This is a genomic window from Lelliottia sp. WB101 (assembly GCF_003051885.1).
GTDB lineage: Bacteria > Pseudomonadota > Gammaproteobacteria > Enterobacterales > Enterobacteriaceae > Enterobacter > Enterobacter nimipressuralis.
Genome location: NZ_CP028520.1, coordinates 57,672 through 288,357, shown reverse-complemented (window position 1 = coordinate 288,357; position 230,686 = coordinate 57,672). Strand labels below are relative to the sequence as shown.

Annotated in this window: 197 protein-coding genes, 4 pseudogenes, 1 riboswitch and 1 other annotated feature (2 of these 203 only partly in view); of the genes and pseudogenes, 127 read left to right on the top strand and 74 right to left on the bottom strand. The window is 55.6% G+C overall.

Annotated elements, in window-relative coordinates:
- The 5 genes from prfC to DAI21_RS01270 all read left to right on the top strand — a co-directional run.
- Window positions 1-1,330 carry the 3' portion of a peptide chain release factor 3 gene (gene prfC, locus DAI21_RS01290; RefSeq protein WP_102104542.1) on the top strand. 260 nt of this gene lie to the left of the window's left edge, so the window shows 1,330 of its 1,590 coding nt (coding positions 261-1,590); its start codon lies off the left edge, out of view; it ends in the stop codon at window positions 1,328-1,330.
- Between the two features lie 305 nt (window positions 1,331-1,635).
- A complete protein-coding gene (gene osmY, locus DAI21_RS01285; protein ID WP_102104543.1) occupies window positions 1,636-2,253 on the top strand; it encodes a molecular chaperone OsmY in 618 nt (205 codons plus the stop codon).
- Between the two features lie 83 nt (window positions 2,254-2,336).
- A complete protein-coding gene (locus DAI21_RS01280) occupies window positions 2,337-2,498 on the top strand; it encodes a DUF1328 domain-containing protein (RefSeq protein WP_002887716.1) in 162 nt (53 codons plus the stop codon).
- Window positions 2,499-2,641: 143 nt separating this feature from the next.
- The gene (locus DAI21_RS01275) at window positions 2,642-3,694 is read left to right on the top strand and encodes a patatin family protein (protein WP_107702304.1); all 1,053 of its coding nucleotides are present in this window, start codon (window positions 2,642-2,644) and stop codon (window positions 3,692-3,694) included.
- Window positions 3,691-4,473: a TatD family hydrolase gene (locus DAI21_RS01270; RefSeq protein WP_107702303.1), complete on the top strand. Its 783-nt coding sequence runs from the start codon at window positions 3,691-3,693 to the stop codon at window positions 4,471-4,473. The genes DAI21_RS01275 and DAI21_RS01270 overlap by 4 nt, the downstream gene beginning before the upstream one ends.
- Here the strand turns inward: DAI21_RS01270 and DAI21_RS01265 are convergent.
- Window positions 4,468-5,328, bottom strand: a complete 861-nt coding sequence (locus tag DAI21_RS01265) for a YjjW family glycine radical enzyme activase (protein ID WP_107702302.1) — start codon at window positions 5,326-5,328, stop codon at window positions 4,468-4,470. The genes DAI21_RS01270 and DAI21_RS01265 overlap by 6 nt on opposite strands.
- A complete protein-coding gene (locus DAI21_RS01260) occupies window positions 5,303-6,850 on the bottom strand; it encodes a YjjI family glycine radical enzyme (protein WP_102104547.1) in 1,548 nt (515 codons plus the stop codon). Before DAI21_RS01260 ends, DAI21_RS01265 begins: the two co-directional genes overlap by 26 nt.
- Before the next feature lie 261 nt (window positions 6,851-7,111).
- Here DAI21_RS01260 and deoC point away from each other — a divergent pair, with 261 nt between their 5' ends.
- From deoC to deoD, 4 genes are all read left to right on the top strand, one after another.
- Window positions 7,112-7,891 carry a deoxyribose-phosphate aldolase gene (gene deoC / locus DAI21_RS01255; protein WP_103947176.1) on the top strand — a complete coding sequence of 260 codons (780 nt, stop codon included), beginning with the start codon at window positions 7,112-7,114 and terminating at the stop codon, window positions 7,889-7,891.
- A gap of 162 nt (window positions 7,892-8,053) precedes the next feature.
- Window positions 8,054-9,376, top strand: a complete 1,323-nt coding sequence (gene deoA / locus DAI21_RS01250) for a thymidine phosphorylase (RefSeq protein ID WP_102104548.1) — start codon at window positions 8,054-8,056, stop codon at window positions 9,374-9,376.
- Between the two features lie 60 nt (window positions 9,377-9,436).
- On the top strand, window positions 9,437-10,660 hold the full coding sequence (deoB, locus tag DAI21_RS01245) for a phosphopentomutase (protein ID WP_100777731.1): 1,224 nt from the start codon (window positions 9,437-9,439) through the stop codon (window positions 10,658-10,660).
- 103 nt (window positions 10,661-10,763) lie between these two features.
- Entirely contained in the window at window positions 10,764-11,486 is a 723-nt protein-coding gene (gene deoD, locus DAI21_RS01240) for a purine-nucleoside phosphorylase (protein WP_100777730.1), read from the top strand.
- Window positions 11,487-11,556: 70 nt separating this feature from the next.
- Here the strand turns inward: deoD and lplA are convergent, their stop codons facing one another.
- Both lplA and DAI21_RS01230 read right to left on the bottom strand, forming a co-directional pair.
- On the bottom strand, window positions 11,557-12,573 hold the full coding sequence (gene lplA / locus DAI21_RS01235) for a lipoate--protein ligase LplA (protein ID WP_100777729.1): 1,017 nt from the start codon (window positions 12,571-12,573) through the stop codon (window positions 11,557-11,559).
- A gap of 38 nt (window positions 12,574-12,611) precedes the next feature.
- Window positions 12,612-13,256, bottom strand: coding sequence for a YtjB family periplasmic protein (locus DAI21_RS01230; protein ID WP_107702301.1), 645 nt, complete (start codon window positions 13,254-13,256; stop codon window positions 12,612-12,614).
- A 117-nt stretch (window positions 13,257-13,373) separates the two neighbouring features.
- Here DAI21_RS01230 and serB point away from each other — a divergent pair, with 117 nt between their 5' ends.
- From serB to nadR, 3 genes are all read left to right on the top strand, one after another.
- On the top strand, window positions 13,374-14,342 hold the full coding sequence (gene serB / locus DAI21_RS01225) for a phosphoserine phosphatase (protein ID WP_100777727.1): 969 nt from the start codon (window positions 13,374-13,376) through the stop codon (window positions 14,340-14,342).
- Between the two features lie 11 nt (window positions 14,343-14,353).
- Window positions 14,354-15,736 (top strand): DNA repair protein RadA, encoded by a 1,383-nt coding sequence (gene radA / locus DAI21_RS01220; RefSeq protein WP_100777726.1) that lies wholly within the window; start codon window positions 14,354-14,356, stop codon window positions 15,734-15,736.
- A 66-nt stretch (window positions 15,737-15,802) separates the two neighbouring features.
- Window positions 15,803-17,035 carry a multifunctional transcriptional regulator/nicotinamide-nucleotide adenylyltransferase/ribosylnicotinamide kinase NadR gene (nadR, locus tag DAI21_RS01215; protein WP_100777725.1) on the top strand — a complete coding sequence of 411 codons (1,233 nt, stop codon included), beginning with the start codon at window positions 15,803-15,805 and terminating at the stop codon, window positions 17,033-17,035.
- 60 nt (window positions 17,036-17,095) lie between these two features.
- On the opposite strand, the gene DAI21_RS01210 is transcribed toward nadR, so the two are convergent.
- On the bottom strand, window positions 17,096-18,097 hold the full coding sequence (locus DAI21_RS01210) for a zinc-binding alcohol dehydrogenase family protein (RefSeq protein ID WP_107702300.1): 1,002 nt from the start codon (window positions 18,095-18,097) through the stop codon (window positions 17,096-17,098).
- 106 nt (window positions 18,098-18,203) lie between these two features.
- Between DAI21_RS01210 and DAI21_RS01205 the strand changes: the two genes are divergently transcribed.
- A complete protein-coding gene (locus DAI21_RS01205) occupies window positions 18,204-19,103 on the top strand; it encodes a LysR family transcriptional regulator (RefSeq protein WP_107702299.1) in 900 nt (299 codons plus the stop codon).
- A gap of 83 nt (window positions 19,104-19,186) precedes the next feature.
- Here DAI21_RS01205 and ettA read toward each other — a convergent pair whose 3' ends face one another.
- A complete protein-coding gene (ettA, locus tag DAI21_RS01200; protein ID WP_100777722.1) occupies window positions 19,187-20,854 on the bottom strand; it encodes an energy-dependent translational throttle protein EttA in 1,668 nt (555 codons plus the stop codon).
- A 226-nt stretch (window positions 20,855-21,080) separates the two neighbouring features.
- Between ettA and sltY the strand changes: the two genes are divergently transcribed.
- Window positions 21,081-23,018, top strand: coding sequence for a murein transglycosylase (gene sltY / locus DAI21_RS01195; RefSeq protein WP_102104552.1), 1,938 nt, complete (start codon window positions 21,081-21,083; stop codon window positions 23,016-23,018).
- A 56-nt stretch (window positions 23,019-23,074) separates the two neighbouring features.
- Window positions 23,075-23,401 (top strand): trp operon repressor, encoded by a 327-nt coding sequence (trpR, locus tag DAI21_RS01190; RefSeq protein ID WP_100777720.1) that lies wholly within the window; start codon window positions 23,075-23,077, stop codon window positions 23,399-23,401.
- 85 nt (window positions 23,402-23,486) lie between these two features.
- Here trpR and yjjX read toward each other — a convergent pair whose 3' ends face one another.
- Window positions 23,487-24,002: an inosine/xanthosine triphosphatase gene (gene yjjX, locus DAI21_RS01185; RefSeq protein ID WP_100777719.1), complete on the bottom strand. Its 516-nt coding sequence runs from the start codon at window positions 24,000-24,002 to the stop codon at window positions 23,487-23,489.
- A gap of 49 nt (window positions 24,003-24,051) precedes the next feature.
- On the opposite strand from yjjX, the gene gpmB reads away from it, so the two are divergent.
- Window positions 24,052-24,699, top strand: a complete 648-nt coding sequence (gene gpmB, locus DAI21_RS01180) for a 2,3-diphosphoglycerate-dependent phosphoglycerate mutase GpmB (protein WP_100777718.1) — start codon at window positions 24,052-24,054, stop codon at window positions 24,697-24,699.
- Here gpmB and robA read toward each other — a convergent pair.
- Window positions 24,696-25,565 carry an MDR efflux pump AcrAB transcriptional activator RobA gene (gene robA, locus DAI21_RS01175; protein WP_100777717.1) on the bottom strand — a complete coding sequence of 290 codons (870 nt, stop codon included), beginning with the start codon at window positions 25,563-25,565 and terminating at the stop codon, window positions 24,696-24,698. The two genes, gpmB and robA, sit on opposite strands and share 4 nt — an antisense overlap.
- 211 nt (window positions 25,566-25,776) lie before the next feature.
- Between robA and creA the strand changes: the two genes are divergently transcribed.
- From creA to creD, 4 genes are read left to right on the top strand one after another with little or no spacing between them, the layout of a single operon-like run.
- Window positions 25,777-26,247 (top strand): protein CreA, encoded by a 471-nt coding sequence (gene creA / locus DAI21_RS01170; protein ID WP_100777716.1) that lies wholly within the window; start codon window positions 25,777-25,779, stop codon window positions 26,245-26,247.
- A 14-nt stretch (window positions 26,248-26,261) separates the two neighbouring features.
- Window positions 26,262-26,951 carry a two-component system response regulator CreB gene (gene creB / locus DAI21_RS01165; protein WP_100777715.1) on the top strand — a complete coding sequence of 230 codons (690 nt, stop codon included), beginning with the start codon at window positions 26,262-26,264 and terminating at the stop codon, window positions 26,949-26,951.
- On the top strand, window positions 26,951-28,375 hold the full coding sequence (gene creC, locus DAI21_RS01160) for a two-component system sensor histidine kinase CreC (RefSeq protein WP_107702298.1): 1,425 nt from the start codon (window positions 26,951-26,953) through the stop codon (window positions 28,373-28,375). The genes creB and creC overlap by 1 nt, the downstream gene beginning before the upstream one ends.
- 57 nt (window positions 28,376-28,432) lie before the next feature.
- The gene (creD, locus tag DAI21_RS01155; RefSeq protein WP_107702297.1) at window positions 28,433-29,785 is read left to right on the top strand and encodes a cell envelope integrity protein CreD; all 1,353 of its coding nucleotides are present in this window, start codon (window positions 28,433-28,435) and stop codon (window positions 29,783-29,785) included.
- Window positions 29,786-29,830: 45 nt separating this feature from the next.
- Here the strand turns inward: creD and arcA are convergent, their stop codons facing one another.
- A complete protein-coding gene (gene arcA, locus DAI21_RS01150) occupies window positions 29,831-30,547 on the bottom strand; it encodes a two-component system response regulator ArcA (protein ID WP_006174002.1) in 717 nt (238 codons plus the stop codon).
- 95 nt (window positions 30,548-30,642) lie between these two features.
- On the opposite strand from arcA, the gene yjjY reads away from it, so the two are divergent.
- The 7 genes from yjjY (at window position 30,643) to DAI21_RS01115 (ending at window position 37,449) form a co-directional block, all read left to right on the top strand.
- Window positions 30,643-30,783, top strand: a complete 141-nt coding sequence (yjjY, locus tag DAI21_RS01145; protein ID WP_001303782.1) for a protein YjjY — start codon at window positions 30,643-30,645, stop codon at window positions 30,781-30,783.
- Between the two features lie 399 nt (window positions 30,784-31,182).
- A complete protein-coding gene (locus DAI21_RS01140) occupies window positions 31,183-31,869 on the top strand; it encodes a tRNA/rRNA methyltransferase (protein ID WP_107702296.1) in 687 nt (228 codons plus the stop codon).
- A gap of 211 nt (window positions 31,870-32,080) precedes the next feature.
- Entirely contained in the window at window positions 32,081-32,149 is a 69-nt protein-coding gene (gene thrL / locus DAI21_RS01135) for a thr operon leader peptide (RefSeq protein ID WP_107704209.1), read from the top strand.
- Window positions 32,088-32,206 (top strand) — a sequence feature (Thr leader region). Its footprint overlaps the gene before it by 62 nt.
- Window positions 32,207-32,229: 23 nt before the next feature.
- Window positions 32,230-34,692 (top strand): bifunctional aspartate kinase/homoserine dehydrogenase I, encoded by a 2,463-nt coding sequence (thrA, locus tag DAI21_RS01130; RefSeq protein ID WP_107702295.1) that lies wholly within the window; start codon window positions 32,230-32,232, stop codon window positions 34,690-34,692.
- Between the two features lies 1 nt (window position 34,693).
- Window positions 34,694-35,623 (top strand): homoserine kinase, encoded by a 930-nt coding sequence (thrB, locus tag DAI21_RS01125; protein ID WP_100777710.1) that lies wholly within the window; start codon window positions 34,694-34,696, stop codon window positions 35,621-35,623.
- Window positions 35,624-35,626: 3 nt separating this feature from the next.
- Entirely contained in the window at window positions 35,627-36,913 is a 1,287-nt protein-coding gene (thrC, locus tag DAI21_RS01120) for a threonine synthase (RefSeq protein ID WP_107702294.1), read from the top strand.
- Window positions 36,914-37,152: 239 nt separating this feature from the next.
- Window positions 37,153-37,449: a DUF2502 domain-containing protein gene (locus tag DAI21_RS01115; RefSeq protein ID WP_100777708.1), complete on the top strand. Its 297-nt coding sequence runs from the start codon at window positions 37,153-37,155 to the stop codon at window positions 37,447-37,449.
- 67 nt (window positions 37,450-37,516) lie between these two features.
- Here the strand turns inward: DAI21_RS01115 and yaaA are convergent, their stop codons facing one another.
- Entirely contained in the window at window positions 37,517-38,290 is a 774-nt protein-coding gene (gene yaaA, locus DAI21_RS01110) for a peroxide stress protein YaaA (RefSeq protein ID WP_102104560.1), read from the bottom strand.
- A 66-nt stretch (window positions 38,291-38,356) separates the two neighbouring features.
- Window positions 38,357-39,787: a sodium:alanine symporter family protein gene (locus DAI21_RS01105; protein WP_107702293.1), complete on the bottom strand. Its 1,431-nt coding sequence runs from the start codon at window positions 39,785-39,787 to the stop codon at window positions 38,357-38,359.
- A gap of 376 nt (window positions 39,788-40,163) precedes the next feature.
- Here DAI21_RS01105 and tal point away from each other — a divergent pair, with 376 nt between their 5' ends.
- The 3 genes from tal (at window position 40,164) to DAI21_RS01090 (ending at window position 43,243) form a co-directional block, all read left to right on the top strand.
- On the top strand, window positions 40,164-41,117 hold the full coding sequence (gene tal / locus DAI21_RS01100) for a transaldolase (RefSeq protein WP_107702292.1): 954 nt from the start codon (window positions 40,164-40,166) through the stop codon (window positions 41,115-41,117).
- A 116-nt stretch (window positions 41,118-41,233) separates the two neighbouring features.
- Entirely contained in the window at window positions 41,234-41,821 is a 588-nt protein-coding gene (gene mog / locus DAI21_RS01095) for a molybdopterin adenylyltransferase (protein ID WP_107702291.1), read from the top strand.
- A gap of 120 nt (window positions 41,822-41,941) precedes the next feature.
- Window positions 41,942-43,243: an MFS transporter gene (locus DAI21_RS01090; protein WP_107702290.1), complete on the top strand. Its 1,302-nt coding sequence runs from the start codon at window positions 41,942-41,944 to the stop codon at window positions 43,241-43,243.
- On the opposite strand, the gene DAI21_RS01085 is transcribed toward DAI21_RS01090, so the two are convergent.
- The 5 genes from DAI21_RS01085 to satP all read right to left on the bottom strand — a co-directional run bounded on the left by DAI21_RS01085 (window position 43,230) and on the right by satP (window position 48,340).
- Window positions 43,230-44,348 (bottom strand): ABC transporter substrate-binding protein, encoded by a 1,119-nt coding sequence (locus DAI21_RS01085; protein WP_107702289.1) that lies wholly within the window; start codon window positions 44,346-44,348, stop codon window positions 43,230-43,232. The genes DAI21_RS01090 and DAI21_RS01085 overlap by 14 nt on opposite strands.
- 29 nt (window positions 44,349-44,377) lie before the next feature.
- A complete protein-coding gene (locus DAI21_RS01080) occupies window positions 44,378-45,151 on the bottom strand; it encodes an ABC transporter ATP-binding protein (protein ID WP_107702288.1) in 774 nt (257 codons plus the stop codon).
- Window positions 45,151-46,152: a FecCD family ABC transporter permease gene (locus DAI21_RS01075; RefSeq protein WP_370447046.1), complete on the bottom strand. Its 1,002-nt coding sequence runs from the start codon at window positions 46,150-46,152 to the stop codon at window positions 45,151-45,153. Before DAI21_RS01075 ends, DAI21_RS01080 begins: the two co-directional genes overlap by 1 nt.
- Before the next feature lie 256 nt (window positions 46,153-46,408).
- Window positions 46,409-47,659, bottom strand: a complete 1,251-nt coding sequence (locus DAI21_RS01070; protein WP_107702286.1) for a chloride channel protein — start codon at window positions 47,657-47,659, stop codon at window positions 46,409-46,411.
- A 117-nt stretch (window positions 47,660-47,776) separates the two neighbouring features.
- On the bottom strand, window positions 47,777-48,340 hold the full coding sequence (satP, locus tag DAI21_RS01065) for an acetate uptake transporter (RefSeq protein WP_100777698.1): 564 nt from the start codon (window positions 48,338-48,340) through the stop codon (window positions 47,777-47,779).
- A gap of 294 nt (window positions 48,341-48,634) precedes the next feature.
- Here satP and dnaK point away from each other — a divergent pair, with 294 nt between their 5' ends.
- The 4 genes from dnaK to nhaR all read left to right on the top strand — a co-directional run bounded on the left by dnaK (window position 48,635) and on the right by nhaR (window position 54,100).
- Window positions 48,635-50,554 carry a molecular chaperone DnaK gene (gene dnaK / locus DAI21_RS01060; protein WP_107702285.1) on the top strand — a complete coding sequence of 640 codons (1,920 nt, stop codon included), beginning with the start codon at window positions 48,635-48,637 and terminating at the stop codon, window positions 50,552-50,554.
- 86 nt (window positions 50,555-50,640) lie between these two features.
- Window positions 50,641-51,786: a molecular chaperone DnaJ gene (gene dnaJ, locus DAI21_RS01055; RefSeq protein WP_102104565.1), complete on the top strand. Its 1,146-nt coding sequence runs from the start codon at window positions 50,641-50,643 to the stop codon at window positions 51,784-51,786.
- A gap of 172 nt (window positions 51,787-51,958) precedes the next feature.
- Complete coding sequence (gene nhaA, locus DAI21_RS01050) at window positions 51,959-53,137, top strand: Na+/H+ antiporter NhaA (RefSeq protein ID WP_100777695.1); 1,179 nt, start codon at window positions 51,959-51,961, stop codon at window positions 53,135-53,137.
- 60 nt (window positions 53,138-53,197) lie between these two features.
- Window positions 53,198-54,100: a transcriptional activator NhaR gene (nhaR, locus tag DAI21_RS01045; protein WP_100777694.1), complete on the top strand. Its 903-nt coding sequence runs from the start codon at window positions 53,198-53,200 to the stop codon at window positions 54,098-54,100.
- 58 nt (window positions 54,101-54,158) lie between these two features.
- Here nhaR and rpsT read toward each other — a convergent pair whose 3' ends face one another.
- Window positions 54,159-54,422: a 30S ribosomal protein S20 gene (gene rpsT / locus DAI21_RS01040; RefSeq protein WP_100777693.1), complete on the bottom strand. Its 264-nt coding sequence runs from the start codon at window positions 54,420-54,422 to the stop codon at window positions 54,159-54,161.
- A gap of 98 nt (window positions 54,423-54,520) precedes the next feature.
- On the opposite strand from rpsT, the pseudogene DAI21_RS23150 reads away from it, so the two are divergent.
- The 18 genes and pseudogenes from DAI21_RS23150 to folA all read left to right on the top strand — a co-directional run bounded on the left by DAI21_RS23150 (window position 54,521) and on the right by folA (window position 74,787).
- Window positions 54,521-54,742: pseudogene (locus DAI21_RS23150) on the top strand (DUF2575 domain-containing protein).
- Window positions 54,743-54,749: 7 nt separating this feature from the next.
- Entirely contained in the window at window positions 54,750-55,688 is a 939-nt protein-coding gene (gene ribF / locus DAI21_RS01030) for a bifunctional riboflavin kinase/FAD synthetase (RefSeq protein ID WP_102104566.1), read from the top strand.
- A gap of 37 nt (window positions 55,689-55,725) precedes the next feature.
- Window positions 55,726-58,542: an isoleucine--tRNA ligase gene (gene ileS / locus DAI21_RS01025; protein WP_107702284.1), complete on the top strand. Its 2,817-nt coding sequence runs from the start codon at window positions 55,726-55,728 to the stop codon at window positions 58,540-58,542.
- Window positions 58,542-59,042 carry a signal peptidase II gene (gene lspA, locus DAI21_RS01020; RefSeq protein WP_107702283.1) on the top strand — a complete coding sequence of 167 codons (501 nt, stop codon included), beginning with the start codon at window positions 58,542-58,544 and terminating at the stop codon, window positions 59,040-59,042. Before ileS ends, lspA begins: the two co-directional genes overlap by 1 nt.
- Before the next feature lie 108 nt (window positions 59,043-59,150).
- A complete protein-coding gene (fkpB, locus tag DAI21_RS01015; RefSeq protein WP_095280714.1) occupies window positions 59,151-59,621 on the top strand; it encodes an FKBP-type peptidyl-prolyl cis-trans isomerase in 471 nt (156 codons plus the stop codon).
- Window positions 59,602-60,552 carry a 4-hydroxy-3-methylbut-2-enyl diphosphate reductase gene (gene ispH / locus DAI21_RS01010; RefSeq protein ID WP_107702282.1) on the top strand — a complete coding sequence of 317 codons (951 nt, stop codon included), beginning with the start codon at window positions 59,602-59,604 and terminating at the stop codon, window positions 60,550-60,552. Before fkpB ends, ispH begins: the two co-directional genes overlap by 20 nt.
- A 246-nt stretch (window positions 60,553-60,798) precedes the next feature.
- A complete protein-coding gene (dapB, locus tag DAI21_RS01005) occupies window positions 60,799-61,620 on the top strand; it encodes a 4-hydroxy-tetrahydrodipicolinate reductase (RefSeq protein ID WP_107702281.1) in 822 nt (273 codons plus the stop codon).
- 454 nt (window positions 61,621-62,074) lie between these two features.
- Window positions 62,075-63,223, top strand: coding sequence for a glutamine-hydrolyzing carbamoyl-phosphate synthase small subunit (carA, locus tag DAI21_RS01000; RefSeq protein ID WP_107702280.1), 1,149 nt, complete (start codon window positions 62,075-62,077; stop codon window positions 63,221-63,223).
- A gap of 18 nt (window positions 63,224-63,241) precedes the next feature.
- On the top strand, window positions 63,242-66,466 hold the full coding sequence (gene carB / locus DAI21_RS00995; RefSeq protein WP_100777685.1) for a carbamoyl-phosphate synthase large subunit: 3,225 nt from the start codon (window positions 63,242-63,244) through the stop codon (window positions 66,464-66,466).
- A 208-nt stretch (window positions 66,467-66,674) separates the two neighbouring features.
- Window positions 66,675-66,908, top strand: coding sequence for a YgdI/YgdR family lipoprotein (locus DAI21_RS00990; protein ID WP_107702279.1), 234 nt, complete (start codon window positions 66,675-66,677; stop codon window positions 66,906-66,908).
- A gap of 119 nt (window positions 66,909-67,027) precedes the next feature.
- Window positions 67,028-69,424 carry a DMSO/selenate family reductase complex A subunit gene (locus tag DAI21_RS00985; protein WP_107702278.1) on the top strand — a complete coding sequence of 799 codons (2,397 nt, stop codon included), beginning with the start codon at window positions 67,028-67,030 and terminating at the stop codon, window positions 69,422-69,424.
- Complete coding sequence (locus tag DAI21_RS00980; RefSeq protein WP_107702277.1) at window positions 69,411-70,040, top strand: DMSO/selenate family reductase complex B subunit; 630 nt, start codon at window positions 69,411-69,413, stop codon at window positions 70,038-70,040. Before DAI21_RS00985 ends, DAI21_RS00980 begins: the two co-directional genes overlap by 14 nt.
- On the top strand, window positions 70,033-70,857 hold the full coding sequence (locus DAI21_RS00975; RefSeq protein ID WP_107702276.1) for a DmsC/YnfH family molybdoenzyme membrane anchor subunit: 825 nt from the start codon (window positions 70,033-70,035) through the stop codon (window positions 70,855-70,857). The genes DAI21_RS00980 and DAI21_RS00975 overlap by 8 nt, the downstream gene beginning before the upstream one ends.
- Window positions 70,857-71,063, top strand: a pseudogene (locus tag DAI21_RS23450) (indolepyruvate ferredoxin oxidoreductase subunit alpha); the annotation flags it as partial. The gene DAI21_RS00975 and the pseudogene DAI21_RS23450, both read left to right, overlap by 1 nt.
- 90 nt (window positions 71,064-71,153) lie before the next feature.
- A complete protein-coding gene (locus DAI21_RS00970; protein ID WP_234419509.1) occupies window positions 71,154-71,708 on the top strand; it encodes a 4Fe-4S binding protein in 555 nt (184 codons plus the stop codon).
- Window positions 71,709-71,804: 96 nt separating this feature from the next.
- The gene (gene kefF, locus DAI21_RS00965) at window positions 71,805-72,335 is read left to right on the top strand and encodes a glutathione-regulated potassium-efflux system oxidoreductase KefF (RefSeq protein WP_102104574.1); all 531 of its coding nucleotides are present in this window, start codon (window positions 71,805-71,807) and stop codon (window positions 72,333-72,335) included.
- The gene (gene kefC, locus DAI21_RS00960; protein ID WP_102104575.1) at window positions 72,328-74,193 is read left to right on the top strand and encodes a glutathione-regulated potassium-efflux system protein KefC; all 1,866 of its coding nucleotides are present in this window, start codon (window positions 72,328-72,330) and stop codon (window positions 74,191-74,193) included. Before kefF ends, kefC begins: the two co-directional genes overlap by 8 nt.
- Before the next feature lie 114 nt (window positions 74,194-74,307).
- Window positions 74,308-74,787: a type 3 dihydrofolate reductase gene (gene folA, locus DAI21_RS00950; RefSeq protein WP_100777676.1), complete on the top strand. Its 480-nt coding sequence runs from the start codon at window positions 74,308-74,310 to the stop codon at window positions 74,785-74,787.
- A 91-nt stretch (window positions 74,788-74,878) separates the two neighbouring features.
- Here the strand turns inward: folA and apaH are convergent, their stop codons facing one another.
- Genes apaH through lptD form a run of 6 tightly spaced genes read right to left on the bottom strand, consistent with a single transcriptional unit; the run spans window position 74,879 to window position 81,605 of the window.
- On the bottom strand, window positions 74,879-75,727 hold the full coding sequence (gene apaH, locus DAI21_RS00945) for a bis(5'-nucleosyl)-tetraphosphatase (symmetrical) ApaH (RefSeq protein ID WP_100777675.1): 849 nt from the start codon (window positions 75,725-75,727) through the stop codon (window positions 74,879-74,881).
- A gap of 4 nt (window positions 75,728-75,731) precedes the next feature.
- Window positions 75,732-76,109 carry a Co2+/Mg2+ efflux protein ApaG gene (gene apaG / locus DAI21_RS00940; protein ID WP_100777674.1) on the bottom strand — a complete coding sequence of 126 codons (378 nt, stop codon included), beginning with the start codon at window positions 76,107-76,109 and terminating at the stop codon, window positions 75,732-75,734.
- 3 nt (window positions 76,110-76,112) lie between these two features.
- Complete coding sequence (gene rsmA / locus DAI21_RS00935) at window positions 76,113-76,934, bottom strand: 16S rRNA (adenine(1518)-N(6)/adenine(1519)-N(6))-dimethyltransferase RsmA (RefSeq protein WP_107702274.1); 822 nt, start codon at window positions 76,932-76,934, stop codon at window positions 76,113-76,115.
- Complete coding sequence (gene pdxA, locus DAI21_RS00930; protein WP_107702273.1) at window positions 76,931-77,917, bottom strand: 4-hydroxythreonine-4-phosphate dehydrogenase PdxA; 987 nt, start codon at window positions 77,915-77,917, stop codon at window positions 76,931-76,933. Before pdxA ends, rsmA begins: the two co-directional genes overlap by 4 nt.
- Window positions 77,917-79,203 carry a peptidylprolyl isomerase SurA gene (gene surA, locus DAI21_RS00925; protein WP_100777671.1) on the bottom strand — a complete coding sequence of 429 codons (1,287 nt, stop codon included), beginning with the start codon at window positions 79,201-79,203 and terminating at the stop codon, window positions 77,917-77,919. The genes pdxA and surA overlap by 1 nt, the downstream gene beginning before the upstream one ends.
- Window positions 79,204-79,256: 53 nt before the next feature.
- Entirely contained in the window at window positions 79,257-81,605 is a 2,349-nt protein-coding gene (gene lptD, locus DAI21_RS00920) for an LPS assembly protein LptD (RefSeq protein ID WP_107702272.1), read from the bottom strand.
- A gap of 239 nt (window positions 81,606-81,844) precedes the next feature.
- On the opposite strand from lptD, the gene djlA reads away from it, so the two are divergent.
- Window positions 81,845-82,666, top strand: a complete 822-nt coding sequence (djlA, locus tag DAI21_RS00915; RefSeq protein ID WP_100777669.1) for a co-chaperone DjlA — start codon at window positions 81,845-81,847, stop codon at window positions 82,664-82,666.
- A gap of 30 nt (window positions 82,667-82,696) precedes the next feature.
- Here djlA and rluA read toward each other — a convergent pair whose 3' ends face one another.
- The 6 genes and pseudogenes from rluA to araB all read right to left on the bottom strand — a co-directional run bounded on the left by rluA (window position 82,697) and on the right by araB (window position 92,894).
- A complete protein-coding gene (gene rluA, locus DAI21_RS00910; protein ID WP_102104579.1) occupies window positions 82,697-83,356 on the bottom strand; it encodes a bifunctional tRNA pseudouridine(32) synthase/23S rRNA pseudouridine(746) synthase RluA in 660 nt (219 codons plus the stop codon).
- A 12-nt stretch (window positions 83,357-83,368) separates the two neighbouring features.
- Window positions 83,369-86,275 carry an RNA polymerase-associated protein RapA gene (gene rapA, locus DAI21_RS00905; RefSeq protein WP_107702271.1) on the bottom strand — a complete coding sequence of 969 codons (2,907 nt, stop codon included), beginning with the start codon at window positions 86,273-86,275 and terminating at the stop codon, window positions 83,369-83,371.
- A gap of 129 nt (window positions 86,276-86,404) precedes the next feature.
- Entirely contained in the window at window positions 86,405-88,762 is a 2,358-nt protein-coding gene (gene polB / locus DAI21_RS00900; RefSeq protein ID WP_107702270.1) for a DNA polymerase II, read from the bottom strand.
- A gap of 132 nt (window positions 88,763-88,894) precedes the next feature.
- Window positions 88,895-89,590 (bottom strand): L-ribulose-5-phosphate 4-epimerase, encoded by a 696-nt coding sequence (araD, locus tag DAI21_RS00895; RefSeq protein ID WP_107702269.1) that lies wholly within the window; start codon window positions 89,588-89,590, stop codon window positions 88,895-88,897.
- Between the two features lie 82 nt (window positions 89,591-89,672).
- Window positions 89,673-91,175, bottom strand: coding sequence for an L-arabinose isomerase (gene araA, locus DAI21_RS00890; RefSeq protein ID WP_107702268.1), 1,503 nt, complete (start codon window positions 91,173-91,175; stop codon window positions 89,673-89,675).
- 10 nt (window positions 91,176-91,185) lie between these two features.
- Window positions 91,186-92,894, bottom strand: a pseudogene (gene araB / locus DAI21_RS00885) (ribulokinase).
- Between the two features lie 337 nt (window positions 92,895-93,231).
- On the opposite strand from araB, the gene araC reads away from it, so the two are divergent.
- Window positions 93,232-94,074 carry an arabinose operon transcriptional regulator AraC gene (araC, locus tag DAI21_RS00880; RefSeq protein ID WP_100777662.1) on the top strand — a complete coding sequence of 281 codons (843 nt, stop codon included), beginning with the start codon at window positions 93,232-93,234 and terminating at the stop codon, window positions 94,072-94,074.
- 128 nt (window positions 94,075-94,202) lie between these two features.
- Window positions 94,203-94,970 (top strand): DedA family protein, encoded by a 768-nt coding sequence (locus DAI21_RS00875; protein WP_102104584.1) that lies wholly within the window; start codon window positions 94,203-94,205, stop codon window positions 94,968-94,970.
- A gap of 57 nt (window positions 94,971-95,027) precedes the next feature.
- Here DAI21_RS00875 and thiQ read toward each other — a convergent pair whose 3' ends face one another.
- From thiQ to sgrR, 4 genes are all read right to left on the bottom strand, one after another.
- The gene (gene thiQ / locus DAI21_RS00870) at window positions 95,028-95,732 is read right to left on the bottom strand and encodes a thiamine ABC transporter ATP-binding protein ThiQ (protein ID WP_107702267.1); all 705 of its coding nucleotides are present in this window, start codon (window positions 95,730-95,732) and stop codon (window positions 95,028-95,030) included.
- Entirely contained in the window at window positions 95,716-97,326 is a 1,611-nt protein-coding gene (gene thiP, locus DAI21_RS00865; protein ID WP_107702266.1) for a thiamine/thiamine pyrophosphate ABC transporter permease ThiP, read from the bottom strand. The genes thiQ and thiP overlap by 17 nt, the downstream gene beginning before the upstream one ends.
- The gene (gene thiB, locus DAI21_RS00860) at window positions 97,302-98,285 is read right to left on the bottom strand and encodes a thiamine ABC transporter substrate binding subunit (RefSeq protein ID WP_107702265.1); all 984 of its coding nucleotides are present in this window, start codon (window positions 98,283-98,285) and stop codon (window positions 97,302-97,304) included. The genes thiP and thiB overlap by 25 nt, the downstream gene beginning before the upstream one ends.
- Window positions 98,286-98,316: 31 nt before the next feature.
- Window positions 98,317-98,417: riboswitch (TPP riboswitch) on the bottom strand.
- Between the two features lie 36 nt (window positions 98,418-98,453).
- The gene (sgrR, locus tag DAI21_RS00855; protein WP_102104588.1) at window positions 98,454-100,109 is read right to left on the bottom strand and encodes an HTH-type transcriptional regulator SgrR; all 1,656 of its coding nucleotides are present in this window, start codon (window positions 100,107-100,109) and stop codon (window positions 98,454-98,456) included.
- 87 nt (window positions 100,110-100,196) lie between these two features.
- On the opposite strand from sgrR, the gene sgrT reads away from it, so the two are divergent.
- Together sgrT and DAI21_RS00845 are read left to right on the top strand one after the other, a co-directional pair.
- Complete coding sequence (sgrT, locus tag DAI21_RS00850) at window positions 100,197-100,349, top strand: glucose uptake inhibitor SgrT (RefSeq protein WP_100777656.1); 153 nt, start codon at window positions 100,197-100,199, stop codon at window positions 100,347-100,349.
- Window positions 100,350-100,469: 120 nt separating this feature from the next.
- The gene (locus tag DAI21_RS00845; protein WP_107702264.1) at window positions 100,470-101,648 is read left to right on the top strand and encodes a sugar efflux transporter; all 1,179 of its coding nucleotides are present in this window, start codon (window positions 100,470-100,472) and stop codon (window positions 101,646-101,648) included.
- A gap of 32 nt (window positions 101,649-101,680) precedes the next feature.
- Here the strand turns inward: DAI21_RS00845 and leuD are convergent, their stop codons facing one another.
- The 5 genes from leuD to leuL all read right to left on the bottom strand — a co-directional run bounded on the left by leuD (window position 101,681) and on the right by leuL (window position 106,539).
- Window positions 101,681-102,286, bottom strand: a complete 606-nt coding sequence (gene leuD, locus DAI21_RS00840) for a 3-isopropylmalate dehydratase small subunit (protein ID WP_102104590.1) — start codon at window positions 102,284-102,286, stop codon at window positions 101,681-101,683.
- 10 nt (window positions 102,287-102,296) lie between these two features.
- Window positions 102,297-103,697 (bottom strand): 3-isopropylmalate dehydratase large subunit, encoded by a 1,401-nt coding sequence (gene leuC, locus DAI21_RS00835; RefSeq protein ID WP_107702263.1) that lies wholly within the window; start codon window positions 103,695-103,697, stop codon window positions 102,297-102,299.
- Window positions 103,698-103,699: 2 nt separating this feature from the next.
- On the bottom strand, window positions 103,700-104,791 hold the full coding sequence (leuB, locus tag DAI21_RS00830; protein ID WP_100777637.1) for a 3-isopropylmalate dehydrogenase: 1,092 nt from the start codon (window positions 104,789-104,791) through the stop codon (window positions 103,700-103,702).
- Window positions 104,791-106,362 (bottom strand): 2-isopropylmalate synthase, encoded by a 1,572-nt coding sequence (gene leuA, locus DAI21_RS00825; RefSeq protein ID WP_100777636.1) that lies wholly within the window; start codon window positions 106,360-106,362, stop codon window positions 104,791-104,793. Before leuA ends, leuB begins: the two co-directional genes overlap by 1 nt.
- 90 nt (window positions 106,363-106,452) lie before the next feature.
- Entirely contained in the window at window positions 106,453-106,539 is an 87-nt protein-coding gene (leuL, locus tag DAI21_RS23445; protein WP_100777635.1) for a leu operon leader peptide, read from the bottom strand.
- 633 nt (window positions 106,540-107,172) lie between these two features.
- On the opposite strand from leuL, the gene leuO reads away from it, so the two are divergent.
- From leuO to mutT, 23 genes are all read left to right on the top strand, one after another.
- Window positions 107,173-108,117, top strand: coding sequence for a transcriptional regulator LeuO (leuO, locus tag DAI21_RS00815; RefSeq protein ID WP_100777634.1), 945 nt, complete (start codon window positions 107,173-107,175; stop codon window positions 108,115-108,117).
- Between the two features lie 383 nt (window positions 108,118-108,500).
- Complete coding sequence (gene ilvI, locus DAI21_RS00810; RefSeq protein WP_107702262.1) at window positions 108,501-110,225, top strand: acetolactate synthase 3 large subunit; 1,725 nt, start codon at window positions 108,501-108,503, stop codon at window positions 110,223-110,225.
- Window positions 110,225-110,716 (top strand): acetolactate synthase small subunit, encoded by a 492-nt coding sequence (ilvN, locus tag DAI21_RS00805; protein ID WP_100777632.1) that lies wholly within the window; start codon window positions 110,225-110,227, stop codon window positions 110,714-110,716. Before ilvI ends, ilvN begins: the two co-directional genes overlap by 1 nt.
- 180 nt (window positions 110,717-110,896) lie before the next feature.
- Entirely contained in the window at window positions 110,897-111,901 is a 1,005-nt protein-coding gene (gene cra, locus DAI21_RS00800) for a catabolite repressor/activator (protein WP_100777631.1), read from the top strand.
- A 601-nt stretch (window positions 111,902-112,502) separates the two neighbouring features.
- Window positions 112,503-112,961: a division/cell wall cluster transcriptional repressor MraZ gene (mraZ, locus tag DAI21_RS00795; RefSeq protein ID WP_107702261.1), complete on the top strand. Its 459-nt coding sequence runs from the start codon at window positions 112,503-112,505 to the stop codon at window positions 112,959-112,961.
- 2 nt (window positions 112,962-112,963) lie between these two features.
- The gene (gene rsmH, locus DAI21_RS00790; RefSeq protein WP_100777629.1) at window positions 112,964-113,905 is read left to right on the top strand and encodes a 16S rRNA (cytosine(1402)-N(4))-methyltransferase RsmH; all 942 of its coding nucleotides are present in this window, start codon (window positions 112,964-112,966) and stop codon (window positions 113,903-113,905) included.
- A complete protein-coding gene (gene ftsL, locus DAI21_RS00785) occupies window positions 113,902-114,267 on the top strand; it encodes a cell division protein FtsL (RefSeq protein ID WP_014068894.1) in 366 nt (121 codons plus the stop codon). Before rsmH ends, ftsL begins: the two co-directional genes overlap by 4 nt.
- A 15-nt stretch (window positions 114,268-114,282) precedes the next feature.
- The gene (locus DAI21_RS00780) at window positions 114,283-116,049 is read left to right on the top strand and encodes a peptidoglycan glycosyltransferase FtsI (RefSeq protein WP_100777628.1); all 1,767 of its coding nucleotides are present in this window, start codon (window positions 114,283-114,285) and stop codon (window positions 116,047-116,049) included.
- Window positions 116,036-117,523 (top strand): UDP-N-acetylmuramoyl-L-alanyl-D-glutamate--2,6-diaminopimelate ligase, encoded by a 1,488-nt coding sequence (murE, locus tag DAI21_RS00775; RefSeq protein ID WP_100777627.1) that lies wholly within the window; start codon window positions 116,036-116,038, stop codon window positions 117,521-117,523. Before DAI21_RS00780 ends, murE begins: the two co-directional genes overlap by 14 nt.
- Window positions 117,520-118,878, top strand: a complete 1,359-nt coding sequence (gene murF, locus DAI21_RS00770; RefSeq protein ID WP_107702260.1) for a UDP-N-acetylmuramoyl-tripeptide--D-alanyl-D-alanine ligase — start codon at window positions 117,520-117,522, stop codon at window positions 118,876-118,878. The genes murE and murF overlap by 4 nt, the downstream gene beginning before the upstream one ends.
- Window positions 118,872-119,954 (top strand): phospho-N-acetylmuramoyl-pentapeptide-transferase, encoded by a 1,083-nt coding sequence (gene mraY, locus DAI21_RS00765; RefSeq protein WP_095280770.1) that lies wholly within the window; start codon window positions 118,872-118,874, stop codon window positions 119,952-119,954. Before murF ends, mraY begins: the two co-directional genes overlap by 7 nt.
- Before the next feature lie 2 nt (window positions 119,955-119,956).
- Complete coding sequence (gene murD / locus DAI21_RS00760) at window positions 119,957-121,273, top strand: UDP-N-acetylmuramoyl-L-alanine--D-glutamate ligase (RefSeq protein WP_100777625.1); 1,317 nt, start codon at window positions 119,957-119,959, stop codon at window positions 121,271-121,273.
- A complete protein-coding gene (gene ftsW / locus DAI21_RS00755) occupies window positions 121,273-122,517 on the top strand; it encodes a cell division protein FtsW (RefSeq protein ID WP_102104595.1) in 1,245 nt (414 codons plus the stop codon). The genes murD and ftsW overlap by 1 nt, the downstream gene beginning before the upstream one ends.
- Window positions 122,514-123,578 (top strand): undecaprenyldiphospho-muramoylpentapeptide beta-N-acetylglucosaminyltransferase, encoded by a 1,065-nt coding sequence (gene murG, locus DAI21_RS00750; RefSeq protein ID WP_107702259.1) that lies wholly within the window; start codon window positions 122,514-122,516, stop codon window positions 123,576-123,578. Before ftsW ends, murG begins: the two co-directional genes overlap by 4 nt.
- Window positions 123,579-123,636: 58 nt before the next feature.
- Window positions 123,637-125,112 (top strand): UDP-N-acetylmuramate--L-alanine ligase, encoded by a 1,476-nt coding sequence (gene murC, locus DAI21_RS00745; protein WP_107702258.1) that lies wholly within the window; start codon window positions 123,637-123,639, stop codon window positions 125,110-125,112.
- Window positions 125,105-126,025 (top strand): D-alanine--D-alanine ligase, encoded by a 921-nt coding sequence (locus DAI21_RS00740; protein ID WP_107702257.1) that lies wholly within the window; start codon window positions 125,105-125,107, stop codon window positions 126,023-126,025. Before murC ends, DAI21_RS00740 begins: the two co-directional genes overlap by 8 nt.
- A gap of 1 nt (window position 126,026) precedes the next feature.
- Window positions 126,027-126,869: a cell division protein FtsQ gene (gene ftsQ / locus DAI21_RS00735; RefSeq protein WP_100777620.1), complete on the top strand. Its 843-nt coding sequence runs from the start codon at window positions 126,027-126,029 to the stop codon at window positions 126,867-126,869.
- Window positions 126,866-128,122: a cell division protein FtsA gene (gene ftsA, locus DAI21_RS00730; RefSeq protein ID WP_095280777.1), complete on the top strand. Its 1,257-nt coding sequence runs from the start codon at window positions 126,866-126,868 to the stop codon at window positions 128,120-128,122. The genes ftsQ and ftsA overlap by 4 nt, the downstream gene beginning before the upstream one ends.
- Window positions 128,123-128,233: 111 nt before the next feature.
- Entirely contained in the window at window positions 128,234-129,385 is a 1,152-nt protein-coding gene (gene ftsZ / locus DAI21_RS00725; protein ID WP_006173842.1) for a cell division protein FtsZ, read from the top strand.
- Between the two features lie 101 nt (window positions 129,386-129,486).
- Complete coding sequence (lpxC, locus tag DAI21_RS00720) at window positions 129,487-130,404, top strand: UDP-3-O-acyl-N-acetylglucosamine deacetylase (protein WP_100777619.1); 918 nt, start codon at window positions 129,487-129,489, stop codon at window positions 130,402-130,404.
- A 275-nt stretch (window positions 130,405-130,679) separates the two neighbouring features.
- Window positions 130,680-131,183 (top strand): secA translation cis-regulator SecM, encoded by a 504-nt coding sequence (gene secM, locus DAI21_RS00715; protein WP_107702256.1) that lies wholly within the window; start codon window positions 130,680-130,682, stop codon window positions 131,181-131,183.
- 60 nt (window positions 131,184-131,243) lie between these two features.
- A complete protein-coding gene (secA, locus tag DAI21_RS00710) occupies window positions 131,244-133,949 on the top strand; it encodes a preprotein translocase subunit SecA (RefSeq protein ID WP_107702255.1) in 2,706 nt (901 codons plus the stop codon).
- A gap of 59 nt (window positions 133,950-134,008) precedes the next feature.
- A complete protein-coding gene (gene mutT, locus DAI21_RS00705) occupies window positions 134,009-134,410 on the top strand; it encodes an 8-oxo-dGTP diphosphatase MutT (protein WP_107702254.1) in 402 nt (133 codons plus the stop codon).
- Between the two features lie 32 nt (window positions 134,411-134,442).
- Here mutT and yacG read toward each other — a convergent pair whose 3' ends face one another.
- Genes yacG through coaE form a run of 3 tightly spaced genes read right to left on the bottom strand, consistent with a single transcriptional unit; the run spans window position 134,443 to window position 136,010 of the window.
- Window positions 134,443-134,637: a DNA gyrase inhibitor YacG gene (yacG, locus tag DAI21_RS00700; protein WP_100777615.1), complete on the bottom strand. Its 195-nt coding sequence runs from the start codon at window positions 134,635-134,637 to the stop codon at window positions 134,443-134,445.
- Between the two features lie 9 nt (window positions 134,638-134,646).
- Window positions 134,647-135,390 (bottom strand): cell division protein ZapD, encoded by a 744-nt coding sequence (gene zapD / locus DAI21_RS00695; RefSeq protein WP_107702253.1) that lies wholly within the window; start codon window positions 135,388-135,390, stop codon window positions 134,647-134,649.
- On the bottom strand, window positions 135,390-136,010 hold the full coding sequence (gene coaE / locus DAI21_RS00690; protein ID WP_107702252.1) for a dephospho-CoA kinase: 621 nt from the start codon (window positions 136,008-136,010) through the stop codon (window positions 135,390-135,392). The genes zapD and coaE overlap by 1 nt, the downstream gene beginning before the upstream one ends.
- 228 nt (window positions 136,011-136,238) lie before the next feature.
- Between coaE and DAI21_RS00685 the strand changes: the two genes are divergently transcribed.
- Window positions 136,239-137,282, top strand: a complete 1,044-nt coding sequence (locus DAI21_RS00685; RefSeq protein ID WP_100777612.1) for a GMP reductase — start codon at window positions 136,239-136,241, stop codon at window positions 137,280-137,282.
- 35 nt (window positions 137,283-137,317) lie between these two features.
- Here the strand turns inward: DAI21_RS00685 and hofC are convergent, their stop codons facing one another.
- The 4 genes from hofC to nadC all read right to left on the bottom strand — a co-directional run bounded on the left by hofC (window position 137,318) and on the right by nadC (window position 141,427).
- Entirely contained in the window at window positions 137,318-138,514 is a 1,197-nt protein-coding gene (gene hofC / locus DAI21_RS00680; protein ID WP_107702251.1) for a protein transport protein HofC, read from the bottom strand.
- The gene (gene gspE / locus DAI21_RS00675; RefSeq protein WP_107702250.1) at window positions 138,504-139,889 is read right to left on the bottom strand and encodes a type II secretion system protein GspE; all 1,386 of its coding nucleotides are present in this window, start codon (window positions 139,887-139,889) and stop codon (window positions 138,504-138,506) included. The genes hofC and gspE overlap by 11 nt, the downstream gene beginning before the upstream one ends.
- 13 nt (window positions 139,890-139,902) lie before the next feature.
- A complete protein-coding gene (ppdD, locus tag DAI21_RS00670) occupies window positions 139,903-140,340 on the bottom strand; it encodes a prepilin peptidase-dependent pilin (protein ID WP_107702249.1) in 438 nt (145 codons plus the stop codon).
- 193 nt (window positions 140,341-140,533) lie between these two features.
- Entirely contained in the window at window positions 140,534-141,427 is an 894-nt protein-coding gene (nadC, locus tag DAI21_RS00665; RefSeq protein WP_107702248.1) for a carboxylating nicotinate-nucleotide diphosphorylase, read from the bottom strand.
- An 87-nt stretch (window positions 141,428-141,514) separates the two neighbouring features.
- Between nadC and ampD the strand changes: the two genes are divergently transcribed.
- Both ampD and ampE read left to right on the top strand, forming a co-directional pair.
- Window positions 141,515-142,078 (top strand): 1,6-anhydro-N-acetylmuramyl-L-alanine amidase AmpD, encoded by a 564-nt coding sequence (ampD, locus tag DAI21_RS00660; RefSeq protein ID WP_107702247.1) that lies wholly within the window; start codon window positions 141,515-141,517, stop codon window positions 142,076-142,078.
- The gene (ampE, locus tag DAI21_RS00655) at window positions 142,075-142,929 is read left to right on the top strand and encodes a beta-lactamase regulator AmpE (RefSeq protein WP_100777606.1); all 855 of its coding nucleotides are present in this window, start codon (window positions 142,075-142,077) and stop codon (window positions 142,927-142,929) included. Before ampD ends, ampE begins: the two co-directional genes overlap by 4 nt.
- Window positions 142,930-142,947: 18 nt before the next feature.
- Here ampE and DAI21_RS00650 read toward each other — a convergent pair whose 3' ends face one another.
- From DAI21_RS00650 to aroP, 3 genes are all read right to left on the bottom strand, one after another.
- Window positions 142,948-143,898 carry a family 43 glycosylhydrolase gene (locus DAI21_RS00650; RefSeq protein WP_107702246.1) on the bottom strand — a complete coding sequence of 317 codons (951 nt, stop codon included), beginning with the start codon at window positions 143,896-143,898 and terminating at the stop codon, window positions 142,948-142,950.
- Between the two features lie 10 nt (window positions 143,899-143,908).
- On the bottom strand, window positions 143,909-145,306 hold the full coding sequence (locus DAI21_RS00645; RefSeq protein ID WP_100777604.1) for a glycoside-pentoside-hexuronide (GPH):cation symporter: 1,398 nt from the start codon (window positions 145,304-145,306) through the stop codon (window positions 143,909-143,911).
- Between the two features lie 160 nt (window positions 145,307-145,466).
- The gene (gene aroP, locus DAI21_RS00640; protein WP_100777603.1) at window positions 145,467-146,837 is read right to left on the bottom strand and encodes an aromatic amino acid transporter AroP; all 1,371 of its coding nucleotides are present in this window, start codon (window positions 146,835-146,837) and stop codon (window positions 145,467-145,469) included.
- 537 nt (window positions 146,838-147,374) lie between these two features.
- Here aroP and pdhR point away from each other — a divergent pair.
- From pdhR to lpdA, 4 genes are all read left to right on the top strand, one after another.
- Window positions 147,375-148,139: a pyruvate dehydrogenase complex transcriptional repressor PdhR gene (gene pdhR, locus DAI21_RS00635; RefSeq protein ID WP_100777602.1), complete on the top strand. Its 765-nt coding sequence runs from the start codon at window positions 147,375-147,377 to the stop codon at window positions 148,137-148,139.
- Window positions 148,140-148,263: 124 nt separating this feature from the next.
- A complete protein-coding gene (aceE, locus tag DAI21_RS00630) occupies window positions 148,264-150,927 on the top strand; it encodes a pyruvate dehydrogenase (acetyl-transferring), homodimeric type (RefSeq protein ID WP_107702245.1) in 2,664 nt (887 codons plus the stop codon).
- A gap of 14 nt (window positions 150,928-150,941) precedes the next feature.
- A complete protein-coding gene (gene aceF / locus DAI21_RS00625) occupies window positions 150,942-152,831 on the top strand; it encodes a pyruvate dehydrogenase complex dihydrolipoyllysine-residue acetyltransferase (protein ID WP_107702244.1) in 1,890 nt (629 codons plus the stop codon).
- A 199-nt stretch (window positions 152,832-153,030) separates the two neighbouring features.
- Window positions 153,031-154,455 carry a dihydrolipoyl dehydrogenase gene (gene lpdA / locus DAI21_RS00620; protein ID WP_100777599.1) on the top strand — a complete coding sequence of 475 codons (1,425 nt, stop codon included), beginning with the start codon at window positions 153,031-153,033 and terminating at the stop codon, window positions 154,453-154,455.
- Window positions 154,456-154,500: 45 nt separating this feature from the next.
- Here lpdA and DAI21_RS00615 read toward each other — a convergent pair whose 3' ends face one another.
- Together DAI21_RS00615 and DAI21_RS00610 are read right to left on the bottom strand one after the other, a co-directional pair.
- The gene (locus DAI21_RS00615) at window positions 154,501-155,295 is read right to left on the bottom strand and encodes a DUF2950 family protein (RefSeq protein WP_107702243.1); all 795 of its coding nucleotides are present in this window, start codon (window positions 155,293-155,295) and stop codon (window positions 154,501-154,503) included.
- 10 nt (window positions 155,296-155,305) lie between these two features.
- Window positions 155,306-156,871 carry a DUF3300 domain-containing protein gene (locus DAI21_RS00610; protein ID WP_107702242.1) on the bottom strand — a complete coding sequence of 522 codons (1,566 nt, stop codon included), beginning with the start codon at window positions 156,869-156,871 and terminating at the stop codon, window positions 155,306-155,308.
- 894 nt (window positions 156,872-157,765) lie between these two features.
- On the opposite strand from DAI21_RS00610, the gene acnB reads away from it, so the two are divergent.
- Window positions 157,766-160,363: a bifunctional aconitate hydratase 2/2-methylisocitrate dehydratase gene (acnB, locus tag DAI21_RS00600; RefSeq protein WP_100777596.1), complete on the top strand. Its 2,598-nt coding sequence runs from the start codon at window positions 157,766-157,768 to the stop codon at window positions 160,361-160,363.
- A 159-nt stretch (window positions 160,364-160,522) separates the two neighbouring features.
- Window positions 160,523-160,885, top strand: a complete 363-nt coding sequence (gene yacL, locus DAI21_RS00595; protein ID WP_100777595.1) for a protein YacL — start codon at window positions 160,523-160,525, stop codon at window positions 160,883-160,885.
- Window positions 160,886-160,916: 31 nt separating this feature from the next.
- Here yacL and speD read toward each other — a convergent pair whose 3' ends face one another.
- The 3 genes from speD to DAI21_RS00580 all read right to left on the bottom strand — a co-directional run bounded on the left by speD (window position 160,917) and on the right by DAI21_RS00580 (window position 163,047).
- Window positions 160,917-161,711 (bottom strand): adenosylmethionine decarboxylase, encoded by a 795-nt coding sequence (speD, locus tag DAI21_RS00590; protein WP_100777594.1) that lies wholly within the window; start codon window positions 161,709-161,711, stop codon window positions 160,917-160,919.
- A gap of 1 nt (window position 161,712) precedes the next feature.
- Window positions 161,713-162,582 (bottom strand): polyamine aminopropyltransferase, encoded by an 870-nt coding sequence (gene speE / locus DAI21_RS00585; protein ID WP_107702241.1) that lies wholly within the window; start codon window positions 162,580-162,582, stop codon window positions 161,713-161,715.
- A gap of 117 nt (window positions 162,583-162,699) precedes the next feature.
- Window positions 162,700-163,047: a YacC family pilotin-like protein gene (locus tag DAI21_RS00580; RefSeq protein WP_100780766.1), complete on the bottom strand. Its 348-nt coding sequence runs from the start codon at window positions 163,045-163,047 to the stop codon at window positions 162,700-162,702.
- A 145-nt stretch (window positions 163,048-163,192) separates the two neighbouring features.
- Between DAI21_RS00580 and cueO the strand changes: the two genes are divergently transcribed.
- Entirely contained in the window at window positions 163,193-164,764 is a 1,572-nt protein-coding gene (gene cueO, locus DAI21_RS00575) for a multicopper oxidase CueO (protein ID WP_107702240.1), read from the top strand.
- Between the two features lie 84 nt (window positions 164,765-164,848).
- Here the strand turns inward: cueO and DAI21_RS00570 are convergent, their stop codons facing one another.
- Entirely contained in the window at window positions 164,849-167,239 is a 2,391-nt protein-coding gene (locus DAI21_RS00570; protein WP_102104615.1) for a glucose/quinate/shikimate family membrane-bound PQQ-dependent dehydrogenase, read from the bottom strand.
- 204 nt (window positions 167,240-167,443) lie between these two features.
- Here DAI21_RS00570 and hpt point away from each other — a divergent pair, with 204 nt between their 5' ends.
- A complete protein-coding gene (hpt, locus tag DAI21_RS00565; protein ID WP_100777590.1) occupies window positions 167,444-167,980 on the top strand; it encodes a hypoxanthine phosphoribosyltransferase in 537 nt (178 codons plus the stop codon).
- A 106-nt stretch (window positions 167,981-168,086) separates the two neighbouring features.
- Here hpt and can read toward each other — a convergent pair whose 3' ends face one another.
- Entirely contained in the window at window positions 168,087-168,749 is a 663-nt protein-coding gene (gene can / locus DAI21_RS00560) for a carbonate dehydratase (RefSeq protein WP_095280808.1), read from the bottom strand.
- A 107-nt stretch (window positions 168,750-168,856) separates the two neighbouring features.
- On the opposite strand from can, the gene DAI21_RS00555 reads away from it, so the two are divergent.
- The 4 genes from DAI21_RS00555 (at window position 168,857) to DAI21_RS00540 (ending at window position 172,409) form a co-directional block, all read left to right on the top strand.
- Window positions 168,857-169,783 carry an ABC transporter ATP-binding protein gene (locus DAI21_RS00555; RefSeq protein WP_100777589.1) on the top strand — a complete coding sequence of 309 codons (927 nt, stop codon included), beginning with the start codon at window positions 168,857-168,859 and terminating at the stop codon, window positions 169,781-169,783.
- Entirely contained in the window at window positions 169,780-170,550 is a 771-nt protein-coding gene (locus DAI21_RS00550; RefSeq protein WP_100777588.1) for an ABC transporter permease, read from the top strand. Before DAI21_RS00555 ends, DAI21_RS00550 begins: the two co-directional genes overlap by 4 nt.
- 107 nt (window positions 170,551-170,657) lie before the next feature.
- The gene (locus tag DAI21_RS00545) at window positions 170,658-171,098 is read left to right on the top strand and encodes a PTS sugar transporter subunit IIA (protein WP_100777587.1); all 441 of its coding nucleotides are present in this window, start codon (window positions 170,658-170,660) and stop codon (window positions 171,096-171,098) included.
- 63 nt (window positions 171,099-171,161) lie between these two features.
- On the top strand, window positions 171,162-172,409 hold the full coding sequence (locus DAI21_RS00540; protein WP_100777586.1) for a polysaccharide deacetylase family protein: 1,248 nt from the start codon (window positions 171,162-171,164) through the stop codon (window positions 172,407-172,409).
- 2 nt (window positions 172,410-172,411) lie between these two features.
- On the opposite strand, the gene panD is transcribed toward DAI21_RS00540, so the two are convergent.
- The 9 genes from panD to thpR form a co-directional block, all read right to left on the bottom strand.
- On the bottom strand, window positions 172,412-172,792 hold the full coding sequence (gene panD / locus DAI21_RS00535) for an aspartate 1-decarboxylase (protein WP_095284178.1): 381 nt from the start codon (window positions 172,790-172,792) through the stop codon (window positions 172,412-172,414).
- 110 nt (window positions 172,793-172,902) lie between these two features.
- The gene (gene panC, locus DAI21_RS00530) at window positions 172,903-173,757 is read right to left on the bottom strand and encodes a pantoate--beta-alanine ligase (RefSeq protein WP_100777585.1); all 855 of its coding nucleotides are present in this window, start codon (window positions 173,755-173,757) and stop codon (window positions 172,903-172,905) included.
- An 11-nt stretch (window positions 173,758-173,768) separates the two neighbouring features.
- On the bottom strand, window positions 173,769-174,560 hold the full coding sequence (panB, locus tag DAI21_RS00525) for a 3-methyl-2-oxobutanoate hydroxymethyltransferase (protein WP_107702239.1): 792 nt from the start codon (window positions 174,558-174,560) through the stop codon (window positions 173,769-173,771).
- A gap of 122 nt (window positions 174,561-174,682) precedes the next feature.
- Entirely contained in the window at window positions 174,683-175,162 is a 480-nt protein-coding gene (gene folK / locus DAI21_RS00520; protein ID WP_100777583.1) for a 2-amino-4-hydroxy-6-hydroxymethyldihydropteridine diphosphokinase, read from the bottom strand.
- The gene (gene pcnB, locus DAI21_RS00515; RefSeq protein ID WP_107702238.1) at window positions 175,159-176,559 is read right to left on the bottom strand and encodes a polynucleotide adenylyltransferase PcnB; all 1,401 of its coding nucleotides are present in this window, start codon (window positions 176,557-176,559) and stop codon (window positions 175,159-175,161) included. The genes folK and pcnB overlap by 4 nt, the downstream gene beginning before the upstream one ends.
- 175 nt (window positions 176,560-176,734) lie before the next feature.
- Window positions 176,735-177,625: a tRNA glutamyl-Q(34) synthetase GluQRS gene (gluQRS, locus tag DAI21_RS00510; RefSeq protein WP_107702237.1), complete on the bottom strand. Its 891-nt coding sequence runs from the start codon at window positions 177,623-177,625 to the stop codon at window positions 176,735-176,737.
- Between the two features lie 71 nt (window positions 177,626-177,696).
- Window positions 177,697-178,152, bottom strand: a complete 456-nt coding sequence (dksA, locus tag DAI21_RS00505; RefSeq protein ID WP_001155232.1) for an RNA polymerase-binding protein DksA — start codon at window positions 178,150-178,152, stop codon at window positions 177,697-177,699.
- Between the two features lie 174 nt (window positions 178,153-178,326).
- A complete protein-coding gene (sfsA, locus tag DAI21_RS00500; protein ID WP_100777580.1) occupies window positions 178,327-179,031 on the bottom strand; it encodes a DNA/RNA nuclease SfsA in 705 nt (234 codons plus the stop codon).
- Between the two features lie 13 nt (window positions 179,032-179,044).
- Window positions 179,045-179,575: an RNA 2',3'-cyclic phosphodiesterase gene (gene thpR / locus DAI21_RS00495; protein WP_107702236.1), complete on the bottom strand. Its 531-nt coding sequence runs from the start codon at window positions 179,573-179,575 to the stop codon at window positions 179,045-179,047.
- Window positions 179,576-179,647: 72 nt separating this feature from the next.
- Between thpR and hrpB the strand changes: the two genes are divergently transcribed.
- The 6 genes from hrpB to fhuB all read left to right on the top strand — a co-directional run bounded on the left by hrpB (window position 179,648) and on the right by fhuB (window position 190,885).
- Window positions 179,648-182,077 carry an ATP-dependent helicase HrpB gene (gene hrpB / locus DAI21_RS00490; protein WP_107702235.1) on the top strand — a complete coding sequence of 810 codons (2,430 nt, stop codon included), beginning with the start codon at window positions 179,648-179,650 and terminating at the stop codon, window positions 182,075-182,077.
- A gap of 83 nt (window positions 182,078-182,160) precedes the next feature.
- Window positions 182,161-184,686: a bifunctional glycosyl transferase/transpeptidase gene (mrcB, locus tag DAI21_RS00485; RefSeq protein ID WP_107702234.1), complete on the top strand. Its 2,526-nt coding sequence runs from the start codon at window positions 182,161-182,163 to the stop codon at window positions 184,684-184,686.
- A gap of 238 nt (window positions 184,687-184,924) precedes the next feature.
- Window positions 184,925-187,171: a ferrichrome porin FhuA gene (gene fhuA, locus DAI21_RS00480; protein WP_107702233.1), complete on the top strand. Its 2,247-nt coding sequence runs from the start codon at window positions 184,925-184,927 to the stop codon at window positions 187,169-187,171.
- Between the two features lie 47 nt (window positions 187,172-187,218).
- Window positions 187,219-188,016, top strand: coding sequence for a Fe3+-hydroxamate ABC transporter ATP-binding protein FhuC (gene fhuC, locus DAI21_RS00475; RefSeq protein ID WP_107702232.1), 798 nt, complete (start codon window positions 187,219-187,221; stop codon window positions 188,014-188,016).
- Complete coding sequence (fhuD, locus tag DAI21_RS00470; RefSeq protein WP_100777574.1) at window positions 188,016-188,906, top strand: Fe(3+)-hydroxamate ABC transporter substrate-binding protein FhuD; 891 nt, start codon at window positions 188,016-188,018, stop codon at window positions 188,904-188,906. The genes fhuC and fhuD overlap by 1 nt, the downstream gene beginning before the upstream one ends.
- The gene (gene fhuB, locus DAI21_RS00465) at window positions 188,903-190,885 is read left to right on the top strand and encodes a Fe(3+)-hydroxamate ABC transporter permease FhuB (protein ID WP_107702231.1); all 1,983 of its coding nucleotides are present in this window, start codon (window positions 188,903-188,905) and stop codon (window positions 190,883-190,885) included. Before fhuD ends, fhuB begins: the two co-directional genes overlap by 4 nt.
- 56 nt (window positions 190,886-190,941) lie before the next feature.
- Here the strand turns inward: fhuB and hemL are convergent, their stop codons facing one another.
- On the bottom strand, window positions 190,942-192,222 hold the full coding sequence (gene hemL, locus DAI21_RS00460) for a glutamate-1-semialdehyde 2,1-aminomutase (protein WP_100777572.1): 1,281 nt from the start codon (window positions 192,220-192,222) through the stop codon (window positions 190,942-190,944).
- Window positions 192,223-192,400: 178 nt separating this feature from the next.
- Between hemL and clcA the strand changes: the two genes are divergently transcribed.
- Together clcA and erpA are read left to right on the top strand one after the other, a co-directional pair.
- Window positions 192,401-193,801, top strand: coding sequence for a H(+)/Cl(-) exchange transporter ClcA (gene clcA / locus DAI21_RS00455; RefSeq protein ID WP_107702230.1), 1,401 nt, complete (start codon window positions 192,401-192,403; stop codon window positions 193,799-193,801).
- A gap of 85 nt (window positions 193,802-193,886) precedes the next feature.
- Complete coding sequence (gene erpA / locus DAI21_RS00450) at window positions 193,887-194,231, top strand: iron-sulfur cluster insertion protein ErpA (protein ID WP_100777570.1); 345 nt, start codon at window positions 193,887-193,889, stop codon at window positions 194,229-194,231.
- Between the two features lie 74 nt (window positions 194,232-194,305).
- On the opposite strand, the gene DAI21_RS00445 is transcribed toward erpA, so the two are convergent.
- From DAI21_RS00445 to mtnN, 3 genes are read right to left on the bottom strand one after another with little or no spacing between them, the layout of a single operon-like run.
- Window positions 194,306-194,929, bottom strand: coding sequence for a TRIC cation channel family protein (locus DAI21_RS00445; protein WP_100777569.1), 624 nt, complete (start codon window positions 194,927-194,929; stop codon window positions 194,306-194,308).
- A gap of 29 nt (window positions 194,930-194,958) precedes the next feature.
- A complete protein-coding gene (gene btuF / locus DAI21_RS00440; protein WP_107702229.1) occupies window positions 194,959-195,756 on the bottom strand; it encodes a vitamin B12 ABC transporter substrate-binding protein BtuF in 798 nt (265 codons plus the stop codon).
- Window positions 195,749-196,447 (bottom strand): 5'-methylthioadenosine/S-adenosylhomocysteine nucleosidase, encoded by a 699-nt coding sequence (gene mtnN, locus DAI21_RS00435; RefSeq protein ID WP_107702228.1) that lies wholly within the window; start codon window positions 196,445-196,447, stop codon window positions 195,749-195,751. The genes btuF and mtnN overlap by 8 nt, the downstream gene beginning before the upstream one ends.
- Window positions 196,448-196,529: 82 nt before the next feature.
- Here mtnN and dgt point away from each other — a divergent pair, with 82 nt between their 5' ends.
- From dgt to cdaR, 3 genes are all read left to right on the top strand, one after another.
- Entirely contained in the window at window positions 196,530-198,044 is a 1,515-nt protein-coding gene (dgt, locus tag DAI21_RS00430) for a dGTPase (RefSeq protein WP_107702227.1), read from the top strand.
- Window positions 198,045-198,174: 130 nt separating this feature from the next.
- The gene (gene degP, locus DAI21_RS00425) at window positions 198,175-199,623 is read left to right on the top strand and encodes a serine endoprotease DegP (protein ID WP_100777565.1); all 1,449 of its coding nucleotides are present in this window, start codon (window positions 198,175-198,177) and stop codon (window positions 199,621-199,623) included.
- A 154-nt stretch (window positions 199,624-199,777) separates the two neighbouring features.
- Entirely contained in the window at window positions 199,778-200,935 is a 1,158-nt protein-coding gene (gene cdaR, locus DAI21_RS00420; RefSeq protein WP_107702226.1) for a DNA-binding transcriptional regulator CdaR, read from the top strand.
- 85 nt (window positions 200,936-201,020) lie between these two features.
- Here the strand turns inward: cdaR and DAI21_RS00415 are convergent, their stop codons facing one another.
- The 4 genes from DAI21_RS00415 to map form a co-directional block, all read right to left on the bottom strand.
- Window positions 201,021-201,410, bottom strand: coding sequence for a DUF3461 family protein (locus tag DAI21_RS00415; protein WP_100777563.1), 390 nt, complete (start codon window positions 201,408-201,410; stop codon window positions 201,021-201,023).
- A gap of 111 nt (window positions 201,411-201,521) precedes the next feature.
- Window positions 201,522-202,346, bottom strand: a complete 825-nt coding sequence (gene dapD, locus DAI21_RS00410; protein ID WP_008501915.1) for a 2,3,4,5-tetrahydropyridine-2,6-dicarboxylate N-succinyltransferase — start codon at window positions 202,344-202,346, stop codon at window positions 201,522-201,524.
- A gap of 34 nt (window positions 202,347-202,380) precedes the next feature.
- On the bottom strand, window positions 202,381-205,056 hold the full coding sequence (glnD, locus tag DAI21_RS00405; RefSeq protein ID WP_107702225.1) for a bifunctional uridylyltransferase/uridylyl-removing protein GlnD: 2,676 nt from the start codon (window positions 205,054-205,056) through the stop codon (window positions 202,381-202,383).
- 64 nt (window positions 205,057-205,120) lie between these two features.
- Window positions 205,121-205,915, bottom strand: a complete 795-nt coding sequence (gene map, locus DAI21_RS00400; protein ID WP_107702224.1) for a type I methionyl aminopeptidase — start codon at window positions 205,913-205,915, stop codon at window positions 205,121-205,123.
- Between the two features lie 322 nt (window positions 205,916-206,237).
- Between map and rpsB the strand changes: the two genes are divergently transcribed.
- The 20 genes and pseudogenes from rpsB to tilS all read left to right on the top strand — a co-directional run bounded on the left by rpsB (window position 206,238) and on the right by tilS (window position 229,732).
- Window positions 206,238-206,963, top strand: a complete 726-nt coding sequence (rpsB, locus tag DAI21_RS00395; RefSeq protein WP_100777560.1) for a 30S ribosomal protein S2 — start codon at window positions 206,238-206,240, stop codon at window positions 206,961-206,963.
- A gap of 121 nt (window positions 206,964-207,084) precedes the next feature.
- Window positions 207,085-207,936 (top strand): translation elongation factor Ts, encoded by an 852-nt coding sequence (tsf, locus tag DAI21_RS00390; RefSeq protein WP_100777559.1) that lies wholly within the window; start codon window positions 207,085-207,087, stop codon window positions 207,934-207,936.
- Window positions 207,937-208,085: 149 nt separating this feature from the next.
- Window positions 208,086-208,811 (top strand): UMP kinase, encoded by a 726-nt coding sequence (pyrH, locus tag DAI21_RS00385; RefSeq protein ID WP_100777558.1) that lies wholly within the window; start codon window positions 208,086-208,088, stop codon window positions 208,809-208,811.
- Window positions 208,812-208,981: 170 nt separating this feature from the next.
- Entirely contained in the window at window positions 208,982-209,539 is a 558-nt protein-coding gene (gene frr, locus DAI21_RS00380; RefSeq protein ID WP_095280841.1) for a ribosome recycling factor, read from the top strand.
- Between the two features lie 98 nt (window positions 209,540-209,637).
- Window positions 209,638-210,840 carry a 1-deoxy-D-xylulose-5-phosphate reductoisomerase gene (gene ispC / locus DAI21_RS00375; RefSeq protein ID WP_107702223.1) on the top strand — a complete coding sequence of 401 codons (1,203 nt, stop codon included), beginning with the start codon at window positions 209,638-209,640 and terminating at the stop codon, window positions 210,838-210,840.
- Between the two features lie 181 nt (window positions 210,841-211,021).
- Window positions 211,022-211,780, top strand: a complete 759-nt coding sequence (gene ispU / locus DAI21_RS00370) for a (2E,6E)-farnesyl-diphosphate-specific ditrans,polycis-undecaprenyl-diphosphate synthase (protein ID WP_100777556.1) — start codon at window positions 211,022-211,024, stop codon at window positions 211,778-211,780.
- A gap of 12 nt (window positions 211,781-211,792) precedes the next feature.
- A complete protein-coding gene (gene cdsA / locus DAI21_RS00365) occupies window positions 211,793-212,650 on the top strand; it encodes a phosphatidate cytidylyltransferase (protein WP_107702222.1) in 858 nt (285 codons plus the stop codon).
- Window positions 212,651-212,661: 11 nt separating this feature from the next.
- A pseudogene (gene rseP / locus DAI21_RS00360) lies at window positions 212,662-214,013 on the top strand (sigma E protease regulator RseP).
- A gap of 31 nt (window positions 214,014-214,044) precedes the next feature.
- Complete coding sequence (gene bamA, locus DAI21_RS00355; RefSeq protein WP_102104632.1) at window positions 214,045-216,462, top strand: outer membrane protein assembly factor BamA; 2,418 nt, start codon at window positions 214,045-214,047, stop codon at window positions 216,460-216,462.
- Between the two features lie 122 nt (window positions 216,463-216,584).
- On the top strand, window positions 216,585-217,079 hold the full coding sequence (gene skp / locus DAI21_RS00350) for a molecular chaperone Skp (RefSeq protein WP_100777552.1): 495 nt from the start codon (window positions 216,585-216,587) through the stop codon (window positions 217,077-217,079).
- A 3-nt stretch (window positions 217,080-217,082) separates the two neighbouring features.
- Window positions 217,083-218,108, top strand: a complete 1,026-nt coding sequence (gene lpxD, locus DAI21_RS00345) for a UDP-3-O-(3-hydroxymyristoyl)glucosamine N-acyltransferase (RefSeq protein WP_107702221.1) — start codon at window positions 217,083-217,085, stop codon at window positions 218,106-218,108.
- A gap of 104 nt (window positions 218,109-218,212) precedes the next feature.
- Window positions 218,213-218,668 (top strand): 3-hydroxyacyl-ACP dehydratase FabZ, encoded by a 456-nt coding sequence (fabZ, locus tag DAI21_RS00340; RefSeq protein ID WP_007373234.1) that lies wholly within the window; start codon window positions 218,213-218,215, stop codon window positions 218,666-218,668.
- Between the two features lie 3 nt (window positions 218,669-218,671).
- On the top strand, window positions 218,672-219,460 hold the full coding sequence (gene lpxA / locus DAI21_RS00335) for an acyl-ACP--UDP-N-acetylglucosamine O-acyltransferase (protein WP_100777550.1): 789 nt from the start codon (window positions 218,672-218,674) through the stop codon (window positions 219,458-219,460).
- On the top strand, window positions 219,460-220,608 hold the full coding sequence (lpxB, locus tag DAI21_RS00330; protein WP_107702220.1) for a lipid-A-disaccharide synthase: 1,149 nt from the start codon (window positions 219,460-219,462) through the stop codon (window positions 220,606-220,608). The genes lpxA and lpxB overlap by 1 nt, the downstream gene beginning before the upstream one ends.
- Window positions 220,605-221,201, top strand: a complete 597-nt coding sequence (gene rnhB, locus DAI21_RS00325; RefSeq protein WP_102104634.1) for a ribonuclease HII — start codon at window positions 220,605-220,607, stop codon at window positions 221,199-221,201. Before lpxB ends, rnhB begins: the two co-directional genes overlap by 4 nt.
- Before the next feature lie 38 nt (window positions 221,202-221,239).
- Entirely contained in the window at window positions 221,240-224,722 is a 3,483-nt protein-coding gene (gene dnaE, locus DAI21_RS00320) for a DNA polymerase III subunit alpha (protein ID WP_107702219.1), read from the top strand.
- Window positions 224,723-224,734: 12 nt separating this feature from the next.
- Window positions 224,735-225,694 (top strand): acetyl-CoA carboxylase carboxyl transferase subunit alpha, encoded by a 960-nt coding sequence (gene accA / locus DAI21_RS00315; protein ID WP_100777546.1) that lies wholly within the window; start codon window positions 224,735-224,737, stop codon window positions 225,692-225,694.
- Window positions 225,695-225,796: 102 nt separating this feature from the next.
- Window positions 225,797-227,935, top strand: coding sequence for a lysine decarboxylase LdcC (locus DAI21_RS00310; RefSeq protein ID WP_107702218.1), 2,139 nt, complete (start codon window positions 225,797-225,799; stop codon window positions 227,933-227,935).
- 58 nt (window positions 227,936-227,993) lie between these two features.
- Window positions 227,994-228,383, top strand: coding sequence for a VOC family protein (locus DAI21_RS00305; protein WP_107702217.1), 390 nt, complete (start codon window positions 227,994-227,996; stop codon window positions 228,381-228,383).
- 62 nt (window positions 228,384-228,445) lie between these two features.
- On the top strand, window positions 228,446-229,732 hold the full coding sequence (tilS, locus tag DAI21_RS00300) for a tRNA lysidine(34) synthetase TilS (RefSeq protein ID WP_107702216.1): 1,287 nt from the start codon (window positions 228,446-228,448) through the stop codon (window positions 229,730-229,732).
- A 28-nt stretch (window positions 229,733-229,760) separates the two neighbouring features.
- Here the strand turns inward: tilS and rof are convergent, their stop codons facing one another.
- Together rof and DAI21_RS00290 are read right to left on the bottom strand one after the other, a co-directional pair.
- A complete protein-coding gene (gene rof / locus DAI21_RS00295; protein WP_100777542.1) occupies window positions 229,761-230,021 on the bottom strand; it encodes a Rho-binding antiterminator in 261 nt (86 codons plus the stop codon).
- Window positions 230,008-230,208 (bottom strand): YaeP family protein, encoded by a 201-nt coding sequence (locus tag DAI21_RS00290; RefSeq protein WP_095280858.1) that lies wholly within the window; start codon window positions 230,206-230,208, stop codon window positions 230,008-230,010. Before DAI21_RS00290 ends, rof begins: the two co-directional genes overlap by 14 nt.
- Window positions 230,209-230,406: 198 nt before the next feature.
- Here DAI21_RS00290 and DAI21_RS00285 point away from each other — a divergent pair, with 198 nt between their 5' ends.
- A protein-coding gene (locus tag DAI21_RS00285) for a YaeQ family protein (protein WP_107702215.1) crosses the window boundary here: on the top strand, window positions 230,407-230,686 show its 5' portion. 266 nt of this gene lie beyond the right edge of the window; only the first 280 of its 546 coding nucleotides appear in the window; its start codon is at window positions 230,407-230,409; its stop codon lies off the right edge, out of view.

Genomic DNA, 230,686 nt, shown 5'->3' with positions numbered 1-230,686 from the left:
CGACACCCCAGGCCACGAAGACTTCTCCGAAGATACCTACCGTACGCTGACGGCGGTTGACTGCTGTCTGATGGTCATCGACGCCGCGAAAGGGGTAGAAGATCGTACCCGTAAGCTGATGGAAGTCACACGTCTGCGCGATACGCCGATCCTGACCTTCATGAACAAACTCGACCGTGACATCCGCGATCCGATGGAAGTGATGGACGAAGTGGAGCGCGAGCTGAAAATCGCCTGTGCGCCAATTACCTGGCCGATCGGCTGCGGTAAGCTGTTCAAGGGCGTTTACCACCTCTATAAAGATGAAGTGTATCTGTACCAGACCGGTAAAGGTCACACCATCCAGGACGTGCGTATCGTGAAAGGTCTGGATAACCCGGATCTGGACGTGGCGGTGGGCGAAGAGCTGGCCTCTCAGCTGCGCGATGAGCTGGAGCTGGTCAAAGGCGCTTCTCACGAGTTTGACAAAGAGCTGTTCCTGGCCGGAGAAATCACGCCGGTGTTCTTCGGTACCGCACTGGGTAACTTTGGTGTGGATCATATGCTCGACGGTCTGGTGGAGTGGGCGCCGCAGCCGATGCCGCGCAAAACTGACTCTCGTCTGGTCGAAGCCGCAGAAGAGAAATTCACCGGCTTCGTCTTTAAGATCCAGGCTAACATGGACCCGAAACACCGCGACCGCGTGGCTTTCCTGCGTGTGGTTTCCGGTAAGTATGAAAAGGGCATGAAGCTGCGCCAGGTACGTATCGGGAAAGATGTTGTGATTTCCGACGCGCTGACCTTTATGGCGGGCGACCGTTCACACGTTGAAGAAGCCTATCCGGGCGACATCATCGGCCTGCATAACCACGGCACCATTCAGATCGGCGACACCTTCACCCAGGGTGAAATGATGAAGTTCACCGGTATCCCGAACTTCGCGCCGGAACTGTTCCGTCGTATCCGTCTGAAAGATCCGCTGAAGCAAAAGCAGCTGCTCAAAGGTCTGGTCCAGCTCTCCGAAGAGGGCGCGGTACAGGTCTTCCGTCCAATTGCCAACAACGATCTGATCGTGGGCGCGGTCGGTGTGCTGCAGTTCGACGTGGTCGTTGCACGTCTGAAGAGCGAGTACAACGTGGAAGCGATCTACGAATCGGTGAACGTGGCAACGGCGCGCTGGGTCGAGTGTGCTGACGTGAAGAAATTCGAAGAGTTCAAACGTAAGAACGAAATCCAGCTGGCACTGGATGGCGGCGATAACCTGACGTACATCGCCCCAACCATGGTTAACCTGAATCTGACCCAGGAACGCTATCCTGACGTTCAGTTCCGCAAAACCCGCGAGCACTAATCCTTTCTCAGAGCACGGCGCCCGCCGTGCTCCTCTTAAACTCCAGCCTTATTAATCCCTTGCGGAATGTTCTTAATTCAACGCGATTTTAGCGTTATTGCTCGTTTTTTGCCCGATTCTGAAAGCGGCTTTGTCAATGTGATCTATATTTAACTCAGTGTTTAACACCGGGCGCGGATGATAGTCCTGTTCAATGCGTGTTCATGAGTCTCTCATCCCGGCCGTGTGTTTATTCGCAAGATTAAAAACTAGTATGAAGGGATGTTTTGACGCTCAACTTCCGAGCAAACTACAGGAATACATCGATGAATATGACAAGACTTAAGATTTCTAAAACTCTGCTGGCAGTCACTCTGGGTGGCCTCCTGGTAAGTGGTTCTGCCCTGGCAGAAAGCACTACTACGGATAAGGCGCAATCCACCGCGGACAGCGCAGGGCAAAAAATCGATAGCTCTATGAATAAAGTCGGTAATTTCATGGATGACAGCTCTATCACAGCAAAAGTGAAAGCGGCTCTGGTGGATGATGAAAACATTAAGAGCACCGACATTTCCGTAAAAACTGACAAAAAAGTGGTCACCCTGAGTGGCTTCGTGGAAAGCCAGGCGCAGGCTGAACAAGCCGTCACCGTGGCGAAAGGCGTTGAAGGCGTCACCTCAGTCAGCGACAAACTGCACGTGCGTGATGCTAAAGACGCGTCTGTGAAAGGCTATGCAGGCGACACCGCAACCACCAGCGAAATCAAAGCTAAACTATTAGCAGATGACATCGTACCGTCTCGTAAAGTGAAAGTTGAAACCACCGACGGTGTGGTCCAGCTCTCCGGTACGGTTGATTCCCAGGCGCAGGTGGAACGCGCCGAAACTATCGCTAAAGCCGTCGATGGCGTTAAAAGCGTCAAAAACGATCTGAAAGCGAAATAAGAACGACTTTTGGACACAACGCTTGTGAGCACCTGAGCGCTCACATATAGCGGCTGATATTAACTATGGTAAAGGAGAGTTTTATGTTTCGTTGGGGCATTATATTTCTGGTTATCGCGTTAATTGCCGCCGCTCTGGGCTTTGGTGGTCTGGCGGGTACAGCGGCCGGCGCGGCGAAAATTGTTTTCGTTGTCGGTATTATCCTGTTCCTGGTCAGCCTGTTTACCGGACGCCGTCGTCCCTAGATAAGCGTAATCAGCCCGTCGGAAAACATCGCCGACAACACCACACTAAAAGCCAGTCCTTGCGACTGGCTTTTTCTGGTTTGAGTCATAGGGGCAGTTTGCGCTACTGTGTAATAACAGAAGAATGAAAAACAGGTGTAGCAGTGGGGCAGAGAATTCCGGTTACGCTCGGCAATATCGCGCCGTTGGCGTTAAAACCCTTTCGCGTCGGCCGGCTGGCGCTGGTATGCGAAGGCGGTGGGCAGCGAGGCATCTTCACGGCCGGGGTGCTGGATGAATTCATGCGCGCGCAATTTAACCCCTTCGATCTCTTCTTTGGCACGTCCGCCGGGGCGCAAAACCTCTCTGCCTACGTCTGTAATCAGCCCGGTTACGCCCGCAAAGTGATCATGCGCTACACCACTTCTCGCGATTTCTTTAATCCGCTGCGCTTTGTACGCGGCGGAAATCTCATCGATCTGGACTGGCTCTTAGACTCCACTTCCAGCCAGATGCCGCTGGCGATGGACACCGCTTCTCGCCTTTTTGATACGGGAAAAGAGTTCTGGATGTGCGCCAGCCGGGGCGATGACTACACGCCGGGCTACTTCTCACCGCAAAAAGAGAACTGGCTGGATATTCTGCGTGCATCCAGCGCGATTCCTGGCTTCTACCGGACCGCAGCGGCCCTCGACGGCATCAACTATCTGGACGGTGGGATCAGCGACGCCGTCCCCGTCCAGGAAGCCGCCCGCCGTGGTGCGCAAACTATCGTGGTGATCCGCACCGTGCCGTCGCAGATGTACTACACCCCGCAGTGGTTTAAGCGCATGGAAAAATGGCTGGGGGACAGTAGCCTGCAGCCGCTGGTGAACATCGCTCATCAGCATGAAACCAGCTACAGCGCAATGCAGCGGTTTATCGAAAAACCGCCGGGCAAGCTGAAAATCTTTGAAATCTACCCGCCGAAACCCCTTAACAGCATGGCGCTGGGCAGCCGCATACCTGCGCTGCGCGATGACTATAAAACCGGGCGTCTGTGCGCTCGCTATTTCCTGGCAACGGTGGGGAAACTGCTGGCCGAAAGTCCGCCTATTTATCGGCATAAGCGCATCATCACGCCACCGGCGATTGTGGCAAACGACGCCCTGACGATGCCGCTGGTGGATGCCCCGCAGGCGAACGATACGACCTTTGATAACGAGGATCTGGCGTGACTTTTCGCTTTGTCGACACCCATTGCCACTTTGATTTTCCGCCGTTTACCGGCAACGAAGCGCAAAGTATTGCGCAGGCAGCGAAGGCGGGTGTGCAGGCGATTATCGTGCCTGCCATTGAAGCGGCAAATTTTGAACGGGTGCTCGATTTGGCCCGCAGCCACACGGCACTCTACGCCGCGCTGGGTCTGCATCCCATTGTGGTGGAAACGCATCAGGATGCGCATCTGGACCAGCTGGAAGCCTGTATTCTCACCGCCGGAAAAAAGCTGGTGGCGATCGGTGAGATCGGTCTTGATCTCTATCGCGACGATCCGCAATTCGATCGCCAGCAGGCGCTTTTGGATGCGCAGCTAAAACTGGCTAAACGTCACGATCTGCCGGTGATCCTCCACTCGAGACGCACTCACGACAAACTGGCGATGCATCTCAAACGCGCCGATCTACCGCGAACCGGCGTGGTGCACGGTTTTTCCGGAAGCCTTCAACAGGCGCAACGTTTTATCGAGCTGGGCTACAAAATTGGCGTCGGCGGCACGATTACCTATCCGCGCGCCAGTAAAACCCGCGACGTGATGGCGCAGTTGCCCCTGTCATCCCTGCTGCTGGAAACTGACGCGCCGGACATGCCACTGAATGGTTTTCAGGGCCAGCCGAATCGCCCGGAGCAGGCGGCGCATGTCTTTACGACGCTGTGTGAATTACGTGCTGAGCCGGCAGAAACCCTCGCCGATGCGCTGCTGCAAAACACCGAAGATCTGTTTGGCATCACCCTATAAATAGAGCGCCGGGCGGATCACCGTTATCCTCTGTTTCTCCAGCGCACAGGCCAGGGGTTCAACATCCTCTGCCGTGGCGCTGCGCCAGCTGGCCGCCTCGCCGTACACCCCGTGGGCGTGAAAAGCGTTGATCCTGACAGGCACATCGCCGAGGGAGAGAATAAAGGCGATCAGCGACTCCAGATGTTTCAGATAATCACAATGATCCGGGATCACCAGCAGCCTCAGTTCCGTTAAACGCTGATGGTGCGCCAGCCAGCGAATGCTGTCTTTAATCTGCGGGTTTTCGCGCCCGGTCAGGAAACGGTGATGCTCGTTGTTCCAGGCTTTCAGATCCAGCATGGCGCCATCAAAAAACGGCAGCAGCTTTTGCCAGCCGGTTTCACTCAGCAGCCCGTTGCTGTCTACCAGACAGGTTAAATGCTTCAGTGACGCGTCCGCTTTGATGGCGCGAAACAGCGCCACCACAAACGGCAGCTGGGTAGTGGCTTCGCCGCCGCTGACGGTTATCCCTTCAATAAAGGGTGCGACGTAGCGAATCTGCCCGAGGATTTCCTCTACGCTGAAACGCTGCGCCATCGGGGTGGCCTGTTGCGGGCAGACGTGCAAACAGGTGTCGCATCTTTGACAGATACTCTCCTGCCACCAGACGCGCCCGGCCTGAATGTTCAGGGCATCGTGCGGGCAGTGAAGCACGCAGTCGCCGCAATCGTTGCAGCGGCCAATGGTCCACGGGTTGTGGCAGGTTTTGCAGCGCAGGTTACAGCCCTGCAGGAACAGCGCCAGGCGGCTGCCCGGCCCGTCCACGCAGGAGAAGGGGATAACCTGACTAACTAAAGCGCATCTGCTGTTCATGGCTTATCACGCGCGGCTGACGTTCAAGGATACGTGTATTGCGTGCGGCCTCTTCGCCAAGCCAGGTGGTGTTGGTACGAGAGCCTTCCGCGCGGTATTTTTCCAGATCCGACAGGCGCACCATATACCCGGTCACACGCACCAGATCGTTCCCGGCCACGTTGGCCGTGAATTCGCGCATCCCGGCGTTAAACGCCCCAAGACACAGCTGAACCACGGCCTGCGGGTTACGCTTGATGGTTTCGTCCAGCGTCAGAATATCACTGATGCCTGAATGATAATGTTTGTGATGCGGCGCGACGGCCAGCAGATGGCTAATTGGATCCGGCTCATCGCCATACGGCAGACGCGCACCCGGCGTAGTACCCGCGTCAGAGCTGATTCCGGACTGGGCATGCAGCATGGCGCGCTGCTTCCAGCCGTGTTTCACCGGCGTATTTTCGACAAATTCCGCAAGCTGTTCGCTAATGCGGTAGCCCAGCGCATTGGCCTGCTCATCCTTGCCGTAACGCGCGTTCAGCCCGGCTTTCTCGCACAGGGTATTCACCGCTTCGGCCAGACCGTACATGCCAAACATCGGCACAAAACGATCCGCATCAATCAGCCCCTCTTTTACCAGGAAGCTATTCTCAAAGAAGCCGGATTGCTCATACAGGAAATCACAGCGTGCATCGATAATCGCGATCTGCTGCTGGCAGTAGTGCGGTAGCGTGCGGGTAAAGAAATCGTCCACTGATTCACTGCTCTCGGCGATAGCCTTGAGGTTGAGGCGAACCAGGGTGCTGCCACCGCCCGCCAGCGGCAGGGAGTTGTAACAACTCACCACGCCATAACGGCCTTTTGTGAAAATTTTATCATTCACCGGACCGTTGGAAATATGCGGTTTACTGCATTCGCAAATATTTTTTGCCACGCTCAGCAGCAAATCATCAGGGGTGATTTCCGGGTCGTAAATAAAGGTGAGATTCGGTGCGACCTGCTTCAGCTCTGCATCGGCGCGTAGAATAGCGCGGGTGACTGGGGTATCCGCAGGGCCGATGTTGGCGTGCATAAACGCGTCTGGCAGGGTTCTGTCGAGATAACGCCAGAAACGTTTTATTCGGCTATCAATTTCTTCTTGTGTTAGAATTCTAACATATGGTTGCAGCAACGCGTCGAGATGGCCGAGAAACACCGGCATCGATGTGACGGATGGAACATGGTGGTAGAGAATAGTGAGTAACGACAGGGCGTCATCGAGATCTTTCGCCCCTTCCAGCTCTAACCACTCTGAGCCGTTTGCCAGGAATTTAGCGTAGTCCGGCAGAACGTAGCGCGGTTTGAAGGGCGCATGGCCTTCAAACATATCGCAGATGAAACCCTCGTCCAGTGCCGCACGCGCGGCCTGTGACAGCGCGGGGTAGGGCAGATTGTTTTCCGCTTCCAGCGCCAGGAAATGACGTTTTTGCTCGGCTGTCAGTACCGGGCTTGTCACAATTTGCTGGCAACGTTGTTGCAAAGCATCGAGACCGGAGGTGGACATGTTCGCTTCCTTTTATTCTGCGGTTGATGGGCAGATTGTAGGAACTCATCATGCGAAGCCATTTGATCCGACGCGGGTGATTGCTGTTTTAGCCAGCAGCCTGAGGACTAAAGTTTGAAGTTGATCTCATTACAGTAATGCAAATTTGTATGCAGTTTTCATTAACTGTGATGAATGTCGAAGTGTGAATGCGGGTGAATGTTAGAATACTCACAGACCCGCACGGTGAAAATTTATACGGCTAAGCCGTTGGAGAATGTTATGACCGATTTAACCGCAAGCAGCCTGCGCGCGTTGAAACTGATGGACCTGACCACCCTGAACGATGACGACACCAATGAAAAAGTGATCGCATTGTGCCATCAGGCGAAAACGCCAGTGGGCAATACCGCTGCCATCTGCATCTATCCGCGTTTTATCCCGATTGCACGTAAGACGCTGAACGCGCAGGGCACGCCTGACGTGCGTATCGCAACCGTCACCAACTTCCCGCACGGCAATGACGACATCGACATTGCGCTGGCTGAAACCCGCGCGGCGATTGCCTACGGTGCTGATGAAGTTGACGTGGTGTTCCCGTACCGTGCGCTGATCGCCGGCAACGAGCAGGTCGGTTTTGACCTGGTGAAAGCCTGTAAAGACGCTTGTGCGGCGGCTAACGTGCTGCTGAAAGTGATTATCGAAACGGGCGAGCTGAAAGAAGAAGCGCTGATTCGTAAAGCATCTGAAATCTCCATCAAAGCGGGTGCGGATTTCATTAAAACCTCTACCGGTAAAGTGCCGGTCAACGCAACGCCAGAAAGCGCTCGCATCATGATGGAAGTGATTCGCGACATGGGCGTGTCTAAAACCGTTGGTTTCAAACCTGCCGGCGGCGTGCGTACTGCAGAGGACGCGCAGCAGTTTCTGGCCATCGCTGACGATCTGTTTGGCGCCGACTGGGCGGATTCCCGCCACTACCGCTTCGGCGCATCCAGCCTGCTGGCAAGCCTGCTGAAAGCGCTGGGTCACGGCGACGGTAAGAGCGCCAGCAGCTACTAATTACTCGTCATAATCAGGCTGCACTTTCACCCCAGTCTCTTACTTGTGTAGGCGCCTGGGGGGCACTTTCTTGCCGCCCTCCGGCAGCTCGAATTATGTAGAGTAATATTATTATCGCGGCGGGTTTACCGCCGCATTTAACCTGATTCCCCGGGGGTTACCGTGTTTCTCGCACAAGAAATTATTCGTAAAAAACGTGATGGTCATGCATTAAGCGACGAAGAGATCCGCTTCTTTATCAACGGTATTCGTGACAACACCATCTCTGAAGGGCAGATTGCCGCCCTGGCGATGACCATTTTCTTCCACGATATGGCGATGCCGGAACGTGTCTCGCTGACCATGGCGATGCGGGATTCAGGAACCGTTCTGGACTGGAAAAGCCTTAACCTCAACGGCCCGATTGTGGATAAACACTCCACGGGCGGCGTGGGCGATGTCACTTCCCTGATGCTTGGCCCAATGGTCGCCGCATGTGGGGGCTATATCCCGATGATCTCCGGGCGCGGCCTGGGGCATACGGGCGGTACGCTCGACAAACTGGAAGCCATTCCGGGCTTCGATATCTTCCCGGATGACCAGCGCTTCCGCGAAATTATTAAAGACGTTGGTGTGGCGATTATCGGCCAGACCAGCTCTCTCGCGCCGGCAGATAAACGTTTTTACGCCACCCGCGATATCACCGCGACAGTGGATTCCATTCCGCTGATCACCGCCTCGATCCTCGCCAAAAAGCTGGCAGAAGGTCTGGATGCCCTGGTGATGGATGTGAAAGTGGGTAGCGGCGCGTTTATGCCAACCTATGAACTCTCTGCGGCACTGGCCGAAGCGATCGTGGGCGTCTCCAACGGTGCAGGCGTGCGCACAACGGCGCTGCTCACCGACATGAACCAGGTGCTGGCTTCCAGCGCGGGTAACGCCGTCGAAGTGCGCGAAGCCGTGCAGTTCCTGACCGGCGAATACCGCAATCCGCGTCTGTTCGACGTCACTATGGCGCTGTGCGTTGAGATGCTGATCTCCGGTAAGCTCGCCAAAGACGACGCCGACGCGCGCGCGAAACTGCAGGCGGTGCTGGATAACGGCAAAGCGGCAGAGATCTTCGGTCGCATGGTGGCTGCGCAAAAAGGCCCAACCGATTTCGTCGAAAACTACGCGAAATACCTGCCGACCGCGACGCTCAGCAAAGCGGTTTACGCCGATGCGGAAGGTTTTGTCTCCGCCATGGACACCCGTGCGCTGGGCATGGCCGTGGTATCGATGGGCGGCGGACGCCGTCAGGCATCGGACACGATTGATTACAGCGTCGGCTTTACCGATATGACCCGTCTGGGTGACAGCGTTGACGGGCAGCGTCCGCTGGCGGTCATCCATGCCAAAGACGAAGCCAGCTGGCAGGAAGCGGCGAAAGCGGTAAAAGCGGCCATTAAACTTGACGACACAGCTCCCGAAACCACACCAACCGTCTATCGTCGTATCACCGAATAGCGGTATACTGATCTGATCGGTTTTTTATGAATTTTTGAAGCACATAAGTACGGAGAACATATGAAACGTGCATTTATTATGGTGCTGGACTCATTCGGCATCGGCGCTACAGAAGATGCAGACCGCTTTGGTGATGTCGGTTCCGACACCATGGGCCATATCGCAGAAGCGTGTGCGAAAGGCGAAGCGAACAATGGCCGTCAGGGCCCACTGACTCTGCCAAACCTGACCCGCCTGGGTCTGGTGAAAGCGCATGAAGGTTCGACTGGTAAAGTGGCGGCCGGTATGGACGCTAACGCAGAAGTGATCGGCGCATACGCCTGGGCGCACGAGCTTTCCTCAGGTAAAGACACCCCGTCTGGTCACTGGGAAATTGCCGGTGTACCGGTTCTGTTCGACTGGGGCTACTTCTCCGATCACGAAAACAGCTTCCCGCAGAAGCTGCTGGACAAGCTGGTTGAGCGCGGCAATCTGCCGGGTTACCTCGGTAACTGCCACTCCTCTGGTACGGTGATTCTGGATCAGCTCGGCGAAGAGCACATGAAAACCGGCAAGCCGATTTTCTATACTTCCGCTGACTCCGTGTTCCAGATTGCCTGCCACGAAGAGACCTTCGGCCTGGATCGTCTGTACGAGCTGTGCGAAATCGCGCGTGAAGAGCTGACCGAAGGCGGCTACAACATTGGCCGCGTGATTGCTCGTCCGTTTATCGGCGACAAACCGGGCAACTTCCAGCGTACCGGCAACCGTCACGATCTGGCCGTAGAACCGCCAGCACCGACCGTGTTGCAGAAACTGGTCGATGAGAAAGCGGGCGAAGTGGTTTCTGTCGGTAAAATCGCAGACATCTACGCCAACTGCGGCATCACCAAAAAAGTGAAAGCCACCGGTCTGGACGCGCTGTTCGACGCCACCATCAAAGAGATGAAAGAAGCGGGCGACAAGACTATTGTCTTCACCAACTTCGTAGACTTCGACTCCTCCTGGGGCCACCGTCGCGACGTCGCCGGTTATGCTGCCGGTCTGGAACTGTTCGACCGCCGTCTGCCAGAGCTGCTGGAGCTGGTGGGGGAAGATGACATCATCATCCTCACCGCTGACCACGGCTGCGACCCAACCTGGACCGGTACCGACCACACCCGCGAGCACATTCCTGTGCTGGTGTACGGACCGAAAGTGAAACCAGGATCGCTGGGCCACCGCGAAACCTTCGCGGATATCGGCCAGACCATTGCGAGCTACTTCGGTACTTCGCCAATGGACTACGGCAAAAACATGCTGTGATGCGCATGCCCGGCAGCACTGCGCTCGCCGGGCCTACGATTTAGTAGGTCGGGTCAGGCGCAGCCGCCACCCGACAAAACGACAATTTTAAAAGGATCTGAAGATGGCTACCCCACACATTAATGCAGAAATGGGCGATTTCGCGGACGTAGTGTTGATGCCGGGTGACCCGCTGCGCGCGAAGCACATTGCGGAAACCTTCCTCGAAGACGTACGTGAAGTGAACAACGTGCGCGGCATGCTGGGCTTCACAGGTACTTACAAAGGCCGCAAAATCTCTGTGATGGGTCACGGTATGGGTATCCCGTCCTGCTCCATTTACACCAAAGAGCTGATCACCGATTTCGGCGTGAAGAAAATCATCCGCGTCGGCTCTTGTGGTGCAGTGCGTATGGACGTGAAACTGCGTGACGTCGTCATCGGTATGGGTGCTTGCACCGATTCCAAAGTCAACCGTATGCGTTTCAAAGACCACGACTTTGCAGCCATCGCTGACTTCGGCATGGTGCGTAACGCGGTTGACGCGGCGAAAGCGCTGGGCGTTGATGCGCGCGTTGGTAATATCTTCTCTGCTGACCTGTTCTATGCACCGGACGGCGGCGAAATGTTCGACGTGATGGAAAAATACGGCATCCTGGGCGTGGAAATGGAAGCGGCGGGCATCTACGGCGTAGCGGCTGAGTTTGGTGCGAAAGCGCTGACCATCTGCACCGTGTCAGACCACATCCGTACTCACGAGCAGACCACTGCCGCTGAGCGTCAGACCACCTTCAACGACATGATCAAAATCGCGCTGGAATCCGTTCTGCTGGGCGATAAAGAGTAAGTCTGTTTGCCGGGTGGCTTCTCCGCCTTACCCGGCCTGCAATGTTAAAGCCCGCTTGCGGGCTTTTCTGTCACCGCACTGCTTTCGCTATCCACGCTGACAACTCCCGCAACTCTTTTTCCTGCTCCGGGAACTCGCCTAACAGCGCGTCACACGCTTGCTGCAGACTCTCCGCGCGATACAGACATCCCTGCAAACGGGCCGCCAGCGCTTCCAGCGGGGCCGGATTGAGGCTATCGGTAAACACCTGCGTGCGCGTAATAATGCCCCGTTCAACGTCGAAATGCAGCTCTACGCCGCCCCAGGTGAAACGCTCGTCCAGCAGATGCGAGAACGCCGGTGCCTGACCGAAGTTCCACTCCCAGCTGCTTTGCCGGGCAAAGGTTTCGGCGAAGTTGGGCAAATCCGGCGTTTTGTCCGGGGAGATCACTTCCGCCTCGACGCGCTCGCCATAATGTTCGAAAAACGCCTCACGAATTGCCGCGCAAACCTGCTCATGGGTAATGCCTGGCAGCAGCTCCACCAGATTCGCCACGCGACCGCGCACCGAGGTAATCCCCTTGGCCTGCAGCTTTTTCTTGTCGGGATTGAGATAGTTCGCCAGACGGCTCAAGTCAGCGTTAAGCAGTAAAGTGCCGTGATGAAAACCGCGATCTTTGGTTTCGCGATAGGCCGAACCGGAAACTTTACGGTCGCCTTCAGGGGTTTTGACCACCAGATCGTTTCGTCCGGAGGCTTCTGCCGTCACGCCGAGGGCGTTCAGGGCATTGAGCACAATCGCGGTGGAGATGGTTTTATCGTATTCCGGTTTCCCGGCCATAAAGGTAAAGCAGGTATTGCCGAGGTCATGGAATACCGCGCCGCCGCCGCTGCTGCGACGGGCCAGACGCACGTTATCCTCTTCCATGCGCCGGGTGTTGCACTCTTTCCACGGGTTCTGCGCGCGGCCAATGACTACCGTATCGGCGTTGCGCCACAGGAACAGGACGCGCTGTGTGGCAGGCATCTGGCGGAAGATGCACTCTTCCACCGCGAGGTTGAACCAGGGATCGTAAGAGTCAGAGATAAGCAGGCGTAGTGTCGTCATGGCAGATTTCCTTTCCGAATCGTCCACCCACTTTACCATTAATCCCTCTTCTCGCTCTCTTCCTCTTCCGGCACCGATTTACTGGCCGTCAGCAGGAAAGGCGATTGCTGCCAGCGCGTGCGTTTGCCCTGCAAAAGCGTGCGCGTTAACACGACGCCAATCGCCAGCGAAAGGAGTAACATCAGGCGTAGAATATTCGTGGTGTTATCCACCTGCTTGGCTTCGGTCGGCAGGGTGTGGGTGTCGAGGGTCAGACGCAGGTAGCCCAGCGGGCCATTCTTGCCCTGAATCGGCTCGATAATTTGCTGATTGAAATAGCCGCCGGCCTTTTTGCCGTCGAGCGCCAGACGGTCACGCACGTCAACGTGCTCACCGGCGCGGGCAATCAGATCGCCCTGTTCGTCGTAGACGCCCGCATCCAGAATACGGCTGTTTTCCGTAATCTGACGCAGTATTTGGGCGATGCGTTTATCGTCCGGCGTCTCGGTGCGCATTGCGGGCGCAACGCTCAGGGTAACCTGACGCGCCAGGGTTCGCGCCAGCTCTTCGAACTGCGGATTACGTTGTCGTTGATGATTCTGGCTAAACCAGGATGCCCCTTGCATCAGCGCCACCAGAAGCGCGAGGCAGGACAGGACAATCACTGCACGATGAAGCCGGAATTTCAGTTTTGCGCGAGCCATATTCCACCTGCTGAAAATTTACGGCTTAATGTTGCCAGAAGTGATGGTTACAGGGTAGCCTCATGCGTTATTTTCCCCCTGGAACCTTCCGGCGCGAACCAATTTACAGGAGCTTCAATGCCGAACATTACCTGGTGCGACCTGACCGATGACGTCTCTTTATGGCCAGGATTGCCGCTCTCATTAAGTGGCGACGAGGTCATGCCTCTGGACTACCATGCGGGGCGTAGCGGCTGGCTGCTGTATGGCCGTGGCCTGGATAAGCAACGCCTGACGCAATACCAAACCAAGCTCGGCGCGGCGATGGTGATTGTGGCGGCCTGGTGCGTGGAAGATTATCAGGTGCTGCGTCTGGCCGGATCGCTGACACAACGCGCGACCCGCCTGGCCCACGAAGCCGGGCTGGATGTGGCGCCGCTGGGTAAAATCCCGCATCTGAAAACGCCAGGACTGCTGGTGATGGATATGGATTCGACCGCCATTCAGATCGAGTGCATCGACGAACTCGCGAAACTGGCCGGTAGCGGCGAGATGGTGGCGGAAGTGACCGAACGCGCCATGCGCGGCGAACTCGATTTTGCCGCCAGCCTGAAGCAGCGCGTCGCCACGTTGAAAGGGGCCGATGCCAACATCCTGCGTCAGGTGCGTGATGAACTCCCGTTGATGCCGGGCCTCACTCAACTGGTACTGAAGCTGGAAACCCTCGGCTGGAAAGTGGCGATTGCCTCCGGCGGCTTCACCTTCTTCGCGGACTACCTGCGCGACAAACTGCGACTGACCACCGTTGTGGCGAACGAACTGGAGATCCGCGACGGTAAACTGACCGGCGAAGTGATCGGCGATATCGTGGATGCCCAGTACAAAGCCAACACCCTGACGCGTCTGGCGGAAAAATATGAAATTCCGGTCACGCAGACCGTCGCTATCGGTGACGGCGCGAACGATCTGCCAATGATCAAAGTGGCCGGGCTGGGCATTGCCTATCATGCCAAGCCAAAAGTAAACGAAAAGACGGAAGTCACCATTCGTCATGCCGATCTGATGGGGGTGTTCTGCATCCTCTCCGGTAGCGTGAATCAGAAATAAAGAGGTAAACCGTGGCGAAAGCTCCAAAACGCGCATTTGTCTGTAATGAATGTGGTGCGGATTATCCGCGCTGGCAGGGGCAGTGCAGCGCCTGCCATGCCTGGAACACCATCACCGAAGTGCGTGTGGCCGCTTCGCCAACCGTGGCCCGTAACGAGCGTCTTAGCGGCTATGCGGGTAACGCTGGCGTCTCGAAGGTACAAAAACTTTCCGAGATCAGCCTCGATGAAGTGCCGCGTTTTTCCACCGGTTTTAAAGAGTTTGACCGCGTACTGGGCGGCGGCGTGGTGCCGGGCAGCGCGATTCTGATCGGCGGTAACCCCGGCGCCGGTAAATCGACGCTGCTGCTGCAAACGCTGTGCAAACTCGCGGAACAGATGAAAACCCTGTACGTGACCGGTGAAGAGTCTTTGCAACAGGTCGCGATGCGCGCGCACCGTCTCGGTCTCCCGACCGGCAATCTGAATATGCTGTCGGAAACCAGCATCGAGCAAATCTGTATGATTGCTGACGAAGAGCAGCCGAAGCTGATGGTCATCGACTCCATCCAGGTCATGCACATGGCGGATATTCAGTCATCGCCGGGCAGCGTGGCGCAGGTGCGTGAAACCGCCGCCTATCTGACGCGCTTTGCTAAGACGCGCGGTGTGGCTATCGTGATGGTCGGCCACGTCACCAAAGACGGCTCCCTGGCCGGTCCGAAAGTGCTTGAGCACTGTATCGACTGCTCCGTGATGCTCGACGGCGATGCGGATTCCCGTTTCCGCACCCTGCGCAGCCATAAAAACCGTTTTGGTGCGGTGAATGAGCTGGGCGTTTTCGCCATGACCGAACAGGGGCTGCGCGAAGTGAGCAACCCATCGGCCATCTTCCTGAGCCGTGGCGACGAAGAGACCGCCGGCAGCTCGGTGATGGTGCTCTGGGAAGGGACGCGGCCGCTACTGGTGGAGATTCAGGCGCTGGTGGATCAATCGATGATGGGCAACCCTCGTCGCGTGGCGGTCGGGCTTGAGCAAAACCGTTTGGCGATTCTGCTGGCGGTGCTGCACCGTCACGGCGGCCTGCAAATGGCGGATCAGGATGTGTTCGTTAACGTGGTGGGCGGCGTGAAAGTGACAGAAACCAGTGCCGATCTGGCCCTGCTGCTGGCGATGGTCTCCAGCCTGCGCAACCGACCGCTCCCGCAGGATCTGGTGGTGTTTGGCGAAGTGGGGCTGGCCGGAGAAATTCGCCCGGTCCCGAGCGGCCAGGAGCGTATCTCCGAAGCGGCGAAACACGGTTTCCGTCGTGCCATTGTCCCTGCTGCCAACGTACCGAAAAAAGTGCCGGAAGGGATGAAAATTTTCCCGGTGAAAAAACTGTCGGATGCGTTAAGCGTCTTTGACGACTTATAATATTAACGTGCGTATCTTTTTGGCGGGAGCGTTTTGCTGACCCGCCTCACTTAGCAGGAGGCTCTTGTGTCAACATTTGACTATCTTAAAACCGCGATCCGCCAGAAAGGCTGTACGTTGCAGCAGGTGGCGGAAGCCAGCGGGATGACCAAGGGCTATTTAAGCCAGCTTCTGAATGCCAAAATCAAAAGCCCGAGCGCGCAAAAACTTGAGGCGCTGCACCGCTTTCTGGGCCTCGAATTTCCGCGCATGCAAAAGAATATCGGCGTGGTATTTGGCAAGTTTTATCCGCTGCATACCGGCCATATCTATCTGATTCAGCGCGCCTGTAGCCAGGTGGATGAGCTGCATATCATCATGGGTTACGATGACACGCGTGACCGCGCGTTGTTCGAAGACAGCGCCATGTCCCAGCAGCCGACCGTCTCAGACCGTCTGCGCTGGCTGCTGCAGACGTTCAAATACCAAAAGAACATTCGTATTCATGCCTTTAACGAAGAGGGCATGGAGCCGTATCCGCACGGCTGGGATGTGTGGAGTAACGGCATCAAAGCCTTTATGGAAGAGAAGGGGATAGCCCCGAACTGGATCTATACCTCTGAAGAGTCCGATGCGCCGCAGTTCCGCGAACATCTCGGAACGGAAACAGTGCTGATCGATCCTAAGCGTACCTTCATGAACATCAGCGGCGCGCAAATCCGCGAAAACCCCTTCCGCTACTGGGATTACATCCCAACGGAAGTGAAGCCGTTCTTCGTGCGCACGGTGGCGATTCTGGGCGGTGAATCGAGCGGTAAATCTACGCTGGTCAACAAGCTGGCGAATATCTTCAACACCACCAGTGCCTGGGAGTATGGGCGAGATTACGTCTTCTCACACCTGGGCGGCGATGAGATGGCGCTCCAGTATTCCGATTACGACAAAATCGCGCTGGGTCATGCGCAGTACATTGATTTCGCGGTGAAATACGCGAACAAAGTGGCGTTTGTAGATACGGATTTCGTGACCACTCAGGCGTTCTGTAAAAAGTACGAGGGCCGTGAGCATCCGTTTGTTCAGGCGCTGATCGATGAGTATCGCTTCGATCTGGTGATTTTGCTGGAAAACAATACGCCGTGGGTCGCCGATGGGATGCGCAGCCTGGGCAGCTCCGTCGACCGCAAAGAGTTCCAGACCATGCTGGTGGATATGCTGCGTGAGAATAACGTGGAGTTTGTCCATGTGGAGGAGTCGGACTACGATGGCCGCTTCCTGCGCTGCGTGGAGCTGGTGAAGACGTTGATGGGGGAGCAGGCGTAAAGCGCTGCTCCGAACGATCCCTCTCCCGAAAGGGAGAGGGTCAGAAAGAGGTTAATGACCTCAGAACTGCACTACCACCTTCCCGCGCATATGCCCGTCCAGCACTTTGCGGTGCGCTTCGCTAATGCTCTCCACGCTTAATCCCTGCAGCGTCTCACTCAACGAACTCTCCACCACACCGTTTTCGACCAGCTTCGCGACCTCATTCAGAATCTCACCCTGACGCGCCATGTCCGCAGTCTGATACATGCTTCGGGTATACATGAACTCCCAGTGCAGCGCGGCAGATTTAGACTTCAGCTTGCTTTGATCCAGCGGATGGTCGTTCTCAACGATGGTGCAAATATGCCCCTGCGGCGCAATCAGCTCGCTGACCGCCGCCCAGTGCCCGTCGGTATCGTTAAGAATGAAAATGTAATCCACAAAGGTAATGTCGTGCTTCGCCAGTTCACCTTGCAGGTCGCGGTAATTTACCACCAGATCCGCACCGCGATCCCGGCACCACTGGGCCGAATCTTCCCGGGACGCCGTGGCGATCACCTTGATCTGGCTGTTGTGTTTGGCAAAGGGGATCGCCAGCGATCCGACGCCGCCCGCGCCCCCGATGATCAGCAGTGTTTTGTCCGATCCGGCGTCCTGGATATTCAGCCGTTCAAACAATCCTTCCCACGCCGTCAGGGCGGTTAACGGCAGCGCCGCTGCGGCAGCCCAGTCGAGGTTTTGCGGTTTGTGGCCGACGATGCGCGCATCAATCAGCTGGTGCGTGGCATTGCTGCCCGGACGGGTGATGTCCCCTGCGTACCACACTTCGTCACCGGCTTTGAATTGCGTAACGCTCGCACCGACCGCCTTCACAATTCCGCTGGCGTCCCAGCCGAGAATACGCGGCGCTTGCAGACCGTTTTTGCTCAGGCTGGCATGAACTTTAGTATCGACCGGGTTTACAGAAACGGCTTTCACCTCAACCAGCAAATCATGCTCGCCGGGCTGCGGCATGGGCTGCGTGATCTCAATAAAAGCAGAAGGCTGGTCTGGATTAACGGCAATGGCTTTAACGGACATGGTGAACTCCTTATGGAATGCGTTTGTTGAGGCTAGTCTATTAAGTCACCAGTTGCGTGATAAGATGGACAATCAATAACAAAGTGTTCGCTTGAGATGAACAATCATGTTTAAACAGCTACAGGATATGGCCCTGTTTGCGCTGGTGGCCGAGATGGGGAGTTTTACCGCGGCGGCGCAAAAAGCGAGCCTGCCAAAATCAAGCGTCAGCCAGCGAATCAGCCAGCTTGAGCAGCAGGTCGGTATCCGCCTGCTGAACCGCACCACCCGCAAACTCAATTTAACCTATGCCGGAGAGCACTATCTGGTGCACTGCCGCGAGATGCTGGCGGCGAGCGAGCGCGCGGAATACGCCATTCAGCGTCTGCGCGATAATCCCGGCGGTCGGCTGCGGCTCACAAGTCCGGCGGGGATTGGTGCCACGCTGCTGGCGCATCTGAATGCGGAGTTTCAGCGCCGTTATCCGGATGTGTCGCTCGATGTCTGTATTTCAGATGATGTGCAGGATCTGGTGGAGTCTGGCTATGACGTCGCGCTGCGCACCGGTAAGCCGCAGGACTCTTCGTTGATTGGCCGTATGATTGGTAACTGCCCGCGCTACCTGCTGGCCTCGCCGGATTATCTGGCGCGCTTTGCTCCTCTGGAACATCCACGGCAGCTGGTGGATCACCGCTGTATCACTCACAAAGCCTGGCCGGAGTGGCTGTTGCGTCGTAACGACGAGGATTATCGGCATCTGCCTGACAACGCGCATGTGACGGATAACCTGGTTTACGCCAGGGAGAGTGCCATTGCGGGGGCGGGAATCACGCTGCTGCCCGCATTTTTGCTGGAAGATAAAATCGAGAAGGGGGCGCTGGTGCCGGTGTTGCCAGAATGGCGCGTGGAGGGCAACGAGCTATGGCTGGTCTACCCGAGCCGGAAGCTGAATTCGCCTGCGCTGATGAGCTATATCCAGTTTGCGATGCAGTTTGATGAGGTGAAGCGGTTTTACGTTGGGGTGTGAATGCCGGGAGGCGATGACGCCTTACCCGGCCTGCTTTCTTTCGTTTGCCCGGCAGGCAAAACGCCGCCGGGCAAATCAGGCACTTATTTGGAGATACGCTTGTACTTGATACGTTTTGGCTCCAGCGCATCGGCGCCGAGCGTGCGTTTCTTGTACTCTTCGTATTCGGTAAAGTTACCTTCGAAGAACTCCACTTTACCCTCGTCCTGGTAATCCAGAATGTGGGTGGCAATACGGTCCAGGAACCAACGGTCGTGCGAGATCACCATCGCACAGCCCGGGAACTCCAGCATGGCGTTTTCCAGCGCGCGCAGGGTTTCGATATCCAGGTCGTTGGTCGGTTCATCGAGCAGCAGTACGTTACCGCCAACCTGCAGCAGTTTCGCCAGATGCAGACGGCCACGCTCACCGCCGGACAGCTCGCCGACGCGTTTACCCTGATCCACACCTTTGAAGTTGAAGCGGCCAACGTAGGCGCGGCTCGGCATCTCGGTGTTACCGATACGCATGATATCCTGCCCGCCGGAGACTTCTTCCCACACGGTTTTGCTGTTGTCCATTGCGTCACGGAACTGGTCAACGGAGGCCAGTTTCACGGTATCACCCAGCGTAATGGTGCCGCTGTCAGGTTGTTCCTGACCAGACATCATGCGGAACAGGGTTGATTTACCGGCGCCGTTCGGACCGATGATCCCGACAATCGCCCCTTTCGGCACGGAGAAGCTCAGGTCGTCGATCAGCAGGCGATCGCCGTAGGATTTACGCAGATTACTCACTTCAACGACTTTATCCCCCAGACGCGCGCCTGGTGGAATAAACAGTTCGTTGGTTTCATTACGTTTCTGGTATTCGGAGTTGTTCAGCTCTTCAAAGCGTGCCAGACGGGCTTTGCCCTTAGACTGACGGCCTTTAGCGCCCTGACGAACCCACTCCAGCTCTTTCTCAATCGATTTACGACGAGCGGCTTCCTGAGACGCTTCCTGCGCCAGACGCTGATCTTTCTGCTCCAGCCAGGAGGAGTAGTTGCCTTCCCACGGAATACCTTCGCCGCGGTCCAGCTCGAGGATCCAGCCTGCCACGTTATCAAGGAAGTAACGGTCGTGGGTAATTGCCACAACGGTCCCTTCGAAGTCGTGCAGGAAGCGTTCCAGCCAGGCGACGGATTCAGCATCCAGGTGGTTCGTTGGTTCGTCGAGCAGCAGCATGTCTGGCTTTTCCAGCAGCAGACGGCACAGCGCGACGCGGCGGCGTTCACCACCGGACAGTTTTTCGATTTTCGCGTCCCAGTCTGGCAGGCGCAGGGCATCGGCCGCACGCTCCAGCTGGACGTTCAGGTTGTGACCGTCGTGCGCCTGGATAATTTCTTCAAATTTACCCTGTTGCGCCGCCAGTTTGTCGAAGTCAGCGTCCGGTTCAGCATACTTCGCGTACACCTCGTCCAGGCCTTTCAGTGCGTTAACAACTTCAGAAACGGCTTCTTCGATGGATTCGCGAACGGTGTGTTCCGGGTTCAGCTTCGGCTCCTGCGGCAGGTAACCGATTTTGAGACCAGGCTGCGGGCGAGCTTCACCTTCGATGTCTGTATCGATGCCGGCCATAATGCGCAGCAGGGTGGACTTACCGGCACCGTTGAGACCCAGAACACCAATTTTTGCGCCCGGGAAGAAGCTCAGCGAGATATTTTTCAGAATATGACGTTTCGGCGGAACGACCTTGCCGACACGATGCATGGTATAAACGAATTGAGCCACGTGGACTTCGCCTCTTTTATCGTGAAGAAAATAGAATTCAGCTGCGAAGTGTAGCCTTTTTCAGTGCCTAATCCCAGCCAGGAACGTCGGGAGTGTTAAAGCACGCAAGAAAGGTAAAAAAGTGTCCATAACGTGGCGTGTTGCGGTATGCCTGGTTAGCATAGATCCATTACATTTTTATGTGGCACGACGCCGCAACGGTATTCAACAAAATGAGGAAGAGCTTGTGGAAAAAGCCAAACAGGTGGTCTGGCGTCTGCTGGCTGCCAGCGTATGCGTGATGACGATAAGCCACGCAGCGCATGCCGATTCACTGGATGAACAGCGTAACCGCTATGCGCAAATCAAGCAGGCGTGGGACAGTAAGCAGATGGATACCGTGCAGGCACTGATGCCGACGCTGAAAGAGTATCCGCTCTATCCGTATCTGGAATACCGCCAGATCACCGACGATCTCATGAACCAGCCGACCCTCACCGTCGCGAATTTTATCCAGGCGAATCCGACGCTACCGCCCGCCCGCACTCTGCAATCGCGATTTGTGAACGAGCTGGCGCGTCGTGAAGACTGGCGCGGTCTGCTGGCGTTCAGCCCGGAAAAACCGGGCACTACCGAAGCGCAGTGTAATTTCTATTACGCCAAATGGGCGACCGGGCAGCAGCAGGAAGCCTGGAGCGGGGCGAAAGATCTGTGGCTGACAGGCAAAAATCTGCCAAACGCCTGTGACTCGCTGTTTGGCGCCTGGCGCGCATCGGGTCAGCAAGATCCGCTGGCCTATCTCGAACGTATTCGCCTGGCGATGAAAGCGGGCAACACGCGTCTCGTGACCACGCTGGCCGGGCAGATGCCCTCCGATTACCAGACCATTTCCACAGCAGTTCTCCAGCTCGCCAACGATCCCAATTCTGTGCTGACGTTTGCTCGCTCGACGGGCGCGACCGATTTCACCCGCCAGATGGCGGCGGTAGCTTTTACCAGCGTGGCGCGTGACGATGTGGAAAACGCACGGCTGATGATCCCGCAGCTGGTGCAGGCGCAGCAGCTCAACGACGATCAAACCCAGGAGCTGCGCGATATCGTCGCGTGGCGTCTGATGGGCACCGATGTGACCGACGAACAGGCGCGCTGGCGTGACGATGCGATCATGCGCTCAAACTCTACCTCGCTGGTTGAACGCCGCGTGCGTATGGCGCTCGGCACCGGCGATCGCCGTGGTTTAAACACCTGGCTCTCCCGCCTGCCGATGGATGCGAAAGAAAAAGACGAGTGGCGTTACTGGCAGGCCGATTTGCTGATGGAGCGCGGGCGTGATGACGAAGCGAAAGAGATCCTCCACTCTCTAATGCAGCAGCGCGGTTTCTATCCGATGGCGGCGGCGCAGCGTCTTGGCGAAGAGTACACGCTGAAGATCGACAAAGCTCCGACAAATGCCAATCCAGCCCTGACGCAGGGACCGGAAATGGCGCGCGTGCGCGAGCTGATGTACTGGAGCATGGATAACACCGCGCGCAGCGAGTGGGCCAACCTGGTGACCAGCCGCACGACTGACGAAAAAGCCCAGCTGGCGCGTTATGCCTTTGATAACCGCTGGTGGGATCTGAGCGTGCAGGCGACGATCGCCGGAAAACTGTGGGATCATCTGGAAGAGCGTTTCCCGCTGGCCTACAACGATCTGTTTGATCGCTACACCAGCGGCAAAGATATCCCGCAGAGCTATGCGATGGCGATTGCTCGTCAGGAGAGTGCCTGGAACCCGAAAGTGCGCTCGCCGGTGGGGGCCAGCGGCCTGATGCAAATTATGCCGGGGACCGCCACGCATACGGTGAAGATGTTTAATATTCCAGGCTACAGCAGCCCGTCACAGCTGCTGGATCCGGATACCAACATCAACATCGGCACCAGCTACTTGCAGTATGTGTATCAGCAGTTCGGCAATAACCGCATCTTCTCTTCGGCGGCGTATAACGCAGGGCCTGGGCGTGTGCGCACCTGGCTTGGCAACAGCGCCGGGCGCATCGACGCGGTGGCGTTTATCGAGAGCATTCCGTTCTCCGAAACGCGCGGTTATGTGAAGAATGTGCTGGCCTATGACGCCTATTACCGCTACTTCATGGGGCAGAAAGACACCCTGATGAGCGACGCGGAGTGGCAGAGAAAGTATTAATCCGGATGGGTTGTGTTATGCTTGTACTCGTCTAAGAGTACAAACGGCGGCATAACATGACCCAGCATTCCCCTTATTCATCGGCGATGGCCGAACAGCGCAACCAGGAGTGGCTTCGTTTTGTGGAGCTGCTTCGCCAGTCCTACGAGAAAGATCTGCACCTGCCTCTGATGCAGCTGATCCTGACGCCCGACGAGCGCGAAGCGCTAGGGACGCGCGTGCGCATTATTGAAGAGCTGCTGCGGGGGGAGATGAGCCAACGTGAGCTGAAGAATGAGCTGGGGGCGGGGATTGCTACGATTACCCGTGGTTCGAACAGCCTGAAATCAGCCCCGGTTGAGCTGCGCCAGTGGCTTGAGGAAGTGCTGCTGAAAAATGCCTGAGGTGCCATCTGGAAAGAGAGCAATTGCAGGCCTGATGGCGTTGCGCTTATCAGACCTGCAAAAGATCAGCTCTCATCGTGGTGTTTCAACGGTAAACCGCGTTATGAAACGGGCTTAACGCCAGCACCACTGCCTGATGGTAAACGCTCGAACGCGTCAGCGTCCCGGCGGTAAACACGCCGATGGCACCCTCTTTGCGGCCAATCTCGTCGATGCCGGTGTAGTGCGACATCACTGGTCCGAGCGCTTCTCCCGCCCGCACTTTTTCCAGAATGGTAGCCGGTAACGGCAACGTCGCTGAACGGGATTCTCCGCGCTGCTCGCGGCTCTCAATCACCACCCAGCTAAAGGTTGCCCCTTCGTCAATTCCCGCTTCAATCGCGACCCAAAAATCGGCCTGCGGGCGCAGAGCTTTCGCATTCACGACGCGATTTCGTGCGCCAGCGCGCGTTTCCTCGCTTCCGAAAGGTTGTTCAGGGACGCCGCTCTCGACGCCGACGGCGTCGATATGGCAGGATCCTTCGCCGAAGATCTCTTCAAATGCCCTTAGAATTGCCTGAATTTTGGCAGGATTAGTGGTAGCAGAGACAACATGGTGCATAATTAAGCTCGATTCGAAAAAAACTCATCGCAGTATAACGGAAAAAAACATGTTACAGGTTTACCTTGTTCGCCACGGTGAAACGCAGTGGAACGCCGAGCGACGTATTCAAGGCCAGTCAGACAGTCCTCTCACCGCCAAAGGTGAACAACAAGCATGGCAGGTTGCGGAGCGCGCCAGAACCCTGGGCATCACGCACATTATCGCCAGCGATTTAGGGCGCACGCAGCAAACGGCGCGCATTATCGCTGAGGCCTGCGGGTGCGACATTATCCTCGATCCTCGCCTGCGCGAGCTCGACATGGGCGTGCTGGAAAAACGTCATGTGGATTCTCTGACGGAGCAGGAAGAGGGCTGGCGTCGTACGCTGGTCAACGGCACCGAAGATGGCCGTATTCCTGAGGGGGAGTCCATGCAGGAGCTGAGTGTGCGCGTTCAGGCGGCACTGGCAGATTGCCTCAAGCTACCGGCAGGTAGCCGACCGCTGCTGGTGAGCCACGGTATCGCCCTGGGCTGCCTGGTGAGCACCATTCTTGGACTGCCGGCCTATGCCGAGCGCCGTTTACGTCTGCGCAACTGCTCTATTTCCCGTATCGACTATCAGGAAAGCCCGTGGCTGGCGTCTGGTTGGGTGGTGGAAATGGCAGGGGACATCTCGCATCTGGACGCCCCTGCGCTGGATGAACTGCAGCGTTAGCGGCGAATCGGAATTAAGAATTCCATACGCAGATTGATTGGGCCTTCATCCGGTTTAGCATCGCTGGCCGGATAGTAGCGCTCAATGTCCTGACCTTTACGGCGGTTCAGATTCAGCATCGGCATGCAGGTACCGTAAACGGTCAGGATAAACTCCTGAACGCCCGTTCCCAGCCCTTCATAGTTGAACATCACGTATTCACCGCCTTCCAGCACGACCGGCTTCGAGCCCTGAATATAGCCGTTGGCCATCTCAGGCGTGAGCGCGGTGGTGTAGAACACCTCCTGCTCGTCGTCCTTTTCCTGGCTTGGGTGCGTTTCGTTCAGGCCATACAGCAACGGCGGGATCGCCGGGGCGTGGCTCAGGAAATCGCGCCAGAACTGGGTGCGCATCTGATGACGGAATTCAGAAATCTGTTCCAGCGAACAGGAGTAGCTTTGCGTCGTGCCAATCAGGTGCGTCTCTGGTAGGGTGACGAATTCATATTTTGGCATCGCAAATTCGCCCAGACGCAGCGGCGGGCGCATGCCAAACGAACTCCAGTCGGGTGAACGACGATAGAGCGCAGGCGTCAGCGAGAACTGTTTTTTGAAGGCGCGGGTAAAGGTCTGCTGCGAGTCAAAACGGTATTGCAGTGCAATATCCAGAATCGGACGCGCTGTCAGGCGCAAGGCCACCGCCGATTTTGAGAGACGACGTGCACGAATATAGGCACCGATAGCATGACCGGTGACATCCTTGAACATCCTTTGCAAATGCCACTTGGAATAACCTGCTTTTGCCGCCACATTATCCAGTGACAAAGGCTGGTCCAGATGACCTTCTAGCCAGGTAAGCAGATCGCGAATAATTCCAGCCTGATCCATATACTATCCTCATCCTTAAAACAGCAGGTGCCTGATAACAGGGTAGCGGATAATAGCATTTTTTGATGTTTTAGCATTCAGTGTTTTTTTTGCGCATTAATGCTTTTTGCCGCACATTATGGGCATCAAATTGCTAATCCTGTGATCTTGCTACATTTTTATCCTGTTTGTTGAATAATCGCTCAATGCAATTTTAAAGAATGGTAACAATATGAAATACAAGACATTGATCTTCACCGCTCTGATGCTGTTAGTGGGTCGTAACGCGCTGGCCGAAGAAGTTGGTTCCGTCGATACCGTGTTTAAAATCTTTGGCCCGGACCATAAAATCGTGGTCGAAGCCTTTGACGATCCCGATGTGAAGAACGTCACCTGCTATATCAGCCGCGCGAAAACGGGCGGGATCAAAGGGGGGCTGGGGCTGGCTGAAGATACGGCCGATGCGGCGATCTCTTGCCAGCAGGTAGGGCCGGTGGAGCTGAGCGACAAAATCAAAAACGGCAAAGCGCAGGGCGATGTGGTGTTCCAGAAACGCACTTCGCTTGTGTTCAAAAAACTGCAGGTCGTGCGTTTCTATGATGCAAAACGGAACACGCTGGCATACCTCGCGTACTCCGATAAAGTGGTTGAGGGATCGCCGAAAAACGCACTGAGCGCCGTGCCGATCATGCCGTGGCGCTAACTCAGGGGCACCCGATGCAGCAACCGTTGATTTGGCTGGTGGAAGACGAAATCAGCATCGCCGAGACGCTAATCTACATGCTTTCGCAGGAAGGCTTCGCGGTGAAGTCCTTCGAACGCGGGCTACCTGCGCTCGAAGAGGCGCGGCGTCAGGCGCCTGCGCTCGCGATTCTGGATGTGGGTCTGCCGGATATCAGCGGTTTCGAGCTGTGTCGTCAGCTGCTGGCGCAACATCCATCGCTGCCGGTGCTGTTCCTCACGGCCCGCAGCGATGAGGTGGATAAACTGCTGGGCCTCGAAATGGGGGCCGATGATTACGTCGCCAAACCCTTCTCGCCGCGCGAAGTGTGCGCCCGGGTGCGGACCATTTTGCGACGCATGCAGAAATCGGCGTTGCCTTCGGAGATCCTGCGCATCGGGCAGTTTGAACTCAACGAACCCGCCGCGCAGATCAGCTGGTGCGGCGAAGCATTACTTTTAACGCGCTACGAATTTTTGCTGCTTAAAACCTTGCTCCACGCGCCTGGCCGGGTGTTTTCCCGCCAGCAGCTGATGGACAAAGTCTGGGGCGAGGATGGCGACAGCTTCGATCGCACCGTGGATACCCATATCAAAACCCTGCGCGCCAAACTGCGCGCCGTGAATGCGGACCTTTCGCCCATCAGCACCCATCGTGGCATGGGCTACAGCCTGGGGCTGTCGTAATGCGCATCGGCATGCGGCTGCTGCTGGGCTATTTCCTGATTGTCGCAATCGCCGCCTGGTTTGTGCTGTCGATCTTTGTGCAGGAGGTGAAACCCGGCGTGCGCAGGGCCACCGAAGGGACACTGATTGATACCGCCACGCTGTTGGCGGAAGTGGGGCGCGACGATCTGCTGGCGAATGATCCCCAAAACGGCAGAGTTGCGCAGGCTTTCTCGCAGCTGCATCAACGCCCGTTTCGCGCCAATATTGGCGGCATCTACAAAGTGCGCAACGAATATCACGTCTACATGACCGACGCGCAGGGCAAAGTGGTGTTTGATTCCACCGGAAAAGGGCTGGGCGAGGATTTTTCGCGCTGGAATGATGTCTGGCGCACCCTGCGCGGGCAGTACGGCGCGCGCAGTACCCAGGACGATCCCAACGACCCTGAGAGCACCGTGATGTACGTGGCGGCACCCATTGTTGATCGGGGAAAAGTCATCGGCGTGCTGTCGGTGGGGAAACCGAACAGCGCTATGGCACCGGTGATCCACCGCAGCGAGCGGCGCATTCTCTGGGCGGGCGGCGCGCTGCTGGGGATTGCCCTGCTGATAGGGCTGATTGTGGCGTGGTGGATCAACCGTTCCATCAGTTCCCTGTCGCGCTACGCGGATTCTGTGACCCACGACACGCCGCTGCCGTTGCCCGATCCGGGCAGCAGTGAGCTGCGCAAGCTGGCGCAGGCGCTGGAAAACATGCGTATCCGTCTCGAAGGCAAAAATTACATTGAGCATTACGTTCACGCCCTGACCCATGAGCTGAAAAGCCCGCTGGCGGCGATTCGCGGCGCGGCGGAGATCTTGTCAGAGCAGCCGCCAGCGCCTGTGGCCGCGCGGTTTATCGACAATATTCTGGTGCAGAACGCGCGGATGCAGTCGCTGGTCGAAAAGTTGCTGGAGCAGGCGAAACTGGAAAACCGCGTGGAGATTATCCCAGGCACCGTCAATATTACTGCGCTGTTCACGCGCATCAGCGACGCACGCTCAACGCTGCTGGCGGCAAAAGATATCCACCTGAGTTGCCAGGTCGACGTGCCGACGGTCGAGGGCGATGCGGATTTGCTGGAGCAGGCGCTGGGCAACCTGCTGGATAACGCCATCGACTTTACGCCGCACGGCGGGAGTATCACGCTCACCGCTGAAGCGGTGCAGAAGCAGACCCTGCTGAAAGTGACCGACAGCGGCAGCGGTATTCCGGACTACGCCCTGGCCCGCATTTTTGAGCGCTTTTACTCACTTCCGCGCGAAACGGGCCTGAAGAGCAGCGGCCTTGGGCTGGCGTTTGTGCAGGAGGTTGCGCGTCTGCATCACGGCGATATTCAACTTCGCAATCGCGAAGCAGGCGGCGTTGAGGCTATTTTGGCACTTCACCGTCCCTTCACATAACTTCAAATTCCGCGCACATAGCCACGTTACGCTCTCTCCATCACTAAGGAGAAGGCAATGAAAAAATCCCCCCTGTTCTGGAAAGTTAGCACCCTGATGGGGTGCATCCTGCTGCTGTTAGTTCCGCTGTTTATGGTAAGCAACCTGATTTCGGAGCGTGCCAGCTATCGCGATGACGTTGAAGATACGCTGCGCCAAAGCACCAGCGGGCCGCAGCAGCTCACCGGTCCGTTAATCGCGATTCCGGTAACGGAAATTTATTACACGATTGAAGATAAGGTTCAGGTTGAGCACAAGCGCAGTTTCCTGCACTTTTTGCTGCCGGAATCGCTGGTGATTGATGGCAATCAGCAGGTCGAATCCCGAAGCATCGGCATCTACGATGGGCAGATCTGGAGCACTGATCTGAAACTGAAAGCGCAATTTAATACGGATAAGCTGGACCAGCTTAAAGGGGAAACCATCACGCTGGGCCAGCCGTTTGTGGCCGTCGGCGTCGGTGATGCGCGTGGGATCGGCGCGGTGAACGTGTCGAAAGTGAACGGCGAAACCATGACCGTAGAGCCGGGTTCCGGCATCCTGGGGGAGCAGGCGGGGATTCACATTCCGCTGACGTGGGAAACGCTCAATGCAAAAAATATCGAACTGGAGATGGCGCTGAATCTCAACGGGACGGGCAGTTTCTCCGTCGTGCCGGTCGGGCGTAACAGCGAGCTGACACTGCGCAGCAACTGGCCGCACCCTGGTTTTATGGGGGATTACTTACCGTCGAAGCGCGAAATCAGCGCCTCGGGATTTCAGGCCCACTGGCAAAGCAGCTGGTTTGCGAACAATCTTGAAAGCGTGTTCAGCGCGAGTGAAACGCCTTCGTTTCGTGACGTTCCAGCCTTTAGCGTGACGGTGGCGACGCCTGCCGATCAGTATCAGTTAACAGACCGCGCCATTAAATATGCCATTCTGTTGATTGCGCTGACGTTTATGGCTTTCTTTGTCTACGAAACGCTCTCTCACCTTCGTCTGCACCCGATGCAGTATCTGCTGGTGGGGCTGTCGCTGGTGCTGTTCTACTTGGTACTGCTGGCGTTGTCAGAACATGTGGGCTTTACCCCTGCCTGGATTATCGCAAGCCTGGTCGGGGCGCTGATGAACGGGGTATATCTGCAGGCGGTGCTGAAGGGCTGGAAGCGAAGCGCTGTGTTTGTCGTGGCGCTGTTAGGCCTGGACGGTGTGATGTGGTTCCTGCTGCGTTCGGAAGACAGCGCGCTGTTGCTGGGGTCGGGCGTGTTGGCGTTAGCGCTGTTTGCGGTGATGTATCTGACGCGGCACTTTGACTGGTACTCGCTCACACAGGTGAAACGCAGTATGCCGAAAAGTGAAGAGAACCCGGATTCGTTACGGATCTGGAAATAAAAAAACGGCGCGTTAAGCGCCGTTTTTACTGCATTGAAAGCGGGATTATTCCTGCAAGTCGCCGCAGAAACGATAGCCTTCGCCATGGATAGTGGCGATGATTTCTGGCGTATCCGGCGTAGACTCGAAGTGTTTACGAATGCGACGGATCGTCACGTCAACAGTACGGTCGTGCGGCTTCAGCTCGCGGCCCGTCATCTTCTTCAGCAGCTCTGCACGGGACTGAATTTTGCCCGGGTTTTCGCAGAAGTGCAGCATGGCGCGGAATTCACTGCGCGGCAGTTTGTACTGTTCACCGTTCGGGCTAACCAGCGAACGGCTGTTGATATCAAGTTCCCAGCCGTTGAATTTGTAGCTGTCTACGCTACGACGCTCTTCACTCACCGTACCCAGATTCATGGTGCGGGACAGCAGGTTGCGTGCACGAATGGTTAACTCGCGAGGATTAAACGGCTTGGTGATGTAGTCATCAGCGCCGATTTCCAGGCCAAGAATTTTATCAACTTCGTTATCACGGCCTGTCAGGAACATTAACGCCACGTTCGCCTGTTCACGCAGCTCGCGTGCCAGAAGAAGGCCGTTTTTCCCGGGCAGGTTGATATCCATGATGACCAGGTTGATATCATTTTCAGAAAGGATCTGATGCATCTCTGCGCCATCGGTCGCTTCAAAGACATCGTAGCCTTCTGCTTCGAAAATGCTCTTTAACGTGTTGCGTGTTACCAACTCGTCTTCAACGATAAGAATGTGCGGGGTCTGCATGTTTGCTACCTAAATTGCCAACTAAATCGAAACAGGAAGTACAAAAGTCCCTGACCTGCCTGATACATGTCGCAAATTAACATGATCGGCCTAACGTGACTAAAGTACGTAATTGCGTTCTTGATGCACTTTCCATCAACGTCAACAACATCATTAGCTTGGTCGTGGGCACTTTCCCTCAGGACCCGACAGTGTCAAAAACGGCTGTCATCCTAACCATTTTAACAGCAACATAACAGGCTAAGTGACACCGGACACCCAATAAAACTACGCTTCGTTGACATATATCAAGTTCAATTGTAGCACGTTAACAGTTTGATGAAATCATCGTATCTGATTGCTAGCCTTTGTCACAATTTTTCAATAAACCAACTAGTTGCAGATATTGATTAATAAACAACGCGAATCCAATTCGAAAAACCAATCAATACGAGTATTATCATTATTAAACATACGGATAACTAATGTCTGTTAACATTTGAATCACTAGTTCCGTTACGGAACAGTTTAGCGCTTTTAATGCATGGTGAAACGCTATTTCGGTGATTTGTGTTGCAATTTTGTAAATTCGCGCTGCGTAATATGTTGAGCTGCGTCACACTTTTACCGGCTAACTGATTAAAAAGAGAGCAAAAATGCACTTATCGATAGTGCTGGTTTCGCCAGCAAGAGCAGAAAATATTGGCGCTGCCGCCCGAGCAATGAAGACCATGGGATTCACCGATTTGCGCATCGTAGACAGCGAGGCGCACCTCGAGCCAGCCGCCCGTTGGGTGGCACACGGATCGGGTGAAATCCTCGATAACATAACCACTTACGCGACACTCGCCGACGCGCTGCATGACATTTCTTTCACCGTCGCGACCACCGCCCGCAGCCGGGCGAAGTATCATTATTACGCGACGCCAACCGAACTGGTGCCGCTGCTGGAGGAAAAAAGCGCGTGGCTAACCAAAGCGGCACTGGTTTTTGGCCGCGAAGATTCGGGCCTGACCAACGAAGAGCTGGAGCTGGCAGACGTGCTGACCGGTGTGCCGATGGTGGCAGATTATCCGTCACTCAATCTCGGCCAGGCGGTGATGGTCTATTGCTATCAATTAGCATCTTTAATGCAAATTCCCGCGCCCGACGTGAACGGCGGGGATGAAAACCAGCTGCGGGCGTTGCGCGCGCGAACGCACTCGCTCTTAACCCAGCTTGGCGTGGCGGACGATCAGAAAATGGTGGACTGGCTTCATCAGCGACTAGGGTTGCTTGAGCAGCGCGACACGGCAATGTTGCACCGATTGCTGCACGATATCGAAAAAAAATTGGCAGAATAAAAACCTGACATTTGTTTTTCTTATGGCTTAACTGTCTGTCGATAAGGGTTGCAACTGGTCGTATCCGGATAAAAATAAAACCGCAAGCAGCGGGTCGTGAAAGGGTTACAAATTGTGATCAAATTAAAAATTCATTGACTTAAGGTGTCGGATACTTTAACCCTAAAAGAATACAGGACAGACAGAAAACAACACAGAGCACACAACATCCATGAATCGCGTTAGCACCACCACCATTACAACAACCATCATCATTACCACAGGTAACGATGCGGGCTGACGCGTAACAGGAAAAACAGAAAAAAGCCCGCACCTGAACAGTGCGGGCTTTTTTTTCGACCAAAGATCACGAGGTAAACCATGCGAGTCTTGAAGTTCGGCGGTACATCAGTGGCAAACGCAGAACGTTTTCTGCGCGTTGCCGATATCCTGGAAAGCAACGCCAGGCAGGGGCAGGTGGCAACCGTGCTCTCTGCCCCGGCGAAAATTACTAACCACCTGGTGGCGATGATTGAAAAAACCATCGGTGGCCAGGATGCTCTCCCGAACATCAGCGATGCCGAGCGCATTTTTACCGAGCTGCTTCAGGGGCTGGCAGATATCCAGCCAGGCTTCCCGCTCGCCCGGCTGAAAGCCTTAGTGGAACAAGAGTTCGCACAGATCAAACATGTCCTGCACGGCATCAGCCTGCTGGGACAATGCCCGGATGGCATCAACGCGGCGCTGATTTGCCGCGGTGAAAAACTCTCAATTGCCATCATGGCGGGCCTGCTGGAAGCGCGTGGGCACCATGTTACGGTGATCGACCCGGTCGAAAAACTGCTGGCGGTGGGCCATTACCTCGAATCCACCGTCGATATCGCCGAATCTACCCGTCGCATCGCCGCCAGTAAAATCCCGGCTGACCATATGATCCTGATGGCGGGCTTCACTGCCGGTAACGAGAAGGGCGAACTCGTGGTGCTGGGCCGTAACGGCTCCGACTACTCTGCCGCCGTGCTGGCTGCTTGTTTGCGCGCCGATTGCTGCGAAATCTGGACTGACGTTGACGGCGTCTATACCTGCGATCCGCGCCAGGTGCCGGACGCAAGGCTGCTGAAATCGATGTCGTATCAGGAAGCGATGGAGCTGTCGTATTTCGGCGCAAAAGTCCTCCATCCACGCACCATCTCCCCGATTGCTCAGTTCCAGATCCCTTGCCTCATCAAAAATACCGGTAACCCGCAGGCGCCAGGCACGCTGATTGGCGCGAGCCATGATGAAGACGATTTGCCGGTCAAAGGCATCTCTAACCTCAATAACATGGCGATGTTCAGCGTCTCCGGTCCAGGGATGAAAGGCATGGTCGGCATGGCCGCACGTGTGTTTGCCGCGATGTCACGCAACGGTATCTCCGTTGTGCTCATCACGCAGTCCTCTTCTGAATACAGCATCAGCTTCTGCGTGCCGCAGGCGGATTGTGGCCGTGCGCGTCGTGCGCTGGAAGATGAGTTTTATCTGGAGCTGAAAGAAGAGCTGCTGGAACCGCTGTCGATCCAGGAACGCCTGGCGATTATCTCGGTCGTCGGCGACGGAATGCGCACCCTGCGCGGGATCTCCGCAAAATTCTTTGCCGCGCTGGCACGCGCCAACATCAACATCGTGGCCATTGCCCAGGGCTCTTCCGAGCGCTCGATTTCGGTGGTGGTGAGCAATGATGACGCGACCACCGGTGTCCGTGTCACGCACCAGATGCTGTTCAACACCGATCAGGTGATCGAAGTGTTCGTCATTGGCGTCGGCGGTGTGGGCGGCGCACTGCTGGAGCAGGTGAAGCGTCAGCAGGGCTGGCTGAAGAACAAACATATCGATCTGCGCGTTTGCGGCGTGGCGAACTCCCGAGCGCTGCTGACCAACGTCCACGGGCTGAATCTGGAAAGCTGGCAGGACGAACTGGCGCAGGCGAAAGAGCCGTTTAATCTTGGCCGCCTGATTCGTCTGGTGAAAGAGTATCACCTGCTTAATCCGGTGATTGTGGACTGTACCTCAAACCAGGCCGTCGCCGATCAGTATGCTGACTTCCTGCGCGAAGGTTTCCACGTGGTGACGCCGAACAAAAAGGCCAATACCTCGTCGATGGATTACTACCATCAGCTGCGCACCGCGGCCAGCAAGTCTCGCCGTAAGTTCCTCTACGACACCAACGTCGGCGCGGGGCTGCCGGTCATTGAGAACCTGCAAAACTTGCTGAACGCGGGTGATGAATTGCAGCGCTTCTCCGGCATTCTCTCCGGTTCCCTGTCGTTTATTTTCGGCAAGCTGGATGAAGGGATGAGCCTCTCGGAAGCCACCCGTGAAGCGCGTGAGCTGGGCTATACCGAGCCAGACCCGCGTGACGATCTCTCGGGCATGGATGTCGCGCGTAAGCTGCTGATCCTTGCCCGTGAAACTGGCCGTGAGCTGGAGCTATCGGACATCGTCATTGAGCCGGTGCTGCCTGCAAGTTTTGATGACAGCGGCGATGTCGCTACTTTTATGGATCGCTTAGGGCAACTGGATGACGACTTTGCGGCACGTATCGCAAAAGCCCGTGATGAAGGCAAAGTATTGCGCTATGTTGGCAACATCGAAGACGACGGCGTGTGCCGCGTGAAGATTGCTGAAGTGGACGGGAACGATCCGCTCTTTAAAGTGAAAAACGGCGAAAACGCCCTGGCGTTTTACAGCCACTATTATCAGCCATTACCGTTGGTACTTCGCGGTTATGGCGCAGGGAATGATGTGACGGCGGCGGGCGTGTTTGCCGATCTGCTGCGTACCCTGTCATGGAAGTTAGGAGTTTAACATGGTCAAAGTTTATGCCCCGGCTTCCAGCGCTAATATGAGCGTCGGATTTGATGTGCTGGGTGCGGCGGTAACGCCCCTCGACGGTTCGCTGCTGGGTGATACCGTCACCGTCGAAGCGGCGGATAGTTTCAGCCTCAACAATATTGGCCGCTTCGCCAACAAGCTGCCGCCAGAACCGCGCGAGAATATTGTCTACCAGTGCTGGGAACGCTTTTGTCAGGAGATCGGTAAAAACGTGCCGGTCGCCATGACCCTTGAAAAAAGTATGCCGATTGGCTCCGGGCTGGGTTCCAGCGCCTGTTCTGTCGTCGCCGCGCTGGTGGCGATGAACGAACACTGCGGCAAACCGCTTAACAACACTCGCTTACTCTCACTGATGGGCGAACTGGAAGGGCGCATCTCTGGCAGCATTCACTATGATAACGTCGCGCCGTGTTTCCTTGGCGGGATGCAGCTGATGATCGAAGAGAACGGCATTATCAGCCAGCAGGTGCCAGGCTTTGATGAGTGGCTCTGGGTGCTGGCCTATCCGGGGATTAAAGTTTCGACCGCCGAAGCGCGTGCGATTCTACCCGCGCAGTATCGTCGTCAGGACTGTATCGCGCACGGTCGTCATCTGGCAGGCTTTATTCACGCCTGCTATACCCGTCAGCCTGCGCTCGCCGCGAAGCTGATGAAAGATGTGATTGCCGAGCCGTACCGCACCAAACTGCTGCCGGGCTTCAATGAAGCGCGTGAGGCGTCACTGGATATCGGCGCGCAGGCGTGCGGTATTTCGGGCTCAGGCCCAACGCTGTTCGCCCTTTGCGATAAGCCGGACACCGCGCAGCGCGTGGCAGACTGGCTGGCGAAAAATTACCTGCAAAATCAGGAAGGCTTTGTTCATATTTGCCGTCTGGACACGGCAGGCGCACGAGTACTGGGATAAACGATGAAACTCTACAATCTTAAAGATCATAACGAGCAGGTGAGCTTCGCGCAGGCGGTGACTCAGGGGCTGGGCAAAAATCAGGGGCTGTTTTTTCCGCATGATTTGCCGGAGTTTAGCCTGACGGAAGTCGATGAAATGCTGAAGCAGGATTTCGTCAGCCGCAGCGCGAAAATCCTCTCTGCTTTTATTGGCGATGAAATTCCTCACGAATTGCTGGAAGCGCGCGTGCGCACTGCGTTTGCCTTCCCGGCGCCGGTGAAATCCGTTGAGCCGGACATCGGCTGTCTGGAGCTGTTCCACGGCCCGACGCTGGCGTTTAAAGATTTCGGCGGGCGCTTTATGGCGCAGATGCTGACGCACATCAGCGGCGACAAACCGGTCACCATTCTGACGGCGACGTCTGGTGATACCGGTGCAGCGGTGGCTCACGCGTTTTACGGCCTGAAAAACGTGCGCGTGGTGATCCTCTATCCGCAGGGCAAAATCAGCCCGCTACAGGAAAAACTGTTCTGTACCCTCGGCGGTAACATTGAAACCGTCGCCATCGACGGCGATTTCGATGCCTGTCAGGCGCTGGTGAAGCAGGCCTTCGACGACGAAGAGCTGAAAGTGGCGCTGGGGCTGAACTCGGCGAACTCAATCAACATCAGCCGTCTGCTGGCGCAGATTTGCTACTACTTCGAGGCGGTGGCGCAACTGCCGCAGGAAGCCCGCAATCAGCTGGTGATTTCTGTCCCAAGCGGCAACTTTGGCGATCTGACCGCCGGGCTGCTGGCCAAATCTCTGGGCCTGCCGGTGAAGCGTTTTATCGCGGCGACCAACGCCAATGACACCGTTCCACGCTTCCTGAAGGATGGCAAGTGGACGCCAAACGCGACGCAGGCGACGCTCTCTAACGCGATGGACGTGAGCCAGCCGAACAACTGGCCGCGCGTGGAAGAGCTGTTCCGCCGTAAGATCTGGCGTCTGGGCGATCTCGGCTATGCGGCGGTGAGTGATGACACCACCAAAGCGACGATGCGTGAGCTGAAAGCGGTGGGGTATACCTCCGAGCCTCACGCGGCGATTGCCTATCGTGCGCTGCGCGACCAGCTTAATCCGGGCGAGTACGGCCTGTTCCTCGGAACGGCGCACCCGGCGAAGTTCAAAGAGAGCGTGGATGAGATCCTGGGTGAATCGCTGCCGTTGCCGAAAGAGCTGGCCGATCGCGCCGATCTGCCGCTGCTCTCCCACACTCTGCCAGCAGATTTTGCGGCACTGCGTCAGCTGATGATGACGCGCGGGTGAGGGTTATGCCGGGTGGCGGCTTCGCCTAACCGGCTAACAGAACGCACATAGCCAGCTAAACCGGGTTCGCCCGGTTTTTTTATGGAGAAAATAAGGAGAAAAAATGCAGGGAAAAAGCAGAAATTCCCATTAAATGCGCTCACTTAGAGATTAGGATTGCAGAGAATAACATCCCCGACTTTCCTCACGTAATCTCCTTACATCGGCCCACGTTGGGCAAGAATATGAAGGAGTCACCTATGTCTAAACTGAAACCTGCAATGCTCGCACTTTCGCTGATGCTGGTCGCTCCCGCAGTGGTACAGGCCGGAGAGATCACGCTGATCCCGGCGGTTAAATTACAGATTGGCGATCAGGATAAAAGCGGACACTACTGGGATGGCGGCCGCTGGCGCGACCATGACTGGTGGAAATCGCATTACGAATGGCGCGACAACCGCTGGCATCCGCATGACGAGCATCGCGAGCCTCACGATAATCGTCATGGCGATAAGCATGATAACCACGGCAAGGGGCCGGACTGGAAACATCATTAACACTGCCTGATGGCGCTGCGCTTAGCAGAGCGACGAGTCGCTCCGGGAAGCGTAGCGCCACGGGGCATTACTGCTCGTGACGCTTAAACACCAGTTCGCCTTTCCCTGACGCTTCGCCGTCAAAGAAATACCCTTCGCTGTTAAAGTGAGTCAGCTGTTCTGGCTTCGTCAGGCGGTTTTCGATGATGTAGCGGCTCATCAGCCCGCGCGCTTTCTTGGCGTAGAAGCTGATCACTTTGAACTTACCGTTCTTCTCATCCAAAAATACCGGCTTGATGATCTCGGCGTTTAGCTTTTTCGGCTTCACGGATTTGTAGTATTCGTCAGATGCCAGGTTGATCACGATGTTATCGCCCTGAGCGTTCAGCGCGTCGTTTAGCTTCTCGGTGATGATATCGCCCCAGAAGTGGTACAGATCTTTGCCTTTGGCGTTTTCCAGACGAATGCCCATCTCCAGGCGGTACGGCTGCATCAGATCCAGTGGGCGCAGCACGCCGTAAAGACCCGAGAGCATACGCAGGTGCTGCTGGGCAAAATCGAAATCGGCTTCGCTGAACGTTTCCGCTTGCAAGCCGGTATACACATCACCTTTAAAGGCGAGGATCGCCTGGCGGGCGTTTTTCGGCGTAAAGTCCGGCTGCCAGTCGTGGAAGCGGGTGGCGTTGAGATCGGCGAGTTTGTCGCTGATGCTCATCAGCTTGCCAATCTGCGGGGCGGAAAGTTTGCGCGCCTCGCGGATCAGCTGCTGGGAATGATCCAGCAGTTCGGGCTGGGTATAGCGCTCGGTGGCGAGCGGGCTCTGGTAATCGAGCGTTTTTGCAGGTGAAATCAGAATCAGCATATCCAGTCCTTGCAGGAAATTTAGTGCGACTTTAGCAAAAAAACGGCCTGATTTGATCGATGACTGTTATTGCCGTGGCAAATCATCCCAGCTGCCCGGGGCAATTTGTGATTCGATTTCAGGATAGCGGGTGGCGTCAAACACCGGCCTCACGCCCAGTTTCCGCTGGCGTAGATAATCACTGGCAATCAGCGTCACCACCGGCGACAGCAGCAGAATGGCCGTCAGATTCGTGATTGCCATCAGCGCCATAATCACATCCGCCAGCTGCCAGACCAGCGGCAGGCTCATCACCGAACCTGTCAACACCATACCGACGAGCGCGACGCGCAGACACCACAGGGTGTTGCGTGAATCGATGCGCAGGAATATCAGGTTATTTTCGGCATAAATATAGTTGGCGACGATGGAACTGAAGCTGAAGAGAATCACAATCAGCGAGACAAATCCGGCACCCCAACTGCCTGAGAGGTTCACCAGCGCCTGCTGGATGATCTGAATTCCGACGGCATCCGCGGAATGAGTCACCGGCCCCGCCAGCAGCACAATCATCGCGCTGGCTGAACAGATGATAATGGTGTCAGTAAACACACCGATCATCTGCACGATCCCTTGAGCCGCCGGGTGAGGGGGCCATGACGCTGCCGCCGCGGCCGCATTTGGCGTCGAACCCATACCGGCTTCGTTAGAGAACATACCGCGCTGGAAACCTGCGGTCAGCGCCTGGCTGAGGGTGTATCCCAGTGCGCCAGCGGCGGCTTCTCGCCAGCCAAACGCGGCTTTGAAAATGGTGGCGATCACCCCTGGAACCTGTTCGAGATGCGCGGCGGTGACCACCAGGCTTGCGATCACCCACAGCAGGGCCATGGCCGGAACCAGCCACTGCATCAGGCGCGCGACGCCTTTGATGCCGGTCACGATCACCAGCAGCGTCAGTACCGCCAGGACGACACCCGTTATCCATTCCGGGAAGTCGAAGGCATAGCGCACAGCATGTGCCACGGAGTTGGCCTGAACGGTGTTAAAAATAAGACCGTAGGCGACGAGAAGGAAAAGGGAAAACAGAACGCCCATCCAGCGCATGCCCAAGCCTCGGGCCATGTACCAGGCCGGGCCGCCGCGAAACTGACCGTGCTTGTCCCGCTCTTTGTAGAGCTGCGCCAGCGAGCACTCTGCAAAGGAGGTCGCCATTCCGATAATGGCTGTGACCCACATCCAGAACACGGCGCCAGGGCCGCCCGCGCTGATGGCGAGTGCCACACCGGCGAGATTCCCGCTGCCGACGCGTGCCGCAAGACTGGTGCAGAGCGCCTGGAAGGACGTTAATCCGCCGGGCTGGGGGCTGACGCTGTTTTTAAGACTTTTGCCAAACTGGCGAATGTAGCGAAACTGAATAAAACCGCTGCGAACGGTAAACCAAATCCCGGCCCCCAGTAACAGATAAATCATTACTGAGCCCCACAGGACTTCATTGATAAACGAGAAATAGTCCGGCATTAACGTCCCTCTTGTTGATGCCACCTTCTTACCCCTCCTGCTTCGGGCCGCAGGTGCGCTGGCTGTGCTCGTTCACCCCAGTGACGGACGTATCGCTTCCGGGGATTCGCTCGCCTGCCGCCTGTCTGCAACGCGAATGTTTTAGGGTAAGGTTAGATTGTTGAGTAAGCCTGCTGTTAATTAGCACGCTGTTAATATTCAGAGTTTACCATACTATCCGTAAGCGCACTGTCTGCGGTTGCGCTGTCATTCCGTCGTGTTATCATCATGGCAGACCGGTTACATCCCCCTAACAAGTAAACCTGTCATTTTTCCGCTGCTGGCAGGCTGTCGGTAGCGTGAATTATCCAGGGCACGTTAAAAGAGAAACACTATCATGACGGATAAATTGACCTCCCTTCGTCAGTTCACCACTGTCGTAGCTGACACCGGAGATATCGCGGCAATGAAGTTGTACCAGCCGCAGGATGCCACAACTAACCCTTCTCTGATTCTTAACGCCGCGCAGATCCCTGAGTACCGCAAACTGATCGACGAAGCTGTCACCTGGGCGAAAGGCCAGAGCAACGATCGTGCGCAGCAGGTTGTGGATGCAACTGACAAACTGGCTGTGAACATCGGTCTGGAAATCCTGAAACTGGTTCCGGGTCGTATCTCTACCGAAGTTGACGCGCGTCTGTCCTACGACACCGAAGCGTCTATCGCGAAAGCCAAACACCTGATCAAACTGTATAACGATGCGGGCATCAGCAACGATCGTATCCTGATTAAACTGGCGTCTACCTGGCAGGGCATCCGCGCTGCAGAGCAGCTGGAAAAAGAAGGTATCAACTGTAACCTGACTCTGCTCTTCTCCTTCGCTCAGGCACGTGCTTGTGCAGAAGCGGGCGTGTATCTGATTTCTCCGTTCGTGGGCCGTATTCTGGACTGGTACAAAGCCAACACCGACAAGAAAGAGTACGCAGCATCTGAAGATCCAGGCGTGGTTTCCGTCACTGAAATCTACGAATACTACAAACAGCACGGTTATGAGACTGTCGTGATGGGCGCAAGCTTCCGTAACGTCGGCGAAATCATCGAGCTGGCTGGTTGCGACCGTCTGACCATCGCCCCTGCGCTGCTGAAAGAGCTGGCAGAGAGCGAAGGCGTACTGGAGCGTAAACTGAGCTACACCGGCGAAGTGAAAGCGCGTCCAGAGCGTATCACCGAGTCAGAGTTCCTGTGGCAGCACAACCAGGACCCAATGGCAGTAGACAAACTGGCGGACGGTATCCGTAAGTTTGCTGTTGACCAGGAAAAACTGGAAAAAATGATCGGCGATCTGCTGTAATCATTTTTCATGGCCGGGAGCCTCTCCCGGCCACGTTACTTCTTTCGTCCCCTGTCTGATTTTCCCCTCTGCGTGTATCATTCCCCTTAATCAGTATTGTTATGAAGGGAATGGATATGAATACCTTACGCATCGGCTTAGTGTCGATTTCTGACCGCGCCTCCAGCGGCGTTTATGCCGATAAAGGCATCCCGGCGTTAGAAGAGTGGCTGGCTGCCGCACTGACCACCCCATTTGATGTGCAAACCCGCTTAATCCCGGATGAACAGCCGATCATCGAGCAAACCCTGTGCGAGCTGGTGGACGAAATGAGCTGCCATCTGGTGCTGACCACCGGCGGTACCGGGCCTGCGCGCCGTGATGTGACGCCGGATGCGACCCTGGCGGTGGCCGATCGCGAGATGCCAGGTTTCGGTGAACAGATGCGCCAGATCAGCCTGCACTTTGTGCCAACGGCGATTCTTTCGCGCCAGGTAGGGGTGATCCGCAAACAGGCATTGATTCTCAATCTGCCGGGCCAGCCGAAGTCGATCAAAGAGACGCTTGAAGGTGTGAAAGCCGAAGACGGGAAAGTGGCGGTGGCCGGGATTTTCGCCAGTGTACCGTATTGTATACAGTTACTGGACGGCCCCTACATTGAGACCGATCCGCAAGTGGTAGCAGCTTTTCGTCCTAAAAGCGCGCGACGCGAAACAATCTCCTGAAATTAGTGTGTTTGTGACATAAGCTACAGCCTCAATGGCGTGGTGATACATTTACGGTATAGTCATTTTTTCTTTACGATTACTGTAAAATTAAATCAACACTGCCAGTAAAGGTTTGCTATGTCACATTACACCCGGCCTCTGAATCGTCAGGACTACAAAACGCTCACGCTCGCGGCCCTCGGCGGCGCGCTGGAGTTTTACGATTTCATCATCTTCGTCTTCTTTGCCGCCGTCGTGGGCGAACTCTTCTTCCCGGCGGATATCCCGGAATGGCTGCGCCAGGTACAGACCTTCGGCATTTTTGCCGCAGGCTATCTTGCGCGCCCGCTGGGCGGCATCATAATGGCCCACTTTGGCGATCTGGTCGGGCGTAAAAAGATGTTTACCCTCAGCATTTTGCTGATGGCGGTGCCGACGCTGGCCATCGGTCTGTTGCCGACCTATGCCTCAATGGGCATCGTGGCGCCGGTGCTGCTGCTATTGATGCGCATTTTGCAGGGGGCGGCAATTGGCGGGGAAGTGCCGGGGGCGTGGGTGTTTGTCGCTGAACACGTTCCGGCGCGGCGCATCGGGATTGCCTGCGGAACCTTAACTGCCGGGCTGACGGTCGGGATTCTGCTCGGCTCGGTGGTGGCGACCCTGATCAACACCAGCATGACCACCCAGGCCGTACATGAGTGGGGCTGGCGTATTCCGTTCCTGCTGGGCGGCGCGTTTGGCCTGGTGGCGATGTACCTGCGCCGCTGGTTGCAGGAGACGCCAATTTTCCTCGAAATGCAGCAGCGTAAAGCGCTGGCGCAGGAACTGCCGGTGAAATCAGTTGTGGTGCGCCATCAGAAAGCGGTGGTGATTTCCATGCTGCTCACCTGGCTGCTGTCTGCCGGGATTGTGGTGGTGATTTTGATGTCGCCGGTCTGGCTGCAAAAACAGTACGGCTTTGCCCCGGCGGTGACGCTGCAGGCCAACAGCATTGCAACCATCATGCTCTGCTTTGGCTGTCTGATTGCCGGTCTGGCGGCTGACCGCTTTGGCGCCAGCCGGACGTTCATCGTCGGCAGCCTGCTGCTCGCCGGGTCGAGCTGGGCGTTCTATCATCTGGCGGGTGCACATCCGGAACAGCTGTTCCTGCTCTACGGCATCGTGGGGCTGTGCGTCGGCGTGGTTGGTGCGGTGCCTTATGTGATGGTTCGCGCCTTCCCGGCAGAAGTGCGTTTCACGGGGATTTCGTTCTCGTACAACGTCTCGTACGCCATTTTCGGCGGCCTGACGCCGATTGCCGTCACGCTGCTGATGGGGGTGTCGCCGATGGCACCTGCCTGGTACGTGCTGGCGCTGGCGTTGATGGGAATGGGGCTTGGGATCTGGCTTCGCGGTGAGCGCCATCAGCTGATGGCGCACGCGCAGACTAACGAGGGGTAAAACTCAGGATGATGTTGTCATCCGGAATGTGGGTGAAGCTTTTGATCAGCTCGTGATAATCCGCCAGCGGATCAACATCATTGAACAGCGTTGGGTAGAATCGTTTACTCAACGCTTCAATGGCGATGATGTTGTACGGATTATTGTAGAAGTGATGGTACAGCGCGCCGGTTCGGCCCTCCGCGACGGCCGGAATGCTGCTCACGCCCTGGCGCGACACCAGCGCCTTAAACGCGGCGGCGACATCGCTTTCTGGCACGTTGTAGCCAAACGGGATAATCGCCGTTCCTTTCCCCGAGCGTTTTGAACCGGTCATCAGGTAGTAATCCGGGTTCAGGGAGATAATTTTCTCCACCGAGATATTCCCGGTTGCGCCCGGCAGCAGCTGCGAGCCAATGTTCACGCCGCCTGCGGCTTCTACCAGCCCGCCCCAGCCGTTGTGCGCGTGGGTAAAGCAACAGCCGTTATCCAGGCCAGCCACTCCGGCGATCGGTTCGATAAACACCAGCGGCTTTTTCTCTGCTGTAGCCAGGCGCTGATGAATCCGATCCAGACGCTGCTGGTAGAAATCGATGTAGGTCTGCGCGCGCTCCGTCTGACCTAACACTTTGCCTAACAGATCAATACTCGGCAGCGTGTTCTCCACCGGATGCAGTTCGTAATCGACGAAAACCACCGGAATGTGCAGGGCTTCCAGCTGAGTCAGCACGCCGCTTTGCGTCAGCGAAGGTTTCGCGCGCAACTGGGCGATCATCAGATCCGGATGGCGCGAAATCACCGTCTCCAGATCGACGTTCCCCTGATCCGAGAATTGCATATCAAGGATCTTCTCGGCTTCCGGCCATTTACGCTTCAGCACGTTCCAGGTTTCAGTGTCCTGTTTCTTCGGCAGGTTGTTCCACGCCACGACTTTGGCGAAGGGATCGTCCCGCTCGAGCATCGCCAGCGTCAGGATATCGCGGCCATCCTGCAAAATAATGCGCTGCGGCTCCTTCAGAATGGTGACCGTGCGATTATCCCTGTCTTTTACGGTCACCGGCCAGTTCTGGGCCATCGCCAGCAGCGGCGAGAGCAGCAGTACCGCGGCGAATATCATCTTCTTCATCGTCTTACTTCCCCGTCTCATGATGCTTGTTATGCGGTTAAACCATCGACCACCACGTGCGGCAGTCCTTGCGAACAATATTCCACCCGGCCCCTCACTCCGTAGACCGTTGCCAGATTTGCGGGGGTGACCACTTCACCCGGAATTCCGCTGGCGACAAGGGCACCCTCTTTGAGCATCACGGCGTATTCGGCGTGGCGCAGGGCGATATTGATGTCGTGGATAACCACCACCGTCACGATGTTACGCAGCCGCGTTTCGCGGGCGACGATATCCATGACGTGAAACTGGTAGTTGAGATCGAGGGCGCTCAGGGGTTCATCCAAAAGCAGGAGGTCGGGCTGGCGGATCAGCGACTGCGCAAGACCAATGAGCTGTTTCTGCCCGCCGGAGAGTTGGTCGAGATAGCTCATTGCCAGATGGGCGACGCCGAGTTTTTGCAGGATATCGAACGCTTCCTGTTCAGCATTGCCGTCGGCGTAAAAACCGCTGGCGCGTCGCGCGACGATCACTGACTCCAGCGCATGCAGATGCACTCCCGCCGGGAGCGACTGCGGTAGATAGACCACCTTCTGTGCCCGCTGGGCGGAAGGTAATGTCATCAGATCTTCGCCGTTCAGCTCTAGCGTGCCTTGCGCCGGGTTCAGATCGGCCAGTGCCCGCAACAGCGTCGATTTCCCCGAACCGTTTGGCCCAAGCAGCGCGGTAATTTTCCCGCGCGGCAGCAGGGGCGTATTCAGCCCGTCGATGATTTTCTTTTTGCGATAGCCGGTGTGCAGGTCGGAGACGATCAAGCCATCCATTACAGCGTCCCCCGATGGCGAATAATAATGCTCAGGAAGAAGGGCACGCCGACCAGCGAGGTGACGATGCCGACCGGAATAATGACGCCGGGAACAATATTTTTGGAGAGCACTGAGGCGAGGGAGAGCACCAGCGCGCCGATAAGCATACTCCCCGGCAGATAAAAGCGGTGGTCTTCGCCAAACATCATGCGCGAGATATGCGGCGCGACCAGGCCGATAAAACCGACCGGCCCGACAAAGGCCACCGTCAGCGCCGAAATAATGCTGATGCGCAGGAGCGTCGCCAGCCGCAGTTTGCGCACGTTAATGCCAAAACTGACGGCCCTGTCTTCCCCGAGGCGCAGAGCCGTGAGCTTCCAGGCATTTTTCAGCGACAGGGGAACGACAACCAGCAGCACTCCCACCAGAATCGCGAGCTTATCCCAGGACGCGCGGGCCAGGCTGCCCATCGTCCAGAACACCAGCCCCTGGAGCGTATCTTCGCTGGCGACAAATTGCAGAATGGAGATCAGCGCGTTAAAGGTGAAGACCAGTGCGATGCCAAACAGCACCACGCCGGAGGTGGCGACGCGCGTCCAGCGGCTGATGCCGTCGAGCACGAAGCAGGCCATTAGCGCAAAGACAAAGGCGTTGGCGGAGATAAACCATTGATCGGGAATACCGGGGATTCCCAGCCCGAGAATAATTGCCAGCGCCGCGCCAAAAGAGGCGGCGGAAGAGACACCCAGCGTAAACGGGCTGGCGAGGGGGTTGTTCAGGATGGTTTGCATCTCTGCGCCCGCGAGCCCCAGCGCCATGCCAACCACCACCGCCATCAGCGCGAAGGGCAGGCGTAAATCCCAGACAATCACCCGTGTGCCCGCGTCGGCGGAGGCGGCATCAAACAGCGTGTGCCACAGGGTTGAGACGGAAATCCCGGAAGGGCCGAGGGTAAAATCGAGCAGCAGCGAGAAGATGATCATGAGCAGGATTACACCCGCAACGATAAAGCGACGCATCACGACTTTTCGGTACTGTGACGCCACCGCTGACCCGTCAGGCTTCACGCTGGCGACAAGAGGGGAACTCATTGGCTTACCTTATGCAACAAAAGCAGAATCGTAGTTTATCCCGAAACGTTCCTGTCCTTGATGCTGCCTGATATCCAATATCCGGGATGCTCCCGGTGACAATATTCGGGATGATAATGCTTATCAATTAAAATGATGTGAATAGCGCTACTTGTTTAGCCGCGGTTTCTGTTGTGCGCAAAAATCAACCGTCCAGACGGCGGCAGGTCATGTACGCGCCCGTCACGCAGAGGGCTACCGGCACCAGGAAGCTGTGGTCCATGCGGGTGGATTCCATGATCAACACGATGGCGGTCAGTGGCATTTGCAGGGAGGCCGCGAGAAAACCGGCCGCACCCGTCAGAGCAAAACTCGCCATATCGGTGCCGGGGAACCAGCGCCCCATCAGGATAAACAGCACTGAACCGAGCAGACCCCCGACGGCGAGGCCCGGCGTCAGTAACCCACCCTGAGCACCGGCGCGCAGTACCGCCCAGATCACCACCACTTTAAGAGCGAGGATCGCGGTGGCGAGCTGTAGCGTAATAGCGCCGTTGAGGGCAAGCTGCGTCGGGCCTTTGCCATTGCCGGGCAACTGCGGGAACCAGACGGATAACGCGCCGAGGGCCGTAAAGGCGATCAGGCTGAAGACCGGCATTTGCCAGTTACTGCGTACCCTACTGCGTGCGTGCTGCGTCACACGACGAAACAGAAACGCCGCCGCACCAAACAGCGGGCCAGAAAGCGCGCCCCAGAAAACAAGCGAAGTGGCGGCGATTTCGGTGGTGAAATGGTACTGATGCTCATCACCAAGACCTAATGTGGCGATCCACGCCGCCAGTGCCGAAGTCACCAGCGCGGCGATGGCTTTCTCCCAACTGAAGCTGACCAGTAGCACTTCCAGAGTAAATATGGCCCCGGCCAGAGGAACATTATAGACCGCCGTCAGCCCGGCTCCGGCGCCGCAGGCAATCATCAGCTGGATATCCGCGGAACTCAGGTGTAAACGACGGGCGACGCCGCTGGCAAACAGTGCGCCCACTTCGCGCGGTGCGACTTCGCGGCCAAGCGGCGAACCCATCGCGACGGTGATAATTTGCAGCAGAGCGTTAATGAGCGTCGTGACGGCTGGCATTGGTGTGTCGGGGTTTTTTATCGCCTCGCCGATGCTGATACGTTTTTTGGCGTAGCGCGCAAGCGACCACCAGCCGATACCCGCTACCAGACCCGCAGCGGTGAGGGCGAGAAAACGTCGCTGTGCGCTGGCATCCGTCACGCCCTCTAAAAATGACTGCGGGCTGATGAGGATGGTCTGGCTGTAGCCGTAAACGAGGTGCTGAACTTCATGCAGCAGCATGGCGAGCAGCATGCCGCCCAGCCCGGCCAGAATCCCGGTGAGGAGTAGCGCGGCCCAGCGTTGCAGCCAGTCAGTACGAGACGGATCGTAAGCCATCATAGCGAGCGTCTTGATAAAAAGAGGGAGCCACAGTGTCCCATAAAGCGCATGAACGAGGTATCAATCAGAAGAATTAAGGCAGGAGATTCGTGCCCGCGAGGCGGGCACGAAGGGGGATTAGTGTTTTTCACCAATCGGCAGAACGGTGCGACCAAACTGCTCGTTCAGCACTTCACCCATTGCCAGGTAAATAGCGCTTGCGCCACAGACCAGACCTACCCAGCCAGCAACGTGAACGATGCTTTCGTTTTCCGCCAGATGGCCAATCGCCAGCAGGGCGAACAGCACGGTCAGGCTCAGGAAGACGAACTGCAGCACGCGGTTAGCAACCAGCGTACCGAAGAACATGAACAGAGTGAACACGCCCCACAGACCCAGGTATACGCCCAGGAAGTGGCCGTTTGATGCATCAAAGCCCATTTGCGGCATAACCAGAATGGCGACCAAAGTCAGCCAGAAAGAACCGTAAGAGGTGAATGCGGTTAAACCGAAGGTGTTGCCTTTTTTATACTCCAGCAGGCCCGCGAAGATTTGCGCGATACCGCCGTAAAAAATGCCCATCGCCAGGATAACATTGTCCATCGGGAATAAGCCGATGTTATGCAGGTTCAGCAGAATAGTGGTCATGCCGAAACCCATCAGGCCCAGCGGAGCCGGATTAGCCAACTTAGTGTTGCCCATAAGTCCTCAAAAAATCATCATTAGTATGGTGAAATGGTTTTACCACGCCCACTCTCCCAGGCGTGGCGCGGCATAATAATCACCGCGACTCTCGGCGTCTATGATCTGAGCAGGGTGAAATTAAAAAATTTTTTATCCTTCCCCCTTGATGGATGCCGTTACGACCCCATCTTGTAGTCAACCGCAGTGAGTGAAGCTGAAAAAAATCAAATCTGGGCAGTTGAAACCGCACGTTTCGCCCTTATTACAGATTCACAACCACATGATGAACAAATTTTTAGTGGAGACGTTTAGATGGGTAAAATTATTGGTATCGACCTGGGTACTACCAACTCTTGTGTAGCGATTATGGACGGCACTACTGCACGTGTGCTGGAGAACGCCGAGGGCGATCGCACCACGCCTTCTATCATTGCTTATACCCAGGATGGTGAAACTCTGGTTGGCCAGCCGGCTAAACGTCAGGCCGTGACTAACCCGCAAAACACTCTGTTTGCGATTAAACGCCTGATTGGCCGTCGCTTCCAGGACGAAGAAGTTCAGCGTGATGAAGCCATCATGCCGTACAAAATTATCGGTGCTGACAACGGTGATGCATGGATCGACGTGAAGGGCCAGAAAATGGCACCACCGCAGATCTCTGCTGAAGTGCTGAAGAAAATGAAGAAAACGGCTGAAGATTACCTGGGTGAACCGGTAACTGAAGCGGTTATCACTGTACCTGCTTACTTCAACGATGCTCAGCGTCAGGCTACCAAAGATGCCGGTCGTATCGCAGGTCTGGAAGTCAAACGTATCATCAACGAACCAACCGCAGCTGCACTGGCTTACGGTCTGGATAAAGAAGTTGGCAACCGTACTATCGCGGTTTACGACCTCGGCGGTGGTACTTTCGATATCTCTATCATCGAAATCGACGAAGTTGACGGCGAAAAAACCTTCGAAGTTCTGGCAACCAACGGTGATACCCACCTGGGTGGTGAAGACTTCGACAGCCGTATGATCAACTACCTCGTTGACGAATTTAAGAAAGATCAGGGCATTGACCTGCGTAACGATCCGCTGGCCATGCAGCGCCTGAAAGAAGCCGCAGAAAAAGCCAAAATTGAGCTGTCTTCTGCGCAGCAGACCGACGTGAACCTGCCGTACATCACTGCAGATGCGTCTGGTCCAAAACACATGAACATCAAAGTGACTCGCGCGAAACTGGAAAGCCTGGTCGAAGACCTGGTCAACCGTTCCATTGAGCCGCTGAAAGTTGCTCTGCAGGATGCTGGTCTGTCTGTCTCTGACATTCAGGACGTTATCCTGGTAGGTGGGCAGACTCGTATGCCAATGGTTCAGAAGAAAGTTGCTGAATTCTTTGGTAAAGAGCCGCGTAAAGACGTTAACCCGGACGAAGCTGTGGCAATCGGTGCAGCGGTTCAGGGCGGCGTACTGACCGGCGAAGTGAAGGACGTTCTGCTGCTGGACGTTACCCCGCTGTCGCTGGGTATCGAAACCATGGGCGGCGTGATGACTGCGCTGATCAGCAAAAACACCACTATCCCGACCAAGCACAGCCAGGTGTTCTCTACCGCTGAAGACAACCAGTCTGCGGTAACCATCCATGTGCTGCAGGGTGAGCGTAAACGTGCTGCGGATAACAAAGATCTGGGCCAGTTTAACCTCGACGGTATCAGCCCGGCACCGCGCGGTATGCCACAGATCGAAGTCACCTTCGACATCGATGCTGACGGTATCCTGCACGTTTCCGCGAAAGACAAAAACAGCGGTAAAGAGCAGAAGATTACCATCAAGGCTTCTTCTGGTCTGAACGAAGAAGAGATCGAAAAAATGGTTCGTGAAGCAGAAGCAAATGCTGAATCTGACCGTAAGTTTGAAGAGCTGGTTCAGACCCGTAACCAGGGTGACCATCTGCTGCACAGCACTCGTAAGCAGGTTGAAGAAGCAGGCGAACAGCTGCCAGCTGATGACAAAACCGCTATCGAAGCTGCACTGAGCGCGCTGGAAACTTCCCTGAAAGGCGAAGACAAAGCGGACATCGAAGCGAAAATGCAGGAGCTGGCGCAGGCGTCCCAGAAGCTGATGGAAATTGCTCAGCAACAGCACGCACAGCAGCAGGCTGGCGCTGAAGCTGGTGCTTCCGCGAACAATGCGAAAGACGACGACGTTGTCGACGCTGAGTTCGAAGAAGTAAAAGACAAAAAATAATCGCCCTGATGCAGGGTAATTAATCGGCACGGGCGTAGAGGTTTCCTCTCCGCCCGTGCTCGCATGTTAAGGGGCTGAAAAAACCAATGGCAAAGCAAGACTACTACGAGATTTTAGGCGTTCCGAAAACCGCGGAAGAGCGTGAAATCAAAAAGGCGTACAAGCGCCTGGCCATGAAATTTCACCCGGACCGTAACCAGGGTGACAAAGAGGCCGAAGCCAAATTTAAAGAGATCAAAGAAGCGTATGAAATCCTGACCGACGCTCAGAAACGTGCAGCCTACGATCAGTACGGTCATGCGGCGTTTGAACAAGGCGGCATGGGCGGCGGCGGATACGGCGGTGGCTTTGGTGGCGGTGGTGCTGATTTCGGCGACATCTTTGGCGATGTTTTCGGTGATATCTTCGGCGGTGGCCGTGGTCGTCAGCGCGCAGCGCGCGGCGCGGATCTGCGCTACAACATGGATCTGACGCTGGAAGAGGCCGTACGCGGTGTCACGAAAGAGATTCGCATTCCGACGCTGGAAGAGTGTGATATCTGCCACGGCAGCGGCGCGAAAGCGGGTACCAAGCCGCAGACCTGTCCAACCTGTCACGGTTCTGGTCAGGTACAGATTCGCCAGGGCTTCTTCGCGGTGCAGCAGGCCTGTCCGCACTGTCATGGTCGCGGTACGCTGATTAAAGATCCGTGCAACAAATGTCACGGTCACGGTCGCGTTGAGAAGACCAAAACCCTGTCCGTCAAAATTCCGGCAGGGGTGGATACGGGCGATCGTATTCGTCTGTCCGGTGAAGGCGAAGCAGGCGAGCACGGCGCACCAGCGGGCGATCTGTACGTTCAGGTTCAGGTGAAGCAGCACGCCATCTTTGAGCGTGAAGGCAACAACCTGTACTGTGAAGTGCCGATCAACTTCGCGATGGCGGCGCTGGGCGGTGAGATCGAAGTGCCTACGCTCGACGGGCGCGTGAACCTGAAGGTTCCGGGCGAAACCCAGACTGGCAAGCTGTTCCGCATGCGCGGCAAAGGCGTGAAATCCGTTCGCGGCGGTGCGCAGGGTGACCTGCTGTGTCGCGTGGTCGTCGAAACGCCGGTCGGTCTGAACGACAAACAGAAACAGCTGTTGAAAGAGTTGCAGGAAAGCTTCGGCGGTCCAACGGGCGAGAATAACAGCCCGCGTTCCAAAAGCTTCTTCGATGGCGTGAAAAAATTCTTCGATGATTTGACCCGCTAATCCCTTAGCGAGTGTGAATTTTTCAAAGCCCGGAAGCGATTCCGGGCTTTTTCTTTTGGTGGCGAATGACTCGGCAAAACCGAGTATATCCGCAATATTAATCTGATTTTTTCGAGCTGTTAGCCTTGGTATTATGGTTTTATCGAGGTATGGTCTTAGAGAGAGAACTAAAGTGAAACTTTTACAACGATTCTTCAGCAATGAGGCGTCCGGCGGCGTGATTTTGATTATCGCTGCACTTGCCGCCATGGTGTTGGCGAATATGGATGCGACTCAGGGCCTGTACCGTGCATTTCTGGACACGCCCGTTGAGCTGCGCGTGGGTGCATTAGAGATCAACAAGAACATGCTGCTGTGGATTAACGACGCGCTGATGGCCGTGTTCTTCCTGCTGGTGGGCCTGGAAGTAAAACGAGAGCTGGTTCTTGGGTCGCTTAACAGTCGTCAGCGGGCAGCTTTCCCGGTTATTGCTGCGCTGGGCGGTATGGTGGTGCCTGCGCTGCTCTATCTGGTGTTTAACTACCATGACCCGGTCGCTCGCCACGGTTGGGCGATTCCGGCGGCAACAGATATTGCTTTTGCGCTGGGCGTGCTGGCGCTGCTGGGCAGTCGCGTGCCGGTGGCGTTAAAGATTTTCCTGATGGCGCTGGCGATTATCGACGACCTGGGCGCGATCGTGATTATCGCTCTGTTCTATACCAGCGAGCTGTCGGTGTTATCTCTGAGCGTGGCGGCGGGCGCTATCGCTGTGCTGGCGCTGCTGAATTTGTTTAACGTGCGCCGAACCGGGATCTACATTCTGGTGGGCGTGGTGCTGTGGACCGCGGTACTGAAATCGGGCGTTCATGCGACGCTGGCGGGCGTCATCATCGGCTTCTTTGTGCCGCTGAAAGCGGATGAGAAGGGCAAATCCCCGGCCAAACAGCTGGAGCATGTCCTGCATCCCTGGGTCGCCTTTATGATCCTGCCGCTGTTTGCATTCGCGAATGCGGGCGTGTCGCTGCAGGGCGTCACCCTGAGCGGCCTGACGTCCATGCTGCCGATGGGCATTGTCGCTGGCCTGTTTATCGGTAAGCCGCTGGGGATCGGCCTGTTCTGCTGGCTGGCTCTTAAGCTGAAGTTCGCGTCATTGCCGCAGGGGACGACCTTCCGGCAAATCGCGGCGGTCGGCGTGCTGTGCGGAATTGGCTTCACGATGTCGATTTTCATCTCGACCCTGGCCTTTGCGTCATATGACCCTCAGCTCATCGTGTGGGCAAAACTCGGGATCTTGATCGGCTCGTTACTGGCCGCGTTCACGGGATACACACTGTTGAAAGTGAAGCTGTCCGGACAGGTGCAACCGGCCTAACAGTTAAAAGGGGGAGGGCAGAGGCCCTCTCCTGACAATACTCTCAGGGAGCGAAATGCTATGTCTCACATCAATTACAACCATCTGTACTATTTCTGGCACGTCTACAAAGAAGGCTCAGTGGTGGGCGCAGCAGAGGCGCTCTATCTGACGCCCCAGACCATTACCGGTCAGATAAAGGCACTCGAAGAACGCCTGCAGGGGAAGCTGTTTAAGCGTAAAGGTCGGGGTATTGAGCCGAGCGAACTGGGTGAACTGGTTTTTCGCTATGCGGATAAGATGTTCACCCTGAGCCAGGAGATGCTCGATATCGTGAACTACCGCAAAGAGTCAAACCTGTTGTTTGATGTGGGCGTTGCGGATGCGCTGTCTAAACGGCTGGTGAGCGGCGTGCTGGACGCGGCGGTGGTGGAAGATGAGCAGATCCATTTGCGCTGCTTTGAATCGACGCACGAGATGCTGCTGGAACAGCTGAGCCAGCATAAGCTGGACATCATCATCTCGGACTGCCCGATAGACTCTACTCAACAGGAAGGGCTGTTCTCGGTCAAGATTGGCGAATGCGGCGTGAGCTTCTGGTGCATCAATCCGCCGCCAGATAAACCGTTTCCCGCCTGCCTTGAGGAGCGACGCCTGCTCGTGCCGGGACGACGTTCGATGTTAGGCCGCAAGCTGCTGAACTGGTTTAACTCGCAGGGTCTGAAGGTAGAGATTCTGGGAGAGTTTGATGATGCGGCGCTCATGAAAGCTTTTGGCGAAGCGCATAACGCGATCTTCGTCGCCCCAACGCTTTACGCACATGATCTGTACACCGATGACAGAGTCACAGAGATTGGGCGGGTGGACAACGTGATGGAAGAGTATCACGCGATTTTCGCCGAAAGGATGATTCAGCATCCGGCAGTGCAGCGTATCTGTAACCGCGACTACTCGGCGCTCTTTACACCGCCAGCGTCAAAATGAGCCAATAAAAAAACCCGCATTAAGCGGGTTCTTTATAACAAGCAACAACAAGTGGCGATTAAGCCAGTTTGCTGATCTGCGCGGTCAGGTTTGCTTTATGACGCGCTGCTTTGTTTTTGTGGATCAGACCTTTAGCAGCCTGACGATCCACGATTGGTTGCATTTCGTTAAATGCGTTCTGCGCTGCAGCTTTGTCGCCAGCTTCGATTGCTGCGTATACTTTCTTGATGAAAGTACGCATCATAGAGCGACGGCTTGCATTGTGCTTACGAGCCTTTTCAGACTGAATAGCACGTTTCTTAGCTGATTTGATATTAGCCAAGTCCAACTCCCAAATATGATCTATGTGGACAATTCAAAGGCCGAGGAATATGCCCTCTATACCTTCTTTTGTCAATGGATTTGTGCAAATAAGCGCCGTTGAATGGCGACGCTACGTTACGTAGTGATGGCGCAGGATTCTACCAGCTTGTCTCAGCTGAATACAGTCTTTCGATGTAAAAAAACGCAGTAACGGGCAGATTTTTTCCCTCCGAAAGCTAAGCATCATGAAATCATTACGGCTTTCTGATTTGAGGCAACAATCGCCGGTTAACCTTAACCGCTGTACAAGGTATACTCGGGCGATTTTCACTGTTTTGAGCCTGTCATGAAGCTGATACGCGGCATACATAATCTCAGTCACGCCCCGCACGGGTGCGTACTGACCATTGGTAATTTCGACGGCGTGCATCGTGGGCATCAGGCGCTGTTGCAGGGATTGCGTAAAGAGGGCGAGGCCCGTGGGCTGCCGGTCGTGGTGATGATTTTCGAACCGCAGCCGCTGGAGCTGTTTGCCGGTGATAAAGCGCCCGCGCGTTTAACTCGCCTGCGTGAAAAATTGCGCTATCTGGCGGAATGCGGCGTGGACTACGTACTTTGCGTGCGCTTCGACCGACGTTTTGCGGCACTGACGGCGCAAAATTTTGTCGGCGATCTGCTGGTAAAACGTCTGGGCGTGCAGTTTCTCGCCGTGGGCGATGATTTCCGCTTCGGCGCTGGTCGTCAGGGCGATTTCTTGTTATTACAGAAGGCGGGTCTGGAGTATGGCTTTGATGTCACCAGCACCATGACCTTCTGCGAAGGTGGCGTGCGCGTAAGCAGCACGGCAGTGCGTATGGCCTTAGCCGACGATCAGCTGGACGTGGCGGAGAACCTGTTAGGGCATCCGTTTGCCATTTCCGGGCGGGTCGTGCATGGCGATGAACTCGGTCGCACAATAGGTTTCCCGACGGCGAACGTCCCGCTGCGTCGTCAGGTTTCCCCGGTAAAAGGGGTGTATGCGGTAGAAGTCACCGGATTGGGTGATAAACCGTTGCCGGGCGTGGCCAATATCGGCACCCGTCCAACGGTAGCAGGTGTGCGTCAGCAGCTTGAAGTGCATCTGCTTGACGTTGTAATGGACCTTTACGGTCGCCATATAGATGTAATCCTGCGTAAAAAAATACGCAATGAGCAGCGATTTGCTTCGCTCGATGAGCTGAAAGCACAAATTGCGCGTGATGAGTTAACGGCCCGCGAATTTTTTGGGCTATCGAACCCGGCTTAATGCCTGAACGAGTTTTAAATACGGAACCGAGAATCTGATGAGTGACTATAAATCAACCCTGAATTTGCCGGAAACAGGGTTCCCGATGCGCGGCGATCTCGCCAAGCGTGAACCGGGAATGCTGGCGCGTTGGACCGATGATGACCTGTACGGCATCATCCGTGCAGCCAAAAAAGGCAAAAAAACCTTCATTCTGCATGATGGCCCTCCATATGCGAATGGCAGCATTCATATTGGTCACTCTGTAAACAAGATTCTGAAAGACATTATCGTGAAGTCCAAAGGACTCACCGGTTTTGACTCGCCTTACGTTCCGGGCTGGGACTGCCACGGTCTGCCGATCGAGCTGAAAGTGGAGCAGGAATACGGCAAGCCAGGTGAGAAATTCACCGCCGCCGAGTTTCGTGCAAAATGTCGCGAATACGCGGCCGCGCAGGTTGATGGTCAGCGTAAAGACTTCATCCGTCTGGGCGTGCTGGGCGACTGGTCTCGTCCATACCTGACGATGGACTTCAAAACTGAAGCCAACATCATTCGCGCTCTGGGTAAAATCATCGGTAACGGCCATCTGCATAAAGGCGCGAAGCCTGTGCACTGGTGCGTTGACTGCCGTTCTGCGCTGGCAGAAGCGGAAGTGGAATATTACGACAAAACCTCTCCGTCTATCGACGTGGCGTTCCACGCGGTAGATCAGGACGCGGTGAAAGCGAAATTCGGCGTGACCTCCGTCAACGGCCCAATTTCCCTGGTTATCTGGACCACTACCCCGTGGACTCTGCCTGCGAACCGCGCAATCTCCCTGTCTGCGGACTTCGATTACGCGCTGGTACAGGTTGAAGGCCAGGCGGTGATTCTGGCTAAAGATCTGGTTGAGAGCGTCCTGAAACGCGCAAACATCAGCGAATACACCGTACTGGGCACCGTGAACGGCGCTGAGCTTGAGCTGATGCGCTTCAAACACCCGTTCCTCGATTTCGACGTGCCGGCAATCCTTGGCGATCACGTTACGCTGGACGCCGGTACCGGTGCGGTACACACCGCCGGTGGCCATGGCCCGGATGACTACAACATCAGCCTGAAATACGGTCTGGAAATCGCAAACCCGGTCGGGCCGGACGGCGCATACCTGCCAGGCACCTACCCGGCGCTGGACGGTATCAACGTCTTTAAAGCGAACGACATCATTGTCGACATGCTGCGCACCAGCGGTGCCCTGCTGCACGTTGAGAAGATGCAGCACAGCTATCCGTGCTGCTGGCGTCACAAGTCGCCAATCATCTTCCGTGCGACCCCGCAGTGGTTCATCAGCATGGATCAGAAAGGCCTGCGCGAGCAGTCTCTGAAAGAGATCAAAGGCGTGCAGTGGATCCCGGACTGGGGCCAGGCGCGTATCGAATCCATGGTCGCTAACCGCCCTGACTGGTGTATCTCCCGTCAGCGTACCTGGGGCGTGCCGATGTCCCTGTTCGTTCACAAAGAGACGCAGGAGCTGCACCCTCGCTCGCTGGAGCTGATGGAAGAAGTCGCCAAACGCGTTGAAGTGGATGGCATCCAGGCGTGGTGGGATCTGGACTCGAAAGAGATCCTGGGCGACGACGCGGCCAACTACGAGAAAGTACCAGACACCCTCGACGTATGGTTCGACTCCGGCTCTACCCACTCTTCTGTGGTGGATGTGCGCCCTGAGTTCTATGGCCATGCGGCGGATATGTATCTGGAAGGTTCTGACCAACACCGCGGCTGGTTCATGTCTTCTCTGATGATCTCCACCGCGATGAAAGGTAAAGCGCCATATCGTCAGGTTCTGACGCACGGCTTTACTGTGGATGGTCAGGGACGCAAGATGTCCAAATCCATCGGTAATACCGTTTCTCCGCAGGATGTGATGAACAAACTGGGCGCGGACATTCTGCGTCTGTGGGTGGCCTCTACGGACTACACCGGCGAAATGGCGGTTTCCGATGAGATCCTCAAACGTGCTGCCGACAGCTATCGTCGTATCCGTAACACCGCGCGCTTCCTGCTCGCTAACCTGAACGGTTTCGACCCGGTCAAAGACATGGTGAAACCGGAAGAGATGGTCGTGCTGGATCGTTGGGCTGTGGGCTGCGCGCAAGCGGCGCAGGACGACATCCTGAAAGCCTACGAGTCTTACGACTTCCACGAAGTGGTGCAGCGCCTGATGCGTTTCTGCTCCATCGAGATGGGCTCGTTCTATCTCGACATCATTAAAGACCGTCAGTACACCGCGAAAGCAGACAGCGTGGCGCGTCGCAGCTGCCAGACTGCGCTGTATCACATCGCAGAAGCACTGGTTCGCTGGATGGCACCGATCATGTCCTTCACCGCAGACGAAATCTGGGGCTACCTGCCAGGCGACCGCGAGAAGTACGTCTTCACCGGCGAATGGTACACCGGCCTGTTTGGTCTGGCTGAGACTGAAGCCATGAACGATACCTTCTGGGACGAGCTGCTGAAAGTGCGTGGCGAAGTGAACAAGGTTATCGAACAGGCGCGTGCTGACAAGAAAGTCGGTGGCTCTCTGGAAGCGGCAGTGACCCTGTACGCTGAACCTGAGCTGGCGGCGAAACTGACGGCACTGGGCGATGAATTGCGATTTGTCCTGTTGACCTCAGGTGCCAGCGTTGCCGATTATGCACAGGCGACTGCCGATGCCCAGCAGAGCGAGCTGCTCAAAGGGCTGAAGGTGGCGTTGAGCAAAGCCGAAGGTGAGAAATGTCCGCGCTGCTGGCATTACACCAACGATATTGGTCAGGTGGCGGAACACGCAGATATCTGTGGACGCTGTGTCAGCAACATCGCCGGTGATGGCGAAAAACGTAAGTTTGCCTGATGAGTAAATGTCTCTGTGCAACAGGACTGCGCTGGCTGTGGCTGGTCGTCGTCGTACTGATTATTGATCTGGGCAGTAAATTCCTGATCCTCCAGAACTTTGCTCTGGGGGATACGGTACCGCTGTTCCCGTCACTTAATCTGCATTACGCGCGCAACTACGGCGCGGCGTTCAGCTTCCTCGCCGACAGCGGCGGTTGGCAGCGCTGGTTCTTCGCGGGTATCGCTATCGGTATCTGCGTGATCCTCGCGGTGCTGATGTATCGCTCAAAAGCGACGCAGAAGCTGACCAACATCGCCTACGCGCTGATCATTGGCGGTGCGCTGGGTAACCTGTTTGACCGTCTGTGGCACGGCTATGTGGTCGATATGATCGACTTCTACGTCGGTAACTGGCACTTCGCCACCTTCAACCTGGCCGATAGCGCAATTTGCATCGGCGCCGCGTTGATTGTGCTGGAAGGTTTCTTGCCTAAACCCGCAGCGAAAGAGCAGGCGTAAATGTAAAGGCCGGGTGTGAGCCGGCCTACAGAATATGTGCCTCACGTAAGCCCGGAAGCCAGGCGCCACCGGGCAAACCGTTGAGGCAAAACAAGCGAGCAAATCGGCATGTCAAAATCCATACAGAGCAATAGCGCGGTGCTGGTCCATTTCACGTTGAAACTGGACGACGGTTCCACTGCGGAATCGACCCGCAATAACGGCAAACCTGCGCTGTTCCGCCTGGGTGACACCTCTCTTTCGGAAGGTCTGGAGCAGCAGTTGCTTGGGCTGAAAGAGGGTGAGAAAAAAGCCTTCTCTCTCGAGCCTGATGCGGCGTTTGGCGTGCCAACCCCGGATCTGATCCAGTATTTCTCGCGCCGTGAATTCATGGACGCGGGCGAGCCGGAAATCGGCGCGATTATGCTCTTTACCGCTATGGATGGCAGCGAAATGCCTGGCGTGATCCGTGAAATTAATGGCGATTCCATCACCGTTGATTTCAACCATCCGCTTGCCGGGCGTACCGTCCATTTTGATGTTGAAGTGCTGGAGATCGACCCGGCGCTGGAGGAAGTAAATGCAGATCCTGTTGGCTAACCCGCGCGGTTTTTGTGCCGGAGTAGACCGCGCTATCAGCATTGTTGAAAACGCGCTGGAAATTTACGGCGCGCCGATTTATGTCCGTCACGAAGTGGTCCACAACCGCTATGTGGTAGACAGCCTGCGCGAGCGCGGCGCAATCTTTATCGAGCAGATCAGTGAAGTGCCTGACGGCGCGATCCTGATCTTCTCGGCGCACGGCGTCTCGCAGGCGGTGCGTAACGAAGCGAAAAGTCGTGACCTGACGGTCTTCGACGCCACTTGTCCGTTGGTGACCAAAGTGCATATGGAAGTCGCCCGTGCCAGCCGTCGTGGTGAAGAGTCGATTCTGATTGGCCACGCCGGCCACCCGGAAGTGGAAGGCACGATGGGCCAGTACAGCAACCCGGAAGGGGGAATGTATCTGGTTGAGTCGCCGGACGATGTGCTGTCGCTGGAAGTGAAAAACGAAGCGCGCCTGTCGTTCATGACCCAGACGACGCTCTCGGTAGACGACACCTCTGATGTCATCGACGCCCTGCGCAGCCGGTTCCCGAAAATCGTCGGGCCGCGCAAAGATGACATCTGCTACGCCACCACCAATCGTCAGGAAGCGGTGCGCGCGCTGGCCGAGCAGGCGGATGTGGTGCTGGTGGTCGGTTCCAAAAACTCTTCTAACTCCAACCGTCTGGCCGAGCTGGCGCAGCGTATGGGGAAAACCGCGTTTCTGATTGATGACGCCACCGACATTCAGGAAGCGTGGGTCAAAAACGCAGCCTGTGTCGGCGTGACCGCCGGTGCCTCCGCGCCGGATATTCTGGTGCAAAACGTGATTAAGCGTTTGCAGGAGCTGGGTGGCGGCGAAGCGGTGCCGCTGGAAGGTCGCGAAGAAAATATCGTCTTTGAAGTGCCGAAAGAGCTGCGCATCAACGCGAAAGAAGTCGAATAATCCTCTCTGTTTAGAAAATGCCGGTCCCGAAAGAGACCGGCATTTTTTTGTCTGATTCCCTGTGATGAACCCGACAGTTCCACCCTTTGCGTGAATCATGCGGTTTTCGCTGAACCTCATGTCTTTTACTGATACTGCCGCCTGTTTATCATAAAATTCTAATTATCGGCGTTTTAAGATAGCGGCTTCGTCACAGGCTGGTTAATCTGAAAACGATTTACATACTTTTAACGTAAGAGAATAACTATGCATGATGCACAGGTGCGTGTCGCGATAGCGGGCGCGGGTGGCCGTATGGGCCGTCAGTTAATTCAGGCAGCGCTACAGTTAGACGGCGTTGCGCTTGGCGCGGCGCTGGAGCGCGACGGCTCCTCGCTTCTTGGAACGGATGCGGGTGAACTGGCGGGTGTGGGCAAGACGGGCGTAACCGTGCAAAGCAGTCTGGATGCGGTGAAAGACGATTTTGACGTGTTCATCGATTTCACGCGCCCGGAAGGGACGCTGCACCATCTGGCCTTTTGCCGTCAGCACGGTAAAGGAATGGTCATCGGTACCACCGGTTTTGACGACGCGGGCAAACAGGCGATCAAAGACGCTTCCCAGGAGATTGCGATTGTCTTCGCCGCTAACTTTAGCGTGGGCGTGAACGTCATGCTCAAGCTGTTGGAGAAAGCCGCGAAAGTGATGGGCGACTACACGGATATCGAAATTATCGAAGCGCACCACCGCCATAAAGTGGATGCCCCATCCGGTACGGCGCTGGCGATGGGCGAAGCGATTGCTTATGCACTTGATAAGGATTTAAAGGACTGCGCGGTCTACTCTCGCGAAGGGCATACGGGCGAGCGTGTTCCGGGCACGATTGGATTTGCTACGGTGCGAGCGGGGGATATCGTCGGCGAACATACGGCGATCTTCGCCGATATCGGCGAGCGTGTGGAGATTACCCATAAAGCCTCCAGCCGCATGACCTTTGCCAACGGCGCCGTGCGCTCGGCATTGTGGCTTAAAAATTTAGATAACGGTCTTTTTGATATGAGAGATGTGCTTAATCTTAACGATTTATAAGTGTTATTACCCATCGTGATGTGGTTATTGCAGTCATAATTGATTGATTGCACAGGGCAATATTTTATTGCCCTTTTATTTTGTCTGTTTGAAGTGGATTTCTTAATATTATTGAGTAAAGTTACAGTTATCTCGCTTTTTTGTGTTATCGTACTGTAAATTTTGACCATTTGGTCTGGTTTTTGTTGTGCTCCTCCATCAAATCTCACTAAACTCAGCGTACAAACGTTTTCTAACGTGATTTTGTTGATCTTTTTATGGCTTAAACTCCGTTAAACGCCAAAGCCGCGTAAAATAATAAACAAAAAAGCCATTTTGAGTTGACTTTACCCCTCTAAATCCCCAGAATGCCGCCGTTTGCCGAAAATCCGCGGGAAACAAATTTGCATTGATTCATAACGCCGTTGTGAATTAATATGCAGATAAAGTGAGTGAATATTCTCTGGAGGGTGTTTTGATTAAGTCAGCGCTATTGGTTCTGGAAGACGGAACCCAGTTTATCGGTCGGGCCATAGGGGCAACAGGTTCGGCGGTTGGGGAAGTCGTTTTCAATACTTCAATGACCGGTTATCAAGAAATCCTCACTGATCCTTCCTATTCCCGCCAAATCGTCACCCTTACTTATCCTCATATTGGTAATGTCGGCACCAACGAAGCCGATGCAGAATCCTCTCAGGTTCACGCGCAAGGTCTGATTATTCGCGACCTGCCGCTGATTGCCAGCAACTACCGCAATACTGAAGACCTCTCTTCTTACCTGAAGCGTCACAACATCGTGGCGATTGCCGATATCGATACCCGTAAGCTGACCCGTTTGCTGCGCGAGAAGGGCGCACAGAACGGCTGCATCATCGCAGGCGACAACCTGGATGTGGCACTGGCGCAGGAAAAAGCGAAAGCCTTCCCTGGCCTGAACGGAATGGATCTGGCGAAAGAAGTGACCACAGCGGAAGCCTACAGCTGGACTCAGGGGAGCTGGACGCTGGCAGGTGAACTGCCAGAAGCGAAAAAAGAAGACGAGCTGCCGTTCCACGTGGTGGCTTACGACTACGGCGCGAAGCGCAACATCCTGCGCATGCTGGTGGATCGCGGCTGCCGCCTGACAGTCGTTCCGGCGAAAACCCCGGCCGAAGACGTGCTGGCGATGAACCCGGATGGCATCTTCCTCTCCAACGGCCCGGGTGACCCGGCACCGTGTGATTACGCGATTGAAGCGATTAAACGCTTCCTCGAAACCGATATTCCGGTATTTGGCATCTGCCTCGGCCATCAGCTGCTGGCGCTGGCGAGCGGTGCGAAAACCATCAAGATGAAGTTCGGCCACCACGGTGGAAACCACCCGGTGAAAGATATCGACAACAACACGGTGATGATTACCGCGCAAAACCACGGTTTTGCGGTGGATGAGGCGTCAATGCCCGCTAACCTGCGCGTCACCCACAAGTCGCTGTTCGACCATACCCTGCAGGGTATCCATCGCACCGACAAACCGGCGTTCAGCTTCCAGGGGCACCCGGAAGCCAGCCCTGGCCCGCACGATGCCGCGCCGCTGTTCGATCACTTCATCGAACTTATCGAGCAATACCGTCAGACCGCTAAATAATCAGGAGCCGAGAACACCATGCCAAAACGTACAGATATAAAAAGCATCCTGATCCTTGGCGCTGGCCCGATTGTCATCGGCCAGGCCTGCGAATTCGACTACTCCGGCGCACAGGCGTGTAAAGCCCTGCGCGAAGAGGGTTACCGCGTAATCCTGGTGAACTCTAACCCAGCCACCATCATGACCGACCCGGAAATGGCCGATGCGACCTACATCGAGCCGATTCACTGGGAAGTGGTGCGCAAAATCATCGAAAAAGAGCGTCCGGACGCCGTACTGCCGACTATGGGCGGCCAGACCGCGCTGAACTGCGCGCTGGAACTGGAGCGTCAGGGCGTGCTGGCGGAATTCGGTGTGACCATGATTGGTGCCACCGCCGACGCGATTGATAAAGCTGAAGACCGCCGCCGTTTCGACGTGGCGATGAAAAAAATCGGCCTCGACACCGCGCGCTCCGGCATCGCACACACCATGGAAGAAGCGCTGGCGGTTGCCGCTGACGTGGGCTATCCGTGCATCATCCGTCCGTCCTTCACCATGGGCGGCACCGGTGGCGGTATCGCTTACAACCGCGAAGAGTTCGAAGAGATTTGCGAACGCGGTCTGGATCTGTCCCCAACCAAAGAGCTGCTGATTGATGAGTCGCTGATTGGCTGGAAAGAGTACGAGATGGAAGTGGTGCGTGATAAAAACGACAACTGCATCATCGTCTGCTCTATCGAAAACTTCGATGCGATGGGCATCCACACCGGTGACTCCATCACCGTCGCGCCAGCCCAGACGCTGACCGACAAAGAGTATCAAATCATGCGTAACGCCTCGATGGCGGTACTGCGTGAAATCGGCGTCGAAACCGGCGGTTCTAACGTGCAGTTCTCCGTGAACCCGAAAAACGGTCGCCTGATTGTTATCGAAATGAACCCGCGCGTTTCACGCTCCTCGGCGCTGGCATCCAAAGCGACCGGCTTCCCGATTGCGAAAGTGGCGGCGAAACTGGCGGTAGGTTACACCCTCGACGAGCTGATGAACGACATCACCGGTGGCCGCACTCCGGCGTCGTTTGAGCCGTCTATCGACTATGTTGTGACCAAAATCCCTCGCTTTAACTTCGAGAAATTCGCGGGCGCAAACGACCGTCTGACGACCCAGATGAAATCCGTTGGCGAAGTGATGGCGATTGGCCGCACTCAGCAGGAATCCCTGCAGAAAGCGTTGCGCGGCCTGGAAGTGGGCGCAATGGGCTTCGACCCGAAAGTGAGCCTCGATGACCCGGAAGCGCTGACCAAAATTCGTCGCGAACTGAAAGATGCAGGCGCTGAGCGTATCTGGTACATCGCCGATGCGTTCCGCGCGGGCCTCTCCGTGGATGGCGTCTTCAACTTGACCAACATCGACCGCTGGTTCTTGGTGCAAATTGAAGAGCTGGTGCGACTGGAAGAGAAAGTGGCTGAGATGGGTATCACCGGTCTCGACGCGGACTTCCTGCGTATGCTGAAGCGTAAAGGCTTTGCCGATGCGCGTCTGGCTAAACTGGCGGGTGTGCGTGAATCCGAAATCCGCAAGCTGCGTGACCAGTATAACCTGCACCCGGTCTACAAACGCGTGGACACCTGCGCCGCCGAGTTCGCAACTGACACCGCCTACATGTACTCCACTTATGAAGACGAGTGCGAAGCGAATCCGTCCGTAGACCGCGACAAAATTATGGTGCTGGGCGGCGGTCCAAACCGTATCGGCCAGGGCATTGAGTTTGACTACTGCTGCGTACACGCCTCTCTGGCGCTGCGTGAAGACGGTTACGAGACCATCATGGTCAACTGTAACCCGGAAACGGTGTCGACCGACTACGACACCTCTGACCGCCTCTATTTCGAGCCGGTGACCCTGGAAGACGTGCTGGAAATTGTGCGCATCGAGAAGCCGAAGGGCGTTATCGTACAGTACGGCGGCCAGACCCCGCTGAAACTGGCGCGCGCGCTGGAAGCGGCAGGTGTACCGGTTATCGGCACCAGCCCGGATGCGATTGACCGCGCAGAAGACCGCGAGCGTTTCCAGCAGGCGGTTGACCGTCTGAAGCTGAAACAACCGGCCAACGCCACCGTCACTGCGATTGAGATGGCTGTTGAGAAAGCGAAAGAGATTGGTTATCCGCTGGTGGTGCGCCCGTCCTACGTGCTGGGCGGCCGTGCGATGGAAATCGTCTACGACGAAGCCGACCTGCGTCGCTACTTCCAGACGGCGGTGAGCGTCTCTAACGATGCGCCAGTGCTGCTCGACCGCTTCCTCGACGACGCGGTAGAAGTGGACGTGGATGCCATCTGCGACGGCGAAATGGTGTTGATTGGTGGCATCATGGAGCACATCGAACAGGCAGGCGTACACTCCGGTGACTCCGCATGTTCTTTGCCCGCCTACACCCTGAGCCAGGAAATTCAGGATGTGATGCGCCAGCAGGTGCAGAAACTGGCCTTCGAGCTGCAGGTGCGCGGTTTGATGAACGTCCAGTTCGCGGTGAAAGACAACGAAGTCTATCTGATTGAAGTTAACCCGCGTGCGGCACGTACCGTACCGTTCGTCTCCAAAGCCACCGGTATCCCGCTGGCGAAAGTGGCGGCGCGCGTGATGGCGGGCCAGACGCTGACCCAGCAGGGCGTCACCAAAGAGATCATCCCACCGTACTACTCGGTGAAAGAGGTGGTGCTGCCGTTCAACAAATTCCCGGGCGTTGACCCGCTGTTAGGGCCAGAAATGCGCTCCACCGGTGAAGTCATGGGCGTAGGCCGCACCTTCGCAGAAGCCTTCGCTAAGGCGCAGTTGGGCAGCAGCTCAACCATGAGAAAGCAGGGCCGCGCGCTGCTCTCCGTGCGTGAAGGGGATAAAGAACGTGTGGTAGACCTGGCCGCGAAACTGCTGAAACAGGGCTTTGAACTGGATGCCACCCATGGTACGGCTATCGTACTGGGTGAAGCTGGTATCAACCCGCGTCTGGTCAACAAGGTTCATGAAGGTCGTCCGCACATTCAGGACCGTATCAAGAATGGCGAGTACACCTACATCATCAACACCACCGCAGGTCGTCAGGCGATTGAAGACTCCAAGCTGATTCGCCGCAGCGCGCTGCAGTACAAAGTGCACTATGACACCACCCTGAACGGCGGTTTCGCGACAGCCATGGCGCTGAACGCAGATGCCACCGAGAAAGTGATTTCGGTTCAGGAAATGCACGCGCAGATTAACAAGTAACAGTGTTGCAGGCCGGGTAAGGCGAAGCTGCCACCCGGCACGTTTTTGTTCGCGCAAGCCTCTGGCGGGTGGCATTTCGCTTACCCGCCTACAACAAACGCCTCTTTGTTCCACTTCAGAGTCTTCTGGTTTTCCATCTCTCTTCAGTCAGTTAGCCTAAAATGGTTAGGTCGATAATTAAATTCAACTGAAAAGCAGGGAGAACACCATGCGAAATAAACTTCTGGCCACCTCAATTTTTGCTGCCGCAGCTCTCTTCACCGTTGCTGGTTGTTCATCTAACCAGGCAGTGAAAACCACGGATGGCAGAACCATCGTCACCGACGGTAAACCACAGGTCGATGACGACACCGGTCTGGTTTCCTATAAAAATGCACAAACTGGTAAAACCGAGCAAATTAACCGCGATCAGGTTAAGAACATGAGTGAATTAGATAACTAATTCTCATTCATTTTTTTTCTTACAGCGGCGCCTCGCCGCTGTACCTAATCCTTGACGAATATCAACCGTAATCCTTAGGAGGTAAGCGAGAATCACGCTCTGAAAAATGGAGAGTGATTATGGAAGAACATCAAAAAGCACCAGATAAGCAAGGTTTAGAAATTTCACGGCGTAACGTCCTCAAATCGGGTTCTTTACTCCTGACCCTTCCTTTTGTATCCCGCACTGCACGTTCCGCTGATGTCGCAGACACGACTGCCGTCGTGCCGGACTCACCGTCGATGGAAAAAGTGGTCGCAACCTGCAGCACCTTCGACTGCGGCGGAAAATGTGATATTCGCGCTCATGTTTCAGAGGGCGTTGTCACACGAATCACCACTCGCCCCGATAATGAACTCGATCCTGATATGCCGATTATGCGCGCCTGCGTGCGTGGTCGTGGATACCGTAAATTCGTCTATCATCCCGATCGTCTCAAATACCCGATGAAGCGCGTGGGCAAGCGCGGAGAAGGGAAGTTCGAGCGCATCTCCTGGGATGAAGCCACGACGATGATTGCGGATAACCTCACGCGGATCACGGCGAAATATGGCCCGGCGTCGCGGTTTATGCATAACAATACCGCCACCAGCGGCGGGGCGTTTTCCGGCGACGGGATGATGAAACGCCTGCTGAATCTGACCGGCGGGTATCTCTCGTACTACCACTCCGTCAGCCTCGGAAATACCGTGGCGGCCACGCCGTACACTTACGGCATCGCGGCTAACGGAAATTCTCTTGATACCCTGAAAGACACCCCGCTGGTGATCCTCTGGGGGCACAACCCGACCGAGACGATTTTTGGTCACACCAACCACTATTTCCAACAGATGAAGCAAAATGGCACCCGCTTCATCGTGGTCGATCCCCGCTATTCTGATACCACGTCGTCGCTGGCGGATGAGTGGATCCCGCTGCTGCCGACGACCGACAATGCGCTGATGGATGCGATGATGTACGTCATCATCAGCGAGGATCTGCACGACAAAAACTTTATCGCCCGTCACACGCTTGGCTTTGACGAGGATTCGATGCCAGAGGGGGTTCCGGCGAATGAGTCGCTGATGGCCTATCTGATGGGGAAAAAAGACGGCGTGGTGAAGACCCCCGAATGGGCCGAGAAAATCACCCACGTTCCCGCGCAGACGATTCGCCAGCTGGCGCGCGATTACGCCACCACCAAACCGGCGGCGCTGATTCAGGGCTGGGGGCCGCAACGACATAACTGCGGTGAACGTACCGCCAGAGGCTCCACGCTGCTAGCCACGCTGACCGGCAATGTCGGCGTGATGGGCGGCTGGGCCGCGGGCTACGGCGGATGTGCCAACCGAAAATTCACCACCGGCACCGAAACGCTGGAGAACCCTGTTAAAGAGAGTATCTCGATCATGAACTGGGTCCAGGCGGCGGAAGATGCCAGTAAAGTCCACCCGGACGATGGCCTGAAAGGGGCCGAGAAACTCAGCAGCAACATCCGCATACTGTTCTCGCTGGCAGGTAACTATCTGGCGAACCAAAACCCGGACGTTAACCAGACGGTGAAAGTGCTTGAGGACGAATCGAAAATCGAGTTTATCGTCGTCAGCGATCTCTACATGAGCCCCAGCGCGAAATATGCCGACCTGCTTTTGCCCGAAACCAGCTTTATGGAGCGCTGGAATATCGGTGAAACCTGGGGTACGGCAAATTATCTGGTGCTATCAGAAAAGCTCATCGATCCGGAGTTTGAGCGCCGGAGCGACTATGAGTGGCAGCGCGAAGTAGCGGCAAAACTTGGCGTGGAAGCGGAGTTCAGTCAGGGAAGGGATGAGAAACAGTGGATCGAGCACATCTGGGAAAACACCCGGCTGTCGATGCCGGATGAACATCTTCCGACCTTTGAACAATTGCAGGTCCAGCGCCGTCATCTGTTTAAGAGCGCCCCATGGGTGGCCTTTGAGGAGAACATCCGCGATCCGGATAACCATCCTTTCCCGACGCCGTCCGGCAAGATCGAAATTTTTTCGAAGCGGTTGTATGACATGCAGCATCCGGAAATTCCAGCGCTTTCCCACTATGTGCCCGCGCACGAAGGGCCGGAAGATCCTTTGGCGAAGCAGTTCCCTTTGCAGCTCATTACCTGGAAAGGCAAAAACCGGGCGAACTCAACTCAGTACGCTAACCCCTGGCTGCAGGAGGTGCAGACACAAAAACTGTGGATTAACCCACGGGATGCTGAGTCGCGCGGGATCGTGCAAGGCGACAAGGTGCGCATTCATAACGCACGCGGCGTGAGCCTGGTAGAGGCGGAAGTGACGCCGCGTATTATCCCTGGCGTCGTCGCCATGCAGGCTGGTGCCTGGTGGCAGCCCGATGCGCAAGGGATCGATCATGGCGGATGTGCCAACGTACTTAGCTCGTCGCGAATTACGGCGCTGGCGAAAGGGAATTCTCATCAAACCATGCTGGTGGAGGTAGCGAAGCATGAGTCAGTTTAAGGACTTTGCGCCCGTGAGCGATAAACAGCTCGGGTTCTTTATCGATTCTTCACGCTGTTCCGGCTGCAAGGCCTGCCAGGTCGCGTGCAAAGATAAAAATAATCTGGACGTGGGGCGTCGTTTTCGTCGGGTTTACGAAGTGACTGGCGGCGGTTTTATGCCTACGGGGCAGGGAGGCATGCAGAATAATGTCTTCGCGTACACGCTCTCTATCTCCTGCAATCATTGCGCAGATCCTGTCTGTACGAAAAATTGCCCAACCACCGCGATGCACAAACGGCCTGGCGACGGCATTGTCAGGGTGAACACGGATAAATGCGTGGGCTGCGGATACTGCGCATGGTCCTGTCCTTACGGCGCGCCGCAGCTGAATGAGCAGACCGGACAAATGTCGAAGTGCGATTTTTGTGTGGATCTGCAGGCACAGGGCGAGCAGCCGATCTGCGTTGCAACCTGCCCGCTGGGGGCAATTCAATTCGGCCCGATTGAGGAATTACGCAAAAAATATGGCGACCTTTGCGATGTGAAGGGGTTGCCTGATTCGGCGATCACGCAGCCAAACCTGGTGATCAAAGCGCATCAGGGTGCGGAGAAAAAGGAGAAGCCTCATGCATGAGTGGCCGCTATTAATGTTTACCCTGCTGCTGCAGGGGGCCGTCGGGCTGACGCTGTTTGTGAGCTTAAACCTGTTCGCTGGCACAACGCAGAGCTATTCCGCACGAATGCCAACGGAACGCACACGTATGCCGGTCTTTATCGTCTGCGTAATGGCCGGACTTGGCCTGCTGGCATCGGTATTCCATCTGGGGTATCCGCTCAACGCCTTCAATGCGCTGCGCCATTTCAGCAGTTCGTGGCTAAGCCGGGAAATCGTATTTGCCAGCCTGTTCCTGGCCGTCGCCGGGTTGGGTTTTTTGGCCTCGCTGATGAACGGGGCGCTGTGGAAAGTGCTGATGCCGTTGGCGCTGCTGGTAGGGCTGGTTGATGTGTTTTGCATGAGCCAAATCTACATGCATACCTCGGTGATCACCTGGATGCATGCCAACACCCTGGTCATGTTTTATGGCTCGGTCGTCATTGTCGGTGCGGTGGTGGCGAGTGCGGTGCTGCCTTTAGGTAATAGCTCACTGACACGCTGGATGATGGGGCTGGTCGTGGCCGCCGTTCTCGTTCGATTACTGGCGCAAATGCCTTACCTGTCGTGGCTGGCCGGAGCCGGACTGACTGACGCGCTGACGTTCCCGCATCAGCCGCTGGAGGCGTTTCAGGCAACCGCACAGCTGCGTTTATGGGGCTGGAGCCTTTCTGTCGTCGGCATGCTGGCCTTTGCATATGGCGCACTTGGCCGGCGCCAGGTGTGGCTGTATGTAGGGGGCGTGTTACTGCTGGTAGCAGAAGTCCTGCTGCGCTTTGCGTTCTTTAGCATTCACTGATGTTTCGTTTTGCTTTCGCTGACTCCCCCCCGCCTCCTGCGGTGGGCGAGTCATGTTTACGCCGCTCGCTTCGACGTGCAACCTGCCGTGCCTGCGTTGACACCTGTCCCGCAGGTGCGCTGAGTATCACCGGAGAGAGCGCGGCGCTGAACCAAGATCTTTGCCTGGGCTGTGGGCGTTGTCTGTTCGTCTGCCCCGTGGAGGCCATTGCGCACCTGGAGCCGCCCCGAAGACACCTCAGCGCGCAACGCTTAATCGCACCTTTCACATCCATTGCACCGGAAATCAATGAACTGTTGCTGTGGCATGTCCAGCATCACATTCGTGGCGTTGAAATCGATCTGGATGAACATCCTCACTGGGGCGTTGCTATCGCGGCGCTCAATTTAAAACTGCGCAAGCTGGATGAGCCCGCCTGGCAAATTTATCCGCCTCAGCTCGCGTCCCTCAATCATGGACGCCGCCGTTTGTCTGGTCTGGAGAAGGGCGTTTCGGTCGCGGTGGAGCCGCTGTCAAAGGCATTTCCGCAGTATCATCAGTTTTCGCTGCACCTCGACACTGAAACGTGTGTGGCCTGCGCGGCGTGCAGCCGGGTCTGTTCCCCAAAAGCCGTCGTGCTCAAGGCGGGTTCCTTTACCCTCGATGCCCGGCAGTGTCACGGCTGTAAAGCGTGCGAGGCGGTCTGTCCAGTCGATGCCATTTCCATAGCGCCTGCGACGGGGAGAGCGGATCCTGTCGTTCACGCTCTGTTTGAGACGTCATGCCCGGCGTGCTCCCGCCCATTTTATGCCTGGCACCCGCAGGCGTCGCTGTGTCCGATTTGCCGCAAGCATCATCACAGAATGCGGTGACGCCCCTGTCATATTAACCGGGCTTATGTATCTCGTTTTTGTTTTACCGCCAATGGGATATGCTTGATCAGATGTTCCTCTCGTTAAGAGCTCCGAATGATTCTGATAATTTATGCGCATCCTTATCCGCAGCACTCGCACGCGAATAAACGGATGCTTGAACAAGCCAGGGAAATCGACGGCGTTGAGATACGCTCCCTCTATCAACTCTACCCCGACTTCAACATCGATATCGCCGCCGAACAGGAGGCCATCTCCCGCGCGGATCTTATCGTCTGGCAGCATCCCATGCAGTGGTACAGCACGCCGCCGCTGCTCAAACTGTGGATCGACAAAGTCTTCTCCCACGGCTGGGCGTACGGGCACAACGGCCATGCGCTAAAAGGTAAAAGCCTGATGTGGGCCGTTACCACTGGCGGCGGTGAAAGCCATTTCGAGATCGGCCAACATCCAGGGTTTGAGGTGCTGTCTCAGCCGCTGCAGGCGACGGCAATCTACTGCGGATTGCAGTGGCTGCCGCCTTTCGCCATGCACTGCACCTTTGTCTGTGACGACGAAACATTACAGGCGCAAGCGCGTCACTATAAACAACGTTTACTCGACTGGCAGGAGCACCACCATGGATAGCCACACGCTAATACAGGCGCTGATCTACCTGGGGGCCGCTGCGCTGATTGTACCGGTTGCCGTGCGTCTGGGGCTGGGATCGGTTCTCGGCTATTTGATTGCCGGTTGCGCCATCGGCCCGTGGGGGCTGGGGCTGGTTACGGACGCTGAGTCCATTTTGCACTTCGCTGAGATCGGCGTAGTGCTGATGCTGTTTGTCATTGGTCTGGAACTTGATCCGCAGCGTCTGTGGAAACTGCGCGCCTCGGTATTTGGCGGCGGCGCACTGCAGATGGTCGCCTGCGGCGCACTATTGGGCGGCTTCTGTATGCTGCTCGGGATGGACTGGAAGGTGGCCGAGCTTATCGGCATGACGCTCGCGCTCTCCTCGACGGCGATTGCCATGCAGGCGATGAATGAGCGCAACCTGACGGTTTCCCAGATGGGGCGCAGCACGTTTTCCGTTTTACTGTTCCAGGATATTGCCGCCATTCCGCTGGTGGCGATGATCCCACTGCTGGCGGCGAGCGGCTCGTCCACCACGCTGGGGGCTTTTGCCCTGTCGGCGCTAAAGGTGGCTGGCGCGCTGGCGCTGGTGATTTTGTTAGGGCGCTACGTGACCCGTCCGCTGCTGCGCTTTGTGGCTCGATCCGGCCTGCGCGAAGTGTTCAGCGCCGTGGCGCTGTTTCTGGTCTTCGGCTTTGGTTTGCTGCTCGAGGAGGCTGGTCTGTCGATGGCGATGGGCGCTTTCCTGGCGGGTGTGCTGCTGGCCAGCTCCGAATACCGACATGCGCTTGAAAGCGATATCGAACCCTTCAAGGGCCTGCTGCTGGGGCTGTTTTTCATCGGCGTCGGGATGTCTATCGACTTTGGGACGCTGGTGACGCACCCGCTGCGCATTCTCATTCTGCTGGCCGGTTTCCTGGTGATCAAAATGGGGATGTTGTGGCTGATCGCCCGTCCGCTGAATGTGCCGAATAAACAGCGCCGCTGGTTTGCCGTGCTGCTGGGGCAGGGGAGCGAGTTCGCCTTCGTGGTGTTTGGCGCGGCGCAGATGGCGAACGTGCTGGACACGGAGTGGGCGAAAGCGCTGACGCTGGCGGTGGCGCTGTCGATGGCCGCCACGCCGATTCTGCTGGTGCTCCTGACGCGTCTTGAACAATCAGGCAGCGGGCAGGATCGCGAAGCCGATGAGATTGACGAAGAGCAGCCGCGGGTGATTATCGCCGGGTTTGGCCGCTTCGGGCAGATCGCTGGCCGTTTGCTGCTCTCCAGTGGCGTGAAAATGGTCATTCTGGATCACGATCCCGACCATATCGAAACCCTGCGTAAATTCGGTATGAAGGTCTTCTACGGCGATGCGACGCGCGTCGATCTGCTGGAGTCCGCCGGAGCGGCGAAAGCCGAAGTGCTGATCAATGCGATTGACGATCCGCAGGCCAGCCTGCAGTTAGCTGAACTGGCCATGGAGCATTTCCCGAACCTGAAAATCATCTCCCGGGCGCGCGACGTGGACCATTACATCAAGCTGCGTCAGGCAGGGGTGGACGCGCCAGAGCGTGAAACATTCGAAGGGGCGCTGAAATCCGGGCGTATGGCGCTGGAAGGTTTGGGGCTTGGCGCCTATGAGGCGCGTGAGCGTGCCGATCTGTTCCGTCGTTTTAACACCGATATGGTCGAAGAGATGGTTGAGATGGCCGATGATGATTCGACGTCCCGCGCCGCCGCGGTGAAACGCACCAGCGCGATGCTGACCGAGATCATCAACGAAGACCGTAATCATCTGTCGTTGACCCAGCGTCACGGTTGGCAAGGCACGGAAGAGGGTAAACATACTGGCGATCCGAAGGATGAGCCAGAGAGTAAACCTGTCGCGTGAAGAGGAGTTGCCAGCAATATTGAAATATTTCCCGTTCTTTACTCTGCCGCCAGTCGACGAAAGATTAAGCTTTCCGTATAGTGGCGGCAATTTTTTGCATCCGGGAAATTTTCAATGATCAGTCTGATTGCAGCGCTGGCGGTAGACCGCGTTATCGGTATGGAAAACGCCATGCCGTGGAACCTGCCTGCCGATCTGGCATGGTTTAAACGCACCACGCTAAACAAGCCGGTAGTGATGGGCCGCCTGACCTGGGAGTCAATCGGTCGCCCGCTACCGGGTCGTAAAAACATCGTTATCAGTAGCCAGCCGGGCACGGACGATCGCGTTGAATGGGTAAAATCCGTCGACGACGCGATTGCCGCCTGTGGCGACGCGGAAGAGATTATGGTGATTGGTGGGGGACGTGTTTACGAGCAGTTCCTGCCAAAAGCACAGAAGCTCTATCTGACTCACATTGACGCAGAAGTGGAAGGGGATACGCATTTCCCTGACTACGATCCTGACGAGTGGGAATCTGTCTTCAGCGAATTCCACGACGCTGATGCGCAGAACTCGCACAGCTACTGCTTCGAAGTTTTAGAACGTCGTTAAGTCTTATTCCCCGGCGGCGCTTCGCTGACCGGGGTTTTACGACCTGAACATAAGCCGGATAAGGCAAAGCCGCCACTATCCGGCATTAATATCAGGAGGCAACCGCCTCGCCATCCCCTAACTCCAGATGCCGGTTCGACGGCTGCACAAAATAGTGCTTATCTTCCCAGCGCAGGCAGGTTAAATCTCCGCCCCAGCAGCATCCCGTATCCAGCCCGTAAATGTTCTCCGGCGTGCCTTTGCCTTCCAGCGATGCCCAGTGGCCAAACACAACGCTGTACTCATCCGTCACCGGGCCAGGAATGGCAAACCAGGGTTTTAGCGGCGCAGGGGCGTTTTCCGGCGTGTCTTTGCAGTACATATCCAGCTGACCGTTCGGGAAGCAGTAGCGCATGCGGGTAAAGGCATTGGTCACGAAGCGCAGACGCGCCAGACCGCTTAGCTCCGGGCTCCAGTTGTTCGGCATATCGCCATACATCGCGTCGAGGAAGAACGGATAGGAGTCGCTTGCCAGCACCGCTTCGACGTCGCGCGCGCACTCTTTGGCGGTCTGCAGATCCCACTGCGGGGTGATCCCGGCATGGGCCATAACCAGCTTTTTCTCTTCGTCGACCTGCAGCAAAGGCTGACGACGCAGCCAGTTGAGCAGCTCGTCGGCATCGGGTGCTTCAAGCAGCGGCGTGATGCGGTCTTTAGGCTTGTTGCGGCTGATTCCGGCAAACACCGCCAGCAGATGCAGATCGTGATTGCCCAGCACCACACGCACGCTGTCGCCCAGCGATTTGACGAAGCGTAAGACATCCAGCGACCCAGGGCCGCGCGCCACTAAATCGCCCGTCAACCAGAGGGTGTCTTGTCCAGGCGTAAAATCGACCTGTTTTAGCAATGCGATCAGTTCATCGTAGCAACCGTGAACGTCGCCAATGAGATATGTAGACATTTTTTTAGTGAATGAATGTAGGAACGGCGAGACGGAAAACAGGCACGGCAATACGGAAGGTATTGCCGTCTGGATCGACCATTTCATAATGGCCTTGCATGGTGCCCATCGGTGTCTCTATGACGGCACCGCTGGTGTACTGATACTCTTCGCCAGGGGCGATGTGAGGTTGTTCTCCCACCACACCTTCGCCCTGGACTTCAATTTCACGGCCATTGCCGTTGGTGATAAGCCAGTAGCGCCCGAGCAGTTGCACAGGCATCCGCCCCAGATTGCGAATGGTTACGGTGTAAGCAAAAACAAAACGCTCGTCGTCCGGTGTGGACTGAGACTCGACGTAAACGCTTTGCACCTGAACACATACGCGGGGCGAATCAATCATGGCTTAGCTCTCCTTTGGCGGTGCGTTGTCGCTGATGTAATTAGCCAACTTACAGTACTGCTCAACGGAAATATTTTCCGCACGCATTGCCGGATCGATACCTAATTCGGTCAACACCTCAACGGTAAACGAGTTACCCAGGCTGTTACGAATCGTTTTACGGCGCTGGTTAAAGGCCTCCGTGGTGATGCGGCTCAGTACGCGCAGCTCTTTGACCGGGTACGGCATCACGGCATGGGGGACCAGACGCACTACCGCAGATTCCACTTTTGGCGCCGGGGTAAAGGCGGTCGGTGGTACTTCGAGTACCGGGATAATCTGGCAATAGTATTGCGCCATTACGCTCAATCGACCATACGCTTTACTGTTCGGCCCTGCAACCAGTCGGTTGACGACCTCTTTTTGCAGCATGAAGTGCATGTCTGCAATGGCATCAGTATAGCTAAACAGATGGAACATCAGCGGCGTAGAGATGTTATACGGCAGGTTGCCGAACACGCGCAGCGGCTGGCCCAGCTTCTCGGACAGCTCGGCGAAGTTCATGGTCATGGCGTCCTGCTGGTAAATCGTCAGCTTAGGACCGAGGAACGGATGCGTTTGCAGACGGGCCGCCAGATCGCGGTCCACCTCGATAACCGTCATTTCGTCGAGGCGTTCACCCACCGGCTCGGTCAGCGCGGCAAGGCCCGGACCGATTTCGACCATCGCCTGGCCTTTTTGTGGATTAATGGCGGAAACGATGCTTTCGATAACGAATTGATCGTTAAGGAAGTTTTGCCCGAAGCGTTTGCGGGCTAAGTGGCCCTGATGGACTCTAGTATTCATTGAGTATTAACAATCATTTTGATGGCGAGATTAAGCGCCGTAATAAAACTGCCGACATCCGCTTGGCCTTTTCCTGCCAGATCCAGCGCAGTACCGTGGTCAACGGACGTTCGAATAAAGGGTAAACCGAGCGTGATGTTCACGGCGCGGCCAAATCCCTGGTATTTTAGCACGGGCAGGCCCTGATCGTGGTACATCGCGAGCACAGCATCTGCACTATCAAGATATTTAGCCTGGAAAAGGGTATCAGCCGGCAGCGGCCCGCTGAGATTCATCCCTTTGGCGCGCATCTCTTCGAGCACCGGGATGATGGTTTCGATCTCTTCCGTGCCCATATGCCCGCCTTCACCCGCGTGGGGATTCAGCCCACAGACCAGAATATGCGGCGCTTTGATACCGAATTTGGTTTGCAGATCGTGATGCAATATGGTGATGATGTCGCGCAGAAGATCAGGGGTGATCGCCTCTGCAATGGCTTTCAGCGGCAAATGGGTCGTCACCAGCGCGACGCGCAGTTCCTCCGTCGCCAGCATCATGACCACGTTGTCGCTGTGGGAGCGCGCTTCAAAGAACTCCGTGTGGCCGGTAAAGGGCACACCCGCATCGTTAATCACGCCCTTATGTACCGGACCGGTAATCAGCGCGGCAAATTCACCGCTCAGGCAACCATCACAGGCGCGTGCCAGCGTATCGACAACGTAGTGCCCGTTTTCGGTATTGAGTAGGCCTGGCTGCGCAGGGGCACGAAGATCAATAGGGAGAAGCGTTAAAGTACCCGCCTGCTGTGGAACAGGCGTTTGGCTGGCGTCGTAAGGCAGGAGCGTTAAAGGCAGACCGAGCCATTCAGCCCGGTCTTTTAACAGTGTTGCATCAGCACAGACGACCAGTTCCACCGGCCAGCTCTGTTGTGCAAGCTGGACGACGAGGTCAGGACCAATCCCGGCGGGTTCGCCGGGAGTGATAACAACACGATGTTGTTTCATTAGTTGCTCAGTATTTTCACGTAAGCGCTGGCGCGTTGTTCCTGCATCCAGGTCGCCGCTTCTTCAGAGAATTTACGGTTGAACAGCATACGGTAGGCTCTGTCTTTCTGGGCCGCGTCGGTTTTATCCACGTTGCGGGTATCCATCAGTTCGATTAAGTGCCAGCCGAAGGAGGAGTGAACCGGGGCGCTCATCTGGCCTTTGTTCAGCTTCATCAGCGCATCGCGGAAGGCAGGATCGTAAATATCCGCAGCCGCCCAGCCCAGATCGCCGCCCTGATTCGCAGAGCCGGGATCCTGAGAGAACTCTTTCGCCGCATTGGCGAAGGAGGTTTTACCGCTCTTAATATCGGCAGCAATCTGCTCCAGTTTCACGCGCGCCTGGTCGTCGGTCATAATCGGTGACGGCTTAAGCAGGATGTGGCGAGCATGCACTTCCGTGACGGAAATACTCTGGCTCTGACCGCGCATATCGTTCACTTTCAGAATGTGGAAGCCGACACCGGAACGGATAGGTCCGATGACATCGCCTTTCTTCGCGGTGCTCAGCGCCTGCGCAAAGATAGACGGCAGCTCCTGAATACGACCCCAGCCCATCTGGCCGCCTTTCAGCGCCTGCTGGTCAGCGGAGTAGCTGATCGCCAGTTTGCCGAAGTCACCACCGTTACGCGCTTGATCCACGATAGAACGTGCCTGGCTTTCCGCTTCAGCAGCCTGATCGGAAGTCGGGTTTTCCGGCAGTGGAATCAGGATGTGGCTCAGGTTCAGCTCGGTGCTGGCATCGTTTTGGTTGCCCACCTGCTTCGCCAGCTGATCCACTTCCTGCGGCAGGATCGATACGCGGCGACGCACTTCGTTGTTGCGCACTTCAGAGATCAGCATTTCTTTGCGGATCTGGTTGCGGTAGGTCGCATAGCTGATCCCATCGTAGGCCAGACGGCTGCGCATCTGATCGAGGGTCATGTTGTTTTGCTTAGAAATGTTGGCGATCGCTTCATCGAGCTGCTGATCGGTCACCTTCACACCCATTTTCTGACCCATCTGCAGCACGATCTGATCCATGATCAAACGCTCGAGGATCTGATGACGCAGCGTCGCGTCATCTGGAAGTTGCTGACCTGCTTCACCCGAATTGAGCTTCACAGATTGCATTAAGCCATTTACGTCGCTTTCAAGTACTACACCGTTGTTCACCACGGCGGCGACTTTATCAACAACCTGTGGCGCGGCAAAGCTGGTGTTCGCAACCATAGCGATACCGAGCAGCAGCGTTTTCCAGTTCTTCATACTTTTTCCATTTCAATTAACCGCAAAGCGGATGGCGTTGTAAATCAAGCACATTACAAGGAACTACGATATGGCAGAATGTTCGAGCGCAGCATCTGCTGCGTGCCCAGGCCGTAGTTGGAACTCAGGCCGCGCAATTCGACATTGAAGCCAATGACGTTATCGTATTTGCTCTGATTATTGTCGGTATCCCAGCCGTTAAGTTTGCGCTCGTAGCCTACGCGAAGCGCATAACAGCAGGAGTTGTATTGCAAGCCAACCATCTGATCCGCAGGCTTGCTGGTGTTCGTGTCAAAGTAGTAGGCGCCCACAATGGACCAGCGATCGGCGATCGGCCAACTTGCGGCACCACCCACCTGCGAAATACCATCTTTATACTGCTCAGTGTTGGCGTAGTTTGGCAGCGTCGCCTGAATATATTCCGGGCTGGCGTAACGGTAAGTCAACTGCACCATCCGGTCTTCATCACGACGATACTCAACGCTTGCGCTGCTGGTAGCGACGTTATCCAGACGTGTATCGTACTGCACGCCACCGCGCAGACCCCAACGATCGGTCATGCGCCAGTATGTATCTCCGGCCCATACCAGGGCACCCGTTTTATTGTCTTTCTCCCAGTTAATGTCGTCATCACCGGTACGAGCTTCAGTGAAGTAGTAGATTTGACCAACAGAAACGTTAAAACGTTCAACCGCAGCGTCATCATATACGCGAGTCGTGACGCCGGTCGTCACCTGGTTCGCGGAAGCAATACGGTCAAGTCCACCATAGGTACGATCGCGGAACAGACCGCTGTAATCGGACTGGAGGAAAGAGGAGTCGTAGTTCTGGATTTTGCTCTGATCGCGATACGGCACATACAGGTACTGCATGCGCGGTTCCAGCGTTTGGGTATAGCCGTTCGCCAGGTTCATATCACGTTCGAAAATCAGCTTACCGTCCATTTTGAACTGTGGCAGCACACGGTTAACGGACTCTTCGAGATCGGTGTTGTAGCGATTGTTGTACCAGTCCAGATTCTTCTGCTGATAGTGGGTAGCCATCATCTTGGCTTCGGTATTCAGGCTTGCCCAGTCGTTTGAGAGCGGGAGATTAATAGTCGGCTCAAGGTGAACACGGGTCGCTTCTGGCATATCGGAACTGGTATTCACGAAGTGTACGGCCTGAGCATAAACGCGGGTATCAAATGGACCGACGTCATTCTGCGTCCAGTTCACGTCCAGCTGTGGCTCAGCACCGTAGGTACTACGCGTCTGGCTGCTGAAAACCTGAAACTGCTTGGTTGAAACCGTGGCGTTGAAGTTCTCAATCGCGTAACCAACGCTGAATTTCTGCGTTGCGTAGCCATCGGTACTTGAGCCGTACTTGGATTCAAAATCGTTAAAGTAATAAGGATCGCTGACTTTGGTGTAGTCGACGTTGAAACGCCAAACCTGATCCATCACACCCGAGTGCTGCCAGTAGTATAACCAGCGGTGACGATCGCCCTCTGTCGGGTGCTCATCGCTAAACACTTTATCCGATGGCAGGTAATCCAGCTCCATCAGACCTGTACCCGCTTTGGTCAGGTAACGGAACTCGTTTTCCCACATGATATTGCCGCGCTTATGGATATAGTGCGGCGTAATCGTGGCGTCCATGTTCGGCGCGATGTTCCAGTAGTACGGCAGGTAGAACTCAAAATAGTTCGTTGTGCTGTACTTGGCGTTCGGGATCAGGAAACCTGAACGACGCTTATCGCCGACCGGCAACTGCAAGTAGGGGCTATAAAACACCGGCACTGGGCCAAGTTTAAAGCGCGCATTCCAGATTTCCGCCACTTGCTCTTCGCGGTCGTGGATCACTTCGCTACCGACGACGCTCCAGGTGTCAGAACCCGGCAGACAAGAGGTAAAGGAGCCATTCTCCAGAATGGTGTAGCGGTTTTCACCGCGCTGTTTCATCAGGTCTGCTTTACCGCGTCCCTGGCGACCCACCATCTGGTAATCACCTTCCCAGACGTTGGTATCTTTGGTATTCAGGTTTGCCCAGCCTTTCGGACCTTTCAGGATGACCTGATTGTCGTCATAGTGCACATTGCCAAGAGCATCGACTGTGCGAACCGGCTCTGCCGCGCCCTCAGGCAGCTTTTGATGCAGCTGGACTTCGTCCGCCCGCAGACGGCTGTTGCCCTGATTAATATCGACATTGCCCGTAAATGTCGCGTTATCCGGATAATTGCCACCGGCATGGTCGGCATTAATCGTGACGGGCAAGCTATTGGTATCACCCTGCACCAATGGGCGATCATAGCTTGGGATGCCAAGCTTACACTGTGAGGCGAGATCGGCAGCCATGCCCTGTTGACTGTACAGAGCGGCGGCGATCATGGTGGCCAGGAGGGTGGGGATACGTTTTTTCATACGTTATATTTAGTGTTCCGTCATCAGTGGCTACGGCTTACAAACGCTCAGAGACTATCTTACTCATCTGCGCAGTGCCAGCGTTAATCCTGCCCGTTTACGAGTCAGAGTGTTAGGCTCGCTATCGAATGACGAGTATGATAATGCAAATTATAGGCGATGTCCCTCAATTGACCGTGGCTCGACCACTGAGATGATGGAGTTGCGTCGAATCAGGACTATGACCATACGGGGAGTCTATGCAGTATTGGGGTAAAATTATTGGCGTCGCATTCGCTTTGTTGATGGGCGCAGGGTTTTGGGGCATCGTTTTGGGCCTGATTATCGGGCATATGTTCGATAAGGCGCGCAGTCGTAAAATGGCCTGGTTTGCCAACCAGCGCGAGCGTCAGGCGCTCTTTTTTGCGACCACCTTTGAGGTAATGGGGCATTTAACCAAATCGAAGGGACGCGTTACCGAGGCAGACATTCAAATTGCCAGCGTATTTATGGATCGCATGAGCCTGCACGGCGAGTCCCGCGTGGCGGCACAAAATGCGTTTCGCATCGGTAAGGCGGATAACTATCCGCTGCGCGAGAAAATGCGTCAGTTCCGCAGCATCTGTTTCGGACGCTTTGATTTAATTCGGATGTTTCTGGAAATCCAGATTCAGGCGGCGTTTGCGGATGGTTCACTGCACCCTAACGAACGCGACGTGTTGTATGTGATTGCCGAAGAGTTGGGTATCTCCCGCATGCAGTTCGACCAGTTCCTGCGCATGATGCAGGGCGGCGCGCAATTTGGTGGCGGCTATCAACACCAGCAGCAGTCTGCTGGCGGTGGCTGGCAGCAGGCACAGCGTGGGCCGACGCTGGAAGATGCGTGTAACGTACTGGGTGTGAAAGCGACCGACGATGCGACCACCATTAAACGCGCCTATCGCAAGCTGATGAGCGAACATCATCCGGATAAACTGGTGGCGAAAGGGTTACCGCCAGAGATGATGGAAATGGCGAAGCAGAAAGCGCAGGAAATTCAGAAAGCGTACGAGCTCATTAAAGAGCAGAAGGGCTTTAAATAAACGTAAGCCCGGCACCCGCCGGGCACTACGTTAAAAATCGGCAGGGGCTTTAAACGTCATCAGATTGCCGAATTCCGGATGCGTTATCGTCAGCATCTGAGCGTGTAATTGCAGACGCGGCGCCATTGCGAGCGCTTCCGGGGTGGCGTAAAAACGGTCCCCCAGAATCGGATGGCCCAGCGCCAGCATATGCACGCGCAGCTGATGCGAACGGCCGGTAATCGGTTTGAGCAGAATACGCGCGGTGTTATCCGCAGCGTAATCCAGCACCTCATACTCGGTCTGCGCCGCCTTGCCGGTTTCAAAACAGACTTTTTGCTTAGGCCGGTTCGGCCAGTCGCAAATCAGCGGTAAATCCACCAGACCTTCCGCCTTTTCCGGGTGTCCCCAGATGCGCGCGACATACTGTTTCTTCGGTTCACGATCGCGGAACTGGCGCTTTAACTCGCGCTCAGCCGCTTTCGTCAGAGCCACCACAATCACACCGCTGGTCGCCATATCAAGGCGATGCACGGATTCTGCCTGCGGATAATCGCGCTGTACGCGCGTCATCACGCTGTCTTTGTGCTCCTCCAGACGTCCCGGCACGGACAACAGGCCGCTGGGCTTGTTGACCACCATAATGTGGTCATCCTGATACAGAATGACCAGCCATGGGTCCATCGGCGGATTGTAGGTCTCCATGATCATGTCGCGCTCCGTTTACTGATGCGTCACAACGATCAGACGCAGCGCATCCAGTCGCCAGCTCGCCTGATCCAGGCTCTCCAGCACCTGCTCACGGTTGCTCTCAATCGCAGCAAGCTCGTCGTCACGGATGTTTGGATTCACCGCGCGTAACGCTTCCAGACGCGACAGCTCGGCAGAGAGCTTTTCGTCTGCTTCGCTGCGAGCCGCATCAATCAGTGCGCGCGCGGCTTTCTCAATCTGCGCTTCACCCTGCTGCAGAATGGCATGCACATCCTGCTGGACCGCATTCACCAGTTTGCTGCCCGTGTGGCGGTTAACGGCACTCAACTGACGGTTAAAGCTCTCAAACTCGACCTGCGCGGCGAGATTAGTGCCGTTTTTGTCGAGCATCAAACGCACCGGGGTGGCGGGCAGGAAGCGGTTGAGCTGCAGCTGTTTCGGCGCTTGCGCCTCAACCACGTAGATCAGCTCAAGTAGCAGCGTCCCAACAGGCAGGGCTTTGTTTTTCAACAGGGAAATGGTGCTGCTGCCGGTATCGCCAGACAAAATCAAATCCAGACCGTTGCGGATAAGCGGATGTTCCCAGGTAATGAACTGCGCATCTTCGCGGGAAAGGGCCACGTCACGCTCAAAGGTGATGGTGCAGCCATCTTCCGGCAGGCCAGGGAAATCCGGGACCAGCATATGATCGGACGGCGTCAGCACAATCATGTTCTCGCCGCGATCGTCCTGGTTGATACCAACGATATCAAACAGGTTCATCGCGAAGCTGATCAGGCTGGTGTCGTCGTCCTGCTCTTCGATGCTCTCGGCAAGCTGCTGCGCTTTCTCGCCACCGTTGGAGTGGATCTCCAGCAGACGGTCACGCCCCTGCTCCAGCTGCAGTTTCAGCGCATCGTGCTTTTCGCGACAGGATTTGATCAGATCGTCAAAGCCCTCGGTCTCTTCCGGTGCCGCCAGATAACCGATCAGATCGCTGTGCACCTGATCGTAAATGGTGCGACCGGTCGGGCAGGTGTGTTCAAACGCGTCCAGACCTTCGTGGAACCAACGCACCAGCACCGACTGGGCGGTTTTTTCCAGGAACGGAACGTGGATCTGAATATCATGCGCCTGGCCGATACGGTCCAGACGGCCGATACGCTGCTCCAGCAGGTCCGGGTTAAACGGCAGATCGAACATCACCAGATGGCTGGCGAACTGGAAGTTACGGCCCTCGGAGCCGATTTCAGAGCAGAGCAGCACCTGCGCGCCGCTGTCCTCTTCACCAAACCAGGCCGCCGCGCGGTCGCGTTCGATGATCGACATCCCTTCGTGGAACACGGCAGCGCGGATACCTTCGCGCTCGCGCAGGACTTGCTCCAGCTGCAGCGCGGTGGCCGCTTTGGCGCAAATCACCAGCACTTTCTGCGAGCGGTGAGCGGTCAGATAGCCCATCAGCCATTCGACGCGTGGATCGAAGTTCCACCAGGTGCCGGTATCGCCTTCGAATTCCTGATAAATCTGTTCCGGATAGAGCATATCGCGCGCGCGCTCTTCAGCACTTTTGCGTGCCCCCATGATGCCGGAGACTTTAATCGCGGTTTGATACTGTGTCGGCAGCGGCAGCTTGATGGTGTGCAGCTCGCGTTTCGGGAAGCCTTTCACGCCGTTACGGGTGTTACGGAACAGCACGCGGCTGGTGCCGTGGCGGTCCATCAACATGGAGACCAGCTCCTGACGCGCGGTTTCCGCGTCGTCGCGATCGCTGTTGGCGGCGTGCAGCAGCGGCTCAATATCCTGCTCGCCAATCAGCTCGCTCAGGGTGTTGAGTTCATCGTTGGACAGGTGCTTACCAGCCAGCAGCAGGGCGACCGCATCGGCAACCGGGCGGTAGTTTTGCTGCTCTTCGACAAACACAGAGAAATCGTGGAAACGGTTAGGATCGAGCAGGCGCAGACGCGCAAAGTGGCTTTCCAGCCCCAGTTGCTCCGGCGTAGCGGTCAGCAGCAGGATACCTGGCACGCGTTCGGCCAGCTGTTCGATCGCCATATATTCACGGCTGGGCGCATCTTCGCTCCAGACCAGGTGGTGAGCTTCATCAACGACCATCAGATCCCACTCGGCATCGCACAGGTGCTCAAGGCGCTGCTTGCTGCGGCGCACGAAGTCCAGAGAGCAGATCACCAGCTGTTCCGTTTCGAACGGATTATCGGCGTCGTGCTGGGCTTCGGCGTAGCGCTCGTCGTCAAACAGGGAGAAGCGTAAGTTGAAGCGGCGCAACATCTCGACCAGCCACTGGTGTTGCAGGGTTTCAGGCACCACGATCAGCACGCGCTCGGCAGCGCCGGAGAGCAGCTGTTGATGCAGGATCATCCCTGCTTCGATGGTTTTACCGAGGCCGACTTCATCAGCCAGCAGCACGCGCGGCGCATGGCGACGGCCAACGTCGTGGGCGATGTTCAGCTGGTGCGGGATCAGGCTGGTACGCTGGCCACGCAGGCCGCTCCACGGCATGCGGTACTGTTCACTCTGGAATTTACGCGCGCGATAGCGCAGGGCAAAACGGTCCATGCGGTCGATCTGACCGGCAAACAGACGGTCCTGCGGCTTGCTGAAGACCAGTCGACTGTCGAGCAGCACTTCGCGCAGGATGACATTTGTTTCTTCCGTGTCGACTCGCGTACCGATGTAGGCGAGGATCCCGTTCTCTTCTTTTACGTCTTCAATCTTCAGCTGCCAGCCTTCATGGCTGGTAACGGTGTCACCCGGGTTAAACATGACGCGGGTAACAGGGGAGTCATTGCGTGCATACAGACGGTTTTCACCCGTGGCCGGGAAAAGGATAGTGACCATGCGCGCATCCAGCGCTACCACAGTTCCTAATCCAAGCTCGCTTTCTGTATCGCTGATCCAGCGTTGACCAAGTGTAAAAGGCATAGTTGTTTGGCTCTAATCTTTAATTGCAGGCAATAGTTCGACCACCGTCGCAAAGTGACGGCCATCGAAAAATGGGTCCGGGAATGGAAAGGGCGCTATGGTACTGGATGGCGGCGTTTTCGTCACGCGTCAAAATAGCCCCAGTTGCCCTGTCATGAGTGTAGCAAAATCATCGTCGACAAAAGGTAAAATTCCATCGGCGACAGGCATAAGCTGTCGCGTCAGATAGTGATCGTAGTCCAGCGGCGAGTGCTGATAATCCACCGGTTCCGGGCCGCTGGTGGTCCAGACGTATTTAATGGTGCCGCGATTTTGATACTGCGGCGCGCGGCCGCGACGTACGTTCTCTTCATCGGCCAGCCGCGCGGCGCGAACATGCGGCGGTACATTGCGCTGATACTCCGCCAGCGGGCGGCGCAGGCGCTTGCGGTAGACCAGCTGGCTGTCCAGCTCACCGGCCAGCAGGCTGTTGATAGTCTCGCGGACATAATCCTGATACGGCTCGTTGCGGAACACCCGCAGATAGAGCGTTTGCTGGAACTGTTGCGCCAGTGGCGTCCAGTCGGTTCGCACCGTTTCCAGCCCTTTAAACACCATGCGCTGGCTCTCGCCCTCCTGAATCAAACCGGCGTAACGCTTCTTGCTGCCCTGCTCGGTACCGCGAATTGTCGGCATCAAAAAGCGGCTGAAATGGGTTTCAAATTCCAGCTCTAACGCGCTGGTTAACCGCTCTTTTTGCAAATGATTGCGCCACCAGTCGTTGACGAACGCCACCAGATTTTGGCCGATTTGCGCGGCGTCTTCTTCGCTGTGAGCGCCTTTCAGCCAGACGAACGTTGAGTCCGTGTCGCCGTAAATCACGTCATAGCCCTGGGACTCCACCAGCGCTTTGGTCTGGCGCATGATTTCATGCCCGCGCATGGTGATCGACGAGGCAAGACGGGGATCGAAGAACCGGCAGGCGCTGGTGCCGAGCACGCCATAAAAGGCGTTCATGATGATCTTCAGCGCCTGAGAGAGCGGTTTATTGTGCTGACGCTTAGCTTCCTCGCGCCCGTGCCAGATTTGGCCGACGATTTCAGGCAGGCAGTGCTTTTCCCGCGAGAAACGCGCGCCGAGAAAACCTTCGGTGCTGTGCGCGTCATCCGGCTGGGCCATCCCCTCGACCAGGCCAACGGGATCGATCAGAAAGGTGCGAATGATCGACGGATAGAGGCTTTTATAATCCAGCACCAGGACCGAGTCATACAGCCCAGGCCTGGAGTCCATCACATAGCCGCCAGGGCTGGCCTGAGGCGGGACCTCGCCGAGATTTGGCGCGACATAGCCCGCGCGGTGCATGCGCGGAATATACAGATGTCCGAACGCAGCGACGGAGCCGCCGTGACGATCGATCGCCAGGCCGTTGACGGTCGCGCGCTCCAGCAGGAACGGCATGATCTCCGTTTTGTGGAAAATCCGCGTCACCAGCTCGCAGTCCTTCAGGTTGTAAGTGGCCAGCGCCGGTTTGTCTTCATTGAAGCGCCGGTCAATCTCATCCATTCGATCCCAGGGATTGTCGATGGATTTCCCTTCACCGAGCAGCTCCTGAGAGACGGCTTCCAGCGAAAACGAGGAGAAACTCCAGAAGGCGGATTTAAGCGCGTCGATACCGTCGATAATCACCCGCCCGTTAGCCTGCGCGAAGAACACGCCATTCTTAAAACCGTGCTCGCGCCACTCAAGCTCGCTGTTGCCGCGGCCCAGCATCAGCGGAATACGGTAACGCTCGGCATGCTTTTGCAGCACGCGCAGGTCAAACTGCACCACATTCCAGCCAATCAGGACATCAGGATCGTGGATAGCAAACCACTGGTTTAGCTTTTCAATCAGCTGTGGGCGGCTGGTGACATACTCCAGCTCAAAATCGAGGGCTGACGCATCACCGTTTGGCGGCCCGAGCATATAGACAATCCGCTGCCCGCAGCCTTCAAGGCCGATGCAATACAGCTCGCCGTGGCGCGTGGTTTCGATATCCAGCGATACCCATTTCAGGGGCGGGCGGTAGTGGGGATTGGGTTTGAGGCGGGCGTTGAGCAGTTTGTCGCCCTGCGGCGTGCCGTCGACCCAGACGGGAGCGGTAATAAAACGCTCCATCAGGAAGCGCTCCGGCGGGCGAATATCCGCTTCGTACAGCGTTACTCCGGCTTCTCGCAGCAGCTTTTCAAAGCGCATCAGCTGGCGATGGGCGCGGCAGTAAAGCCCGTAAACGGGCTGGCGGTGGAAATCGTTCAGCTCAAGCGGCGTGATGCGCCAGCCGTTTTCCCCGCGTAACACCTCGCGCGTTTTTTCGACGTGCTGTTCCGGGATAAACGCCACGGACTCCTGTGGCGGCAGCGTGACGTTCAGCGGACCCTCGTCCGTCGCCAGCCAGAATTCCACTTCAGTACCCTGCGGCGTATCCCGCCAGTGTCGGGTCAGTAAAAAGCCTTCTCGCGCCTGCGTCACAACGTCATCCCAAAAAACAAAAACCAGGCGTGATTATAGCCTGGTTACGGATTTTTCGCTGGGTTTATATACAGGTGTGATTTTGCCGGATGGCACTGAGCTTATCCGGCCAATAATGTCCCTGTTCCCGATTTACTGCCCGTAATACGCTTTCGCACCGTGCTTGCGCAGATAGTGTTTATCCAGCAGGGTTTGCTGCATATCCGGAAGCTGTGGCGCCAGCTGGCGGCAGAAGATCCCCATATAGGCGACCTCTTCCAGCACGATGGCGTTATGCACCGCATCTTCGGCGTTTTTGCCCCATGCAAACGGCCCGTGGGAGTGCACCAGCACGCCCGGCATTTGCGCTGCATCGATTCCCGCTTTTTCAAAGGTTTCGACGATCACGTTGCCCGTTTCCCACTCATACTCGCCGTTAATTTCCGCATCGGTCATTTTACGGGTGCATGGGATGGTGCCGTAAAAATAGTCGGCATGGGTCGTGCCCGTCGCCGGAATGGATTGTCCGGCCTGCGCCCAGATGGTGGCGTGGCGCGAGTGGGTATGCACGATACCGCCAATCGACGGGAATGACTGATAGAGCAGGCGATGGGTTGGCGTATCGGAAGAGGGCTTTTTCTTCCCTTCGACCACTTCTCCGGTCGCGATGCTCACCACCACCATATCCTCGGCGGTCATCACGCTGTAATCCACGCCGGACGGCTTAATCACAAACACCCCTTTCTCCCGATCGACAGCGCTGACGTTGCCCCAGGTGAGGGTGACGAGCTGGTGTTTCGGCAGGGCCAGGTTGGCTTCCAGCACCTGCTGCTTTAATGCTTCAAGCATTCTGTTCTCCTTGCCGGATGGCACTTCGCTTATCCGGCCTGGGTTTATAAGCCCGGCAGACGACGTGCCGCCGGGCACGTGCTCAACGTTTTGAACCGTAATAGACTTCGTTCCAGCGCAGCGCGTCTTTAAACGCTGGCAGACGGGTGTCGTTATCGATGACGGTCAGCTCGATGTCGTGCAGCTCCGCGAACTGGCGCATATCGTTCAGATCCAGCGAGTGGCTGAAGACCGTGTGGTGCGCGCCACCGGCCACGATCCAGGCTTCAGACGCGGTCGGCAGATCCGGCTGCGCTTTCCACAGGGCGTTCGCGACGGGCAGTTTCGGCAATGAATGCGGGGTCTCCACGGCATCCACGCAGTTCACCAGCAGGCGGAAACGATCGCCCAGATCGATCAGGCTGGCATTTATCGCCGGGCCGGTGCGGGTGTTGAAGATCAGACGGGCCGGATCGGCCTTGCCGCCAATGCCCAGGTACTGCACGTCGAGGATCGGTTTCTCTTCGACGGCGATGGATGGACACACTTCCAGCATGTGCGAGCCGAGCACCAGATCGTTGCCGTTCTCGAAGTGGTAGGTGTAATCCTCCATAAATGAGGAGCCGCCCTGTAGACCGGTCGACATCACCTTCATGATGCGAAGCAGGGCGGCGGTTTTCCAGTCGCCTTCGCCCGCAAAGCCATAGCCTTGCTGCATCAGACGTTGTACCGCCAGGCCTGGCAGTTGTTTCAGGCCGTGCAGGTCTTCAAATGTGGTGGTAAAGGCGTGGAAGCCGCCCTGTTCCAGGAAGCGTTTCATCCCCAGCTCAATGCGCGCCGCATCGATCACATTCTGACGTTTATCGCCGTTGATCTGCGCCGCAGCGGTCAGGCGGTAGCTGCTTTCGTATTCGTCCACCAGCGCGCTGATATCGCCGTCGCTGATTTCGTTCACCACCTGCACCAGATCGCCCACGGCCCAGGTGTTAACGGAGAAACCAAACTTAATCTGTGCAGCGACTTTATCGCCGTCCGTCACTGCCACTTCGCGCATGTTGTCGCCAAAACGCACCACTTTCAGATGACGGGTATCCTGCTTGGAGACGGCCTGGCGCATCCACGAGCCGATGCGCTGCTGCGCGTGTTGATCCTGCCAGTGGCCGGTCACTACCCCGTGCTGCTGACGCATACGCGCGCCGATAAAGCCAAACTCGCGGCCGCCGTGCGCGGTCTGGTTCAGGTTCATAAAGTCCATATCGATGCTGTCCCACGGCAGGGAAGCGTTGAACTGGGTATGGAACTGCAGCAGCGGTTTGTTGAGGATGGTCAGGCCGTTGATCCACATTTTGGCCGGAGAGAAGGTGTGCAGCCACACCACCATCCCGGCGCATTTGTCGTCGTAGTTCGCGTCGCGGCAGATGTGGGTGATTTCGTCTGGCGTGGTTCCGAGCGGTTTCAGCACCAGTTTGCACGGCAGTTTGGCCTCCGCATTGAGGGCGTTAACCACATGCTCCGCGTGTTTCGTCACCTGTTGCAGCGCTTCCGGGCCGTATAAATGCTGGCTGCCAATGACAAACCACACTTCATAATTATTAAAAATGCTCATTATCGTGTCCTTAATGTGTCAGGGTTGCCGGTTTTTCCGCGGTGTTTTTGGCCGGGGCGGCGACAGGGAGATAGTGTTGTTCGGCGCTTTTCGACCATTGCAGGTAGCGCTGATAAAGCTGCTCGAAGCGTTGGGCCTGCTGAGGGCGAGGCTGGAGCGTGCTCTCGACGGCGCTCGCCATGTGCTGTTGAGCGGTCGGAATATCTGCGTGAACACCCGCCGCGACTGCCGCGAAAATGGCGGCCCCAGGGCACAGCACTGATCGGAGGCGACGATCTGCAGCGGACGGTTCAGCACGTCGCAGCAGGCCTGCATGATCACCGGGTTTTTACGCGCGATGCCGCCGAGCGCCATCACCTCGTTCACGGCGATGCCCTGCTCGGTGAAACACTCCATGATGGCGCGCGCGCCAAAGGCGGTGGCCGCAATCAGGCCACCAAACAGCGCAGGGGCGTCGGTTGCCAGGTTGAGATCGGTAATCACGCCTTTAAGACGCTGGTTGGCAAACGGTGTGCGACGACCGTTGAACCAGTCGAGCACCACCGGGAGATGATCAAGGGACGGGTTTTTCGCCCAGGCTTCCGTCAGCTGCGGGAGAAGCTGTTTTTTGCTGGCCGCGATCTGCGCTTTCAGCTCCGGATGTGTTTCCGCCAGCTGATCCAGCGGCCAGCCGAGCACGCGGCCAAACCAGGCGTAGATATCGCCGAAGGCGGATTGTCCGGCCTCCAGCCCGATAAAATCAGGAACCACGCTACCGTCCACCTGGCCGCAAATACCTTTCACGGCGCGGTCGCCGACGCTGGCTTTATCAGCGGTGAGGATGTCGCAGGTGGAGGTACCAATCACTTTCACCAGCGTATTAGGCTGTGCGCCCGCGCCGACGGCACCCATATGGCAGTCGAACGCGCCGCCGGAAATCGCCACGTTTTGCGGCAAGCCCAGACGCTGTGCCCACTCTGCGCTCAGGGTGCCGACCGGAATGTCGGCGGTATAAGTGTCGTTAAACAGCGGATATTTCAGGCTTTGATTGAGAATCGGATCGAGTTCATCAAAGAACGCCGCAGGAGGCAGTCCGCCCCAGCTCTCATGCCACAGGGACTTATGCCCGGCGCTGCAGCGTCCACGGCGAATATCCTGCGGGCGGGTGGTGCCCGACAGCAGGGCCGGTACCCAGTCGCACAGCTCAATCCATGACACGGCGGCCTGCGCCACGTCACGGTCGGCACGGGTGACGTGCAAAATCTTGGCCCAGAACCATTCGCTGGAATAAATGCCGCCAATGTAGCGGGAGTAGTCCGCTTTTCCAGGCTGATGGCACAAACGGGTGATGGCTTCGGCTTCCTCAACCGCAGTATGGTCTTTCCACAGCACGAACATGGCGTTCGGGTTGTCGGCAAACTCAGGGCGCAGCGCCAGCACGCGGCCTTCGGCATCGACGGGGGCAGGCGTTGAGCCGGTGCTGTCCACGCCAATACCGACGATCTGTGCGCGCTGATCTTCGCTCAATTCGGCCAGAACGGTTTTGATCGCCGCTTCCATCGATTCGATGTAATCGCGCGGATGATGGCGGAACTGATTATTTGGCGCATCGCAGTAACGCCCCTCTTGCCAGCGCGGATACCACTCAACGCTGGTTGCTATCTCCTGGCCCGTACGACACTCCACCGCCAGAGCGCGTACTGAGTCACTGCCAAAATCGAGGCCAATCGCAATTGCCATTTATGTTGCTCCATCAAAAAACGGGTATGGATCAACATTAGAGATTGAGGGAGAAAATCGTCAGGCAGGATCCGCTAATCTTATGGATTAAATTGCTGTTGAGGTGGAAAGTGTGACGTTGTGCAAATATTCAATGTGGACATTTCTGCCGCAGTTATAGACACTTTTGTTACTGCTGATTTGCACGAGATCGTGGATGAATCTGGGGTAAAGGCCGAGACAAAGCGGAGTTAAAAGAGAGGGCAGGCGATGTGATTCTCTTAACGACCCGTTTTTATACCGCTTTTATAGATATGGACAATTTGTTTCCTTATTGACCGTCGGGAGTGACCTGTTTATGGCCGAAACACAAAACGATCCCCTGTTGCCGGGGTACTCCTTCAACGCCCATCTGGTGGCGGGGCTGACCCCTATCGAAGCCGAGGGTTACCTCGACTTTTTCGTCGATCGCCCGCTGGGCATGAAAGGCTATATCCTGAATATCACCGTGCGCGGTGAGGGGGTGATCAAAAATAACGATCGGCAGTTTGTCTGTCGCCCTGGCGATATTTTGCTGTTCCCGCCGGGAGAAATTCACCACTACGGCCGCCATCCCGACGCGAAAGAGTGGTATCACCAGTGGGTCTATTTCCGCCCGCGCGCTTACTGGCAGGAGTGGCTGGCCTGGCCGTCGATTTTTGCCCACACCGGTTTTTACCGGCCCGACGAAGCGCATCAGGCGCAGTTCCGCGAGCTTTTTGCTCAGATCATCGAAGCCCAGGCGGGCGGACGCTACGCCGAGCTGCTGGCGATTAATCTGCTCGAACAGCTGTTGCTGCGGCGCATGGAGGCGATTAACGCCTCCCTTAATCCGCCGCTGGACAATCGCGTGCGCGACGCCTGCCAGTACATCAGCGATCATCTGTCGGACAGCCAGTTTGATATCGCGGGGGTCGCGCAGCACGTCTGCCTGTCGCCGTCGCGCCTGTCACACCTCTTCCGTCAGCAGTTGGGGGTGAGCGTTCTGAGCTGGCGCGAGGATCAGCGCATCAGCCAGGCCAAACTGCTTCTCAGCACCACGCGTATGCCGATTGCCACCGTGGGGCGTAACGTCGGCTTTGAGGATCAGCTCTATTTTTCCCGCGTATTCAAGAAATGCACCGGCGCCAGCCCGAGCGAATTCCGCGCCGGATGTGAGTAAAACGTAAATAAAACGAAACAAACAGGTGAAGTCTGGCGGCACCCGGTAAACTATTCAGACAATTGTTGTCTTGACGAGGCAGGAAGCACTTCGCAGAATCCCTGCTCTGTTATCTGACCGGAATCGTTATGCAGGCATTGCTGGAACATTTTATTACGCAGTCCGTGGCCTACTCGCTGATCGCTGTCGCGCTGGTCGCCTTTCTGGAATCGCTGGCGCTGGTGGGGCTGATTTTACCTGGCACTGTCATGATGGCGGGCCTCGGTGCGCTGATTGGCAGCGGCGAGGTGAACTTCTGGCAGGCGTGGATGGCCGGTATCGTTGGCTGTCTGCTGGGCGACTGGATCTCTTTCTGGTTAGGTTGGCGCTTCAAAAAGCCGTTGCACCGCTGGTCGTTCATGAAAAAGAACAAAGCGCTGCTCGACAAAACCGAGCATGCCCTCCATCAGCACAGTATGTTTACCATTCTGGTCGGGCGTTTTGTCGGCCCGACGCGTCCGCTGGTGCCGATGGTTGCCGGGATGCTGGATCTGCCCGTTTCAAAATTTATACTGCCCAATATCATCGGCTGCGTCTTCTGGCCGCCGTTCTATTTCCTGCCGGGCATTCTGGCCGGTGCGGCGATTGATATCCCCGCCGATGCGCAAAGCGGCCATTTTAAATGGCTGCTGTTAGCCACCGCGCTGCTGCTGTGGGTCGCGGTGTGGCTGTGCTGGCGCCTGTGGCGCAGTGCGAAAGCCGGTACGGATCGCCTCACCCAGTATCTGCCGCGTGGCCGCCTGTTGTGGCTGGCACCTTTGACGCTCGGGGTGGCCGTGGTGGCGCTGGTGGCGCTGATTCGTCATCCGCTGATGCCGGTGTATGGCGAGATTTTGTTGAAGGTGGTGAGCCGATAGGCGATTTTCAGCCGCCACCAGGCCTGAGATTGCCCGGTGGCGCATTGTTTGCCGGGCTTACTGCGGCTGCATTATTCCCAACAACGCTGAGGCACTTGCCTTCCCGCTTATCAGCTCCTGCGTTTCCCCGTCCCAGGCAATTCTCCCGTCGGCAATCACGACGGAGCGCGCCGCGATTCTGGCGGCGTCTTCCACGCTGTGCGAAACCATCAGCATGGTGAGATTTTTTTGCTGACACACCTCTTTTACCAGCAACAGTATCTCCTGACGCAGGGCCGGGTCGAGGGCCGAGAACGGCTCGTCGAGGAGCAAAATCGGCTGTTCCCGCACCAGACAGCGAGCCAGCGCGACGCGCTGACGCTGCCCGCCAGAAAGCTCACCAGGTAAACGTTCAAGAAATTCATTCAGCCCCATCTGCTGGGCAATCGCTTCGAGTTTCTCACGCTGAAGCGCCGTCAGCTTGAGGCCGGGGTCCATTCCCAGGCCGATATTCTGTCGCACCGTCAGATGGGTAAACAGATTATTTTCCTGGAACAGCATCGACACCGGGCGCCGGGACGGCGGCGTATGGGTGTGCGTTTGTCCGTCGATCAACATCTCGCCGCGCGCCGGAGGCAGGAAACCGGCAATCAGATTGAGCAGCGTGCTTTTCCCGGCACCGCTTGGGCCGAGAATGGCAATCATCTCTCCGCGTTCGACACAGAGCGTAAAGCGCATTGGCAGGTGCTGATAAAGCCAGGTTACATCAGTCAGTTTTAGCATCGCGCCCCGGAAGTTTTTCGATAACGGTGAAGAGGGTAAAGCACAGCAGCAGCAGGAGCAGGGCCGTCACGGCACCATCCTGACTGCGATACGAGCCGATTTGCTGATACAGCCAGAACGGCAGCGTGCGGAAATCGTCATTACCAAACAGCGCCACTACGCCGAAATCGCCAATCGACAGCACGCTGGCAAAGGCCAGCGCCTGCGCCAGAGGGCGTTTCAGGGCGCGGAGTTCAACGACCCTCACTCGCTGCCAGCCGCGCATCCCCAGCGACTGACAGAGCAGAGTGTAGCGGGCGCTCAGGTCGCGCATCGGGTTTTCCAGCACTTTCAGGGCATAGGGAATCGCCATCAGCGCATTGGTAAAAATGACGATCCCGTCGGCGTGCTCGGGTAATCCGATGGTGCTGCTGAACAGCAAAAAGAACCCGGTCGCCAGCACGATGCCCGGCATCGCCAGAATCAACATCCCGCTCAGCTCCAGCGCTTGCCCGGCGATTCGGGAGTGGCGGGCGTAAAGTTCGCGGCTGCTCCAGAGCAGCATCATGGTCAGCAGGACGCACAGCAACCCGGCGCCGAGGGCGATCCGCAGCGACGTCCACAGCGCCTGCCACAGCACCGGCTGTTGCAGCACCGAAATCAGATTCAGATTGAGACCATCCACCACCACTGCCAGCAGCGGCGGGAGGAGTAACAGCAGTGCAAGTACGATAAGCAGGAGATCGCTCAGGCGGCTGCTCAGGCTGTCCTGCGGATCGCGCCAGCCGTTTACCTGATGGCTCCCCACTGCAATGGCTTTACTGAGTCGCTGGCTGAGCAGGACCAGCCCCAGGCAGCAGAACATCTGGAGCATCGCCAGCAGCGCCGCACGACCCGGATCGTAGTCGTAACTCAGGGCCTGATAGATCGCCAGCTCAATGGTGGTGGCCTGCGGGCCGCCGCCCAGCGACAGCACCGTGGCAAAACTGGCGAAGCAGAGCATAAAAATTAATGCTGCAACGGGCGGAATCTGCCGCCGCAGCCACGGCCACTCAACAAAGCGAAAGAAGGCAAATCCGCGCATTCCGAGCTGGGCGGCCAGTTGTCGCTGTTCACCCGGGATATTTTCCAGCGCCTGTAAGAACAGTCGCGTCGCCATGGGCATATTGAAAAAGACGTGGGCCAGCAGGATGCCCTGCAGGCCGTAAGGCGAAAATGTCCATTCGATGCCAAACGCATTCAACAGCGTGGCAATCCACCCCTGGCGCCCATACACGCTCAGAATACCGAAGACGGCGACCAAAACGGGCAGGATCAATGTCATCGCGCACAGGCGCAGCAGCGCTTGTCTTCCGGGGAAGCGGCGGCGATAAAGCGCCCGCGCCAAAAAGATCGCTGGGACGATCGAGAGCAGGGCTGAGAGAAACGCCTGCCAGAAGGAGAATCGCACCACGTGCCAGAGATAGCTATCGTGCCACAGCGCGGCGAGATCGCTTTGCGGTGCGTTCAGCCACAGGGCAAGAAAAGCCCCCAGGCTCACCACCACCATCAGCGTGGCGGCAGTCAGCCCAGGGAGCAGCCAGCCGGGAATTAGCGGCTGACGGCGCGTTGCCATTCACTGATCCAGGCGGCGCGTTGAGTGGAAACCTGCTGCGGGGTGAACTCCAGCGTGGTTTGCGGTTTGCTCAACTGATCGAAGCCCGCAGGCAGTTTGACGTCGGTCACCGGATACATCCAGTTGCCCGTCGGGACGGCGTTCTGGAACGCAGGCGAGACCATAAATTTCAGGAACTTCTCGGCCAGTTCCGGCTCTTTGCTGGCCGCGGTGCGGGCGGCGACTTCCACCTGCAGATAGTGGCCTTCGGCAAAGTTAGCGGCGGCGTAGTTGTCTTTTTTCTCTTCGATAATGTGGTAGGCCGGCGAAGTGGTGTAGCTCAGGACCAGATCGCTTTCGCCTTTCAGGAACAGGCCGTAGGCTTCACTCCAGCCTTTGGTGACGGTGACGGTTTTCGCCGCCAGTTTTTGCCAGGCTTCCGGCGCTTTGTCGCCGTACACTTTTTGCATCCACAGCAGCAGGCCAAGGCCCGGTGTGCTGGTGCGTGGGTCCTGATAAATCACGCGCCATTTCTGGTCACTCTCGACCAGCTCTTTCAGGCTTTTCGGTGGATTCTTCAGCGTGTTTTTATCGTAGACGAAGGCGAAGTAACCGTAATCGAAGGGGACAAAAGTGTCGTTTTTCCAGCCGCCCGGAACGTTCACCGCATCGGCGGCGATACCGCTTTTGGCAAAGAGTTTGGTTTGCGAGGCTGCTTCCAGCAGGTTGTTATCCAGGCCCAGCACCACGTCGGCCTTGCTGTTTTTACCCTCCATCCGCAGACGGTTGAGCAGCGAAACGCCATCTTCCAGCGCCACGAATTTCAGTTCGCAGTGACAGTCGGCTTCAAAGGCTTTTTTGACCACCGGGCCTGGGCCCCAGTCGGCGGCAAAGGAGTCGTAGGTGTAGACCGTTAAAACGGGCTTAGCAAACGCAGGCAGCGCGAAGAGCGCCAGCAGGGGGAGAACTTTTTTTAACACTTTGCACCTCAAAGTTGAGTGGCAAAGGATTTTGAGCGACAGCCTCAAATCCCTTCGCCGGCGTTATCCGGATCAGGTTCGACGGGTATTATCTCAGCGCACATCATCGATGCAGCACCCCGTTGAGAACGGCGGTATTGTAATGATTTGGTGAATATTACGAAAGTGTTATGGTTCCGGCGGCGCAAACCAGGCGGATTTAAAGTCAAACCAGCCGAGCGTATTCATGCGTAAGCCGCGCATACTGCGCTGTCCCTGGATCATCAGCCAGTGGTGGATCAGCGGTACCATCGCCTGCTGGGACAGCAACTGCTGGCACCAGACCGCCAGATTCATCTCTCCGGCGCGCCACTGAGCGGCATCCTGTTGCCAGTCGCGGGCAATGCAGTGCTGGATCAGCGGGATCTCATACAGGTGCGAGAAGAGCGAGAAATCGAGCGGTAGAGTGAAGTTCGCGCTGTTGAGCCAGATATCGCTCACCGCTTCGCCGCGATGCCATTCATCGTAATCCACCTCCTGAATCTCCAGCGTCACGCCTTCCGCGGCCAGCAGTTTGCTCATGATGCGCGCAATAAAGCGGTGCTCAACGTGTTCGCGATAATAGGTGAGGGTAATGGTTTCCAGCCCGGCGGGCTTTTCGCCGCGCCCAGGACGGGCGTGGTGCCAGCGAGGCAGCAGCCCGTAGGCCGGGAACCAGTAGGTCTGGTGCTGGTCTTCCGCCTGATAGATCAGATTGGCGGGGGCGAGGATCTGGCTGACCCACTGACGCACCTCGCTGCTGGCACCCCGGTGGGTGCGGGCGTCAAACAGCAGATAGTAGCAGCCCTCTTCGAGGCGACTTTCGACGGCTTTTTCGCCTTCGGTCGGGCCTTCCAGCGTCAGGCCGGGGCTGAACTCTTCGCTGATGTCCGGCAGCACCCAGACATTCACCTCGTCAATCAGCGCGCGGTAGCCAAAGTAGTCATCGAAGGCGCGGATTTTCAACTGGTTACTGTTATTGCGCATCACGGCGTAAGGGCCGGTGCCGACGGGCTGACTGGCGAAACTGGGCATGCTCTCCCATTCATGAGGCAAAATCATCGACGGGACATAACCCATCAACCACGGCAGCCACTGGTCAGGCTCGGAAAGCTCGATATCCAGCGTCCAGGCGGTGGGAGAGTGAATGTGTGCGATGTGGGAGTAGAGCGGCAGCCCGCGAGCGCGCTGCAGAGAAGCGATCACATCGTTCATCTCCAGCTCGCGGCCATGGTGAAAATGGATGCCGGGACGCAAAAAAAAGCGCCAGTGCAGCGGAGAAAGTTGCTGCCAGTGGTGCGCGATGTCAGCTTCCAGTTCCCCGTTTTCCTCATTTATGCGCGTCAGGCCGCTAAAGATTTGTCGCGCCATGTGCGTTTCGGAGCGGCGTAGCGCCGTGCCCGGCAGCAGGTTTTTCATCGGACGGTAGTAGAGCACGCGCAGGATATGCTTTCCCTGGCGGAAGCTGCGGCCCAGATGGGAGACCAGCATCTGGCGCACGGCGGCTTTATCGCCCACCAGCTGCACTAGCTGATCGATGCGGTCTTGCTCCAGCAGGTCTTCAGCGCGCTGCTGTTGTAAGGCCAAACCGGTATACAGGAAGGTTAAGCGCGAACGCTTTCCGCGCCCCGCCTCCGCCTCCCAGTTCAGCCAGCCCTGCTGCTGCATGGTGTTCAGTAGCGTGCGCATGTGGCGGCGCGAGCAGTTCAGCAGTTCCGCCAGCTCGTTCAGCGTGGTCTCTTTTGACTGGCCTTCGCAGCACTGCCAGAGGCGGATGAATTGTTGTTGCAGACGACCAGACGGCATAAAAGGGGAACTCCTGACAAAAAATCAGCAATTTATTAATCCTCATATTAAGCCAATAATCCTCCTTGTTGAAGTGAGGAGGTAAATATGAAGAGGTCTACCGCACGTCAGTTTTATCAGCACTACTTTTCAGCGACAAAGGGAGTGTCCTGGCTGGCCCGCCAGTGCGCAGAACAGCGCCTGAAAATGCTTGAAGATCTGATGCAGTGGGACGTTACGAAATCGACCTCTGACCGCTGACTCGCCTCGACCATGTGTGACTGAGTATTGGTGCTTATCACCCGCCAGCAAAATGTTTTTGCTGGCTTTTTTCGTTTACACTGCCTCTCCATTTCGCTCCTCTTTGACAAGGAACTGCGCATGCTCTGGTTGATGACGATGGGCCGCCGCCTGAACGGCGTGTATGCCGCTTTTATGCTGGTGGCCTTTATGATGGGCGTCGCGGGGGCGCTACAGGCGCCGACCCTGAGCCTGTTCCTGAGTCGTGAGGTGGGCGCACAGCCTTTCTGGGTGGGCCTGTTTTACACGGTCAACGCCATTGCCGGGATCCTGGTTAGCCTGTGGCTGGCAAAACGATCCGACAGCCAGGGCGATCGCCGCAAATTAATTCTGTTCTGTTGCGCGATGGCCATCGGCAACGCTCTGCTGTTTGCCTTCAACCGCCACTATCTGACGCTGCTCACCTGCGGGGTGCTGCTGGCCTCGCTTGCCAATACCGCCATGCCGCAGCTTTTTGCGCTCGCCCGTGAGTACGCGGACAGCTCGGCGCGGGAAGTGGTGATGTTCAGCTCGGTGATGCGTGCACAACTCTCCCTGGCGTGGGTGATCGGCCCGCCGCTGGCCTTTATGCTGGCGCTGAATTACGGCTTTACGGTGATGTTCTCCATTGCGGCCGGGATTTTTGCCATCAGCCTGGCGCTGATTGCCTTTGTGCTGCCGTCGGTCGCCCGGGTGGAGCAGGCGGCGGATACGCCCGTCACCCACGTGAGCGGCTGGCACAATAAAAACGTGCGTATGCTGTTTATAGCCTCGACGCTGATGTGGACCTGCAACACCATGTATATCATCGATATGCCCCTGTGGATCAGCAGCGATCTGGGGCTGCCGGATAAGCTCGCCGGGATCTTAATGGGCACCGCCGCCGGGCTGGAAATCCCGGCCATGATCCTCGCGGGCTTTTACGTGAAGCGCTTTGGCAAACGCCGGATGATGGTGGTTGCGGTGGCGGCTGGCGTCCTGTTTTACCTGGGATTGATCCTGTTTCACAGTCGCGAAGCGCTGCTGGCGTTGCAGCTGTTTAACGCGATTTTTATCGGCATTGTCGCCGGGATTGGGATGCTGTGGTTCCAGGACCTGATGCCCGGACGGGCGGGCTCAGCCACGACGTTATTCACCAACAGTATTTCGACCGGGGTGATTCTGGCGGGGGTGATTCAGGGAGCGCTGGCGCAAAGCTATGGTCACTTTGCCGTGTATTGGGTGATTGCGGGGATCTCGCTGGTGACGCTGGCGCTGACGCTTCGCGTCAAAGAGAGTTAAACAAAAAGGCCCGCTTGCGCGGGCCTTTTTCGTTAGCGCATAAACGCCGGTTGTTTGTTTTCGTAGGCCGCAATGGAGGCTTCGTGCTGCAGGGTCAAACCAATGCTGTCGAGGCCGTTGATCATGCAGTGACGGCGGAAGTCGTCGATTTTAAAGCTGTAAGTTTTGTCACCCGCTTTCACCACCTGCGCTTCCAGATCCACTTCAAACGAAATGCCCGGATTCGCCTTCACCAGCGCGAACAGTTCATCGACCTGTTCGTCGGTCAGCGTCACCGGCAGGAGTTGGTTGTTGAAGCTGTTGCCGTAAAAGATGTCAGCAAAGCTTGGGGCGATCACCACTTTAAAACCGTAGTCCGTCAGGGCCCACGGGGCGTGTTCGCGGGATGAGCCACAGCCAAAGTTTTCACGGGCTAACAGGATCGATGCGCCTTTAAATTCCGGGAAGTTCAGAACGAACTCGGGATTCGGCTGCTGGCCCTGATCGTCGAGAAAACGCCAGTCGTTGAACAGGTGCGCGCCAAAGCCAGTGCGGGTCACTTTCTGTAAGAACTGCTTGGGAATGATGGCGTCCGTATCAACGTTCGCCGCATCCAGCGGGACAACCAGACCCGTATGTTGGGTAAATTTCTCTGCCATGATTGTCTCCTTATTTCAAACCACGAATATCAGCAAAATGGCCGGTCACAGCGGCAGCCGCTGCCATTGCCGGGCTGACCAGATGGGTACGTCCACCGCGGCCCTGACGGCCTTCAAAGTTACGGTTGCTGGTGGAGGCGCAGCGCTCGCCTGGGTTCAGACGGTCGTTGTTCATGGCCAGACACATGGAGCAGCCCGGTAAACGCCACTCAAAACCGGCTTCGATAAAGATCTTATCCAGCCCTTCAGCTTCAGCCTGGGCTTTCACCGGGCCAGAGCCTGGCACGACCAGCGCCTGCACGCCGGGCGCGACTTTACGGCCTTTGGCAATTTCTGCTGCTGCACGCAAATCTTCGATGCGAGAGTTGGTGCAGGAGCCGATAAACACTTTGTCGATTGCCACGTCGGTCAGCGGAATGCCCGGTTTCAGGCCCATGTACGCCAGCGCTTTTTCGGCGCTTGCGCGTTCCACCGGATCGGCAAACGAGGCCGGATCGGGAATGTTGTCGTTAACGGAAATCACCTGGCCTGGGTTGGTACCCCAGGTAACCTGCGGTGCGATATCTTCTGCCTGCAGGGTGACAACGGTATCGAATGTCGCGCCGTCGTCGGTTTGCAGGGTTTTCCAGTATTCCACCGCCTCGTCAAAATCTTTGCCTTTCGGCGCGTGCAGACGGCCTTTCACATAGTTGAAAGTGGTCTCGTCCGGTGCGACCAGACCGGCTTTAGCACCCATCTCGATCGCCATGTTGCACAGGGTCATACGGCCTTCCATGCTCAATGCACGGATAGCATCGCCGCAAAACTCCACCACGTGACCGGTTCCGCCTGCGCTGCCGGTTTTACCGATAATCGCCAGCACGATGTCTTTCGCGGTGATACCTGCCGCCGCCTGACCGTTGACTTCGATTTTCATGGTTTTCGCGCGGCCCTGTTTCAGGGTTTGCGTCGCCAGAACGTGCTCGACTTCGGAGGTTCCGATACCAAACGCCAGCGCACCGAACGCGCCGTGCGTGGCGGTGTGGGAGTCGCCGCAGACGATGGTCATTCCCGGCAGGGTGATACCCTGCTCAGGACCCATTACGTGGACGATGCCCTGATACGGGTGGTTCAAATCGTACAGCTCAACACCGAAGGCGTTGCAGTTCTTAATCAGCTCCTGCATCTGGATACGCGCCATCTCGCCCGACGCGTTGATGTCTTTGGTCTGAGTCGACACGTTGTGATCCATCGTGGCGAAGGTTTTACCCGGCTGGCGAACGGGACGATTGTGCGCGCGCAGACCGTCAAAGGCCTGCGGTGACGTCACTTCGTGCACCAGATGACGGTCAATGTACAGCAGCGGGGTTTCGTTTGGTGCCGAGTAAACTACGTGCGCATCAAACAATTTTTCGTATAACGTCTTCGCCATGATTACACCCCTTCAGCGACATAGCGGGCAATGATATCGCCCATTTCATCGGTACTGACGGCCGCCGCGCCGCGCGCTAAATCGCCCGTGCGGATACCTTCTTCTAATGCGCGGTTGATGGCGCTTTCGATTGCATCGGCCGCGTCGTTCGCGTCCAGGCTGTAACGCAGCAGCAGGGCCAGGGAGAGGATCTGTGCAATCGGGTTAGCGATATTTTTACCGGCGATATCCGGCGCGGAACCGCCCGCAGGCTCGTACAGGCCAAAGCCCTCTTCGTTCAGGCTGGCAGAGGGCAGCATGCCCATGGAGCCGGTGATCATCGCGCATTCATCGGACAAAATATCGCCGAACAGGTTGGAACACAGCAGCACGTCGAACTGCGACGGGTCTTTGATCAGCTGCATGGTGGCGTTGTCGATGTACATGTGCGCCAGCTCCACATCCGGGTACTCTTTGGCGATTTCATTGACGATTTCGCGCCACAGAATCGAGGATTGCAGGACATTGGCTTTATCAATAGAGGTCACTTTGTGACGACGTTTGCGCGCAGATTCAAACGCGATGCGGGCAATACGTTCGATTTCAAAACGGTGATAAACCTCGGTATCGAATGCTTTCTCGTGTTGACCGCTGCCTTCGCGGCCCTTCGGCTGGCCGAAGTAGATCCCACCGGTTAATTCGCGCACGCACAGAATGTCGAAGCCGTTGGCGGCAATGTCGGCACGCAGCGGGCAAAACTCTTCCAGCCCCTGATACAGCTTCGCCGGACGCAGGTTGCTGAACAGTTTGAAATGCTTACGCAGCGGCAGCAGCGCACCGCGCTCAGGTTGCTCTGCGGGTGGCAGATGTTCCCATTTCGGGCCACCGACGGAGCCAAACAGGACCGCATCGGCGTTTTCGCAGCCTTCAACGGTGGCTTTCGGCAGCGGGGTGCCGTGGTTATCAATCGCAATACCGCCCACATCGTAGTGGCTGGTGGTGATTTTCATCGCGAAACGGGCGCGGATTGCTTCCAGGACTTTCAGGGCTTGTGTCATCACTTCCGGGCCAATGCCATCGCCCGGCAACACAGCAATATGGTAATTCTTCGACATTACACGGTTTCCTTATTGTTCTCTTTATTCTGAGCTTTGCGTTGTAACTCTTTCTCGACTTCTGCGGCGCGCCAGATGTTGTTCAGGACGTGCACCATGGCTTTGGCTGAGGATTCGACGATATCTGTCGCCAGGCCAACGCCGTGGAAACGACGGCCGTTATAAGTGACAACAATATCGACCTGACCCAGCGCATCTTTGCCGTGACCTTTGGCGCTCAAATCGTATTTGACCAGCTCGATGTTGTAGTCGGTGATGCGGTTGATCGCCTGATAAATCGCATCTACCGGGCCGTTACCGTTGGCGGCTTCGGCTTTAACCTCATCGCCGCAGGCCAGTTTGACCGAGGCGGTCGCGATATCGCTGGAGCCGGACTGCACGCTGAAGTAATCCAGACGGAAGTGCTCTGGCTCTTCCTGCTGTTTATTGATGAAGGCTAACGCTTCCAGGTCGTAGTCGAAGACCTGACCTTTTTTATCGGCCAGTTTCAGGAACGCGTCGTACAGGTGATCCATGTTGTAGTCGCTTTCCTTGTAACCCATCTCTTCCATACGGTGTTTCACCGCCGCACGGCCAGAGCGGGAGGTCAGATTCAACTGCACCTGATTCAGACCGATGGATTCCGGAGTCATGATTTCGTAGTTTTCACGGTTCTTCAGCACGCCGTCCTGATGAATACCGGAGGAGTGGGCGAAGGCGCCAGTGCCGACAATCGCTTTGTTCGCCGGGATAGGCATGTTGCAAATCTGGCTGACGGTCTGGCTGGTGCGCCAGATTTCGTTGTGATTAATGCGGGTCTGCACATTCATGATGTCTTTCCGCACTTTGATCGCCATGATCACCTCTTCCAGTGAACAGTTACCGGCACGTTCACCGATGCCGTTCATGGCGCCTTCCACCTGGCGAGCCCCGGCGTGGACTGCGGCAATGGCGTTGCCCACGGCCAGGCCCAAATCGTCGTGGGTATGGACAGAAATAATGGCTTTATCAATGTTCGGCACATGTTCATACAGCCCGGTGATGATGTTGGAGAACTCGAACGGCATGGTGTAACCGACGGTGTCCGGGATGTTGATAGTAGTGGCACCCGCGTTAATCGCGGCTTCTACTACGCGGGCCAGATCGGCAATCGGCGTGCGGCCAGCATCTTCACAGGAGAATTCGACGTCGTCGGTGTAGTTACGGGCGCGTTTCACCATGTACACCGCACGTTCGATCACTTCATCCAGGGTGCTACGCAGTTTGGTTGCGATGTGCATCGGGGAGGTGGCAATAAAGGTGTGAATTCGGAAGGCTTCAGCCACTTTCAAGGATTCGGCGGCCACGTCGATATCTTTCTCGACACAGCGGGCCAGACCACACACGCGGCTGTTTTTGATGGTGCGCGCAATGGTCTGGACGGATTCAAAGTCACCCGGTGAAGAGACCGGGAAGCCCACTTCCATTACGTCGACACCCATACGTTCCAGGGCCAGCGCAATCTGCAGTTTCTCTTTCACACTCAGGCTTGCCTGTAACGCCTGTTCACCGTCACGTAAAGTTGTATCGAAAATAACGACTTGCTGGCTCATGGGTTTGGTCCTTGTCTGTCCTGGGGCGCCTTGCTACGAGCATAAAAAAACCCGCGCAATGGCGCGGGTTTTTTGTTTACCGGAGACGATTCAACGTTGAATTTCGCCCGCCAGCCTACCGCGCACAGTGGATGCGTTTAGTAGTAGTAGGCTGAGGAAACGAACGGTACGAATCATGAATCAGGCTCCAGATGAATGCGTTATGCTTTTAGTGGTACTGGATATGCGGAATCAAGTCAACCCCTGAGGCAAAAAACGCCCGCGATCCATGATAACTGTGGTCATGGTTCTTTAGCGTATTGTGCTAGGTTTTCCCTACGGCGTTATTTAAATTGTCTAATTTTGGACTTTAAAACCGTTTCCGGAATAAATTTAATATAATTGGTTTCAATTAATTATTTTCTGGAATTTAAAGGGCGTGGTTATTAAATCCATTGAAATCATTAGGTTGGATTCTGTCTGGTTGCGGTAATGGTGAATGAAGATCAAGCAATGATAATGACATGTTAACGGACAACCGTTGATAGGATGGATTAGTTTAAGAAAACTTAAATAATTGTTTACCTGTAGGCTTGTTGTTTATTCATTGGATTTATGGTTTCATTCCATTCCTAATGTTTTAGTTATTACTTTTAAATTTTTAACGCTTGAGCTTGTGTATACCTGCACCTGTTATTTGGCGTGAGTGTTTATATATTCCGAATTTTAAACTTTTCTCTTTGTCTGGTTTTATCTGCATGATAAATAATATTTTTAAAAGTTATTATTGCGCCAAGTCAAAGGGAGTTTAGCGTGACAGTGGAGTTAGATATGTTAGAAAAAACAAATGAACGGCCTCACGCCATTGAAGCAAACAGGCCTCAGCTACGTACGGTGGATCTTAACTTATTAACCGTTTTTGATGCTGTTATGCAGGAACAAAATATTACCAGAGCCGCACAGGCGTTGGGAATGTCCCAGCCTGCAGTGAGTAATGCCGTCGCCAGGCTGAAGCTAATGTTTAACGACGAGCTATTCGTGCGATATGGCCGCGGCATCCAGCCTACGGCAAGGGCTTATCAGCTTTTTGCGTCTGTTCGCCAGGCGTTACAACTGGTGCAGAATGAGCTGCCGGGGTCCGGTTTCGAACCTTTAAGCAGCGAGCGCGTTTTTCATCTCTGCGTGTGCAGTCCGCTGGATAATTATCTGACCTCCGTTATCTATAATAAAGTGGAAGAAATAGCTCCAAATATTCATCTCATTTTTAAGTCCTCCTTAAACCACAATACTGAACATCAGTTACGGTATCAGGAAACGGAATTTGTTCTGGGTTACGAAGAGTTTCGCCGTCCGGAGTTTTCTTGTGTGCCGCTGTTTAACGATGAAATGGTGTTAGTCGCCAGTAAATCTCACCCGCGCATCAACGGGCCATTACTGGAAAATGATGTTTATAATGAGCAGCACGCGGTTGTGGCACTCGACAGATATGCGTCATTTAGCCAGCCGTGGTATGACACACCGGATAAACAAGCCTGCGTGGCGTATCAGGGGATGGCCATGGTGAGCGTATTAAATATTGTTTCGCAGACTCAACTTGTTGCTATTGCTCCGCGCTGGCTGGCGGAAGAATTCTCTGCCCAGCTTAATTTGCAAATATTATCGCTGCCGCTGAAGCTCAATAGCCGAACGTGTTATCTTTCGTGGCACGAAGCGGCCGGGCGAGATAAAGGCCATCAGTGGATGGAAGAGCTGTTAGTCAGTGTTTGTCGGCGCTAATCCACATCAGGATAAATCGGTGCAATGCATCCGGTTTATCCTGTTATTTTTTTAATGGGTAGTATTTTATTCTGAATTGAATTTTTCCTTTCGCTTTTTTCCATGCAAAAATAGATGAATTACTGATTCCCCGCCTATTTAAGCGATGAACCATCATCACAAAAGTGTATTCCAGTGGAATTCACCATATCTTGTCATAATGCCTGTGTATTCTGCTTTTGCGCCTCTTTTCCTGCCTCCGTTTGCTGATTGCCTGCCTCATGGGGAGCGGTTAAGGTGAAGGTCACTCTGCAAAAATGAAAGACAGGGGAAACCCTGGAAAGCAAGACGGCGAGGAAATGAATTCCTCTGTTCGTCTATAACAAGAAGCCTGGAGGCAAACCATGGAGATGTTGTCTGGCGCCGAAATGGTCGTCCGGTCACTTATCGATCAGGGCGTCAAGCAAGTATTCGGCTATCCCGGAGGCGCGGTCCTCGATATTTACGATGCGTTACACACCGTCGGCGGTATCGATCATGTGCTGGTGCGTCATGAGCAAGCCGCTGTGCATATGGCTGATGGTCTGGCACGTGCCACCGGAGAGGTGGGCGTGGTGCTCGTCACCTCAGGGCCTGGGGCAACCAACGCCATTACCGGCATTGCAACCGCCTACATGGATTCCATCCCACTGGTCATTTTATCCGGACAGGTTGCCACCTCGCTGATAGGTTACGACGCCTTTCAGGAGTGCGACATGGTGGGGATCTCCCGACCGGTGGTGAAGCACAGCTTCCTGGTCAAACAAACGGAAGACATTCCAGGCGTGCTGAAAAAAGCCTTCTGGCTGGCGGCCAGTGGACGTCCTGGTCCTGTGGTAGTTGATTTACCAAAAGATATTTTGAATCCGGCCAATAAACTGCCTTACGTCTGGCCCGATTCCGTGAGCATGCGTTCCTATAATCCAACGACCCAGGGGCATAAAGGCCAAATCAAACGTGCGCTGCAAACGCTGATTGCGGCGAAAAAACCGGTGGTCTATGTCGGCGGTGGTGCGGTGAATGCCCACTGTCACACGCAGCTGCGCGAATTAATCGAAAAATTAAACTTGCCTGTGGCTTCATCGTTGATGGGGCTGGGCGCTTTTCCGGCCACGCATCGTCAGGCGCTGGGTATGTTGGGTATGCATGGCACCTATGAAGCCAATATGACCATGCATAATTCCGATGTGATTTTTGCCGTCGGCGTGCGCTTTGACGATCGCACCACCAACAATCTGGCGAAGTACTGTCCGAATGCGACGGTGCTGCACATTGATATCGACCCGACCTCGATTTCCAAAACGGTGCCTGCCGATGTGCCGATTGTCGGCGATGCGCTGCAGGTGCTGGAACAGATGCTGGATCTGCTGGCGCAAGAGCCTGCCGTGCAGCCGCTGGATGATATTCGCGACTGGTGGCAGCAGATTGAGCAGTGGCGTGGACGTCAATGCCTGAAATATGACACGCAAAGCGAACACATTAAGCCGCAGGCGGTGATCGAAACGATCTGGCGACTGACAAAAGGGGATGCCTACGTCACCTCGGATGTGGGCCAGCATCAGATGTTTGCCGCCCTCTACTACCCGTTTGATAAACCGCGCCACTGGATAAACTCCGGCGGTCTGGGCACCATGGGGTTCGGGCTGCCTGCTGCATTGGGCGTCAAACTGGCGCTCCCGGATGAGATCGTCGTATGTGTGACCGGTGATGGCAGTATCCAGATGAATATTCAGGAGCTTTCTACCGCCTTGCAGTACGATCTCCCGGTGCTGGTCCTGAATCTGAATAACGGCTACCTGGGCATGGTGAAGCAGTGGCAGGACATGATCTATTCCGGTCGTCACTCCCAGTCCTACATGAAATCGCTGCCGGACTTTGTTCGCGTGGCGGAAGCCTATGGCCACGTCGGCATGCGTGTCAGCGATCCGAATGAACTGGAAGCGAAGCTCGGCGAAGCGCTGGAGCACGTCAGGAACAACCGCCTGGTCTTTGTGGATGTGATCGTCGATGGGACGGAGCACGTCTACCCGATGCATATTCGCGGCGGCGGTATGGATGAAATGTGGTTGAGCAAAACGGAGAGAACCTGATGCGCCGGATATTATCTGTTCTTCTGGAAAACGAATCGGGCGCGTTATCGCGCGTCATTGGGCTTTTCGCCCAGCGCGGTTACAACATTGAAAGCCTGACCGTGGCACCGACGGACGATCCGACGCTGTCGCGGATGACCATTCAGACCGTGGGTGATGCGAAAGTCCTTGAGCAAATTGAAAAGCAGCTGCATAAATTAGTGGATGTGCTGCGAGTGAGTGAATTAGGGCAGGGGGCGTACGTTGAGCGCGAAGTGATGTTGGTCAAAATTCAGGCCAGCGGATACGGACGCGAGGAGGTCAAACGCAACGCGGATATTTTCCGTGGGCAGATCATCGACGTGACGCCTTCTATCTATACTGTTCAGCTTGCCGGAACCAGCGATAAACTCGATGCGTTTCTGGCCTCCGTGCGTGATGTCGCCAAAATTGTTGAGGTGGCGCGCTCGGGTGTCGTGGGCTTGTCTCGCGGCGATAAAATTATGCGTTAGTCGTCAAAAAAGTTCGCCTCTTTCGACCCGGTCTGCAAAGCCGGGTTTTTTTTTGCCTAAACGGACCCTAAGGGAGAGAAAAGCGGTTGCCGCAACTTCTATTCTGCGTTTAGATGTTAAAAGATATAACCATAAACCTGACAAGGCCATGGACTCTTTTATTTCGTTTAAGGGGCAATTGTGAAACTGGATGAAATCGCCCGGCTAGCCGGCGTGTCACGAACTACGGCGAGCTATGTGATTAACGGTAAAGCAAAGCAGTACCGTGTTAGCGACAAAACCGTTGAAAAAGTCATGGCGGTGGTTCGTGAGCATAACTACCATCCGAATGCTGTTGCGGCCGGGCTACGTGCCGGGCGCACCCGATCTATTGGTCTGGTTATTCCGGATCTGGAAAACACCAGCTACACCCGTATTGCGAACTATCTCGAACGTCAGGCGCGCCAGCGTGGCTATCAGCTGCTGATCGCCTGCTCGGAAGATCAGCCCGATAACGAGATGCGCTGCATTGAGCATCTGCTTCAGCGCCAGGTCGACGCGATCATTGTTTCCACCTCTCTGCCACCAGAGCACCCTTTCTATCAGCGCTGGGCGAATGGCTCGTTCCCGATCGTCGCGCTGGATCGTGCGCTGGACCGCGAGCACTTCACCAGCGTCGTGGGCGCCGATCAGGATGATGCCGAGATGCTGGCCGCCGAGCTGCGTACCTTCCCGGCAGAAACCGTGCTCTACCTTGGCGCGCTGCCGGAGCTGTCCGTCAGCTTCCTGCGCGAGCAGGGGTTCCGTACTGCCTGGAAAGACGATCCGCGTGAAGTGCACTATCTCTACGCTAACAGCTACGAGCGCGAAGCCGCGGCGCAGCTGTTTGAGAAATGGCTCGAGACGCACCCGATGCCTCAGGCGTTGTTCACTACCTCTTTCGCGCTGTTACAGGGCGTGATGGACGTGACGCTGCGCCGCGAAGGGAAACTCCCTTCTGAGCTGGCTATTGCGACCTTTGGGGATAACGAACTGCTCGATTTCCTGCAGTGTCCGGTGCTGGCCGTAGCCCAGCGTCATCGTGACGTGGCTGAGCGCGTACTGGAGATTGTGCTGGCGAGTCTGGATGAACCGCGCAAGCCAAAACCAGGGCTGACGCGTATCAAACGTAATCTCTATCGACGCGGTGTATTGAATCGTCGTTAATTATCATTTTAGGGCAGGTCAACTGCCCTGATTGTTTCTCATTATCACGGCAAATAATATCCGGACTAAAATTAGGATAATTCTCTAAGATTCATAGCCTGCTATTCTTATTAATTCATATCGCATTCATCGGAGGCTTTTTAAGGTTATTTCGGCAACAGTAAGCACTCTTTTTTGTATTGTTTTGTTACAAAGCCTCCTCTCATGCTGAATTATCAGCCATTTTTTCTTCTTTGATGCCCACCTGCGTGCCAGGTCTTGTGTATTCACGCTTCTCCGGTGAATCTGGCGCTGTTATCCCCGTGCGTAATGTCTTAAAATGCCGCCCGCGTCGCAAACTGACACTTTATATTTGCCCGTGGTGGTATGGAGTGATTTTTAACATTCGAATGCATATCTGTTTTTTTTCTTACAAATATTCATGACGTTAATTTTGCCTCGCCAGTTGTGCAGTAATTAATCAAGTTGGGTTATGTCCGTAAATAGGGGGCTTTCCGTCCTGTATCGCGGTAGTCCTGGCTTGACAAGCTTTTCCTTCGCTCCGTAAACTCCTTTATGTGGGAATTTGTGGGTTAAAGTGGTGATAAGGGGTGAGGCTGGCATGTTCCGTGGGGCGGCGTTGGTCAATCTCGACAGCAAAGGGCGTTTATCGGTACCAACCCGATATCGCGATCAGCTGATCGAAAACGCGTCTGGTCAAATGGTTTGCACCATTGACATCAACCACCCCTGCCTGCTGCTTTACACCTTGCCCGAATGGGAAATTATTGAGCAAAAGCTGTCGCGACTGTCGAGCATGAATCCGCAGGAACGCCGCGTACAGCGGTTGTTATTGGGACATGCCAGTGAATGTCAGATGGATAACGCAGGGCGATTATTGATAGCGCCTGTGTTGCGCCAGCATGCGGGTCTGACAAAAGAAGTGATGCTGGTCGGGCAGTTCAACAAGTTTGAACTGTGGGATGAAACGACCTGGTATCAACAGGTCAAGGAAGATATCGACGCTGAGCAGTCTGATTCCGCAGTGTTGTCGGATCGATTGCAGGACTTGTCTCTATAAATATGATGGAAAATTATAAACATACAACGGTGCTACTGGATGAGGCTGTTAACGGCCTGAATATTCGTCCTGATGGCATCTATATCGATGGAACCTTTGGTCGCGGTGGTCACTCGCGTTTGATCCTCTCCCAATTGGGAGCGGAAGGCCGCTTACTGGCAATCGATCGCGATCCGCAGGCAATTGCCGTGGCGAAGACCATCGATGATCCACGCTTTTCCATCGTCCATGGACCTTTCTCTGCGTTGGCGGACTATGTCGCCGAGCGCGGCCTGACGGGCAAGATCGACGGCATTCTTCTCGATCTTGGCGTCTCTTCACCACAGCTTGATGATGCAGAACGCGGTTTTTCCTTTATGCGTGACGGGCCGCTGGATATGCGTATGGACCCGACTCGCGGTCAGTCTGCGGCGGAATGGCTGCAAACGGCCGACGAAGCTGACATCGCCTGGGTGATCAAAACCTTCGGCGAAGAGCGTTTCGGCAAGCGTATCGCGCGCGGCATCGTGGAGCGTAACCGCATCGAGCCGATGACGCGTACCAAAGAGCTGGCAGAAGTTGTGACCGCGGCAACGCCGGTCAAAGACAAATTCAAACATCCCGCGACCCGTACCTTCCAGGCGGTGCGCATCTGGGTAAACAGTGAACTGGAGGAGATAGAGCAGGCGCTAAAAAGCTCGCTCGGCGTGCTGGCCCCAGGTGGGCGGCTATCCATCATCAGCTTCCACTCGCTGGAAGACCGTATTGTGAAGCGCTTTATGCGTGAACAAAGCCGCGGTCCTCAGGTGCCCGCTGGACTGCCGATGACGGAAGAGCAACTCAGGAAGCTGGGTGGCCGTCAGTTGCGAGTAGTAGGCAAGTTGATGCCGGGCGAAGAAGAGGTGGCAGAGAATCCACGTGCCCGTAGTTCAGTGCTGCGCATTGCAGAGAGGACGAACGCATGATCAGCAGAGTGACAGAGACCTTAAGCAAGGTTAAAGGATCGTTAGGAAGCAACGAGCGCCATGCCTTGCCTGGCGTGATCGGCGACGATCTCTTGCGGTTTGGGAAGCTGCCACTCTGCCTGTTCATTTGCATCATTGTGACGGCTGTGACGGTGGTGACCACCGCGCACCATACCCGTTTATTGACCGCGCAACGCGAGCAGATGGTGCTGGAACGCGATGCGCTGGATATCGAATGGCGAAACCTGATTCTTGAAGAAAACGCGCTCGGCGATCACAGCCGGGTTGAACGGATCGCAACGGAAAAGCTGCAGCTGCAGCATGTTGATCCTTCGCAGGAAAATATCGTAGTACAAAAATAAGGGAACACGCGACGCATGAGAGCAGCGGCGAAAACGCAAAAACCGAAACGTCAGGAAGAACAGGCCAACTTTGTGAGTTGGCGTTTTGCGTTGCTTTGTGGCTGTATTTTACTGGCGCTGGTGTTCCTGCTGGGCCGTGCGGCGTGGTTGCAAATTATTGCACCGGACATGCTGGTGCGTCAGGGCGACATGCGATCCCTGCGCGTGCAGGAGGTCTCCACTTCGCGCGGGCTGATCACTGACCGTTCCGGTCGCCCGCTGGCGGTCAGTGTGCCGGTGAAAGCGATCTGGGCCGATCCGAAAGAGCTGCATGACGCCGGGGGCGTGACCCTCGACAACCGCTGGAAGGCGCTGGCAGACGCGCTGAAAATGCCGCTCGATCAGATGGCGGCCCGCGTTAACGCAAACCCGAAAGGGCGCTTTATCTATCTGGCGCGTCAGGTGAACCCTGATATGGCCGATTACATCAAAAAACTGAAACTGCCGGGCATCCATCTGCGCGAAGAATCACGCCGTTATTACCCGTCGGGAGAAGTGACCGCTCACCTCATTGGCTTCACCAACGTTGATAGCCAGGGGATCGAAGGGGTCGAAAAGAGCTTTGATAAATGGCTAACGGGTCAGCCGGGTGAGCGCGTGGTGCGTAAAGATCGCTATGGCCGCGTGATTGAGGATATCTCCTCAACCGACAGCCAGGCCGCGCACAACCTGGCCCTGAGTATCGATGAACGTCTGCAGGCGCTGGTTTACCGCGAGCTGAACAACGCCGTGGCGTTCAACAAAGCCGAATCCGGCAGCGCCGTGTTGGTGGATGTCAGCACCGGTGAAGTGCTGGCGATGGCCAACAGCCCGTCCTATAACCCAAATAACCTGACGGGGACGCAAAAAGATGTGATGCGTAACCGTACCATCACTGACGTCTTCGAGCCTGGTTCGACCGTCAAACCGATGGTGGTGATGACTGCGCTTCAGCGTGGCATCGTCAACGAAAATACCGTTCTGAATACGATCCCTTACCGAATTAACGGTCACGAAATCAAAGACGTGGCGCGTTACAGCGAATTGACCCTGACCGGGGTTTTGCAGAAGTCGAGTAACGTCGGTGTTTCAAAGCTGGCGTTAGCGATGCCGTCCTCAGCGTTAGTAGAGACTTACTCACGTTTTGGGCTAGGAAAGGCGACCAATTTGGGGTTGGTCGGAGAACGCAGTGGCTTATATCCTCAAAAACAACGGTGGTCTGACATAGAGAGGGCCACCTTCTCTTTCGGCTACGGGCTAATGGTAACGCCGTTACAGTTAGCGCGAGTCTACGCAACGATTGGCAGCTACGGGGTCTATCGCCCGCTGTCGATTACCAAAGTTGATCCACCGGTTCCCGGCGAGCGTATCTTCCCGGAAGCCACCGTGCGTACCGTCGTGCACATGATGGAGAGCGTCGCCCTGCCGGGCGGCGGTGGCGTAAAAGCCGCCATCAAGGGCTATCGCATCGCGATTAAAACCGGTACCGCGAAAAAAGTGGGGCCAGACGGCCGCTACATCAACAAATACATTGCTTACACCGCAGGCGTCGCGCCTGCCAGCAATCCGCGTTTTGCGCTGGTGGTCGTCATTAACGATCCACAGGCGGGTAAATACTACGGCGGCGCCGTCTCCGCGCCAGTGTTCGGTGCCATCATGGGCGGTGTATTACGCACCATGAACATCGAGCCTGATGCGCTGGCCACGGGCGATAAAAATGAATTTGTAACTAATCAAGGCGAGGGAACAGGTGGCAGATCGTAATTTGCGCGACCTTCTTGCTCCGTGGGTGCAAACGCTGCCCGCGCGAGAACTGCGGGAGATGGTACTCGACAGCCGTATGGCTGCGTCGGGCGATCTTTTTGTAGCAGTAGTCGGTCATCAGGCGGACGGGCGTCGGTATATCCCGCAGGCGATAGCGCAAGGTGTAGCTGCCATTATTGCTGAGGCAAAAGATGAGGCAACCGACGGCGAAGTCCGTGAAATGCACGGCGTACCGGTCATCTATCTCAGCCAGTTAAACGAGCGTCTCTCGGCCCTTGCGGGACGTTTTTATGATGAGCCGTCCGATCGGCTGCGTCTGGTTGGCGTCACAGGCACCAACGGTAAAACCACCACCACGCAGCTGATGGCGCAGTGGGCCGAGCTGCTGGGTGAAACCAGTGCAGTAATGGGTACCGTTGGCAACGGTCTGTTGGGCAAAGTAAACCCGACGGAAAACACCACCGGCTCTGCGGTAGACGTGCAGCATGTACTTGCCGGTCTGGCAGGGCAGGGCGCGACCTTTGCTGCGATGGAAGTCTCTTCTCACGGTCTGGTCCAGCACCGCGTGGCCGCCCTGAAATTTGCGGCGTCGGTCTTTACCAACCTGAGCCGCGATCACCTTGATTATCACGGCGACATGGAAAGCTACGAAGCTGCGAAATGGCTGCTTTATTCCACGCACCACTGCGGTCAGGCGATTGTTAACGCCGATGATGAAGTGGGCCGCCGCTGGCTGGCTAAGCTGCCGGATGCGGTGGCTGTGTCGATGGAAGACCATATTAATCCGAACTGTCATGGCCGCTGGCTGAAAGCGACGGACGTGAAGTATCACGATAGCGGCGCAACCATTCGCTTTGACTCCACCTGGGGCGAAGGCGAAATCGAAAGCCGCCTGATGGGCGCCTTTAACGTCAGCAATCTGCTGCTGGCGCTGGCGACGCTGCTGGCGCTGGGTTATCCGCTGGCCGATCTGCTGAAAACCGCCGCGCGTCTGCAACCCGTTTGTGGCCGCATGGAAGTGTTTAGCGCACCGGGCAAACCAACGGTTGTCGTCGATTACGCTCACACCCCGGATGCGCTGGAAAAAGCGCTGCAGGCGGCCCGTCTGCACTGCACCGGTAAACTATGGTGCGTGTTTGGCTGTGGTGGCGATCGAGACAAAGGTAAGCGTCCACTGATGGGCGCGATTGCCGAGCAGTTCGCGGATATTCCGGTGGTGACAGATGACAACCCGCGTACCGAAGAGCCGCGCGCGATTATCAACGATATTCTCGCGGGTATGCTTGATGCCGGGCGTGCACGTGTGATGGAAGGCCGTGCTGAAGCGGTGACGAATACCATCATGCAGGCTAAAGAGAACGACGTCGTGCTACTCGCCGGTAAAGGCCACGAAGATTACCAGATCGTCGGCGCACGTCGCCTGGATTACTCGGATCGCGTCACAGCGGCACGCCTGCTGGGAGTGGTGGCATGATTAGCTTAACGCTAAGCCAGGCTGCTTCTTTACTCAAGGGCGAGCTGCTGGGCCAGGATCTGACTATTGATGCCGTAACTACCGACACCCGCAAAATCACTGCGGGCTGTCTGTTTGTGGCGCTGAAAGGCGAGCGCTTCGACGCCCATGATTTTGCCGATCAGGCGAAAGAAAACGGGGCCGGCGCGCTGTTGGTCAGCCGTAAGCTGGATATCGACCTGCCGCAGATTGTGGTGAAAGACACCCGTCTGGCGTTTGGCGAGCTGGCGGCCTGGGTGCGTCAGCAGGTTCCGGCACGCGTTGTGGCACTGACCGGCTCTTCCGGTAAAACCTCTGTAAAAGAGATGACGGCGGCCATTCTGAGCCAGTGCGGCAACACGCTCTACACCGCAGGCAATCTGAACAATGATATCGGCGTACCGATGACGCTCCTGCGTCTGACGAAAGAATACGATTACGCCGTGATCGAATTAGGCGCCAACCACCAGGGCGAAATTGCCTGGACCGTCGGCCTGACGCGTCCTGAAGCGGCGTTAGTGAATAACCTCGCCGCCGCACATCTTGAAGGCTTTGGCTCGCTGGAAGGCGTCGCAAAAGCCAAAGGTGAGATCTACACCGGTCTGCCGAAAGACGGCATCGCCATTATGAATGCCGATAACAACGACTGGCTGAACTGGAAAAGCGTGATTGGTTCTCGCAAAACCTGGCGTTTCTCGCCAAATGCGGCCAACAGCGATTTCACCGCGACCAACATCCACGTGACCTCTCACGGGACCGAATTTACGCTGCAGACCCCGACGGGTGGCGTGGACGTTTTACTGCCACTGCCTGGACGCCACAACATCGCTAATGCACTGGCGGCTGCCGCGCTGTCGATGGCGGTGGGTGCCACGCATGAGGCGATCAAAGCCGGTCTTGCGAATCTGAAAGCGGTGCCGGGGCGTCTGTTCCCGGTACAGCTCGCAGAAAACAAACTGCTGCTGGATGACTCTTACAACGCTAACGTCGGTTCCATGACTGCCGCTGTGCAGGTGTTGGCAGAGATGCCGGGCTACCGCGTGATGGTGGTGGGCGACATGGCTGAGCTCGGTGTTGAGAGCGAAGCCTGCCACATCCAGGTCGGTGAAGCGGCGAAAGCGTCTGGCATCGATCGGGTATTGAGCGCCGGGACGCTGAGCCAGGCAATTAGCCAGGCGAGCGGTGTCGGTGAGCATTTCGCAGAAAAAACAGCGCTGATTGAGCGCCTTAAAACGCTTGTTAAAGAACACCAAATTGTGACGGTTTTAGTGAAAGGTTCACGTAGTGCCGCCATGGAAGAGGTCGTGCACGCATTACAGGAGAACGGAACATGTTAGTTTGGCTGGCCGAACATTTGGTCAAATATTATTCAGGCTTTAACGTCTTTTCCTATCTGACGTTTCGCGCCATCGTCAGCCTGCTGACCGCGCTGTTCATCTCTTTGTGGATGGGCCCGCGCATGATCGCCCGTCTGCAAAAACTCTCCTTTGGCCAGGTCGTGCGTAACGACGGTCCGGAATCACACTTCAGCAAACGCGGCACGCCGACTATGGGTGGGATCATGATCCTCACCGCTATTGTCGTTTCTGTTCTGCTGTGGGCTTACCCGTCAAACCCTTACGTCTGGTGCGTGCTGACCGTTCTTATCGGCTACGGCATTATCGGTTTTGTCGATGACTATCGCAAAGTGGTGCGCAAAGACACCAAGGGCCTGATTGCCCGCTGGAAATACTTCTGGATGTCGGTCATTGCCCTCGGCGTGGCATTTGCGCTCTATCTGGCAGGGAAAGACACGCCGGCGACCGAGCTGGTGGTCCCGTTCTTCAAAGATGTGATGCCGCAGCTGGGCCTGTTCTACATCCTGTTGGCCTACTTCGTGATTGTCGGAACGGGTAACGCCGTTAACCTGACCGACGGTCTTGATGGCCTGGCGATTATGCCAACCGTGTTTGTCGCCGGTGGTTTTGCGCTGGTGGCATGGGCGAGCGGTAACATGAACTTTGCCAGCTACCTGCACATTCCTTATCTGCGTCACGCCGGTGAGCTGGTGATTGTCTGCACGGCAATTGTCGGCGCGGGCCTCGGTTTCTTATGGTTCAACACCTATCCGGCGCAGGTCTTTATGGGCGACGTCGGTTCGCTGGCCCTGGGCGGCGCGCTCGGCATTATCGCCGTACTGCTGCGTCAGGAGTTCCTGCTGGTGATTATGGGCGGCGTGTTTGTGGTTGAAACCCTTTCGGTAATTTTGCAGGTCGGCTCCTTCAAGCTGCGCGGTCAGCGCATCTTCCGCATGGCGCCGATCCACCACCACTATGAACTGAAAGGCTGGCCGGAACCGCGCGTGATTGTGCGCTTCTGGATTATTTCGCTGATGCTGGTCCTGATTGGCCTGGCCACGCTGAAGGTACGTTAATCATGGCAGATTACCAGGGTAAAAAAGTCGTTATCATCGGGTTAGGCCTTACGGGCCTTTCCTGCGTGGACTTTTTCCTCGGGCGCGGCGTTACGCCGCGTGTGATGGATACGCGTGTTTCTCCGCCTGGTCTGGACAAGCTGCCAGAACAGGTTGAACGCCACCTTGGTGGTCTGAATGATACCTGGCTGCTCGATGCCGATCTGATTGTCGCCAGCCCTGGTATGGCGCTGGCGCATCCGTCATTAAGCGCGGCAGCAGATGCGGGCGTTGAAATTGTCGGCGATATCGAACTGTTTTGCCGTGAAGCTCAGGCGCCGATTGTGGCGATTACCGGTTCTAACGGCAAAAGTACGGTTACGACGCTGGTCGGCGATATGGCGAAAGCGGCGGGCGTTAACGTCGGCGTCGGTGGCAATATTGGCCTGCCTGCACTGATGCTGCTCGATCCGGCTCGCGAGCTGTATGTGCTTGAACTGTCCAGCTTCCAGCTGGAAACCACCTCTAGTCTGCAGGCCGTGGCAGCCACGATCCTGAACGTGACTGAAGATCATATGGATCGCTATCCGTTTGGCCTGCAGCAGTACCGCGCGGCCAAACTGCGTGTCTATGAAAATGCGAAAGTCTGTGTGGTAAACGCGGACGATGCGCTGACCATGCCGGTGCGTGGTGCGGACGAACGCTGCATCAGCTTTGGCGTGAATATGGGTGACTATCACCTGAATCACCAGCAGGGCGAAACCTGGCTGCGTGTGAAGGGCGAAAAAGTGTTGAACGTGAAAGAGATGACTCTTTCCGGGCAGCACAACTACACCAACGCGCTCGCGGCGCTGGCGCTGGCTGATGCCGCAGGTTTACCGCGTGCCTCCAGCCTCAAAGCGCTGACAACCTTTACCGGTCTGGCGCACCGCTTCCAGCTGGCGCTGGAGCACAACGGCGTGCGCTGGATTAACGACTCAAAAGCAACCAACGTGGGCAGCACCGAAGCTGCACTGAAAGGATTACGCGTCGATGGCACGCTGTATCTGTTGCTGGGCGGCGATGGAAAATCGGCGGATTTCTCGTCCCTGAAACCGTATCTGATGAGCGATAACATCCGCCTGTACTGCTTTGGACGTGACGGCGCTGAGCTGGCGGAGCTGCGCCCGGAAATTGCTGAACAAACTGAAACGATGGAACAGGCTATCCGCCTCATCGCGCCTCAGGTTAAGCCGGGTGATATGGTGCTGCTCTCTCCGGCATGTGCCAGCCTCGACCAGTTTAAGAATTTCGAACAGCGTGGTGATCTGTTTACCCGCCTCGCGAGGGAGTTAGGCTGATGCGTTTATCTCTCCCTCGCCTGAGAATGCCGCGCATGCCGGGGTCCCGAATCCTGGGCTGGCTGTTTGCGGCGCTGAAAGGCTGGGTGATGGGCTCGCGGACGAAAGATTCCGACAGCCTGGTCATGTACGACCGTGCGCTCCTGTGGTTCACGCTGGGTCTGGCGGCCGTCGGTTTTATCATGGTGACCTCGGCTTCGATGCCCGTTGGGCAACGTCTGGCGAACGATCCTTTCCTGTTCGCCAAGCGTGACGGTTTGTACATCATCCTGGCATTCTGCCTGGCGCTGATTACGCTGCGTCTGCCGATGGAGTTCTGGCAGCGCCACAGTACCGCAATGCTGATCGCCTCCATTATTATGCTGTTGATCGTGCTGGTGGTGGGTAGCTCCGTTAACGGTGCATCGCGCTGGATCGCCTTTGGCCCGCTGCGTATTCAGCCTGCGGAATTCACCAAGCTGTCGCTATTTTGTTATCTCGCTAACTACCTTGTGCGCAAGGTTGATGAAGTGCGAAATAACCTGCGCGGCTTCTTAAAACCGATGGGTGTGATTCTGGTTCTCGCAGTGCTTCTGCTGGCGCAGCCGGACCTCGGTACGGTGGTGGTGCTGTTCGTCACCACGCTGGCGATGCTGTTCCTGGCGGGTGCCAAGCTGTGGCAGTTCATCGCGATTATCGGCATGGGCATCTCGGCCGTGGTCCTGCTGATCCTCGCCGAGCCGTATCGTATCCGCCGTGTGACCTCTTTCTGGAACCCCTGGGAAGATCCGTTCGGCAGCGGTTATCAGCTGACTCAGTCTCTGATGGCCTTTGGTCGCGGCGAAGTGTGGGGCCAGGGTTTAGGCAATTCAGTTCAAAAACTGGAGTATCTGCCCGAGGCGCATACGGACTTCATCTTCTCCATTATTGGGGAAGAACTGGGTTATATCGGTGTGGTACTGGCACTTTTAATGGTATTCTTCGTCGCTTTCCGTGCTATGTCGATTGGCCGAAAAGCGCTGGAAATCGATCACCGCTTCTCAGGTTTCCTGGCCTGCTCAATTGGTATCTGGTTTAGCTTCCAGGCATTGGTCAACGTTGGCGCCGCAGCAGGTATGCTGCCGACGAAGGGCCTGACGTTGCCGTTGATCAGTTACGGTGGTTCGAGTCTGTTGATTATGTCGACGGCGATTATGTTCTTGTTACGTATAGATTATGAGACGCGTCTGGAAAAAGCCCAGGCGTTTACACGAGGTTCACGATGAATCAACCGAAGCGGTTAATGGTGATGGCAGGCGGTACCGGCGGACATGTTTTCCCGGGGCTTGCGGTTGCGCACCATTTAATGGATCAAGGCTGGCAAGTGCGCTGGCTGGGAACCGCCGATCGCATGGAAGCCGATCTGGTGCCGAAGCACGGTATCGAGATCGACTTTATTCGGATTTCAGGCTTACGTGGCAAAGGCATCAAAGCGCAGCTGCTGGCTCCGGTGCGTATCTTCAATGCCTGGCGTCAGGCGCGCGCAATCATGAAGCGCTTTAAGCCTGATGCGGTGCTGGGTATGGGCGGGTATGTTTCCGGGCCGGGTGGGCTGGCGGCCTGGTCGCTTGGGATTCCGGTTGTGCTCCATGAGCAGAACGGTATCGCCGGGCTGACCAACAAATGGCTGGCAAAAATTGCCACCAAAGTGATGCAGGCTTTCCCGGGAGCGTTTCCTGACGCAGACGTAGTGGGTAATCCGGTACGCGTGGATGTGCTGGCACTGACGTTGCCGCAGGAACGCCTGATCGGGCGCGAAGGCCCGGTGCGGGTACTGGTTGTCGGCGGCTCTCAGGGCGCGCGGATTTTGAACCAGACCCTGCCACAAGTGGCGGCAAAACTGGGCGATAGCGTGACGATCTGGCATCAGAGCGGAAAAGGTGCGCAGCAAATGGTCGAACAGGCGTATGCCGAAGCCGGTCAGTCGCAGCATAAGGTTACTGAATTTATTGACGATATGGCAGCGGCCTATGCCTGGGCCGATGTCGTGGTGTGCCGTTCCGGCGCACTGACGGTGAGTGAAATCGCCGCAGCAGGATTGCCAGCAGTGTTTGTGCCTTTTCAGCACAAAGATCGCCAGCAGTACTGGAATGCGTTACCGCTTGAGAAAGCGGGTGCCGCAAAGATTTTTGAACAGCCACAGTTTACCGCAGACGCCGTCGCTACCACCCTCGCGGGCTGGAACAGAGCGACTCTGCTGGAGATGGCCGAACGCGCACGCGCGACGGCTATTCCGGATGCGACCGAGCGGGTGGCAAATGAAGTGAGCCTGGCAGCAAAGGCTTAACCCTTGCAGCGCGTTTTGCGTTGCACGAATTTTTAGAAGTATCGATGGCGGTTAGAGAATGAATACACAACAACTGGCGAAACTGCGTTCAATCGTGCCCGAGATGCGTCGCGTCCGGCACATCCACTTCGTTGGCATCGGCGGCGCAGGTATGGGCGGTATTGCCGAAGTTTTAGCGAACGAAGGTTACCAGATCAGCGGTTCCGATCTGGCGCCGAACCCTGTTACGCAACAGTTGGCGTCGCTTGGGGCGACCATCTATTTCAACCATCGTCCTGAAAACGTACTCGATGCGAGTGTTGTTGTGGTCTCAAGCGCAATCTCTTCTGACAACCCGGAGATAGTTGCCGCGCACGAAGCGCGTATCCCGGTGATTCGACGCGCAGAGATGCTGGCTGAGCTGATGCGTTTTCGTCACGGTATTGCCGTTGCGGGTACCCACGGTAAAACAACGACCACGGCGATGGTCTCCAGTATTTATGCAGAAGCCGGTCTTGATCCGACCTTCGTTAACGGTGGTCTGGTAAAAGCGGCGGGCGTTCATGCGCGTCTGGGCCACAGCCGTTATCTCATTGCTGAAGCGGATGAGAGCGACGCGTCGTTCCTGCATCTGCAGCCGATGGTGGCGATTGTCACCAACATCGAAGCCGACCATATGGATACCTACCAGGGCGACTTCGAAAATTTAAAGCAGACGTTTATTAATTTCCTGCACAATTTGCCGTTTTATGGTCGTGCGGTGATGTGTGTGGACGATCCGGTGATTCGTGAATTGCTGCCGCGCGTGGGTCGTCAGATTACGACTTACGGTTTCAGCGAAGATGCGGACGTGCGGGTGGAAGATTACACGCAAATCGGTGCGCAGGGGCATTTCACCCTGGCACGTCAGGACAAACCGCTGCTGCGCGTTACCCTGAATGCACCGGGACGCCACAACGCGCTCAATGCTGCGGCTGCGGTGGCTGTCGCCACTGAAGAGGGCATTGAGGACGAGGCGATTTTACACGCGCTGGAAGGTTTCCAGGGCACAGGGCGTCGTTTTGACTTCCTCGGTGAATTCCCGCTGGAGCCGGTAAACGGCAAAGCAGGTACCGCGATGCTGGTGGATGACTATGGTCACCATCCGACAGAAGTGGATGCAACCATTAAGGCGGCACGTGCGGGCTGGCCGGACAAAAATCTGGTGATGATTTTCCAGCCACACCGCTACACACGTACGCGCGATCTTTATGACGACTTCGCAAACGTGCTATCGCAGGTGGATACGCTGCTGATGCTGGATGTTTATTCAGCGGGTGAAACTCCGATTCCGGGCGCGGACAGCCGTTCTTTGTGTCGTACGATACGCGGACGCGGTAAGGTAGACCCGATTCTGGTATCCGATCCGGCTCAGGCGGCTGAAATTCTGGCGCCAGTGCTGACCGGCAACGATTTGATTCTGATTCAGGGCGCGGGAAATATCGGCAAAATCGCGCGTAACTTAGCGCAAATCAAACTGACGCCGCAAACCTCAGAGGATGAACGCAATGGCTGATAAGATTGCGGTCCTCTTTGGCGGAACCTCTGCTGAGCGTGACGTCTCGCTGAACTCCGGCGCCGCCGTGCTGGCAGGTCTGCGTGAGGGGGGAGTCAACGCCCACCCGGTAGATCCTAAAGAGACGGACATCACCCGTCTCAAGGAGATGGGGTTTCATAAAGTCTTTATCGCTTTACACGGTCGTGGCGGTGAAGACGGTACGCTGCAAGGGCTATTGGATTTAATCGGTTTGCCTTACACCGGCAGTGGTGTAATGGCCTCCGCCATTTCCATGGACAAATTACGCAGTAAATTACTGTGGCAGGGCGCGGGTTTACCCGTTGCGCCATGGGTTGCGCTGACGCGCCGCGAGTTTGAAGCGGGCGTTGATGAGAGCGTCAATGTGCGCATTGCGCAGTTGGGTTTGCCAGTTATTGTCAAACCCAGCCGTGAAGGCTCAAGCGTCGGTATGTCCAAAGTTGATCAAGCTGGTGATTTAACCCAGGCGTTAGCACTGGCTTTTCAACATGATGAAGAAGTTCTGATTGAAAAATGGCTCAGCGGTCCGGAATTTACCGTGGCGATGCTCGGCGAAGAAATTTTGCCGTCAATTCGTATCCAACCCGCTGGAACCTTCTATGATTATGAAGCGAAGTATCTCTCTGATGAGACGCAATATTTCTGCCCAAGTGGTCTGGAAGCAGAACGTGAAGCAGATTTACAGGACCTGGTGCTTAAAGCCTGGACTGTTTTGGGTTGCCGTGGCTGGGGACGCATCGATGTGATGCAGGACAGCGACGGAGAATTTTACCTGCTGGAAGCGAATACCTCACCGGGTATGACCAGCCACAGCCTGGTGCCGATGGCGGCGCGTCAGGCGGGCATGAGCTTCTCGCAGTTAGTCGTACGTATTCTGGACCAGGCGGGCTGATATGTCGCAGGCTGCACTAAACACGCGCAACCGCGAAGAAGAGGAAGAATATTCTTCTTCAGGACGGAGTAATGGAACGCGTCTTGCAGGGATCCTGTTCCTGCTCGGTGTGCTGTGTACCGTGTTTATCAGCGGCTGGATGGTGTTGGGCTGGATGGAAGATGCGCAACGGTTACCGCTGTCAAAACTGGTGGTTACCGGCGAGCGTCACTACACGCGTAACGATGATATCCGCCAGTCGATCCTTGCGCTGGGATCGCCTGGCACTTTCATGACCCAGGACGTCAACATTATCCAGAGCCAGATTGAACGTCTGCCGTGGATAAAACAGGCGAGCGTCAGAAAGCAATGGCCTGATGAATTGAAGATTCATCTGGTTGAATATGTGCCCATTGCGCGTTGGAATGATCAGCATATGGTCGACGTAGACGGAAATTCGTTCAGCGTCCCGGCAGATCGTGTCAGCAAGCAAAGTTTACCGATGTTGTCTGGCCCGGAAGGCAGTGAAAACGAAGTGCTACAAGGTTTTCGCGAGATGGGGCAGGTGCTGGCTAAGGACAGATTTGCGTTAAAAGATGCGTCAATGACGGCTCGCCGCTCCTGGCAGCTGACGTTGACGAATGGGATTAAGCTCAATCTTGGTCGCGGCGACACGATGAAGCGTTTGGCGCGTTTTGTAGAACTGTACCCCGTTTTACAGCAGCAGGCGCAGACCGACGGCAAACGGATAAGCTACGTTGATTTGCGCTATGACTCAGGCGCAGCAGTCGGTTGGGTACCGGCTCCGGTTGAGGAACCTAATCAGCAACAGAATCAGGCACAGGTACAGGCAGAACAACAATGATCAAGGCGACGGACAGAAAACTGGTAGTTGGACTGGAGATTGGCACCGCTAAGGTTGCCGCTTTAGTAGGGGAAGTTCTGCCCGACGGTATGGTCAATATCATTGGTGTGGGCAGTTGCCCGTCCCGTGGTATGGATAAAGGTGGGGTAAACGACCTCGAGTCGGTGGTGAAATGCGTACAGCGCGCCATCGATCAGGCAGAATTAATGGCAGATTGCCAGATTTCCTCCGTCTATCTGGCCCTCTCTGGTAAGCACATTAGCTGCCAGAACGAAATCGGGATGGTGCCGATTTCTGAAGAGGAAGTGACGCAGGAAGACGTTGAAAACGTAGTGCACACAGCTAAATCCGTGCGCGTGCGCGATGAACACCGCGTGCTGCACGTGATTCCGCAGGAATATGCGATCGACTACCAGGAAGGTATCAAAAACCCGGTCGGTCTTTCCGGCGTGCGTATGCAGGCAAAAGTGCACTTGATCACATGTCACAACGACATGGCGAAAAACATCGTCAAAGCTGTTGAACGTTGTGGCCTGAAAGTTGACCAACTTATTTTTGCAGGACTGGCAGCAAGCTACTCGGTTCTGACTGAAGACGAACGTGAATTGGGCGTCTGTGTGGTTGATATCGGTGGTGGTACAATGGATATGGCCGTGTATACGGGCGGTGCATTGCGTCACACTAAAGTCATCCCTTATGCCGGGAATGTCGTGACCAGCGATATCGCTTACGCCTTTGGTACGCCTCCGAGCGATGCAGAGGCGATTAAAGTGCGCCATGGTTGTGCATTAGGCTCCATCGTCGGCAAAGATGAGAGCGTTGAAGTGCCAAGCGTGGGCGGTCGTCCGCCGCGCAGTCTGCAGCGTCAGACGCTGGCAGAGGTGATTGAGCCGCGTTATACCGAGCTGCTCAATCTCGTCAACGAAGAGATTTTACAGTTACAAGAACAGCTTCGTCAGCAGGGTGTGAAACACCATCTCGCGGCGGGGATTGTATTAACCGGTGGTGCAGCGCAAATTGAAGGTCTTGCCGCCTGTGCCCAGCGAGTGTTCCATACGCAAGTTCGTATTGGTGCGCCGCTGAATATTACCGGGTTAACGGATTACGCTCAGGAGCCGTATTATTCAACGGCCGTGGGCCTGCTGCACTACGGGAAAGAGTCCCATTTGAGTGGTGAAGCGGAAGTGGAAAAACGTACGTCGGTCGGTTCCTGGGTCAAACGACTCAATTCCTGGCTGAGAAAAGAATTTTAATTTTTAAAGAGACCGGAGAGAATTAGCGGTCTCAGGCGACAGGCACATACGCAAAAGCACTCTTTTGCCCAGGCAGGCTTGAGTGATGAAGCGTAAAAACGGAGAGAAACCATGTTTGAACCAATGGAATTAACCAACGACGCGGTGATTAAAGTCATCGGCGTCGGTGGCGGCGGCGGTAACGCTGTCGAGCATATGGTGCGCGAACGCATCGAAGGTGTTGAATTCTTTGCAGTTAACACCGATGCTCAGGCACTGCGAAAGACAGCTGTAGGCCAGACTATTCAGATCGGTGGTGGTATCACTAAAGGTCTGGGCGCTGGGGCTAACCCAGAAGTCGGTCGTAACGCGGCTGAAGAAGACCGTGAAGCACTGCGTGCTGCACTCGATGGCGCCGACATGGTGTTTATCGCAGCGGGCATGGGCGGTGGTACCGGTACGGGTGCTGCACCGGTCGTTGCTGAAGTGGCAAAAGATTTGGGTATCCTGACCGTTGCTGTCGTGACGAAGCCTTTCAACTTTGAAGGCAAGAAGCGTATGGCATTCGCGGAGCAGGGTATCACTGAGCTGTCCAAACACGTGGACTCTCTGATTACCATCCCGAACGACAAGCTGCTGAAAGTGCTGGGTCGCGGTATCTCCCTGCTGGACGCTTTTGGCGCAGCAAACGACGTGCTGAAAGGCGCGGTTCAGGGTATCGCTGAGCTGATTACTCGTCCGGGTCTGATGAACGTCGACTTCGCCGACGTCCGCACCGTGATGTCCGAAATGGGCTATGCGATGATGGGCTCTGGCGTGGCAAGCGGTGAAGACCGTGCGGAAGAAGCGGCTGAAATGGCGATCTCTTCTCCACTGTTGGAAGACATCGATCTGTCCGGTGCGCGTGGCGTTCTGGTCAACATTACCGCTGGCTTCGATCTGCGTCTGGATGAGTTCGAAACCGTGGGTAACACCATTCGTGCGTTCGCGTCTGATAACGCCACCGTGGTTATCGGTACTTCCCTTGATCCGGAAATGAACGATGAGCTGCGTGTGACCGTTGTTGCCACCGGTATCGGCATGGACAAACGTCCAGAGATCACCCTGGTCACCAACAAACAGACCCAGCAACCGGTAATGGATCGCTACCAGCAGCACGGCATGGCGCCGCTGACGCAGGAGCAAAAACCGGCTGCGAAAGTGGTGAACGACAATACGCCACAAACCGCGAAAGAACCGGATTATCTGGATATCCCAGCGTTCCTGCGTAAGCAAGCTGACTAAGAATTGGCTGGAATTTGGGGATTTTCGCTCTTTGTGCTAAACTGGCCACCCGTTAGTGATATACACTCTCGGTTGGATAAGTAATTTGGCGAGATTATACGATGATCAAACAAAGGACACTTAAACGTATCGTTCAGGCGACTGGCGTCGGTTTACATACCGGCAAAAAAGTCACACTGACGCTGCGCCCTGCGCCGGCCAATACCGGGGTCATCTATCGTCGCACCGACTTGAATCCACCGGTAGATTTTCCGGCCGATGCCAAATCTGTGCGTGATACTATGCTCTGTACTTGCCTGGTGAACGAGCATGACGTGCGGATTTCTACCGTAGAGCACCTGAACGCCGCCCTGGCGGGTCTGGGTATCGACAACATCGTTATTGAAGTCGATGCGCCAGAAATCCCAATCATGGATGGCAGTGCTGCTCCGTTCGTTTATCTGCTGCTTGATGCGGGCATTGATGAACTGAACTGCGCGAAGAAATTTGTACGCATTAAAGAGACTGTTCGCGTGCAAGATGGCGACAAGTGGGCTGAATTCAAACCGTTTAATGGTTTCTCGTTGGACTTTACCATCGACTTTAACCATCCGGCGATTGACGGCAGCAACCAGCGCTATGCGATGAACTTCTCTGCTGATGCGTTTATGCGTCAGATTAGCCGTGCACGTACTTTCGGTTTCATGCGTGATATCGAATATCTGCAGTCCCGTGGCCTGTGCCTGGGCGGCAGCTTCGATTGTGCCATCGTTGTTGACGATTATCGCGTACTGAACGAAGACGGCCTGCGTTTTGAAGATGAATTCGTTCGTCACAAAATGCTGGACGCAATCGGCGACCTCTTCATGTGTGGTCACAACATCATTGGTGCATTTACCGCGTTTAAATCCGGTCATGCACTGAACAACAAATTGTTGCAGGCAGTCCTCGCAAAACAGGAAGCCTGGGAATTTGTGACCTTCGAAGATGAAGCTGAACTGCCACTTGCATTCAAAGCGCCGAGCACAGTTCTGGCGTAACGGTTAATTCCGTATCGTAAAATCGACTGGTTGACCTGGTACTCTCTCCGGCCAGGAAGACCAGTCGTTTTTGTTTTTGCACGTCTGATTTTCTTCCCCGCATGATTATTGCCCGCTAAGCACAGAATGTGCGCGCGTTCGCTGCATTCTTGACCGTTTTTACCCGTGGCAATCTGTCATTCCTGCTGATGTATTATCGCTTTAGTGATAATATCTGTGCGCTAAATAATATCTGAACGCATGCCTGAACGGGCCTGCATACGATGGTGGATTAGGTGAGCGGAATACTAACGCGCTGGCGACAATTTGGCAGACGTTACTTCTGGCCGCATCTCTTATTAGGGATGGTTGCGGCGAGCCTCGGCTTGCCTGTACTCAGCCATACCGCAGAAGCGGCAACGCCTGCGAACACCACCACCGCCAAACACGATCTCTCCACGCGGGTTAACTTCACTCATCTCGCGCTGCTCGAAGCCAGTCGCCGTCCGAACTTTACGGTCGATTACTGGCATCAACATGCTATTCGCACCGTCATCCGTCATCTTTCGTTTGCCATGGCGCCACAAGCCTTGCCTGCTGCGGAAGAGTCGCTGCCGGTTCAGGCGCAACATCTTGCGCTGCTGGATACGCTCAATGCGCTGTTGACGCAGGAGAGCAAACCGCCGGTCATCGTTCGTCAGATGGCTCAGACCGCCTTTATCCCACACGCCGCCTTTTCGGTGTCCGCCTGGATTAGCCAGGTGCAGGGCATCCGCGCCGGGCCACAACGCCTCAGCTAAATTAACTTTTTTTCAATACCTTAATTTATCTGCCCATGATGGGGCGTGTGAGAATTTATTATGCTAATCAAATTATTAACCAAAGTTTTCGGTAGCCGTAACGATCGTACCCTGCGTCGTATGCGCAAAGCGGTCACCGTCATTAATGGTATGGAACCGGAGATGGAAAAACTCTCCGATGACGAACTGAAAGCGAAAACGGGCGAGTTCCGTGAGCGTCTGGAAAAAGGCGCAACCCTGGAAAGCCTGATTCCAGAAGCTTTCGCCGTGGTTCGCGAAGCGAGTAAACGCGTGTTTGGCATGCGTCACTTCGACGTTCAGCTGCTCGGCGGTATGGTTCTGAACGAACGTTGCATCGCAGAAATGCGTACCGGTGAAGGTAAAACCCTGACTGCAACGCTGCCTGCGTACCTGAACGCATTGACCGGTAAAGGCGTTCACGTCGTGACCGTCAACGACTACCTGGCACAGCGTGACGCCGAAAATAACCGTCCACTGTTCGAATTCCTCGGCATGTCCGTCGGCATCAACATGTCCGGCCTGCCCGCTCCGGCGAAGCGTGAAGCATACGGCGCAGACATCACCTATGGCACCAACAACGAATACGGGTTTGACTACCTGCGCGACAACATGGCGTTTAGCCCGGAAGAACGCGTACAACGTAAACTGCACTACGCGCTGGTGGATGAGGTCGACTCAATCCTCATCGATGAAGCCCGTACTCCGCTGATCATCTCCGGCCCGGCTGAAGACAGCTCCGAGATGTACCGTAAAGTCGACAAAATCATCCCGCACCTGATTCGTCAGGAGAAAGAAGATTCCGATACCTTCCAGGGCGAAGGCCACTTCTCTGTGGATGAAAAAGCGCGTCAGGTGAACCTGACCGAACGCGGTCTGGTCCAGATCGAAGAGCTGCTGGTTGAGCAGGGCATTATGGAAGAGGGCGAGTCACTTTACTCCCCGACCAACATCATGCTGATGCACCACGTTACTGCGGCATTGCGCGCTCACGTCCTGTTCACCCGCGATGTGGATTACATCGTGAAAGACGGCGAAGTGATCATCGTTGATGAACACACTGGTCGTACCATGCAGGGCCGTCGCTGGTCTGATGGTCTGCACCAGGCTGTGGAAGCGAAAGAAGGCGTCGATATTCAGAACGAAAACCAGACGCTGGCTTCTATCACTTTCCAGAACTACTTCCGTTTGTATGAAAAACTGGCGGGCATGACCGGTACAGCGGATACCGAAGCGTTCGAGTTCAGCTCTATCTACAAACTGGATACCGTTGTCGTTCCAACGAACCGCCCAATGATCCGTAAAGATATGCCGGATCTGGTCTACATGACCGAAGCGGAAAAAATTCAGGCGATCATCGAAGATATCCGCGAGCGTACCGCTGCAGGCCAGCCGGTGCTGGTGGGTACTATCTCTATCGAAAAATCCGAAGTGGTTTCTCACGAGCTGGATAAAGCGGGCATTAAGCACAACGTGCTGAACGCTAAATTCCACGCCAAAGAGGCAGATATCGTTGCGCAGGCGGGTTATCCGGCTGCGGTTACCATCGCCACAAACATGGCGGGTCGTGGTACCGATATTATGCTGGGCGGTAGCTGGCAGGCCGAAGTGGCCGAGCTGGAAAACCCAACGCCAGAACAAATTGCGCAGATCAAAGCTGACTGGCAGGTGCGTCACGATGCGGTGCTGGCCTCCGGTGGTCTGCACATTATCGGTACTGAGCGTCACGAATCTCGTCGTATCGATAACCAGCTGCGTGGTCGTGCGGGTCGTCAGGGTGATGCCGGTTCTTCCCGCTTCTACCTGTCAATGGAAGATGCCCTGATGCGTATCTTCGCCTCTGACCGTGTGTCTGGCATGATGCGTAAACTGGGGATGAAACCGGGCGAAGCGATTGAGCACCCTTGGGTGACCAAAGCGATTGCCAACGCACAGCGTAAAGTGGAGAGCCGCAACTTCGATATTCGTAAGCAGCTGCTTGAATATGATGATGTTGCCAACGATCAGCGTCGTGCTATCTACACCCAGCGTAACGAACTGCTGGATGTGTCCGATGTGAGCGAAACCATCAACAGCATTCGCGAAGATGTCTTCAAAGTGACTATCGATGCGCACATTCCACCGCAGTCTCTGGAAGAGATGTGGGATGTTGAAGGCCTGCAGGAACGTCTGAAAAACGACTTCGATCTCGAACTGCCGATTAAAGAGTGGCTGGACAAAGAGCCAGAGCTGCACGAAGAGACGCTGCGCGAACGTATTCTGGAAACTGCGGTTGCCGTTTACAAGCAGAAGGAAGAAGTGGTTGGCACCGAGATGATGCGTCATTTCGAGAAAGGCGTCATGTTGCAGACCCTGGACTCTCTGTGGAAAGAGCATCTGGCAGCGATGGATTACCTGCGTCAGGGTATTCACCTGCGCGGCTATGCGCAGAAAGATCCTAAGCAGGAGTACAAACGTGAATCCTTCGCCATGTTCGCCTCTATGCTGGAGTCACTGAAATACGAAGTGATCAGTACCCTGAGCAAAGTTCAGGTACGTATGCCAGAAGAAGTGGAAGCGATGGAACAACAGCGTCGTGAAGAGGCTGAGCGTCTGGCACAGATGCAGCAGCTGAGTCACCAGACTGACGAAGACGAAGCGGCAGCGGCGATTGCAGCCCAGACGGGCGATCGCAAAGTGGGCCGTAACGATCCGTGCCCATGTGGTTCCGGTAAAAAATATAAAGCGTGTCATGGCCGTCTGAGCTAAACACGTATCACCAGTTGAAAAGGCGCAGACATCTGCGCCTTTTTTATGGAAGTCACAATATGAAAGTACTGCAAATCGCTGTCGGGATTATTCGCAACCCGCAAAACCAGATCTTCATTACTCAACGCGCCGCTGATGCCCATATGGCGAATAAATGGGAGTTTCCTGGCGGGAAAATCGAATCAGGTGAAACGCCGGAACAGGCGCTGATTCGCGAACTTCAGGAAGAGGTGGGGATCACCCCGAGTGGCCCTATATTGTTCGATAAGCTCGAATACCAGTTCCCGGATCGCCACATTACGCTGTGGTTCTGGGTGGTGGAAAGCTGGGAGGGGGAACCCTGGGGCAAAGAGGGACAGCCTGGCAACTGGGTTGAATTAGAAGCGCTGGACGCCGATAAATTCCCGCCAGCCAATGCGCCTGTCATTGCAAAACTGATTGAGGAATGGAAGGCCTGCTAAGCCGATTGTCAGCAGGCGCTGCGGAGAACGGGTTACTGCTGTTCTTCGCTCCAGTCGTCGCTGTCGGACAGATCGCCCGCGCTCGGGATGCGTTTCTCTTCCGCAGCCCATTCACCCAGATCGATTAACTGGCAGCGTTTGCAGCAGAACGGGCGAAACGGGCTGATTTCGCCCCAGATCACGGCTTTCCCACAGGTCGGGCAACTGACGGTAATAATTTCAGACATCAATACTCCTTAGCAACAAGCCAGTTCGAAATCGAGACGTTCTGGCACGGTGCCATTTTCACTGTCCAGCGGCATAAAGCGAATCGCAAAGCGGCTTTTATGCCCGGAAATCTGCGGATAAAGCTGCTCGCCGAGCGCAATATTCAGACGCAGCAGATCGGCATCGTCGCCGTTGTCCTGGTAAAAACCGTTAAGGCTGGTCTGCTTGCGAAACGGCGATGAGTGGCGCACGAGATCGAGGATCAGCGTCAACGCCTGATTCATCGGCTCCAGGCTTTCCATCCAGCTCGTCACCTGTGCATCGCGTTGTTGTTGCTGCATATGCAGCCACATGTGCAACGTTGGCAGGTCGAAACTGCAACAGCCACCCGGAATGCTCAGACGCTGGCGCACCAGGGCAATCAGGCGGTCTTCGCGCAGAAACTGCCCCACGCGAGGTGCGGCCATCAGAATACTACTGCTTTGTTTCAGCTGAAGACGCAGGGAGTCAATGCGGCTCTGATCGACGCCGGGGACTTCAGTCCAGGCCTGCAGTTTACGCTGCTGCCGCTCAAGTTCTTTCAGTAATTCGGTACGAACGTCACCGCGCTCAATGACATCCAGCAGATCGCCGACATTGCGAAAAAAATGCAGCGCCGTAGCGTGATCGGCGATAGGACGATGGTGCGACATCTGCTGAATGAGAAATTCTATGCGCAACCAGGTGCGCATTTTTTCATTGAGTGGGTGCTCAAAAAGGATGTGCGTATTCATTATGGTTTTTCCTGTGCTACGGCCTGCGCCGCGTAGATCAGATACTGGGCGTGCAGGCGGGCAACATCCGATTCAATTGTGTCGGGTGCGCCATCATTATCAATAACATCATCTGCGACGGCAAGGCGCGCTTCACGCGTTGCCTGCGCAGCAAGAATTTGTTCAGCGTGCTGACGAGTGACATTATCGCGCAGCATCGTACGCTGAAGCTGTGTCTCAGGTGATACATCGACGACCAGAACACGATCGGCTTTATGCTGCAGCTGATTTTCAACGAGCAAAGGAACAACCCATAGCACATAAGGTGATGTGGACGCAGCGATCTGGCGCTGAGTTTCCTGGTGAATCATGGGGTGCAGGAGGGCATTGAGCCAGGTTTTCTCAGCGGGCTGCGCAAAGATACGTTCCCGCAGCAGACGTCTGTTCAAGGTGCCATCGGCATTGATGATGTGATGTCCGAAATGCCCGGCAATCGCATTGAGGCCGGGTGTATGAGGCTCTACCACCTGACGGGCAATAATATCCGCATCAATAATCGCGATACCCCGACGTGAAAAAGCATTGGCCACGGTGCTTTTGCCACTGCCAATACCGCCCGTTAACGCTACGACGTACCCCATTAAATCAGATCCTGGGAATTATTCATTTTTAAAATCAGCTGCTTAGAAATTGAACTTACAGTAGCGAATGGTTAATTCTGTTTACCTGCTTTTGACCAGGTAAATTTATAGGATTGTAGCGTAAAAAAAGAGAAATTCGCAGTCTTGCGGAGCACGTATTAGTGCGTATGATAACGTCACTGGAGTTGTGCTTTTAACATATTTGCCTCTAACCCCAGGAATCCGCACATGCGTATCGAAGAAGATCTGAAGTTAGGTTTCAAAGACGTTCTCATCCGCCCTAAACGCTCTACGCTGAAAAGCCGCTCAGACGTTGAACTCGAACGTCAATTCACCTTTAAGCATTCCGGTCAGACCTGGTCTGGCGTGCCTGTTATTGCCGCTAATATGGATACCGTCGGTACCTTTGCTATGGCTACCGCGCTGGCGACTTTCGATATTCTGACTGCGGTGCATAAGCATTACAGCATTGAAGAGTGGAGCGCTTTTGCCGCTTCAGCGTCTGATGATGTGAAGAAACACATCATGGTATCTACCGGTACCTCCGATGCGGATTTCGAAAAAACCAAACAAATCCTGGTCGCAAATCCCGAGTTTAATTTTGTCTGCATCGACGTTGCGAATGGCTATTCCGAGCATTTTGTTCAGTTCGTCAGCAAAGCGCGTGCAGCCTGGCCGACCAAGACCATCATTGCGGGTAACGTCGTGACTGGCGAGATGTGCGAAGAGCTGATTCTGTCTGGTGCAGATATCGTGAAAGTCGGTATCGGTCCAGGCTCTGTTTGCACCACGCGTGTTAAAACAGGTGTTGGCTATCCACAGCTGTCCGCTGTGATTGAGTGTGCCGATGCGGCCCACGGCCTGGGCGGTCAGATCATCAGCGACGGTGGCTGCACCACCCCTGGCGATGTGGCGAAAGCCTTTGGCGGCGGCGCTGATTTCGTGATGCTGGGCGGTATGCTGGCAGGGCACGAAGAGAGCGGTGGCGCTGTGGTTGAAGAAAACGGCGAGAAATTTATGCTGTTCTACGGCATGAGCTCTGAATCTGCCATGAACCGCCACGTTGGCGGCGTTGCACAGTATCGTGCAGCAGAAGGTAAAACCGTTAAACTGGCTCTGCGCGGCCCGGTCGAAAATACCGCTCGCGACGTTCTGGGTGGGCTGCGTTCTGCATGCACGTATGTCGGCGCATCACGCCTGAAAGAGCTGACCAAACGCACTACCTTTATCCGCGTGCAGGAACAAGAAAACCGCGTTTTCAATAGCCTGTAATCGCTTTGTCGCTGGTGCGCACCTGCGTGCCAGCGCTATCCCGCACTCATGGCGTCCCCCAGATGGAAAATGGGCAGATACATCGCCACCACCAACGTTCCGATTATCACTCCCGTCACAATCAATAGCAGCGGTTCTAACAGCGACGCCAGATTATCCGCGTGCTGAAACGTCTGCTCGTTATGATGACGCGCCAGATTGGTCAGCATCGTATCCAGGGCTCCAGAGACCTCACCCGTTCGCACCAGCTGGATACATAATGGGGTGAAAATTCCTGCGCCACTCAGCGACGACCAGATAGATGCTCCCTGCACCACACGCTGCCTGACATCCCGCAGCACCTCTTGCCAGAACACTCCCTCGACCGACTCCTGGGCGCTTTCCAGCCCTTGTAAAAAAGCGATGCCTGCCTGCTGTGTCAGCGATAACACGGTAAATATTTGGCTCAGCTTTTGCCCACGAATCAGCGAGCCAATAATGGGCACACGCAACCCAAATCTCTGATGAAAACGCTGCCAGCCTTCATGCCGCCTTAGGAAACGCATGACGAGCACCGGGGACAGTCCGATGCATATCAGCGCGGTGAGATGCTGACCAACAAAGTCAGCAAACCCGATAACCAGCTTTGTTAGCAGCGGTAAGGGCGTATTAAACGTCTTATAGATAGCAGCAAACTCGGGCAATACCAGCGTGACCATTGCCATCACCACGACAACGGCGAGGGCCAAAATGATCGTGGGGTATCGCAGGGCCTTTTTTACTTTCGCACTAAGTTGCTGCTGTGAATGCTGCTGCTGTGCTAACTCGCGACAGCACTCTTCCAGTTTTCCGGTGAGTTCACCGGTTTTCATCATCGAAACATAGAGCGGAGAAAACACCTCCGGCCATTTCTTTAAGGCGTCGGAGAATGCATAACCCGCGCTGAGATCGTCTGCCAGACTGGCCAGTAGCGCCTGCCACTGCTTAACGGGATGCTGCTCGGCCAACATTTGCAGGCTCCAGGCGAGCGTCAGTCCAGCCTGAAGCAGGGCAGCAAGTTGTCGGAAAATTTCATAACAGTGCTGTGTCTGCCATTTTTGCTGCATAAGATTGCGCTTCAAGGCCAGCGGACAGAGCGCCTTTTGCGACAGCTGACCCCAGGCCGACTCGCGGTCGGGAGCCCAAAGTGTGCCCTGCTGCAGTTCCCCCTCAACCGTGAGCGCGCGCCAGCGCCAGAGATATTTAGCAGCCATCAGGCATCCCCAGTACGCGAAGCAGCTCTTCCAGCGTGGTGTGCCCACGCTCTACGGCCAGGCACCCGTGTTCAAATAGCGTGGTCATACCCGTTCGTCGGGCTGTTTTTTCGATCTCTTCAATTGATGCACCACTGGCGATAGCCTGGCGGATATCATTGTTCACTGGCAGCACTTCAAACAGAGCGACGCGGCCATAAAATCCGTGATAGCAACGGTCACATCCCACCGGCTGCCAGTGCGGTAGCTTGCGTGGCCAGACTGTTTTGGGGAGTCTCGCCTCCTGGTAGCTCTCTTTTCGACAATGGGGGCAGAGGCGGCGTACCAGCCTTTGTGCAATGACCAGCGTCAGAGCAGAAGAGACCATCCAGCGGGCAACCCCCATCTGCTGAAGACGGATCAGGGTCTCTGTCGTGGAATTTGTATGCAGCGTGGAGAGCACTAAATGGCCTGTCTGCGCGGCTTTGATGGCGATTTCTGCCGTTTCACCGTCGCGGATCTCACCCACCATGATGATGTCCGGATCCTGGCGTAACAGTGCCCGCAACACAGTTTGAAATGTCAGGCCCGCACGCGGGTTGATTTGCGTCTGGTTCAGCCCGGCCAGGGGGATCTCAATCGGATCTTCGACGCTGCAAATATTCACATCCTCCGCGTTTCGGGCCTGAAGTGCGCTATAGAGCGTGACAGTTTTCCCGCTGCCGGTCGGGCCGGTGACCAACAGTAACCCCTGCGGCTGGTTGAGCGCCTCGGCAAAAAGCCTGCGCTGGGCGTCTGTCATACCTAATGCGTCAAGCTCCAGAGCCTGCTGCACCTGATGCAGCAAGCGCAGCACGACTTTTTCACCACCCCGGCAGGGGAGGGTCGCAATGCGAAAAGAGACCGAGGCACCCGCCAGTTCAACGGTAAACTGCCCATCCTGCGGCAGACGGCGCTCGGCGATATCCAGATCGCCCAGCACCTTTAAACGGGCAATCAGGGTGGTTGCCAGCGCAGCCGCCAGCGGAGGCTGTGGATAAAGCACGCCATCAATACGTAAGCGGATTTGCCAGGCGTCTTCGGCAGGCTCAATGTGAATATCCGAGGCGCGCTGACTGAGCGCCTGCAGCAGCGTGCGGTTAAGAATATCGACAGCAGAACTGGCAATGGGAGTCACAACCGGCAAGTTTGACGGCGATGACGACTGCTGGTACTTCTCCATCCGCTCTTTGGTCCAGCATTCAATATCGATTCGCTTTTGCGTCGCGAAGCGCAGGGCTTCCATCATTTGGGATGCCGGCGTGTCCACCACGGCAATGCTGACCATCTCGTCGTTGCTGGTCAGCAGCAGCGCATGATGACGCTGACAAAGCAGTCTCAGTTGTTCTGAATTCATGTTTCGCCCCCTGTTATTTGCTGTCGAAGCGGAAAACGTCTTCGCACGCTTGTTGAAGGGTGCTGTCGTTTGCAATGTTGCAATCACGCGTCCAGCCGGTAATGCCGTCGCCATCGCTCCAGAGTGGGGCTAAAACCACTTCAAGACCGTTCAGACTCTCCTGGCCCGTGAGTGCCACTGCGCCTTTGGCAATGCTCATGGCAGAGACATAGCGGGTTGTCGTGGGCGAGGGAATGCCGTTAGTTCCGCCATCGCAGGTCCCGACACCGCCATGATCGAGCGCGCAAAGCTCAATCGCCGTGCGGTAGGGGACAAAAGTTTGCAGCATGTCGGTCAGTGCGGCTTTGCGCAGATAGTTTTGGTACGCCGGCACGCCGATGGCGCTCAGAATAGCGATGATGCCAATCACCACCATCAGTTCAATGAGGGTAAATCCATGTTGTCTGTTCATATCTGCTCCTTGAGTTTCGTGGCGCCACTGTGGCAGCGGCAAAAAACAAACACGAGGAGCAAAAAGAGAATTGTGAAAGGGGATTCAGAGAAATTTGACGCGGTTGCAGGAGAGCATCAGAGTTTTGCGAGAAGGGTCGTAATCACGGAATTTTCTTCCCCCTCTCTGGCATGAGAGGGGGAAGAGTCGCGTATTATTTGAAACGCATCGAGAGGTCAAGGGCCTGCACATGCTTGGTGAGTGCACCGACGGAGATGAAATCCACGCCGGTTTCAGCGAATTCGCGCAGGGTTTCATGCGTCACGTTGCCCGACACTTCAAGCTGCGCCTGGCCGTTGGTGCGTTTGACCGCTTCACGCATCTGTTCCGTCTCGAAGTTATCGAGCATGATGATATCGGCTCCGGCTTTCAGCGCGGCATCCAGCTCTTCGAGGTTTTCGACTTCAACCTCGACAGGGACGTCCGGGTGCAGCCAGAAGGCTTTTTCGACCGCCTGGCGCACAGAGCCAGACGCAATAATGTGGTTCTCTTTAATCAGGAAGGCATCGGATAACCCCAGACGATGGTTCGCTCCACCACCGCACAGCACCGCGTATTTCAGTGCAGTGCGCAGGCCGGGCAGCGTTTTACGGGTATCCAGCAGTTGGGTTTTGGTGCCTTCGAGCAGGTCGACGTAGCGACGAACGGCGCTCGCGACGCCGGATAATGTCTGGACGAAGTTCAGCGCGGTACGCTCACCCGTTAACAGCACGCGGGAAGGGCCGTCGAGTTCAAAAAGGGGCTGATTGGCGCTAATGCTGTCGCCATCCTGAACATGCCAGGTTATCTGAACGTCATCGCCGGCGAGCTGGGTAAAGACCTCCTCAACCCAGCGTTTGCCGCAGAACACGCCGTCTTGGCGGGTGATGATCACCGCGTGGGAGCGCGTCTCTTTTGGCAATAATTGTGCGGTAATATCGTTGTCCGCATTGACCTCGCCGCCCAGATCTTCGCGCAGCGCATGGGCGACGCTTGCCGGGATATCGAGGTTAATACGTTCCAGAAGCGCGTCACGTCGGTGGTCGGGGTTATAACGGCGAGGCGGCATGATAAAACTCCAAATTGGTAACGAATCATAAGATTGAAACATGCTACTCTGAACCGAGAATCTGCACCATATATAAGGAGAGCCAGCATGCAGTTACAAGATGGATGGCTGGTTGATGCGCGGCACGTACCGTCGCCACACCATGATTGCCGCCCGGAGGACGAAACGCCCTCACTGCTGGTAGTCCACAATATTAGCCTGCCGCCGGGTGAATTTGGTGGTCCGTGGATCGATGCATTATTCACCGGAACAATCGATCCCGATGCCCATCCTTTTTTTGCTGAGATTGCACACCTGCGCGTTTCTGCTCATTGTCTGATTCGCCGTGACGGTGAAATCGTCCAGTATGTTCCTTTCGATAAACGCGCATGGCATGCAGGTGTGTCGGTGTACCAGGGGCGTGAACGCTGCAACGATTTTTCGATTGGCATTGAGTTGGAAGGGACGGACACAACGCCTTACACGGATGCGCAGTATCAGGCGCTGGTTGCGGTGACGCGTGAACTCACCGCGTTGTACCCTAAAATTGCTGATAACATCACCGGGCATAGCGATATTGCGCCAGTGAGAAAAACCGATCCTGGCCCGGCGTTTGACTGGTCCCGGTTTCGCGCCATGCTTACCGCTTCGTCAGATAAGGAGATGACATGACGTTGTTTACCATGCTGCTGGTGATGATCGCTGAACGGTTGTTCAAACTGGGCGAACATTGGCATTTGGATCACCGGATGGAAGTGCTGTTCCGCCGGATTAAACATTTCTCGATGCTGCGCACCCTGCTGATGACCGCAGTGGTAATGTGCGTGGTGTATCTGCTGCTGCGTGCGCTGCACGGCCTCTTTTTCAACGTGCCGCTGCTGGTGGTGTGGATCCTGCTCGGCGTGCTGTGCATCGGTGCCGGAAAGGTGCGGTTGCACTATCACGCCTATCTGAAAGCCGCATCGCGAGACGACAGCCACGCGCGCGGCGCGATGGCAAGCGAATTGACGCTCATCCACGGTGTGCCACCAGACTGCAACGAGCGCGATTACCTGCGCGAGCTGCAAAATGCGCTGCTGTGGATTAACTTCCGCTATTATCTCGCGCCGCTGTTCTGGTTTGTGGTCGGCGGCCCGTGGGGACCGGTGTTCCTGATGGGATATGCGTTCCTGCGCGCCTGGCAAACTTGGCTTGCCCGCTATTTGACGCCGCATGAGCGTCTGCTGTCAGGAATCGATGCGATTTTACATGTGCTGGACTGGCTGCCGGTTCGCCTGGTCGGCGTGGTATATGCGCTTATTGGTCACGGTGAGAAGGCGCTTCCGGCCTGGTTTGCGTCACTGGCCGATCGACACACTTCTCAGTATCAGGTGCTGACGCGTCTGGCGCAGTTCTCCCTGGCGCGTGAGCCGCACACGGACAAAGTCGAAACCCCGAAAGCGGCGGTGTCGATGGCGAAGAAAACCTCATTTGTGATTGTGGTGCTGGTCGCGCTTCTTACGATTTACGGTACGCTGGTGTAAGCCAGCGCACCGCACGTCTCACTCAGTATCCGCAGGCGGGATGCCAAACTCTGGCATCCCGTTTTCGTTCCAGTGGACAAGCTTCAGACGGGTATGACGGTTCGGATCGTACAGCGGATCGCCCTCGATTTCGGTGTAGTTGCGCGCGTGATACACCAGCACGTCCTCACCGTCCGGCGTTTGCGTAAAGCTGTTATGCCCAGGCCCGTACTGACGATTTTCATAGCTTGTGGTAAACACCGGGCGCGGCGCTTTATGCCAGTTGGCGGGGTTACGCAGGTCAGCGCTTTTATCAATCCACAGCAGCCCCATGCAGTAATTCTCATCCGTCGCGCTGGCAGAGTAGCTGATAAACAGCCTGTCTCCGTGCTCCAGCACCGTCGGGCCTTCGTTGACCCAGAATCCGCGGCACTCCCAGTCATACTCGGGTTTGCTGAGCAGGACGGGCGCACCCGTCAGCGTCCACGGGTTTTCCATCTCGCAGAGATAGAGATTAGAGTTCCCTGAGATATCCGGCGCTTTTTGCGCCCACAGATACCAGCGTTTGCCCTGATGAACAAAGGTCGTGGCATCGAGGGCAAAGGTATCAAACGGCGTCGTTATCTGCCCTTTTTCGACCCATTTCCCGGTCAGGGGATCGCTATCGGCACATTCCAGCGCGTACATCCGGTGCTGGAACATATTGAGCTGATCGAGCGCTTTCGTGTGCGCGGCGGCAAAGTAGATGTACCATTTGCCGTCGATGTGATGCAGCTCCGGTGCCCAGATAAGCTCACTCATCGGGCCGCTCTCCGGCTTACGCCAGACCACCACTTCGGGTGCGTGGCGTAACGCTTCCAGCGAGTCGGCGCGGCGAATCGCCAGCCTGTCGTATTCTGGCACGGAGGCGATAAAGTAGTATTGCCCCTCGTGATGCAGAATAAACGGGTCGGCACGTTGTTCGATAAAGGGATTGGGCCAGTGACGCATTGGGCTTTCCTTATTTGGTTTCAGCGGCTTTGAGTTCCTGGTAATCATTCAGCTCGCGATAGTTTATGCGGCGTTTCTCCAGATCTTCCTGAATCTGCTTCATCAGTTCACGATCGACTTTCAGCAGACGAACCACACCCGCGGTGATCAGATAACCGACGCCTGGAATCAGGGTGAACAGCAGGACGATCCCGTTGATGGCATCGGCGCTTTGCGCTTTGGCACCCGCATCGTAACCGTACCAGGAGAGCAGGAATCCGACCATCGCACCAGCAATCGCCAGCCCCAGCTTGAGGAAGAAAATGTTGCCGGAGAAGCTGATCCCGGTGATGCGTTTACCGGTTTTCCACTCGCCGTAGTCGTCCACGTCGGCCATCAGCGACCAGTGCAGCGGGGAAGGGATCTGATGCAACACATTGAGCAGGAAGTAGAGCACCACAATGGTGGTCGTGGCTTTTGGATCGAAGAAGTAGAAAGCGCTGGAGAAAATGGCCAGGGCGATGTTAGTCCAGAAGAAGACTTTCAGCTTACACCAGCGGTCGGTCAGAGGTTTGGCGAGAATGCTACCGAGCATCATGCCCACCACGCCGAGACTGATAAACAGCGTGGCGAAATGAGTGCTTTGCCCCATCACCCAGGTGACGTAGTACATGGTCGCCGCCATGCGAATAAAGCCAGGGCAGACGTTACAGATAGTCAGCAGCAGAATGCGCACCCACTGATCGTTCTTCCACACATCCTTGAGATCGTTTTTAAGCTCGTCATTCGTCTGGACCGCCGGGCGAATACGTTCCCGTACGGTTGAGAAACTAAACAGGAACATGCAGGTGCCAATCAGCGCCAGCACGGTCATCGCCATTTGATAGCCTTTGGCTTTGTTGTCACCGCCAAAATACTCCACCATCGGCAGCAGGGTTAAGGAGAGCAGCAGCGTCGCAATCCCTACCATGACAAAGCGATACGACTGGCAGGCCACGCGCTCTTTCGGGTCGTTAGTGATTACCCCGCCCAACGAGCAGTAAGGGATATTGATCGCGGTGTAGGTGAGTGACAGCAGGAAATAGGTGACGAACGCATAGATAACTTTGCTGTTGTACGTCCACTCTGGTGTGGTGAACATCAGAATACTGAACAGGGCATACGGGAAGGCGATCCACAGCAGCCATGGACGAAATCGCCCATATTTACTGCGGGTACGGTCGGCAATGGCTCCCATGATGGGGTCGGTGATGGCGTCAATCACCCTCACTGACAGCAATAGCACCCCTACCAGAGCGGGGGCGAGCCCAAAGATATCCGTATAAAAGTAGTTAACAAACAACATTATGGCGCCGAAGATGATGTTGCATCCCGCGTCGCCCATGCCATAGCCGATCTTTTCTTTTACAGACAGTTTATTGTTATCCATCGACAGCTCTCCGGGTTTCGGTATGGAGAGAATTATTCGCTGGCAAATGAATATTTGCGTTGCAGTATCAGGGCGGTGATATGGATGATTTGGCTGTTGGTGAGAATTTGTGAGGCAGGTAACACGCTCTGTGCCGCATTCGGCACAGAGCGAGAAGAGATTAATGCGCTTTTACGGTTTTGGCATTTTTCTGTTTAAACAGATAGCCCACGCCGAGGATCACAATCCACACAGGAATGAGATACACGGAGATCGCCATGCCAGGGGTCATCAGCATGATCACCAGCACCGCCGCCATAAAGATCAGGCATACCCAGTTGCCCAGCGGATAGAACAGGGCAGGGAAGCGCGTTTTCACGCCTTGCTGCTGTTTCGCGCGGCGGAACTTGATGTGCGCCAGGCTAATCATCGCCCAGTTGATTACGAGTGCGGACACGACCAGCGCCATCAGCAGACCGAATGCAGATTCCGGTGCCAGATAGTTAATCAGCACGCACAGGGCGGTCACCACTGCGGACACCATAATGGAGTTCACCGGCACGCCGCGTTTGTCGACGTTCAGCAGGGCTTTCGGAGCGTTACCCTGCTGTGCCAGACCGAACAGCATACGGCTGTTGCAGTAGACGCAGCTGTTATAGACGGACAGCGCCGCGGTCAGCACCACGATGTTCAGCGCGTTTGCCACGAAGGTATCGCCCAGTTCATGGAAGATCAGGACAAACGGGCTGGTGTCAGCGGTGACGCGCGTCCACGGCAGCAGAGAGAGCAGAACCGCCAGTGAACCCACATAGAAGATCAGAATACGGTAGATAACCTGGTTGGTGGCTTTCGGGATGCTCTGCTCAGGGTTATCAGCTTCGGCGGCGGTAATCCCCACCAGCTCAAGCCCACCGAACGAGAACATAATGATAGCCATCATCATCACCAGCCCGGTCATGCCATGAGGCAAGAACCCGCCTTGCTCCCACAGGTTGCGTACGGTCGCCTGCGGGCCACCGTTGCCGCTGAACAGCAGCCAGCCGCCGAAAATGATCATCGCCACAACCGCGATCACTTTGATAATCGCGAACCAGAACTCCATCTCACCAAACACTTTGACGTTAGTCAGGTTGATGGCGTTGATGATCACGAAGAAAGCCGCTGCTGATGCCCAGGTTGGGATCTCCGGATACCAGAACTGGATGTATTTCCCGACGGCAGTCAGCTCAGCCATGGCAACCAGAACGTACAGGACCCAGTAGTTCCAGCCCGACGCGAAACCAGCAAAGCCGCCCCAGTACTTATAGGCAAAGTGGCTGAAGGAGCCGGCTACCGGCTCTTCAACCACCATTTCACCAAGCTGGCGCATAATAAGGAAGGCGATAAAGCCCGCGATGGCATAGCCCAGAATAATCCCCGGACCTGCCGACTGAATGACGGATGCGCTGCCCAGAAACAGGCCGGTACCGATAGCGCCACCCAACGCGATGAGCTGTATATGGCGGTTTTTAAGGCCGCGCTTTAGCTGATCGCCATGCTGTTGAGCTTCCATTTGAAACCTCGTGTGTGGTTGTTATGTTCACGCTCGGGCGTGTGTAATTATGAAAGTCCATTTTCTGTATTTATTTCTTTACGGTGAAGTTGACCGAAAAAAGCGGAGATGGCTTCCGTTGACGCAAGAATAGTGTTAAGCGCTAGCGAATGCACCTGCTTTATGAAGGGATGACGATCGCTTGAATAAAAAGAAAGCATTTGTAAATGCGTGCGCGTCGCCCCCTCACCCCATCTATAGAATAAAAATGCTCCATAAGTGGGCGAATTTTCATTATTTACCTTGTTGAATCGCTTCAGATTGCAAATCCCCTCGTTTCAATAAGGTTAAAACTACCTTTTTAGTGGTAACCAGTTCATTTGTGCAAAGTTACATTTCTGAAACGTTATTTCTGTAAGGTTGTTAAAATGTGCAGGGTTTACTGATTTCAATCAAAACCAATATGGACAGAAGGTGAATACTTTGTTACTTTAGCGATACGAACATGAAATTGGTAAGACCAATTTACTCCGGGCAAAAAGGCGTAAGACAGGGAATATGGCCTACAGCAAAATTCGCCAACCAAAACTATCGGATGTGATAGAGCAGCAGCTGGAGTTTTTAATCCTCGAAGGGACTCTGCGCCCCGGTGAAAAACTCCCGCCTGAACGCGAGCTGGCAAAACAGTTCGACGTTTCCCGTCCCTCTCTGCGTGAGGCGATTCAACGTCTCGAAGCGAAGGGCTTGCTGCTTCGTCGTCAGGGCGGTGGAACGTTTGTGCAAAATAGCCTGTGGCAGAGCTTCAGCGATCCGCTGGTCGAGCTTTTGTCTGACCACCCAGAATCCCAGTTTGACCTGCTTGAAACCCGTCACGCGCTTGAAGGTATCGCTGCTTATTACGCGGCCCTGCGCAGCAATGATGAAGATCGCGTGCGTATTCGCGAGCTGCATCAGGCCATTGAACGGGCACAGCAGTCAGGCGATCTCGACGCCGAGTCCAATGCCGTCGTCCAGTATCAAATTGCCGTCACCGAAGCAGCGCACAATGTCGTGCTTCTCCACCTGCTTCGCTGTATGGAGCCGATGCTGGCCCAGAATGTTCGACAAAATTTTGAATTGTTGTACGCCCGCCGGGAGATGCTCCCGCTGGTCAGCAATCATCGCACCCGTGTATTCGAGGCGATAATGGCCGGGGAACCGGAGCAGGCGCGTGAAGCGTCGCACCGTCACCTGGCTTTCATTGAGGAAATCTTGCTGGACCGCAGCCGTGAACAGAGTCGTAGAGAACGTTCACTCCGCCGCATACAGCAACGAAAGGATTAAGCGCCAGAGTTTTTTTAGAGCGCGGCAACTAAACGCAGAACCTGTCTTATTGTGTTCTTTGCTGAGAGCACAATGGGACAGGTTCCAGACAAATCAACGTATTAGATAGATAAGGAATACCCCCATGTCAGAACGTCTCCAAAATGACGTGGATCCGATCGAAACTCGCGACTGGCTACAGGCGATCGAATCGGTCATCCGTGAAGAAGGTGTTGAGCGCGCTCAGTATCTGATTGATCAGCTGCTTTCAGAAGCCCGTAAAGGTGGCGTGAAAGTAGCTTCAGGTGCAGGGGCTAGCAACTACGTAAACACGATTGCCGTCGAAGACGAACCGGAATACCCGGGCAATCTGGATCTGGAACGTCGTATCCGTTCTGCAATTCGCTGGAACGCGATCATGACCGTTCTGCGCGCATCCAAGAAAGACCTGGAGCTGGGCGGCCACATGGCTTCCTTCCAGTCTTCTGCGACCGTTTATGAAGTGTGCTTTAACCACTTCTTCCGCGCACGCACCGAGAAAGACGGCGGCGACCTGGTTTACTTCCAGGGCCACATCTCTCCGGGCGTTTACGCACGTGCGTTCCTGGAAGGTCGTCTGACTGAAGAGCAGATGAACAACTTCCGTCAGGAAGTTCACGGTAAAGGTCTGTCTTCTTACCCGCATCCTAAACTGATGCCTGAGTTCTGGCAGTTCCCGACCGTTTCTATGGGTCTGGGTCCAATCGGTGCGATTTACCAGGCTAAATTCCTGAAATATCTGGAACACCGTGGCCTGAAAGATACCTCTCAGCAGACCGTTTACGCCTTCCTGGGCGACGGCGAGATGGATGAGCCAGAATCTAAAGGTGCGATCACCATCGCTACCCGTGAGAAACTGGACAACCTGTGCTTCATCATCAACTGTAACCTGCAGCGTCTGGATGGTCCGGTAACCGGCAACGGCAAGATCATCAACGAACTGGAAGGCATCTTCAGCGGTGCTGGCTGGAACGTCGTTAAAGTGATGTGGGGCGGTCGTTGGGATGAGCTGCTGCGTAAAGACACCAGCGGTAAACTGATTCAGCTGATGAACGAAACCGTTGACGGCGACTATCAGACCTTCAAATCCAAAAACGGTGCCTACGTTCGTGAGCACTTCTTCGGTAAATACCCTGAAACCGCAGCGCTGGTTGCAGACTGGTCTGACGATCAGATCTGGGCTCTGAACCGTGGCGGCCACGATCCGAAGAAAGTCTACGCAGCACTGAAAAACGCGCAAGAAACCAAAGGCAAAGCAACAGTTATCCTGGCTCATACCATCAAAGGTTATGGCATGGGTGACACCGCCGAAGGTAAAAACATTGCGCACCAGGTGAAGAAAATGAACATGGACGGCGTGCGTTATATCCGCGACCGCTTCAACGTTCCTGTCACCGACGAGCAGGTTGAAAACCTCTCTTACATCACCTTCCCGGAAGGTTCTGAAGAACACACCTACCTGCACGCACAGCGTCAGAAACTGAACGGCTACCTGCCGTCCCGTCAGGTGAACTTCACTGAGAAACTGGAACTGCCGGTTCTGGAAGACTTCTCCCAGCTGCTGGAAGAGCAGAACAAAGAGATCTCTACCACTATCGCGTTCGTTCGTGCCCTGAACGTGATGCTGAAGAACAAGTCGATCAAAGATCGCCTGGTTCCAATCATCGCCGATGAAGCGCGTACCTTCGGTATGGAAGGTCTGTTCCGTCAGATCGGTATTTACAGCCCGAACGGCCAGCAGTACACCCCGCAGGACCGTGAGCAGGTTGCATACTACAAAGAAGACGAGAAAGGCCAGATTCTGCAGGAAGGGATCAACGAGCTGGGCGCAGGCGCATCCTGGCTGGCTGCTGCGACCTCTTACAGCACCAACAACCTGCCGATGATTCCGTTCTACATCTACTACTCCATGTTCGGTTTCCAGCGTATCGGTGACCTGTGCTGGCAGGCTGGCGACCAACAGGCTCGCGGCTTCCTGGTCGGTGGTACTTCCGGTCGTACGACTCTGAACGGTGAAGGTCTGCAGCACGAAGATGGTCACAGCCACATTCAGTCTCTGACTATCCCGAACTGTATCTCTTATGACCCGTCTTACGCGTACGAAGTGGCAGTCATCATGCATGACGGTCTGGTTCGTATGTACGGTGAAGCGCAAGAGAACATTTACTACTACATCACCACTCTGAACGAAAACTACCACATGCCGGCTATGCCAGCAGGTGCCGAGGAAGGTATCCGTAAAGGTATCTACAAACTCGAAACCATCGCGGGTAGCAAAGGTAAAGTTCAGCTGCTGGGCTCCGGTTCTATCCTGCGTCACGTACGTGAAGCAGCGCAGATCCTGGCGAACGACTACGGCGTTGGCTCTGACGTGTACAGCGTAACGTCCTTCACTGAACTGGCACGTGATGGCCAGGATTGTGAGCGCTGGAACATGCTGCACCCAATGGAAACGCCACGCGTACCGTACATCGCTCAGGTGATGAACGACGCTCCGGCAGTCGCATCTACTGACTATATGAAACTGTTCGCCGAGCAGGTTCGTACTTATGTACCGGCTGATGATTACCGCGTACTGGGTACCGACGGCTTCGGTCGCTCTGACAGCCGCGAAAACCTGCGTCACCACTTCGAAGTTGACTCTTCTTACGTGGTCGTTGCAGCGCTGGGCGAACTGGCTAAACGTGGCGAAATCGATAAGAAAGTGGTTGCAGATGCAATCACCAAATTCAACATCGATGCAGATAAAGTTAACCCGCGTCTGGCGTAAGAGGTAAAAGAATAATGGCTATCGAAATCAATGTACCGGACATCGGGGCTGATGAAGTTGAAATCACCGAGATCCTGGTCAAAGTAGGCGACAAAGTTGAAGCTGAACAGTCGCTGATCACCGTAGAAGGCGATAAAGCCTCTATGGAAGTCCCGTCTCCTCAGGCTGGCATCGTTAAAGAGATCAAAGTCTCTGTTGGCGATAAAACCGAGACTGGCAAACTGATCATGATTTTCGATTCCGCCGACGGTGCAGCAGCTGCTGCACCTGCGCAGGAAGAGAAGAAAGAAGCAGCGGCTCCGGCAGCTGCACCAGCGGCTGCGGCTGCAAAAGACGTTAACGTGCCTGACATCGGCGGTGACGAAGTTGAAGTGACTGAGATCATGGTGAAAGTGGGCGACACCGTTGCTGCTGAACAATCCCTGATCACCGTAGAAGGCGACAAAGCCTCTATGGAAGTCCCGGCTCCGTTCGCGGGCGTGGTGAAAGAGATCAAAATCAACACCGGCGACAAAGTGTCTACCGGCTCCCTGATTATGGTCTTCGAAGTGGCAGGTGCTGCACCGGCTGCGGCTCCAGCACAGGCGGCTGCTCCGGCAGCGGCTGCTGCACCTGCAGCGTCTGGCGCGAAAGACGTTAACGTTCCGGATATCGGCGGTGACGAAGTTGAAGTGACTGAAGTGATGGTGAAAGTGGGCGACAAAGTTGCCGCTGAGCAGTCACTGATCACCGTAGAAGGCGACAAAGCCTCTATGGAAGTCCCGGCTCCGTTCGCAGGTACCGTTAAAGAAATCAAAATCAGCACCGGCGACAAAGTGTCTACCGGCTCTCTGATCATGGTCTTCGAAGTGGAAGGCGCTGCGACTGCTGCGGCTCCGGCTGCTGCGCCAGCACCTGCTGCCGCCGCTCCGGCGCCTGCTGCGAAAGCCGCTGCACCGGCCGCGAAAGCTGAAGGCAAATCTGAGTTTGCTGAGAACGACGCGTACGTTCACGCGACTCCGCTGATTCGTCGCCTGGCGCGCGAATTCGGCGTGAATCTGGCGAAAGTGAAAGGGACGGGCCGTAAAGGTCGTATCCTGCGCGAAGACGTTCAGACTTACGTGAAAGAAGCTGTGAAACGCGCTGAAGCGGCACCAGCTGCTGCTGCCGGTGGCGGTATTCCGGGCATGCTGCCATGGCCGAAAGTGGACTTCAGCAAGTTTGGTGAAATCGAAGAAGTGGAACTGGGCCGTATCCAGAAAATCTCTGGTGCTAACCTGAGCCGTAACTGGGTGATGATCCCGCACGTTACTCACTTCGACAAAACCGATATCACCGATCTGGAAGCGTTCCGTAAACAGCAGAACGCCGAAGCCGAGAAACGTAAACTGGACGTGAAATTCACCCCAGTGGTCTTCATCATGAAAGCTGTTGCGGCAGCTCTTGAGCAGATGCCACGTTTCAACAGCTCCCTGTCTGAAGATGCACAGCGTCTGACGCTGAAGAAATACATCAACATCGGTGTTGCGGTTGATACGCCAAATGGTCTGGTTGTTCCGGTCTTCAAAGACGTGAACAAGAAGAGCATCACTGAGCTGTCCCGTGAACTGACGGTGATCTCCAAGAAAGCGCGTGATGGTAAGCTGACTGCCGGCGAAATGCAGGGCGGTTGCTTCACTATCTCCAGCATCGGCGGCCTGGGTACTACCCACTTCGCGCCGATTGTTAACGCGCCGGAAGTGGCGATCCTCGGTGTGTCCAAGTCCGCGATGGAACCGGTGTGGAATGGTAAAGAGTTTGTGCCGCGTCTGATGATGCCAATCTCTCTCTCCTTCGACCACCGCGTGATCGACGGTGCTGATGGTGCGCGCTTCATTACCATCATCAATAACACCCTGAGCGATATTCGCCGCCTGGTGATGTAATCGCAAAAGCCGGCCAGTCGGCCGGCTTTTTGTCTTGTAATCTCATGAAAATTGTGAGGTTATTGGTAAAGACAAGAATTCATGAGCCGTTTGTTGTTTCAAAATTGTTAACAATTTTGTAAAATACGGGCGGATAGAACGTCCCGGTGGATGAAGGGCGACAAGTACCTGGACCGCCGGAAATCAATAAGAGGTCATGATGAGTACTGAAATCAAAACTCAGGTCGTGGTACTTGGGGCAGGCCCGGCAGGTTACTCTGCTGCCTTCCGTTGCGCTGATTTAGGTCTGGAAACCGTTATCGTAGAACGTTACAACACCCTCGGCGGTGTTTGTCTGAACGTCGGCTGTATCCCTTCTAAAGCACTGCTGCACGTTGCAAAAGTTATCGAAGAAGCCAAAGCACTGGCTGACCACGGTATCGTCTTCGGCGAGCCGAAAACCGATATCGACAAGATTCGTACCTGGAAAGAGAAAGTGATCACTCAGCTGACCGGTGGTCTGGCGGGTATGGCCAAAGGCCGTAAAGTGAAAGTGGTCAACGGTCTGGGTAAATTCACCGGGGCCAACACCCTGGAAGTGGAAGGTGAAAACGGCAAAACCGTGATCAACTTCGACAACGCGATCATCGCGGCGGGCTCCCGTCCGATCGAACTCCCGTTCATTCCGCATGAAGATCCTCGCGTATGGGATTCCACCGACGCACTGGAACTGAAAACCGTACCAAAACGCCTGCTGGTTATGGGTGGCGGTATCATCGGTCTGGAAATGGGTACCGTATACCATGCGCTGGGTTCAGAGATTGACGTGGTTGAGATGTTCGACCAGGTTATCCCGGCTGCCGATAAAGATATCGTTAAAGTCTTCACCAAACGCATCAGCAAGAAATTCAACCTGATGCTGGAAACCAAAGTCACTGCCGTTGAAGCAAAAGAAGACGGTATTTACGTTTCCATGGAAGGCAAAAAAGCCCCTGCTGAAGCGCAGCGTTACGACGCCGTACTGGTAGCGATTGGCCGTGTGCCAAACGGTAAAAACCTCGATGCAGGCGCTGCTGGCGTTGAAGTGGACGACCGTGGCTTTATCCGTGTGGACAAACAGCTGCGTACCAACGTGCCGCACATCTTTGCTATCGGCGATATCGTCGGTCAGCCAATGCTGGCGCACAAAGGTGTTCACGAAGGTCACGTTGCCGCTGAAGTTATCGCGGGCATGAAACACTACTTCGACCCGAAAGTCATTCCATCAATCGCGTACACCGAGCCGGAAGTTGCCTGGGTCGGTCTGACCGAGAAAGAAGCGAAAGAGAAAGGCATCAGCTACGAAACCGCCACCTTCCCGTGGGCAGCTTCTGGCCGTGCGATTGCTTCCGATTGCGCTGATGGCGTGACCAAACTGATCTTCGACAAAGAGACTCACCGTGTGATCGGTGGTGCGATTGTCGGTACCAACGGCGGCGAGCTGCTGGGTGAGATCGGTCTGGCTATCGAAATGGGTTGTGACGCTGAAGACATCGCGCTGACCATCCACGCGCACCCGACTCTGCACGAGTCCGTGGGCCTGGCTGCAGAAGTGTTTGAAGGTAGCATCACCGACCTGCCAAACGCGAAAGCCAAGAAGAAGTAATCTCTCGAACCGTAAAAAGCCGCTCAACTGAGCGGCTTTTTTTATTTACGGCGCAACGGGCTGCCACTCTTTATCAGGATGATAAGCCGTTATCGCTTTCGCTTTCTTCTGCGATTCACTTCCCAGGTTTGTCTGATACACCTGATCATCACCGTTCACCACAAAACTCATCACGCCAGTCTGCCCGTAGCTGACGGGCCAGGCGATCATCGCAAAGCCGCTCTCTTTATCCGGCAGAATGCGGAAGTGATAGCCGTGATAACCGGTTCCCGGCACCTGCGGGCTGAATGCTGGCCCTAGCGGGCTGGGCGCTTCACCCGGCGCGGCTGGCCAGTATAAACCGTCTTTTTTCCCTTCAGTGCTGATCACTTTTTCCGCATAGCGATGGTTGAGTGCGAAGAAACTCTTCTGTGCATCCACATAGGCGTGGAGCGCTTCAATAGCGGCCAGCTCGTTGCGACCGATCTCCCGTGTCAGGATCTCTTCGGCGGCTTTTTGCATATCAAACTGCCAGCCAGCGGCGCGTTTCACCGCCGGGATGGGCAATTGCCAGTCGCTGTCGCCCACGTTAAGGTGCGCCACATCGCCGTTGATCACCGTGTGGTGGCTGACTTTCCAGTCGCGCAGAAAACGGTCGACCGCCTCCGGATCGACGCCTTCCGGCGGCAGAAAATCACGCCAGTCATCGCCGAGCAGATTTTTCATCTCGGCTTCGTTTTGCCCACTGATGGCTTTCGCCAGCGCGCTGGTCGCCTCGTCCGGCGTGGCAAAATTCTGCTGTGCGAGGGCGAAGGTTGAGACCATGAACAACATCATCCCACTGAGTAATTTCGTTTTCATTTCGATTCCCTTAGCGGTGACGGAATTCACGGTGTTCGCTGCGGCCTGCCGGCATTTGCCGTGGCTGCTGGCGATTCTGGTGTTGCGCGGTGAACTGACGGCTTTGCGCCCCGCGCTGTTGCTGCGCCTGCCAGTTGGCTGAGCGGCTATCATTGCCGCTTAACGCATTGGCTCGCGGTTGCGTATTTCGCTGGCGGGTTGGCTGTGAGGCCGGTCGATCCTGCCGCTGTGACAGACTCTGATGATTCTCGCGCTGCGTTTTGTTGTTCGCTCGCTGGGCGGTGTTCGGTTTACTGGTGTCGTACCCGCGATAGTTATTACGCTGGGAAATCTGTTTCAGCTGATTGTTCGCCGCCTGACGCTGCACGTCTTTGGTTGCCGGGCGCTGGGTTTGTGAAAGGGTTTTCCCGGTTGATTGCTGAACTTGCGCCATCGCCGCCTGACGCTGGCTGTCGCGATTGATCGGTTGGTGCTGAGTGGCACTCAGACCCGTCGCGCTATTCGTCGAGTGGAAGCGGTTGTTCAACTGATTATTTGGATACGGAACGCCTTCGCGATAGGCCGGATTATGCTGCCAGGTGCGGTTGTTATCCGTCAGGCGCTGTCCGCTGATTTTGTTGAAATTATCCACATTGATATTGATGTTGTTATCACCATTGCGGTTATAGCCGCCGTTGTGGTGATCGTAGTCATCGTGATCATGATGGTGATAATCGTCGTCATCGTCCCAGTCGATATTGCTGAAAATCGCGTAAGTCGTGGCGACCCCAAGGCTAAACCCAAGGCCTTTCACCAGGCTATCGGTAAACTGCTCGCCAGGGGAAGGGGGCAGGTAAACCGGCGGATAGCTGGCGCTGGGCCAGGTGCCGTAAACCGTGTTGGGATTGTAGGTCGGGACGTAAACCACCTGCGGATCGGCGGACTCGATTTTAATCACCGTTGGACTGCTCGTCGTGGCAGCGGTCGTTGACGTTGTGCCGGACGCTGTGCTGGCAGCCGGGGCCGCTTTCTTCACGCTGGTGACCGTTTGCTGTGGCGTGGACTGCAGCGCGCCCGTCTGCTGGGCCAGGAGCCGCAGACGCTGGACGGAGTCCATCACATCTTTCGGCTGAGCCAAAAACGCATCGCCGAGGCTTTGAATCCATGGCGGGTTTTCCCCCATCAGGGACATCAACTGAGGGAAGGCCACCAGGGATTTAACGCTGGGGTCCCACGGCTGATTGCTCACCGCCTGAATGGCGGCATCACCCTGCATTTTGGGGTTATCTTTCGACCACTGCGCGGCCTGAATCACGTTCGCCGGGTAGGTTGAGGCCATCAGGATCTGTGAGAGCAGTGCGTCAGGGTAGAGCGCGATGGGCGCGGTCCACTGATCGATTTGCGCGGCGGTATAGGTCGGGGTGACCACCGGGGCGGGTGTCGGGGAAACAGACTGAGGTGTGGTGGGCGCCACAGCGGGCGGAGGCGTTGAAACCGTCTCGGGCGCTCGACTTTTCACATACATGACGCCGGATGCGGCTAACAGCCCGGCACTGCACAGCAGGACAAGCAGATGTGGCTTAAAGGGCAACTTCATAGTGTGACTCCAGCGTAAGCAGTGTCGATGAGCGTTCTTGTTGCCGCGAGTATATTCACCCGTATTTTGTGGTTTTGATTAATGTTGGGAAACGGCCCGCTGTATCCGGATAAAGAGTGTGAGCATTTATTACACAAATTATATCCGATGGGGAAAAAGGCGTGAGATATTCAAAAGGCCGCTCTTGCGAGCGGCCAGCAGCTAGTTGCCGAGATAAACGACGAACAGCACGGTGATGTCGGAAATATTCCAGCCACCATGAAGTGCTGCCAGCAGTAAACCGGTCACAACGATCAGCGCATAGATATGTCGCATCTCCATTGTGTGCGTTCCTTTGCAGGGCTACGCGGGCTCCTTCTTCACCGGAAAAGACAGAACCTGGCAAGTTGAGATTGCCGCGTAGGTTACGGAACTGCTTCCGGGCCCGGTGACTGGTTGCTACACCAGCGAAGCAGGCCGACGTGAACATTAGCGCATTCATTATTGGGAAAGTAGCCGTCAAATGGGATTACGTGTCCTTTTCAACTGAAAGCTGAAGACGCTACGCAAAAAGAAAAACAAGGCTTGCACAGCGCCGAATGAAAGAGCAGAATTTCATGCGTTGAGATTGCCGCAAAACCAGCCAGCCCGGTGTGCTACCACCGCAAGGCATCAACTAAACCGCTGAAAGGCGGTTTTTTTGTGCCCGAAAAATCCCGCTCTCCGCGCGCTATACCATCCTTAACGATTCAGCAAACTATTTAATGTTGCTTTTTTGTAAACGGATTAACACTGTGCAGAAATCCTGCTATGCTGCCCGACGCGGTATCGGGCATTTACCCTACAAACTGCTGTCTCACAGGAGCGTGAAGAGAACGCCGACCGCATATGACAATGAGAGCGAGGAGAACCGTCGTGCTAGAAGAATACCGTAAGCACGTAGCAGAACGTGCCGCCGAGGGAATTGTACCGAAACCCTTAGATGCAACCCAGATGGCCGGCCTCGTCGAGCTGCTGAAGAATCCGCCTGCGGGCGAAGAAGAATTCCTGTTAGATCTGTTGATCAACCGTGTTCCGCCAGGCGTCGATGAAGCCGCGTATGTGAAAGCCGGATTCCTTGCTGCCGTTGCCAAAGGCGAAGCAACCTCCCCACTGGTTACTCCTGAAAAAGCGATTGAACTGCTCGGCACCATGCAGGGCGGCTACAACATCCATCCGTTAATTGATGCACTGGACAGCGACGCGCTGGCACCGATTGCCGCAAAAGCGCTGGCACAGACGCTGCTGATGTTTGATAACTTCTACGATGTGGAAGAGAAGGCGAAAGCAGGCAACGTCTATGCGAAACAGGTGATGCAATCCTGGGCTGATGCCGAATGGTTCCTGAACCGTCCTCAGCTTGCTGAAAAAATTACCGTAACGGTCTTCAAAGTGACCGGCGAAACCAACACCGATGACCTGTCTCCGGCCCCGGATGCCTGGTCCCGCCCTGATATCCCACTGCACGCCCTGGCGATGCTGAAAAACGCCCGCGAAGGCATTAACCCCGATCAGCCGGGCGTTGTCGGTCCGATCAAACAGATCGAAGAATTAAATAAGAAAGGCTTCCCGCTGGCGTATGTCGGTGACGTGGTCGGTACCGGTTCTTCGCGTAAATCCGCAACAAACTCTGTGCTGTGGTTCATGGGCGATGACATCCCTCATGTCCCGAACAAGCGCGGCGGCGGTCTGTGTCTCGGCGGCAAAATTGCACCTATCTTCTTTAACACGATGGAAGATGCGGGCGCACTGCCGATCGAAGTGGATGTGAGCGATCTGAATATGGGTGACGTGATTGACGTTTATCCGTTCAAAGGCGAAGTCCGCAACCATGAAACCGGCGAACTGCTGGCCAGCTTCGAGCTGAAAACCGATGTGCTGATCGACGAAGTCCGCGCCGGTGGCCGTATTCCGCTGATCATCGGTCGTGGCCTGACCACCAAAGCGCGTGAAGCGCTGGGCCTGCCGCACAGCGATGTGTTCCGTCAGGCGAAAGACGTGGCGGAGAGCACTCGCGGCTACTCCCTGGCTCAGAAAATGGTTGGCCGCGCGTGCGGCGTGACGGGTGTTCGTCCGGGCGCGTACTGCGAACCTAAAATGACCTCCGTCGGTTCTCAGGACACCACCGGTCCTATGACCCGTGATGAGCTGAAAGACCTGGCGTGCCTGGGCTTCTCGTCCGACCTGGTAATGCAGTCCTTCTGCCACACGGCTGCCTATCCGAAGCCGGTAGACGTGACCACACACCACACGCTGCCAGACTTCATCATGAACCGTGGCGGCGTATCGCTGCGCCCAGGCGATGGCGTTATCCACTCCTGGCTGAACCGCATGCTGCTGCCGGATACCGTGGGTACCGGTGGTGACTCCCACACCCGCTTCCCGATCGGCATCTCCTTCCCGGCAGGCTCTGGCCTGGTGGCGTTTGCTGCCGCAACAGGCGTGATGCCGCTGGACATGCCGGAATCCGTTCTGGTGCGCTTCAAAGGTAAAATGCAGCCGGGTATCACCCTGCGCGATCTGGTGCATGCGATCCCGCTGTACGCGATCAAACAGGGTCTGCTGACCGTTGAGAAGAAAGGGAAGAAAAACATCTTCTCAGGCCGCATTCTGGAGATCGAAGGTCTGCCGGATCTGAAAGTTGAGCAGGCGTTTGAGCTGACGGATGCTTCTGCCGAGCGTTCTGCGGCAGGCTGTACCATCAAGCTGAACAAAGAGCCGATCGTTGAGTATCTCAGCTCTAACATCGTGCTGCTGAAGTGGATGATCGCAGAAGGTTACGGCGATCGTCGCACCCTCGAGCGTCGCGTTCAGGGTATGGAAAAATGGCTGGCCGATCCGCAACTGCTCGAAGCCGATGCTGACGCAGAATACGCGGCGGTTATCGACATCGATCTGGCGGATATCAAAGAGCCAATCCTGTGTGCACCAAACGATCCTGACGATGCGCGTCTGCTGTCTGACGTGCAGGGCGATAAGATCGACGAAGTGTTCATCGGCTCTTGCATGACCAACATCGGCCACTTCCGCGCTGCCGGTAAGCTGCTGGATACCCACAAAGGCCAGCTGCCAACGCGTCTGTGGGTCGCTCCGCCAACGCGTATGGATGCGGCACAGCTGACGGAAGAGGGCTACTACAGCGTCTTTGGTAAGAGCGGTGCGCGTATCGAAATCCCTGGCTGTTCCCTGTGTATGGGTAACCAGGCGCGTGTGGCTGACGGTGCAACGGTAGTCTCTACCTCGACCCGTAACTTCCCGAACCGTTTAGGGACCGGTGCGAACGTCTATCTGGCCTCTGCGGAGCTGGCCGCTGTTGCGGCGCTGATCGGCAAACTGCCGACGCCGGAAGAGTACCAGACCTTCGTTGCTCAGGTTGATAAGACGGCGGTGGATACCTATCGCTATCTGAACTTCGATAAGCTCTCTCAGTACACCGAGAAAGCCGACGGCGTGATCTTCCAGACTGCCGTGTAAGATGTAACCGGGCGGCACCGCGCTGCCCGGCCTGCAAGACAATAAAACCCCGCGTTTTGCCCGCGGGGTTTTTTATTTTCCACTCCTGACACCCGTCCCGCTTTTTATCTCCTCTCTATCTGCGATAATTACGCCAATGGCTCTGCAGAGGAAAACACCATGGATTACGAATTTCTGCGCGATATCACCGGAGTGGTGAAAGTGCGTATGTCGATGGGCCACGAGGTGGTCGGGCATTGGTTTAACGAAGAAGTGAAAGAAAATCTCGCCCTGCTCGACGAAGTCGAAGACGCTGCGCAAACCGTAAAAGGCAGCGAGCGATCCTGGCAGCGCGTCGGACATGAATACACCCTCTGGATGGACGGGGAAGAGGTCATGGTGCGCGCCAATCAGCTTGAGTTTTCAGGCGATGAGATGGAAGAGGGGATGAGCTACTACGACGAAGAGAGCCTGTCGCTGTGTGGCGTGGAGGACTTTTTGCAGGTGGTAGCGGCGTACCGTGATTTCATGAAACAGAAGTAAATCAGCGGAGCGTCCTTGCTCCCCGTGCGCTTTACACGGCCGGAATATTGCGGCCGTAGTAGATTTCGCGCATCTCTTTCCAGAGCAGGTCGGTAATTTCCTTCCGCTCCTCTTCGCTTAAATCTTCTGGCCTGGTGTGGAACATGTAATGCTTCAGGTCGAATTCCTTCAGTAACATCTTGGTGTGGAAGATGTTTTCCTGATAGACGTTCACATCCATCATGTCATACAGCGCCTTCATGTCCTCGGACATAAAGTTCTGAATCGAATTGATCTCATGATCGATAAAATGCTTCATGCCGTTGATATCACGGGTGAAACCGCGCACGCGATAGTCCACGGTGACAATATCGGATTCCAGCTGATGGATGAGATAGTTCAGCGCATTCAGCGGTGAAATCACCCCACAGGTGGAGACCTCGATATCAGCGCGGAAGGTACACAGCCCGCCTTCCGGGTGGCTTTCGGGATAGGTGTGCACGCAGATATGGCTCTTATCGAGATGGGCGACCACCGCCTCGGGCAGTGGGCCTGGGTGCTCGGTGGGATCGATAAGCTGCGGGTCGATCGGCTCTTCGCTCACGAGGATCGTGACGCTGGCACCCTGCGGTTCATAGTCCTGACGCGCAATGTTCAGGATATTGGCCCCGATGATGGAGCAGGTTTCTGACAGGATCTCGGTCAGGCGGTTGGCATTGTAGAGTTCATCGATATAGGCGATATAACCATCGCGCTCCTCCGCTGTTTTCACGTAGCAGATATCGTAAATACAAAAACTCAGGCTTTTGGTCAGGTTGTTAAAGCCATGCAGTTTCAGCTTTTTCAATTTAGTTCACCCCCTTAGAGGACAGCGCGTCTTGCAGATATTGTGGCAGGGCAAAGGCCGCCGTGTGGACTGCCGGATTATAGTAACGGCATTTCAGGCCTGCCTGATGGAAGCGTGCCTGGATTATCTCGGTCGACAGATGGCGTAGCGCCCCGTTATCCGTCGCCCAGGCAAAGGTCATGATGCCGCCGTAGTAGGTCGGGATCGCCGCCTGATAGAAGCTGACGTCACCAAAATAGGTGCTCAGCTTGCGATGGCTGTCGAGGGCTTCGTCCTGCTGCAGGAAACAGACGCCGTTCTGCGCCACGAAAATCCCGCCAGGGTTGAGGCAGCGTTTGCAGCCTTCGTAGAAGGACGAGGTGAAGAGCGTCGCGCCCGGCCCGATGGGATCGGTGCAGTCGGAGATTATCACATCGAAGGTCTGGCGGGTCTGATTAACAAAATTAACGCCGTCGTCAATCACCAGCGTAAAACGCGGATCGTCGTAGCTGCCCGCATTGTGGTTTGGCAGGTACTGGCGACACAAAGAGACCACGCCGGCGTCGATCTCGACCATCGTGATACTCTCGACGGTTTTATGGCGGGAGACTTCGCGCAGCATTGCGCCGTCGCCGCCGCCAATGATCAGCACGTGTTTCGCATGTCCGTGCGCCAGCAGCGGCACATGGGTCATCATTTCGTGATAGATAAACTCATCGCGCTCGGTGGTTTGCACCACGCCGTCCAGCGCCATGACGCGCCCGAACGCGGCGTTCTCGAAAATGATCAGATCCTGATGATCGGTCTTCTCATGATAAAGCACGTTATCAACGGCAAAGTACTGACCAAACTGGTCATGCAGCGTTTCATGCCACAAGGTGTTATCGGTCACAGGCTGATACCTCCTTTGTTAACATCCATTACACCCACGCAAAATGGGCGCAACATCATAGCCAACAACGACCGCGCATGCACGGCCATCATTGCAACAAAGGGGCGTCGGGAAGGGTTACTTCACGTAGGCGAGCAGGCTCAGCGAATCGCGGGCCAGCGCTTTGCATTTTTTCGCGACAGGAATGCCAATGCCGCTTAAATCGCGGTAACTGTCTTCACCGAGCGCCTTCATGTCAAAGCTATCGTAGTTGCTGAGATCCCATTGATTCTGCTGGGCAAAAAAAACCAGTGCGCGACGAATCTGCCCGTTGGGTAAATTCTGGTATCCACAATCGTTTTTCAGGAAAACAAAAACTGCCGTCAGATCGGCCATATCTTCCGCTTCGTTTTCACTCAGCGCATAACTGTTCGCACTCATCGCCACCAGGCTGGCGAACAAAATTGTCCTGAAAAACGTCTTCATTGCTTTTACCACTGCGTCACGGAAATTAAACGTTAGCATACTTGATACCAGCGCGACGACCTTTATTATTGCCGCTTTACTTGACCTTCTCCCAAGGGGAGGGTTTAAGCTCAAAATATCGCCTGCACGGAAAAAAGGAATGAACATGCAACGTCGTGATTTTTTGAAATATTCAGCCGTACTGGGGGCTGCCAGCGCGTTACCTTTATGGAGCCGCGCCGCATTTGCCGCCGACAGACCCACCCTGCCCATCCCTGATTTACTGACTGCCGACGCCCGCAGTCGCATCCAGTTAATCGTTCAGTCGGGAAAATCGACCTTTGGCGCGCATCAGGCCACCACATGGGGATATAACGGTAATTTGCTCGGTCCGGCGCTTCAGCTTTCCCGGGGCAAACCGGTGACGGTGAATATTCATAATACCCTTGCGGAAGAGACGACGTTGCACTGGCATGGCCTGGAGGTTCCCGGTGAGGTCGACGGTGGCCCGCAGGGGGTGATCAAAGCGGGCGGTGAGCGCACGGTGACCTTTACCCCGGACCAGCACGCAGCGACCTGCTGGTTCCATCCCCATCAGCACGGCAAAACCGGGCATCAGGTGGCGATGGGGCTGGCGGGGCTGGTGCTCATTGAAGATGACGAAAGCCGGATGCTGCGTCTGCCAAAACAGTGGGGCATCGACGATGTACCAGTGATCGTACAGGACAAGAAATTTACCGCTGAGGGGCAGATCGACTATCAGCTCGACGTGATGAGCGCCGCCGTCGGCTGGTTTGGCGATACGCTCCTGACCAACGGGGCGATTTATCCGCAGCATTCAGCGCCGCGAGGCTGGCTGCGCCTGCGCCTGCTCAACGGCTGTAACGCGCGCTCCCTGAACTTTGCCACCAGCGATCAGCGTCCAATGTACGTGGTGGCGAGCGACGGCGGGCTGCTGGCTGAGCCGGTGAAAGTCAGCGAACTGCCGATGCTGATGGGTGAGCGTTTCGAAGTGCTGGTGGATATCAGCGACGGGAAACCGTTTGACCTCATTACCCTCCCGGTGAGTCAGATGGGGATGGCCGTTGCGCCGTTCGATAAGCCGCATCCGGTGCTGCGCATTCAGCCGCTGCGGGTGACGGCCTCCGGTACGCTGCCGGATACGCTGGCGGCCATGCCTGCGATGCCGTCCCTCGACGGATTAACCCAGCGCAAACTCCAGCTGTCGATGGACCCCATGCTCGACATGATGGGCATGCAGGCATTGATGAACAAATATGGCGATCAGGCGATGGCGGGCATGCACCACGGCCAGTCGATGGGGCATATGAATATGGACCACGGCAAGATGGGCAACATGGGCCATATGAATCACGGCGGTGGGAAAGGGTTTGATTTCCATAACGCCAACCGTATTAACGGTCAGGCCTTTGATATGAACACCCCGATGTTTGCGGCCAGTAAGGGTCAGTACGAACGCTGGGTGATTTCAGGCGAGGGCGACATGATGCTGCATCCGTTCCATATTCACGGCACGCAGTTCCGCATTATCTCCGAGAACGGCAAAGCGCCGGCGACACATCGAACGGGCTGGAAAGATACGGTGCGGGTGGAGGGCGGAGTCAGCGAAGTGCTGGTGAAGTTTGAGCATGACGCACCGAAGGAGTTTGCCTATATGGCCCACTGCCATCTGCTGGAACATGAAGATACGGGGATGATGCTAGGATTTACGGTGTAAAAAAGCCGGGCGGCGTTTCGCCTTACCCGGCCAGAGTTCTAAAAACGGCAACCCGAAGGTTGCCGTTTTGCATTTCACTCACATCTACTTCACATCATCCGGCAACGCATACGCGACGATATAGTCGCCCATCTTCGTGCCAAATGACCCGTGACCGCCCGCGGAGATGACAACGTACTGCTTGCCATTCGCTTCGTAGGTCATCGGTGTGGCCTGTCCACCGGCCGGCAGACGGCCTTGCCACAGTTTCTCACCGTTAGTCATGTTGTACGCACGCAGGTAGTTATCTGCGGTTGCCGCAATGAACAGAACGTTACCGGCAGTAGAGATTGGGCCGCCGAGCATCGGCATACCCATATTGAACGGAACAGGAACCGGCATCGGGAACGGCATGCTGTCCTGTGGCGTACCAATACGTTTTTTCCATACTACCTGGTTCGTTTTCAGATCCAGCGCGGAGATGTAACCCCAGGCAGGCTGTTTACACGGCAGGCCAAACGGAGAGAGGAACGGGTTCAACGTAACGCCATACGGCACGCCGTACTGCGGCTGAATACCGGCTTCAGTGCCGCTGCCTTTCGCGTCTTTCGGCTGCTCCATCGGGTTACCAGGACCGCGTGGGATCAGCTTCGAGACAAACGGCAGCGCCATCGGGTTGGCAATCGCCACCTGACGGTTTGGATCGACCGAGATACCGCCCCATTCAAACATCCCCAGGTTACCCGGGAAGACCAGCGTGCCCTGCTCAGACGGCGGAGTGAAGATGCCTTCATAGCGCAGCTGATGGAACATCACGCGGCACACCAGCTGATCGAACATCGTGGCGCCCCACATGTCCGCGCCGGTCAGATCTTTCTTCGGACGGAAGCTCAGGTCAGAGAACGGCTGCGTTTTCGAAACGTAGTCGCCTTTCGCTGCGCCCTGCGGTACCGGTTTTTCCGGAGCCGGAACCACCAGTTTGCCGTTAGAACGGTCGAGCACGAAGATGTTGCCGGTTTTCGCTGGCGCGTAGATGACCGGAACAGTTTTTCCGTTGACGGTAATGTCGGCCAGCGTTGGCTGGGACGGCATATCCATATCCCACAGATCGTGGTGAACGGTTTGATAGCTCCAGGCCAGTTTCCCGGTCGTTGCGTTCAGCGCAACGATGGCACTGGCGTAACGCTCCTGCTCTGGCGTGCGGTTTCCGCCCCAGATATCCGGCGTGGTCACGCCCATCGGCAGATAGACCAGATCCAGCTTCGCGTCATACGCTGCCGGTGCCCAGGAGTTCGGTGAGTTAAAGGTGAAGGTGTGTTCATCCGACGGGATGGCGTTAGGATCTTTCGCGCCCGGATCGAAGGCCCACAGCAGTTTGCCGGTGTTCACGTCGAAACCACGAATCACACCAGAGGTTTCACGGGTAGAGAAGTTATCCGTGACAGAACCGGCAATGACGATGGTTTTATCGGTGATGATCGGCGGTGACGTCGGCTCGTACAGGCCCGGCGTGGTATCCGGCATATTGGTCTGCAGGTTGAGGATACCTTTGTTGGCAAAGGTTTCGCACAGCTTGCCGGTTTCGGCGTTGATCGCAAACAGACGGCCATCGTTCACCGGCAGCATGATACGGCGAGGACAGTCAGCTACCACGTCCGGGCTGGCGTTGTCCGCGCGCGCTTCGTGGTAAGAGACGCCACGACAGGTCACGTGCTGGAAGGAGGTGTTGGTGTTCAGCTGCGGATCAAAGTGCCATTTTTCCTTACCGGTCGACGCATCCAGCGCGAACAGACGCTGGTGAGCGGTACACAGGTACAGCATGTCGCCCACTTTGATTGGGGTGACTTCGTTAGTCAGCTCACCCGGATCGTTCGGCTGCTTCAGATCGCCGGTACGGAACGTCCAGGCTTCTTTCAGGTTTTTCACGTTATCGGCGTTGATTTGCTTCAGCGGCGAGTAACGTTGTCCTTCCTGATTGCGCCCATACGCCGGCCAGTCGCCGTCAGCCACCTGAGAAATGGCGGCGGCAGGCGTGGAATCGGCACTCAGGGTACCTTTCACTTCCTGCGGATCGTTAAATCCGGCCCAGGTCAGAATGCCACCGGTGATGAGCAACGCCACGACCAGTGCCGCAACCGCACCGCTGGACGGCACCAGCAGGCGACGCCAGACGAAGGGCAAGATCAGCCAGATACCAAAGAAAACGAGAATGTCGCTACGCGGCGTGAGCGCCCAGAAATCGAAACCGACCTCCCAGACACCCCAGACCATCGTTGCGAGCAGAAGTGCTGCGTAAAGCCACAGCGCGGAACGTTTACGCCGCAAAAGCAGGACGGTCACAGCAATCATGACCAGGCCCGCAATCGGGTAGTACCAGGAGCCGCCAAGCGCGACCAGCCATACGCCACCGATTAACAGATACAGCGCGCAGAAAGCGGCAAAAGCGGCTGTTAACGTTACCAGTAGACGCGGCTGTTGAGATTTTATTTCAGCCATAGAAAAGTACTCTGTAGTTTGTTAATTATTTGATAGCAATTAATTATAGGTATTAACAAGTGTGATCGGAATCACAAAATGAGCTTTTTGTAACTCATGCGCCAGGCGAATCCATTTGCTGGTATACTGCCGTACTTGTGAATCATTGACGGACGTATCTGCATCCGCAGTGATAGATTGGTTTTAAATCATACGGTTAGTAATATGAAACATAGTGTTGAAGTGATGATCCCGGAAGCGGAGATCAAAGCGCGTATCGCCGAACTGGGTCGTCAAATCACCGAACGTTATCAGGACAGCGGCAGCGATATGGTGCTGGTGGGTCTGCTGCGCGGCTCATTCATGTTCATGGCAGACCTGTGCCGTGAAGTTCAGGTGTCCCATGAAGTGGATTTCATGACCGCGTCCAGCTACGGTAGCGGTATGTCGACCACCCGTGACGTGAAAATCCTGAAAGATCTGGATGAAGATATTCGCGGCAAGGATGTGTTAATCGTAGAGGATATTATCGACTCCGGTAACACGCTCTCCAAAGTGCGCGAGATCCTGAGCCTGCGCGGCCCGAAATCCCTGGCGATCTGCACCCTGCTCGATAAACCGACTCGCCGTGAAGTTGACGTCCCGGTTGAATTTGTTGGTTTCTCGATTCCGGATGAGTTCGTGGTGGGTTACGGCATCGATTACGCACAGCGTTATCGCCATCTGCCGTATGTCGGGAAAGTGGTACTGCTGGACGAGTAATTTCAGCGGTCTAGCCCGGAAGCACTGTGCTTTCCGGGCCTGGAAAGCGTGAACGGCACATCTTAAGGCCGGGTAAGGCGAAGCCGCCGCCCGGCTTTTTTGCAGGTTATTTGTGGTTAACGTGCTTGAGCTTCAGGTTGGCAATCCCGGAACGATAGCGCTGCTCAAGGGTTTCGCGGTTGGTGGCGGTCACTTCCAGATTGCGCAGCAATCCATCATGGATACCGTACGCCCAGCCGTGAACGGAGACTTTCTGCCCGCGCTTCCATGCTGACTGCATGATGGTGGAGTGGCCAAGGTTATAAACCTGCTCCATCACATTAAGCTCGCACAGGGTGTCGAGGCGACGCTCCTGCGGCATTTCGCCCAGCAGTGAGCTATGTTTGAACCAGATATCGCGAATATGCAGCAGCCAGTTGTCGATCAGCCCCAACTCCGGGTTTTCGACCGCCGCCTGCACACCACCGCAGCCGTAATGGCCGCAGATAATAATGTGCTCAACTTCCAGCACATCAACCGCGTACTGCACGACGGAAAGACAATTGAGATCGGTGTGAATGACCAGGTTTGCGACGTTACGGTGAACGAACAGCTCACCCGAATCAAGGCCTGTCAGGCGTTCCGCCGGGACGCGGCTGTCAGAGCATCCAATCCATAAAAAACGTGGATTCTGCGCCTTCGCCAGCTTCTCAAAAAATCCCGGGTCCTCTTCTACCAGCATTTTTGACCATAGTGCATTGTTGCTGATGAGTGTATCTATGTCATTCATAGAGGTTAACGACCTGTAACCGAGTAATAGCGTTGCGCTAATATAGGGTAACTCGACTTTTATTGAAACCACACAACGTGTGTCAGAACTATAGGTAAGTTTAATTCATGACTATCGCACTTGAGCTTAAGCAGCTTAAAAAAGTCTATCCGGGCGGCGTTCAGGCGCTGCGCGGAATTGATTTGCAGGTCGAAGCGGGGGATTTCTACGCCCTGCTGGGGCCGAATGGCGCGGGGAAATCCACGACCATCGGCATCATCAGCTCGCTGGTGAACAAGTCTTCGGGCAGCGTCGCGGTGTTTGGCTATGATCTCGAAAAAGATGTGGTCAACGCCAAACGTCAGCTGGGGCTGGTGCCGCAGGAATTTAACTTCAACCCGTTTGAAACCGTGCAGCAAATTGTGGTGAATCAGGCGGGTTACTACGGCGTAGAACGTCAGGACGCCATCGAGCGCAGCGAAAAGTACCTCAAACAGCTCGATCTGTGGGAAAAACGCGGCGAACGTGCGCGCATGCTCTCCGGCGGGATGAAGCGCCGTCTGATGATCGCCCGCGCCCTGATGCACGAGCCAAAACTGCTGATCCTTGATGAGCCAACGGCGGGTGTGGATATCGAACTGCGCCGCTCGATGTGGGGTTTCCTGAAGGATTTGAACGACAAAGGTACCACCATCATTCTGACCACCCACTACCTCGAAGAAGCTGAAATGCTGTGCCGCAATATCGGCATCATTCAGCGCGGCGAGCTGGTGGAAAACACCTCGATGAAGAACCTGCTGTCCAAGCTGAAGTCCGAAACCTTTATCCTCGATCTGGCGGCCAAAAGCCCGCTGCCGAAGCTGGAGGGCTATCAGTATCGTCTGGTAGACACGTCGACGCTGGAAGTGGAAGTCCTGCGTGAGCAGGGCATTAATAGCGTCTTTGCGCAGCTGAGCGCGCAGGGCATTCAGGTATTGAGTATGCGTAACAAAGCTAACCGACTGGAAGAACTGTTTGTCTCGCTGGTCCAGGATAAACAAGGAGAGCAGGCATGATGCATCTTTACTGGGTGGCGCTAAAAAGTATCTGGGCCAAAGAGATTAACCGCTTTATGCGCATTTGGGTGCAAACCCTGGTGCCGCCGGTGATCACCATGACGCTCTATTTCATCATCTTCGGGAATCTGATTGGCTCCCGTATTGGTGAAATGCATGGCTTTACCTATATGCAGTTTATCGTGCCGGGCCTGATCATGATGGCGGTGATCACCAACGCCTATGCCAACGTAGCGTCGTCGTTTTTCAGCGCGAAGTTCCAGCGTAATATTGAAGAACTGCTGGTGGCTCCGGTGCCAACGCACGTCATCATCGCCGGTTATGTGGGCGGCGGCGTAGCGCGCGGGCTGGCGGTAGGGATTCTGGTGACGGCTATCTCGCTGTTCTTTGTCCCGTTCCAGGTGCATTCATGGATGTTCGTGGCGCTGACCCTGCTGATGACCGCGATCCTGTTCTCGCTGGCAGGCCTGTTGAACGCGGTGTTTGCGACCACTTTCGATGACATCAGCCTGATCCCGACCTTTGTCCTGACGCCGCTGACCTATCTCGGTGGGGTGTTCTACTCCCTGACGCTGCTGCCACCGTTCTGGCAGGCGCTGTCGCACCTGAACCCGATTGTCTACATGATCAGCGGCTTCCGCTTTGGCTTCCTCGGCATTACTGACGTGCCGCTGTTTACCACCGTTATCGTCCTCGCCGTCTTCATCATCGCTTTCTATATTCTGTGCTGGTATCTGATTCAGCGCGGACGTGGATTGCGCAGCTAAGCCGCATCCCCGGCAGCACTCTGCCTGCCGGGGCATTTTCTTTGATAGTTATCACCATAAATTAATCTTCACTCCGCTAAACTACTTTCCCCTAAAGGAGAGACGCTATGTTGGGTTGGGTGATTACCTGTCATGATGACGATGCCCAGGCAATGATCGATCGCCTGGAAAAAAAATTGGGTCCGCTGCCTCAGTGCCGGGCGGTGAACTACTGGCGCGGGCTGAGCACCAACATGCTAAGCCGTATGATGTGCGATGCGCTGCATGAGACGGATACCGGTGAGGGCGTCATTTTTATGACCGACAAATCGGGCGCTGCGCCGTATCGCGCCGCCGCGTTGTTGAGTCACAAGCATGAAAACTGTGAAGTGATTTCCGGGATTAACTACGCATTGCTGGAGATGATGTATCCGCTGCGCGAAACGCTGAGCAGCGCCGAGTTCCGCGATACGCTGGTCGGGCAGGAGATCCCCGGCGTCAGCAGCCTCTGGCATCAGCAGCAGAAAAACCCGCCTTTTGTCCTGCTCCACGATCTGTATAAGAATTAAACATTGGTATTGATGTCGCTTTTGCTACAATGGCGACTGATTTTTAGTGTCGATAATAATCCCATGTTTATACGCGTTTTTTCCCTTCTGTTGCTGCTGGTCTCCGGCGGCGTCTCTGCCAGTTTATTAAGCCAACAGGGCTTACCCGCTCAATATATGCAAACCACTGAAGATGCGGCGATCTGGGCGCAGGTGGGCAACGAGGTTGTTAACGTCGGCAATGTGCGCGCGGGGCAGATTCTTGCGGTCGTTCCTACGGCGGCAGACTACTACGAATTTCGCTTCGGCTTTGGCACCGGGTTTATCGACAAAGGCCATCTGGAAAAGGTGCAGGGGAAACAGCGCGTACAGGACAGTCTGGGCGATCTCAATAAGCCGCTCAGTAACCAGAATCTGATCACCTGGAAAGACACCCCGGTGTATAACGCACCCAACAGCGGCAGCGCCCCGTTTGGTACGCTGAGTTCAAACCTGCGCTATCCCATTCTCAGCAAGCTGAAAGACAGACTCAACCAGACCTGGTTTCAAATCCGCATGGGCAACCGTCTGGCGTGGATCAGCAGCCTGGATGCGCAGGAAGACAGCGGCATTCCGGTGATCACCTATCACCATATTTTGCGCGATGAAGAGAACACCCGTTTCCGCCACACCTCCACGACCACCAGCGTGCGCGCCTTTAACAACCAAATGACCTGGCTGCGCGATCAGGGTTACACCACGCTGACGCTCTATCAGCTGGAAGGTTACGTGCGCAATAAAATGAACCTGCCCGCCCGCGCGGTGGTGATTACCTTTGACGATGGTCTGAAGTCGGTCAACCGCTACGCGTGGCCGATTCTGAAGCAGTACGGCTTTAAGGCGACGGCGTTTATCATCTCGTCGCGAATTAAAGGCCATCCGCAGAAGTGGGACCCGAAATCACTGCAGTTTATGAGCGTGTCGGAGCTGAAAGAGATTCAGGATGTGTTTGATATCCAGTCGCACACCCACTTCCTGCACCGCGTCGATGGCAATAAACATCCTATTTTGCTGAGCCGTAGCTATCACGTCATTCTGTTTGATTTTGAACGCTCGCGGCGCTCGCTGGCACAGTTCAACCCGCGCGTGCTCTATCTCTCGTATCCGTTCGGCGGTTACGATGACAAAGCGGTGAAAGCGGCGAACGACGCCGGTTTTCATCTGGCGGTGACGACGGTAAAAGGGAAGGTGAAACCGGGAGATAATCCGTTCTTACTGAAACGCCTGTATATCTTAAGAACGGATTCGCTGGAGACAATGTCGCGGCTGATCAGCAATCAGCCGCAGGGGTAACATCAGGCAACCTGAACCGGTACGGCTTTCGCGGTACGTTTCATCTCGTTGTCGCCGTCAAAATAGGCCACTTTAGGCTGCCAGCTGCGCGCCTGTTCGTCCGGCATGGTGACGTAGGTGGCGATAATCAGGATATCACCCACATCAGCACAGTGTGCCGCCGCGCCGTTGACGGAGATGATTTTTGAGCCGCGCTCACCGGCAATCGCATAGGTAGAGAAGCGTTTGCCGTTGGTTACGTTGTAAATATCAATGGCTTCGTATTCGAGAATACCCGCCGCCTCAAGGAAATCCTGGTCAATCGCGCAGGAACCTTCGTAATGCAGGTCTGCCTGCGTCACTTTGACGCGGTGAAGCTTACCTTGCAGCATTGTGCGAATCATAACGTTACCTTTACTCTTCATGCAGTCCCTCTCCGGCTGGAGAGGGCAGGGTGGGGGAAACATTCCCCAGGCAAATATTAGCGCAGTATTGCCCGATTTTTAGTCGCTGTCTACTGCGTCAGCTCAACCACTTTGTTGTCGATGAGACGCGCCTGGCCCAGCCATGCGGCCACCAGAATCACCGCGCGTTTGCTGGTGTCTGAAAGTGCCAGCAGCGTGTCCGCATCGCGGATTTGCACGTCGTCGGCACGCAGCCCTTTTTCGTTCAGCTCCTGTTCCGCGATAGCGATAATCTCTTCCGCCGTCAGCTCGTTAGCTTCCAGCTTCTCCGCCATCGCGTTCATGACTTTGCTCAGCGCCGGCGCGATTTTGCGCTGGTCAGCGGTCAGATACCCGTTGCGTGAGCTAAGCGCCAGACCGTCTTTGGCGCGCACGATCGGCACGCCGACGATCTCAATGTCGTAGCCCATGTCTGCGACCATTTTGCGGATCAGGGCCAACTGCTGGAAATCCTTCTCGCCAAAGCAGGCGATATCCGGCTGCACCAGGTTGAAGAGCTTGCTGACGATGGTCGAAACGCCACGGAAATGCCCCGGACGGCTGGCCCCTTCGAGCATGGTCGAAATGCCCGGCACATCGACGAAGGTCGCCCCTTCGGTACCCTGCGGATAAATATCGTCAGGCGTGGGTGAGAAGACGAAATCCACATGGTGTTTTTTGAGCTTTTCACAATCTTCCTGCAGCGTGCGCGGGTAGCGCGCCAGATCGTCGGCACGGTCGAACTGCATCGGGTTAACGAAAATCGTCACCACGACGACATCGGCGCGGGCTTTCGCTTCGTCGACCAGTTTCATGTGGCCATCATGCAGATTGCCCATGGTCGGGACCAGGGCGATACGTTTACCCTCCTGACGCAGGCGGCGAATGTGCTGACGCAGCAGTGGCAAGGTTTCAATGATTAGCACAATGAGACTCCTTAATGGAAACTGTGTTCTTCAGCCGGGTAAACACCGGATTCGACGTCGGCAATATACTGCCTGACCGCAGCGCGCATGTCGCCCGCGGTGCTTAGGAAATTCTTCGCAAATTTAGGAATGTGGCCGCCGGTGATGCCGAAAGCGTCGTGCATCACCAGGATTTGCCCGTCGGTCACGTTGCCTGCGCCAATGCCAATCACGGGGATTGAGAGCGCTTCGGTGACGCGTTTGGCCAGTTCAACGGGCACACACTCCAGCACCAACAGCTGCGCACCGGCGGCTTCCAGCGCCAGCGCATCGTCCAGCAGCGTTTGTCCTGCTTCGCCGCGCCCCTGAACTTTATATCCGCCGAAAATATTCACCGACTGTGGCGTTAAACCGAGATGGCCGCAAACCGGCACTGCGCGATCGGTCAGTTTTTTCACGGTGTCGACCAGCCAGGCTCCGCCTTCGATTTTCACCATATTGGCGCCTGCGCGCATCACGGCGGCGGCATTTTCGAAGGCTTGTTCTGGCGTGGCATAGGCCATGAAAGGCAGGTCGGAAAGCAGCAGGCACTCCGGCGCACCGCGACGAACGGCGCGGGTATGGTAAGCAATATCTTCTACCGTCACTGGCAGGGTGGAATCATGTCCTTGTACCGTCATCCCTAACGAGTCGCCGACCAGCATGACCTTAATGCCTTCGTCGGCAAACAGCTTCGCGAAGCTGTAGTCATAGGCGGTGATCGTGGCGAAGCGTTTTTTTTCCTGTTTGCATTTCTGCAATAAGGCGATGGTGGTTGGTTTCATAATGTTTCCTGATAGCCCAAAACGAATCTTTGCGCATTCTAACAGTAACATTCGGGGGAACAATGATTTTAGGCAACCGATTAACACCAATTATTTTAGGGGTTATCAGCAAAAAAACGGGATTACCAGAGGGCGGGTTTTTCGGCGTTGAGCTGCTGCAAAATCGCCTGCAGCGATTCACCGTTGGGGAAGGTTAATTCAGGGGCGACTTCCCACAGCGGCCAGAGCATAAAACCGCGATTTTTCATGTCGTAATGCGGCACCGTCAGGCGGTCCGTATTAATGACTTCATCACCGAACAGCATGATATCGAGATCCAGCGTGCGCGGTCCCCAGCGTTCTGCTTTACGCTGGCGGCCCTGCTGAAGCTCAATGCGCTGGGTGTTATCCAGCAAGGTTTCGGCATCGAGGGATGTTTCAAGCACCACAGCGGCGTTCAGGTAATCAGGCTGATCCTGCGGTCCGAGCGGCGGCGTGCGGTAAAACGCAGAAACCTTCACGAGGCGGCTCTGCGGGATCTCGCCTAACGCCTGAACGGCAGCATTAACCTGCTCCAGAGGAGAGGCCAGATTGCTGCCGATGGCGATATACGCGAGGGTCATGCGCTGCCTTCGCGGCGCGGTGCGCGCTTGCGTGGGCGACGATGACGGCGACGCGGTTCTGGCTCTTCATCCAGATTGGTGAGCATCCCTTTCTGTTCCGGCGGAGCGGAAACCTGGAACTCGCCCCACCACTGGGCCAGACTTTGCAGCTCTTTGTTGTTCTCGATCTCAGCGCGCAGCGCCAGCAGATCGTAAGCCGCGCGGAATTTCGGATGCTCCATCAGCTTCCACGCACGCTTGCCCTGACGGCGAGACATACGTAATTGCAACTGCCAGATATCGCGAACCAGCGTGGTGATGCGCTTAGGAATCGCCAGCGTACGGCAGGCTTCGTCCAGCACGTCGTTGGCGGCGAGCGCAAAGGCATCGTAATAGGCCAGGCCGCTTTCCTGAGCAATTTTCTGCGCAGTTTCGAGCAGTGGATACCAGAACATCGCCGCGAACAGGAACGCCGGATTCACACGCATATCGTTATGAATGCGGGTGTCAGTGTTTTTCAGCACCTGAGCGATAATGCGCTCCATCGGGCTGTCACCGCTTTCGGTGAAGTAGCGCACGATGGTCGGGAACAGTGGCTGGAAGAGGCTGTTTTCGCGCAGCAGTTTATAGGTTTCATACCCGTAACCGGCTTGCAGCATTTTCAGCGCTTCTTCGAACAGACGCGCCGGTGGCACGTCGTTGATAAGCGTCGCCAGACGCGGAATCGGCTCAGCGGTCTCTGGGCTTATCTGCATATTCAGCTTGGCAGCAAAGCGCACGGCGCGCAGCATGCGCACCGGATCTTCGCGGTAGCGGGTCTCAGGATTGCCAATCAGGCGAATCACGCCCTCTTTCAGGTCCTGTACGCCGCCCACGAAATCACGCACCGTGAAATCTGCCACGCTGTAGTAAAGGCTGTTGATGGTGAAATCGCGACGCTGGGCATCTTCTTCGATAGAACCAAAGATGTTGTCACGCAGCAGCATGCCGTTCTGGCCACGCTGAGAGGTCGTGCGATCGGTTGGTGCGCCGGCTTCGTGGTGGCCACGGAAGGTTGCCACTTCGATAATTTCCGGACCAAACATCACGTGTGCAAGACGGAAACGACGGCCTACCAGGCGACAGTTGCGGAATAATTTACGCACCTGTTCCGGCGTGGCGCTGGTCGTCACATCAAAATCTTTTGGTTTTTTGCCAAGCAGTAAATCGCGAACCCCGCCGCCCACGAGAAAGGCCTCGTAGCCTGCTTTATTCAGACGATAGAGCACCTTGAGGGCATTTTCACTGATATCTTTGCGGGAAATAGTGTGCTGCTCACGCGGAATAACCGACATATGGGATTGAGCAATAGCGTCATTCGCTACGCTCTCATCGCGGCTTAGCACCTTACGGCAAAAATTAGCGACTCGAGTAAAAATAGTACACCTCGGTAGTGTGTTTCATATATTGGACAAAAAATTACACGTCATCTTTTATGCTGCCTCTGCGTTGGCTGCCTTCGCTCTCACGGGCTGTTTACAAGCGTAAACTCGCGGTGATTCACTCAGTTGCCGCCTTGATACAGCGGAGATGCTTCGTGTAAAAAGCGGCTAATCATAGCTCAGCGAGACGCATTTGAGAATGCTGGATTTTTGGCACGGCAGAGAGCGACCAGCCCTCGACGGCTTTTTTCAGCAATTCATCAACGGATAAATCCTGCCATTCATTGTTCACATTTTGGTTTAGAAATCGTAATGCGTCGATCAAAACGGGGCGCGGATCCCCGTCAGGCAGCGCGGGCGCGTGATTCTGCTTGGAAAGTTTATTCCCGTGTTCATTCAGCGCCAGCGGCAAATGAATATAGTCCGGAACCTTCCAGCCTAACTGCTGGTAGAGCGAAATTTGTCGCACCGTCGGTTCAATCAAATCTGCGCCGCGTACAATTTCTGTCACGCCCTGGAAATGATCGTCCACCACCACAGCAAGATTATAAGCAAATAAGCCATCGCGACGATGAATAATAAAATCTTCACGCGCCAGACGCTCATCGGCGTTAATTTCGCCGAGCAGTAAATCCTTAAAGCGGGTGACAGGATGATGCTGAAGCAGACGCACCGCCGCATTCTCTGGCCCGTTATTCAGGGTTCGGCAATGGCCGTCGTAGACGCCGCCTGCCTGCTGAATACGCGCACGGGTGCAGGTGCAGTAATAAGACAGCCCTTGCTCATACAGCCACGCCAGCTGTTCGCGGTAAGCCTCGTGGCGGTTTGACTGCCACAATACCTCTCCGTCCCAGTTCAAACCGTAATGTTCCAGCTGACGCAGGATGGTTTCTGCTGCACCGGGAACTTCACGAGGGGGATCAATATCTTCGATACGCACGCGCCAGAGGCCGTGCTGAGAACGCGCTTGCAGGTAGCTGCCGAGAGCGGCGATGAGCGAACCAAAGTGCAGCTCACCAGAGGGAGATGGCGCAAAGCGCCCGATATAGTCGGATTGAGGCATAGTCACAGCAGACAAAAAGTCACAAGGCGGGAGTGACTCCCGCCTTTATGATCGTTACGACAGAACAGGAATTAACCTGCCATCTGTTTTTCGCGGATTTCAGCCAGCGTTTTGCAGTCGATGCACAGATCGGCAGTCGGACGCGCTTCCAGGCGACGAATGCCAATTTCCACACCGCAGGACTCGCAGTATCCGAAATCTTCGTCCTCGACCTTCTTCAGCGTTTTCTCAATCTTTTTGATGAGTTTGCGTTCGCGGTCACGGTTACGCAGTTCGAGGCTGAACTCTTCTTCCTGAGCGGCACGGTCTACCGGGTCCGGGAAGTTTGCTGCTTCGTCTTGCATATGGGTAACAGTGCGATCGACTTCATCCCTAAGTTGATTACGCCATGCTTCAAGAATACGCTTGAAGTGAGACAGCTGGGCTTCGTTCATATACTCTTCGCCCGGTTTCTCTTGGTACGGCTCCACCCCAGCGATGGCGAGAATACTCAGGGACGATGTTTTACGGTTTTGCCCTTCTTGCATGTTGCTTCTCCTTAACACGCACTATCGATCCCCGTGTGGGGGAAAAATCAGGTCGCTATAAATAGCAGATGCTTTTCCGTAAGGCAATTATCTAAACGTAACACTTGACAAGCCTGTGAGGAAAAGCGTATTTGCGCACGCGGCCAGAACACCAAATCGTCATCTTCTAACCCCTTATAACACAACGGGGAGCGTCGACTTCAGAGTCATATTATCGGCAGAAAGTTCCGCTTTATAAGCGAAAACTTCTACCCCCTGCTTTTGTGCCTCATTCAACAATTGTGCGTACTTTGGGTCAATGTGGCGGGCGGGTGAGAATCGTTCAATCGCTGAATGCAACACAGCAAACAGCAATACGGCGCGCTTGCCCGCCGCCGCAACACTCATTAGCTCTCGCAGATGCTTTTGGCCGCGTAGCGTCACCGCATCCGGAAAGTAGCCATTATCCCTGTCTGCTAACGTCACTGATTTGACTTCAATATAGCACTCAGGGCGGTCATCCGCCTGTAGCATGAAGTCAATTCTGCTGCCTTCCTCGCCATATTTCACTTCGCCTTTCAGCGTGCTGTAACCCATAAGCTCTGGAATCAGCCCGGCGTCGATGGCCTCTTTCACCAGCGGGTTGGCGCGCTGGGTATTCACGCAGATAAAGGCGCCTTGCTGGGTCTCGGTGATTTCCCAGGTATGCGCATATTTACGCTTAAGATTGGCAGAGGTGGAGTACCAGACCGTATCGCCCGGCGTGGCGCAGCCCGTCATCGCACCGGTGTTCGGGCAGTGCAACGTGAGATGCTCGCCCTCGGGGGTGATCACGTCGGCCAGAAAGCGCTTATAGCGCTGAATCAGGGTGGCTTGCTGTAAGGCAGGGCTAAACTTCATCGTGAGTCCTTGATTATTCGCTTAACGTCCAGCGCGTCAGCGGCGTATAGCGGGTGCGTCCCTGATGGAATACGGATTCGTAGAGGACAAATTCGGTCACCGGAAAGGCCCAGCTAAAGCCTGGGGCGGGAATGGCAACCGCCTGCGCGGTATTACGCAGCAGGGTGAGGTGCGGGTGAAAGGGCTGCGGGCTTTGATAGCAGCCACTGCGAGCGGCCTGGGCGCGCAGCAGATTCGCCAGCTGCAACAACCCGCGCGGTGGCTGACGCGTCCCGAGCCACACCACGCGAGAGCGCAGCCACTGCCCGGCATCGTCCAGATTGAGGGTAAAACCCGGCTGGCGGATCCGCCCTGCCATCGCCGACAGCGCCTGCTGCTTTTCTGCGCTGACCTCACCGAGAAACGCCAGCGTCAGATGTAAATTGGCGGCCGCAACCGGGCGGCCCGCTTCGGCCGGAAAATTCGCCGCGCGCCAGCGGACGATTTGCCGCTGAACAGTGGCCGGTGGATCAATGGCGAAAAACAGTCGTTTTGAATCAGGCATAGGAGGGCTCGGTAATGATATGCGCCGATGCTACAATGTCCGCCGTCTAATGTTAACCCTCTGGAGCTGTTAGTGTCCTCATTGCCGGTCGCCGCCGTACTTCCCGAGCTACTTGCCGCGTTACAACATGCCCCTCAGATCCTGCTGAATGCGCCCACGGGCGCCGGTAAATCGACCTGGTTGCCGCTGCAGCTCCTCAAAGAGGGGAATATTCCCGGAAAAATTCTTCTGCTGGAGCCGCGCCGACTGGCGGCCCGCAACGTGGCACAACGCCTCGCCGAACTGCTGAATGAAAAGCCGGGCGAAACGATCGGCTACCGCATGCGCGCCGAAACTTGCGTCGGCCCCGCGACGCGCCTCGAAGTGGTGACGGAGGGCATTCTCACCCGGATGCTGCAAAACGATCCGGAGCTGAACGGCGTGGGGCTGGTGATCCTCGATGAATTCCACGAACGCAGCCTGCAGGCCGATCTGGCGCTGGCGCTGCTGCTCGATGTTCAGCACGGGCTGCGCGACGATCTCAGGCTGCTGCTGATGTCGGCGACGCTCGACAACCCACGTCTGCAACAGATCCTTCCCGATGCACCGGTGATCGCCTCCGAAGGGCGGGCATTTCCCGTCGATCGCCGCTACCAGTCGCTGTCGGCAAACCAGCGCTTTGATGAGGCGGTCGCTATCGCTACCGCAGAGCTGTTGCGCCACGAGTCTGGCTCGCTCCTGCTCTTTTTACCGGGCGTCGGCGAAATTCAGCGTGTGCAGGAGAAACTGGCGTCACGCGTTGGCAGCGATGTGCTGCTCTGCCCGCTGTATGGCGCACTGTCGCTGAACGAACAGCGTAAAGCGATTCTTCCGGCACCTGCCGGGCAGCGCAAAGTGGTGCTGGCGACCAACATTGCCGAAACCAGTTTAACGATCGAGGGCATTCGTCTGGTGGTCGATACGGCGCAGGAGAGGGTGGCGAGCTTCGATCCGCGCACCGGCCTGACCCGCCTGCTCACGCAGCGCATCAGCCAGGCATCCATGACCCAGCGCGCAGGCCGCGCCGGACGCCTGGAGCCGGGGATTTGTCTGCACCTGACCAGCGCCGAGCAGGCAGAACGTGCGGCGACGCAGAGCACGCCGGAAATTCTGCAAAGCGATCTCTCCGGCCTGCTGCTGGAGCTGTTGCAATGGGGCTGCCCGGATCCGAGTCAACTGGCCTGGCTCGACCAGCCGCCTGCGGTAAATCTGGCGGCGGCGCGCAGGCTGCTTACTCAGCTTGGTGCGTTAGAGAATGAACGCCTGACACCTCGCGGCCAGAAAATGGCGACCCTTGGCAACGAACCGCGTCTGGCGGCGATGCTGGTGGCGGCAAAAGAGGATGATGAAATCGCCACTGCCGCGAAGCTGGCGGCGATTCTGGAAGAACCTCCGCGCGGCGGGAGCAGCGATTTGGCCTCGGCCTTTTCGCGCAATCAGCCCAACTGGCAGCAGCGCGCCCAGCGGCTTTGTCAGCGCCTGAACCGCCGTGGCGGAGCGCTGGACAGCGATCTGATCCCCGGCCTGCTGGCGCAGGCTTTCCCGGATCGCATCGCACGCAGGCGGGGCATCGATGGCCGCTACCAGCTGGCGAACGGCATGGGCGCGATGCTTGACAGCGAGGACGCGCTCACTCGCCACGAATGGCTGATAGCGCCGCTGCTGTTGCAGGGCAGTTCGTCCCCGGACGCGCGAATTTTACAGGCGATAGCGGTGGATATCGACGCGCTCACACGCGATTGCCCGCAGCTGTTGCAGCAGTCGGACACCATCGAGTGGGACGACGCGCAGGGCACCCTGAAAGCATTTCGCCGCAGCCAGATCGGTAAACTGACCGTCAGCGTTAAACCGCTGGCGAAACCGTCAGAAGACGAGCTGCATCAGGCGATGCTCAACGGTATTCGCGATAAAGGGCTGACTGTGCTGAACTGGACGCCGGAAGCGGAACAGTATCGCCTGCGCTTACACTGCGCCGCGCGCTGGCTGCCAGAGTACCCGTGGCCCGAGGTGGACGACGATGCGCTGCTGGCCTCCCTGGAAACCTGGTTACTGCCAGAAATGGGCGGTGTGCACTCCCTGAAAGCGCTGAAATCACTGGATGTGAAGGCCGCACTTGAGAATTTACTCGACTGGTCATTACGTCAACGACTGGTGAGTTCGCTCCCCTCGCATTACACTGTGCCGACCGGAAGCCGGATCGCCATTCGATATCATGAGGATAATCCTCCGGCACTGGCGGTACGAATGCAGGAGATGTTTGGTGAAGCCACCACGCCATCGATAGCCGACGGGCGCGTTCCACTGGTGCTGGAGCTGCTGTCGCCCGCCCATCGTCCATTGCAAATCACGCGCGATCTCGGTGCTTTTTGGGCCGGTAGCTATCGCGACGTGCAGAAAGAGATGAAAGGGCGTTATCCGAAACACGTCTGGCCGGACGATCCGGCGAATACCGCGCCGACGCGGCGGACGAAGAAGTATTCATAGGTTTTGAGAGATTTCTTCTTTCACCGTTGGGTGGAAGAAAAGAGAATCGGGCCATTGCGCCTGGAATGTTGCGGAGAGAAAGCATGGCGGGGAATGACCGCGAGCCAATAGGACGTAAGGGTAAACCTGCGCGTCCGGCGAAGGAAAAAATCAGCCGTCGTCGCCTCAGAGATGAGGAGTATGACGATGACTATGAAGACGATGATGAGGATGAACCCATGCCGCGTAAAGGAAAAGGCAAAGGGCGGAAGCCTCGTGGCAGACGTGGCTGGTTCTGGCTGCTGCTGAAGCTGTTTATTGTATTTGTTGTTCTGATGGCGATTTACGGCGTGTACCTGGATCAGAAGATCCGCAGCCGTATCGACGGTAAAGTCTGGCAGTTACCTGCGGCGGTGTACGGTCGCATGGTGAACCTTGAGCCGGACATGTCCATCAGCAAGAACGAAATGGTCAAACTGCTGGAAGCCACGCAGTACCGTCAGGTGTCGAAAATGACCCGCCCTGGCGAGTTTACCGTGCAGGCGAGCAGCATCGAGATGATTCGCCGTCCGTTCGATTTCCCGGACAGCAAAGAAGGGCAGGTGCGCGCGCGTCTGACCTTTGACGGCGACCATCTTGAAACCATCGAGAACCTGGACAGCAACCGTCAGTTCGGTTTCTTCCGTCTCGACCCGCGCCTGATCACCATGCTCTCCTCGCCAAACGGCGAGCAGCGCCTGTTTGTCGCGCGTAATGGCTTCCCGGATCTGCTGATTGATACCCTGCTGGCCACCGAAGACCGCCACTTCTACGAGCACGACGGCGTGAGCCTGTACTCCATCGGGCGTGCGGTGCTGGCGAACCTGACGGCCGGTCGTACGGTGCAGGGGGCGAGTACCCTGACCCAGCAGCTGGTGAAAAACCTGTTCCTCTCCAGCGAACGCTCTTACTGGCGTAAAGCCAACGAAGCGTACATGGCGGTGCTGATGGACGCCCGCTACAGCAAAGATCGCATTCTTGAGCTGTACATGAACGAGGTGTATCTCGGTCAGAGCGGCGATAACGAAATCCGCGGTTTCCCGCTGGCGAGCCTCTACTACTTTGGCCGTCCGGTGGAAGAGCTGAGCCTCGACCAGCAGGCACTGCTGGTGGGGATGGTGAAAGGCGCGTCAATCTATAACCCGTGGCGCAACCCGAAACTGGCGCTGGAGCGTCGTAACCTGGTTCTGCGCTTGCTGCAACAGCAGCAGGTGATCGATCAGGAGCTGTACGACATGCTGAGCGCGCGTCCGCTGGGTGTGCAGCCGCGCGGTGGCGTGATCTCGCCACAGCCTGCCTTTATGCAGATGGTGCGTCAGGAGTTGCAGACCAAACTCGGCGACAAAGTGAAAGATCTCTCCGGCGTGAAGATCTTTACCACCTTTGACTCCGTGGCGCAGGACGCCGCTGAGAAAGCTGCTGTTGACGGCATTCCGGTGCTGAAAAAGCAGCGCAAGCTGAGCGATCTGGAAACCGCAATGGTCGTCGTCGATCGTTATAGCGGTGAAGTGCGCGCGATGGTTGGCGGGGCAGAGCCGCAGTTTGCGGGCTACAACCGTGCGATGCAGGCGCGTCGTTCGATTGGTTCTCTGGCAAAACCGGCGACCTATCTGACTGCTCTGAGCCAGCCGAATCAGTATCGACTCAATACCTGGATTGCCGATGCGCCGATTGCGCTGCGTCAGCCGAATGGCCAGGTCTGGTCTCCGCAGAACGACGATAAACAGTTCAGCGGACAGGTGATGCTGGTGGATGCTCTGACGCGCTCGATGAACGTCCCGACGGTTAACCTGGGTATGGCGCTGGGTCTGCCGGCGATCACCGATACCTGGCAGAAACTGGGGGTGCCAAAAGATCAGCTGCACCCGGTGCCAGCGATGATTCTGGGGGCACTGAACCTGACGCCTATCGAAGTGGCGCAGGCCTTCCAGACCATCGCCAGCGGCGGTAACCGTGCGCAGCTCTCTGCGGTGCGCTCGGTGATTGCTGAAGACGGTACGGTGCTTTATCAGAGCTTCCCGCAGGCAGAACGCGTAGTTCCCGCGCAGGCTGCTTACATGACCCTGTGGACCATGCAGCAAGTGGTGCAGCGCGGTACGGGTCGCCAACTGGGCGCGAAATATCCGGGCCTGCATCTGGCGGGTAAAACCGGGACCACCAACAACAACGTCGATACCTGGTTTGCCGGGATTGATGGTCGTGAAGTGGTGATCACCTGGGTTGGACGTGATAACAACCAGCCGACCCGTCTGTACGGTGCGAGCGGCGCGATGTCTATCTACCAGCGTTACCTGACCAACCAGTCGCCGGTGCCGCTGAACCTGACGCCGCCGGAAGATATCGTCGATATGGGCGTGGATGAGTCGGGTAACTTCGTCTGCGGCGGCGGGATGCGTTCCCTGCCGGTCTGGACGGACAAACCGGAATCACTGTGTCAGCAAAGCCAGCCAGAACAGCCGACGGGCAACCCGTTTGAGCAGTCTCAGCCTCAACAGCAGCCGCAGCAGCAACAACAGCAGCAGCCGCAGAATGATAAGAAAGACAGCGACGGCGTGGCGGGCTGGATCAAAGACATGTTCGGCAGTAACTAAGTCTGAGAATTCCCTCTCCTGCGGGAGAGGGAGTTTATTCACGCATAAAGAACATATTCCTAACCCTTATTTAATCCTGCTTTAACTCCTCATTTTCCCTCTGGTTATTTCTTAAACCCTCAATTCTTGTAGGGCCGCATATCGCTTGCTATGCCGCCAGCGTTTCGCATATTATTCTGTGGTCATAATAATAATTCTCGTTTACGTTATCATTCACTCTTTCATCAGAGATATACCAATGGCGCTCAAAACTGCTCAGCCAAAGAGTCCTTCGCTGCGTAAAATCGCGGTCGTTGTAGCCACAGCGGTAGGCGGCATGTCTGCTTTTGCACATGCGGCTGACACCCCCAAAAAAGAAGACACCATTACGGTGACGGCGGCCCCAGCGGCACAAGAAAGTGCATGGGGACCGGCGGCAACCATCGCGGCGCGTCAGTCCGCAACCGGCACCAAAACCGATACCCCTATTCAAAAAGTCCCGCAGTCTATTTCTGTGGTGACCGCCGAAGAGATGGCGCTGCATCAGCCACGCTCGGTGAAAGAGGCGTTGAGCTACACCCCAGGCGTTGCAGTTGGCACGCGTGGCGCATCAAACACCTATGACTATCTGGTCATTCGCGGTTTTGCAGCCGATGGTCAGAGCCAGAACAACTACCTCGACGGTATGAAGATGCAGGGCAACTTCTACAACGACGCGGTGATTGACCCTTATATGCTGGAGCGCGCTGAAATCATGCGCGGTCCGGTTTCCGTGCTGTACGGAAAAAGCAGCCCAGGCGGTTTGCTGAACATGGTGAGCAAGCGCCCAATGACGGAGCCGCTGAAAGAGATCCAGTTCAAAGTCGGCACCGACAGCCTGTTCCAGACCGGGTTTGACTTCAGCGATGCAATCGATGATGACGGCGTCTACTCCTACCGTCTGACCGGCGTAGCGCGTTCCAATAACGCCCAGCAGGAGCGTGCGGAAGAGCAGCGTTATGCTATCGCGCCGTCGTTCTCCTGGCGTCCGGATGACAAAACTAACTTCACCTTCCTCTCTTACTTCCAGAATGAGCCAGAAACGGGCTACTACGGCTGGTTGCCAAAAGAGGGTACGGTTGAGCCACTGCCAAACGGCAGCCGTCTGCCGACCGACTTCAACGAAGGTGCGAAGAACAATACCTACTCCCGTAACCAGAAAATGGTTGGGTACAGCTTCGACCACGCGTTCAACGACACCTTTACCGTGCGTCAGAACCTGCGCTTTGCTGAGAATAAAACCTCGCAAAACAGCGTCTACGGATACGGTGTATGTACCGATCCGTCGAATGCGGGCAGTAAACAGTGTGCGGCCTTAGCGCCAGCGGACAAAGGTCATTATCTGGCGCGTAAATACGTGGTTGATGATGAGAAGCTGCAAAACTTCACCGTGGATACCCAGTTGCAAAGCAAATTTGCGACCGGTGCCGTTGACCACACCCTGCTGACCGGCGTTGACTTTATGCGTATGCGTAACGACATCAACTCCTGGTTCGGCTACGACGACTCCGTGCCGTTGCTGGATCTCTACAATCCGGTGTACACCGATTTCGATTTCAATTCGAAAGATCCGGCTACGTCCGGTCCGTATCAGATCCTGAACCGTCAGAAACAAACGGGCCTGTACGTTCAGGACCAGGCGCAGTGGGATAAAGTGCTGGTGACTCTGGGCGGTCGTTACGACTGGGCCGATCAGGAATCCTACAACCGAGTAGCCAATACCACCTCCAAACGTGACGATACCCAGTTCACCTGGCGTGGTGGCGTTAACTACCTGTTTGATAACGGCGTAACCCCGTACTTCAGCTACAGCGAATCCTTCGAACCGGCGTCTCAGACCGATGCGCAGGGTAAACTGTTCTCACCGTCTAAAGGTAAGCAGTACGAAGCGGGCGTGAAATATGTGCCGAGTGATCGTCCTATCGTGTTGACCGGTGCGGTCTACCAACTGACCAAAACCAACAACCTGATGGCTGACCCGGCAGGCTCATTCTTCTCCGTTGAGGGTGGCGAAATTCGTTCACGCGGCGTGGAAATTGAAGCTAAAGCGGCGCTGTCTGCGAGTGTTAACGTCGTAGGGTCTTACACCTACACGGATGCGGAATACACCACCGACACCAACTACAAAGGCAACACGCCTGCGCAGGTGCCAAAACACATGGCTTCCCTGTGGGGTGACTACACCTTCTTTGATGGCGCACTGTCTGGCCTGACCCTGGGTACCGGCGGCCGTCTGACCGGTTCCAGCTATGGCGACCCGGCGAACTCCTTCAAAGTGGGCAGTTACACCGTTGTCGATGCCCTGGTCCGTTACGATCTGGCGCGCTTCGGTATGGCGGGCTCCAACGTGGCGGTTCACGTCAACAACCTGTTGGATCGTGAATACGTCGCAAGCTGCTTCAACACCTACGGCTGCTTCTGGGGTGCTGAACGCCAGGTTGTCGCCACGGCGACCTTCCGCTTCTAATCTCTCTTCGGGCACGGTTCGCCGTGCCCTTTAACAAGTTGGCCACTATGCAGGAAAATAGACCGCACTCCGATACCACGTTTGCGCTTAATAACACCTCCTTTCGCGTCCCTGGACGCACGCTGCTGCATCCGCTCTCTTTGACATTCCCTGTCGGCAAAGTCACGGGCCTTATCGGTCACAACGGTTCGGGTAAATCCACGCTGCTCAAAATGCTGGGGCGCCATCAGCCGCCGACCGAAGGGGAGATCCTGCTCGACGGGCAGCCGCTTGAGAGCTGGAAAAGCAAAGCCTTTGCCCGCAAAGTCGCCTATCTGCCGCAGCAACTGCCGCAGGCTGAAGGGATGACCGTGCGCGAACTCGTGGCGATTGGACGTTATCCGTGGCACGGCGCGCTCGGGCGGTTTGGTGTGGCTGACAGAGAGAAAGTGGAAGAGGCGATCGCGCTGGTGGGGTTAAAACCGCTGGCGCACCGTCTGGTGGATAGCCTCTCCGGCGGCGAGCGTCAGCGCGCGTGGATCGCGATGCTGGTGGCTCAAGACAGTAACTGCCTGCTGCTGGACGAACCGACCTCGGCGTTGGACATCGCCCATCAGGTGGATGTGCTGGCGCTGATTCATCGCCTCAGCCAGCAGAAAGGGCTGACGGTAATCGCCGTTCTGCACGATATCAATATGGCTGCGCGCTACTGCGATTATCTGGTGGCCCTGCGCGGGGGCGAGATGATTGCGCAAGGTACGCCGTCTGAGCTGATGCGCGGCGAAACGCTGGAACTAATCTACGGAATTCCAATGGGTATCCTGCCTCACCCGGCAGGGGCTGCACCTGTGAGCTTTGTGTATTGATGCTGGATCCAACTTTGATAAGTCGCCGTCGGTTACTGACGGCGCTGGCGCTTTCGCCACTGCTGTTAAAAATGAATACCGCGCGTGCGGCTTCTATTGATCCGCATCGCATCGTGGCGCTGGAGTGGCTGCCGGTTGAGCTGATGCTGGCGCTGGGTATCGCGCCGTACGGCGTGGCGGATATTCCCAACTACAACATGTGGGTCAACGAGCCGAAGATCCCCGCGTCAACTATCGATATCGGCCTGCGCACCGAGCCGAATCTCGAACTCCTGACGCAGATGAAACCCTCGTTTTTGGTCTGGTCTGCGGGCTACGGCCCTTCGCCGGAGACGCTGGCGCGCATTGCGCCGGGCCGGGGGTTCACCTTCAGCGACGGTAAAAAACCGCTGACCATGGCGCGTCATTCGATTAATGAAATGGCCCAGCTTCTGGACCGTGAGGCAGCGGCAAAACAGCACCTCGACCATTTCGACGGTTTTATCGATTCGCTCAAACCCCGCTTTGCCGCGCGTGGCAACCGTCCGTTGCTGATGGTCACGCTGCTGGATGCGCGTCATGTGCTGGTGTTTGGCAAAAACTGCCTGTTCCAGGAAGTGCTCGATCGCTTCGCTATTACAAATGCCTGGGAAGGGGAGATGACCTTCTGGGGTAGTACCACCGTCGGCATCGATCGTCTGGCGCAGTTCCGCGATGTGGACGTGCTCTGTTTCGATCATGGCAATGATCGTGAGATGCAAACCCTGATGGCGACGCCGCTGTGGCAGGCGATGCCGTTCGTGCGCGAGCAGCGTTTCCAGCGTGTGCCTGCGGTGTGGTTCTACGGAGCGACGCTGTCGGCGATGCACTTTGCCCGCGTGCTTGATGGCGCATTGGGAGGCAAAGCATGAGATCGCGGATCGCACTTTTCCCGACGCTGCTGTTAACCGTCGTTTTCGTCGTCGCACTGTTCTTAACCTGGTTAAATCTGTCGATTGCGCTGCCGCGCGCGCAGTGGGGCCAGGCCTTCTCCGTACCGGATATCGATAACATCCAGCAGATGCTGTTCCACTACAGCCTGTTGCCACGCCTGGCGATTTCATTGCTGGTGGGCGCGGGGCTGGGGCTGGTCGGCGTTCTGTTCCAGCAGGTGCTGCGTAACCCGCTGGCGGAACCGACGACGCTTGGCGTCGCCACTGGCGCACAGCTTGGTATCACCATCACCACCCTCTGGGCGCTGCCCGGCGCACTCACCAGCCAGTTCGCTGCGCTGGCGGGGGCCTGTGTGGTCGGTGCGCTGGTGTTCGGTGTGGCGTGGGGAAAACGTCTTTCTCCGGTAACGCTGATTCTGGCCGGGCTGGTGGTGAGCCTCTACTGCGGGGCCATCAACCAGCTGCTGGTGCTGTTCCATCACGACGAGCTGCAAAGCATGTTCCTGTGGAGCACCGGGACGCTGACCCAAACCGACTGGAGTATCGTGCAACGCCTGTGGCCACAGCTGATCGGCGGCGTAGTGCTGACCCTGCTGCTGCTGCGTCCGCTGACGCTGATGGGGCTGGATGATGGTGTGGCGCGCAATCTCGGGCTGGCGCTTTCTCTGGCACGTCTCGCCGCGCTGACGCTGGCGATTGTGCTCAGCGCACTGCTGGTAAATGCGGTCGGGATTATCGGCTTTATCGGGCTGTTTGCACCGTTGCTGGCGAAAATGCTCGGTGCGCGTCGCCTGCTGTCGCGACTGATGCTGGCCCCGCTGATTGGGGCGCTGATCCTCTGGCTGTCGGATCAAATTATTCTCTGGCTCGCCCGCGTGTGGATGGAAGTCTCCACCGGTTCCGTCACCGCCTTGATTGGCGCGCCGCTGCTGCTGTGGCTGCTGCCGCGTCTGCGCAGCATGAGCGCGCCCGCGATGGACGCCGGGGATAAAGTTTACGCCGAGCGTCAGCACATTCAGTGGTTTGTGCTGACCGGGCTGATCGTATTGCTCATTGTCGCCTGGATTGCCCTCTCACTGGGGCGCGATGCCAGCGGCTGGCACTGGGCGACAGGCCCGATGCTGGATGAACTGCTGCAATGGCGCTGGCCGCGTATTTTCTCGGCGCTGATCGCAGGCGTGATGCTGGCGGTCGCCGGGTGCATTATCCAGCGTCTGACGGGTAACCCGATGGCCAGCCCGGAAGTGCTGGGCATCAGCTCCGGCGCGGCGTTTGGCGTGGTGATGATGCTGTTCTTTGTACCGGGCGATGCGTTTGGCTGGCTGATGCCTGCGGGCAGTATCGGTGCCGCCGCGACGCTTATGATCATTATGATCGCCGCCGGTCGCGGGGGCTTTTCTCCGCACCGGATGCTGCTTGCCGGTATGGCGCTCAGCACTGCATTTACTATGCTGTTGATGATGCTGCAGGCCAGCGGCGATCCGCGCATGGCGCAGATCCTGACCTGGATCTCTGGTTCGACTTACGGCGCGACGGGGGCACAGGTGGTGCATTCCGGGATTGCGATGATCTTGCTGCTGGCAATTACGCCGTTGTGCCGCCGCTGGATGACGATTCTGCCGCTGGGCGGTGAAACGGCACGCGCGGTCGGGATTGCACTGACGCCCTCGCGCGTCGGCTTGCTGCTGCTGGCAGCCTGCCTGACTGCCGTCGCGACCATGACCATCGGCCCACTGAGCTTTGTTGGTCTGATGGCGCCGCACATCGCGCGCATGATGGGGTTTCGCCGCACGATGCCGCATATCGTGATCTCCGCGCTGGTGGGCGGGATGATACTGGTGATCGCCGACTGGCTGGGCAGGATGGTGCTGTTTCCGTATCAGATCCCGGCGGGGCTGCTGTCGACGTTTATTGGTGCGCCGTACTTTATTTATTTGCTGAGAAAGCAGAGCCGATAAAAAAACGGCAGCCGAGAGGCTGCCGTTTTGCATTTACTTTGTTTGTCGCGTGGCGATTAAAGCTTCGCAAACACCTTACGCGCTGCGTCGATGGTGTTATTGATATCTTCTTCGCTGTGCGCCACGGACATAAAGCCCGCTTCAAACGCTGACGGTGCCAGATACACACCCTCTTCCAGCATCAGATGGAAGAAACGCTTAAAGCGCTCAACGTCGCACTTCACCACGTCCTGATAGCAGGTCACGGTTTTCGCATCGGTGAAGAAGATCCCGAACATGCCGCCCACGTGGTTCACCACCAGCGGAATGCCCGTTTCTTCTGCGGCTTCCAACAGCCCGTTCGCCAGTTGGGTGGTCAAATCGGTCAGGGTTTCGTGAATACCCGGCTGCGCCACTTCGGTCAGGCAGGCAAAACCTGCCGCCATCGCAATCGGGTTACCGGACAGGGTACCCGCCTGATAAACCGGACCCGTCGGGGCCAGCGCTTCCATCACCTCTTTGCGTCCACCAAAGGCGCCCACCGGCATACCGCCGCCGATGATTTTGCCCAGACAGGTCAGGTCTGGCACCACGTCGTAGTATGACTGAGCACCCGCCAGCGCCACGCGGAAGCCGGTCATTACTTCGTCGATGATCAGCAGCGCGCCGAATTCGTCGCACAGCGCGCGCAGGCCTGGCAGGAATTCTGGCTGCGGAGGGATACAGTTCATGTTACCCGCGACAGGTTCCACGATGATGCAGGCGATCTCCTGCGGATACTGTTCGAAGGCGGCGCGAACCGTCTCCAGATCGTTATAGGTGCAGGTCAGGGTGTGTTTGGCAAAATCTGCCGGTACGCCCGGAGAGTTCGGCTGGCCGAGGGTCAGCGCGCCGGAACCGGCTTTTACCAGCAGGCAGTCGGCGTGACCGTGATAGCAGCCTTCGAATTTGATGATTTTGTCGCGACCGGTGAAGCCGCGCGCCAGGCGGATAGCGCTCATGGTGGCTTCAGTACCGGAGTTCACCATGCGCACCATGTCCATGGTCGGGACCAGTTCGGTCACCAGCTCCGCCATTTTAACTTCCATCTCGGTAGGTGCACCGAAGCTCAGGCCGCGCTGTGCCGCTTCAATCACCGCATTGCGGATAGTCGGGTGGTTGTGACCCAGCACCATCGGACCCCAGGAGCCGACATAATCGATATAGGCTTTGCCGTCCACATCGTACAGATACGCGCCGTCCGCACGTTCAATAAACAGCGGCGTTCCGCCGACGCCGGTAAAGGCGCGAACAGGAGAGTTGACCCCGCCTGGGATTAGCTCGCGTGCTGCACTGTAGAGGTTTTCAGACTTACTCATAGCGTCGTTCCTGGTTCGTAGAAAAGGGTTTAGCCAGCTATTCTAAGGGATTCGCCGAAGGTTATAAAATTTTTGCCCCAATGATCCTGAACAATTGTTTAGGATTTTTCAGGCGACGGGCAGCGTCAGGGGCATTAAAATCCCTGCGTTAATTGTATGACCAATAAAAGAAGCCGTGATGACAGCACAAAACTCCTCTTTTGAAGAACAGCAATTTGCCCGCCAGCGCCGTCGGGTCAGCGTTCGACGCTTATTGAATCGCGACAAAACGCCGCTGGTGATCCTGGTGATGGCCGCGGTAGTCGGGACGCTCGCAGGGCTTGTGGGCGTGGCGTTTGAGAAAGCCGTCAATGGCGTACAAAACTGGCGCATCGGCACGCTGGGCGGTGTGGCTGATAACCCGTGGCTGCTGTGGTCGATGGCTTTTGGCTTGTCGGCGCTTCTGGCAATGCTGGGCTATTTCCTGGTACGCAAATTTGCTCCGGAGGCGGGCGGTTCCGGCATTCCTGAGATCGAAGGCGCGCTAGAAGAGCTGCGTCCGGTGCGCTGGTGGCGCGTGATTCCGGTGAAATTCATCGGTGGGATGGGAACGCTTGGCGCAGGCATGGTGTTAGGCCGTGAAGGGCCAACGGTGCAGCTCGGCGGGAATATCGGGCGGATGGTGGCGGATGTTTTCCGCATGCGCAGCGGCGAAGCGCGCCATACGCTGCTGGCGACAGGGGCCGCGGCGGGGCTTTCGGCGGCCTTCAACGCACCGCTGGCCGGGATACTGTTTATTATCGAAGAGATGCGCCCGCAGTTTCGCTACAACCTTATCTCGATCAAGGCGGTCTTCACTGGCGTGATCATGTCGAGCATTGTGTTTCGCATTTTCAACGGCGAATCCGCAGTCATTGAGGTGGGTAAGCTCACCAATGCGCCGGTGAACACGCTGTGGCTGTATCTGATTCTTGGGATGATTTTTGGCGTGCTGGGGCCGCTGTTTAATTTCCTGATACTCAAAACACAGGATATGTTCCAGCGCATTCACGGCGGTAATATCACGAAATGGGTGTTAATCGGTGGTCTGCTCGGCGGGATGTGCGGTGTGCTAGGCGTGATCGAACCGGGTGCCGCAGGCGGCGGATTCAACCTGATACCCATCGCCGTGGCCGGCAATTTTAGTCTGGGAATGCTGCTGTTTCTGTTTATCTCCCGCGTGGTGACTACGCTGCTCTGTTTTTCGTCGGGCGCCCCGGGCGGAATTTTTGCGCCGATGCTGGCGCTGGGAATGTTGCTCGGCACCGCTTTTGGAATGGCCGCCGCAGCGGGATTCCCGGCGTATGAGTTGCAGGCCGGGACCTTTGCCGTTGCCGGAATGGGGGCGCTGCTGGCGGCGTCGTTGCGCGCGCCGCTGACCGCCATCGTGCTGGTTCTGGAGATGACCGACAATTATCAGCTCATTTTGCCAATGATCATTACCTGTCTCGGCGCGACACTATTAGCCCAATTCCTGGGCGGAAAGCCGTTATACTCCACCATTCTTGCGCGTACCCTGGCGAAGCAGGAGGCGGCACTGGCTGAGAAGCAGAATACTTGAATGAATTACCAGGGTATTAGATAATGAAAAAAAGAATTGGATGTTTTTTAATCCGATTCAGTAGCAGTATTCATGGGAGCAAAAAATGAGTGATGACGTAGCGCTGCCGTTGCAGTTTACCGAAGCAGCAGCCATTAAAGTGAAAAGCCTGATTGCGGATGAAAATAATCCGGAGCTGAAACTGCGTGTTTATATTACCGGCGGTGGTTGCAGCGGCTTCCAGTATGGTTTCACCTTTGACGATCAGATTAACGACGGTGACATGACCATTGAGAAGCAGGGTGTCGCGCTGGTCGTTGACCCGATGAGCCTGCAATATCTGGTCGGTGGCGCGGTGGATTACACCGAAGGCCTGGAAGGTTCGCGCTTTGTGGTGACTAACCCGAACGCGAAAAGCACCTGTGGGTGTGGATCTTCGTTCAGTATTTAACAGTGATGCGGCCTTTTCCGACCAGGAGAGGGTACGAACACCAAAAACGGCAACCTTGGGTTGCCGTTTTGCTTTTACCTTCCGTTTTCATCCAGTGCAAACGTCGGCAGCTTCAGGTGCCAGCGAATTGCCGCCAGGCGAATCACCAGCGTCACCACCATGCCGATCATCGCTGCGGTTTCCAGCTCTACGCCAAAGGTGTAGAACGCGGTAGCGTGGACAATTCCGCCGATAATACAGGCGGTGGCGTAGATTTCGGTGCGCAGAATCATTGGAATTTCGCGCGCCAGAATATCGCGGATAATCCCGCCGCCGACGCCGGTCAATACGCCCATGCAGATTGCCACCAGCGGACCGGTTCCCGCCATGAAGGCTTTGTTGACGCCAATCCCGACAAACACCGCCAGGCCCACGGCATCGAGCACCGGCAAGATCCATTTTGGTAACCGGCGTGGCTGGCGCACCAGCACGATCGTCAGCAGGCACGTCACCATCGCGACCACCAGATCGGTGGGATCTTTGACCCAAAATACCGGGCCATGATCGAGCGCCATATCGCGGATCGTGCCCCCGCCGACGGCCGTCACCACGCCGAGCACTAATACGCCAAAGGGGTCCATGCGTAATTTGCCCGCAAGCAGAACGCCGGAGATAGCAAAAACGGCTGTGCCAAGGATATCCAGCCAATAAACGAGCATTTTTCAATCCTCAGAGGATGAGGGCCTAATTAATGGCTCTGCGCCAGGGCAGAGCAGAGTTGTTTTGCGGCGAGGATAATACGCGGGCTTGCCCGTTCAAACCAGTCACTGTGTAGGGCAATAACGGGAATTTTTAGCTGGCTTTGCCAGAAATTTTCAATTTTCGGAATCTCACTCGCATTCCCTATCACCACAATGGCCTGTGGCTGACGCGCCAGTACCTGTTCGCGGCTGACCTGAGGCCAGGGAACGCGGCTTGCTGCGAAGATATTTTCACCGCCACACACTTCCAGAACCTGATTCTGAATCGAGCCTTTTCCGGTGGTAAACAGCGGCTGGCTGCCAAACTGCAGGAAGACGCGCTTTTTCACCGGCGTGTCGTACTTTTTCTTCAGTGCAGCGTAGTCGTTCAGCATTTGCTGTGCGGCCTGCAGCGCTTTTTCCGGCGTCGGGCTCCAGGGGGCTAAATCACGTAACGCCTGTGCCACTTGCTCAATGCTGATGGCATCGACCCACAGCACTTTTATGCCCAGCGATGAGAGCTGATTGACCTGACGTTCGGCATTCCCGCCGCGCCAGGCAAGCACCAGGTCCGGCTTTAGCGCCACTATGCGCTCGAGATTCATCCCCTGCCAGGTCGAGACCTCTTCGATCTTTTTCGCTTCCGGGGGATAGTCAGAAAAGCTGCTCACACCCACGGGGGTGATCCCGGCGGCAAAAGCCAGTTCCGTATTGGCGGGGGAGAGGGTAATAACACGCGGCGCGGCCATAAGCCACGCCGGTACAAGTAAGAAGAGGGCGACCAGCGCCCTTGCATACTTAGCCACGCGCCAGTTTCTGCACCAGGGTTTCTACCATGATGGTGGACTGTTTGGCGGCAACTGACAGGAACTCGTCGAAGCTCAGGTGGGATTGCTGATCGGCCACGTCGGAGATGGCGCGAACCACCACAAACGGCACGCTGAAGTTGTGGCACACATGTGCAATAGCGGTCGCTTCCATCTCTACGGCAATCGCCTGAGGGAAGTTGTGGCGGATTTTCGCCAGACCGACCGAGCCGTTGATGAACGCATCACCGCTGACAATCAGACCGCGCACGGCGTTCAGGTTCAGCTCGGCGATGCAGCTTTCTGCGGCGGTAATCAGTTTATCGTCGGCTTTAAAGCCTGCCGGGCAGCCAGGCAGCTGGCCATATTCGTAACCGAATGCCGTGACATCGGCATCGTGATAGCGCGCCTCATCGGAGACCACGATATCGCCCACTTTCAGCGTAGGAGCCAGACCGCCCGCAGAACCGGTGTTGATGATTACGTCCGGTTTGCAGCGCTCAAGCAGCAGGGTCGCGCCCAGTGCTGCCGCCACTTTACCGATGCCTGATTTCAGCAGAGCGACGTCAGTTCCGTTCAGCTGGCCGGTGTAGATTTCACATCCACCCAGAGAGAGCGTCTGACAGTTCTCAATTTTGTCACGCAGCAGCGTAACTTCTTCTTCCATTGCACCAATAATGCCGATTTTCATAGATTTACTCGCGATGTGCCTTGTTAAGATGCATAGTCTATCATGCGCATCAGGGGAAACGCATTCTCAGGCGGGGGAGCTCATGGCACCAATCGATTTTCGCAACAAAATTAACTGGCATCGTCGTTTCCGTTCTCCGCAGGGAGAAAAGAGTGAGCACGAGATCCTGCGTATCTTCGAAAGCGATCGCGGGCGCATTGTGAACTCCCCGGCGATCCGCCGCCTGCAACAAAAAACCCAGGTGTTCCCGCTGGAGCGCAATGCCGCGGTTCGCACGCGCCTCACCCATTCCATGGAAGTACAGCAGGTCGGGCGTTACATCGCCAAAGAGATTTTAAGTCGCCTGAAAGAGCAGCGTTTGCTCGAAACCTACGGTCTGGATGAATTGACCGGGCCGTTCGAGAGCATCGTGGAGATGGCCTGTCTGATGCATGACATTGGCAACCCGCCGTTTGGTCATTTTGGCGAGGCGGCGATAAACGACTGGTTCAAACAGAAACTGTTCCCCTCCGATGCGGCAAGCCAGCCGCTGAGCGATGACCGTTGTATCGTCAGGGCGCTTCGTCTGCGCGAAGGCGAAGAGACCTTAAACGATTTGCGTCGCAAGGTGCGGCAGGATCTTTGCCAGTTCGAAGGCAATGCGCAGGGGATTCGGCTGGTGCACTCCCTGATGCGCATGAACCTGACGTGGGCGCAGGTCGGTTGCATTCTGAAATACACCCGCCCGGCGTGGTGGATGGGTGAACCGCCCGCGACGCACAACTATTTAATGAAAAAGCCCGGCTATTATTTATCCGAAGAACGCTATATTGAAAGGCTGCGTAAAGAACTTTCGCTGACCCCGCATGGCCGCTTTCCATTGACCTGGATTATGGAAGCCGCAGACGATATCTCCTATTGCGTGGCCGATCTGGAAGACGCGGTTGAGAAAAGAATATTCAGCGTTGAAGAGCTTTACCAGCATCTTTACGAGGCCTGGGGCACGCATGAGAAAGGCTCTCTGTTTTCTCAGGTGGTCGAAAATGCGTGGGATAAATCGCGTTCTAATTCATTGAGTCGCAGCACTGAAGATCAGTTCTTCATGTATTTGCGCGTCAATACATTAAATAAACTGGTGCCCTACGCGGCATCACGTTTTATCGATAATTTGCCGGCGATTTTTAGCGGTGAGTTTAATCACGCGCTGCTGGAAGATGACAGCGGTTTCAGCCAACTGCTTGAGTTGTATAAGAACGTTGCGATGCGGCATGTATTCAGCCATCCCGACGTCGAACAGCTGGAATTGCAGGGTTACCGGGTGATCAGTGGCCTGCTGGAAATTTATCGACCGCTGCTGCAATTATCCGTCGACGATTTTACCGAGCTGGTGGAAAAAGATCGTATTAAGCGTCTGCCGATAGAAACGCGGCTGCTGCATAAACTCTCGACACGCCATCGTCTTGCCTACGTCGAAGCGGTGAGTAAAATTGAACGCGATACCGTGCAGTGGCCGGTGCTGGAATATTATTATCGCTGCCGTCTTATTCAGGACTATATCAGCGGAATGACCGATTTGTATGCATGGGATGAATACCGGCGCCTGATGGCAGTGGAATAATGAATGAGTTTTGTAAAGACGAACAATAAATTTTTACTTTTTCCAAAAACTTAATCCCGGAACTTCGGGCTATAAAACGAATCTGATGTACACAGCAATTTTGCGTTATCTGTAAATCGAGATTGAGAACATGAAAAAAACCACATTAGCAATGAGTGCACTGGCTCTGAGTTTAGGTTTAGCGTTATCCCCTCTGACTGCCACCGCAGCCGAGACCGCCTCTTCGGCCGCCACGGCGCAGCAGATGCCAAGCCTTGCCCCGATGCTCGAAAAAGTGATGCCATCGGTGGTGAGTATTAACGTTGAGGGGAGCACAACCGTTAATACACCGCGCATGCCGCGCAACTTCCAGCAGTTCTTCGGTGACAACTCACCGTTCTGCCAGGACGGTTCCCCGTTCCAGAGTTCGCCATTCTGTCAGGGTGGCGGCGCGGGCGATGATGGCCCAGGTGCGGGTAACGGCGGCGGTCAGCAGCAGAAATTCATGGCGCTCGGCTCAGGTGTCATTATTGATGCCGCGAAAGGCTATGTCGTGACCAACAATCACGTGGTGGACAACGCCAGCACCATCAAAGTGCAGCTGAGCGATGGCCGTAAATTTGATGCCAAAGTGGTGGGTAAAGATCCACGCTCTGACATCGCTCTGATCCAGATTCAGGATCCGAAAAACCTGACGGCGATTAAACTCGCTGACTCCGATGCTCTGCGCGTCGGTGATTACACCGTGGCAATCGGCAACCCGTTTGGTCTGGGTGAAACCGTGACCTCCGGTATCGTTTCTGCGCTGGGTCGTAGCGGCCTGAATGCGGAAAACTATGAAAACTTCATTCAGACCGATGCGGCGATTAACCGTGGTAACTCCGGCGGTGCGCTGGTGAACCTGAACGGTGAGCTGATCGGGATTAACACCGCGATCCTGGCACCGGACGGCGGCAACATCGGTATCGGCTTTGCGATCCCAAGCAACATGGTGAAAAACCTGACCAGTCAGATGGTTGAGTTTGGCCAGGTGAAACGCGGCGAGCTGGGTATTCTGGGTACAGAGCTGAACTCCGAGCTGGCGAAAGCGATGAAAGTTGACGCTCAGCGCGGCGCATTCGTCAGCCAGGTCATGCCGAGCTCTTCTGCGGCGAAGGCCGGTATCAAGGCCGGTGATGTGATCACCACCTTGAACGGCAAGCCAATCAGCAGCTTCGCGGCGCTGCGTGCTGAAGTCGGCTCTATGCCGGTCGGCAGCAAAGTGAACCTGGGCCTGCTGCGCGATGGCAAACCGGTGAACGTGAGTCTGGAACTGCAGCAGAGCAGCCAGAATCAGGTCGACTCCAGCACTATCTTCAGCGGTATTGAAGGTGCGGATATGAGCAACAAAGGCGCGGATAAAGGTGTGGTGGTGAGCAATGTCAAAGCTAACACTCCGGCCGCGCGTATTGGCCTGAAAAAAGGCGATGTGATTATCGGCGCAAACCAGCAGCCGGTGAAAAACATCGCGGAACTGCGCAAAATTCTCGACAGTAAACCAACGGTGCTGGCGCTGAATATTCAGCGTGGTGACACTACGCTGTACCTGTTGATGCAGTAATCCCCTCAGCCCCTGCCTGCTATCAGGCAGGGGCTTTCTTCGTTTCTGTGACCCTTTCCACAAGTCCATACTTCTCCCCCTGACTTTGTGCATCCGCACAATGCGACACCCTGTGAACTCCCCTATGCTTGAGCTCAGCTCACAGGAGGGTTACATGGCTGGCTGGCATCTTGATACCAAAATGGCGCAGGAAATCGTGGCGCGAACCATGCGCATCATCGATACCAATATCAACGTAATGGATGCCCGTGGGCGAATTATCGGCAGCGGCGATCGCGAGCGCATTGGGGAATTGCACGAAGGCGCGCTTCTGGTGCTTTCCCAGGGACGGGTGGTGGATATCGACGATGCGGTGGCGCGACACCTGCACGGCGTGCGTCAGGGGATAAACCTGCCGCTGCGCCTGGAAGGGGAGATCGTGGGCGTCATCGGCCTGACCGGTGAACCGGAATCACTGCGTAAATACGGTGAACTGGTGTGCATGACCGCCGAGATGATGCTGGAGCAATCGCGCCTGATGCACCTCCTGGCCCAGGACAGCCGTCTGCGCGAAGAGCTGGTGATGAACCTGATTCAGGCCGAAGAGCACACGCCGGCGCTCACGGAGTGGGCGCAGCGTCTGGGTATCGATCTCAATCAACCGCGCGTGGTGGCGGTGATTGAGGTAGACAGCGGTCAGCTTGGTGTGGATAGCGCAATGGCGGAGCTGCAGCAGCTGCAAAACGCGCTGGTGACACCGGAGCGGAATAACCTGGTAGCGATCGTGTCGCTGACGGAAATGGTGGTGCTGAAACCGGCGCTGAACCCGTTTGGCCGCTGGGATGCGGAAGACCATCGGCGTCGGGTTGAGCAACTTATCTCACGCATGAAAGAGAACGGGCAGCTGCGTTTCCGCGTCGCGCTCGGTAACTATTTCACCGGGCCGGGCAGCATCGCGCGTTCATGGCGAACAGCGCGCACCACCATGATGGTGGGGAAGCAGCGGATGCCCGAAAGCCGGGGCTATTTCTATCAGGATTTAATGTTGCCGGTGCTGCTCGACAGTTTACGCGGCGGCTGGCAGGCCAATGAGCTGGCGCGACCGCTGGTGCGCCTGAAAGCGATGGATAATAACGGGCTACTGCGCCGTACGCTGCAGGCCTGGTTTCGTCATAACGTTCAGCCGTTGGCGACCTCGAAGGCGTTGTTTATTCACCGCAATACGCTGGAATACCGGTTGAACCGTATATCGGAACTGACCGGGCTGGATCTGGGGAATTTCGATGACAGGTTGTTGCTGTATGTGGCGTTGCAGCTGGATGAGCAGCGGTGATGTACGGCCTGACGCCTTAACTCCGCGCCTCTTATACAGAAGAGTGAGAAACAAAAAACGGCAACCGGGAGTTGCCGTTTTGCATTTATTTCCCGCGCGTTAACTTCTCAAGATCCGATTCAATTTCGCTGATCTTGTTGGTCACAACGCTTTCAAGATGACGCAGATCGTCAAGGATCTTACGTTTAAGATCGACTTCGGTGCGATCGCGCTGGCAGATCTGATCGAGTTCATCAATGACATAGCGGAGATTCGGGCTGATTTCCTGAACCTCTTTATACCCCTGGCCGACGCCATCAGCGACGACGGTTTTACGTTGACGCGGGTATTTGAACTTCACGCTCTTCGCGAAAAACTCTCCTTTGTCCTTGTGAAAATAGATTTTCAGAATATCGTTGTTCGCTTCCTGGCGGAGGCTGTAACGATCAATTTCATCAGGATTGGTAATGCCCAGACTTTTCAGATTATCGTACATAGCGGTACCCTTGAGCTCAACATAACCTATGAATAATTAACGAAAAAATCTATCTTCGCCACCATCAGATGTAAAAAAAGCGGGGTGGCCCCCGCTTTTTGTTATACCCGATTAATCGATGGTACGCAGCAGTTCGTTGATACCGACTTTGCCCCGCGTTTTCGCATCGACTTTTTTCACGATAACCGCACAGTACAGGCTGTATTTGCCATCTTTAGACGGCAGGTTACCGGAAACGACAACCGAACCGGCCGGAACGCGACCGTAATGCACTTCACCCGTTTCACGATCGTAAATGCGGGTGCTCTGACCGATGTAGACGCCCATTGAGATCACTGAGCCTTCTTCTACGATCACGCCTTCAACCACTTCGGAGCGCGCGCCGATGAAGCAGTTGTCTTCGATGATGGTTGGGTTAGCCTGCAGTGGCTCAAGAACGCCACCGATGCCGACGCCACCGGACAGGTGAACGTTTTTACCGATCTGCGCGCAGGAACCGACGGTTGCCCAGGTATCCACCATGGTGCCTTCGTCAACGTAAGCACCGATGTTCACGTAGGATGGCATCAGTACGGTGTTGCGTGCGATAAACGCGCCCTGGCGAACGGCCGCAGGCGGAACCACGCGGAAACCTTCTTTCTGGAAACGCGCTTCGTCGTAATCAGCGAATTTCATCGGCACTTTATCGAAGTAGCGGCTTTCTGCTCCGTCGATAACCTGGTTATCGTTAATACGGAAAGAGAGCAGCACGGCTTTCTTCAGCCACTGATGAGTTACCCACTGGCCGTCAATTTTTTCCGCGACACGCAGCGCGCCGGAATCAAGCAGAGAAATCACCTGATTCACCGCTTCGCGGGTGACGGTATCCACATTTGCCGGGGTAATTTCGGCGCGACGCTCAAAGGCGGACTCAATAACGTTCTGTAACTGCTGCATTGTTTTTACTCTTTCCATTTCACTAAAAAACACGTCACCCTTTATCGTTTGGATTGAGGGCTGCTGTCAACCGTTGTTGTACCTCAAGTTGCAGCTCATTATTAAGGGCACGTCGGTCGGCGGTGGCGATTATGAATAAATCTTCTACTCGCTCGCCAATGGTTGTAATTCTGGCGCCATGCAGCGAAATTCCCAGATCCGCAAAAACCTGGCCAACGCGCGCCAGCAGGCCCGGCTGGTCAAGGGCGATCAGTTCGAGGAACGATTTCCGATCCGTATGGGTCGGCAGGAAATTGACCTCCGTATCGACGGTAAAATGGCGCAATTTCGCCGGCTGGCGACGCGGCTGTGGCGGCTGCCAGCTGTGCTGGGTAATCGCCTGTTCCAGACCGAAGCGAATGCCTTCGTGCCTGTCGGATGAGAGCGGGCTGCCGTCCGGCTCCAGCACGATAAAGGTGTCCATCGCCATGCCGTCGCGGGTGGTGAAAATTTGCGCGTCGTGAACGCTCAGATTGCGCCGGTCGAGTTCTGCGCAGACGGCGGCAAACAGATAGGCCCGATCCGGGCTCCAGATAAAGATTTCGGTCCCGCCGCGCGTTGCCTGTGGGCTTAGCAGGATCAGCGGTTTTTTCAGATCATGCTTCAGCAGATGCCGCGCGTGCCAGGCGAGCTGATTTGGGCTGTGGCGGACAAAGTAGTTGGCCCGGCAGCGCGACCAGATCTGATGCAGCGCTTCCTCATCAATGTTGTCCATTCGCAGCAGCGCCAGCGCCTGAAGCTGGTGGTGACGTACGCGTTCACGCATATCCGGCGTGTTTTGCATCCCGCGACGCAGCTGTTTTTCGGTCGCGAAGTAGAGTTCGCGCAACAGGCTCTGCTTCCAGCTGTTCCACAGGGTTTCGTTGGTGGCGCAGATATCCGCGACCGTCAGGCAGACCAGAAAACGCAGGCGGTTTTCAGTTTGGACGATTTCGGCGAACTGCTTGATCACTTCCGGGTCCTGAATATCGCGGCGCTGCGCGGTGACGGACATCAAAAGATGATGGCGAACCAGCCAGGCGACCAGTTGGGTTTCGCGCGAATTCAGGCCGTGTAGTTCAGCAAATTTCAGCACGTCCTGGGCACCGAGGACCGAGTGGTCGCCGCCGCGCCCTTTGGCGATATCGTGGAACAGGGCGGCAATCAGAATCAGTTCTGGGTGGCTGAGGCGCGGCCAAAGCTCAACGCACAGCGGGTGCTTCGACCGGGTCTCTTCTTTAGCGAAACTTTCCAGTTTCAGCATCACGCGAATGGTGTGTTCGTCCACCGTGTAGGCGTGGAACAGGTCAAACTGCATCTGGCCGACAATGTGCGACCACTGAGGCATGTAGGCCCAGAGCACGCTATGGCGGTGCATCGGCAGCAGACCACGGCTGACAGCACCGGGGTGGCGTAACATGCTCAGGAAGAGCGAACGGGCTTCCGGGATATAGCACAGAGGCTGCGTCAAATGGCGGCGCGCATGGCGCAGATGACGCAACGTGGTGGAGTAGATCCCGGTGATCGTGCTGTTGCGCACCATGGTGTAGAACATCCGCAGGATCGCTTCCGGCTCGCGGATAAACAGCGTTTCATCGCGCAGGTCGATGAGGGTGCCGCGCAGCTGGAATTCATCATCAATCGGACGCGGCTTTTCATCGGTGGTCAGCGCCAGGATGGCTTCATCAAAGAGCTGCAATAGCATCTGGTTAAGCTCAGAGACGCGGCGGGTGACGCGGAAGAAATCCTTCATCATCTGTTCAACCGGCTCGTTGCCTTCGCCGCTGTAGTTCAGGCGCTGGGCGACGCTGAGCTGGCGGTCGAACAAGAGACGGTTATCGTAGCGGGTCACTTCCAGATGCAGGGCAAAACGGATGCGCCACAGCAGATGCAGGCATTCGTTAAGCTCGTTGCGTTCGGCTTCGGTTAAAAAGCCAAAACCGACCATCTCATCCATAGACGTCGCGCCAAAATGGCGACGGGCGACCCATTGCAGGGTGTGAATGTCGCGCAGGCCGCCGGGGCTGCTTTTGATGTCCGGCTCGAGGTTATAGCTGGTGCCGTGATAGCGCTGGTGGCGTACGTTTTGCTCTTCTACTTTTGCGGCGAAGAAGCGCTCCGACGGCCAGAAACCGTCGCTGAAGATATGTTTTTGCAGCTCAAGGAACAGGGCGACGTCGCCGATCAGCAGGCGCGTTTCAATCAGGTTGGTGGCGACCGTGAGATCCGATAACCCTTCCAGCAGGCACTCTTCGAGCGTGCGGACGCTGTGGCCAACTTCCAGCTTCACGTCCCACAGAAGCGTCAGGAGTTCGCCAATTTTTTGCGCCTGTTCGTCGGGCAGTTTTTTGCGGCTCAGCACCAGCAGGTCGATATCGGAAAGCGGGTGCAGTTCACCGCGCCCGTAGCCGCCCACGGCGACCAGCGCGACATCACTTATCTGACCAAAGCCGTACTCAATCCACAGGCGTTGCAGCAGCTGATCGATAAATTCGGTGCGCGCTTCGATGAGCTCTTCCGCCGAAATACCCTCGTCAAAGGCTTTACCCAGCCAGCGCTGAAAAACGTCGATATGCGCTTTAATATCCGCCACCGTGAGCTCGCGCTGTGGCCAGACTCCAGGGTTGTCCGGCTGGTCGGGCAGGGTGGGGAGTGCCGTGTTCGGATACTGTTCGGGTAAAAGGTTACTCATCTCGTGCGCCACCCATAAGTAAAAGCTATAGCCATTAAAAAAGCCGGCATTTGCCGGCTTCTTATCATTCGTTGTGCGAGAGTATCGCCGGGATGGTGTCATCCTTTCGCAACGTCATAATTTCGCAGCCGTTGTCTGTTACCACAATAGTATGCTCGTACTGCGCAGACAAGCTTCTGTCTTTGGTTTTTACCGTCCAGCCATCTTTCATGGTACGGATACGGTAGTCGCCGGAGTTCACCATCGGTTCGATAGTGAAGGTCATGCCTTTTTGCAGCACCACACCGCCGTCATCCGCATCGTAATGCAGAACCTGCGGCTCTTCGTGGAACACGCGACCAATGCCGTGACCGCAGTATTCGCGCACGACGGAGAAACCTTCCGCTTCCACGAATTTCTGGATCGCGGCACCAATGGTACGCAGGCGGATGCCCGGCTTAACCATTTTCAGCGCCAGGTAGAGGCTCTCCTGGGTGATGCGGCACAGGCGCTCACCGAGGATGGTCGGCTTGCCGACGATAAACATTTTGGAGGTGTCGCCGTGATACTCGTCTTTAATGACGGTCACGTCGATGTTAACGATATCGCCATCTTTCAGCAGCTTCTCATCATCCGGAATACCGTGACACACCACTTCATTAATAGAGATGCAGACGGATTTCGGGAAACCGTGATAGCCGAGGCAGGCGGAGACCGCCTGCTGCTCGTTGACGATATAGTCGTTACAGATGCGATCCAGCTCGCCGGTGCTGACGCCCGGTTTGATGTACGGTTCGATCATTTCCAGCACTTCAGCGGCCAGACGACCGGCGACGCGCATTTTTTCAATTTCTTCAGGGGTCTTAATAGAGATAGCCATGTAATCTGTCCATCGGTGTCGATTTTTTCGACAATACTAGTCTAAGTGTTGTCAATGGTACCAGTCTGGAGCGTTGCCTGCCAAATTGAGAATCATTAACAGCACACACCGCCAACAATTATTGGTTTATGGTGGCGTTTTGTGGTATAAAGCGCGCCGGACTTCCGATCCATTTGTAATACACAAGATGGACCAGAGGCGACAACTCTCACATTGTGTAAATAACACACACGTATCGGCACATATTCCGGGGTGCCCTTCGGGGTCGGTAATATGGGATACGTGGAGGCATAACCCCAACTTTTAAATAGAGGTTTTAAACATGGCAACTGTTTCCATGCGCGACATGCTCAAGGCTGGTGTTCACTTCGGTCACCAGACCCGTTACTGGAACCCGAAAATGAAGCCTTTCATCTTCGGCGCGCGTAACAAAGTTCACATCATCAACCTTGAGAAAACTGTACCAATGTTCAACGAAGCCCTGGCTGAGCTGAACAAGATCTCTTCCCGTAAAGGTAAGATTCTGTTCGTTGGTACTAAGCGCGCTGCAAGCGAAGCTGTGAAAGAAGCTGCAAACAGCTGCGATCAGTTCTTCGTGAACCATCGCTGGTTGGGCGGCATGCTGACCAACTGGAAAACTGTTCGTCAGTCCATCAAGCGCCTGAAAGATCTGGAAACCCAGTCTCAGGACGGTACTTTCGATAAGCTGACCAAAAAAGAAGCGCTGATGCGTACTCGTGAGCTGGACAAGCTGGAAAACAGCCTGGGCGGCATCAAAGACATGGGCGGTCTGCCAGACGCTCTGTTCGTTATCGACGCTGATCACGAGCACATCGCAATCAAAGAAGCTAACAACCTGGGTATCCCGGTATTCTCTATCGTTGATACCAACTCCGATCCGGACGGCGTTGACTTCGTTATCCCGGGTAACGACGATGCAATCCGTGCTGTTAGCCTGTACCTGAGCGCTGTTGCTGCTACCGTTCGTGAAGGCCGTTCCCAGGATCTGGCTTCCCAGGCGGAAGAAAGCTTCGTAGAAGCTGAATAATAAGGTTCTGTCCCTTATTTAGTACCGTGTATAAATAGGGGCCTCTATCTGGCCCCTTTTTCACTTTTAAGCCTGTCTGGTTTCTTAAACCGGGCAGGACATCTCTCCCGAGGATTAAAGAATGGCTGAAATTACCGCATCCCTGGTAAAAGAGCTGCGCGAGCGTACTGGCGCAGGCATGATGGATTGCAAAAAAGCGCTGACTGAAGCGAACGGCGACATCGAGCTGGCAATCGAAAACATGCGTAAATCCGGCGCAATCAAAGCGGCGAAAAAAGCAGGTAACGTTGCAGCTGACGGCGTGATCATCACTAAGATCGACGGCACCTACGGCATCATTCTGGAAGTTAACTGCCAGACTGACTTCGTCGCTAAAGACGGCGGTTTCCAGGCTTTCGCAAACAAAGTACTGGACGCAGCGGTTGCTGGCAAAATCACTGACGTTGACGTTCTGAAAGCACAGTTCGAAGAAGAACGTGTTGCTCTGGTTGCTAAAATCGGTGAGAACATCAACATCCGTCGTGTTGCTGCACTGGAAGGCGACGTTCTGGGTTCATACCAGCACGGCGCACGTATCGGTGTTCTGGTTGCGGCTAAAGGCGCTGACGAAGAGCTGGTTAAACAGCTGGCTATGCACATCGCTGCAAGCAAGCCAGAATTCGTGAAACCAGAAGACGTGTCTGCTGAAGTAGTAGAAAAAGAGTACCAGGTTCAGCTGGACATCGCCATGCAGTCTGGCAAGCCTAAAGAAATCGCAGAGAAAATGGTTGAAGGCCGCATGAAGAAATTCACCGGCGAAGTTTCTCTGACTGGCCAGCCTTTCGTTATGGATCCAAGCAAATCTGTTGCTCAGCTGCTGAAAGAGCACAACGCTGACGTAACTGGCTTCATCCGCTTCGAAGTGGGCGAAGGCATCGAGAAAGTCGAAACTGACTTCGCAGCAGAAGTTGCTGCAATGTCCAAGCAGTCTTAATGATTGCGAAGGAGCCGCCTGAGGGCGGCTTCTTTTTGCCCCTCATGTGTAAATCAGACAGAGCCCTCTGGTTTCTGTACTGATAAGCGGCATACTATGTCGCCAGAATTAACCCCCATCTTAATCGTTGACAGTCTCAGGAAAGAAACATGGCTACCAATGCAAAACCCGTGTACAAACGCATTCTGCTTAAGCTGAGTGGCGAAGCACTGCAGGGAACGGAAGGCTTCGGTATTGACGCAAGCATTCTTGACCGCATGGCACAGGAAATCAAAGAACTGGTTGAACTGGGTATCCAGGTTGGCGTAGTTATTGGCGGTGGCAACCTCTTCCGTGGCGCTGGTCTGGCGAAAGCGGGTATGAACCGCGTTGTGGGCGACCACATGGGTATGCTGGCAACCGTGATGAATGGCCTGGCGATGCGTGATGCGCTTCACCGTGCCTATGTGAACGCCCGCCTGATGTCCGCTATTCCATTGAATGGCGTATGTGATAACTACAGCTGGGCAGAGGCGATCAGCCTGCTGCGCAATAACCGCGTCGTGATCCTCTCCGCCGGTACCGGTAACCCGTTCTTTACGACCGACTCCGCAGCGTGCCTGCGCGGGATCGAGATCGAAGCAGACGTGGTGCTGAAAGCCACCAAAGTCGACGGCGTGTTTACTGCCGATCCAGCAACCGATCCTACTGCGACCATGTATGATCAGTTGAGCTACAACGAAGTGCTGGATAAAGAGCTGAAAGTGATGGATCTTGCCGCCTTCACGCTGGCTCGTGACCACAAATTACCGATTCGTGTTTTCAACATGAATAAGCCTGGTGCACTGCGTCGCGTAGTGATGGGCGAAAAAGAAGGCACTTTGATCACGGAATAATTTCCGTTGACGACAAATACAGGTAAGATTCCGCATTACTTTTGTAGTGGGTTTGTTACCTGGACGCGCCTTTGGCGTTGTCATGAATTAAACGCGACTATACTTAGCACACCTATAGCGGCTGTGCTGGCGGATAGTCTGCCTGAGACTAGTGTTCAAGGATTCGTAACGTGATTAACGACATCAGAAAAGATGCTGAAACACGCATGGAAAAATGCGTAGAAGCGTTCAAAAACCAAATCAGCAAAGTGCGTACTGGTCGTGCTTCCCCAAGCCTGCTGGATGGCATTGTAGTGGAATACTACGGTACCCCAACTCCGCTGCGTCAGCTGGCGAGCGTAACGGTTGAAGACACCCGTACCCTGAAAATCAACGTTTTCGATCGTTCATTGGGCCCGGCTGTTGAAAAAGCCATCATGGCTTCCGATCTGGGTCTGAACCCAAGCTCTGCGGGCACTGATATCCGCGTTCCGCTGCCTCCACTGACAGAAGAGCGTCGTAAAGAGCTGATCAAAGTCGTGCGTGGCGAAGCTGAAGGCGCTCGCGTTGCCGTGCGTAACGTGCGTCGTGATGCGAACGATAAAGTGAAAGCACTGCTGAAAGAGAAAGAAATCAGCGAAGATGACGATCGTCGTTCTCAGGACGACGTGCAGAAAATGACTGACGCTGCGATCAAGAAAGTTGACGCGGCGCTGGCAGATAAAGAAGCGGAACTGATGCAGTTCTGATTTCTGACGTCATCTGATAAAACGCCGTTCAGAAAGTCCTGTGACTTTGCTGGCGGCGTTTTGCTTTTATATAGTCTAACTTTTCTTCCGGGCATCTCATGAAGCATTTAACTCTTCTCGGCTCAACCGGCTCTATCGGTTGCAGCACTCTCGACGTTGTTCGTCACAACCCTGACCAGTACACGGTAATCGCCCTCGTGGCCGGTAAGAACGTGCAGCGCATGGTTGAACAGTGTCTGGAGTTTACTCCCCGCTATGCGGTGATGGATGACGAGGAAAGTGCTCGCCAGGTCAAAACGTTACTGACAGAGAATGGCAGTCGCACTGAGGTTTTAAGTGGTCAGCAGGCCGCATGCGAAATGGCTGCGCTAAGTGACGTGGACCAGGTCATGGCGGCCATCGTGGGGGCAGCGGGTTTACTGCCAACGCTTGCTGCTATCGATGCCGGTAAGACGGTACTGCTGGCAAATAAAGAGTCGCTGGTGACCTGCGGCCGCCTGTTTATGGAAGCCGTGAAAGCGCGAGGTGCGCGACTTTTACCGGTAGATAGCGAACATAACGCGATTTTTCAGAGTTTACCGCAACCTTTTCAGGAAAACCTGGGGTACGCTTCACTTGAGCAGAATGGCGTGGTGTCAATTTTGCTTACCGGGTCTGGTGGCCCATTCCGTGAAACGCCGCTGTCTGAACTGGCCGCAATGACGCCCGATCAGGCCTGTCGGCATCCGAACTGGTCGATGGGACGAAAAATCTCCGTCGATTCCGCCACTATGATGAACAAAGGTCTGGAATACATTGAAGCTCGCTGGTTGTTTAATGCATCGGCGAAACAGATGGAAGTGCTGATCCACCCGCAGTCGGTGATTCACTCGATGGTGCGCTATCAGGACGGTAGCGTGCTGGCGCAACTGGGCGAACCGGACATGCGCACGCCTATCGCCCATTCGATGGCGTGGCCAAACCGTGTAATCTCAGGGGTTAAACCGCTCGACTTTTGCAAAATCAGCTCACTGACTTTCAGCGAGCCTGACTATGATCGCTACCCTTGTCTGAAACTGGCGATGAACGCCTTCGATCAGGGACAAGCGGCGACTACCGCGCTCAATGCCGCCAATGAAGTGACCGTTGAGGCATTTCTGAATCAGCACATCCGCTTTACGGATATCGCCGCACTCAATCTTTCGGTGCTTGAAGCGATGGATTTGCGTGAACCGCAGAGCGTGGAAGAAGTGCTGGCAGTCGATGCGCAAGCGCGCGTCGTTGCACGCGAACAAGTGACGCGTCTCGCAAGCGGGCGATAATCCACCCACGAGTCGTCGTGCTATTTGTTAGCGTTGGGCTTCGGTGATATAGTCTGCGCCACCTGATCGCTGGTATTTGACGTAGAGTGGTCAGGTAAGCCGTGGTTTACACGGCTTTTTTGTGGAAAGGCTTCAGTATTCCTGAGTACCGTTAAATCCTTTCAGGGACTAAAAACGCGTTATGTTGTCTGCGAATCAACCAATAAGCGAAAACTTGCCAGCTCATGGCTGTCGCCATGTAGCAATCATCATGGATGGCAATGGCCGCTGGGCGAAAAGACAAGGGAAGATACGAGCCTTTGGGCATAAAGCTGGGGCGAAATCTGTTCGCCGCGCCGTATCTTTTGCCGCCAATAACGGCATTGATGCGTTAACGCTCTATGCTTTCAGCAGTGAAAACTGGAATCGACCGCCGCAGGAAGTGACTGCGTTGATGGAATTGTTTGTGTGGGCGCTCGACAGCGAAGTAAAAAGCCTGCACCGCCACAACGTCCGCTTGCGCATTATCGGTGATACCAGTCGTTTCAACTCACGTCTGCAGGAACGCATTCGTAAAGCGGAAGCGGTGACCGAAAACAATACCGGTCTGACGCTCAATATCGCGGCGAATTACGGCGGACGTTGGGACATTATCCAGGGGGTTCGGCATCTGGCTGAGCAAGTTCAGGAAGGGCTGTTAAGACCCGACCAAATTGATGAAGAGGCGCTGGGTCAGCAAATCTGCATGAACGAACTGGCACCTGTGGATTTGGTTATTAGGACAGGGGGAGAACATCGAATCAGTAACTTTTTGCTTTGGCAAATTGCCTATGCCGAACTTTACTTTACGGATGTTCTTTGGCCCGATTTTGATGAACAAGACTTTGAAGGTGCGCTGAATGCCTTTGCCAATCGTGAGCGTCGCTTCGGCGGCACTGAGCCAGGCGCCGAAAAAGTCTGATGGGGGTAGCTTTTGCTGAAGTATCGCCTGATTTCCGCTTTTGTATTAATACCCATCGTTATCGCGGCGCTGTTTTTACTGCCGCCGGTGGGATTTGCCATTGTCACGCTGGTGGTGTGTATGCTCGCCGCGTGGGAATGGGGGCAGCTTAGCGGCTTTACTTCGCGCACTCAGCGGGTATGGCTGGCTGTACTCTGTGGCCTGTTACTGGCGCTGATGCTGTTGTTGTTGCCTGAGTATCATCACAATATCCATCAGCCATTGATTGAGGGTTCCCTGTGGGCCTCGCTGGGCTGGTGGGTTGTCGCATTGCTGCTGGTGCTTTTTTATCCCGGCTCTGCAACATTCTGGCGCAACTCTAAAACGCTGCGCCTGATTTTCGGCCTGCTCACAATTGTTCCTTTTTTCTGGGGTATGCTTGTGCTGCGTGTGTGGCACTACGACGACAACCATTACAGCGGCTCACTGTGGCTGCTCTATGTGATGATTCTCGTCTGGGGTGCTGACTCCGGGGCCTATATGTTTGGTAAACTCTTTGGCAAACATAAACTGGCGCCGAAAGTGTCGCCTGGCAAAACCTGGCAGGGGTTCATCGGCGGTCTGTTTACGGCGGCGATTATCTCCTGGGGATATGGCGTGTGGGCGAATCTTGACGTCGCACCGACCACGCTGCTGATTTGTTCTATTTTTGCCGCGCTGGCGTCCGTTCTTGGGGATTTAACCGAGAGCATGTTCAAGCGTGAAGCAGGGATCAAAGACAGCGGTCACCTTATCCCAGGACATGGTGGAATACTGGATCGCATCGATAGCCTGACGGCTGCGGTACCGGTCTTCGCATGCCTGTTGTTGCTGGTATTTGGCACGATTTAACGGAAGGTTTTATGCTGAGCATCCTATGGAATCTGGCGGCGTTCATTGTTGCACTTGGTGTACTCATCACTGTGCACGAATTTGGCCATTTCTGGGTTGCGCGGCGTTGCGGTGTGCGGGTCGAGCGTTTTTCGATTGGCTTCGGTAAAGCGCTTTGGCGTCGCACTGACCGCCATGGTACTGAGTTTGTCATTGCGCTGATCCCGCTCGGCGGCTACGTAAAAATGCTGGATGAGCGCGTAGAGCCTGTTGCGCCTGAGATGCGACACTACGCCTTCAACAACAAAACCGTCGGCCAGCGCGCCGCCATCATTGCTGCCGGTCCGGTAGCGAACTTCATCTTCGCCATCTTCGCCTATTGGCTGGTGTTTATCATCGGTGTCCCTGGTGTTCGTCCGGTTGTTGGTGAAATAACCGCCAACTCTATCGCCGCGACGGCGCAAATTGCACCGGGCATGGAACTTAAAGCGATCGATGGTATCGAAACCCCTGATTGGGAAGCTGTCAGGCTGCAATTGGTTTCTAAAATCGGCGATGATCAGACCACCATCACTGTTTCACCCTTTGGTGCCAGTCAGCGTCAGGATAAAGTCCTCGATTTGCGTCACTGGGCGTTTGAGCCAGATAAGGAAGATCCGGTTGCGGCATTGGGCATTCGCCCACGCGGTGCGCAGATCGAACCGGTGTTAGCTGAAGTGCAGGCTGATTCGGCGGCGAGTAAAGCAGGTTTGCAAGCGGGCGACAGGATCGTTAAAGTCGATGGTCAACCGTTAACACAATGGATGACGTTTGTTATTCTGGTGCGCGATAATCCTGGCACACCGCTGGCAGTTGAGATCGAACGACAGGGGAGTCCGCTCTCCTTGACGCTAATCCCGGACACCAAGTCGGGCGGTGGTAAGGCGGAAGGATTTGCGGGCGTAGTGCCCAAAGTGATTCCGCTGCCAGATGAGTACAAGACAATACGCCAGTATGGGCCGTTCAGCGCCATCCTTGAAGCCACGGATAAAACATGGCAACTGATGAAGCTGACGGTCAACATGTTGGGGAAATTGATTACCGGTGACGTAAAACTGAACAACCTCAGTGGGCCGATTTCTATCGCTCAAGGGGCTGGGATGTCAGCGGAATTCGGGGTGATTTACTATCTCATGTTTCTCGCGCTCATTAGCGTGAACCTCGGGATAATCAACCTGTTCCCGCTTCCCGTATTAGACGGGGGCATCTGCTGTTTTTAGCGATCGAAAAGCTAAAAGGTGGACCGGTATCCGAGCGAGTTCAAGACTTTAGTTATCGCATTGGCTCGATACTGCTAGTGCTGTTAATGGGGCTTGCGCTTTTCAATGATTTCTCTCGGTTGTAAGAGAGATAGTTAGGAAGAATGCATAATAACGATGGCGATGAAAAAGTTGCTCATAGCGTCGCTGCTGTTTAGCAGCGCAACCGTATACGGTGCTGAAGGTTTCGTAGTGAAGGATATTCATTTCGAAGGTCTTCAGCGTGTCGCCGTCGGTGCGGCCCTCCTCAGTATGCCAGTTCGCCAGGGCGACACGGTTAATGATGAAGATATCAGTAACACCATTCGTGCACTGTTTGCCACTGGCAACTTTGAGGACGTTCGCGTCCTGCGCGATGGTGATACGCTGCTGGTTCAGGTGAAAGAACGCCCGACGATTGCCAGTATCACTTTCTCCGGTAACAAATCGGTGAAAGACGATATGCTCAAGCAAAACCTTGAAGCTTCTGGTGTTCGTGTGGGTGAATCTCTGGACCGCACAACCCTGTCCGACATCGAAAAAGGACTGGAAGATTTCTACTACAGCGTCGGTAAGTACAGCGCGAGCGTCAAAGCCGTTGTCACTCCGCTGCCGCGTAACCGCGTCGATCTGAAACTCGTCTTCCAGGAAGGCGTTTCAGCGAAGATCCAGCAGATCAACATTGTGGGCAACCACGCGTTCAGTACGGACGAGCTGATCTCTACCTTCCAGCTGCGCGATGAAGTGCCGTGGTGGAACGTAGTCGGCGATCGTAAATACCAGAAACAGAAGCTGGCGGGCGATCTCGAAACCCTGCGTAGCTACTATCTGGACCGCGGTTATGCCCGTTTCAACATTGACTCTACTCAGGTCAGTCTGACTCCGGACAAGAAAGGTATCTACATTACGGTTAACATCACTGAAGGCGATCAGTACAAGCTTTCCGGTGTTGAAGTAAGCGGAAACCTGGCGGGTCATTCCGCTGAGATCGAGAGTCTGACCAAGCTTGCACCGGGTGAACTGTATAGCGGCGCGAAAGTAACCAAAATGGAAGACGGCATTAAAAAGCTGCTCGGCCGTTATGGTTATGCCTACCCGCGCGTTCAGACTCAGCCAGAAATCAACGACACGGATAAAACCGTTAAGCTCCACGTTAACGTGGATGCGGGTAACCGTTTCTATGTGCGTAAAATTCGCTTTGAAGGTAACGATACCTCCAAAGATTCAGTACTGCGTCGCGAAATGCGCCAGATGGAAGGCGCATGGTTGGGCAGCGACCTCGTTGACCAGGGTAAAGAGCGTCTGAACCGTCTGGGTTACTTCGAAACGGTCGATACCGATACACAGCGCGTATCAGGCAGCCCGGATCAGGTAGACGTGGTTTACAAGGTGAAAGAGCGTAACACCGGTAGCTTTAACTTCGGCGTGGGTTACGGCACCGAAAGTGGCGTGAGCTTCCAGGTCGGCGTTCAGCAGGATAACTGGTTAGGTACGGGCTATTCCGTTGGTATCAACGGTACCAAGAACGACTACCAGACCTATTCCGAGTTCTCTGTCACTAACCCATACTTCACCGTTGACGGTGTGAGCCTGGGCGGTCGTATTTTCTATAACGACTTTAAAGCAGACGATGCGGACCTGTCCTCGTACACCAACAAAAGTTATGGTGTGGATGGCACGCTTGGCTTCCCGATTAACGAATACAACACCCTGCGTGCTGGTTTAGGTTACGTGCATAACGACCTGTCCAACATGCAACCACAGGTGGCAATGTGGCGTTATCTGGACTCTATCGGTCAGTCGGCGAGCACCTCCAGCGACAACAACGGTTTCGCTGCAGATGACTTCACCTTCAACTACGGTTGGACGTATAACCGCCTTGACCGTGGTTTCTTCCCGACAGCGGGTTCTCGCGTCAACCTGAACGGTAAAGTGACCGTTCCGGGTTCTGATAACGAGTTCTACAAAGTTACGCTGGACACGGCGTCTTACTTCCCAATTGATGAGGATCACAAGTGGGTTGTGCTGGGTCGTACACGTTGGGGTTACGGTGATGGCTTAGGTGGCAAAGAACTGCCATTCTATGAGAACTTCTATGCCGGTGGTTCCAGCACAGTACGTGGCTTCCAGTCCAATAACATTGGTCCGAAAGCGGTGTACTACGGCGGTAACGACTCTGATAACTGTGATAAGAAGTCTTCGTCAGAAGTCTGTAGCTCTGATGACGCGGTGGGCGGTAACGCCATGGGCGTCGCCAGCCTGGAGATCATTACGCCTACGCCGTTCATCAGCGATAAGTATGCGAACTCTGTGCGTACCTCGTTCTTCTGGGATGCGGGTACCGTGTGGGATACCAACTGGGATAACACCGCTCAGATGAAAGCAGAAGGTGTGCCGGATTACAGCGATCCGAGCAACATTCGCATGTCTGCAGGTATCGCATTACAATGGATGTCACCGTTGGGGCCGTTGGTCTTCTCCTACGCCCAGCCGTTTAAGAAATACGATGGAGACAAAGCGGAACAGTTCCAGTTTAACATTGGTAAAACCTGGTAATTATCCGTTGCAATGGAATGCGTTGGCAGTGTAGCGCTGACAACCGGCGATCGCATAGACGATCGCCTTGCCACGCAAAGAACGGTACCTTCGGGTACCAATGGGATGGTAAGGAGTTTATTGTGAAAAAGTGGTTATTAGCTGCAGGTCTGGGTTTGGCAATGGTGACTTCTGCTCAGGCAGCGGACAAAATTGCAATCGTCAACATGGGTAATCTTTTCCAGCAGGTAGCCCAGAAAACGGGTGTTTCTGCGACTCTGGAAAACGAATTCAAAGGCCGTGCTGGTGAACTGCAAGGTATGGAAAACGATCTTCAGTCCAAAATGCAGCGTCTGCAGCGTGATGGTTCTACCATGAAAGCGAGCGACCGTAGCAAGCTGGAAAAAGACGTAATGGCTCAGCGTCAGACTTTCTCTCAGAAAGCACAGGCTTTCGAGCAGGATCGTCAGCGTCGTTCTAACGAAGAACGTGGCAAACTGGTGACTCGTATTCAGTCTGCTGTGAAAGCTGTTGCAGCCGATCAGAACATCGATCTGGTTGTTGATGCGAATGCCGTTGCTTTCAACAGTAGCGATGTGAAAGACATCACTGCTGATGTACTGAAACAGGTTAAATAAGTAATGCCTTCAATTCGACTGGCTGATCTCGCTCAGCAGTTGGATGCAGAATTACACGGTGATGGCGATATCGTCATCACCGCTGTTGCGTCCATGCAATCTGCTAAAGCAGGCACAATAACGTTCATGGTAAGCCCGAAGTACCGTGAGCACCTGGCTCAATGCCAGGCGTCTGCTGTCGTTCTGACGCAGGACGACCTTCCGTTTGCCACGACAAGCGCACTGGTAGTAAAAAATCCCTACCTGACTTACGCGCGTATGGCTCAAATTCTTGATACCACGCCGCAGCCGGCGCAGAACATTGCTGCCAGTGCAGTCATTGATCCGACGGCGAAGCTGGGTAAAAACGTTGCAATTGGCCCGAATGCCGTTATCGAATCCGATGTTGTTCTCGGTGATAACGTGGTGATTGGCGCGGGTTGTTTCGTGGGTAAACAGACTAAAATTGGTGCAGGCTCCCGTTTGTGGGCTAATGTGACCGTCTATCATGAGATCGAAATCGGCGAAAATTGCCTGATCCAGTCCAGTACCGTGATCGGTTCGGACGGGTTTGGTTATGCCAACGATCGTGGTAACTGGATTAAGATCCCTCAGCTCGGCCGAGTAATTATCGGCGATCGCGTTGAGATCGGCGCATGCACAACGATTGACCGCGGTGCCCTCGACGACACCATCATTGGTAATGGTGTTATCATTGATAACCAATGTCAGATTGCGCATAACGTTGTGATTGGCGACAATACAGCTGTTGCAGGTGGCGTGATCATGGCAGGCAGTCTGAAAATTGGCCGTTACTGCATGATCGGTGGTGCCAGCGTGATCAATGGGCATATGGAAATATGCGACAAGGTCACGGTGACAGGCATGGGTATGGTGATGCGTCCTATCACTGAGCCTGGTGTCTACTCCTCCGGCATTCCGCTGCAACCGAACAAAGTGTGGCGTAAAACCGCAGCTCTGGTGATGAATATTGATGATATGAGCAAGCGTCTCAAAGCGATTGAGCGCAAAATCGATCAACAAGACTAAACGTTCATCCCTATAACGCTAAATTTCCCGGCCTGTCGGCTTTCTTATAAACCGGCAGGCCGTGTTATTATTGCTATTCAGTAAATTTTGACAGGAAGAGTATTTTGACTACCGACACTCATACTCTGCATATTGAAGAGATTTTAGAGCTTCTGCCGCACCGCTACCCGTTTTTGCTGGTAGATCGTGTGCTGGATTTTGAAGAAGGTCGTTTTCTGCGCGCAGTGAAAAATGTCTCTGTAAATGAGCCATTCTTCCAGGGACATTTCCCTGGTAAACCTATCTTCCCGGGTGTGTTGATCCTGGAAGCGATGGCACAGGCTACCGGTATTCTGGCGTTTAAAAGCGTCGGTAAACTGGAGCCAGGTGAACTGTATTACTTCGCGGGTATTGATGAAGCGCGCTTTAAGCGTCCAGTCGTGCCTGGTGATCAGATGATCATGGAAGTGACTTTTGAAAAAACGCGCCGTGGCCTGACGCGCTTCAAAGGCGTTGCGCTGGTTGACGGCAAAGTTGTTTGCGAAGCGACCATGATGTGTGCGCGTAGCCGGGAGGCCTGATACGTGATTGATAAATCCGCCTTTATTCATCCAACCGCCATTGTGGAAGAGGGCGCCGTAATTGGTGCTAACGCCCACATTGGTCCTTTTTGTATTGTCGGACCCCATGTCGTTATTGGCGAGGGTACCGTACTGAAATCTCACGTGGTGGTGAATGGTCATACGACCATTGGCCGCGATAATGAGATCTATCAGTTTGCCTCCATTGGCGAAGTGAACCAGGATCTGAAATATGCTGGCGAACCGACCCGTGTGGAAATCGGCGATCGCAACCGCATTCGCGAAAGCGTCACCATTCATCGTGGCACAGTACAGGGTGGTGGATTGACGAAGGTGGGCAGCGACAACCTCTTTATGGTCAACGCGCATATCGCGCACGACTGTACTGTGGGCAGCCGCTGTATCCTCGCCAACAACGCAACGCTGGCAGGACACGTATCGGTTGACGATTTCGCAATCATTGGCGGCATGACCGCAGTCCATCAATTCTGCATCATTGGTGCACATGTGATGGTCGGCGGTTGCTCCGGTGTGGCGCAGGATGTCCCACCGTATGTGATTGCGCAGGGCAACCATGCGACGCCGTTTGGCGTCAACATTGAAGGTCTTAAGCGTCGTGGCTTTAGCCGCGAAGCGATTACCGCGATCCGCAACGCGTATAAACTGTTGTACCGTAGCGGCAAAACGCTGGAAGAGGCCAAGCCAGAAGTTGCAGAGCTGGCAGAACAGCACCCTGAAGTTAAAGCGTTCACCGAGTTCTTTGAACGCTCAACTCGCGGTCTGATCCGTTAATGGTCGACAATCGTCCATTAACGATAGCCCTGGTCGCCGGAGAAACCTCCGGCGATATTCTTGGTGCAGGTCTTATCCGCGCACTCAAGGCTCGCGTACCCAATGCCCGCTTTGTCGGCGTGGCAGGCCCGCTGATGCAGGCCGAAGGCTGTGAAGCCTGGTACGAAATGGAAGAGCTGGCGGTGATGGGCATTGTTGAAGTGCTAGGCCGTTTACGGCGCCTGCTGCACATCCGCGCCGATCTCACCCGTCGTTTTACCGATCTCAAACCCGATGTGTTCGTCGGGATCGATGCCCCTGATTTCAATATTACCCTCGAAGGGAACCTGAAAAAGCAGGGTATCAAAACGATCCACTATGTCAGTCCGTCCGTCTGGGCGTGGCGACAGAAACGTGTTTTCAAAATAGGCAGATCGACCGATCTGGTGCTTGCTTTTCTGCCTTTCGAAAAAGCGTTTTACGATAGATTCAATGTTCCTTGCCGCTTTATCGGCCATACCATGGCAGACGCCATGCCGCTGGATCCGGATAAAAACGCGGCGCGCGATATTCTTGGCATTCCGCACGACACCCACTGCCTGGCCCTGTTGCCGGGGAGCCGCGGTGCTGAAGTGGAAATGCTCAGCGCCGATTTCCTGAAAACGGCGCAAATCCTTCGCCAGACTTACCCCGATCTTGAAGTCGTTGTGCCGCTGGTAAATGCCAAACGCCGCGAGCAGTTCGAGCGTATTAAAGCCGAAGTGGCCCCTGATCTGCACATCCACCTTCTGGATGGCAAAGGCCGCGAGGCGATGTTCGCCAGCGACGCTGCGCTGCTGGCCTCGGGAACTGCGGCGCTGGAATGCATGCTCGCGAAATGTCCGATGGTAGTGGGTTATCGCATGAAGCCGTTCACCTTCTGGCTGGCGAAACGTCTGGTGAAGACGGATTATGTCTCATTACCTAACCTGCTTGCCGGGCGCGAGCTGGTGAAAGAGTTACTGCAGGATGAGTGTCAGCCTCAGGCATTAGCTGATGCGCTGCTGCCCTTGCTGGCAGACGGCAAAACCAGCCACCAGATGCATGACACTTTCCGGGAGTTGCATCAGCAGATCCGCTGTAATGCCGATGAGCAGGCGGCTGATGCGGTGCTGGAGTTAGCAAAATGATGGAATTTGTTTACCCTCACACGCACCTGGTTGCGGGTGTGGACGAAGTCGGACGCGGTCCGCTGGTGGGTGCGGTAGTGACCGCTGCCGTGATCCTCGATCCGGCTCGCCCGATTGTCGGGCTGAACGACTCAAAAAAGCTTTCTGAAAAACGCCGCCTGGCGCTGTTCGATGAGATCAAAGAAAAAGCGCTGGCGTGGAGCTTAGGCCGCGCCGAGCCAGAAGAGATCGACACGCTGAACATTTTGCATGCCACGATGCTGGCGATGCAGCGCGCCGTTGCCGGGCTGAATATTGTCCCTGAATATGTGCTGATCGACGGAAACCGTTGTCCTGCGCTACCTATGCCGTCGATGGCGGTGGTGAAGGGCGATAGCCGTGTGGCTGAAATCAGCGCAGCGTCTATCATTGCCAAAGTCACGCGCGATGCCGAAATGGCCGCGCTGGACCTCACCTTTCCCCAGTATGGCTTTGCCCAGCACAAGGGGTATCCAACCGCTTTCCATCTGGAAAGACTGGCTGAACACGGCGCAACTGAACATCATCGGCGCAGTTTTGGTCCGGTGAAACGCGCACTGGGACTGGTGTCCTGAATCAATACGCAAGCAATTAAGTAACGCGGAATCTGAAGATGGCTGAACCACGTTTCGTACACCTGCGGGTGCATAGCGACTACTCCATGATTGATGGGCTGGCGAAGACCGGGCCGCTGGTAAAAAAGGCGGCCTCCCTTGGCATGCCTGCGCTGGCGATCACCGATTTCACCAACTTATGCGGTCTGGTGAAGTTCTACGGAACGGCGCACGGCTCCGGCCTGAAGCCGATTGTCGGCGCGGATTTTCACGTCCAGTGCGATTTGATCGGCGATGAACTGACGCAGATTTCCGTGTTAGCCATGAATAACACCGGCTACCAGAATCTGACGCTGCTGATTTCCCGCGCCTACCAGCGCGGCTACGGCGCGGCGGGTCCGTGGATCGATCGCGAGTGGCTGGCAGAGCTGAACGAAGGCTTACTGCTGATCTCCGGTGGCCGCTTGGGTGATGTGGGCAAAAGCCTGCTGCGCGGCAACAGCACGTTGGTGGATCAGTGCGTTGCATTTTATGAAGAACACTTCGCGGATCGTTTCTATCTTGAGCTGATCCGCACCGGTCGTCCTGATGAAGAAAGCTATCTGCATGCGGCGGTGGCCCTTGCGGAAGAACGCGGTCTGCCCGTCGTCGCGACCAACGACGTGCGTTTCCTTGAGCCTGGCGACTTTGATGCGCACGAGATCCGCGTGGCCATCCACGATGGTTTTACTCTCGACGATCCCAAGCGTCCGCGTAACTATTCGTCGCAGCAGTACATGCGCAACGAAGACGAAATGTGTGAGCTGTTTGCCGACATTCCGGAAGCGCTGGAAAACAGCGTCGAAATTGCCCGCCGTTGTAACGTCACTGTTCGTTTAGGCGAATACTTCCTGCCGCAATTCCCGACCGGTGATATGACCACCGAAGATTTCCTCGTGGTGAAATCGAAAGAGGGTCTGGAAGAGCGTCTCGAATTCCTGTTCCCGGATCCGGCCGAACGCGCCGAAAAACGTCCGGCCTACGATGAGCGTCTGGATATTGAACTCCAGGTGATCAACCAGATGGGGTTCCCCGGCTACTTCCTGATCGTTATGGAGTTTATCCAGTGGTCGAAGGATAACGGCGTGCCGGTCGGCCCTGGGCGTGGTTCCGGTGCGGGTTCACTTGTCGCCTACGCGCTCAAAATCACCGACCTCGATCCGCTGGAATTCGACCTGCTGTTTGAACGTTTCCTTAACCCGGAACGTGTTTCGATGCCTGACTTCGACGTTGACTTCTGCATGGAGAAACGCGACCAGGTGATTGAGCACGTCGCGGACATGTACGGTCGTGACGCGGTATCGCAGATTATTACCTTCGGTACGATGGCGGCGAAAGCGGTTATCCGCGACGTGGGTCGCGTGCTCGGCCATCCGTACGGTTTTGTCGATCGCATCTCCAAACTGGTGCCACCCGATCCAGGTATGACGCTGGCGAAAGCCTTTGAAGCGGAACCTCAGCTACCGGAAATCTACGAAGCTGACGAAGAGGTAAAAGCGCTGATCGACATGGCGCGCAAGCTGGAAGGTGTCACGCGTAACGCCGGTAAACACGCCGGTGGCGTGGTCATCGCGCCGACTAAAATCACCGATTTTGCCCCGCTGTATTGCGATGAGTCAGGGCAACATCCGGTCACCCAGTTTGATAAGAACGACGTAGAGTACGCGGGCCTGGTGAAGTTCGACTTCCTTGGTTTGCGAACGCTCACTATCATCGACTGGGCGCTGAAGATGATCAACCCGCGCCGGGCCAAACAGGGCCTGGAGCCGATTGATATCGCCGCCATCCCCCTCGATGATAAGAAAAGCTTCGACATGCTGCAGCGCTCGGAAACCACAGCGGTATTCCAGCTTGAATCGCGCGGCATGAAAGATCTGATTAAACGTCTTCAGCCCGACTGCTTCGAAGATATGATCGCACTGGTGGCCCTGTTCCGTCCGGGGCCGTTGCAGTCAGGGATGGTAGATAACTTTATCGACCGTAAGCATGGTCGCGAAGAGATCTCTTACCCTGACGTCCAGTGGCAGCACGAGTGTCTGAAACCCGTTCTAGAGCCAACTTACGGCATTATCCTGTACCAGGAACAGGTGATGCAGATTGCTCAGGAGCTTTCCGGCTACACCCTTGGCGGCGCGGATATGCTGCGTCGTGCAATGGGTAAGAAAAAGCCGGAAGAGATGGCCAAGCAGCGCGGCACCTTTGAAGAGGGGGCGAAAAGCCGTGGCGTTGACGGTGAGCTGGCGATAAAAATTTTCGACCTGGTAGAGAAATTCGCCGGTTACGGATTTAACAAATCGCACTCTGCTGCTTACGCGCTGGTCTCGTATCAAACCCTGTGGCTGAAAGCGCACTACCCGGCAGAATTTATGGCGGCCGTCATGACCGCCGATATGGATAACACCGAGAAAGTGGTCGGCCTGGTCGACGAATGCTGGCGCATGGGGCTGAAAATCCTGCCTCCGGATATTAACGCCGGGATGTACCATTTCCACGTCAACGACGACGGCGAAATTGTCTACGGGATTGGCGCCATCAAAGGCGTAGGCGAAGGTCCAATCGAAGCCATTATCGAAGCGCGTAACAATGGCGGTTATTTCCGTGAGCTTTTCGATCTCTGTGCCCGTACCGACACCAAAAAGCTGAACCGCCGGGTGCTGGAAAAACTGATTATGTCCGGGGCGTTTGACCGCCTTGGGCCGCATCGCGCAGCGCTGATGAATTCCCTCGGCGATGCGTTGAAAGCCGCCGATCAGCACGCAAAAGCGGAAGCGATCGGTCAGGCGGATATGTTTGGCGTGCTGGCAGAAGAGCCTGAGCAAATTGAGCAATCATATGCCAACTGCCAGCCGTGGCCGGAACATACGGTGCTGGAAGGGGAGCGTGAGACGTTAGGGTTGTACCTGACGGGGCACCCGATCAACCAGTATCTGAAAGAAATTGAGCGCTATGTCGGAGGCTACAGGCTAAAAGACATGCATCCGACAGAACGTGGTAAAATGACCACGGCGGCGGGGCTCGTCATTGCTGCGCGGGTTATGGTCACCAAGCGCGGTAATCGCATCGGCATCTGTACGCTGGATGACCGTTCCGGGCGGCTGGAGGTGATGTTATTCACCGAAGCGCTGGAAAAATACCAGCATTTGCTGGAAAACGACCGCATACTTATCGTCAGCGGACAGGTCAGCTTTGATGACTTCAGCGGCGGGCTTAAAATGATGGCCCGTGAAGTGATGGATATTGACGAAGCCCGGGAAAAATATGCTCGCGGGCTTGCTATCTCGCTGACGGACAGGCAAATTGATGACCAGCTTTTAAACCGACTCCGTCAGTCTCTGGAACCCCATCGATCGGGGACCATTCCAGTACATCTCTACTATCAGAGGGCGGATGCACGCGCGCGGTTGCGCTTTGGTGCAACGTGGCGTGTCTCTCCGAGCGATCGTTTACTTAACGATCTCCGTGGCCTCATTGGTTCGGAGCAGGTGGAACTGGAGTTTGACTAATACAGGAATACTATGAGTCTGAATTTCCTTGATTTCGAACAGCCGATTGCAGAGCTGGAAGCGAAAATCGATTCTTTGACAGCGGTAAGCCGTCAGGATGAAAAACTGGATATTAACATCGACGAAGAAGTGCATCGTCTGCGTGAAAAAAGCGTAGAACTGACGCGCAAAATCTTTGCCGATCTCGGCGCATGGCAGATTGCCCAGCTGGCTCGTCATCCACAGCGCCCGTACACCCTGGATTATGTCCGCCTGGCGTTTGATGAATTTGACGAACTGGCAGGCGATCGCGCTTATGCTGACGACAAAGCCATTGTTGGCGGTATCGCTCGTCTGGATGGTCGCCCGGTGATGATCATTGGTCATCAGAAAGGCCGTGAAACCAAAGAGAAAATCCGTCGTAACTTTGGGATGCCAGCGCCGGAAGGCTACCGTAAGGCCCTGCGCCTGATGGAAATGGCAGAGCGCTTTAACATGCCTATCGTGACCTTTATCGACACCCCAGGTGCATACCCAGGTGTTGGTGCAGAAGAGCGCGGTCAGTCTGAAGCTATCGCACGTAACCTGCGTGAAATGTCGCGTCTGTCCGTTCCGGTGATTTGTACCGTGATCGGTGAAGGCGGCTCCGGTGGCGCATTGGCTATCGGCGTGGGCGATAAAGTGAATATGCTGCAGTACAGCACCTATTCCGTTATCTCCCCTGAAGGCTGTGCCTCCATTCTGTGGAAGAGTGCAGACAAAGCGCCGCTGGCAGCGGAAGCAATGGGTATCATCGCACCACGTCTGAAAGAGCTGAAACTGATCGATACCGTGATCCCAGAACCACTGGGTGGCGCGCACCGTAAGCCGGAAGTGATGGCCGCTTCCCTTAAGGCGCAGCTGCTGGCTGACCTGGCCGATCTCGATGTGCTGAGCAAAGAGGACCTGCTCAACCGTCGCTATCAGCGCCTGATGAGCTACGGTTACGCGTAAGTTGCACACATAAATCTTAAAAGCCGCACACTGTTGCGGCTTTTTTTATACCTGCCGTTTACCTCGGCTATGCTTATCTAATGTTTTTCAAGGAGGTAGACCATGAACATCATTGCCATCATGGGTCCACATGGCGTCTTTTATAAAGACGAGCCCATCAAGGAGCTGGAAAAATCACTGCAGTCCCGCGGATTTCAGCTTATCTGGCCGAACAACAGCGCCGATCTACTGAAGGTTATCGAACACAATCCACGCATCTGTGGCGTCGTTTTCGACTGGGATGAGTACGACCTGGAGCTGTGCAGCGATATCAATCAACTTAATGAATATCTGCCGCTGTACGCCTTTATCAATACTCATTCGACGATGGACGTTAGCGCTCACGATATGCGCATGGCGCTGTGGTTTTTTGAGTATGCCCTCGGCGCTGCCGACGATATTGCGACGCGTATCGAGCAATACACGCACGAGTATCTCGATAACATCACGCCTCCTTTTACCCGCGCGCTGTTCAATTACGTAAAAGAGGGCAAATACACCTTCTGCACGCCGGGCCATATGGCGGGTACGGCGTATCAGAAAAGCCCGGTGGGCTGCCTGTTCTACGATTTCTTTGGCGGCAACACGTTGAAAGCGGATGTCTCGATTTCGGTCACAGAGCTGGGATCGCTGCTGGATCACACCGGCCCGCATCTGGAGGCGGAAGAGTATATTGCCCGCACCTTCGGCGCCGAGCAGAGTTATATGGTGACGAACGGAACGTCGACTTCCAATAAGATTGTCGGGATGTACGCCGCCCCGGCCGGAAGTACGCTGCTGATTGATCGCAACTGCCACAAATCGCTGGCCCATCTGCTGATGATGAGCGATGTCATCCCGCTCTGGCTGTCGCCGACGCGAAATGCGTTAGGCATCCTTGGAGGCATTCCACGCAGGGAGTTTTCTCACGCCGCCATAGAACAAAAAGTCGCATCTGTTGAAGGGGCGAGCTGGCCCATTCACGCCGTGATCACCAACTCGACCTACGACGGGCTGCTATACAACACCAACTGGATAAAGCAGACGCTGGATGTCCCCTCGATCCACTTTGATTCCGCCTGGGTTCCTTACACGAATTTCCACCCGATCTATGCGGGCAAAAGCGGAATGAGCGGTGAGCGGGTGCTGGGCAAAGTGTTCTTCGAAACCCAGTCGACGCACAAAATGCTGGCGGCATTTTCGCAGGCATCATTGATCCATATTAAGGGCGAATACGACGAAGAGACCTTCAACGAAGCCTTTATGATGCACACCACCACATCGCCGAGCTATCCGCTGGTGGCCTCGATTGAAACGGCAGCCGCGATGCTGAGGGGGAATCCGGGCAAACGCTTGATCAATCGTTCGGTAGAGCGAGCGCTCCATTTCCGCAAAGAGGTCCAGCGACTCAAAGACGAAGCCGACGGCTGGTTCTTTGATATCTGGCAGCCGGAGGAGATTGATGAAGCGGAGTGCTGGTCCGTCGCGCCAGGTGAGAGCTGGCATGGATTCCGCGATGCTGATGCGGATCATATGTTCCTCGATCCGGTAAAAGTCACCATTCTGACACCGGGAATGGATGAGCAGGGGACGATGAGCGATGACGGCATTCCCGCTGCTCTGGTGGCGAAATTCCTCGATGAGCGCGGCGTAGTGGTAGAGAAAACCGGGCCGTACAATCTGCTGTTTTTGTTCAGTATTGGCATCGATAAAACCCGCGCAATGGGGCTATTACGGGGACTGATGGAGTTCAAACGTGCCTACGATCTCAATCTGCGGGTAAAAAATATGCTGCCGGATCTGTATGCCGAGGATCCAGATTTCTACCGCAACATGCGGATCCAGGATCTGGCTCAGGGGATCCACAAGCTGATCCGCCAGCACGATCTGCCCCGGCTGATGCTGCAGGCGTTTGACGTTTTACCTGAAATGAAACTGACGCCGCACAAAGCCTGGCAACGTCAGGTGAAAGGGGAAGTGGAAACTATCGAGCTGGAAAATCTGGTGGGACGCATATCGGCGAATATGATCCTGCCTTATCCGCCAGGCGTTCCGCTTTTGATGCCGGGCGAGATGATTACCGAACAAAGCCGGGCTGTGCTCGATTTCCTGCTGATGCTGTGCTCGGTGGGGCGGCACTATCCCGGGTTTGAGACCGATATTCACGGGGCGAAACGCGATGAAAACGGCGGCTACTGGGTGCGAGTCTTAAAAAATAGCTGAGCCCTTGCGTGCCAGGGGGCTCGGTTGTAACGTTTACTCCTCATAAAAAGGAGAGGCTATGCTGGGTTTAAAACAGGTTCACCATATTGCGATCATTGCGACTGACTATGCCAAAAGTAAGGCATTTTATTGCGACATTCTCGGGTTCACGCTGATGAGCGAAGCGTATCGCGCCGAGCGTGATTCGTGGAAAGGTGACCTGGCGTTGAACGGGCAATATGTGATTGAGCTGTTCTCTTTTCCTTTCCCGCCAGCACGCCCGTCGCGGCCTGAAGCCTGTGGGCTTCGCCATCTGGCCTTCAGCGTAGGGGATATTGAGCAGGCGGTGCAGCATCTCGACGCGCATGGCGTGAAGTGCGAAGCCATTCGCATCGATCCCTTTACCGACAAGCGCTTTACGTTCTTCAACGATCCGGACGATTTGCCGCTGGAGCTTTATCAGCAGTAATGCTTGCCATCCATGACAATGCTCGGTAATTTTCCGGGCATTGTCTCTCTGTGAACGCCTCTATGACCCGACCTGCGATTGCCCAGTCAGTTTCTCCTTACCGCCAGCTGCTGGTGGGCTTTAGCGGTGGCCTGGATTCAACCGTCCTGCTGCACCGACTGATGCTATGGCGCGAACAGGAACCGGATGTGAAAATCCGCGCGATTCATATTCATCACGGGTTGAGTCCCTTTGCCGATGAGTGGGTCGCTCACTGCGAGTCGCTTTGCCTGGCCTGGAATATCCCGCTTTTGATTGAACGTGTGACGCTGTTAGATGAAGGTCGCGGGACTGAAGCCCAGGCACGGAAAGCGCGCTATGCTGCCTTTGAGAAATCATTTCTGCCCGGCGAAGCGATTGTCACGGCGCAGCATCTCGACGATCAGTGTGAAACCTTCTTATTAGCGCTCAAACGCGGCAGCGGCCCGGCAGGATTATCCGCGATGGCTGAGCGCAGTGAATTTGTCGGTACGCACTTATTACGCCCATTGCTGGGTGAAACCCGCGCTTCACTGGAGCGCTGGGCGCAGGAACATCATCTTCGTTGGATTGAAGATGAAAGCAATCAGGATGACGCCTACGACCGGAACTTCCTTCGCCTGCGCATTTTGCCCGAACTTTCTCAGCGTTGGCCGCACTTTGCCGAGGCGACGGCAAGGAGTGCGAAATTATGCGCAGAGCAGGAGAGCTTGCTGGATGAACTCCTCAGCGAAGAGCTGGAAAGCCTGATGTCGCAAGAGCGAGCGCTGCGCATTGCGCCGCTGCAGGCGATGAGCGCGGTGCGCCGTGGAGTGCTGCTGCGACGCTGGCTGGCCGGTCATAATGCCCAAATGCCCTCGCGCGACATGCTCAACCGCATCTGGGAAGAGGTCGTGCAGGCGCGCGAAGATGCCAATCCGTGCTTACGCTTTAACGATTTTGAACTGAGACGCTACAAAGAGCAGCTCTGGTGGATCAAGCATCAGCCGTCACTGGCCGATGAAATCCTTCCGTGGGACAACATCCTTGAGCCACGGGAACTGCCGCAGGGTGCGGGCCAGGTTTGTCTTGAAGGGGCCGGGAATGTACGGCTGCCGGAGGCGGGTGAAAAGGTAACGATCCGCTTTAAGGCCAGCGGGAATTTACACATTGTGGGTCGTAACGGCGGGCGCAAGCTGAAAAAAATCTGGCAGGAGTGCCATATCCCGCCCTGGCTACGTGATTCCACGCCTCTGCTTTTTTATGGCGAAAATTTGATTGCGGCGGCGGGCGTGTTTATCACGCAGGAAGGCTGGGCGGAACAGGGTGTGAGTTTCGAGCGGAAAGCGTAACGGGCAGTGAGCTGCCCGTTAAAAGGAATTAGGATTCGCTCACCACGACGGTGCCGATATCCGGATGACTAAAGCTGGCAATTTTATCGAGACGAAGTTCACGCGTTGCACCTGCGTCTTCGACGACCAGATATTCAACGTTCTTACGTGATACAAGGTCACTCGCTTTTGCTTTCAGCTCCTCGCCGTCTTTTAAGGCCAGCGCCAGGATCAGGTGATTCTGGCAGGCAAGCTCGAGGTTATCGTAGTCATCACAGTTGATGGGTTGATAGGTATCATTCATTGACATAATCGCTCACCAGTAAATTCGCAGCAGCATACGCCGCTTTTTCCCTGACCGATTCTGAAAGGCTGGCGTCCGACGCCACTTCATTCAGCACTTTCAATACACAGCCCAACGCATCCGGGATATACCCCAGATCTCCGCTGGCAATTTCCGCATACCTTTTGCGAATTAACTCACAATAATTTTCCACATCCCCTCCTGCCAGCGCACTGACGTTACTGTGAGATACACTTAAGCCTACGAAGATAAACTCGGTTTAGCAAGGTGACTATACCATACTCATTCAAGCAATATCAGCGCCTTGATATTGCTGAGATTCGCCGCTGCGTAACAGCCTTTTGGCCGGAATTTCGCTACAATGGGCACCTGATTCGAATGGAGTTCTCTCATGGCGCTGAAAGCGACAATTTATAAAGCGGTAGTCAACGTAGCTGACCTTGACCGCAACCAGTTTCTCGATGCGTCGTTAACGCTGGCCCGTCACCCGTCCGAAACGCAGGAGCGCATGATGCTGCGCCTGCTGGCGTGGATAAAGTACGCCAATGAACGCCTGCAATTTACGCGTGGTTTGAGCGCTGAAGAAGAGCCGGAAGCCTGGCTGCGTAACGATCATATGGGTATCGATTTGTGGATCGAACTGGGTCTGCCGGACGAGCGTCGTATGAAAA

What these genes read in the sequence shown, in the direction of transcription:
- osmY (WP_102104543.1), top strand. Translation starts at nt 1,636, where the DNA reads ATGAATATGACAAGACTTAAGATTTCTAAAACTCTGCTGGCAGTCACT.
- DAI21_RS01280 (WP_002887716.1), top strand. Translation starts at nt 2,337, where the DNA reads ATGTTTCGTTGGGGCATTATATTTCTGGTTATCGCGTTAATTGCCGCC.
- DAI21_RS01265 (WP_107702302.1), bottom strand. Translation starts at nt 5,328, where the DNA reads ATGAACAGCAGATGCGCTTTAGTTAGTCAGGTTATCCCCTTCTCCTGC.
- DAI21_RS01260 (WP_102104547.1), bottom strand. Translation starts at nt 6,850, where the DNA reads ATGTCCACCTCCGGTCTCGATGCTTTGCAACAACGTTGCCAGCAAATT.
- deoC (WP_103947176.1), top strand. Translation starts at nt 7,112, where the DNA reads ATGACCGATTTAACCGCAAGCAGCCTGCGCGCGTTGAAACTGATGGAC.
- deoB (WP_100777731.1), top strand. Translation starts at nt 9,437, where the DNA reads ATGAAACGTGCATTTATTATGGTGCTGGACTCATTCGGCATCGGCGCT.
- deoD (WP_100777730.1), top strand. Translation starts at nt 10,764, where the DNA reads ATGGCTACCCCACACATTAATGCAGAAATGGGCGATTTCGCGGACGTA.
- lplA (WP_100777729.1), bottom strand. Translation starts at nt 12,573, where the DNA reads ATGACGACACTACGCCTGCTTATCTCTGACTCTTACGATCCCTGGTTC.
- DAI21_RS01230 (WP_107702301.1), bottom strand. Translation starts at nt 13,256, where the DNA reads ATGGCTCGCGCAAAACTGAAATTCCGGCTTCATCGTGCAGTGATTGTC.
- serB (WP_100777727.1), top strand. Translation starts at nt 13,374, where the DNA reads ATGCCGAACATTACCTGGTGCGACCTGACCGATGACGTCTCTTTATGG.
- DAI21_RS01210 (WP_107702300.1), bottom strand. Translation starts at nt 18,097, where the DNA reads ATGTCCGTTAAAGCCATTGCCGTTAATCCAGACCAGCCTTCTGCTTTT.
- DAI21_RS01205 (WP_107702299.1), top strand. Translation starts at nt 18,204, where the DNA reads ATGTTTAAACAGCTACAGGATATGGCCCTGTTTGCGCTGGTGGCCGAG.
- trpR (WP_100777720.1), top strand. Translation starts at nt 23,075, where the DNA reads ATGACCCAGCATTCCCCTTATTCATCGGCGATGGCCGAACAGCGCAAC.
- yjjX (WP_100777719.1), bottom strand. Translation starts at nt 24,002, where the DNA reads ATGCACCATGTTGTCTCTGCTACCACTAATCCTGCCAAAATTCAGGCA.
- gpmB (WP_100777718.1), top strand. Translation starts at nt 24,052, where the DNA reads ATGTTACAGGTTTACCTTGTTCGCCACGGTGAAACGCAGTGGAACGCC.
- robA (WP_100777717.1), bottom strand. Translation starts at nt 25,565, where the DNA reads ATGGATCAGGCTGGAATTATTCGCGATCTGCTTACCTGGCTAGAAGGT.
- creA (WP_100777716.1), top strand. Translation starts at nt 25,777, where the DNA reads ATGAAATACAAGACATTGATCTTCACCGCTCTGATGCTGTTAGTGGGT.
- creB (WP_100777715.1), top strand. Translation starts at nt 26,262, where the DNA reads ATGCAGCAACCGTTGATTTGGCTGGTGGAAGACGAAATCAGCATCGCC.
- creC (WP_107702298.1), top strand. Translation starts at nt 26,951, where the DNA reads ATGCGCATCGGCATGCGGCTGCTGCTGGGCTATTTCCTGATTGTCGCA.
- creD (WP_107702297.1), top strand. Translation starts at nt 28,433, where the DNA reads ATGAAAAAATCCCCCCTGTTCTGGAAAGTTAGCACCCTGATGGGGTGC.
- arcA (WP_006174002.1), bottom strand. Translation starts at nt 30,547, where the DNA reads ATGCAGACCCCGCACATTCTTATCGTTGAAGACGAGTTGGTAACACGC.
- DAI21_RS01140 (WP_107702296.1), top strand. Translation starts at nt 31,183, where the DNA reads ATGCACTTATCGATAGTGCTGGTTTCGCCAGCAAGAGCAGAAAATATT.
- thrA (WP_107702295.1), top strand. Translation starts at nt 32,230, where the DNA reads ATGCGAGTCTTGAAGTTCGGCGGTACATCAGTGGCAAACGCAGAACGT.
- thrB (WP_100777710.1), top strand. Translation starts at nt 34,694, where the DNA reads ATGGTCAAAGTTTATGCCCCGGCTTCCAGCGCTAATATGAGCGTCGGA.
- thrC (WP_107702294.1), top strand. Translation starts at nt 35,627, where the DNA reads ATGAAACTCTACAATCTTAAAGATCATAACGAGCAGGTGAGCTTCGCG.
- DAI21_RS01115 (WP_100777708.1), top strand. Translation starts at nt 37,153, where the DNA reads ATGTCTAAACTGAAACCTGCAATGCTCGCACTTTCGCTGATGCTGGTC.
- yaaA (WP_102104560.1), bottom strand. Translation starts at nt 38,290, where the DNA reads ATGCTGATTCTGATTTCACCTGCAAAAACGCTCGATTACCAGAGCCCG.
- DAI21_RS01105 (WP_107702293.1), bottom strand. Translation starts at nt 39,787, where the DNA reads ATGCCGGACTATTTCTCGTTTATCAATGAAGTCCTGTGGGGCTCAGTA.
- tal (WP_107702292.1), top strand. Translation starts at nt 40,164, where the DNA reads ATGACGGATAAATTGACCTCCCTTCGTCAGTTCACCACTGTCGTAGCT.
- mog (WP_107702291.1), top strand. Translation starts at nt 41,234, where the DNA reads ATGAATACCTTACGCATCGGCTTAGTGTCGATTTCTGACCGCGCCTCC.
- DAI21_RS01090 (WP_107702290.1), top strand. Translation starts at nt 41,942, where the DNA reads ATGTCACATTACACCCGGCCTCTGAATCGTCAGGACTACAAAACGCTC.
- DAI21_RS01085 (WP_107702289.1), bottom strand. Translation starts at nt 44,348, where the DNA reads ATGAAGAAGATGATATTCGCCGCGGTACTGCTGCTCTCGCCGCTGCTG.
- DAI21_RS01080 (WP_107702288.1), bottom strand. Translation starts at nt 45,151, where the DNA reads ATGGATGGCTTGATCGTCTCCGACCTGCACACCGGCTATCGCAAAAAG.
- DAI21_RS01075 (WP_370447046.1), bottom strand. Translation starts at nt 46,152, where the DNA reads ATGCGTCGCTTTATCGTTGCGGGTGTAATCCTGCTCATGATCATCTTC.
- DAI21_RS01070 (WP_107702286.1), bottom strand. Translation starts at nt 47,659, where the DNA reads ATGATGGCTTACGATCCGTCTCGTACTGACTGGCTGCAACGCTGGGCC.
- satP (WP_100777698.1), bottom strand. Translation starts at nt 48,340, where the DNA reads ATGGGCAACACTAAGTTGGCTAATCCGGCTCCGCTGGGCCTGATGGGT.
- dnaK (WP_107702285.1), top strand. Translation starts at nt 48,635, where the DNA reads ATGGGTAAAATTATTGGTATCGACCTGGGTACTACCAACTCTTGTGTA.
- dnaJ (WP_102104565.1), top strand. Translation starts at nt 50,641, where the DNA reads ATGGCAAAGCAAGACTACTACGAGATTTTAGGCGTTCCGAAAACCGCG.
- nhaR (WP_100777694.1), top strand. Translation starts at nt 53,198, where the DNA reads ATGTCTCACATCAATTACAACCATCTGTACTATTTCTGGCACGTCTAC.
- ribF (WP_102104566.1), top strand. Translation starts at nt 54,750, where the DNA reads ATGAAGCTGATACGCGGCATACATAATCTCAGTCACGCCCCGCACGGG.
- ileS (WP_107702284.1), top strand. Translation starts at nt 55,726, where the DNA reads ATGAGTGACTATAAATCAACCCTGAATTTGCCGGAAACAGGGTTCCCG.
- lspA (WP_107702283.1), top strand. Translation starts at nt 58,542, where the DNA reads ATGAGTAAATGTCTCTGTGCAACAGGACTGCGCTGGCTGTGGCTGGTC.
- fkpB (WP_095280714.1), top strand. Translation starts at nt 59,151, where the DNA reads ATGTCAAAATCCATACAGAGCAATAGCGCGGTGCTGGTCCATTTCACG.
- ispH (WP_107702282.1), top strand. Translation starts at nt 59,602, where the DNA reads ATGCAGATCCTGTTGGCTAACCCGCGCGGTTTTTGTGCCGGAGTAGAC.
- dapB (WP_107702281.1), top strand. Translation starts at nt 60,799, where the DNA reads ATGCATGATGCACAGGTGCGTGTCGCGATAGCGGGCGCGGGTGGCCGT.
- carB (WP_100777685.1), top strand. Translation starts at nt 63,242, where the DNA reads ATGCCAAAACGTACAGATATAAAAAGCATCCTGATCCTTGGCGCTGGC.
- DAI21_RS00990 (WP_107702279.1), top strand. Translation starts at nt 66,675, where the DNA reads ATGCGAAATAAACTTCTGGCCACCTCAATTTTTGCTGCCGCAGCTCTC.
- DAI21_RS00985 (WP_107702278.1), top strand. Translation starts at nt 67,028, where the DNA reads ATGGAAGAACATCAAAAAGCACCAGATAAGCAAGGTTTAGAAATTTCA.
- DAI21_RS00980 (WP_107702277.1), top strand. Translation starts at nt 69,411, where the DNA reads ATGAGTCAGTTTAAGGACTTTGCGCCCGTGAGCGATAAACAGCTCGGG.
- DAI21_RS00975 (WP_107702276.1), top strand. Translation starts at nt 70,033, where the DNA reads ATGCATGAGTGGCCGCTATTAATGTTTACCCTGCTGCTGCAGGGGGCC.
- kefF (WP_102104574.1), top strand. Translation starts at nt 71,805, where the DNA reads ATGATTCTGATAATTTATGCGCATCCTTATCCGCAGCACTCGCACGCG.
- kefC (WP_102104575.1), top strand. Translation starts at nt 72,328, where the DNA reads ATGGATAGCCACACGCTAATACAGGCGCTGATCTACCTGGGGGCCGCT.
- folA (WP_100777676.1), top strand. Translation starts at nt 74,308, where the DNA reads ATGATCAGTCTGATTGCAGCGCTGGCGGTAGACCGCGTTATCGGTATG.
- apaH (WP_100777675.1), bottom strand. Translation starts at nt 75,727, where the DNA reads ATGTCTACATATCTCATTGGCGACGTTCACGGTTGCTACGATGAACTG.
- apaG (WP_100777674.1), bottom strand. Translation starts at nt 76,109, where the DNA reads ATGATTGATTCGCCCCGCGTATGTGTTCAGGTGCAAAGCGTTTACGTC.
- rsmA (WP_107702274.1), bottom strand. Translation starts at nt 76,934, where the DNA reads ATGAATACTAGAGTCCATCAGGGCCACTTAGCCCGCAAACGCTTCGGG.
- pdxA (WP_107702273.1), bottom strand. Translation starts at nt 77,917, where the DNA reads ATGAAACAACATCGTGTTGTTATCACTCCCGGCGAACCCGCCGGGATT.
- surA (WP_100777671.1), bottom strand. Translation starts at nt 79,203, where the DNA reads ATGAAGAACTGGAAAACGCTGCTGCTCGGTATCGCTATGGTTGCGAAC.
- lptD (WP_107702272.1), bottom strand. Translation starts at nt 81,605, where the DNA reads ATGAAAAAACGTATCCCCACCCTCCTGGCCACCATGATCGCCGCCGCT.
- djlA (WP_100777669.1), top strand. Translation starts at nt 81,845, where the DNA reads ATGCAGTATTGGGGTAAAATTATTGGCGTCGCATTCGCTTTGTTGATG.
- rluA (WP_102104579.1), bottom strand. Translation starts at nt 83,356, where the DNA reads ATGATCATGGAGACCTACAATCCGCCGATGGACCCATGGCTGGTCATT.
- rapA (WP_107702271.1), bottom strand. Translation starts at nt 86,275, where the DNA reads ATGCCTTTTACACTTGGTCAACGCTGGATCAGCGATACAGAAAGCGAG.
- araD (WP_107702269.1), bottom strand. Translation starts at nt 89,590, where the DNA reads ATGCTTGAAGCATTAAAGCAGCAGGTGCTGGAAGCCAACCTGGCCCTG.
- araA (WP_107702268.1), bottom strand. Translation starts at nt 91,175, where the DNA reads ATGAGCATTTTTAATAATTATGAAGTGTGGTTTGTCATTGGCAGCCAG.
- araC (WP_100777662.1), top strand. Translation starts at nt 93,232, where the DNA reads ATGGCCGAAACACAAAACGATCCCCTGTTGCCGGGGTACTCCTTCAAC.
- DAI21_RS00875 (WP_102104584.1), top strand. Translation starts at nt 94,203, where the DNA reads ATGCAGGCATTGCTGGAACATTTTATTACGCAGTCCGTGGCCTACTCG.
- thiQ (WP_107702267.1), bottom strand. Translation starts at nt 95,732, where the DNA reads ATGCTAAAACTGACTGATGTAACCTGGCTTTATCAGCACCTGCCAATG.
- thiP (WP_107702266.1), bottom strand. Translation starts at nt 97,326, where the DNA reads ATGGCAACGCGCCGTCAGCCGCTAATTCCCGGCTGGCTGCTCCCTGGG.
- sgrR (WP_102104588.1), bottom strand. Translation starts at nt 100,109, where the DNA reads ATGCCGTCTGGTCGTCTGCAACAACAATTCATCCGCCTCTGGCAGTGC.
- sgrT (WP_100777656.1), top strand. Translation starts at nt 100,197, where the DNA reads ATGAAGAGGTCTACCGCACGTCAGTTTTATCAGCACTACTTTTCAGCG.
- DAI21_RS00845 (WP_107702264.1), top strand. Translation starts at nt 100,470, where the DNA reads ATGCTCTGGTTGATGACGATGGGCCGCCGCCTGAACGGCGTGTATGCC.
- leuD (WP_102104590.1), bottom strand. Translation starts at nt 102,286, where the DNA reads ATGGCAGAGAAATTTACCCAACATACGGGTCTGGTTGTCCCGCTGGAT.
- leuC (WP_107702263.1), bottom strand. Translation starts at nt 103,697, where the DNA reads ATGGCGAAGACGTTATACGAAAAATTGTTTGATGCGCACGTAGTTTAC.
- leuB (WP_100777637.1), bottom strand. Translation starts at nt 104,791, where the DNA reads ATGTCGAAGAATTACCATATTGCTGTGTTGCCGGGCGATGGCATTGGC.
- leuA (WP_100777636.1), bottom strand. Translation starts at nt 106,362, where the DNA reads ATGAGCCAGCAAGTCGTTATTTTCGATACAACTTTACGTGACGGTGAA.
- leuL (WP_100777635.1), bottom strand. Translation starts at nt 106,539, where the DNA reads ATGATTCGTACCGTTCGTTTCCTCAGCCTACTACTACTAAACGCATCC.
- leuO (WP_100777634.1), top strand. Translation starts at nt 107,173, where the DNA reads ATGTTAGAAAAAACAAATGAACGGCCTCACGCCATTGAAGCAAACAGG.
- ilvI (WP_107702262.1), top strand. Translation starts at nt 108,501, where the DNA reads ATGGAGATGTTGTCTGGCGCCGAAATGGTCGTCCGGTCACTTATCGAT.
- ilvN (WP_100777632.1), top strand. Translation starts at nt 110,225, where the DNA reads ATGCGCCGGATATTATCTGTTCTTCTGGAAAACGAATCGGGCGCGTTA.
- mraZ (WP_107702261.1), top strand. Translation starts at nt 112,503, where the DNA reads ATGTTCCGTGGGGCGGCGTTGGTCAATCTCGACAGCAAAGGGCGTTTA.
- rsmH (WP_100777629.1), top strand. Translation starts at nt 112,964, where the DNA reads ATGATGGAAAATTATAAACATACAACGGTGCTACTGGATGAGGCTGTT.
- ftsL (WP_014068894.1), top strand. Translation starts at nt 113,902, where the DNA reads ATGATCAGCAGAGTGACAGAGACCTTAAGCAAGGTTAAAGGATCGTTA.
- DAI21_RS00780 (WP_100777628.1), top strand. Translation starts at nt 114,283, where the DNA reads ATGAGAGCAGCGGCGAAAACGCAAAAACCGAAACGTCAGGAAGAACAG.
- murF (WP_107702260.1), top strand. Translation starts at nt 117,520, where the DNA reads ATGATTAGCTTAACGCTAAGCCAGGCTGCTTCTTTACTCAAGGGCGAG.
- mraY (WP_095280770.1), top strand. Translation starts at nt 118,872, where the DNA reads ATGTTAGTTTGGCTGGCCGAACATTTGGTCAAATATTATTCAGGCTTT.
- murD (WP_100777625.1), top strand. Translation starts at nt 119,957, where the DNA reads ATGGCAGATTACCAGGGTAAAAAAGTCGTTATCATCGGGTTAGGCCTT.
- ftsW (WP_102104595.1), top strand. Translation starts at nt 121,273, where the DNA reads ATGCGTTTATCTCTCCCTCGCCTGAGAATGCCGCGCATGCCGGGGTCC.
- murG (WP_107702259.1), top strand. Translation starts at nt 122,514, where the DNA reads ATGAATCAACCGAAGCGGTTAATGGTGATGGCAGGCGGTACCGGCGGA.
- murC (WP_107702258.1), top strand. Translation starts at nt 123,637, where the DNA reads ATGAATACACAACAACTGGCGAAACTGCGTTCAATCGTGCCCGAGATG.
- DAI21_RS00740 (WP_107702257.1), top strand. Translation starts at nt 125,105, where the DNA reads ATGGCTGATAAGATTGCGGTCCTCTTTGGCGGAACCTCTGCTGAGCGT.
- ftsQ (WP_100777620.1), top strand. Translation starts at nt 126,027, where the DNA reads ATGTCGCAGGCTGCACTAAACACGCGCAACCGCGAAGAAGAGGAAGAA.
- ftsA (WP_095280777.1), top strand. Translation starts at nt 126,866, where the DNA reads ATGATCAAGGCGACGGACAGAAAACTGGTAGTTGGACTGGAGATTGGC.
- ftsZ (WP_006173842.1), top strand. Translation starts at nt 128,234, where the DNA reads ATGTTTGAACCAATGGAATTAACCAACGACGCGGTGATTAAAGTCATC.
- lpxC (WP_100777619.1), top strand. Translation starts at nt 129,487, where the DNA reads ATGATCAAACAAAGGACACTTAAACGTATCGTTCAGGCGACTGGCGTC.
- secA (WP_107702255.1), top strand. Translation starts at nt 131,244, where the DNA reads ATGCTAATCAAATTATTAACCAAAGTTTTCGGTAGCCGTAACGATCGT.
- mutT (WP_107702254.1), top strand. Translation starts at nt 134,009, where the DNA reads ATGAAAGTACTGCAAATCGCTGTCGGGATTATTCGCAACCCGCAAAAC.
- yacG (WP_100777615.1), bottom strand. Translation starts at nt 134,637, where the DNA reads ATGTCTGAAATTATTACCGTCAGTTGCCCGACCTGTGGGAAAGCCGTG.
- zapD (WP_107702253.1), bottom strand. Translation starts at nt 135,390, where the DNA reads ATGAATACGCACATCCTTTTTGAGCACCCACTCAATGAAAAAATGCGC.
- coaE (WP_107702252.1), bottom strand. Translation starts at nt 136,010, where the DNA reads ATGGGGTACGTCGTAGCGTTAACGGGCGGTATTGGCAGTGGCAAAAGC.
- DAI21_RS00685 (WP_100777612.1), top strand. Translation starts at nt 136,239, where the DNA reads ATGCGTATCGAAGAAGATCTGAAGTTAGGTTTCAAAGACGTTCTCATC.
- hofC (WP_107702251.1), bottom strand. Translation starts at nt 138,514, where the DNA reads ATGGCTGCTAAATATCTCTGGCGCTGGCGCGCGCTCACGGTTGAGGGG.
- gspE (WP_107702250.1), bottom strand. Translation starts at nt 139,889, where the DNA reads ATGAATTCAGAACAACTGAGACTGCTTTGTCAGCGTCATCATGCGCTG.
- ppdD (WP_107702249.1), bottom strand. Translation starts at nt 140,340, where the DNA reads ATGAACAGACAACATGGATTTACCCTCATTGAACTGATGGTGGTGATT.
- nadC (WP_107702248.1), bottom strand. Translation starts at nt 141,427, where the DNA reads ATGCCGCCTCGCCGTTATAACCCCGACCACCGACGTGACGCGCTTCTG.
- ampD (WP_107702247.1), top strand. Translation starts at nt 141,515, where the DNA reads ATGCAGTTACAAGATGGATGGCTGGTTGATGCGCGGCACGTACCGTCG.
- ampE (WP_100777606.1), top strand. Translation starts at nt 142,075, where the DNA reads ATGACGTTGTTTACCATGCTGCTGGTGATGATCGCTGAACGGTTGTTC.
- DAI21_RS00650 (WP_107702246.1), bottom strand. Translation starts at nt 143,898, where the DNA reads ATGCGTCACTGGCCCAATCCCTTTATCGAACAACGTGCCGACCCGTTT.
- DAI21_RS00645 (WP_100777604.1), bottom strand. Translation starts at nt 145,306, where the DNA reads ATGGATAACAATAAACTGTCTGTAAAAGAAAAGATCGGCTATGGCATG.
- aroP (WP_100777603.1), bottom strand. Translation starts at nt 146,837, where the DNA reads ATGGAAGCTCAACAGCATGGCGATCAGCTAAAGCGCGGCCTTAAAAAC.
- pdhR (WP_100777602.1), top strand. Translation starts at nt 147,375, where the DNA reads ATGGCCTACAGCAAAATTCGCCAACCAAAACTATCGGATGTGATAGAG.
- aceE (WP_107702245.1), top strand. Translation starts at nt 148,264, where the DNA reads ATGTCAGAACGTCTCCAAAATGACGTGGATCCGATCGAAACTCGCGAC.
- aceF (WP_107702244.1), top strand. Translation starts at nt 150,942, where the DNA reads ATGGCTATCGAAATCAATGTACCGGACATCGGGGCTGATGAAGTTGAA.
- lpdA (WP_100777599.1), top strand. Translation starts at nt 153,031, where the DNA reads ATGAGTACTGAAATCAAAACTCAGGTCGTGGTACTTGGGGCAGGCCCG.
- DAI21_RS00615 (WP_107702243.1), bottom strand. Translation starts at nt 155,295, where the DNA reads ATGAAAACGAAATTACTCAGTGGGATGATGTTGTTCATGGTCTCAACC.
- DAI21_RS00610 (WP_107702242.1), bottom strand. Translation starts at nt 156,871, where the DNA reads ATGAAGTTGCCCTTTAAGCCACATCTGCTTGTCCTGCTGTGCAGTGCC.
- yacL (WP_100777595.1), top strand. Translation starts at nt 160,523, where the DNA reads ATGGATTACGAATTTCTGCGCGATATCACCGGAGTGGTGAAAGTGCGT.
- DAI21_RS00580 (WP_100780766.1), bottom strand. Translation starts at nt 163,047, where the DNA reads ATGAAGACGTTTTTCAGGACAATTTTGTTCGCCAGCCTGGTGGCGATG.
- cueO (WP_107702240.1), top strand. Translation starts at nt 163,193, where the DNA reads ATGCAACGTCGTGATTTTTTGAAATATTCAGCCGTACTGGGGGCTGCC.
- DAI21_RS00570 (WP_102104615.1), bottom strand. Translation starts at nt 167,239, where the DNA reads ATGGCTGAAATAAAATCTCAACAGCCGCGTCTACTGGTAACGTTAACA.
- hpt (WP_100777590.1), top strand. Translation starts at nt 167,444, where the DNA reads ATGAAACATAGTGTTGAAGTGATGATCCCGGAAGCGGAGATCAAAGCG.
- can (WP_095280808.1), bottom strand. Translation starts at nt 168,749, where the DNA reads ATGAATGACATAGATACACTCATCAGCAACAATGCACTATGGTCAAAA.
- DAI21_RS00555 (WP_100777589.1), top strand. Translation starts at nt 168,857, where the DNA reads ATGACTATCGCACTTGAGCTTAAGCAGCTTAAAAAAGTCTATCCGGGC.
- DAI21_RS00550 (WP_100777588.1), top strand. Translation starts at nt 169,780, where the DNA reads ATGATGCATCTTTACTGGGTGGCGCTAAAAAGTATCTGGGCCAAAGAG.
- DAI21_RS00545 (WP_100777587.1), top strand. Translation starts at nt 170,658, where the DNA reads ATGTTGGGTTGGGTGATTACCTGTCATGATGACGATGCCCAGGCAATG.
- DAI21_RS00540 (WP_100777586.1), top strand. Translation starts at nt 171,162, where the DNA reads ATGTTTATACGCGTTTTTTCCCTTCTGTTGCTGCTGGTCTCCGGCGGC.
- panD (WP_095284178.1), bottom strand. Translation starts at nt 172,792, where the DNA reads ATGATTCGCACAATGCTGCAAGGTAAGCTTCACCGCGTCAAAGTGACG.
- panB (WP_107702239.1), bottom strand. Translation starts at nt 174,560, where the DNA reads ATGAAACCAACCACCATCGCCTTATTGCAGAAATGCAAACAGGAAAAA.
- folK (WP_100777583.1), bottom strand. Translation starts at nt 175,162, where the DNA reads ATGACCCTCGCGTATATCGCCATCGGCAGCAATCTGGCCTCTCCTCTG.
- gluQRS (WP_107702237.1), bottom strand. Translation starts at nt 177,625, where the DNA reads ATGCCTCAATCCGACTATATCGGGCGCTTTGCGCCATCTCCCTCTGGT.
- dksA (WP_001155232.1), bottom strand. Translation starts at nt 178,152, where the DNA reads ATGCAAGAAGGGCAAAACCGTAAAACATCGTCCCTGAGTATTCTCGCC.
- sfsA (WP_100777580.1), bottom strand. Translation starts at nt 179,031, where the DNA reads ATGAAGTTTAGCCCTGCCTTACAGCAAGCCACCCTGATTCAGCGCTAT.
- thpR (WP_107702236.1), bottom strand. Translation starts at nt 179,575, where the DNA reads ATGCCTGATTCAAAACGACTGTTTTTCGCCATTGATCCACCGGCCACT.
- mrcB (WP_107702234.1), top strand. Translation starts at nt 182,161, where the DNA reads ATGGCGGGGAATGACCGCGAGCCAATAGGACGTAAGGGTAAACCTGCG.
- fhuA (WP_107702233.1), top strand. Translation starts at nt 184,925, where the DNA reads ATGGCGCTCAAAACTGCTCAGCCAAAGAGTCCTTCGCTGCGTAAAATC.
- fhuC (WP_107702232.1), top strand. Translation starts at nt 187,219, where the DNA reads ATGCAGGAAAATAGACCGCACTCCGATACCACGTTTGCGCTTAATAAC.
- fhuD (WP_100777574.1), top strand. Translation starts at nt 188,016, where the DNA reads ATGCTGGATCCAACTTTGATAAGTCGCCGTCGGTTACTGACGGCGCTG.
- fhuB (WP_107702231.1), top strand. Translation starts at nt 188,903, where the DNA reads ATGAGATCGCGGATCGCACTTTTCCCGACGCTGCTGTTAACCGTCGTT.
- hemL (WP_100777572.1), bottom strand. Translation starts at nt 192,222, where the DNA reads ATGAGTAAGTCTGAAAACCTCTACAGTGCAGCACGCGAGCTAATCCCA.
- clcA (WP_107702230.1), top strand. Translation starts at nt 192,401, where the DNA reads ATGACAGCACAAAACTCCTCTTTTGAAGAACAGCAATTTGCCCGCCAG.
- erpA (WP_100777570.1), top strand. Translation starts at nt 193,887, where the DNA reads ATGAGTGATGACGTAGCGCTGCCGTTGCAGTTTACCGAAGCAGCAGCC.
- DAI21_RS00445 (WP_100777569.1), bottom strand. Translation starts at nt 194,929, where the DNA reads ATGCTCGTTTATTGGCTGGATATCCTTGGCACAGCCGTTTTTGCTATC.
- mtnN (WP_107702228.1), bottom strand. Translation starts at nt 196,447, where the DNA reads ATGAAAATCGGCATTATTGGTGCAATGGAAGAAGAAGTTACGCTGCTG.
- dgt (WP_107702227.1), top strand. Translation starts at nt 196,530, where the DNA reads ATGGCACCAATCGATTTTCGCAACAAAATTAACTGGCATCGTCGTTTC.
- degP (WP_100777565.1), top strand. Translation starts at nt 198,175, where the DNA reads ATGAAAAAAACCACATTAGCAATGAGTGCACTGGCTCTGAGTTTAGGT.
- cdaR (WP_107702226.1), top strand. Translation starts at nt 199,778, where the DNA reads ATGGCTGGCTGGCATCTTGATACCAAAATGGCGCAGGAAATCGTGGCG.
- DAI21_RS00415 (WP_100777563.1), bottom strand. Translation starts at nt 201,410, where the DNA reads ATGTACGATAATCTGAAAAGTCTGGGCATTACCAATCCTGATGAAATT.
- dapD (WP_008501915.1), bottom strand. Translation starts at nt 202,346, where the DNA reads ATGCAGCAGTTACAGAACGTTATTGAGTCCGCCTTTGAGCGTCGCGCC.
- glnD (WP_107702225.1), bottom strand. Translation starts at nt 205,056, where the DNA reads ATGAGTAACCTTTTACCCGAACAGTATCCGAACACGGCACTCCCCACC.
- map (WP_107702224.1), bottom strand. Translation starts at nt 205,915, where the DNA reads ATGGCTATCTCTATTAAGACCCCTGAAGAAATTGAAAAAATGCGCGTC.
- rpsB (WP_100777560.1), top strand. Translation starts at nt 206,238, where the DNA reads ATGGCAACTGTTTCCATGCGCGACATGCTCAAGGCTGGTGTTCACTTC.
- tsf (WP_100777559.1), top strand. Translation starts at nt 207,085, where the DNA reads ATGGCTGAAATTACCGCATCCCTGGTAAAAGAGCTGCGCGAGCGTACT.
- pyrH (WP_100777558.1), top strand. Translation starts at nt 208,086, where the DNA reads ATGGCTACCAATGCAAAACCCGTGTACAAACGCATTCTGCTTAAGCTG.
- ispC (WP_107702223.1), top strand. Translation starts at nt 209,638, where the DNA reads ATGAAGCATTTAACTCTTCTCGGCTCAACCGGCTCTATCGGTTGCAGC.
- ispU (WP_100777556.1), top strand. Translation starts at nt 211,022, where the DNA reads ATGTTGTCTGCGAATCAACCAATAAGCGAAAACTTGCCAGCTCATGGC.
- bamA (WP_102104632.1), top strand. Translation starts at nt 214,045, where the DNA reads ATGGCGATGAAAAAGTTGCTCATAGCGTCGCTGCTGTTTAGCAGCGCA.
- lpxD (WP_107702221.1), top strand. Translation starts at nt 217,083, where the DNA reads ATGCCTTCAATTCGACTGGCTGATCTCGCTCAGCAGTTGGATGCAGAA.
- lpxB (WP_107702220.1), top strand. Translation starts at nt 219,460, where the DNA reads ATGGTCGACAATCGTCCATTAACGATAGCCCTGGTCGCCGGAGAAACC.
- rnhB (WP_102104634.1), top strand. Translation starts at nt 220,605, where the DNA reads ATGATGGAATTTGTTTACCCTCACACGCACCTGGTTGCGGGTGTGGAC.
- dnaE (WP_107702219.1), top strand. Translation starts at nt 221,240, where the DNA reads ATGGCTGAACCACGTTTCGTACACCTGCGGGTGCATAGCGACTACTCC.
- accA (WP_100777546.1), top strand. Translation starts at nt 224,735, where the DNA reads ATGAGTCTGAATTTCCTTGATTTCGAACAGCCGATTGCAGAGCTGGAA.
- DAI21_RS00310 (WP_107702218.1), top strand. Translation starts at nt 225,797, where the DNA reads ATGAACATCATTGCCATCATGGGTCCACATGGCGTCTTTTATAAAGAC.
- DAI21_RS00305 (WP_107702217.1), top strand. Translation starts at nt 227,994, where the DNA reads ATGCTGGGTTTAAAACAGGTTCACCATATTGCGATCATTGCGACTGAC.
- tilS (WP_107702216.1), top strand. Translation starts at nt 228,446, where the DNA reads ATGACCCGACCTGCGATTGCCCAGTCAGTTTCTCCTTACCGCCAGCTG.
- rof (WP_100777542.1), bottom strand. Translation starts at nt 230,021, where the DNA reads ATGTCAATGAATGATACCTATCAACCCATCAACTGTGATGACTACGAT.